The organism is Sphingobacterium sp. UBA7038, assembly GCF_002494055.1.
Taxonomy (GTDB): domain Bacteria; phylum Bacteroidota; class Bacteroidia; order Sphingobacteriales; family Sphingobacteriaceae; genus Sphingobacterium; species Sphingobacterium multivorum.
The window spans coordinates 173,014-403,699 of sequence record NZ_DLAV01000011.1; the positions used below are offsets into that span (position 1 = coordinate 173,014).

209 protein-coding genes, 3 tRNA genes, 2 pseudogenes and 1 riboswitch (2 of these 215 running past the window's edge) are annotated in these 230,686 nt (G+C 39.6%); of the genes and pseudogenes, 83 read left to right on the forward strand and 131 right to left on the reverse strand.

Annotated features, from left to right (window positions below):
* Both B3H30_RS05205 and B3H30_RS05210 read left to right on the forward strand, forming a co-directional pair.
* Positions 1-2,693, forward strand: the 3' portion of a protein-coding gene (locus B3H30_RS05205) for an efflux RND transporter permease subunit (RefSeq protein WP_286775143.1). The gene continues 469 nt to the left of window position 1, outside the view; only the last 2,693 of its 3,162 coding nucleotides appear in the window; its start codon lies beyond the left edge, outside the window; it ends in the stop codon at positions 2,691-2,693.
* Positions 2,686-4,128, forward strand: coding sequence for a TolC family protein (locus B3H30_RS05210; RefSeq protein WP_286833554.1), 1,443 nt, complete (start codon positions 2,686-2,688; stop codon positions 4,126-4,128). Before B3H30_RS05205 ends, B3H30_RS05210 begins: the two co-directional genes overlap by 8 nt.
* Positions 4,129-4,205: 77 nt before the next feature.
* Here the strand turns inward: B3H30_RS05210 and B3H30_RS05215 are convergent, their stop codons facing one another.
* Together B3H30_RS05215 and B3H30_RS05220 are read right to left on the reverse strand one after the other, a co-directional pair.
* Positions 4,206-10,205 carry an alpha-2-macroglobulin family protein gene (locus B3H30_RS05215; protein ID WP_286778923.1) on the reverse strand — a complete coding sequence of 2,000 codons (6,000 nt, stop codon included), beginning with the start codon at positions 10,203-10,205 and terminating at the stop codon, positions 4,206-4,208.
* 136 nt (positions 10,206-10,341) lie between these two features.
* On the reverse strand, positions 10,342-10,914 hold the full coding sequence (locus tag B3H30_RS05220) for a hypothetical protein (protein ID WP_286833556.1): 573 nt from the start codon (positions 10,912-10,914) through the stop codon (positions 10,342-10,344).
* A 364-nt stretch (positions 10,915-11,278) separates the two neighbouring features.
* Between B3H30_RS05220 and B3H30_RS05225 the strand changes: the two genes are divergently transcribed.
* Positions 11,279-11,776 carry a DinB family protein gene (locus B3H30_RS05225; RefSeq protein WP_070566923.1) on the forward strand — a complete coding sequence of 166 codons (498 nt, stop codon included), beginning with the start codon at positions 11,279-11,281 and terminating at the stop codon, positions 11,774-11,776.
* A gap of 51 nt (positions 11,777-11,827) precedes the next feature.
* On the opposite strand, the gene B3H30_RS05230 is transcribed toward B3H30_RS05225, so the two are convergent.
* The 3 genes from B3H30_RS05230 to B3H30_RS05240 all read right to left on the reverse strand — a co-directional run bounded on the left by B3H30_RS05230 (position 11,828) and on the right by B3H30_RS05240 (position 15,683).
* Positions 11,828-12,418, reverse strand: a complete 591-nt coding sequence (locus B3H30_RS05230; RefSeq protein WP_046675080.1) for a dihydrofolate reductase family protein — start codon at positions 12,416-12,418, stop codon at positions 11,828-11,830.
* Positions 12,419-12,536: 118 nt separating this feature from the next.
* The gene (locus B3H30_RS05235) at positions 12,537-14,606 is read right to left on the reverse strand and encodes a M48 family metalloprotease (RefSeq protein WP_070566926.1); all 2,070 of its coding nucleotides are present in this window, start codon (positions 14,604-14,606) and stop codon (positions 12,537-12,539) included.
* 150 nt (positions 14,607-14,756) lie between these two features.
* Complete coding sequence (locus B3H30_RS05240; RefSeq protein WP_070566928.1) at positions 14,757-15,683, reverse strand: 2-hydroxyacid dehydrogenase; 927 nt, start codon at positions 15,681-15,683, stop codon at positions 14,757-14,759.
* Positions 15,684-15,915: 232 nt separating this feature from the next.
* On the opposite strand from B3H30_RS05240, the gene B3H30_RS05245 reads away from it, so the two are divergent.
* The 4 genes from B3H30_RS05245 (at position 15,916) to B3H30_RS05260 (ending at position 19,647) form a co-directional block, all read left to right on the forward strand.
* Positions 15,916-17,454 (forward strand): ArnT family glycosyltransferase, encoded by a 1,539-nt coding sequence (locus tag B3H30_RS05245; protein ID WP_070566930.1) that lies wholly within the window; start codon positions 15,916-15,918, stop codon positions 17,452-17,454.
* Between the two features lie 168 nt (positions 17,455-17,622).
* Positions 17,623-18,180, forward strand: a complete 558-nt coding sequence (locus tag B3H30_RS05250; protein ID WP_046675076.1) for a hypothetical protein — start codon at positions 17,623-17,625, stop codon at positions 18,178-18,180.
* A gap of 8 nt (positions 18,181-18,188) precedes the next feature.
* Positions 18,189-19,055 carry an AraC family transcriptional regulator gene (locus tag B3H30_RS05255; protein ID WP_236560262.1) on the forward strand — a complete coding sequence of 289 codons (867 nt, stop codon included), beginning with the start codon at positions 18,189-18,191 and terminating at the stop codon, positions 19,053-19,055.
* 190 nt (positions 19,056-19,245) lie between these two features.
* On the forward strand, positions 19,246-19,647 hold the full coding sequence (locus B3H30_RS05260) for a hypothetical protein (protein ID WP_286833559.1): 402 nt from the start codon (positions 19,246-19,248) through the stop codon (positions 19,645-19,647).
* Between the two features lie 13 nt (positions 19,648-19,660).
* On the opposite strand, the gene B3H30_RS05265 is transcribed toward B3H30_RS05260, so the two are convergent.
* A complete protein-coding gene (locus B3H30_RS05265; RefSeq protein WP_070566935.1) occupies positions 19,661-20,452 on the reverse strand; it encodes an NIPSNAP family protein in 792 nt (263 codons plus the stop codon).
* Positions 20,453-20,662: 210 nt separating this feature from the next.
* Here B3H30_RS05265 and B3H30_RS05270 point away from each other — a divergent pair, with 210 nt between their 5' ends.
* Positions 20,663-21,022 (forward strand): response regulator, encoded by a 360-nt coding sequence (locus B3H30_RS05270; protein WP_046675074.1) that lies wholly within the window; start codon positions 20,663-20,665, stop codon positions 21,020-21,022.
* Between the two features lie 306 nt (positions 21,023-21,328).
* Positions 21,329-21,841, forward strand: coding sequence for a GNAT family N-acetyltransferase (locus B3H30_RS05275; protein ID WP_046675073.1), 513 nt, complete (start codon positions 21,329-21,331; stop codon positions 21,839-21,841).
* Positions 21,842-21,946: 105 nt separating this feature from the next.
* On the opposite strand, the gene B3H30_RS05280 is transcribed toward B3H30_RS05275, so the two are convergent.
* The 3 genes from B3H30_RS05280 to B3H30_RS05290 form a co-directional block, all read right to left on the reverse strand.
* Positions 21,947-23,779: a cytochrome-c peroxidase gene (locus tag B3H30_RS05280; RefSeq protein WP_083295992.1), complete on the reverse strand. Its 1,833-nt coding sequence runs from the start codon at positions 23,777-23,779 to the stop codon at positions 21,947-21,949.
* A 34-nt stretch (positions 23,780-23,813) separates the two neighbouring features.
* Positions 23,814-25,160 (reverse strand): acid phosphatase, encoded by a 1,347-nt coding sequence (gene acpA, locus B3H30_RS05285; protein ID WP_070566937.1) that lies wholly within the window; start codon positions 25,158-25,160, stop codon positions 23,814-23,816.
* A 158-nt stretch (positions 25,161-25,318) separates the two neighbouring features.
* On the reverse strand, positions 25,319-25,702 hold the full coding sequence (locus B3H30_RS05290) for a winged helix-turn-helix transcriptional regulator (protein WP_070566939.1): 384 nt from the start codon (positions 25,700-25,702) through the stop codon (positions 25,319-25,321).
* Positions 25,703-26,013: 311 nt separating this feature from the next.
* Here B3H30_RS05290 and B3H30_RS05295 point away from each other — a divergent pair, with 311 nt between their 5' ends.
* Positions 26,014-26,697: a YceI family protein gene (locus B3H30_RS05295; RefSeq protein ID WP_070566941.1), complete on the forward strand. Its 684-nt coding sequence runs from the start codon at positions 26,014-26,016 to the stop codon at positions 26,695-26,697.
* 141 nt (positions 26,698-26,838) lie between these two features.
* Here the strand turns inward: B3H30_RS05295 and B3H30_RS05300 are convergent, their stop codons facing one another.
* Positions 26,839-27,882: a hypothetical protein gene (locus B3H30_RS05300; protein WP_070566943.1), complete on the reverse strand. Its 1,044-nt coding sequence runs from the start codon at positions 27,880-27,882 to the stop codon at positions 26,839-26,841.
* Positions 27,883-27,953: 71 nt separating this feature from the next.
* On the reverse strand, positions 27,954-28,559 hold the full coding sequence (locus tag B3H30_RS05305; protein ID WP_070566945.1) for a hypothetical protein: 606 nt from the start codon (positions 28,557-28,559) through the stop codon (positions 27,954-27,956).
* Between the two features lie 278 nt (positions 28,560-28,837).
* On the opposite strand from B3H30_RS05305, the gene B3H30_RS05310 reads away from it, so the two are divergent.
* Positions 28,838-29,329: a GNAT family N-acetyltransferase gene (locus B3H30_RS05310; RefSeq protein WP_070566947.1), complete on the forward strand. Its 492-nt coding sequence runs from the start codon at positions 28,838-28,840 to the stop codon at positions 29,327-29,329.
* A gap of 95 nt (positions 29,330-29,424) precedes the next feature.
* Here B3H30_RS05310 and B3H30_RS05315 read toward each other — a convergent pair whose 3' ends face one another.
* Positions 29,425-30,873: a DUF2931 family protein gene (locus B3H30_RS05315; protein WP_070566948.1), complete on the reverse strand. Its 1,449-nt coding sequence runs from the start codon at positions 30,871-30,873 to the stop codon at positions 29,425-29,427.
* Between the two features lie 363 nt (positions 30,874-31,236).
* Here B3H30_RS05315 and B3H30_RS05320 point away from each other — a divergent pair, with 363 nt between their 5' ends.
* The 4 genes from B3H30_RS05320 to B3H30_RS05335 all read left to right on the forward strand — a co-directional run bounded on the left by B3H30_RS05320 (position 31,237) and on the right by B3H30_RS05335 (position 34,135).
* Complete coding sequence (locus tag B3H30_RS05320; RefSeq protein WP_254667721.1) at positions 31,237-31,701, forward strand: GNAT family N-acetyltransferase; 465 nt, start codon at positions 31,237-31,239, stop codon at positions 31,699-31,701.
* 279 nt (positions 31,702-31,980) lie between these two features.
* The gene (locus tag B3H30_RS05325) at positions 31,981-32,460 is read left to right on the forward strand and encodes a hypothetical protein (protein WP_070566950.1); all 480 of its coding nucleotides are present in this window, start codon (positions 31,981-31,983) and stop codon (positions 32,458-32,460) included.
* Positions 32,461-32,545: 85 nt separating this feature from the next.
* The gene (locus B3H30_RS05330; protein WP_070566953.1) at positions 32,546-33,709 is read left to right on the forward strand and encodes a PepSY-associated TM helix domain-containing protein; all 1,164 of its coding nucleotides are present in this window, start codon (positions 32,546-32,548) and stop codon (positions 33,707-33,709) included.
* Positions 33,710-33,802: 93 nt separating this feature from the next.
* Positions 33,803-34,135: a winged helix-turn-helix transcriptional regulator gene (locus tag B3H30_RS05335; RefSeq protein ID WP_046675064.1), complete on the forward strand. Its 333-nt coding sequence runs from the start codon at positions 33,803-33,805 to the stop codon at positions 34,133-34,135.
* Between the two features lie 2 nt (positions 34,136-34,137).
* Here B3H30_RS05335 and B3H30_RS05340 read toward each other — a convergent pair whose 3' ends face one another.
* A complete protein-coding gene (locus B3H30_RS05340) occupies positions 34,138-34,596 on the reverse strand; it encodes a VOC family protein (protein ID WP_070566955.1) in 459 nt (152 codons plus the stop codon).
* A 382-nt stretch (positions 34,597-34,978) separates the two neighbouring features.
* Here B3H30_RS05340 and B3H30_RS05345 point away from each other — a divergent pair, with 382 nt between their 5' ends.
* Positions 34,979-35,602: an HPP family protein gene (locus B3H30_RS05345; protein WP_070566959.1), complete on the forward strand. Its 624-nt coding sequence runs from the start codon at positions 34,979-34,981 to the stop codon at positions 35,600-35,602.
* Positions 35,603-35,683: 81 nt separating this feature from the next.
* Here the strand turns inward: B3H30_RS05345 and B3H30_RS05350 are convergent, their stop codons facing one another.
* The 4 genes from B3H30_RS05350 to B3H30_RS05365 all read right to left on the reverse strand — a co-directional run bounded on the left by B3H30_RS05350 (position 35,684) and on the right by B3H30_RS05365 (position 37,986).
* Positions 35,684-35,947 carry a hypothetical protein gene (locus B3H30_RS05350; protein WP_070566961.1) on the reverse strand — a complete coding sequence of 88 codons (264 nt, stop codon included), beginning with the start codon at positions 35,945-35,947 and terminating at the stop codon, positions 35,684-35,686.
* Positions 35,948-36,202: 255 nt separating this feature from the next.
* Positions 36,203-36,610, reverse strand: coding sequence for a VOC family protein (locus B3H30_RS05355; RefSeq protein WP_046675059.1), 408 nt, complete (start codon positions 36,608-36,610; stop codon positions 36,203-36,205).
* Between the two features lie 128 nt (positions 36,611-36,738).
* Positions 36,739-37,260, reverse strand: coding sequence for a hypothetical protein (locus B3H30_RS05360; RefSeq protein ID WP_070566963.1), 522 nt, complete (start codon positions 37,258-37,260; stop codon positions 36,739-36,741).
* A gap of 72 nt (positions 37,261-37,332) precedes the next feature.
* The gene (locus B3H30_RS05365; RefSeq protein WP_070566966.1) at positions 37,333-37,986 is read right to left on the reverse strand and encodes a Pr6Pr family membrane protein; all 654 of its coding nucleotides are present in this window, start codon (positions 37,984-37,986) and stop codon (positions 37,333-37,335) included.
* A 187-nt stretch (positions 37,987-38,173) separates the two neighbouring features.
* Here B3H30_RS05365 and B3H30_RS05370 point away from each other — a divergent pair, with 187 nt between their 5' ends.
* Positions 38,174-38,917: a LytR/AlgR family response regulator transcription factor gene (locus B3H30_RS05370; RefSeq protein ID WP_083295993.1), complete on the forward strand. Its 744-nt coding sequence runs from the start codon at positions 38,174-38,176 to the stop codon at positions 38,915-38,917.
* Positions 38,914-40,833, forward strand: a complete 1,920-nt coding sequence (locus tag B3H30_RS05375; protein WP_070566968.1) for a sensor histidine kinase — start codon at positions 38,914-38,916, stop codon at positions 40,831-40,833. Before B3H30_RS05370 ends, B3H30_RS05375 begins: the two co-directional genes overlap by 4 nt.
* A 276-nt stretch (positions 40,834-41,109) precedes the next feature.
* On the opposite strand, the gene B3H30_RS05380 is transcribed toward B3H30_RS05375, so the two are convergent.
* Positions 41,110-43,578, reverse strand: coding sequence for a glutaminase family protein (locus B3H30_RS05380; RefSeq protein WP_414713315.1), 2,469 nt, complete (start codon positions 43,576-43,578; stop codon positions 41,110-41,112).
* Positions 43,579-43,850: 272 nt separating this feature from the next.
* On the opposite strand from B3H30_RS05380, the gene B3H30_RS05385 reads away from it, so the two are divergent.
* A complete protein-coding gene (locus tag B3H30_RS05385) occupies positions 43,851-45,671 on the forward strand; it encodes a mechanosensitive ion channel family protein (protein ID WP_083295994.1) in 1,821 nt (606 codons plus the stop codon).
* Between the two features lie 92 nt (positions 45,672-45,763).
* Here B3H30_RS05385 and B3H30_RS05390 read toward each other — a convergent pair whose 3' ends face one another.
* Positions 45,764-46,258, reverse strand: a complete 495-nt coding sequence (locus tag B3H30_RS05390) for a GNAT family N-acetyltransferase (RefSeq protein ID WP_070566972.1) — start codon at positions 46,256-46,258, stop codon at positions 45,764-45,766.
* Between the two features lie 152 nt (positions 46,259-46,410).
* Here B3H30_RS05390 and B3H30_RS05395 point away from each other — a divergent pair, with 152 nt between their 5' ends.
* The 5 genes from B3H30_RS05395 to B3H30_RS05415 all read left to right on the forward strand — a co-directional run bounded on the left by B3H30_RS05395 (position 46,411) and on the right by B3H30_RS05415 (position 49,465).
* Positions 46,411-46,923 (forward strand): FMN-binding negative transcriptional regulator, encoded by a 513-nt coding sequence (locus tag B3H30_RS05395; RefSeq protein WP_083295995.1) that lies wholly within the window; start codon positions 46,411-46,413, stop codon positions 46,921-46,923.
* A 110-nt stretch (positions 46,924-47,033) separates the two neighbouring features.
* Positions 47,034-47,570, forward strand: coding sequence for a GNAT family N-acetyltransferase (locus B3H30_RS05400; protein WP_286833571.1), 537 nt, complete (start codon positions 47,034-47,036; stop codon positions 47,568-47,570).
* A gap of 1 nt (position 47,571) precedes the next feature.
* Positions 47,572-48,303 carry a YggS family pyridoxal phosphate-dependent enzyme gene (locus B3H30_RS05405; protein WP_070566974.1) on the forward strand — a complete coding sequence of 244 codons (732 nt, stop codon included), beginning with the start codon at positions 47,572-47,574 and terminating at the stop codon, positions 48,301-48,303.
* Between the two features lie 11 nt (positions 48,304-48,314).
* Positions 48,315-49,052 (forward strand): type 1 glutamine amidotransferase, encoded by a 738-nt coding sequence (locus B3H30_RS05410; protein ID WP_070566976.1) that lies wholly within the window; start codon positions 48,315-48,317, stop codon positions 49,050-49,052.
* Positions 49,053-49,141: 89 nt separating this feature from the next.
* Complete coding sequence (locus tag B3H30_RS05415) at positions 49,142-49,465, forward strand: hypothetical protein (RefSeq protein WP_070566978.1); 324 nt, start codon at positions 49,142-49,144, stop codon at positions 49,463-49,465.
* Between the two features lie 143 nt (positions 49,466-49,608).
* On the opposite strand, the gene B3H30_RS05420 is transcribed toward B3H30_RS05415, so the two are convergent.
* Positions 49,609-49,899 carry a putative quinol monooxygenase gene (locus B3H30_RS05420; protein WP_070567167.1) on the reverse strand — a complete coding sequence of 97 codons (291 nt, stop codon included), beginning with the start codon at positions 49,897-49,899 and terminating at the stop codon, positions 49,609-49,611.
* 80 nt (positions 49,900-49,979) lie between these two features.
* Complete coding sequence (locus B3H30_RS05425; RefSeq protein WP_159333219.1) at positions 49,980-50,591, reverse strand: NAD(P)H-dependent oxidoreductase; 612 nt, start codon at positions 50,589-50,591, stop codon at positions 49,980-49,982.
* A 97-nt stretch (positions 50,592-50,688) separates the two neighbouring features.
* On the opposite strand from B3H30_RS05425, the gene B3H30_RS05430 reads away from it, so the two are divergent.
* Positions 50,689-51,585, forward strand: a complete 897-nt coding sequence (locus B3H30_RS05430; RefSeq protein ID WP_046675049.1) for a LysR family transcriptional regulator — start codon at positions 50,689-50,691, stop codon at positions 51,583-51,585.
* A gap of 44 nt (positions 51,586-51,629) precedes the next feature.
* Here the strand turns inward: B3H30_RS05430 and B3H30_RS05435 are convergent, their stop codons facing one another.
* A complete protein-coding gene (locus B3H30_RS05435; RefSeq protein WP_070566981.1) occupies positions 51,630-52,325 on the reverse strand; it encodes a LytR/AlgR family response regulator transcription factor in 696 nt (231 codons plus the stop codon).
* 3 nt (positions 52,326-52,328) lie between these two features.
* The gene (locus B3H30_RS05440; protein ID WP_070566983.1) at positions 52,329-53,339 is read right to left on the reverse strand and encodes a sensor histidine kinase; all 1,011 of its coding nucleotides are present in this window, start codon (positions 53,337-53,339) and stop codon (positions 52,329-52,331) included.
* A gap of 172 nt (positions 53,340-53,511) precedes the next feature.
* Here B3H30_RS05440 and B3H30_RS05445 point away from each other — a divergent pair, with 172 nt between their 5' ends.
* The 3 genes from B3H30_RS05445 to B3H30_RS05455 are packed head-to-tail and all read left to right on the forward strand — an operon-like array spanning position 53,512 to position 59,320.
* On the forward strand, positions 53,512-54,900 hold the full coding sequence (locus B3H30_RS05445; RefSeq protein ID WP_286726851.1) for a TolC family protein: 1,389 nt from the start codon (positions 53,512-53,514) through the stop codon (positions 54,898-54,900).
* Between the two features lie 10 nt (positions 54,901-54,910).
* Entirely contained in the window at positions 54,911-58,201 is a 3,291-nt protein-coding gene (locus B3H30_RS05450; protein ID WP_070566987.1) for an efflux RND transporter permease subunit, read from the forward strand.
* A gap of 21 nt (positions 58,202-58,222) precedes the next feature.
* Positions 58,223-59,320 (forward strand): efflux RND transporter periplasmic adaptor subunit, encoded by a 1,098-nt coding sequence (locus tag B3H30_RS05455; RefSeq protein ID WP_070566989.1) that lies wholly within the window; start codon positions 58,223-58,225, stop codon positions 59,318-59,320.
* A gap of 151 nt (positions 59,321-59,471) precedes the next feature.
* Here B3H30_RS05455 and B3H30_RS05460 read toward each other — a convergent pair whose 3' ends face one another.
* Positions 59,472-60,305, reverse strand: coding sequence for a hypothetical protein (locus B3H30_RS05460; protein WP_139145020.1), 834 nt, complete (start codon positions 60,303-60,305; stop codon positions 59,472-59,474).
* Positions 60,306-60,793: 488 nt separating this feature from the next.
* Here B3H30_RS05460 and B3H30_RS05465 point away from each other — a divergent pair, with 488 nt between their 5' ends.
* The 5 genes from B3H30_RS05465 to B3H30_RS05485 all read left to right on the forward strand — a co-directional run bounded on the left by B3H30_RS05465 (position 60,794) and on the right by B3H30_RS05485 (position 64,156).
* Complete coding sequence (locus B3H30_RS05465; protein ID WP_070566994.1) at positions 60,794-61,579, forward strand: class I SAM-dependent methyltransferase; 786 nt, start codon at positions 60,794-60,796, stop codon at positions 61,577-61,579.
* The gene (locus B3H30_RS05470; protein ID WP_070566997.1) at positions 61,560-62,156 is read left to right on the forward strand and encodes a hypothetical protein; all 597 of its coding nucleotides are present in this window, start codon (positions 61,560-61,562) and stop codon (positions 62,154-62,156) included. Before B3H30_RS05465 ends, B3H30_RS05470 begins: the two co-directional genes overlap by 20 nt.
* A 73-nt stretch (positions 62,157-62,229) precedes the next feature.
* On the forward strand, positions 62,230-63,153 hold the full coding sequence (locus tag B3H30_RS05475) for a Dyp-type peroxidase (RefSeq protein WP_070567000.1): 924 nt from the start codon (positions 62,230-62,232) through the stop codon (positions 63,151-63,153).
* 112 nt (positions 63,154-63,265) lie between these two features.
* Complete coding sequence (locus B3H30_RS05480) at positions 63,266-63,628, forward strand: DUF4180 domain-containing protein (RefSeq protein WP_046675035.1); 363 nt, start codon at positions 63,266-63,268, stop codon at positions 63,626-63,628.
* Between the two features lie 3 nt (positions 63,629-63,631).
* Complete coding sequence (locus B3H30_RS05485; protein WP_070567003.1) at positions 63,632-64,156, forward strand: GNAT family N-acetyltransferase; 525 nt, start codon at positions 63,632-63,634, stop codon at positions 64,154-64,156.
* Position 64,157: 1 nt separating this feature from the next.
* On the opposite strand, the pseudogene B3H30_RS05490 reads toward B3H30_RS05485, so the two are convergent.
* Both B3H30_RS05490 and B3H30_RS05495 read right to left on the reverse strand, forming a co-directional pair.
* A pseudogene (locus B3H30_RS05490) lies at positions 64,158-64,358 on the reverse strand (VOC family protein); the annotation flags it as partial.
* Between the two features lie 22 nt (positions 64,359-64,380).
* The gene (locus tag B3H30_RS05495) at positions 64,381-64,833 is read right to left on the reverse strand and encodes a GNAT family N-acetyltransferase (RefSeq protein ID WP_201303570.1); all 453 of its coding nucleotides are present in this window, start codon (positions 64,831-64,833) and stop codon (positions 64,381-64,383) included.
* Positions 64,834-65,050: 217 nt separating this feature from the next.
* Here B3H30_RS05495 and B3H30_RS05500 point away from each other — a divergent pair, with 217 nt between their 5' ends.
* The 4 genes from B3H30_RS05500 to B3H30_RS05515 all read left to right on the forward strand — a co-directional run bounded on the left by B3H30_RS05500 (position 65,051) and on the right by B3H30_RS05515 (position 69,511).
* Positions 65,051-65,551 carry a GNAT family N-acetyltransferase gene (locus B3H30_RS05500; protein WP_115050011.1) on the forward strand — a complete coding sequence of 167 codons (501 nt, stop codon included), beginning with the start codon at positions 65,051-65,053 and terminating at the stop codon, positions 65,549-65,551.
* A 64-nt stretch (positions 65,552-65,615) separates the two neighbouring features.
* The gene (locus tag B3H30_RS05505) at positions 65,616-66,512 is read left to right on the forward strand and encodes a helix-turn-helix domain-containing protein (RefSeq protein WP_286833576.1); all 897 of its coding nucleotides are present in this window, start codon (positions 65,616-65,618) and stop codon (positions 66,510-66,512) included.
* A gap of 97 nt (positions 66,513-66,609) precedes the next feature.
* Positions 66,610-68,550: an oleate hydratase gene (locus tag B3H30_RS05510; protein WP_286833578.1), complete on the forward strand. Its 1,941-nt coding sequence runs from the start codon at positions 66,610-66,612 to the stop codon at positions 68,548-68,550.
* Between the two features lie 64 nt (positions 68,551-68,614).
* A complete protein-coding gene (locus tag B3H30_RS05515) occupies positions 68,615-69,511 on the forward strand; it encodes a 3-hydroxyacyl-CoA dehydrogenase (RefSeq protein ID WP_286710387.1) in 897 nt (298 codons plus the stop codon).
* An 81-nt stretch (positions 69,512-69,592) separates the two neighbouring features.
* Here the strand turns inward: B3H30_RS05515 and B3H30_RS05520 are convergent, their stop codons facing one another.
* Positions 69,593-70,717 (reverse strand): serine hydrolase domain-containing protein, encoded by a 1,125-nt coding sequence (locus B3H30_RS05520; RefSeq protein ID WP_286710388.1) that lies wholly within the window; start codon positions 70,715-70,717, stop codon positions 69,593-69,595.
* A 245-nt stretch (positions 70,718-70,962) separates the two neighbouring features.
* On the opposite strand from B3H30_RS05520, the gene B3H30_RS05525 reads away from it, so the two are divergent.
* Positions 70,963-71,712, forward strand: a complete 750-nt coding sequence (locus B3H30_RS05525; RefSeq protein WP_201638819.1) for a hypothetical protein — start codon at positions 70,963-70,965, stop codon at positions 71,710-71,712.
* A 144-nt stretch (positions 71,713-71,856) separates the two neighbouring features.
* Here the strand turns inward: B3H30_RS05525 and B3H30_RS05530 are convergent, their stop codons facing one another.
* Positions 71,857-72,381, reverse strand: a complete 525-nt coding sequence (locus B3H30_RS05530) for a DinB family protein (protein ID WP_286710389.1) — start codon at positions 72,379-72,381, stop codon at positions 71,857-71,859.
* Between the two features lie 167 nt (positions 72,382-72,548).
* On the opposite strand from B3H30_RS05530, the gene B3H30_RS05535 reads away from it, so the two are divergent.
* From B3H30_RS05535 to B3H30_RS05550, 4 genes are all read left to right on the forward strand, one after another.
* On the forward strand, positions 72,549-73,223 hold the full coding sequence (locus B3H30_RS05535) for a response regulator transcription factor (protein ID WP_286710390.1): 675 nt from the start codon (positions 72,549-72,551) through the stop codon (positions 73,221-73,223).
* Between the two features lie 9 nt (positions 73,224-73,232).
* A complete protein-coding gene (locus tag B3H30_RS05540) occupies positions 73,233-74,519 on the forward strand; it encodes a sensor histidine kinase (RefSeq protein ID WP_286710391.1) in 1,287 nt (428 codons plus the stop codon).
* 204 nt (positions 74,520-74,723) lie between these two features.
* Positions 74,724-75,404, forward strand: coding sequence for a response regulator transcription factor (locus tag B3H30_RS05545; protein ID WP_286710392.1), 681 nt, complete (start codon positions 74,724-74,726; stop codon positions 75,402-75,404).
* A complete protein-coding gene (locus B3H30_RS05550) occupies positions 75,404-76,780 on the forward strand; it encodes a HAMP domain-containing sensor histidine kinase (RefSeq protein ID WP_286710393.1) in 1,377 nt (458 codons plus the stop codon). The genes B3H30_RS05545 and B3H30_RS05550 overlap by 1 nt, the downstream gene beginning before the upstream one ends.
* A gap of 70 nt (positions 76,781-76,850) precedes the next feature.
* Here the strand turns inward: B3H30_RS05550 and B3H30_RS05555 are convergent, their stop codons facing one another.
* The 4 genes from B3H30_RS05555 to B3H30_RS05570 form a co-directional block, all read right to left on the reverse strand.
* Positions 76,851-78,428 carry a hypothetical protein gene (locus tag B3H30_RS05555; protein ID WP_286710394.1) on the reverse strand — a complete coding sequence of 526 codons (1,578 nt, stop codon included), beginning with the start codon at positions 78,426-78,428 and terminating at the stop codon, positions 76,851-76,853.
* Positions 78,428-79,489 carry an HlyD family secretion protein gene (locus B3H30_RS05560; protein ID WP_201638803.1) on the reverse strand — a complete coding sequence of 354 codons (1,062 nt, stop codon included), beginning with the start codon at positions 79,487-79,489 and terminating at the stop codon, positions 78,428-78,430. Before B3H30_RS05560 ends, B3H30_RS05555 begins: the two co-directional genes overlap by 1 nt.
* Positions 79,489-80,808, reverse strand: a complete 1,320-nt coding sequence (locus B3H30_RS05565; protein WP_286710395.1) for a TolC family protein — start codon at positions 80,806-80,808, stop codon at positions 79,489-79,491. The genes B3H30_RS05560 and B3H30_RS05565 overlap by 1 nt, the downstream gene beginning before the upstream one ends.
* 222 nt (positions 80,809-81,030) lie before the next feature.
* Entirely contained in the window at positions 81,031-81,801 is a 771-nt protein-coding gene (locus tag B3H30_RS05570; protein ID WP_201638799.1) for a DUF3050 domain-containing protein, read from the reverse strand.
* A gap of 210 nt (positions 81,802-82,011) precedes the next feature.
* Positions 82,012-82,105: riboswitch (SAM-I-IV-variant riboswitch) on the forward strand.
* Between the two features lie 66 nt (positions 82,106-82,171).
* Here B3H30_RS05570 and B3H30_RS05575 point away from each other — a divergent pair.
* Positions 82,172-82,435, forward strand: coding sequence for a 5-oxoprolinase (locus tag B3H30_RS05575; RefSeq protein WP_070567048.1), 264 nt, complete (start codon positions 82,172-82,174; stop codon positions 82,433-82,435).
* A gap of 30 nt (positions 82,436-82,465) precedes the next feature.
* Here the strand turns inward: B3H30_RS05575 and B3H30_RS05580 are convergent, their stop codons facing one another.
* Positions 82,466-82,771 carry a hypothetical protein gene (locus B3H30_RS05580; protein ID WP_075993880.1) on the reverse strand — a complete coding sequence of 102 codons (306 nt, stop codon included), beginning with the start codon at positions 82,769-82,771 and terminating at the stop codon, positions 82,466-82,468.
* Positions 82,772-82,993: 222 nt separating this feature from the next.
* Here B3H30_RS05580 and B3H30_RS05585 point away from each other — a divergent pair, with 222 nt between their 5' ends.
* The 3 genes from B3H30_RS05585 to B3H30_RS05595 all read left to right on the forward strand — a co-directional run bounded on the left by B3H30_RS05585 (position 82,994) and on the right by B3H30_RS05595 (position 85,794).
* Positions 82,994-83,866 (forward strand): AraC family transcriptional regulator, encoded by an 873-nt coding sequence (locus tag B3H30_RS05585; RefSeq protein WP_286710396.1) that lies wholly within the window; start codon positions 82,994-82,996, stop codon positions 83,864-83,866.
* Between the two features lie 134 nt (positions 83,867-84,000).
* Positions 84,001-84,333, forward strand: coding sequence for a hypothetical protein (locus B3H30_RS05590; protein WP_153845189.1), 333 nt, complete (start codon positions 84,001-84,003; stop codon positions 84,331-84,333).
* Positions 84,334-84,828: 495 nt separating this feature from the next.
* A complete protein-coding gene (locus B3H30_RS05595) occupies positions 84,829-85,794 on the forward strand; it encodes a DKNYY domain-containing protein (protein WP_286833584.1) in 966 nt (321 codons plus the stop codon).
* A gap of 1 nt (position 85,795) precedes the next feature.
* On the opposite strand, the gene B3H30_RS05600 is transcribed toward B3H30_RS05595, so the two are convergent.
* Together B3H30_RS05600 and B3H30_RS05605 are read right to left on the reverse strand one after the other, a co-directional pair.
* Complete coding sequence (locus B3H30_RS05600) at positions 85,796-86,890, reverse strand: hypothetical protein (RefSeq protein ID WP_286710398.1); 1,095 nt, start codon at positions 86,888-86,890, stop codon at positions 85,796-85,798.
* A 15-nt stretch (positions 86,891-86,905) separates the two neighbouring features.
* A complete protein-coding gene (locus tag B3H30_RS05605) occupies positions 86,906-87,718 on the reverse strand; it encodes a hypothetical protein (protein WP_286710399.1) in 813 nt (270 codons plus the stop codon).
* Between the two features lie 2,805 nt (positions 87,719-90,523).
* On the opposite strand from B3H30_RS05605, the gene B3H30_RS05610 reads away from it, so the two are divergent.
* The gene (locus B3H30_RS05610) at positions 90,524-91,024 is read left to right on the forward strand and encodes a helix-turn-helix domain-containing protein (protein WP_286710400.1); all 501 of its coding nucleotides are present in this window, start codon (positions 90,524-90,526) and stop codon (positions 91,022-91,024) included.
* A gap of 447 nt (positions 91,025-91,471) precedes the next feature.
* On the opposite strand, the gene B3H30_RS05615 is transcribed toward B3H30_RS05610, so the two are convergent.
* The 7 genes from B3H30_RS05615 to B3H30_RS05645 form a co-directional block, all read right to left on the reverse strand.
* Positions 91,472-92,935, reverse strand: a complete 1,464-nt coding sequence (locus B3H30_RS05615; protein ID WP_286710401.1) for a polysaccharide lyase 6 family protein — start codon at positions 92,933-92,935, stop codon at positions 91,472-91,474.
* A 28-nt stretch (positions 92,936-92,963) separates the two neighbouring features.
* Positions 92,964-93,731: a hypothetical protein gene (locus B3H30_RS05620; protein WP_286710402.1), complete on the reverse strand. Its 768-nt coding sequence runs from the start codon at positions 93,729-93,731 to the stop codon at positions 92,964-92,966.
* 24 nt (positions 93,732-93,755) lie between these two features.
* Entirely contained in the window at positions 93,756-95,318 is a 1,563-nt protein-coding gene (locus tag B3H30_RS05625) for a RagB/SusD family nutrient uptake outer membrane protein (RefSeq protein WP_286710403.1), read from the reverse strand.
* A 57-nt stretch (positions 95,319-95,375) separates the two neighbouring features.
* Positions 95,376-98,474, reverse strand: a complete 3,099-nt coding sequence (locus B3H30_RS05630; RefSeq protein WP_286710404.1) for a SusC/RagA family TonB-linked outer membrane protein — start codon at positions 98,472-98,474, stop codon at positions 95,376-95,378.
* Between the two features lie 205 nt (positions 98,475-98,679).
* The gene (locus B3H30_RS05635; protein ID WP_286710405.1) at positions 98,680-100,815 is read right to left on the reverse strand and encodes a TIM-barrel domain-containing protein; all 2,136 of its coding nucleotides are present in this window, start codon (positions 100,813-100,815) and stop codon (positions 98,680-98,682) included.
* A gap of 6 nt (positions 100,816-100,821) precedes the next feature.
* Positions 100,822-101,961 (reverse strand): glycoside hydrolase family 88/105 protein, encoded by a 1,140-nt coding sequence (locus B3H30_RS05640; protein ID WP_286710406.1) that lies wholly within the window; start codon positions 101,959-101,961, stop codon positions 100,822-100,824.
* Positions 101,962-102,148: 187 nt separating this feature from the next.
* Positions 102,149-105,457: a TonB-dependent receptor gene (locus B3H30_RS05645; RefSeq protein ID WP_159333232.1), complete on the reverse strand. Its 3,309-nt coding sequence runs from the start codon at positions 105,455-105,457 to the stop codon at positions 102,149-102,151.
* Positions 105,458-105,922: 465 nt separating this feature from the next.
* Between B3H30_RS05645 and B3H30_RS05650 the strand changes: the two genes are divergently transcribed.
* Positions 105,923-106,399, forward strand: coding sequence for a hypothetical protein (locus tag B3H30_RS05650; protein ID WP_070563649.1), 477 nt, complete (start codon positions 105,923-105,925; stop codon positions 106,397-106,399).
* A 74-nt stretch (positions 106,400-106,473) separates the two neighbouring features.
* Here B3H30_RS05650 and B3H30_RS05655 read toward each other — a convergent pair whose 3' ends face one another.
* The 4 genes from B3H30_RS05655 to B3H30_RS05670 form a co-directional block, all read right to left on the reverse strand.
* Complete coding sequence (locus B3H30_RS05655) at positions 106,474-107,259, reverse strand: M48 family metallopeptidase (protein ID WP_286833593.1); 786 nt, start codon at positions 107,257-107,259, stop codon at positions 106,474-106,476.
* A 152-nt stretch (positions 107,260-107,411) separates the two neighbouring features.
* Positions 107,412-108,062, reverse strand: coding sequence for a glycerol-3-phosphate 1-O-acyltransferase PlsY (plsY, locus tag B3H30_RS05660; protein ID WP_075993893.1), 651 nt, complete (start codon positions 108,060-108,062; stop codon positions 107,412-107,414).
* Between the two features lie 15 nt (positions 108,063-108,077).
* Positions 108,078-108,935, reverse strand: coding sequence for a carboxylating nicotinate-nucleotide diphosphorylase (nadC, locus tag B3H30_RS05665; protein ID WP_115047441.1), 858 nt, complete (start codon positions 108,933-108,935; stop codon positions 108,078-108,080).
* Positions 108,936-109,011: 76 nt separating this feature from the next.
* Complete coding sequence (locus B3H30_RS05670; protein WP_167450450.1) at positions 109,012-109,470, reverse strand: DUF4783 domain-containing protein; 459 nt, start codon at positions 109,468-109,470, stop codon at positions 109,012-109,014.
* Between the two features lie 173 nt (positions 109,471-109,643).
* On the opposite strand from B3H30_RS05670, the gene gpmI reads away from it, so the two are divergent.
* The 4 genes from gpmI to B3H30_RS05690 all read left to right on the forward strand — a co-directional run bounded on the left by gpmI (position 109,644) and on the right by B3H30_RS05690 (position 114,728).
* A complete protein-coding gene (gene gpmI / locus B3H30_RS05675; RefSeq protein ID WP_286710408.1) occupies positions 109,644-111,176 on the forward strand; it encodes a 2,3-bisphosphoglycerate-independent phosphoglycerate mutase in 1,533 nt (510 codons plus the stop codon).
* Positions 111,157-111,744, forward strand: a complete 588-nt coding sequence (locus B3H30_RS05680) for a hypothetical protein (RefSeq protein ID WP_115047437.1) — start codon at positions 111,157-111,159, stop codon at positions 111,742-111,744. Before gpmI ends, B3H30_RS05680 begins: the two co-directional genes overlap by 20 nt.
* Before the next feature lie 228 nt (positions 111,745-111,972).
* Complete coding sequence (locus B3H30_RS05685) at positions 111,973-112,272, forward strand: hypothetical protein (RefSeq protein WP_201638742.1); 300 nt, start codon at positions 111,973-111,975, stop codon at positions 112,270-112,272.
* Between the two features lie 161 nt (positions 112,273-112,433).
* On the forward strand, positions 112,434-114,728 hold the full coding sequence (locus B3H30_RS05690) for a TonB-dependent receptor (RefSeq protein ID WP_286710410.1): 2,295 nt from the start codon (positions 112,434-112,436) through the stop codon (positions 114,726-114,728).
* Between the two features lie 92 nt (positions 114,729-114,820).
* On the opposite strand, the gene B3H30_RS05695 is transcribed toward B3H30_RS05690, so the two are convergent.
* Positions 114,821-115,375 carry a ferritin gene (locus tag B3H30_RS05695; protein ID WP_286710411.1) on the reverse strand — a complete coding sequence of 185 codons (555 nt, stop codon included), beginning with the start codon at positions 115,373-115,375 and terminating at the stop codon, positions 114,821-114,823.
* Positions 115,376-115,563: 188 nt separating this feature from the next.
* Positions 115,564-116,220, reverse strand: a complete 657-nt coding sequence (locus tag B3H30_RS05700; protein ID WP_112375771.1) for a tetratricopeptide repeat protein — start codon at positions 116,218-116,220, stop codon at positions 115,564-115,566.
* Between the two features lie 342 nt (positions 116,221-116,562).
* Here B3H30_RS05700 and lon point away from each other — a divergent pair, with 342 nt between their 5' ends.
* Entirely contained in the window at positions 116,563-119,040 is a 2,478-nt protein-coding gene (gene lon, locus B3H30_RS05705; RefSeq protein WP_286833596.1) for an endopeptidase La, read from the forward strand.
* A gap of 76 nt (positions 119,041-119,116) precedes the next feature.
* Here lon and B3H30_RS24850 read toward each other — a convergent pair whose 3' ends face one another.
* The 9 genes from B3H30_RS24850 to B3H30_RS05745 all read right to left on the reverse strand — a co-directional run bounded on the left by B3H30_RS24850 (position 119,117) and on the right by B3H30_RS05745 (position 132,023).
* Complete coding sequence (locus B3H30_RS24850) at positions 119,117-119,227, reverse strand: IS3 family transposase (protein ID WP_083295844.1); 111 nt, start codon at positions 119,225-119,227, stop codon at positions 119,117-119,119.
* Between the two features lie 98 nt (positions 119,228-119,325).
* Positions 119,326-120,588: a C4-dicarboxylate transporter DctA gene (gene dctA / locus B3H30_RS05710; protein ID WP_070563681.1), complete on the reverse strand. Its 1,263-nt coding sequence runs from the start codon at positions 120,586-120,588 to the stop codon at positions 119,326-119,328.
* 132 nt (positions 120,589-120,720) lie between these two features.
* Complete coding sequence (locus B3H30_RS05715; protein ID WP_070563684.1) at positions 120,721-122,631, reverse strand: class II glutamine amidotransferase; 1,911 nt, start codon at positions 122,629-122,631, stop codon at positions 120,721-120,723.
* A 120-nt stretch (positions 122,632-122,751) separates the two neighbouring features.
* Entirely contained in the window at positions 122,752-124,629 is a 1,878-nt protein-coding gene (locus tag B3H30_RS05720) for an Nramp family divalent metal transporter (RefSeq protein ID WP_159333239.1), read from the reverse strand.
* Between the two features lie 84 nt (positions 124,630-124,713).
* Entirely contained in the window at positions 124,714-125,316 is a 603-nt protein-coding gene (locus B3H30_RS05725) for a 2'-5' RNA ligase family protein (RefSeq protein ID WP_286833602.1), read from the reverse strand.
* A gap of 87 nt (positions 125,317-125,403) precedes the next feature.
* A complete protein-coding gene (locus tag B3H30_RS05730; RefSeq protein ID WP_286833605.1) occupies positions 125,404-127,359 on the reverse strand; it encodes a gamma-glutamyltransferase family protein in 1,956 nt (651 codons plus the stop codon).
* A gap of 121 nt (positions 127,360-127,480) precedes the next feature.
* A complete protein-coding gene (locus tag B3H30_RS05735) occupies positions 127,481-129,157 on the reverse strand; it encodes a sodium/sugar symporter (RefSeq protein WP_153845168.1) in 1,677 nt (558 codons plus the stop codon).
* A gap of 51 nt (positions 129,158-129,208) precedes the next feature.
* Positions 129,209-130,537, reverse strand: coding sequence for a xylose isomerase (gene xylA / locus B3H30_RS05740; RefSeq protein WP_286775100.1), 1,329 nt, complete (start codon positions 130,535-130,537; stop codon positions 129,209-129,211).
* A gap of 1 nt (position 130,538) precedes the next feature.
* Entirely contained in the window at positions 130,539-132,023 is a 1,485-nt protein-coding gene (locus B3H30_RS05745; protein WP_286775099.1) for a xylulokinase, read from the reverse strand.
* Positions 132,024-132,143: 120 nt separating this feature from the next.
* Here B3H30_RS05745 and B3H30_RS05750 point away from each other — a divergent pair, with 120 nt between their 5' ends.
* The 4 genes from B3H30_RS05750 to B3H30_RS05765 all read left to right on the forward strand — a co-directional run bounded on the left by B3H30_RS05750 (position 132,144) and on the right by B3H30_RS05765 (position 135,262).
* Complete coding sequence (locus tag B3H30_RS05750) at positions 132,144-133,166, forward strand: LacI family DNA-binding transcriptional regulator (RefSeq protein ID WP_286833610.1); 1,023 nt, start codon at positions 132,144-132,146, stop codon at positions 133,164-133,166.
* Between the two features lie 96 nt (positions 133,167-133,262).
* A complete protein-coding gene (locus tag B3H30_RS05755; RefSeq protein WP_286775097.1) occupies positions 133,263-133,751 on the forward strand; it encodes a hypothetical protein in 489 nt (162 codons plus the stop codon).
* 1 nt (position 133,752) lies between these two features.
* Positions 133,753-134,226, forward strand: a complete 474-nt coding sequence (locus tag B3H30_RS05760) for a hypothetical protein (RefSeq protein WP_286775096.1) — start codon at positions 133,753-133,755, stop codon at positions 134,224-134,226.
* A gap of 13 nt (positions 134,227-134,239) precedes the next feature.
* Complete coding sequence (locus B3H30_RS05765) at positions 134,240-135,262, forward strand: WD40/YVTN/BNR-like repeat-containing protein (RefSeq protein ID WP_286833614.1); 1,023 nt, start codon at positions 134,240-134,242, stop codon at positions 135,260-135,262.
* A 122-nt stretch (positions 135,263-135,384) separates the two neighbouring features.
* On the opposite strand, the pseudogene B3H30_RS05770 reads toward B3H30_RS05765, so the two are convergent.
* The 3 genes and pseudogenes from B3H30_RS05770 to glmM form a co-directional block, all read right to left on the reverse strand.
* Positions 135,385-136,869: pseudogene (locus tag B3H30_RS05770) on the reverse strand (Na+/H+ antiporter).
* Between the two features lie 3 nt (positions 136,870-136,872).
* Positions 136,873-137,460 carry a nuclear transport factor 2 family protein gene (locus B3H30_RS05775; protein WP_286833617.1) on the reverse strand — a complete coding sequence of 196 codons (588 nt, stop codon included), beginning with the start codon at positions 137,458-137,460 and terminating at the stop codon, positions 136,873-136,875.
* An 88-nt stretch (positions 137,461-137,548) separates the two neighbouring features.
* A complete protein-coding gene (gene glmM, locus B3H30_RS05780; RefSeq protein WP_120336231.1) occupies positions 137,549-138,931 on the reverse strand; it encodes a phosphoglucosamine mutase in 1,383 nt (460 codons plus the stop codon).
* 200 nt (positions 138,932-139,131) lie between these two features.
* Here glmM and B3H30_RS05785 point away from each other — a divergent pair, with 200 nt between their 5' ends.
* The gene (locus tag B3H30_RS05785) at positions 139,132-139,713 is read left to right on the forward strand and encodes a phosphatase PAP2 family protein (protein ID WP_075993913.1); all 582 of its coding nucleotides are present in this window, start codon (positions 139,132-139,134) and stop codon (positions 139,711-139,713) included.
* Complete coding sequence (locus B3H30_RS05790; RefSeq protein ID WP_075993914.1) at positions 139,713-140,522, forward strand: ZIP family metal transporter; 810 nt, start codon at positions 139,713-139,715, stop codon at positions 140,520-140,522. Before B3H30_RS05785 ends, B3H30_RS05790 begins: the two co-directional genes overlap by 1 nt.
* Before the next feature lie 5 nt (positions 140,523-140,527).
* Here B3H30_RS05790 and B3H30_RS05795 read toward each other — a convergent pair whose 3' ends face one another.
* Positions 140,528-140,977: a MarR family winged helix-turn-helix transcriptional regulator gene (locus tag B3H30_RS05795; RefSeq protein ID WP_075993915.1), complete on the reverse strand. Its 450-nt coding sequence runs from the start codon at positions 140,975-140,977 to the stop codon at positions 140,528-140,530.
* Positions 140,978-141,105: 128 nt separating this feature from the next.
* Between B3H30_RS05795 and B3H30_RS05800 the strand changes: the two genes are divergently transcribed.
* The 4 genes from B3H30_RS05800 to B3H30_RS05810 all read left to right on the forward strand — a co-directional run bounded on the left by B3H30_RS05800 (position 141,106) and on the right by B3H30_RS05810 (position 145,421).
* Positions 141,106-141,345, forward strand: a complete 240-nt coding sequence (locus tag B3H30_RS05800; RefSeq protein ID WP_286775093.1) for a FeoA family protein — start codon at positions 141,106-141,108, stop codon at positions 141,343-141,345.
* Positions 141,345-143,447, forward strand: coding sequence for a ferrous iron transport protein B (gene feoB / locus B3H30_RS05805; RefSeq protein WP_286833621.1), 2,103 nt, complete (start codon positions 141,345-141,347; stop codon positions 143,445-143,447). The genes B3H30_RS05800 and feoB overlap by 1 nt, the downstream gene beginning before the upstream one ends.
* Positions 143,448-143,489: 42 nt before the next feature.
* Positions 143,490-143,615, forward strand: coding sequence for a hypothetical protein (locus B3H30_RS24855; RefSeq protein WP_414713316.1), 126 nt, complete (start codon positions 143,490-143,492; stop codon positions 143,613-143,615).
* A 387-nt stretch (positions 143,616-144,002) separates the two neighbouring features.
* Positions 144,003-145,421 carry an amino acid permease gene (locus B3H30_RS05810; RefSeq protein WP_286833623.1) on the forward strand — a complete coding sequence of 473 codons (1,419 nt, stop codon included), beginning with the start codon at positions 144,003-144,005 and terminating at the stop codon, positions 145,419-145,421.
* Between the two features lie 128 nt (positions 145,422-145,549).
* Here the strand turns inward: B3H30_RS05810 and B3H30_RS05815 are convergent, their stop codons facing one another.
* Positions 145,550-146,614 carry a PA0069 family radical SAM protein gene (locus B3H30_RS05815; protein ID WP_286833625.1) on the reverse strand — a complete coding sequence of 355 codons (1,065 nt, stop codon included), beginning with the start codon at positions 146,612-146,614 and terminating at the stop codon, positions 145,550-145,552.
* A 187-nt stretch (positions 146,615-146,801) separates the two neighbouring features.
* The gene (gene mnmA / locus B3H30_RS05820) at positions 146,802-147,893 is read right to left on the reverse strand and encodes a tRNA 2-thiouridine(34) synthase MnmA (protein ID WP_046672147.1); all 1,092 of its coding nucleotides are present in this window, start codon (positions 147,891-147,893) and stop codon (positions 146,802-146,804) included.
* Between the two features lie 188 nt (positions 147,894-148,081).
* Here mnmA and B3H30_RS05825 point away from each other — a divergent pair.
* Positions 148,082-148,154, forward strand: a tRNA-Phe gene (locus tag B3H30_RS05825).
* A gap of 42 nt (positions 148,155-148,196) precedes the next feature.
* Positions 148,197-148,269 (forward strand) — tRNA-Phe (locus B3H30_RS05830).
* A gap of 247 nt (positions 148,270-148,516) precedes the next feature.
* On the opposite strand, the gene B3H30_RS05835 is transcribed toward B3H30_RS05830, so the two are convergent.
* From B3H30_RS05835 to fucP, 8 genes are all read right to left on the reverse strand, one after another.
* Entirely contained in the window at positions 148,517-149,308 is a 792-nt protein-coding gene (locus B3H30_RS05835) for an SDR family oxidoreductase (protein WP_286833627.1), read from the reverse strand.
* Positions 149,309-149,487: 179 nt separating this feature from the next.
* The gene (locus tag B3H30_RS05840) at positions 149,488-150,315 is read right to left on the reverse strand and encodes an amidohydrolase family protein (RefSeq protein ID WP_070563734.1); all 828 of its coding nucleotides are present in this window, start codon (positions 150,313-150,315) and stop codon (positions 149,488-149,490) included.
* 25 nt (positions 150,316-150,340) lie between these two features.
* The gene (locus B3H30_RS05845; protein ID WP_070563737.1) at positions 150,341-151,198 is read right to left on the reverse strand and encodes a fumarylacetoacetate hydrolase family protein; all 858 of its coding nucleotides are present in this window, start codon (positions 151,196-151,198) and stop codon (positions 150,341-150,343) included.
* Between the two features lie 41 nt (positions 151,199-151,239).
* Entirely contained in the window at positions 151,240-152,004 is a 765-nt protein-coding gene (locus B3H30_RS05850) for an SDR family NAD(P)-dependent oxidoreductase (protein ID WP_046672143.1), read from the reverse strand.
* 2 nt (positions 152,005-152,006) lie between these two features.
* Positions 152,007-153,320: an alpha-L-fucosidase gene (locus B3H30_RS05855; RefSeq protein ID WP_286710414.1), complete on the reverse strand. Its 1,314-nt coding sequence runs from the start codon at positions 153,318-153,320 to the stop codon at positions 152,007-152,009.
* A 49-nt stretch (positions 153,321-153,369) separates the two neighbouring features.
* Positions 153,370-155,028 (reverse strand): UxaA family hydrolase, encoded by a 1,659-nt coding sequence (locus tag B3H30_RS05860; RefSeq protein ID WP_070563740.1) that lies wholly within the window; start codon positions 155,026-155,028, stop codon positions 153,370-153,372.
* 2 nt (positions 155,029-155,030) lie between these two features.
* Positions 155,031-155,363: an L-rhamnose mutarotase gene (locus tag B3H30_RS05865; RefSeq protein ID WP_046672141.1), complete on the reverse strand. Its 333-nt coding sequence runs from the start codon at positions 155,361-155,363 to the stop codon at positions 155,031-155,033.
* Between the two features lie 10 nt (positions 155,364-155,373).
* Positions 155,374-156,639: an L-fucose:H+ symporter permease gene (fucP, locus tag B3H30_RS05870; protein ID WP_070563743.1), complete on the reverse strand. Its 1,266-nt coding sequence runs from the start codon at positions 156,637-156,639 to the stop codon at positions 155,374-155,376.
* A gap of 144 nt (positions 156,640-156,783) precedes the next feature.
* Here fucP and B3H30_RS05875 point away from each other — a divergent pair, with 144 nt between their 5' ends.
* Positions 156,784-157,647 carry an AraC family transcriptional regulator gene (locus B3H30_RS05875; protein ID WP_070563746.1) on the forward strand — a complete coding sequence of 288 codons (864 nt, stop codon included), beginning with the start codon at positions 156,784-156,786 and terminating at the stop codon, positions 157,645-157,647.
* On the opposite strand, the gene B3H30_RS05880 is transcribed toward B3H30_RS05875, so the two are convergent.
* The 8 genes from B3H30_RS05880 to B3H30_RS05915 all read right to left on the reverse strand — a co-directional run bounded on the left by B3H30_RS05880 (position 157,636) and on the right by B3H30_RS05915 (position 165,318).
* On the reverse strand, positions 157,636-158,607 hold the full coding sequence (locus tag B3H30_RS05880) for an NAD(P)H-quinone oxidoreductase (protein ID WP_313372512.1): 972 nt from the start codon (positions 158,605-158,607) through the stop codon (positions 157,636-157,638). The genes B3H30_RS05875 and B3H30_RS05880 overlap by 12 nt on opposite strands.
* A complete protein-coding gene (locus B3H30_RS05885) occupies positions 158,604-161,372 on the reverse strand; it encodes a TonB-dependent receptor (RefSeq protein ID WP_204990815.1) in 2,769 nt (922 codons plus the stop codon). Before B3H30_RS05885 ends, B3H30_RS05880 begins: the two co-directional genes overlap by 4 nt.
* A gap of 134 nt (positions 161,373-161,506) precedes the next feature.
* Positions 161,507-162,034 carry a ferritin gene (locus B3H30_RS05890; protein ID WP_070563752.1) on the reverse strand — a complete coding sequence of 176 codons (528 nt, stop codon included), beginning with the start codon at positions 162,032-162,034 and terminating at the stop codon, positions 161,507-161,509.
* A gap of 373 nt (positions 162,035-162,407) precedes the next feature.
* On the reverse strand, positions 162,408-162,800 hold the full coding sequence (locus tag B3H30_RS05895) for a DUF6686 family protein (protein WP_236560268.1): 393 nt from the start codon (positions 162,798-162,800) through the stop codon (positions 162,408-162,410).
* Positions 162,801-163,043: 243 nt separating this feature from the next.
* Complete coding sequence (hpf, locus tag B3H30_RS05900) at positions 163,044-163,403, reverse strand: ribosome hibernation-promoting factor, HPF/YfiA family (RefSeq protein ID WP_070563758.1); 360 nt, start codon at positions 163,401-163,403, stop codon at positions 163,044-163,046.
* A 14-nt stretch (positions 163,404-163,417) separates the two neighbouring features.
* Positions 163,418-164,299 (reverse strand): tyrosine-type recombinase/integrase, encoded by an 882-nt coding sequence (locus B3H30_RS05905; protein ID WP_070563761.1) that lies wholly within the window; start codon positions 164,297-164,299, stop codon positions 163,418-163,420.
* 101 nt (positions 164,300-164,400) lie between these two features.
* Positions 164,401-164,595, reverse strand: a complete 195-nt coding sequence (gene rpsU, locus B3H30_RS05910) for a 30S ribosomal protein S21 (RefSeq protein ID WP_046672133.1) — start codon at positions 164,593-164,595, stop codon at positions 164,401-164,403.
* 90 nt (positions 164,596-164,685) lie between these two features.
* The gene (locus B3H30_RS05915; RefSeq protein WP_175441966.1) at positions 164,686-165,318 is read right to left on the reverse strand and encodes an HAD family hydrolase; all 633 of its coding nucleotides are present in this window, start codon (positions 165,316-165,318) and stop codon (positions 164,686-164,688) included.
* An 89-nt stretch (positions 165,319-165,407) separates the two neighbouring features.
* Between B3H30_RS05915 and B3H30_RS05920 the strand changes: the two genes are divergently transcribed.
* From B3H30_RS05920 to B3H30_RS05950, 7 genes are all read left to right on the forward strand, one after another.
* Positions 165,408-165,481 (forward strand) — tRNA-Ile (locus tag B3H30_RS05920).
* A 188-nt stretch (positions 165,482-165,669) separates the two neighbouring features.
* Entirely contained in the window at positions 165,670-166,977 is a 1,308-nt protein-coding gene (locus B3H30_RS05925) for a site-specific integrase (protein ID WP_198385976.1), read from the forward strand.
* A 662-nt stretch (positions 166,978-167,639) separates the two neighbouring features.
* Positions 167,640-168,434 carry a thymidylate synthase gene (locus B3H30_RS05930; RefSeq protein WP_088162640.1) on the forward strand — a complete coding sequence of 265 codons (795 nt, stop codon included), beginning with the start codon at positions 167,640-167,642 and terminating at the stop codon, positions 168,432-168,434.
* Positions 168,431-169,831 carry a DNA methyltransferase gene (locus B3H30_RS05935; RefSeq protein WP_088162641.1) on the forward strand — a complete coding sequence of 467 codons (1,401 nt, stop codon included), beginning with the start codon at positions 168,431-168,433 and terminating at the stop codon, positions 169,829-169,831. The genes B3H30_RS05930 and B3H30_RS05935 overlap by 4 nt, the downstream gene beginning before the upstream one ends.
* Positions 169,821-170,807, forward strand: a complete 987-nt coding sequence (locus B3H30_RS05940; RefSeq protein ID WP_088162642.1) for a phosphoribosyltransferase-like protein — start codon at positions 169,821-169,823, stop codon at positions 170,805-170,807. Before B3H30_RS05935 ends, B3H30_RS05940 begins: the two co-directional genes overlap by 11 nt.
* Before the next feature lie 2 nt (positions 170,808-170,809).
* Positions 170,810-172,864 (forward strand): hypothetical protein, encoded by a 2,055-nt coding sequence (locus B3H30_RS05945; RefSeq protein ID WP_088162643.1) that lies wholly within the window; start codon positions 170,810-170,812, stop codon positions 172,862-172,864.
* Between the two features lie 8 nt (positions 172,865-172,872).
* Positions 172,873-173,793, forward strand: coding sequence for a hypothetical protein (locus B3H30_RS05950; protein ID WP_088162644.1), 921 nt, complete (start codon positions 172,873-172,875; stop codon positions 173,791-173,793).
* A gap of 446 nt (positions 173,794-174,239) precedes the next feature.
* Here B3H30_RS05950 and B3H30_RS05955 read toward each other — a convergent pair whose 3' ends face one another.
* The 30 genes from B3H30_RS05955 to B3H30_RS06100 all read right to left on the reverse strand — a co-directional run bounded on the left by B3H30_RS05955 (position 174,240) and on the right by B3H30_RS06100 (position 196,978).
* The gene (locus tag B3H30_RS05955; protein ID WP_286833635.1) at positions 174,240-174,791 is read right to left on the reverse strand and encodes a hypothetical protein; all 552 of its coding nucleotides are present in this window, start codon (positions 174,789-174,791) and stop codon (positions 174,240-174,242) included.
* Between the two features lie 72 nt (positions 174,792-174,863).
* Positions 174,864-175,478, reverse strand: a complete 615-nt coding sequence (locus B3H30_RS05960; RefSeq protein WP_088162647.1) for a hypothetical protein — start codon at positions 175,476-175,478, stop codon at positions 174,864-174,866.
* Positions 175,478-176,284, reverse strand: a complete 807-nt coding sequence (locus B3H30_RS05965) for a DUF4099 domain-containing protein (protein WP_088162648.1) — start codon at positions 176,282-176,284, stop codon at positions 175,478-175,480. Before B3H30_RS05965 ends, B3H30_RS05960 begins: the two co-directional genes overlap by 1 nt.
* Before the next feature lie 20 nt (positions 176,285-176,304).
* Entirely contained in the window at positions 176,305-177,492 is a 1,188-nt protein-coding gene (locus B3H30_RS05970) for an ArdC family protein (protein ID WP_286833637.1), read from the reverse strand.
* Positions 177,482-177,646, reverse strand: a complete 165-nt coding sequence (locus tag B3H30_RS05975; RefSeq protein WP_172462462.1) for a hypothetical protein — start codon at positions 177,644-177,646, stop codon at positions 177,482-177,484. The genes B3H30_RS05970 and B3H30_RS05975 overlap by 11 nt, the downstream gene beginning before the upstream one ends.
* Positions 177,639-178,043, reverse strand: coding sequence for a M23 family metallopeptidase (locus B3H30_RS05980; RefSeq protein WP_286833639.1), 405 nt, complete (start codon positions 178,041-178,043; stop codon positions 177,639-177,641). The genes B3H30_RS05975 and B3H30_RS05980 overlap by 8 nt, the downstream gene beginning before the upstream one ends.
* A gap of 153 nt (positions 178,044-178,196) precedes the next feature.
* A complete protein-coding gene (locus B3H30_RS05985; RefSeq protein WP_088162651.1) occupies positions 178,197-180,236 on the reverse strand; it encodes a type IV secretion system DNA-binding domain-containing protein in 2,040 nt (679 codons plus the stop codon).
* Between the two features lie 11 nt (positions 180,237-180,247).
* Positions 180,248-181,093, reverse strand: coding sequence for a conjugative transposon protein TraN (gene traN, locus B3H30_RS05990; protein ID WP_088162652.1), 846 nt, complete (start codon positions 181,091-181,093; stop codon positions 180,248-180,250).
* A 19-nt stretch (positions 181,094-181,112) separates the two neighbouring features.
* Positions 181,113-182,276, reverse strand: a complete 1,164-nt coding sequence (locus tag B3H30_RS05995) for a conjugative transposon protein TraM (RefSeq protein ID WP_286833644.1) — start codon at positions 182,274-182,276, stop codon at positions 181,113-181,115.
* 59 nt (positions 182,277-182,335) lie between these two features.
* Positions 182,336-182,560 carry a hypothetical protein gene (locus B3H30_RS06000; RefSeq protein WP_286833647.1) on the reverse strand — a complete coding sequence of 75 codons (225 nt, stop codon included), beginning with the start codon at positions 182,558-182,560 and terminating at the stop codon, positions 182,336-182,338.
* Positions 182,561-182,744: 184 nt separating this feature from the next.
* Positions 182,745-183,359 (reverse strand): conjugative transposon protein TraK, encoded by a 615-nt coding sequence (gene traK / locus B3H30_RS06005; protein WP_088162655.1) that lies wholly within the window; start codon positions 183,357-183,359, stop codon positions 182,745-182,747.
* A 15-nt stretch (positions 183,360-183,374) separates the two neighbouring features.
* Complete coding sequence (locus B3H30_RS06010) at positions 183,375-184,493, reverse strand: plasmid transfer protein (protein WP_286732621.1); 1,119 nt, start codon at positions 184,491-184,493, stop codon at positions 183,375-183,377.
* A 14-nt stretch (positions 184,494-184,507) separates the two neighbouring features.
* A complete protein-coding gene (locus B3H30_RS06015; RefSeq protein ID WP_286833651.1) occupies positions 184,508-185,287 on the reverse strand; it encodes a hypothetical protein in 780 nt (259 codons plus the stop codon).
* Between the two features lie 3 nt (positions 185,288-185,290).
* Positions 185,291-185,962, reverse strand: a complete 672-nt coding sequence (locus B3H30_RS06020) for a hypothetical protein (protein ID WP_286833654.1) — start codon at positions 185,960-185,962, stop codon at positions 185,291-185,293.
* Positions 185,959-186,615 carry a hypothetical protein gene (locus tag B3H30_RS06025; RefSeq protein WP_286833656.1) on the reverse strand — a complete coding sequence of 219 codons (657 nt, stop codon included), beginning with the start codon at positions 186,613-186,615 and terminating at the stop codon, positions 185,959-185,961. The genes B3H30_RS06020 and B3H30_RS06025 overlap by 4 nt, the downstream gene beginning before the upstream one ends.
* A 4-nt stretch (positions 186,616-186,619) precedes the next feature.
* Positions 186,620-187,282, reverse strand: coding sequence for a hypothetical protein (locus B3H30_RS06030; protein ID WP_286833658.1), 663 nt, complete (start codon positions 187,280-187,282; stop codon positions 186,620-186,622).
* On the reverse strand, positions 187,275-189,761 hold the full coding sequence (locus tag B3H30_RS06035; protein ID WP_286833661.1) for a TraG family conjugative transposon ATPase: 2,487 nt from the start codon (positions 189,759-189,761) through the stop codon (positions 187,275-187,277). Before B3H30_RS06035 ends, B3H30_RS06030 begins: the two co-directional genes overlap by 8 nt.
* Complete coding sequence (locus B3H30_RS06040; protein ID WP_088162661.1) at positions 189,745-190,044, reverse strand: DUF4133 domain-containing protein; 300 nt, start codon at positions 190,042-190,044, stop codon at positions 189,745-189,747. The genes B3H30_RS06035 and B3H30_RS06040 overlap by 17 nt, the downstream gene beginning before the upstream one ends.
* Complete coding sequence (locus tag B3H30_RS06045) at positions 190,041-190,346, reverse strand: DUF4134 domain-containing protein (RefSeq protein ID WP_088162662.1); 306 nt, start codon at positions 190,344-190,346, stop codon at positions 190,041-190,043. Before B3H30_RS06045 ends, B3H30_RS06040 begins: the two co-directional genes overlap by 4 nt.
* Before the next feature lie 45 nt (positions 190,347-190,391).
* Positions 190,392-190,700 (reverse strand): DUF4134 family protein, encoded by a 309-nt coding sequence (locus B3H30_RS06050; protein WP_286833666.1) that lies wholly within the window; start codon positions 190,698-190,700, stop codon positions 190,392-190,394.
* Positions 190,701-190,706: 6 nt separating this feature from the next.
* Entirely contained in the window at positions 190,707-191,027 is a 321-nt protein-coding gene (locus tag B3H30_RS06055; RefSeq protein WP_286833669.1) for a hypothetical protein, read from the reverse strand.
* A complete protein-coding gene (locus B3H30_RS06060) occupies positions 191,024-191,353 on the reverse strand; it encodes a hypothetical protein (protein ID WP_157698563.1) in 330 nt (109 codons plus the stop codon). The genes B3H30_RS06055 and B3H30_RS06060 overlap by 4 nt, the downstream gene beginning before the upstream one ends.
* Positions 191,354-191,358: 5 nt before the next feature.
* Positions 191,359-191,985, reverse strand: coding sequence for a ParA family protein (locus B3H30_RS06065; RefSeq protein ID WP_088162666.1), 627 nt, complete (start codon positions 191,983-191,985; stop codon positions 191,359-191,361).
* A gap of 30 nt (positions 191,986-192,015) precedes the next feature.
* The gene (locus B3H30_RS06070; protein WP_286833673.1) at positions 192,016-193,188 is read right to left on the reverse strand and encodes a relaxase/mobilization nuclease domain-containing protein; all 1,173 of its coding nucleotides are present in this window, start codon (positions 193,186-193,188) and stop codon (positions 192,016-192,018) included.
* Complete coding sequence (locus B3H30_RS06075) at positions 193,185-193,595, reverse strand: plasmid mobilization protein (protein WP_088162668.1); 411 nt, start codon at positions 193,593-193,595, stop codon at positions 193,185-193,187. The genes B3H30_RS06070 and B3H30_RS06075 overlap by 4 nt, the downstream gene beginning before the upstream one ends.
* A gap of 12 nt (positions 193,596-193,607) precedes the next feature.
* Complete coding sequence (locus tag B3H30_RS06080) at positions 193,608-193,739, reverse strand: hypothetical protein (RefSeq protein ID WP_286833676.1); 132 nt, start codon at positions 193,737-193,739, stop codon at positions 193,608-193,610.
* A 615-nt stretch (positions 193,740-194,354) separates the two neighbouring features.
* Positions 194,355-195,290, reverse strand: coding sequence for a toprim domain-containing protein (locus B3H30_RS06085; RefSeq protein WP_286833678.1), 936 nt, complete (start codon positions 195,288-195,290; stop codon positions 194,355-194,357).
* 13 nt (positions 195,291-195,303) lie between these two features.
* Positions 195,304-196,167 (reverse strand): hypothetical protein, encoded by an 864-nt coding sequence (locus tag B3H30_RS06090; RefSeq protein ID WP_286833679.1) that lies wholly within the window; start codon positions 196,165-196,167, stop codon positions 195,304-195,306.
* Between the two features lie 14 nt (positions 196,168-196,181).
* Complete coding sequence (locus B3H30_RS06095; RefSeq protein WP_286833681.1) at positions 196,182-196,457, reverse strand: hypothetical protein; 276 nt, start codon at positions 196,455-196,457, stop codon at positions 196,182-196,184.
* A 248-nt stretch (positions 196,458-196,705) separates the two neighbouring features.
* A complete protein-coding gene (locus B3H30_RS06100) occupies positions 196,706-196,978 on the reverse strand; it encodes a hypothetical protein (protein WP_286833682.1) in 273 nt (90 codons plus the stop codon).
* Positions 196,979-197,262: 284 nt separating this feature from the next.
* On the opposite strand from B3H30_RS06100, the gene B3H30_RS06105 reads away from it, so the two are divergent.
* On the forward strand, positions 197,263-197,481 hold the full coding sequence (locus B3H30_RS06105) for a hypothetical protein (protein ID WP_286833683.1): 219 nt from the start codon (positions 197,263-197,265) through the stop codon (positions 197,479-197,481).
* On the opposite strand, the gene B3H30_RS06110 is transcribed toward B3H30_RS06105, so the two are convergent.
* The 5 genes from B3H30_RS06110 to B3H30_RS06130 all read right to left on the reverse strand — a co-directional run bounded on the left by B3H30_RS06110 (position 197,476) and on the right by B3H30_RS06130 (position 202,097).
* Positions 197,476-198,663, reverse strand: coding sequence for a hypothetical protein (locus tag B3H30_RS06110; protein WP_286833686.1), 1,188 nt, complete (start codon positions 198,661-198,663; stop codon positions 197,476-197,478). The genes B3H30_RS06105 and B3H30_RS06110 overlap by 6 nt on opposite strands.
* A gap of 42 nt (positions 198,664-198,705) precedes the next feature.
* Positions 198,706-199,551, reverse strand: a complete 846-nt coding sequence (locus B3H30_RS06115; protein WP_112375689.1) for a LytR/AlgR family response regulator transcription factor — start codon at positions 199,549-199,551, stop codon at positions 198,706-198,708.
* Positions 199,514-200,584 (reverse strand): hypothetical protein, encoded by a 1,071-nt coding sequence (locus tag B3H30_RS06120; RefSeq protein WP_286833687.1) that lies wholly within the window; start codon positions 200,582-200,584, stop codon positions 199,514-199,516. Before B3H30_RS06120 ends, B3H30_RS06115 begins: the two co-directional genes overlap by 38 nt.
* Positions 200,585-200,696: 112 nt before the next feature.
* A complete protein-coding gene (locus B3H30_RS06125) occupies positions 200,697-201,671 on the reverse strand; it encodes a hypothetical protein (RefSeq protein WP_112375687.1) in 975 nt (324 codons plus the stop codon).
* A gap of 54 nt (positions 201,672-201,725) precedes the next feature.
* Positions 201,726-202,097, reverse strand: a complete 372-nt coding sequence (locus B3H30_RS06130) for a hypothetical protein (protein WP_146753122.1) — start codon at positions 202,095-202,097, stop codon at positions 201,726-201,728.
* 91 nt (positions 202,098-202,188) lie between these two features.
* On the opposite strand from B3H30_RS06130, the gene B3H30_RS06135 reads away from it, so the two are divergent.
* The 3 genes from B3H30_RS06135 to B3H30_RS06145 all read left to right on the forward strand — a co-directional run bounded on the left by B3H30_RS06135 (position 202,189) and on the right by B3H30_RS06145 (position 204,355).
* Positions 202,189-203,178 (forward strand): helix-turn-helix domain-containing protein, encoded by a 990-nt coding sequence (locus B3H30_RS06135; protein WP_204990822.1) that lies wholly within the window; start codon positions 202,189-202,191, stop codon positions 203,176-203,178.
* A gap of 134 nt (positions 203,179-203,312) precedes the next feature.
* Positions 203,313-203,867, forward strand: a complete 555-nt coding sequence (locus tag B3H30_RS06140; protein ID WP_286833688.1) for a MauE/DoxX family redox-associated membrane protein — start codon at positions 203,313-203,315, stop codon at positions 203,865-203,867.
* Positions 203,868-204,055: 188 nt separating this feature from the next.
* Positions 204,056-204,355, forward strand: coding sequence for a hypothetical protein (locus tag B3H30_RS06145; RefSeq protein ID WP_146753121.1), 300 nt, complete (start codon positions 204,056-204,058; stop codon positions 204,353-204,355).
* A gap of 59 nt (positions 204,356-204,414) precedes the next feature.
* Here the strand turns inward: B3H30_RS06145 and B3H30_RS06150 are convergent, their stop codons facing one another.
* Genes B3H30_RS06150 through B3H30_RS06165 form a run of 4 tightly spaced genes read right to left on the reverse strand, consistent with a single transcriptional unit; the run spans position 204,415 to position 210,654 of the window.
* On the reverse strand, positions 204,415-205,824 hold the full coding sequence (locus tag B3H30_RS06150; protein WP_286833691.1) for a RagB/SusD family nutrient uptake outer membrane protein: 1,410 nt from the start codon (positions 205,822-205,824) through the stop codon (positions 204,415-204,417).
* 12 nt (positions 205,825-205,836) lie between these two features.
* Positions 205,837-208,989: a SusC/RagA family TonB-linked outer membrane protein gene (locus B3H30_RS06155; RefSeq protein ID WP_286833693.1), complete on the reverse strand. Its 3,153-nt coding sequence runs from the start codon at positions 208,987-208,989 to the stop codon at positions 205,837-205,839.
* Complete coding sequence (locus tag B3H30_RS06160; protein ID WP_112375680.1) at positions 208,986-210,281, reverse strand: TlpA family protein disulfide reductase; 1,296 nt, start codon at positions 210,279-210,281, stop codon at positions 208,986-208,988. Before B3H30_RS06160 ends, B3H30_RS06155 begins: the two co-directional genes overlap by 4 nt.
* A gap of 4 nt (positions 210,282-210,285) precedes the next feature.
* Positions 210,286-210,654 (reverse strand): hypothetical protein, encoded by a 369-nt coding sequence (locus B3H30_RS06165; protein ID WP_146753120.1) that lies wholly within the window; start codon positions 210,652-210,654, stop codon positions 210,286-210,288.
* A 683-nt stretch (positions 210,655-211,337) separates the two neighbouring features.
* Between B3H30_RS06165 and B3H30_RS06170 the strand changes: the two genes are divergently transcribed.
* Positions 211,338-211,757 (forward strand): helix-turn-helix domain-containing protein, encoded by a 420-nt coding sequence (locus B3H30_RS06170; RefSeq protein WP_112375678.1) that lies wholly within the window; start codon positions 211,338-211,340, stop codon positions 211,755-211,757.
* Between the two features lie 143 nt (positions 211,758-211,900).
* On the opposite strand, the gene B3H30_RS06175 is transcribed toward B3H30_RS06170, so the two are convergent.
* Genes B3H30_RS06175 through B3H30_RS06185 form a run of 3 tightly spaced genes read right to left on the reverse strand, consistent with a single transcriptional unit; the run spans position 211,901 to position 213,384 of the window.
* Entirely contained in the window at positions 211,901-212,338 is a 438-nt protein-coding gene (locus tag B3H30_RS06175) for a hypothetical protein (RefSeq protein WP_112375677.1), read from the reverse strand.
* A gap of 41 nt (positions 212,339-212,379) precedes the next feature.
* Positions 212,380-212,793 (reverse strand): hypothetical protein, encoded by a 414-nt coding sequence (locus tag B3H30_RS06180; protein WP_112375676.1) that lies wholly within the window; start codon positions 212,791-212,793, stop codon positions 212,380-212,382.
* 54 nt (positions 212,794-212,847) lie between these two features.
* Positions 212,848-213,384, reverse strand: coding sequence for an antirestriction protein ArdA (locus B3H30_RS06185; RefSeq protein WP_112375675.1), 537 nt, complete (start codon positions 213,382-213,384; stop codon positions 212,848-212,850).
* Positions 213,385-214,093: 709 nt separating this feature from the next.
* Between B3H30_RS06185 and B3H30_RS06190 the strand changes: the two genes are divergently transcribed.
* Positions 214,094-214,849 carry a hypothetical protein gene (locus tag B3H30_RS06190; protein WP_112375674.1) on the forward strand — a complete coding sequence of 252 codons (756 nt, stop codon included), beginning with the start codon at positions 214,094-214,096 and terminating at the stop codon, positions 214,847-214,849.
* Positions 214,836-216,413, forward strand: a complete 1,578-nt coding sequence (locus B3H30_RS06195) for a sulfatase (protein WP_239468740.1) — start codon at positions 214,836-214,838, stop codon at positions 216,411-216,413. The genes B3H30_RS06190 and B3H30_RS06195 overlap by 14 nt, the downstream gene beginning before the upstream one ends.
* 735 nt (positions 216,414-217,148) lie before the next feature.
* On the opposite strand, the gene B3H30_RS06200 is transcribed toward B3H30_RS06195, so the two are convergent.
* The 8 genes from B3H30_RS06200 to B3H30_RS06235 form a co-directional block, all read right to left on the reverse strand.
* Positions 217,149-218,426, reverse strand: a complete 1,278-nt coding sequence (locus tag B3H30_RS06200) for an HlyD family efflux transporter periplasmic adaptor subunit (protein ID WP_286833698.1) — start codon at positions 218,424-218,426, stop codon at positions 217,149-217,151.
* A 3-nt stretch (positions 218,427-218,429) separates the two neighbouring features.
* Positions 218,430-220,613: a peptidase domain-containing ABC transporter gene (locus tag B3H30_RS06205; RefSeq protein WP_286833699.1), complete on the reverse strand. Its 2,184-nt coding sequence runs from the start codon at positions 220,611-220,613 to the stop codon at positions 218,430-218,432.
* 37 nt (positions 220,614-220,650) lie between these two features.
* The gene (locus tag B3H30_RS06210) at positions 220,651-221,313 is read right to left on the reverse strand and encodes a hypothetical protein (protein ID WP_286833701.1); all 663 of its coding nucleotides are present in this window, start codon (positions 221,311-221,313) and stop codon (positions 220,651-220,653) included.
* Positions 221,300-221,968 (reverse strand): hypothetical protein, encoded by a 669-nt coding sequence (locus B3H30_RS06215; RefSeq protein ID WP_286833704.1) that lies wholly within the window; start codon positions 221,966-221,968, stop codon positions 221,300-221,302. The genes B3H30_RS06210 and B3H30_RS06215 overlap by 14 nt, the downstream gene beginning before the upstream one ends.
* A 97-nt stretch (positions 221,969-222,065) precedes the next feature.
* Positions 222,066-223,166: a TlpA disulfide reductase family protein gene (locus B3H30_RS06220; RefSeq protein ID WP_286833706.1), complete on the reverse strand. Its 1,101-nt coding sequence runs from the start codon at positions 223,164-223,166 to the stop codon at positions 222,066-222,068.
* A gap of 63 nt (positions 223,167-223,229) precedes the next feature.
* Positions 223,230-223,475 (reverse strand): hypothetical protein, encoded by a 246-nt coding sequence (locus B3H30_RS06225; protein ID WP_286833709.1) that lies wholly within the window; start codon positions 223,473-223,475, stop codon positions 223,230-223,232.
* 12 nt (positions 223,476-223,487) lie between these two features.
* Entirely contained in the window at positions 223,488-223,742 is a 255-nt protein-coding gene (locus B3H30_RS06230; RefSeq protein ID WP_286833710.1) for a hypothetical protein, read from the reverse strand.
* A 113-nt stretch (positions 223,743-223,855) separates the two neighbouring features.
* On the reverse strand, positions 223,856-225,505 hold the full coding sequence (locus B3H30_RS06235; protein ID WP_286833713.1) for a vitamin K epoxide reductase family protein: 1,650 nt from the start codon (positions 225,503-225,505) through the stop codon (positions 223,856-223,858).
* A gap of 417 nt (positions 225,506-225,922) precedes the next feature.
* Here B3H30_RS06235 and B3H30_RS06240 point away from each other — a divergent pair, with 417 nt between their 5' ends.
* Both B3H30_RS06240 and B3H30_RS06245 read left to right on the forward strand, forming a co-directional pair.
* Positions 225,923-226,633, forward strand: a complete 711-nt coding sequence (locus B3H30_RS06240) for an acylneuraminate cytidylyltransferase family protein (RefSeq protein ID WP_112375667.1) — start codon at positions 225,923-225,925, stop codon at positions 226,631-226,633.
* Positions 226,596-227,984: a hypothetical protein gene (locus B3H30_RS06245; protein ID WP_286833716.1), complete on the forward strand. Its 1,389-nt coding sequence runs from the start codon at positions 226,596-226,598 to the stop codon at positions 227,982-227,984. The genes B3H30_RS06240 and B3H30_RS06245 overlap by 38 nt, the downstream gene beginning before the upstream one ends.
* A gap of 759 nt (positions 227,985-228,743) precedes the next feature.
* Here the strand turns inward: B3H30_RS06245 and B3H30_RS06250 are convergent.
* Positions 228,744-229,106: a phage portal protein gene (locus B3H30_RS06250; protein ID WP_070563767.1), complete on the reverse strand. Its 363-nt coding sequence runs from the start codon at positions 229,104-229,106 to the stop codon at positions 228,744-228,746.
* On the reverse strand, positions 229,106-229,891 hold the full coding sequence (gene aroE, locus B3H30_RS06255; protein ID WP_286833717.1) for a shikimate dehydrogenase: 786 nt from the start codon (positions 229,889-229,891) through the stop codon (positions 229,106-229,108). The genes B3H30_RS06250 and aroE overlap by 1 nt, the downstream gene beginning before the upstream one ends.
* A gap of 200 nt (positions 229,892-230,091) precedes the next feature.
* Here aroE and B3H30_RS06260 point away from each other — a divergent pair, with 200 nt between their 5' ends.
* Positions 230,092-230,686 carry the 5' portion of a helix-turn-helix domain-containing protein gene (locus tag B3H30_RS06260; protein WP_286833719.1) on the forward strand. The gene runs 302 nt beyond the window's last position, so 595 of the gene's 897 nt are visible here — the first part of the coding sequence; it begins with the start codon at positions 230,092-230,094; the stop codon falls past the right edge of the window.

Genomic DNA, 230,686 nt, shown 5'->3' on the forward strand with positions numbered 1-230,686 from the left:
ATGCAACTGTAAATATCATTCCTGAAATCAATCGTATTCATGGTATCGCCAAATCACAAATCTTAGGTAGCCGTAGATATGCCATGCGCGTCTGGTTAAATCCCGATCGCATGCGCGCCTATAGCTTGTCAGTTGATGAAGTGATGAAAGCGATAGGAGAACAAAGTATCATCGGCCGTCCCGGTCGACTGGGACAAAGCTCGGGTATTGCAGCGCAATCCCTCGAATATGTCCTAACCTATAAAGGGCAATACAATACACCTGAAGAATACGACAATATTATCGTTCGCGCAAACGGCGACGGTGAAAACATCAAGTTAAAAGACGTAGCTAAAGTCGAACTGGGTAGTGAGTTCTTTGACATCTATTCCAATTTAGACGGGCATCCCTCGGCTTCAATTGTGTTGAAACAGAATTATGGTAGTAATGCCAATGACGTTATTAAAGATGTGAAGGCAAAACTTGCGGAGATGAAAGGTAACTTTCCTCCAGGGATAGACTATAAAATCAGTTATGACGTATCCCAATTCCTGGATGCTTCTATCGAACAGGTGATGCATACTCTACGCGATGCTTTTATTTTAGTTGCCATTGTTGTGTTTATTTTCCTTGGCGACTGGCGTTCGACTTTGATTCCGATCATCGCCGTGCCCGTTTCGCTGATAGGTACATTCTTCGTCATCCAATGGTTCGGTATGTCGATCAACTTAGTTACCTTGTTTGCATTGGTGCTTGCCATCGGAATTGTCGTGGACAATGCCATTGTGGTCATTGAAGCAGTACATGCCAAAATGGAAGAAAGTGCCATATCGCCATACAGCGCTGTAAAAGAAGTCATGGGCGAAATCGCAGGTGCTATTATCGCTATTACAGCTGTTATGGTGGCCGTTTTTATCCCCATTTCATTTATGACAGGTCCTGTCGGAACATTTTACCGTCAGTTTTCAATTACCATGGCGAGTTCCATCGTGATATCTGCAGTAGTCGCATTAACCCTTACTCCTGTGCTTGCCGCGATGCTCCTGAAAAACAACCATGGTAAACCAAAAAAATCAAACGTATTCACTAAATCGCTCGACCTTTTTAACCGTACTTTTGATAGAATAACGGGCAAGTATGCCTCCTTACTTCGTAAAATTGCCAGCCGAAGAGTGATTACATGGGGTATCTTAATAGCTTTCTGTGTCGGAATTTTCGTCATTAACAAAACGCTTCCAGGAGGTTTTATACCGAGTGAGGACCAAGGTACAATATATGCCATTATTCAGACTCCTCCGGGATCAACATTGGAACAGACCAATAAGCTTTCCAGAGAGCTCCAAAAGATCTGTCAAGGGGTAGATGGCGTAGAATCTGTCTCATCACTGGCAGGTTATGAAATCATGACCGAAGGCCGTGGATCGAATGCCGGAACCTGTCTTATCAACCTCAAAACCTGGGGTGAACGTGAACACTCCGTTAAAGAGATCATGGAAGAACTTGAAGAAAAATCAAAAAATCTTGGTGCAACGGTTGAATTCTTCGAACCTCCCGCTGTTCCAGGGTTTGGTTCTTCAGGAGGTTTCTCCATGCGCCTGCTGGACCTCAATAGAACCACCGATTACCAAGATTTCGATAAAGTAAATAAAGCGTTTATCGCTAATCTAAAGAAACGTAAGGAACTCACCGGAGTCTTTACATTCTTTGCCGCCAATTACCCACAATACGAATTGGTATTTGACAATAACGCCGCCATGCAAAAAGGCGTTTCCATTGGTAAAGCCATGGACAACCTCAATATCCTTATCGGTAGTACCTACGAGCAGGGTTTTATCCGTTTCGGTCAATTCTTCAAGGTCTATGTACAATCTTCACCAGAATTTAGAAGGCTACCTTCCGATATCATGAACCTCTACGTCAAAAATGATCATGACCAGATGGTTCCTTATTCGGCCTTTATGACCTTAAAAAAAACACAGGGACCAAACGAAATCACGCGTTACAACATGTACAATTCGGCCGCCATCCGTGGACTTCCGGCAAATGGATATACAACAGCCGACGCTATTCAGGCAATCAACGAAACTGCACTTCAAACATTACCACATGGCTATAAAGTTGCCTGGGAGGGCTTGTCCTATGATGAGGCCCAACGTGGAAACGAAGCCGTTTATGTCTTTTTAGTCGTCTTAGTCTTCGTATATCTTGTACTTGCTGCGCAGTACGAAAGCTTTATCATTCCGTTTGCGGTATTGTTGTCGCTACCCGTGGGTGTATTTGGATCATTCTTTTTATTAAAGGCAATGGGTCTTGAAAATGACATCTACGCACAGGTCGGGCTGATCATGATTATTGGTTTATTGGGTAAAAATGCGGTGCTTATCGTAGAATTTGCCGTGAAAAGGCGCCAAGCTGGCGATAGCATATTGGAAGCAGCTATTGAGGGCTCAAGAGCGCGTTTCAGACCAATTCTCATGACCTCATTTGCATTTATCGCGGGACTTGTACCACTTGTCTTTGCCAGCGGCGCGGGAGCTATCGGTAACCACACCATAGGTGCCTCAGCACTGGGAGGTATGCTTGTCGGAACAATCTTTGGCGTTATTGTCATTCCCGGACTTTACTACATTTTTGCAAAATTGGCTGACGGAAGAAAAATGATCCAAGCCGAAGACGAATCACCATTAAGCGAAGACATGATACATTATGAATAAGAATAGATTATATCACTATACAGGTTTTGCACTTTTCTTGCTCAGTCTCGCAGCCTGCAAACCACTGGAAATAAAACAACGTGCCGAAAATAGAACCGTTCCTTATAAATATGGCGATGCTGACAGTNNGAGCGACACCGCGAATACAGGAAAAATAAAATGGAACAGCTATTTCAGCGATCCCAATTTACAAGGACTGATCGGTCAGGCACTAGCAAACAACCAGGAGCTACATATTATGCTTCAGGAAATTGAAATAGCCAAAAATGAGGTAAGCGCCAAAAAAGGTGAATATCTACCTTCCGTAGGCGTAAAAGTTGGCGCGGGGGTCGACAAAGTAAGTCGCTACACAAACATTGGAGCGATGGAAAAGAATACAGAAATCGAACCCGGACGTGAAATGCCTGAACCGCTATTTGATTTTGGAGTTGGTGTACAGGCACAATGGGAAACAGATATCTGGGGTAAACTTCACAATGCGACCAAAGCGCAGCTGCAACGGTATTTTGCCAGCGTGGAAGGCAAAAACTTTATGGTAACTCACCTAATCGCTGAAATTGCAGATTCTTATTATGAACTCCTGGCGCTGGACAACGAACTCCTGGTTATCAATGAGAATGTAAAGATTCAAAACGACGCCCTTGTCGTCGTGAATGACCTGAAGAAAAATGCGCGATCCAATAAATTAGCGGTCAAAAGATTCGAAGCCCAGATATTGAAAACCCAAGGTATGCAATATGATATCAAGCAGAAGATCACAGAAACAGAAAATAGAATAAACTACCTTGTTGGAAGATTCCCGCAGCCGGTTCAAAGAGACCAAGCCTCTTTTGACAAGCTTGTTCCTCAAACCGTCTACACAGGTATTCCTTCGGAGCTATTAGAAAACAGACCCGATATTAAGCAGGCGGAGTATGAACTTGCAGCTTCCAAACTGGATATAAAATCGGCTAAAGCCCGCTTTTACCCATCCTTGGATATTGCTGCTGGTGTAGGGTTTCAGGCCTTTGATCCAACTTATCTCGTTAAGCCGGAATCATTTCTGGCTTCGCTCGTTGGAGAACTTACTGCGCCCCTGATTAACAAACGAGCGATCAAGGCGGCTTACTATAATGCCAATGCACGACAGGTTCAGGCTGTTTACCATTATGAACAGACCATATTGGCTGCATATATTGAAGTTGCAAACCAACTCTCCAAAATTAAAAATCTGGAGAATGGCCTACAAATTAAGACCAAGGAAGTCGATGCATTAAATGAGTCTATCGGTATTTCCAACGACCTCTTTAAATACGCTCGCGCAGATTATATGGAAGTTCTGCTAACGCAACGCGATGCCCTGGAATCTAAATTTGAGCTCGTTGAGAAGAAGGTCAACCAACTCAAAGCAAGCGTAGCGATATACAGATCCCTAGGAGGCGGATGGGATCATTAATAGCGCACTTTTAATTTTAGTTTTTATATGTTGGGGACTTATCATGTGATAAGTCCCTTTTTATTTTAACAATACACTTACTCCACCACGATTTCTTTCATTTTCTCGTTTCCATAATATGTCGGGAAATACATTAATTCAGCCTTCGCGGGGTTGACAGTATAAGTCCCGGTATAACGAGGTAAAAGTTCGATCTCAAAGGTATGTGTACCTTTCCCCAGTTTGTTGCAAAAAATGACGACACGATCTTTGAAATGCTCTCGGTGCGCCTCGATTCTATAGTATCCATTGGTTTTTGTTTCATAAGAACATCCCGCCGGTATCGGAACTTCAATCTGCACATACTCAGCTTCACCAGTTAATGTTACGCTTGCTTCAAGTTTTACAGGCTTCCCTTCCTTGAGTGCCGCTACCGTAGCACCATTGTCCTTAAATCGCGTTGCCACGGCAAAGCCCTTTTCTTTTTCTACAGCTGGATTGGGATTCCAAAAATTTTGATAAGCCGTCACAAAAGCCGGCCCCGTCCCTTCTTTCCTCACTTTAATCTGCTCATCCGACTTAAAGCTTTGCGTATACGGAAATGCAGTGACGCGTTTGCCATTGATGACCATTACCGGTGCCTGGAAAGATTCACCCTCTTTCAGTACATCAGGAAGAATACTTCGTATGATACGGGAAGATTCGTAGATATTATACCATTGGTTTTGCTGCCGCTGCGCGAAAAAGTAATTACGGATATTTTCTAAATCTGAATCATGACCACCGATTGATTTTAAGACACCATAAGCCAACAATGTATTCACGGTATTGGTTTCCGTTGGGCGCATAAAAAATCCGCCTTTCTGATCTGTTGTAGTTCCAGAAGTCCAATAGAGCCCACCTAAGACAGCCTTTGACGCGTATTTAAGAACGGTATCTGCAGCATGTAAATCCTTAAGACCCAGTTTTGAAATCAATAGATATTTCAACAGTTTATCCTTAATGGTTTTACTTTTCAGTTTTGTGTCGATTTCGAAGAAATAATCTTTGTAATCAGCTTTAGTATCCAACCGGAGTAGATATATCAAGGAGCTAAACAAATTCTCCTTGGCCCCGTGAAGCTTATCTTTATCCAATAGAACATCCAGCGAAGCCAAGCTGCTTTTCAACATGGTCTTTTCACGTTCTGCATAAATCTCCGTATCGATCTCAACCTGGTAGCCGGCTTCTCGGGCATCCAACAGTACCCCGATCACATAGTTGCTGATCCAGGTCACAGTTTCACTTTTGTTCCACCAACCCCAGCCCTGATTGGAATTTTTGTTTTTCTGTAACTCCTTCAAAAGATCCTTTATTTTCTTATCCTCTGTAAAGGGCTTTCCGATCAATTTTGTCAGCTCTTTTTTGGAAAGTAATGCGCTCAATTTGGAAGCCATCTGTTCATTGCATAGAAATTTATAACGATCGATCGATTCAATTTCCCGTTGTAAAAATTCCAGCGAATTTGCTTCGGCATGCAAGGTGATTTCGCCTAGTGCTGGAGAAGTTTTTAGTAAATATTCTGCGGTACTGTTGAGTACTTTAAAATCTCCTTCATGTTGTTCAAGCCCCTTTTCAAAAATCGGAATGCTACGTTTTTCACCATCAAAATATCCATTTGACAATTCGATCGAATAAGCAAGTTGGACGCTGTCCCCCTGAGCGGCAATAACTGATATAGGATCCCGATAGGACTTCGCAATTTTCAACGTTGCCTCCTGCGTTGTCAGCCCATTGTTGATGGTACGCAAGAGCTGCAAGCTGTCGCTAAGATAATTAACAACCCTTCCCATGGCTGTAAACTGATCACTTCTGATGGCAAATCGGGGAGTCGCCAAATGTGCCGAAACAGCTTTAAAGGATTTGACATTTAGCTCTTTTATGTCGGCGAAATTTTTACTTCCTTTAGCGATAAAGAATGTTCGCCAATTGGTAATATCATCCGGATAGGTCGCTTCAAAATTAACTTTTCCCTGAGCATCGGTAGTTAGCTTTGGCTGCCAGAATGCATCATCGCGAAAGTTCACGCGCATTGTATTTCCAGATTCCAAATAGGGCATATCCACAGCACCTGTCGATGTCGCAGATGCTCCAGCTTTCATCTGAACCATCACCACGCCATTGGCGGCCCGCGCACCGTACAATCCCAGCATAGATTGATCTTTAATCACATTCAATGACGCGATAGTCGATGGATCAAGACTTGAAATATCACCTTCAAAAGGGACTCCGTCCACTAAAATCAATGGTTTTTCATTGGGGGCCGGACGAGCAGCGCCACGAATACGAATCCCTGCTACAGCCCCCTGCAGCATAGCTGTAGTCACCCCATCCATCCTAGCATTGATCGATTTCACTGCCGCAGTCAATGATTGCCTTTTTTGGACGCCATACCCCACAACAACCACTTCATCCAATTGATTTTCGCTTGGCTTTAATTCCACGAAATAATCTTTGCCACTGGAGACTTTGACCGTAGCGGTATTGTACCCTAAAGCAGCAATCTCAAGTACCGTATTTTTGTCATCGGAGAGCTCAAGTTCCACACTACCATCAAAGCTTGTGAAATATCGTTTTTTGGTATCCGGAACACTCACCTTAGCCCCAATTAATGGCGTATCCCCATCATAAACTAAGACCCTGGCGACCTTATTATTCTTTCTCTTCGTTCTAAAATCTTCCCGGTCTATTTTTAAGAGCTGCGGAACAATCTCTTGCCCATGGCTTATAGAATCCCGCAATGGGTTTTCTAAGGTACGCACAATAATTTCATCACGTACAAGTTTGTAAGCCAATCTTGCCGCTTGGGATGCATTGCTCCATTGAATAGAATCCAGCCGGAGATAATTCATCCCATTGGCTTTGAGTTTGATTGGCAAACTAAAAGAAGTTGAATCATCCTTTACAATATGCAATGTAACATCGCCGACTGGAAGATCTCCAAAAGTTCGATGTCCACCGTAAAATAGTCGAAAATACATTCTCTCTTCGACATTCGTCGGTTCAATAAAGATCAATGTAGGCCGAATGCCTTTCTGTTCAACATCATTGCCCAAAGTTAAATTCAATTTAAAAATAGCCTCATTTTTTCCTTTCTTCACCGTAGCAAATTGTGCTAGTCCCGTGCTATTTTGCATGATCTCTTTGAAAGTACGTTCTACGTTTGACTTGATATCCTCCAATGACCATATCTTCTCCTGAAAATCTAAATTTGGCTTGAAATCATACAGATCAATCCGCATAGGATTGCCATCCCAGCTTTTTTGCTTTTGATAATTTTTATAGATGCTATATTGATAGCCCCCCTCAATTTCAAAACGTCCAATTTTCGCTGTGTCAACCATGAGCGTACCTATTTTGGACACACCATTATAAATTTCTGTCCTTGGAAATGGTCCTACCATCAGTGGCACAGGAACCTGTGTACGCAAACGACTATCGTAAACGGTTTTTCTAAGGGGATTGAGGTAATAGAGATCTCCAGCTGTCTGGATATATGCTGGTCTCTCAATCAACACATGATTATTGGGTAATTGCCAGGCTCCAAAATTGTTGGTTACTGTAATCAACTGGCGCTTCAATTCAGTCAATTCATTAGTGTAGAGCTTACCACGTTCTTCTTTAGGTAATCGGTAAACCAAAATCTGGCCTTTGCTGAATGCTTTTTCGGGGTAGGTAAAACCAATCGTATCCTGTGAGGCATTAAAGGAAACAATGACCTTTTTCCCCTTTTCAAGATAAAAGCCACTTACACGAATGTCGCGATCCTTGGTCCTAAATCTAAAATCATGCTGCCCCGCAGAAACTTCAAAAATAGTATTGTTATTTTGTTGGTCTTGTTTAGCATAAGTCAGTACACCGTCTATCCAGACTAAATGTATCCCCTGCACTACACCATTTACAACGACATAAGGGGAAATCTGGCTCTTGACAGCATCTAAAGGAAGAGACTCCTGATAATAATCTTTGGGATATAAAAACCGATAAAAAGCCATCGTATCCAACTGCATGTCTCTAGACCATTTTACCCAATTTTGAAGAGCTCCCTGATGTGCCTTCTCATCATCATCCAAACTAAAATTAAGATTTTGTGAGACTCTTGCCCTTCGCATCAGACCACCCATAGTAATATTTGGAGCGGTTGCTGACCTAAATTTTGAGGTAAAACCATAGGCCATAATATCAACATCCTTCAAAGGTTTACCATTCTTATCCGTAACCGAAAGTTCCACGTCAGCCTTCTGCCCCGGATAAACTGTCGTCGCCGTGTTGACTGCCAAATTTAAATTCTTCTCCACATAGGGTAATTCTTCCTGGATAACTTTTGATTTTCCTCCAAAAAGATAGGTGATCTCCATGCTATACCCGTCTTTTCCACGGGCTAAAAATTTACTATTTAACGTGGTATGATAACCCGAAGCAATCGTACGACCAGCACGATGGACACGATACCAAAATGGAATCATAGCGGGATTATTGACATGCAATATCACCGAATCCGCAGTTCGATAAAACCGATAATTCAGTTGTGCCTGTTCTTGATCCTCTAAATATACACTTTTACTCAATCCATTCGACTTGACAACAATTTCTTCAGCCTGCCAGGGTATAGAAACCAAATTAGGTAAACTCAAATTTTCAGTCTTCAGCATTTCGCGATGTTCACCTAATATCATTAGCTGAGCAGTTGTTGGCATCGCAACACCTTTTTCGAAATATTTCAGCTCTGCATGCCCGTCTTTTACAGCAATACGAATTTCTTTTTCGCTGTTGAGTATATTGAGGTCGAGACTTCGTTCAATTCTTTCATTATCTGAACTTAGATAAGTGCCAATAGCCCGAAATGTAAGACCAATGTCAGCCGGAAAAATTGAATCGGGTAATACAATTTCCTTTTCCGCCACATCTGCGAGCGAAACGCTCGTTTGCCATAAAGTATCTGGAATAAAATTAACCTTATTGGCTTTTACATCAAGCGTATAAAGTGGACTTGTCACAACACGCAAATCTACTTTCCCATCATATATGGGCATTTCATTTTCATTTAAAGCTTTTAGTTTCAGTCGCACACTGTCTCCTTTAGCATATTTCGTCTTTTCGGACGTCATATTAAAACTTAGGCTTTTTAACTCATAATCTTCATATCGGAAAGACTGTTGATGCAAGACGACTTTGGTTTTTGTAGATTCCAAAGAGATCCCATAATCTTTATCAAGGATAAGGCCAAGCCCCTTCAAATTAAATTCAAAGGTGTACATTCCCGGACGATAGGGAGCAAGTCGGGTCAAAACGGTATCTTTGGCATACCCATATCCACCTGTCAGACGTACGGCAATAGAATCACGGTAAGGTTTCCATTTTTCTTCCTCAAGATAAGCTTTAAATTTAACCTGCTCATTTGGCTTATACATTGGCTTGTTAAAAACCATAAAGCTTTCTGTCTGTTCAGTTTCCTGTTTATGAAAGAACCTCTTAATCTTAAACTTTGTTCTAAGCAAGCTATTTTTGATCCCTTTCCATAATGGAACCCTGTCTTTGTAAGGCCAACTCCGCTCTACACTCAGGTAATGATAGACACCCTTATGTTCAATACTGACAATATCGTCATTATTTGCATTGGCAACTTTATAGTAATGAAACTTCTTATCAAATGACATGCGACGTCCCTTCACTTTTACTTGTGCATCTTTTATAATCGTTCCCAGCGAATCGTATAGACAAATCGCAAAAGTTTCTGCTGGGATAATCTTGACATATAGGTTATCACTAATCAATTCCTGATAGATGAGATCAGCTCCACTGGCGCGGACCTGGACATAATTACCAGGAGGTAAAGTCGGCTGTGGACTTCCGGCCTTATACTTAAGAAAAAAATCGCTGAGCATAGTTTCATCGAATTTCTTCTCTCCCAAGTGAATTTTTCTTAAAACTTCTGGGCTCAGTTTATAAATATAATAGTCAGAAGATCCACGCGGACTATTGAATAAGGTCGATTGCCCACAAAGGACCACGGAATACAGAACAGCTAAAAAGCATACAACAATTGATTTCCATTTCATGTTTAAGATACTGGCTAAATTCTTTTAAAATAGATAAATTTACCTAAAGCCAAGTACTAGATTCTTTCATCCGGCACTTCAACTTTCGTGCAGGGATGCGAAGAATATCAAAATTCCATAAACGAAGAAAAAAAAATTATAACTTCAACCTACTTTTGACCGAATTTACAACTGCTGTTTCCGAGGGGAAGTCACCAGCTCCCGAACCGGAGGAACGATTCACCAAAGGCGGCTCCTCACCATATAGAGTATCGCGGGCAATGACTACCTTCTTGTCGAGATCTACATAGCTAATGATATAATTGCGCTGATAAGCTTTATCTCTTTGGCCGATTTTATTAACATACTCACCTTTTTCCTGCATGTCCATCGCTATCATAACAATGCCTTTGACAGAATCACCGGGATAATTATCTACTGTTCCCAATGCCTCGTTCCATTTTTCCTTATAAGTTATTCCCAAATCACCGGCACCGCCATTTTCAAGAATTAGACAGCTCTTCCCCCAGTCTACTGTGGACAATTGTACTGGATATTTATAAATAGCGGTATGATCGCCAAAACCTGCTAAAATTCGGGAAGATAATTGTTCTGTTTTTTCCTGATCCGCCTCCATATTTCCCAAAAGACGGTAAGCCCATATACCGATACCAATTGCTGCAACCAATACCAGGCCTACAAAAGTGAATATTGCTTTCTTATTTCCCATAGTTCTATTTTATTTAATTAATTACCAATCAAATATACTTAGTCTATATGCTCATTTTCACCCTTTTTACAATTCGCTTGACCTGCCTTATTATTTGCTGCGCTTGCGTAAATAAACGTTATAAAAAAAACAAATACTCGAAACTTTGCAGTCCAAGTTTTCAACAACATGAGATAATAAGAACTGTCACTATTTTATTTTTATCATAAATCGATAATTCATACTGACACATAGCTGTCACCCTGTGATTATATCTTTGTTTAACCTTAGTAGGAAAAGAAAAATATTAAACGAAAAAACAATTCCAGTGCGAAGGCTATTAGTAGGATAACTAATCGAATTTTAAATTATTACAGTAAAAAACATGGAAACATTACCACAATTAAAAGAAGAATTAGCGAATGAATATCAAATTACAAAAAACTTTATTGCACTTTTCCCTGAAGGCAAGAATGAATATGCCCCACATGAAAAAAGCATGAAAATGATGCGTCTGGCAACCCACTTAGTCGAAGTTTTCGAATGGCCAAGTACCATTTTAAAGACTTCAGAACTTGACTTTGCCAAAAGTGCTTATGTGCCCACAAGTCTATTGACCCGGGATGATCTCTTAAAAAAATTGGACGAAGATTACGAAGCCGGAAAAAATGCTTTAGAAACAGCTAAGGAAGAAGACTTGATTCCGAGCTGGACCATTAAAAATGACGGCCATGAACTGGCAAGCTGGAGCAAATACGGTGCTATTCGTCACTCATTAAACCAGATTACACATCACAGGGCACAATTAGGTGTTTACTATAGACTCAATGATATTCCCCTTCCGGCAAGTTATGGCCCCTCTGCCGATTCACTGAATTTCTAAAAAGCTAGCTGCTGGAATGAACATACGACATCTAGATGTATTATGTTCATTCTACGCCGGACAATAGGTATGTGCGACAACACCACCTGGAAAAACCTGCGCGTGCATAAGCTTTAGTTCACAGGGTTTGGAAAGACCGTCAAAGATGGGCAGCCCAGTACCCAATGCAATTGGATGTGTGATCAAATGATACTCGTCAATTAATCCGGTTTCAATTAAACTTCGCATAAATTCAGCTCCGCCATGCGCCAATATTGGCTTCCCAGATTCTGCTTTTAGTGCTTTAATTCCTTCAATGAGACCTGCATCAAAAACCCGGGCATTCATCCAAGAGGAATTCGCAGGAAGCTTTGTATTGTCTGCGAAATCTTTTGTTTTGGGATGATAGCCCTCTTTTGTAAAGACAGCTTTAGGGATTTCATTCATTGCTGCCGCAAAAGGATTTGTCGAAGCAGGCCAATAGGAAGCCATTACTTCAAAGGTCTTTCGACCCATTAGATGAATGCCGGCAGATTCACAAATATTTAAAACCCATGCGCTAGAATGATCGTCGCCACTTTTAAACATCCAATCAAGTTCACCGTGGATGCCCGCAACAAATCCATCGATGGAAATAGACATTTTCATTATTAATTTCCGCATAACAAAAACTTTAGTTTTTAATAAAACAAATCCAATTTAAAATTGGGTTACTGTCTCTCAAAATTAAACCATTTCATTCGACGTACGGCGGGGACAAACCGTCAATATAGAAGGGCAATTACGACAGTTCTTTTTTCTGCCCCTTACCCTCCTCAAGGGTAAGCATAAAATCTAAATAGTGCTTTTTCTTCGCGAAATGCTGATCATCCAATAACTTTTTATAGACCGAGATGGCATTAAAAAGAATTTGAAGATTATCCTCATTATAACGATCTACATTAAAATAGATTAATTCCCTATTGATATATGTGTCCAATGACGTAAGCAACGTATCATCCAATTCGTCTTTGCTTCCAGGAAGTGCCATAAGTGTTGCCAGTTTCTTTTTTAACTCCCCTTCCATAGGTTTGACGTCTCGCAACCTAGCCTCAATATCTGCGAAAGGCAAAGTCTGAAATATAAACCGGGTGTTCTCCGTCATGTCAGCATAAAGTTTTTCTGCCTCTTCATAATTTTTATCGAAAAAAGCAAAATCATAATATCTCCGTTCAAACTCTTCACACATCCCCTGGTTATCCGCTAAGCGTGCAAAATAAGAGTGGATCTGTTGGTTATAGAGGGTAATTTTATGCTCCGTAGCTACAATATTGTTTTCAATTTTCCCCAGTAATTCGAAGGCATCCGCAGCACGATATTTTATACCATCGTAGTCAAACGACTTTAACTTTAATTCGCCTTTGCCGATTGCTTCAACGACATACTTATCATTTTTCAGGCTATTAAGTTCATATAATGCGTCAACTCTACTATCGGCAAATAATTCATCAAAAGTCGGCTTTGACTGTTCCTGAAAAATTGGCGTTTCACCTTTTCGCACAGGATGATTGTAGTCATAGAAATCATTGAATCTTAGATCAACAGCATACTTGTTCATCCGATTTTCAAAATCCGCACTGAAAGATGCTATTTCTAACAGCGAAGGAGGATGTTGATACTGTACCTGCGCAAACAACTTGTCCGAAATCTGGTTTGTTACCGCAGCACGATTAGCTAGCAATTCAATAGCAGGTGCGTTGTTGATTTCTTTCTTGACAATATTAAGCTGCTGTAATGCCTTTACCCGATCTTCATCCGACGGATGAGATGACCATTGATCTTCAAGATTTAATTTCGATTTATCATATTTTTTTAAAGTCGCTAATTCGATCTGGGGAAAGCCATTTCGCACTTGATATCTATTGCGTTCCGCAAACAGGAGCATGACATAGCGATGCTCGGGATAAATATTGCGACTGCGGATATTTTCAGAAAATTTGCTATCATAGAAGGTAAGCACATTATTTAGTGCATGATTTGCAAAACTCAAGCGCAGCAGCGAATCAGCCAAAGCCTGGGAACCGGCAACATGTGCCGCAATCTCATCCGCATGAAATTCCATCTCTCTCGATAATGCCAAATAATTGAGATTTACATATTCGTAAAGATGCTTCAAAATATGCTGAATCTGTTGGATAATAAACACTGATATGCCAATAAAAATCGCAGTGTATCCACTGATGTTGCTCCATTTATCAAACATATTATCCAGCGATTCATTCTTATACAGCATATTGTAGATAATCTGATTAACATGGTAAACATAGCTACCCACTTTCATGCTCTTTTGTGAGAAGTGTCCAAACTCGTGTGCAAGAATAGCCTTTAATTCCTGTTGAGTAACTGCATTCACCAGCCCCACACCAATCTGAAGATTTTTCTTAATGGGTAAAAACATACTCCAAAAACTAGAGTCATAGAATACAGATGCATTGACCTCATGCGATAGAAAAACTTTCTTTGGAAAGCTGGTATCAACTTCTTTTACGACCTCATGAATAAGTGCGAATAACTGTGGTTCGTCGCGCTCATATATCTGCGTAAGATGTCCCGTATCAACTTTTGTTGACGCAAAAACAAATTTTAATAAAAAGAACAGTATAGTCAGACCTGTAGCGAGTAAGCCCAAACATAAAATTGCAGTGTAAAACATGGGCTTGGCGGTGAAAATCATTATTCCAAGTATGGTAAAACCAACTGTAATACCTATTGCGAAAAGCAGCAGAATAACATAAGTAATCGCAAACACAACAATAGATAAAATTGTTTTACGCGCGTGTTTCCTAAAGTTTGTAGATACTTGTACCTTCATAAATTGTTTATAAAGCAAGGATAATTGACTATATAAATCTAAAAAATAAAATCCATTTGCCTATAAGTTTCCAGCATCCAACTTTGCAAACTTATCCGATAAAATACCAATCAATGCATTATGCCGCAAACCCACGTACATCTTAAATTGCTAATAACCTTTTTGTAAAGAAACCTCATTGAGCAAAGGTCGCCCGTCAACCATTCTTCGATAGTTATCCACCACTTGTAAGACGGAAGAGCCAATATTTGTCCTACCCGCAACATGCGGGGTTATCACAATGGATGGGCAATCCCAAAAGGGATGATCTTGCGGTAATGGTTCTTGATGAAATACATCCAGATATGCTTCGGCAATTTTCTTTCCATCAATTGCATCCAACAAATCACTTTCCACGAGATGTTCCCCTCGACCAACGTTCACGAGTACAGTTTCTTTTGGGCACAAATTGAACAAATCACAACTTAGAATTCCCTTTGTTGCATCGGTCAATGGTAGGATATTAACCATAAAATCCGTGTCTTCAAGGGCAGAACGAAGTCTTTTCATTCCAGTAAACGAATTCACTCCCTTAAGATTTTTAGGTGAATTAGCCCACCCATTTACGTTGAATCCCAATTGGACCAACCTTTCAGCCACATAACCACCAATTTCGCCTAATCCTAAGATAGTAACCCTGGTTTCACCAATTGATTTGTATAGCAAGGGCTGCCAATGTTTCTTTTCTTTTTCGTTTATATAAGCCGAAAACTTCTTCATCGAATGCATCAAGCAAGTCAAAACATGTTCAAACATATCGCTTTTCAACATGGGATCGATAATCCTACAAATGCGGAGATGGGATGAAACACTTTTGGGAAAAAGGTGATCTATTCCGGCGCCCCCAGACTGGATAACTTTTAAGTTTGGAAAATGAGTGTAATAATCTGCTTCAGGTTTCCAACAAAGCGCAAATTCGACCGCATCATAATTTTCAATCTCAGGGAAGATCTCCACCTTTATTTCAGGTAAATATTTATTGATTTCTACCTTCCACTCCTCGGCCCTGGCCCTATTCAGTATTAATGCTATACTCATGTTTTGTTGGTTTACACGAAAATAACATTTTATGCCGATCTATCGTTTGCTTTCTTGGGGATTCTTAGTCTTACGTTTTCAAAAAATTTTGTGATGATTTCCTTTATTTAGACAAAACAGTGGGCTAGCTGTCTGCCCAAATTAGCTGAAACAATCGATTCTATTAAAAAACAAAGTTTAGAATCTATTTTAATCGTAAATTGGTGGAGGACATCCATAAACATAGATTCAGATGGCACTCAAAAACCGAATTATCCTAATAAGCCTAATCATTTTTAAATTCATTATGCAATACCAGTTGATTAGCCCAACCTACGAATTGCAGCGCGATGAATTCTTACATATAGATCAAGCAAACCATTTAGCTTGGGGCTACCTTTCCGTACCACCATTAACATCGTGGATTTCCTATCTCATCAAAATACTTGGCAATTCTGTCTTTTGGATCAAGTTTTTCCCGGCACTTTTCGGAGCCTTAACGATTCTTATCGTTTGGAAAACAATAGAATCGCTGAAAGGAAATCTATTTGCACAGTTCTTTGGAAGCTGTTGTATTATGTTTTCTGTACTATTCCGTTTGAATGGTTTATATCAACCTAATTCATTTGATGTCTTATGTTGGACCTCCATATATTACTGTATAATAAAATATTTAAACAACAGACAATCCAAGTGGTTATTTTATATGGCTATTGTTTTTGCGCTTGGATTTCTAAATAAATATAACATCGTATTTCTGATCTTGGGTTTGATCCCCGCAGTCGCATTGGTTCCGGAGCGAAAAATATTTACAGAAAAAAAGCTATATTACGGAATACTCATCGCCATACTAATTATCCTTCCCAATATAATATGGCAATACAAAAATAACTTTCCTGTATTTGTTCATTTCAAAGAACTTCAAGATACGCAACTTGTCCATGTTAACCAATGGAGCTTCATACGTTCTCAATTTTTGTTTTTTTTCGGGACCTTTCCCGTCCTCATTTTTGGATTATATGCACTGCTGAAACATCCTGCATTTAAAACATATCGTCTGTTCTTCTACTCATTCTTTATCACCCTTGGAATCTTCTTATTTCTAAGAGCTAAAGATTATTATGCAATAGGTCTTTACCCTATATATTTTGCTTTTGGCGCAGTTTATATTTCATCACTTTTGGAAAATAAAACTGGTCAGATTTTAAAACCTATTTTGATCGCTTTAACTGCGATCCTATTTCTTCCGGTCTATAATATTGCATTTCCCAATAGAAATCCGGCATATTTTGTGAACCATCCCGATAAATACAGAAAGTATGGTATGTTGACCTGGGAGGACGGTAAAGAGCATCCGCTCCCGCAAGATTTTGCGGATATGTTGGGATGGCAAGAACTTGCACGCAAAGTCGATAGTCTCTATGACCAAATACCTAGATCGGAAAATACGCTGGTACTTTGCGACAATTATGGGCAGGCCGGCGCCATAAACTACTATTCCAAACGCGGAATTAAGGCTGTTTCATTCAATGCTGACTACATCAATTGGTTTGATTTGAATAAACCATACCGCAATGTTATTCGAATTAAAGATCGCTGGGAACGAGAAAGAGAACTAGCAATAACAAGTCCTTTCTTCGGCAAATCAATATTGGCCGACTCCATTACAAATAGCTACGCCAGGGAATATGGCACAGTAATCTTCACTTTTATTCATGCAAAAATCAATATCAATGAACGTATCTCCAAAGAGATCGCATCAGAAAAAACAGCGAAGAAACTTCCTTTGTAAATAAATCATTTTTTAAGCGATTAAGCTAATTCCAGTCTATTTTTTTATTAAAAAAAATAGTATATTTAATTCAATAGCCAAAGGCTTCCAGCGCAAATGATACTTATCGTATATCTTCTGGTATCATAACTACGCCATGGAGCTTAACACCAAATTAACAGGATAATTATGCGCTTTTTGAATTTCTTGAAAGGACAAAGTAATTTGAGACAGATTGACGTTAGTGAAGACGATGATTTTGTAGATTTACAGCTGACCGTCACAAAATACTGGAAAGATGACGACGAACATCATATTGTCCAAGCTAAGGGGCTTTGGGGTAGAGAGATAGTTGGTTTGGCAATCGCCTTTCGTCCCGACATGAAATTGGGCATTGTCGATACCGAAGTCGATAAACAAAGGTTTTATCGCGAAGGGATCAATTTCTATTCGATTGGCAAATTAAGTGACAATTTTACCAAAGCCTTAAATAGCCTCTTTAAAATTGATGGTACATCCTTTAAAATGCACGATAATATTGGATCGACCGCCTTTATCGTCAGTGGGCACCCGGAATATTTTGATGAAGAATATATTAAAGCTAAAGTTTTCTTTGACGACGGAAATGAAAAACATCATTACGCGGAATGGTATGTCAACATCGATTTAAAACACAATATTCTCGAACTTCGAGAAAAAGACCCCGGATATAGAAAAAACATCATTAGTATCTTGACAAATGTTTAAATTTGAGCGTGAATCCGTCAGCCTCAAAAAAAAATAATACCATCCCATTAAATTCATTTCCTAATGAGTTTAATTCGGGAATGGCTATAAAAAGGAATGCTGTCAGAAATTTAGAGTTAGATAAGATAAGTCAGGCACATCGTGATGATTTCTACTTGTTTTTTATTCTTGAAGAGGGAAATGGAATATTTGAAGTAGATTTTCAGCGCTATCAATTAGGCTCCTCCGCCGTAATGATCATCCAGCCTTACCAAGTACATCGGGGTTTAGCTATGGATTACAGCGCTTTTAGTGTCTTAATGATCAGTGTAGAAAACCTAAACTCAGACTACGTAAACGCGCTAAAGGATATTACGACGATTGCTCCCATCGAAATCGATCAGGATACAATGGCGGTCTTATCCCAGACTGTAGACACCTGTTTAAAAATCAACGAAAGAAGACATGAAAAACTATATACTGCACTAATGAAAGATAGCTGCAATACCATCGCGGCACTTATTATCTCGCAGTATTTAATCCAATCAACTAAAAGTGATGCACAGTCTAGATTCGAACTGATCAGCAAACAGTTCAGTTCACTGTTAGATAAAGATTTTATTGACATTAAACAGCCTAGAGCATATGCAGAGAAAATGAAAATATCAACGGCCTATCTCAATGAATGTCTCAAAAAAACAACCGGAAAACCCGTTACTTATCATATTCAGCAACGCGTTGTATTAGAAGCAAAACGTTTGCTCTACCATTCAAATAAATCTGTAAAAGAAATTGCAGTAGAGCTAGGTTATGACGACTATCCATATTTTTCACGTCTATTTTCAAAAGTAACCGGTATGACAGCTCTTACCTTTCGAAATAGGAACCTTGAATAGTCCAATATTTACCACTTTTTATCTCTTTTAAACTAGAGCGAATTGGTATTTCTTTGTGTTAGAAAGCTTGGTTCAGCCCGTCGTTAGCGACAACTCGAACAGCGTCTTTAATGATTATCTAAATCCGACAGAAAGGAGATTGTAGTCCATTAAATATCAAGAAGAACACCACAAATAAAAGAGAAAAGGAATGAGTTATTTTATCGCTGAGCCCGTCGGGCATATCAAAAAAGATTTATTTTTTGAAGTCGCAAATTTTTTTTGGGACAGTGGAAATGAAGTTGCTTTAGGAAAAAACAGGATATGCGACTGTGAAAAAATGCAACATGATGACTACGATTACACCATTTCATTAGTCCCTAATAACGAAACTGTTGAATCCTTATTTAAAACACACTACACCATCCTAGGCAAATATTTTGACAAAATTAATAACAGCAATCCGATGCTAATATTAGCAAATACCGGCATTTATACGAATGCCCTTCCCTATCCCCATAAGATTTACAGTTTTGAAAAATTGGACAAACAGGCGTTAGCCAGCTTTTTTGACTGGTGCAAAAAATTCAATTTGTTTGTTAGGAGAAGATAAACAAGTTCAACCACTAAATATCAGAATATGCAGTGGGATATAACAGTACTTTTATACTTTTGGAAACGTTATTCTGATATTGCGGTAAATCCTGCATTGGTTTGTATAAAGGTCCAAAATCTTTCCAATGTATATTCCGATCTTCCATGTTCTCAAATGCCGTCAGATACATCAGGTTGGGCATTGTGCTACCAGCAATCACCTGTCCATAAAAAACAGCATTAAAATTCAGTTTTTTGAAAATATCGATCTCTCCATTGTTAAACATCGCTATCTTATTTGCAGAAAGCTGCTCGGTTGCGGCTTCATAACTGCGTAGTTCATAAATGCGTTTATTTTTTTCAGCAGATAATTTAGGAAGCGCCGATTTGGGCATTCCTTCAAATGCTTTCATCCATATTGTCTCCAACCTTTTGAAAGGAGGATTACTATAACCTGCCTCAATATAAGCCTTTCCAGCCTCCAGGTATTTTTGATCTTTGGCAAGCCGCTGATCCAAATTAACCAGCAAACTGAAGTCTGCAGCACTGATGAACACATAAACCAATCTATCTTGACCAGCAGCATTTTCTAAGGGCTTAAATACCCCGACCTCTTTAAATCCCAATTTATGCAATGCCGGCAAATACGCCGATTCAAGATACTGATCAATGACTTTCTCCTGCTCATCGTTCTCATAATGATATACTTTCAATTGAAAATACGCTTGTTTCGATTTCTCAAAAGCGAACAGGCAATTTCCTGCCATGATAAATAATAGCGGCAATATGAAATGCCAATTGGAAATAAAAATGTATTTTTTCATTAGAATTCAGGACAACATTGGATATTAATTAAAAAATAAAGATAATACTATTTTTGAAAGTTCAAAATTAGACTAACCCAGCAAATTAACTCCCTTTTTCATCTTTATATATCGAAAATACGGGTTTATACTTATTAGAATCGGTATTTTAACCTTATTCTCGCAATAGCTTTTTATTTAATTTAGCTCCACCTTTTTTAAAGCTGCAACATGTCAAACAAAACAATACTTATGTTGGACGATGATAAACATGTCCTTGAAATATGTACTATAATCCTCGAAACAAATGGCTATAATATGGCGGTCTCTGAAACGTCTCATGATATTATCGAAAAAGTAGAAGAGGTACATCCTGATTTAATTTTGATGGACAACTGGATACCCAAAATAGGCGGTGTAGAAGCCACACGATTGCTCAAAAATCATCCCTTATATTGCAATATCCCTGTCATCTATCTATCCGCTAATACCGATATCGAAACACTAGCTCAGCAAGCCGGAGCAGACAGCTATCTCGCCAAGCCCTTTGATTTAGAAGACTTAGAAAATAGAATAGCCGAACTACTGTAGTTCCTAATCTTATAATTCAGCATCTTTACATATTTTAGCACCATTACGGAAATGCTACTCCTGAAACTTATATTTTGATGTCCTAATTGCGCATAAGGCCACATTGAAACGAATAGGATCATGTGTTGCTTTAATACAATTGCGGCTTGCTCAATTGCAGGCATATATAGTCGTAGTTGTCGCGCCATAATCATCGGGAATCAGCAATTGAGAAGGAATGCTATACCACATTTGAAGTATAAATAATAATACATACTTTCGCGTTATAGTATTAGAAATAATCATTAAGACAGCATTAATTACGTTATGTCAGAGCCCGTTTTAGCATTTCAATCAGGTTCATTCCATATCCGTCAGCTTGCAGAGAACGAATCTCCACTTTACAAAGCGATGCGTATCGAGTCAATTCAAACCGAACCTACACTTTTTAGACGGAGCACTCCTCCTGAAATAGAACTATCTGACTTGGATTGGGCAGAACGCATAAGATACCCACGCATTGTTTTTGGTCTTTTCGAAAATGAAAAAATGATTGGGATAACCAGCATGCTGCTGTTGAATAAAGAAGAGGCCTACTTTGGTCAGTCCTTCATACAGCCGCTGTACAGAAAATTAGGTCTATCGAGTCTTTTGTATAAAATAAGAATGGCGTGGGCCACCGAGAATCAATTAAGAAAACTGACGATAAGCCATCGTGAAATAAATATGATTTCGAAAGCCGCTATCCAAAAAGCCGGTTTTCATTATAGTCATAAAGAACTTGTGCAATGGCTCGACGGAACAACTGGCTACTCCATGTATTATAGTTTATTCCTATAGTCAGTAAGGCTAACTAACTTGACTGTTGATCAATCCCGGCAAACCAAGATATGGTAAAAATAACAGCTTTTCCATCTTGAATGCGTATATTGAATCGTAGTCATTTTATTGGCTTTCGAGACTTTCCATAAACGCAATAATATCTTTCATTTCCTTTTCACTCAGATGCAAATTTTCATCTGACAATGTCTGATTGGATAATTTGATCCCCAGTCCTGCCCCACCCCCATTATTATAAAATTCCATGACCTCATCCAACGTCCGATAGATCCCATTGTGCATATAGGGAGCAGTTTTCTTTACATTCCGGACAGAAGGTATTTTAAAAGCATATTTATAAGAATCAACACCAATGATATCATAGTAGCCTAAATCCGAATCCAGCACAGAATCTTTCATGGATTTTGGAACTCCTAGGACTTCGACTTCGCTCTGAATAAATTTGGGCGGTGTAACACCGTTGAATAAAGGCAGGAAATGACAGGTCGCACATTTTCCCTTGCCCATAAATAAATTAAACCCATTCACTTCCGATTTGGACAATGCGTTCTTATCCCCACGCATATAATCATCAAATCGGCTATTGATTTTGGTCAGGCCACGAATGTAAGAAGCAAGTGCATTGCTTACCTGCTCTGCTGAGATTGGGCCATCCACTGTATTGAATGCTTTATTAAATAATGACCGATAGATTTTATCCGAAGAAACATATTGAACGATATCAGTTACCGAGCCGTCCATTTCCTGCTTATTACCAATGACATCGTGTATCTGATCTTCCAGCGTCAACGAACGCATATCATAGAAGTAGTTGGACTGTAAGGCCGCATTGAGCAAAGTAGGCGTATTACGTTTGAGCAAACGTCCCGAACCATGAATGTCCACTTGCAAGTTCAACCCATCTGTAAATGCAAGGTCCGGATGATGGCATGAAGCGCAACTTCTCGTATGTGTTCCTGACAAAGCAACATCATAAAATAATTTCTCTCCCAGTACGGCCTTTTCATTGCTGAAGTGAAATTTTGGTCCCGGGCTAAAGGCATCTACATTAAATGCATTCAGATCAAACATCGTATTGACGTCTTGCCGAAGCATTCGATTGTATCTGATTTTAGGGCCAGGCAGATTACGTTCCAACTGTGCTATCTCTGTACTGATGTTGTTGGCAAATTGGGTAATGAATTGCGCTCTATCGAACGATTCAAATTCCGCGTGTTGTTGCAAATATTTGATCGCCCCTTTAAGCATCAATGTTAGCGTTTCTTTTCTACCTTCATATTGCAAAAGAATTTGCTGTAGGCTGCCTAACGCCATAGAAGACTCGATCATACTATTTCGAGAAAGTGCATTATCAAATCCGGTAATCCCCAAAGATATAATCCGAAATACTTCAAGTTTCGAAGCATCCAAAATGCGCCAATCCTCCAATTGATGATCTTCAAAATAGGAAATCAAATAATCCGTATTGGTTATCAAATGTTCGATTTCACGAATTAGCTTTTGCCTATTGCTATTATCGTAAGTGGGATAGATAAGCTCTTCAATCACCTGCAATCCAATAGGCTCCACCCCTCTAGCCAAAGAGGGATCCAACAAATCCGCATTTTCAACTTCCTCCACCGGAGGTCCATTTAACCTTCTGGATAGATCTGCAGTAAAATACTCCGAAGCCCATTCAAACTTTTTAAAAAGTAGCCTTGTCGTCAAAAAGGCTCTTCTGAGACGTAGCGTATCCACCGTACCTTTCTGTACTTCGGCCTGCAGGGTATCCTTGATATATGTCTTAAAAGAAAGCATCTGATCCAGTAATTCTTTCTGAATCAGATGCTCACGGGCATTACCCTCTTTTTGTTTAGTATAAACAGGCTGCCCTGTAGTAAATCCGAGGGTAAATACTATTGCAACCAATAAGATACAAACGACAACCTTTTTACACATAGTTCAATTTCCTATCTCTCGATATAAAAACCGACTATTTGAAAACGAGCGCATTTCTAAAGGGATTTGCTTTTTTATCCCTTTCAGCAAGAGGCTCTATTCCCCAGCGTTTTTCTATAAATGAAAGGATGCTCACTGTCTCATACGGCGTATGATCCACTACACCACGCTTAGCAAATGGTCCAATGACAATTGCCGGGATTCGGCTACCAGGTCCCCAGCGGTCAACGACGGGTGGGTTAACATGGTCAAAAAAGCCACCAAATTCATCGTAGGTCAAAATCACCAACGCATCTTTTGCATTCGGTCCCTCCAATACAGCATTGATCAAATTAACAGCAAGTTGTTCTGATGAATAGACTGCCGAACTTCCAGGATGCTCATCATTGCCCCCACCTGGTTTAACAAAAGATACACTAGGAAGCGTTCCTTCTTTTGCGGCCTTGATAAAATCGTTTTGATCCTTCATGTGTTGTCGTCCTTCCTTACCATCCTCATAATTAGCAAAATATAAAAAAGGCTCATGATTGTAGGCAAAATTATTTTTACGTTCGGCAACAGCGTCATCCCAGCCTTCTGAATACCAAGCCCAACTTACATTTTTCGCTGTCAAGCGATCGCCAATGGTCGGCATAGTCTGAGAAGGTAATAATTTGGAAGTATCAGATTTCGCAGGATAAGGTTTGTTGCGAGAAAGCACATGATTGATTGCATAACCATCTGGCGTAACTACACCATCTTTAATCATCTTTCCATTTGCATCGAGTTTAGCAACCATTGAGCTTGGTGCATCAGGCCAAACAGGAATAGCCGCAGAAATCATATAAATATGATTTAAATAGGATCCGCCGAATACACTCTGAAAGAAATTATCACATAATGTATAGGCTTTGGCAAACGGATACAAAGGTAGCTTCTCTGTATTGTAATAGCCCATCGCTAAACCTTTGGAATCATTATAGAGTGCAAATTTATCCATCTTTCCACCATTGATCTGCAATTGATTATGATAAAACCGATGTGTAACATCGGGCGTCGCCTTATCCGAAGGTACATATTGGTCTATATTAAAAAATTGATTGGGTAGATTGGTTGGAAAGGAATTGTTACGTGGAATTTCGGGGAGGTATGGGTAGGCTTCACCATTCTCGTCTACCTGTAAAAAATCACCCTTTCTGACATTCGCTATGCCATTGGCTCCCTTGAATTCGCCATAAAGATTGTCAAAACTATGGTTTTCCATATAAATAACAACCACATGGTTAATTTTTTTGATACCTTCATCAAAGGGAATCTCTTGGTGTCGGGCGTTTTTGGTAACTCCGCAACTGCTGATACTCAAAACTCCAAGAGACAAATAAAGTAAGTGTTGTAACCGCATCCTGTCTTCTTTTTAGTAGGTTAGACTGTAATTTCTAGAACAAACTTACAATTATTATCGTTTTCATAACCTATTATCAAAGGGATTTGCTACCAACGTATCAGGTTCTTTACAGGCATCCTCCCTCTTATCACTAAAAGTAAAGGCGTGTTTACATACTAGGTCGTTGCTTCCAGTTCCCCATTCTTGTTATAAAGCTTACTTCGGTAAGTTATACCCCATTTAGTAATCTCATCGATGATTGGGCCCAAAGTTTTTCCGCATTCGGTCAATTCATACTCCACCGTCAGAGGTTTGGTATTTAATACTGTTCTTCTGATCAGCTGGTTCATTTCTAAATCCTGCAGTTCTTTAGACAACATCTTCGCACCTATCCCCTCAACTTCGCGCAGCAGTTCCATAAAACGTAATTTCTCAACCAACAATAAGGTACCTATAATATGAAATTTCCATTTTCCGGCCAAAATCTCCATGGTATCGTTAATGGCCAACACACGTGTTTTGCATGCACCTGACGACGTTAAAGTTGCTTCCTTTTTCATTACATTATTTTTTTATTCATGTACGCTCTACCCTCACAGGCTTCCTTATCCCCGATACGATCAACGATAAATGAACACACAAGCAAAGCTTGGTGCCACTGACATGATTTCTTTATTCTTACAAAAATACGCATTTATAAAGTTACAGACCACTATCTTTTTGGAAAGTAGTTTCTTTAAGGAAACTGATACCAAAAATAAACTATCTATCATCTACCTTTGTATCGACAACATCAGCAGTTGCAAATTGGCACAGTTGATGCGGCAAAATATAAAGTGTAAAAAACATATAAAAAATAAAACGATTAAAAATGAAAAAGCAATTAATCTCGGGTTTAGCCCTTATCCTGTTGTTAGCTTCTTGTCAAAATACAAATGGCGACAAAGCAACAACAACAACTGCTCAGGAAGTAACTGAACAAAAAGGACAGACTTACACTGTTGAAGCAGATAAAAGCTCATTAAAATGGACTGGTTACCATAAAGGCGGTTTAAACCCAAGATATGGTGTTTTGAAAAGCGAAGGAACACTTTCAGCTGAAAATAACGCAGTTACTGGTGGTACTTTCACTATCGATGTCAATTCTATTCTGACAGATACAGCTTCTGTAGATCCTGCGACATCCGGTGGCAAAAAATCATCAGATCTGGATGCACATTTAAAAAGTGCTGATTTCTTTGACGTAGCAAAATATCCAACTGCAAAATTCGAAATCACCAAAGTTGGCCCATTTGATGCAGCGCAAGGAAAAAGTGTTGTTGCTGATGCGACAAATACAGTTAGTGGTAACTTAACCATCAAAGATAAAACGGTGAATGTAACTTTCCCTGCAAAAATTACTTTCAATGGTGATGAAGTAACATTCTATTCTAAATTTACGATCCAAAGACAAGATTGGGGTCTTACATACGGTACAGAAGGTAACCCTCAAGACTGGATGATCGCACAAAACGTTGACATTGAACTTAATGTCACTGCAAAAAATGCGAAATAGATTTCGATAGCGCTTCGTCGCTCTTAGCAAATAGATTAATCCGGTAGACTCTACTTGATTAATCTATTTGATTTAAATAACCTCCGAATACGAGATCATCTTTATTCAAGACATGGATCAAATGTGAATCTCCCTTACTTTTCAGTGTGCTCTAATTTTTTTTTTCAATCGCTGTTTTGCCTTACGAACGGCTTCCACCGAAACACACAGCAATTCACTCATACTCGCATTACTTAAATCCAATTTGAGCAGCGCTAATATCTTAAGATCATTCTCGGTAACCTTTGGATAAGTTTGCCGCATTTGTGTCAGATAAGCGGGATACACTTTGTTAAAAACATGTTTGAATTTTTGCCACCGCTCATCTGTCATAATGTGTTGCTGCAAAAGCGCATTCAAATTATCCGTAACCTGCGTGATGTACGCCGGATCAGATTCGGAGATCTTCGCCACCTCCTGCCTAAGTTGCTGGATAACGACATCATTCTGGCGGATGGTGGCTGTAAATTCAGTCAAAGAGTTTCGTAAAATCATTAGCTCCTGATCTAGCAATTGTTTTTCATCGGCAAGCGCAAGTTGGTCTTTTTCTAGTAAAGTATTCCGCATCTTAATTTTAATTTTCGACTTATTGACCAACAATACAATTATGGCAAAAATCAAGAGAAGAACAATGCCTATAAACTGATACATGCGTTTTGTCCGAATCCGTTTTTCTTCAGTAGCCTGTATAGTCCGATTGTATTTTTCAGACTCCCTTTGCCACAGCATTTTCTGTATCTCTTTATCATTCATCCTTTTTTCCAACGAATCTTTCAACATCAGATACAAATGCAATTGCTTAAGCTCCTCCCCTCCACGTCCTAACCCCCGCATGATGTTAGACTTGGATTTTGCTAATTCTACTTTATATTTTAAAAAATAGGGCTTATCTTCCATCAAACTTTCACAGGTCATCACATATTGCTCAGCCAATTTCCATTCTTTCAATTCGATATACCAATTGGCTAAATTGAGATTTGCACGCATCGCATCTTTCCGCTCATTATAACGCATAGAAAGCTCAATATTTTTCTTAACTAACCCAATAGCTTTTTCCTTTTCACCTTTTCGCCATGCATGATCTGCTAAATTACCCGAAATGATACCAATCCAAACCGAATCTTTCGCCAATTTAGCTTCATCCATTGCGCGATTCAAATAGGTAAAAGCTTGGTGATCGAGCGAGTCCTTTGCTAGATATACAGCAATGGAATTGATCAGATCGACACGTTCCCGTGCAGCCGGCGTGGTAAAGGTAGCGCTTCCTCTAAATAAGCAACAGCATTTGCCTGTTCACCAATGTAGCTGTAGAAACTCGCCATAAATTGGTAATGCTTGACTACCATGGGGATTTTTTTGATAGTAACTTTAGATTTTAAATCATTCGCTCGTAAAAAGAACGGAAATGCTTCCTTTACCCGTCTATAGATAAAGTTGTAATATCCTTCACGGGCACAACCCAACATTTCTAATTCAGGATCTGGATGTACACGGAGCAACTGCTCAGCCAAACGATAATAGCGCTCAGATGATGAATTTATGCGATCAAACGCAATTGAGAAACCGTCAGCCATACGCATATAATAAGCCCATTTTAAAGCAACACTTCTTTTTTTGTCTGCCAATTCCAAAAACGGCGCCAAGGCATTTTTCAATTTTATCGTATCACCATCAAACCTAATAGGCAACTGAAGAGCAGCCTCCAGTTGGACAACAGGGTTTTTAATTGCAGCTATTTCCACTACAGATTGCCCACATACATGATTAAAGTTGCTTGACAATACCAAAGAAACGAATACAAAAAAATAAAATATGGTCTTCATGCTTGAAAAAGGTCAATTTCAACGCTCTGTCTGCCTATTGGCATAACCGATAAATTAATTTCAACAATTCTGTGAAATTAATACGCAAAATCCTCCGAGAAAATGGTTAATACTGACTTATTGTTCGTAAATCGGATCGCCGACTTGCGGTTATAAATATAATATTTATAACTTTAACATAATTACACGTTTTCATTAAAATTTCGCCTTCTTTTGATACCACTGCAACCCATTAGGTTTGGCATATCAAGCCTTTTATTCAACACTTTTTCCAAAAGATGACCAAAATTCAAACAAAAACAATGGGATTGATTCTCCGAAAAGGAGTATTGCAAGATCTGCAAGAAATGTTAATCCTATTTTCTGAAACTATTGCGACTGTATGCGCAGATAATTATAATAACGAGCAAATTGCAGCATGGGTATCGTCCGTCAATAATCATGGCCGTTGGCATCGGCTAATCGAAGATCAGTATTTTATTGTAGCTATGCTAAATCAGAAAATGGTTGGGTTCGCTTCCCTCAATCATGGAAACTATGTCGATGTCATGTATGTCCATAAAGATTTTCAACGCCAAGGGATTGCTCAAAAACTTTATACTACATTGGAAGATGAAGCAAGAAGACTAGAAAGAACTTTCGTGACTGCTGATGTAAGTAAAACCGCGAAACCCTTTTTTGAGGCAAATGGATTTAAAGTTATCGCTGAGCAGATACAAATAAGAACTGAAGTCGAAATACCAAATTATAACATGAAAAAAGATCTGTAGATTCACTTCCAAATTTTAGAAATGCTCCCCATAGTCGATTACTTCAGTTTTCAAAAGCAGCTTACTTTCACTATCGGTTCTTAATGTCGCTGTTGCTATGTTAGTCTTTGTGTCAACACTGAACTCCAGCATAGCCCCAACGTCCTTTTTGTCATTAAAAAATGAAGCGAAATTCTTAAATGTCTCAGTTTCATCAAACAAAAACCGCGCAGCACATCGGTTATTATGTTGATCATACCATTTAATGTACACATCTTTGGGAATACCTCGAGATGCCATGTCCATATCCCGAAGACGCTCATCAAAGACAAATCGTTCGGAATTATAAAACTCCAAGTCCGCATCAAATGCTTTTCTGTCAGAAGACAATACAAATTTAGGCTGTACAGGATAACGTTGCCGTAATTTATCCCAGTAGCCATAGGGAATAGATTTATTTGCAATGGCTTGTTGAACATCCGAAGGAATAATCGATAATCGGACAATACTTGATCGCGCCATTCCTGATTAAAGACATTACCGTACGCTCCATTATCTTTGGATGTATCCGTAGCATGGATCACTACTTTTTCGGCTTGATAACGACCGATTTCGACCTGACGACGTCCTGTCCCACTGGCCCATACTACAAGTACACCGCCAGGAGCAAAACCCAAAATAATCTTATTATAATGTTCATCATTAGTTTTGATCGCTCCTTTTTCTTGGTATGGTGTACTGAACAACCTCCGCAATTTACTATAATCAATCGGACCGTTCATGCGATAAAAAACATCTTCAGCAAAGGAATACCAAGTAACGTCTAATGCCTTAGGCAATGACATCACCTGCTCATATGTACCGCCTCCAGCTTGTCCCCACACGGCGTTATAGTTTACGATATTGCCTTCACTAAATGTAAATTCATAATCTTCATCTTTCGGAAAGATAAAACGGCCACTATATAACTGGACGGGATAAGCTGCTGGATTACTCATCGCACAGAACCATTTATAGCGCCCTTCTCTGATATTATCTTCTTGTGTTAGGCGTTCTTCCCTGAGGTCATTAAACTCACGTATTGTCGTTGAGAACGCGAATATAATCGGTAGTAAAATAAGATATCCAAGCAAAGTCGGAACCAAATATTTCCAGGATTTTATTGCCCATGTGATAATCACGCTACTAAAGAATGTCAGGAAGATACTGAGTGTTAAAATCAAAGGAAACATTTCCTTAATCACTCCCCCTAAATCTGCATAAAGCCGATGCTCGTATTCATCACCCCAGGTTGATAAAAAAAGAAGTACCGGAAGCAATAAAGAAAATAAGCAATAAAAAAGAAAACCATAGCCAAGTTCAAAAGCGAATTTTGGTTTCTCTAAGACCTTTAACTTCTTCCGAAAGAAATTAAAATAGAAATAAATCAAAGCGATAACAATAAAATAAGGCGAACAGCAAAATGCAGCATAAACCATATTTAGATCTGCATTCTGTACAAGTAAGGTCGCAATTAGGCTGATGATAGCAACCAAAAAAGCAGAAACTGTCGCTCTTATAATCATTGTAATTTGTTTTTAATCCAAAAAAAGCTGCCGAAAGCCGTATAACTGACAACAACACGATTCAAAAATAACAAGAAATGTCTTATGAATATAAGCCGATCAATATTCAAATACATTGATCAACTATTCGATCCAACGTGGACAATATATTTTTTTCACAAGAAGGATTTAATTAACTGTTATTCGTTTTCGTCAGGATCGATACATTGAGCCATTTCATATTACATTCAATAAACGGTCGACTTTATCCCCTCAGCGAGATATCGCTCGTTATAGTAAAATTTCTTCGAAAAAAAATCCGATCAAAAGCCCTTTAACGAAAATCATTTAAGTTTACTAACTTCGCTTTTATTCTTCAAAAAAATGGATATACATCATAACATTATAAGTGCCCAAGAAAGTGACGCACATTATGTCCCTGAAATTATGCTCCAGGCAATGGAAGACATTATATTTCGCTTTATCAAAAAAGAAGATCGAAGCGAGGCTGTAAATTTCTTAACGCAGCTCTTCAAGCAAAAAGGTAATCTCTATAGTTATGAGCATACGTTTGTCGCAATTGACGACAATGGACATATTTTAGGCTCATTAACCGGTTACGATGGTGATCGATTTATTGAATTAAGACAGCCTATTTTGGATCATATGAAGGAACTGTACAATAATAATTTGATTCCAGAAGCCGAAACAGCTGGCGACGAATTTTATATCGATTCAATTGCGGTTGCTCCCATGGCACGGGGCAAAGGTATCGGAACAGAACTTTTAAATTATGCAATTACACATGCCAAGCAAAATGGTTTTAAGAAAGTTTGCTCGTCGACCTAGAGAATCCCAATGCACAAAAACTCTATGAAAGGATTGGTTTCAAACTCGGCAAAAAAACTCCTTTAGTAGGGGGCGAATATTATCACATGTATATTCAACTTGATTAGATACGGCTTTTATCTAATTTATCGCCATTTCAGGCCTTATCCCGCTAATCAGTATCTTTTGAGAAGAAGTCCAAGCAGCTCTGGCAGACAACACCAATTAGATCAGACATAACCACTGATCAATTGGCAAGGATTTTGTATTCTAGAAAATAACTATGAAAATTTGGGAATAATGAAAAAGCTAATTTCAATTGCGGTGGGCTGTCTAAGCCTAGTTCTGGTGACGCCAGCTTTAACACAAGCACAACACAGAGGACATGACGACCATGGCTGGCATGGCAACAAGGACCGTGAAAAATACATTCGAAAACGGGAAAAAGAGTACGACAAATATGTGCGCGAACGCGATAAGCAAGATCGCAAATACTGGAAACATGCATACGAACATGATCATGGCCGTCCAAGATGGGCTAGCGCACATCACTACGACATGAGACATCATGTGTACTTTAGCGATTACAAAACATTCTATGATCCTTATCGGGGCGGATATGTCTATATGACCAATGGCCGATGGAACTTTTCTGTGAATGTCCCTTCTTTTCTAGTGAATGTCAACTTAGGAAATGCTGCGATTCGTGTGGTCAAAGATGTACCTCTTGACAGAAGACCAGAAGAGTATTACGACGATAATGAGGATTGGGACGATTAATGGTACGATTAAACTTTACGTTTATTTAGAATAATTACTGATAATACTATATTTTTGCGCTGTTCATCCGATTGACAGCGCATCTATGACACATAAAAGAGCTAAACAAAAAAGCCTAAAAAATATACTTAGAAAATTGCATCTTTATTTGGGCTTATTATTTGGTATAATCTTTTTTACTGTTTGCGTGACAGGGATGTTATTGAGCTTTGAAAAAGAGCTTACCCCACTTTTATGGCCGAAAGAACAGCAGGTAACTGTACAAAGCAATCGTCTTTCCCTTGCACATATTTCCCAAAAAGCCGAAGCTATCTTTCCGGACAAGAAGTTGTTTCGCATCGAAATTCCAGCAGATCCTTCCCGTAGTTTCCGTATTCAGTATGGACAAAAAAAGACCGGATACTGGTATGCATATATAAATCCTTATACAGGAGCACTATTATCCAAAGGTCGGCAGAGTGACCGTTTTTTTCAAAAGACTTTGGATATCCATCGTTTTCTTCTCGTCGAAAAAATCGGAAGTACCCTAACTGGAATCTCAGCTCTAGCGGCTTTCTTTCTTGCCCTAAGTGGTATTTACCTGTGGTGGCCAAAAAATAAATCCATGCTCAAACAACGTGTAACGATAAAAATGGCAGCCTCTCTCAGAAGAAAAATCTGGGATTTTCACGCAGTGGGCGGTTTTTACGCATCTTTGTTTTTAATTATTTTTACCTTGACGGGATTGACCTGGAGTTTCGATTGGTACAATAAACAATTCTATAAAGTATTGGGTTCAACGCAAAAATCAACAAAAGAGAAGATCAGCAACATCAACAATCAGGCTTTTTCAGATTACCTCGTGCTGGATACGATCTATCAGCAGCTAAACAGCCTATATCCCAGCTCTGGAAATATAATTATCACGTTTCCTGAAAAGAAGGACTTAGCTTTTGCACTAACTAAGGAAAATTTTTCAAATGCAACTTTACAGATCAACCAGGCTTTCTTTGACAGCAAATCCGGACAACTACTTAAAAATAACCCTTTAGAAAAATTACCTTTGGCGCAACAGGCTCAACGTATGATGAAATCTATTCATATGGGGTCGATATTTGGATTACCTTCTAAGATTATTGTATTCTTAGCCGTTACACTAGCCGCTTCTCTCCCCATCACAGGAATATGGATATGGTTGAACAAAAGAAGAAAGAAGAAACCGTCAAAAAGCCAAAAGAAGAAAGCAATTCAACTTCAAACCATAGCATAGCGTATTATCCTTATTTTTAAACTTATTCAAATGAATTCTTATATCAGACACACGACTAGATAATAATAGAAGAAATGATCGATATTAGCTGCTATGAAAGACCGCAAAGAAAATTCGACGAATGCAATCAATGAAAAAGCATTACAACAGTTCTGTAACGCCTCCAAGACGCTGGCATTATTCAGTGGCCGATGGAAGCTTTCGATTCTATTCAAACTCCTGGAGCAGGATACGAATTACTCGGAATTCAAAATTCTCCTGCCCCAAGTCAGCGATCGTACACTCGCAAAACAATTGAAAGAATTACAACTGGACGGACTCATTCAAAAAGACCGAAGTAAAACAGCATCAATCTATTCGCTGACCGATAAAAGTCGTAAACTAAAACCCCTATTGGCGGCGCTTTCCGGGTTTAACAACGACTAACCTTAACTAAAATCAACACGCTCCAAAAACTCAATCACTTCCCCATTCGGACTGTAAACGAGGCTATTTCGCACAAAAACATCTTTTTTACCTTGGCTGAGTATGAGTTGAAATACTCCATCACTCAAATCTTGAGCACCATGGGCGATAGCCTGTATTCGGGCATCTTCGGCGTCTTCTACCGTAAAACACAGATGAAGTAGCGCATTCTCGACATATTCCTCCCCTTCTATACGCCTTCTTCCCTGCGTTGGAATAGTAGCATTCTTATCACAAATTTCCAAATAATAGCCAATAGAGGCATTAAAAAGCATAGCACAACGTTCTAAATTAAACTCGGGTAATGACCATTCATGCACAATAATAAAACCGAGATTTTCATAAAATCCAATTGTCTTATCAAAATCCTGAGCCTTAATCGACAGGTGGTGAAAACCCAAAATATTATCTTTCAATTCCATAAAGTATATTTTTTGAACAAAACTAATGTGTTTTTCTGGAGACTGGAACAACTTACAAAATTGTAAGTTGGGCTGGTGGCCATAAAAGAGTATACGTTAAAACTAGCAGTATTAGAGGGAGATTTTAAATTATAGCAGATAGATTTTATTATTTTAATGTACTTTTGCCCATTAAATTTCTCGATCTGAACAAGGAATAAAAGCTTTGTAACTACCATGAGTCTATAAATATGAGGTATTCATTAGACATCATTTCGATGGACTTTACTGTCCAAAGTATGGTGACATCCAACATAAGAAATCGGATGTTATAAATTCTTCAAAAATCGAGATAGAATACGCAAAGTTTAAAGCCCTTAGTCTATATATATTTGCAAATAAAATGAAACAGCATCTTCACCGACAATTACGGATCTATAGATATGTGATCTATAGAGAGACGTTAGTCGATCCTTGGGAACATTTTTGGTCATTTATTGGCGCCTTTGTAGGAATATTTATTATCGCTTATATCCAATCTCTTCATTTACCTTCGCTGGAAAATATCTTTTTGATAGGCTCCTTCGGAGCTTCCTCGGTTTTGGTTTATGGTGCCATACAAAGTCCACTTGCCCAACCCCGCAACTTAATTGGTGGGCATGTTGTTTCTGCAATCGCCGGGGTTACCGTTGCACAGCTCCTTCCCGATATTATCTGGCTGACCGCTCCCTTCGCCGTGGCCTTGTCCATTGTTTGTATGCAGCATACACGCACGCTACACCCTCCTGGTGGAGCAACAGCACTCATTGCCGTCAGCAGCGGAACAAAAATTTCAGCGATGGGATATTGGTATGTATTAAGTCCAGTACTATCGGGTTGCATAATTTTATTCCTGGTGGCTCTGATCTTTAACAATATCACGAAAAAGAGACATTATCCTGTAAAAAAATCACGTTTGCGCCGCTCAAGAAGACAGCATTTAAAAACCCGTTTTGAAGCAAGCAGGAGCCCATCGAGTCTTGATTAAAAGTCTTTATGGTCTATTGAATAACACGATCTAAAACTAATAAAGGATAGCGTTTTGGGTAGACGCCCAAACGCTATCCTTTTATGATCGCTTCTTTCCGTCATCTAAAACAGTTATTATAGCCCGATAAATTCCATACAGAAGGAATAGTAAACTCGTAATTGTAAGCCCCAAATACTCCACCACCCAAGCAATAAGTATGGCGACCAAATGGATTTTACCATTCTCCGGTTTAAATGCGGCACCTGAATAAACGTAATAAGCGATGGAACCAAATATAAGAATCCATATTATCGCATAAACATAATGAAGCGGATTTTTGCTGAGCTTTCTATTTTTAAACATATGTCAAGTTTTATGATCTAATACTGATCCGCTTATCTAACACGAACGAGCATTTCGTCAAATGTAGGGTGCACATCCGTTTTTGACAAGCCATAACTATAATTCGCTTACCCTGATTTAATATTCGTACTTCCTATAAAAAATCGCCCGCGGCAATGGTCGGCATACACTTGCTTCGCTACGTTAAAATCAAAAGAAAAAGTCCCTTACATTACTGCAGGGACCTTGCTTCCACCGATTATTCCGTTGTGATTTTTATGCGGTTGGAAATTTGCTCATATCCATGTAAAATATCTCCCAGGTATGCCCATCAAAATCTTCAATACTTCGCTGTTGCATAAAACCATAGTCTTTCATTGGCGTGGGTTCTATACCGCCAGCTTTCAGTCCTTTATCAACAATTTCGTTCACACGATCCAGACCAGAGACAGCAAGTGAAAATAGTCCTGCGATCTGTTTTTTTGTATCTGCAAGCGGTTTTTCCGTAAATGTTTTAAACTTATCCGGAGATAAAAGCATAACAAAAATATGCTCACTCCAAACCATACATTTACCTTGCTCATCCGAAAACTGAGGATTGTTCGTAAAGCCCAATTGTGTATAAAAATCCATTGACTTATTCACATCTGCTACCGCGAGATTTATAAATATCTGTTTCATCATTTAAAGTTTAATTGCTACTGATCTAACAAAGATGAAAATTTCCGTCCAAAAAAAACTTGGCCTATGCGAAGATTTTTATTTAGCATCAATGAACTGGTGGAATAGCTAAATCTTGTTTGGAAAGCTCGTTACTTGGAGAGCTCATTCAATTCAGCCTGCGAAAACACATGCTCGCCTTTTAGATAACCATTCGCTTCTTTCAGATAGGTATATATTACTTCTCGGCCCTTTGGATTGGGCAATTTATGTAAATTTTTGACCAAGAAATCTTTATCACGCAATCTATCTTTACCATAGCTTAAAAAAGATGGTGCGTGCGTCTGCACGCTCCAACGAATAAAACGTAAATCGATATTGTCAGGGTATTTCATGATCATTTCTTCGAGGAGCTTTTTTCCTTTCTTGAATTGCCCCAATTTTGTAAACGGGTTGCCCATATGTTTTGCCCATAATATCTCATAAGCCGCGAGATAACCCTTTTCTGTGGCGGAATTGGCAGCTTTTTCCAATAGTTTCAGATTCGTTTCACAGAGCTTTTTGTTTTGAACAGCAGTCGCGTACTCGGCTCTCATTTTATCAACATCCACTTGACCAAAACAACAAATCGCACATAATACCAAAGAGACACAGATAAAAAATCGTATAACCATTTTTCAATTCAATTAAAGTAAAAAATAAACGCCGTTTTGTGATATAACAATATCGAAGAGCTTTGAGTTTTCTTATTTTTTAATCCGTTGAGAACGCCGTTTGTTTTGCCACTTTCCCAATACAATGAGCAATGTACCAATGACGATGAAAACCAACGTTACTCCAAAGCTGTTCAAAATAACCCTGTCCATCCCCAATTCGGAAACATTGACAAAAGGATAGGGATAAAATCCAGAAAACGAACCATGCCACAACGTATAAAAAAGATAGACTAATGGGAAGATCAACCAATAAAAAATATGACTCCACCGGATTGTTCCCTTGTCCAAAAAACGCCACCAAAAAAGGAAAAAACTCACAGGAGCGAGCACATGCAATAATTCGTCAACCACCATTGATAAACCCTGAGGATGCGACAGAAAGCGAAGTATGGTATTATAGATAATTCCGACAATAAGAATATATAATGTTACGGCAGTAATTGTTTCGGGTCTAGTAAAAAATAGGCCCATTCGACTCTTTGACCAGCAAATAGTAAAAAAACAGCATAACATAACCATTACATTACTCAGAATTGTAAAATAACTAAAAAACTGAATAATATAGTCGATCCTGTCAAGCTTGGAGGTATGAGCACTTAAGATAAACTGTCCAACAATTGCAAACAAGGTAATTATACCAATGCTACCAGCAAAAACCGATTTTAATGACTTCTGAGCCTCCATATTTCTAGTGGTCTATACAATACTAAATATAAAAATTTCAACTGCTATTTGGAATTTTAAATGATCAAATCCAATTCACCCCTACTCGAATCTTAAATCCAGATTGTAAATAATTGCAACGAATTGTAAATGGATTCAGTTTCCTTACTTACAATTATTATTTTTATAGGGTATAAAGTATTGATAAATGATCAGAGTAGCCATTATCGAGGATGAACCCGCGGTACGCAAAGAAATCAGCTATTTAATCCAACAGGAAACTGATGTTGAACTTGTTGGCTGGAGTGATACGGTGACAAATGCTGTAAAATTGATTGAAGAGAAACAACCAGACGTTATACTCATGGATATTCAACTCCGTGATGGTACAGCATTTGACATCCTAAAAAAGCTAATCGCTATTCCACAGAATATTATTTTCATTACGGCCTACAATCATTTTGCAATCAAAGCCATCAAATATGGTGCTTTGGATTATCTTTTGAAACCGGTCGATCAAACCGAATTAAACGAGGCATTAGAACGTTACCGGCGTAAAAGCGAAAACAATCCCCAATGGATGCAGCGTTTATCAATGGTGCAGGAAGCTTTACACGCCAGCGAACTTCCCGAAAGCATCGCCTTGTCTTCCATACACCATGTACGTATCGTCCCCGTTCACAACATCGTGTACTGCAAAGGAGACGGTCCCTATACTTTTTTCTTTTTAAATGATGGTACAAAGGAGTTAATTTCTAAACCCCTCAAATATTATGAAGAATTATTGCCACCGCCCTATTTCTTACGCACCCATCAATCGTATCTTGTTAATAGGTCACATATTTCTGGTGTCAATCGTTCCGAGTATATTGTCTTAAAGAACAAAGAGGAAATTCCGATTTCATCACGCAGAAAAAACTCGATCTTAAATCAGCTGTTCCCTGAAAAATGAGCCTATTGAACCGCATTTTCCCTTGGCTGCTACTGTCTTTGTTTTCGATCGCTTGCGCTCGAAAGAATGACGCACTGTCGCCCGATCATGATGCTATTGCCGCAGAGATTAAAACGCTGGAGGACCAAAGATTAAATGCAGCAAATGGGGATTCCATCAAACTTGCCTGGTTAAAGTTAGACCAGCATGCCACCGTAAAAAAAGACACGGTACTCGCTGCCCGTGTAAAATATTATCTAGCACGACTCTATGCTATGAGTGGCCAAGATTCGGCTCTTTTTTTTGTTCAACAGGCGCTCGAACTCATTGAACTCACCACCGGAAACGCTAAATACAAAGCTCTTATTTACAATGGCATAGGAAATATCCGCAGCATAGAAGCAAAACAACGCGAAGCGGGCTATTATTACAACAAAGCCGCCACGATTGTTTTGTCGGATACCGCATCAGGATTGTCAACCGAAGCGAAATCAGCGATATTACTGTCCGCTGCCCAAAACAACTTGAGCTCCTTTCAGTATAACCTTGCAGAAAAAATGAATCGTTCGGTACTCCCCCTAATTGATTCGCTGCCTGAAGGACACATTAACCGACAACGCGTATTGGTACAAATGATCCAGACGCTGAATACTTTACAGCGGCCAGCAAAAGATATTGCCCCCTTCCTTCATCAACTCGAAGAATTACATGCCAAAAATCCAGACAAATACAACATTAGTTTTCTATATGATTCGAAGATCCAATACTATGAAACGGCTAAAAAACCGGACTCCATTTTACATTATGAGTTGCTAAAAATAGCGATAGATGAACGTTTGCACCAACAAACAGCGTCCTCTATATTGATGAACAATTTATTCGTAGACTACAGTAATGTTGCCGCAATCTATGTTTCATTAAATAAGCCGGCCTTGGGAGAAAAATTCATCCAAAAAGCCAGCAAACTTAAAGCGCAGTTTCCAAAATTAATCTTTCCCAACAACGAAATTACATTTCAAAACAGTCTAGCAGCCGTCTATCGCTTGCAAGGAAAAAATAAAGCCGCAATAGACGTATTGAATCATCTTGTGCAATTACAAAGGGGTATTTACCAATCGGAGAATACACAAGCGATCGCAGAAATGAATGCCCTATATCAACTCCAGGCGAAGGATCAATCTATTCGAATACTGAACGAAAATATCAAGATCAATAAACTCCAGCTACAACAAAATCGTTTAGGGCTGATCATATCCTCGCTCGCGGTTATTTTATTGATCATCATACTTTTCTTCCTATATTACAGTTTTCGCCAGCGCCGTTCCATACAAGAGAAAGAAAAGGTCTTGTTGCAGCAGCAGTTGTTGCGCACACAGATGGAACCGCACTTTATTTTCAATACCCTTTCCGCTGTACAGAGCTTCATGCGCCTGGATAAGAAGGAAAATGCCATCAAATATTTAAATCGTTTCAGTCGACTACTACGCAGCAATCTCGAATTAAGCCGTGAAAACCTTGTTCCATTAAATGAGGAACTGGAAACCTTAGAAAACTATTTGATCTTGCAGCAAATGCGTTTTGAAGATGCCTTTCATTACCATATCACACAACCTGAAGATCAAGATTTAAGTGCGGTCATGCTACCACCAATGCTCATACAACCCTATGTTGAAAATGCAATTCTGCATGGCATAAACCTCGAAACGGGCGATGGCAGTATCGACATCCAGTTTACGTTATCTGAAGATATCCTACAGGTGACGATTAAAGATAGTGGTAAAGTAAATCCAGACATTCCTGTAATTACCCATCGTTCACTCTCTGGGACCATCAGTCGTGAACGCATGCAGTTGTTGGGCAAGAAAGCAAGTGTACAGATCACCAAAAACCCAACTGCTGGTACCACAGTCATCCTTCATATACCAGTGACATATTAATGGCAAACAAAGGAATATTTAACGTCCTTTCTAGGTTCTACTGCAGTGAAAATTTCAGGAAAACAATACAGAACTTGCAAGACAACACGTATTTCAACAGAAATCAGAAAAAAGAACCATGTTGAGCCAAATTTCGATACCGTAAAATACGGGATATTGAAACGCATAACCCTATAAACAAACGGCGAGCAATTCTTTAATTGCCCGCCGTCTTATTAACTAAACACAAACTAAATATTTCATTGTGGACTCCCGTCTCCTACTCATTTTCCTCATTTATTTCTGTTTCATGATATCCGCTAAAAGTTTCATGTAAAAACCTCCAACAACACTACGCGCCTTGAAGTTTTCGCGGATCCCCGTAGTCGAATCATAAAAATCATTTAATGGGACACGGGATTCCGTTTGAATCGCATGATTATAGACTGGTTTTATCAAAGCTTCAAATGCTTCTCTTGATGGAGCAAATGATGCCGTCCAAAGAATCCAGTCATTTTTTGTGTACGCTTTACGGCTATCCAATGGTATGCCGAATCTATTTTGCTTGGTCAGATAATACTTAATTTCTGTATCATACACTTTCTGTGGAAATAGATTCAATCCCAACACTTTGTCCCAGATCAAATTATATTTTTGACTCCAGGTATTTTTATCATCAAATGTCAGTGCATAATGATCACCAGCATATGCCATTTCCATCCATTTCGGAACCATTTCCTCGGCAATTGCACGGTATTTTTTTGCTATTGCGGTTTCACCAATGGCCTCCGCTAGCTGCGCATAACAAGCAATACCAACGATAGCCTTAACAGATAAATTGGCATTTCGTGCAAGGTGACCGGCAAAATCATCTGTACATAGCTGCGTTTTAGGGTCAAAACCATCTTTAACGAGATAATCTACCCATGTTGTCAATGTTTTCCAATGCTTCCTGGCATAGTCAGCATTCCCTTGCACTTTTGCGATTGCAGCAGTTAAAATAATCATATTGCCCGATTCCTCCACAGGCATAGGTTCACCATAGGTTTGACCATTGGCCAATGGATACGTACCCAAATCGTGCGCTGCCCAAGGATAGGGATATTTACCGCTCTCACTAAAATAAAATATTCCACTTAACATCCCTTTCAACAACTCCGGATTATAGATCAGATACAATGGCGCTGAAGGATAAGTGACATCGACCGTATTGATGAATCCGCCACTATTATTTTCTTTGGAAAGCCATAGTAGTTCGTTTTGTGGACTTTTCACCAAGGTATGTGCTGCAATACTTTGACGATAAGCGAGAACGCTAAGGTGTGCATACTCTTTTCCACCCGATTTTAGCGCATCTGCATACACTGTTTTGTCGAATGCCACGCACTTATCGAGTACCTTACGATACTCATCTGCAGCCAAAGTCAGCTGATTTTCCATCGTTTCTTTACCGGAGTTGTTCCACCATGGTCTCAAATTATTTTTGAAATACTGAATCGCATAAATTTCATCGTACCCAACCTCTACAAAACGTTCCTCCACTTTCGCCCCCACATTGCCAAATGGAATGACCGTGTTCAGCGCAAGTGATGTCCCCTTAACAGTTTTTACCGATGTCGTTGTTCCCTTTCTAAAGGCGTCTACGGCTCCGCCTCTCGGACTAATAAACTGTTGCGTTTTATCCCGCTTCGGCGCAGCAACATAAAAATACCCCCAGTCTATCCGCATATCATCGGCCCCTTTCTGCAGAATAGGCTGTTCGACCGTTCCCGTCTTTAGTACAGACAATTTTGCCGTCTCATATTTTTCGGCGATCACCTCCTGTGAAGGTTTATACACCGCAATATTTGTGGATGCACTTAGAAAAACTTTAACCGCATGCTGCTTGCCATCGTTTGCTTTGACGTTATACGTGATATAGCTTACCGGTCGAGCCAATAAATTCAGATCTTCCATAAGCAAAGGCGACGTAAAAGTTAATTTTAGATCAACCTTACCTGCCTGAAAGTTATAAACCGTACGCGTCGCTGTTATTTCTACATCGTTTTGCACGGCTTCTTCAATCCGTGCCCCACGCTCTTTAAGCCTGTCAACCAAACCAAAATCGAGATAACGACCGCCAGCACTATTCTTCAAATGGATGGCAATATTATTTTGCCCAGCCTTCAAATTCGTCTTGTCAATCGGTATATACTGAAAGTTGTTGGTCCAACCTACTTTTTCGTAAACCTTCTTCCCATTCAAAAATACGTCTATATTATCATCATGATTGAGTTTTAAAAACAACTCATTAATACCCTTCGGATCCGCTACGGAAAACTCGCGTCTCACCCAGATATCGTCCGATTTCCAAAGGGTTTTTACCTGCTTCTCGTCATCACCTATGGGTGGAAGTCCCGATTTCCACGTATCCGTATTATAAGCGGAAGATTCCCAGCCACCTTGAGGTTTTGATTCTGTATACTGTACCGTATAAGATTTATCTTCGGCAGTCGGTAGAATAACCGCATAACTCGGTTCCTCTTTGCCAAGAAAACGATAAATATGACCATCAACATCAATTAAGCCCAACAGCGAATGATCAGCGTCTGTCCAGTGCTTTGTTGTCGATGCATGAAGCTGATCTGTCATTGACCATATACTAAAATTGGGGTTGTGTGTAATCAATGGATAAGCCGGAGCTTTGCGTTCTTGGGCTTGTCCATCTAAAACAGTGGAAACACAGGCTACAATAACACAGAGACATATCTTCCCAAGTTTGTTCATTGCATAAATAGATTTTTGAAAAGGTTTAATCATATTTTTTAGATAAAATTAGCTATACAGTTTTTCGTATTGAGCATATGCTCAATCGTTTTAACAAAGAAAGTCGGAATAAGTTAAATTCAGCTGTCGCATCGTATCATTTTACCTTCAATTTATATCATATTTGACGATCTGCCGTCTAATCGAGATAATTATTATCTTTGAGAACCTGTCCGATCGTTATGCGCAAAATAACCTAGTAAACATCGGCATTCAATTTTACCAATAACACGATGAGAAGTATTTACGTTTATTTCTTAATGACTATATCTTGTCTATTTTCAACGAGCGCACCGCTTTATGCACAAGAAACAGATTCGGTCAATAAAAAAGAATTGGATCTAAGTTCCCTACTGAACGGAATTAGACAACAGCAAATTAATGATTCTCTTGAACGGGTAAAGCTTCAGCATGAAATTGCCGATCTTAAAAGTCAAAATAGCCCCAAAAAAGAAAATTTAAAACAGCAGCTGAATGAGTTTGACGAAGAAAATAACCTTCGGAAGCAGCAGCTGAAAGTTAAAGTAGACTCCATCAAAAAAAACACAAAAAGATATGCGGTCGCGCCATTTCAGGATACGCTATTCTATATCTATAATAAACTTGGATCATCATTAGCCAAAGACCGCGCCTACAATGTGGTCAGCAGAATCCATAATCTATATGAAGACGATTTTGTGAAAGTAGATTCCTTTAAAATCGAAAACAGCGAAATAAGTGCCGACATCGTTTATAAAGATCTCGTCATAACTTCCGTCACAGAACTCGATGCCCTTCTTGAAGGAAAAAGCAAAGAAGAGATTGCGGCAAACTACCTAAAAAGAATTCAGGATTCAATCAAAACGGAACGTGCTGATAACAGCATTACAAAACTTCTTACGCGTATTGGGCTTGTATTTCTCATTCTAGTCGTTTTTTCGATATTGATTCTATTGATAAACAAATTGAAAAAATATGGTACGCGACGTATATTGACAGAAAGAACACAGCGGATCAAAGACATTAAGATCAAAAATTACGTCCTTGTCACTTCCGTACAAAAAACACGGATGTTTATTAATGCCATAAATATCTTACGTTGGGGCTTGATCGTACTCATTGCCTTTATCATGCTGCCGATTGTCTTTAGTGTCTTTCCATTTACACAGAGCTGGGCATCCAATCTCATTGGACTTTTTACAAAGCCCCTGAAGACTGCAGTTTTGGCCATTTGGGATTATATTCCCAATCTGATTACTGTATTTGTCATACTCGTTGTCATGCGGTATGCCGTTCGATTCATAAAGTATATTTTTAGCGAAATTGACAAAGGCAAATTAGAGGTCAATGGTTTTCATCGCGATTTTGCCATGCCAACCTTTACTATTGTTCGTTTTCTGCTCCAAGCCTTCACGCTGGTGCTCATATTCCCTTACTTACCCGGCGCAAATTCAGATATCTTTAAAGGAATATCCGTATTTATTGGTGTCCTGTTCTCTTTGGGGTCATCTTCTGCGATTTCCAATATCATAGCGGGGCTTGTGATCACCTATATGCGTCCTTTCCGTATCGGAGACCGTATCACTATCGCCGACAAAACGGGCGTTGTTATCGAAAAATCCCCCCTGGTAACCAGGCTTCGAACGATAAAAAATGAAGAAATTACCATTCCCAATTCCTCGGTACTTTCGGGAAATACCGTCAATTATTCGACATTCTCTGAAGAGGGAATTTGTTTTCAGGTGGAATTGACAGTCGGTTATGAAGAACCTTGGCAACGTATCCACGAATTGCTGCTGAACATCCCGCCACGAATAAAAAGAGTCAACCTTAGTCCTGCCCCATTCGTCTTGCAAAAAAAATTAGACGACTTTTATGTTTTATATGAACTGAATGTCTACATCGCTAGATCCGCGGAAATTGAACTGGCAAAATCTGAAATTTTTCAATTGATCCTCGATGACTTTTTAGCGGCAGGAATTGAAATGAATGGTCCACACCTATTTGCCAAAGTTGATCATGTCCAGCAATATAATCCGAAAGCACCCAACAGTTCGCACGAAAACGAACTTTAAAGCTTGTTTCCATGCGCTGTATTTTATAGATCAGTTGCTGCGTTCAGACCGGACTGAACGCAGTAATTGATCAACAGCAGGAAGCAGGTTAACTAAAGATTCAAAACATAGATCAGCTCTTCTGCTTTGACCCCATCAGGCCAAACGACATCTCTTGAATGTGTATACGCAAAGTTAAACGATTGATTTGCAGCTCTCGAGGCTTCGTTACCAACCCCATGAGATACCGTAATCCGGAGGCAGCCTTGTTCACGTGCCCATGTTATACGCGCTTCATAAAACAAGCGGGACAACCCCCGGCCTCTATGGCCTTCCTGAATGAAAGACGCGATCAAAATCGCATTTGATTCATCCGTCCGATCCAACACGACACCAGTCAGCCCAATCAATAATTCTTGGTTATACAAACCGAATATCGCACACTTGGGATTGCCCAGTAAGGCCATCCACTCGGCATCACTATAAGCCGCTTCCTTTTGATAATTGCTACCGAACACCTCAGGAGCAGAAGATAAGGCCTCCAGTCTTATCTTTTTGTATTGCTGCCATTCTCCTATTTCTAAACGTCTTAGCTCATATTTCTCCATTTTTGGCGTCTTTTTTTGCTTATCTTTTAACGTAAATATACTTAAGCAAGCGCAATAAATGAACACTGGACCAGCTACATTATTCAATTTGGACTAGCTCATTTGCACCCATTGGCCGTAATTTTGAATTAAATCAAGAAATAGCTATTTGCATGTATGTACCCAAACATTTCCAGTTCGAAGATTACGCAGAAAAGGTTGAATTTATGCAACAATATAGTTTTGCCACCATCGTATCGGTTAAAGAGGGGATTCCAATAGCAACCCAGCTCCCCTTCCACATCCGTACAGATAAAGATCAGCTGCTTTTAACATCACACTTCGCTCGCGCAAACGAACAAGCCAATTATATCGAAAATACACCGTCATTAGTCATTTTCTCCGAACCACATGCTTATATCTCGCCACAGCACTACGACAAGGAGGAAAGTGTACCAACCTGGGACTACATTGCGGTTCATGCCTATGGTCTTGCATCTATCCTTACGGAGGAAAAAGCAATAAACAAGGCTTTAGAGCAAATGATCCTCAGTTACGACGAAGCTTATCTAACACAATGGAACAATCTCTCCGATCGCTTCAAAAGTGGCATGATGCGAGGTATCATCGCCTTCGAACTTGTCGTTACGGATTTACAGGGCCAAAAAAAAATTAGGTCAAAATAAAAGTGAAACAGAAAAACAGCGTATCCGCGATTTTCTGAAAAATAGCGACAATGAGCTCGAAAGAAATATTGCCGCAGCAATGAAAAATGGATCAATAAGTAATGAAAAAAATGAACAAAAATAACACCGAAATAGCCATCACTAAAGTAAAACTAACAGATATTGACCTGCTGCAGCATATTGGAAAAGAAACATTTATCCAGACCTTTTCAGACACAAACACCGAAGAGAACATGAAGACTTATCTAACGGAAGGTTTTGCAAGAGAAAAATTATTGGCCGAGCTCTGCCATGATGAGTCTGAATTTTACTTCGCCGTTTTAGAAAATAATGTTATCGGTTACTTAAAAATAAATACCGGACAAGCGCAGACCGAAAACCAAAGCCCACAGGCATTGGAAATTGAACGCATCTATGTTCTACAGGAATTTCACGGTAGAAAAGTGGGGCAGCTATTGTTCGAGAAAGCACTAGTCTTAGCTCAAAAAAAAGCAGTTACATTTATCTGGCTTGGTGTTTGGGAAAAAAATTCCCGCGCGATCAATTTCTATCGGAAAAATGGCTTTGTGGCATTCGACAAGCATATATTTCAACTGGGCGACGATAAGCAAATCGATATTATGATGAAAAAAACAATACAACCGTAACATGGATGAGTTTATTACAGAGAATATACGCATTATACAACAGCGTATCGACAAAGCGTGCAAAGCAAATCAGCGCGACCCACGCGAAGTAAAATTATTGCTAGCGACTAAAACCGTACCTGCCGAACGTATCGAAATCGCACTGCAAACTGGTCAAACCTTAATTGCCGAAAATAAAGTACAGGAATTAAAAGACAAATTTGAGTATTTAAATACTATTCCGCATGTTAATCATTTTATTGGCCACCTGCAAACCAATAAAATCAAGGATCTGCTTAAATACAACGTATCCTGCATCCATTCAATAGATCGTATAGATCTTGCCGAAAAATTGCATCAACGACTTTTAAAAGAAGATAAAACCATGGAGGTGCTCATTCAGGTGAATACTTCCTTTGAAGAGAGCAAGTACGGCGCTGCTCCAAAGGAAGTGATCGATCTAGTACAGCAAATAGCAACATTAAACACACTAAAGATTAAAGGATTGATGACGATAGGTCTATTGAGTGCCGAGGCCGAACAGGTACGAGCCTGTTTCAAATTGCTTAGACATATTCAACAACAAATTATAGCCCTAGCTATTCCTGATGTATCGATGAAAGAACTGTCGATGGGCATGAGCGGGGATTTAGAAATAGCTATAGCGGAAGGCGCGACGATTGTCAGGGTAGGAACGGCAATTTTTGGACAGCGTCCTACTCCAAATAGTTATTACTGGAACGAAAACCGATAACATAAAAACCAATGCGGATACATTTTATACAACACGAAGTTTTTGAAGCACCCGGAGCCTATTTAGCCTGGGCAGAAAAACAACAGCATGAGGTCACCTTTTCCCAGGTCTACCAACAGGACCTTCTGCCAGACGAAATTGATTCCGTCGATGTATTGATCATTATGGGCGGACCTCAAAGCCCAGATTCATCCCCTTCCGAATACCCTTATTTTGACGCTAAGGCCGAAATCGCCTTTATCCGCCGATGTATTGATGCAGGCAAGGCAGTTGTTGGTATATGCCTGGGCGCACAACTGATTGGCGAAGCGCTATTGGCAAAGTATGAACATAGTCCACAAAAAGAAATTGGGGTTTTCCCCATCACGCTTACAGCGGCAGGAATAAACGACTCCAAAATAGCACATTTTGGCAGCCCGTTATCGGTTGGACATTGGCACAACGATATGCCTGGACTTACCCCTGAAAGTGAAATCTTAGCAAGTAGCGCCGGCTGCCCTAGGCAAATTGTGCGTTATACAAATCTCGTTTACGGATTTCAATGCCATATGGAACTCACGACTGAAGTCGTCCGGCTATTGATAGCTTCAGAAGAAGATCTCCTTCTCCAAAGCCAATTGCACCAATTTGTGCAATTACCCGACGTAATTCAGGCTTATGATTACAACGAAATGAACAATAAACTTCATACATTTTTAGATTTACTTGAATGTGCATACAGGAGAAGTCTGGTCAATAAATGCGCATAACTGTTTAAATGAGGCCATAAAAATTCGTAGAGGTAATTCATTAGTTGGATAAAAAATCGTAGATTTGATATTAACACAAAGAACTATTGATGGACCTAAGACGCAGTAAACTTCTAAAAATGGGCTATGTCGCCCTTCTGGCATTTCTCCTGTACAGCTGTGTTTCCCAAAAAGAAAACAAAAAACTGACCTGGTATCAACATCAGATTATCGAGCAGCTTGTTCCGGAAACTGATTCCAGTTACAGAGTGCAAATTGGTATCATGGCTGCTACCTTCTGGCTAGATAATCAAGATGGTCAGCTGACCAAAAAATTGAATCTCCTGCAACAGAGCTACACGCAACGAAATAAAGTCGACGTCGCTGTTCAGCAAGGTACCAACAAAATCATTCGCGTCACCAAATCAGAATAGAGCACGCTCTATCTAGGCAACACAAATGATTTTGGCACCACCAATACTTCAATTATAGTTCATATCCTAGGCCCACACAAATCATCCACTACACATGTTGTTTGCTATCTTCTCAATAAGGTCCGGACAGACCACATGGTAAATTAAGCAATCTTATTCATTGCTATAATTTGAGGCGTTTCCTGTAATTTTTCACCAGCCACTTTTCCAAATGCCACAATATAAGGTTGTTGATTATGCGCATCCAAGCCCGCTTGATCTTCCCAGATTTCATAAAATATAAATTGATTTTCATCACTGTTTACCTGGTGCAGATCATACTGTATACACGCTTCTTCTTTCCTACTTGCCTCGACCATTTCTAACAATAATGCCAATACTTCTTCCCGATGTGCAGGAACTGCTTTTAAAATTGCGGTTAAATATACCTTCATGTTATTGATTTTATTTTGGTAATTTACTCTTTTCATCGCAATAACGCCATGGATAAAGCGATTTATCGATCAATAAATTTTTAGTTCAACGTAGTTTCCAAATGGAAGACCTCTTCCAAATATTGTTTATATTCCTTTTCGTAATTGTCGACACGTTCTTGAGATGCCCCCTTTTCCATATCATGAAAATGGAAACTTCCCAGGTGTTCCAATCCTACAAACTGATTCATCTTATGAAAACCGAATAAAACACCGGCATCAACTGAATGCTGATCAAAAAACTCATTTTCCATTGTAAATGCTGTCTCAGGGGCATTCCAGCTCGAAGTCACCATGTATTTTTTACCTTGCATCAACCCCCCGGTGCCGTAATTAATTGCCGGATTCTTACGCGATCGACCATCACTCTTATAGATACCGTTGTTGTGGCCGGCCGTAAAGACTTCATCGATATAAAGTTTCAGACGATTCGGAACCTGGAACCACCATACAGGAAAATGGTAAACGATAATGTCTGCCCATTTAAAATTTTCAACTTCAACCATTGGATCAAAATCATCATTGATATTGGTAACCCTTGTTTCAAATCCATTTTCAGCCAATGTTTCAACGGTCCAATTTGTTATTGTGGTATTGAAAGAACCACCCGAGTGTGCGAATTTCTGTCCGCCGTTGATAATAAATATTTTCATCTCTATAATTTTTATTATTGATAATACAAATTTCTATCATATTTTTGAATCATACAAATAATTTAAATTGTATATTTGTATCATAAAAATAATAACTATGAAATGGAACTTAGAATGGCTTCGTACATTTAAGGCAATCTATGAAACCGGAACATTATCTGCAGCTGCACAGGAATTATTTATTTCTCAGCCGGGGGTAAGCTTACATCTGAATTCCCTGGAAGCATTTACGGGGCACAAGCTTTTTGATCGCTCTGCGCGAAGAATGGTGCCGACCGAAAAGGGGAAAATCTTGTATAACTATGTTATTGATCCGCTTAAAAAACTAGAAACCGGTGAACAGCATTTTCACAAACGGGCATTGGACGAACGTATAACGATCAGTATCGGAATGTGTTTTGAGACCTTTCAGTACACCCTCGAAGAACATATTGCCCAGCTCCCCTTCAATTTAATTATCAAATTTGGAGAATATCCGCAGATGCAACAGGATCTTGATAATGGTTTATTGGATCTTATTATTACGCCTCAAAAAGGAAACCAACAGAATCTACAGTATGAAGCTTTTTCAAAAGAACGTATTGTCTTGATTGCAGGGTGTCAGACGGATACATCCACACTGGAAGCACTGCTGAGTGCCAATAAAATTAAAGAAGCAGCTCAACTCCTTAAAAAACAATTATGGTATAGCACGGCTGCCGATATGGATCATTTAAAAAACTACTGGTCAACACACTTTGGCGAACATCCAGACTTTAGCCCCAATTATATTGTTCCCAATATTAGCTCCATCATACGCTGTTTGAGCAACAATACAGGCTTTTCGATTGTTCCTGACTTCCTATGTGCTGAAGCAATTGCATCCGGGAAAATAAAACTAATCTGGGAAGGGACATCGCCTGTCGAAAATATCCTTTACTTCGGAACTAGAAAGAAAACCATGTATCAGGAAGAAATTGGGCAGTTGGAAACGCTGTTAAAAGAGAAATGGTAGTCACCTGACTCGCTCATAGCAACAAGACCTCCATTCGCTCAGACCTATTTATTGGCTAGCCGCTCCTGTAACTCTCGACGGAAAGTAATACCGACCGGAAGGGAGGTATTATTGATCTGTACCATTCCATGCTCATATTTGATCACCTTATTGATCGAAGCAATGTAGGATTTGTGGATACGGACAAACTTTGATGCTGGCACCTGTGTGAGAATTTGTTGGGTGGTGCTTGCTGTTAAAAAAGTTTGTCCCGGGGTAACAATTTTTACGTAATTGCCAAAGCTCTGGATAAAATCGATCTGCGATAATTTAACGTCAATAATACGACCATCCATGCGTATACTAATTGATTTGGGTTCTTCTTCCTGGGGCGACACAGTCGTGTTATAGGATAAAAAACGTTGAACAGCCTTAAAAAAACGGGGAAATGAAATAGGTTTTAACAGATAATCAACAACGCCGTAATCATAACTCTCCAATGCGTATTCGGAATATGCTGTTGTCAAAATCGTTTTGGGTGGGTTATCCAGCATCTTCAGAAACTCCATCCCATTAATTTCGGGCATTTCAATATCCAGGAAGATTAAATCTACTTTGTTCTCCCGAAGAAAATCCAATGCCTCAAAAGCATTATAACATTGAGCGACCAACTGCAGATCAGTACTTCTTTCAATATAATTTACCAGGACATAATGCGCCGCAGGTTCGTCATCAACCACAATACAGCTATTTTTATTCATTGTTTAAAGATTTATAACCAATGACACCTCATACTCCTCTTTTTTGGAATTTGTCGTTAATGTATACCGATTAGGATACAAAAGTTTTAATCGCGCTATTGTATTTTCCAAACCTATTTTCGCCGAAAACACATTCCTTTTCTTGACCGGAACAGAATTTCGGACATGCAAATATAAGTTCCCTTTTTCAATCTTGATTGAAATATGTACAAAACAATCTTCAATACTGCAGGTTCCGTGTTTAAAAGCATTTTCCACAAAAGTAATCAATAACATTGGCGCTATCTGATAATTGATATCTTCCTCTTTTTGATAGTCAAATTCAATTTTCGTTCGATAGCCTAACCGCTCGCGTTCCAGTTCAATATAACTTGAAATAAAATCAATTTCATCATCCATAGGCACATACTCCCGTTCACTGCTCTCCATTTGATAACGAAGCAGCTGAGACACTTTGATGATCAATTCAGAAGTACGTTCCGGATACTTTAGATTAATACCATAAATGGTATTTAACGTGTTGAATAGAAAATGTGGGTTGAGCTGCTTTTTTAAATGCGACAGTTGCGTTTGATTGGAAAGCAGTTCGCGTCTGGTCTTCACCCGTTGAAAGCGGTAAAATTCGATAAATTGGATACTGCCCAATATGCAGATCAACGAGCCCAATAATACACCAAATTGATAATGGAATGTTTTCTGAACCAGATTCTTGTAGAGAAAACAATTCTTGTAAATGACGTTATCCGTCAGCTCTTTTAATATCAGTGCAAAAATCAGCAGCGTTGCCACCGAAGCCAGAATATACAACAGGGGTTTATTCTTTTTAAGCAGTAATGGCAATAGAAAAAAGCGATTTAGTTGCGCATGCGCATAAAGGATCAGGAAATAGAGCACCCCCATCAAAAATCCCTTCCAACTCAGGATCAAAATCCAGTCGTTCAACGTAAAGAGGATAAACGAAAAGATCAATAGGACGACTTCCTGTATCATCTTGTTCTCCAAAACCTTTCTCATAATCCTTTTTTTTTGTTAAAATTCTGTTACAAAGTAAGAGTTTTAAGTTTATAACAGCAGAAAAATAAATGACGAATTAAATTGGTCACTTTTAAACACGATAGATCATTTAAAAGGGGCCTTACAGCCTAGCTCATCGCTATCTTCGTGTCCATAAAATGATAGATAACCTATGCTGAAATTGAATTTAGTGCTGTCATTGGCTGTGTCACTTGCGACATCCTCCTCCTTCGCTCAGACGCTTACACTGCGCGACGCCGTAGAACAGGGTCTTGCAAATTATGGAAATATCAAGGCAAAGGAATATTATCTCCAGTCCTCCCTGCAGACCAATGAACAAGTCAAACGCGACTTTTGGCCCAATCTGAACATCGTAGCCCAACAGGACTTTGGAACAGTCAACGGACAAAATGGTCCGCTGTATGGATTTGGTGGGCTGGGTGTAGCTTCTTCGGGAGCCGCTCTTCCAGAACAAAATTGGAATGCCGCATTTGGTGCGCTTTACTTAGCCAATGTCAATTGGGACATTTACACCTTTGGACGAAAAAAAGAACGTATCGAATTGGCCAAATCCGATACCAAACGACTACAGGCCGATCTCGGTCAGGAACAGTTCCAGCATAAAATCAAGATCGCTGCGGCTTACCTCAATTTATTGGCTAGTCAACGATTGGAAAAAAATCAACAGATGAATCTGGATCGCGCACTGGTATTTTTAAATATTGCTGCCACCAAAGTAAAAAACGGAATATTACCCGGAGTAGATTCTACGCTTGCTTCAGCGGAAGTATCGCGCGCAAAAATCAGTCTCAATCAGGCCCGTGAAAATGTTAAGGAGCAAAACAATAAGCTGACGGTATTGATGGGGATTCCAGCGAAAAATCTCGAAATAGATACTGTTCTGGTTCAGAAAACACCTATACAGCTAACTCCGCTTTCAGGCAACTTGATTGAAAGTAATCCTATGCTGCAATTTTATAAAAGTAAAATTGAACTTGGCGAACAACAATTGAAACTATCAACCAAAGAGTATCTTCCCACTGTAAGTGCCTTTGGGGTCTTTCAGACAAGGGGATCTGGTTTTAAGAGCGACTACATTACGGATTTACAAGCATATAGCACAAATTATTGGAAAGGGGTTCGTCCCAGTAGGCAAAATTATCTCTTGGGATTGGGCATAAACTGGAATCTGACTTCGATTGCGCGTATCAATAAAAAAATCAGTGCACAGCGCTTTACGAATGATGCCCTGAGAGAAGAATACCAAACTGCCGAAGCCCAATTGACAGCACAGCTGGATGCCGCTGATGTGAAAATCCAATTGGCCCTAAAAAGTGATCTAGAAGCTCCCCGACAAGTGTCGGCAGCTCAGCAAGCTTACAATCAAAAAATGACGATGTATAAAAACGGCCTAGCGACACTTGTCGACGTGACGCAGACCCTTTATACACTAAATAGAGCCGAAACCGATCGAGAGATCGTCCACATCAATCTTTGGCAGTCGCTTTTACTAAAAGCCGCAGCTGCGGGAGATTTTGATATTTTCAACAAAGAACTATAAATAACATTACATGAATTTAATACGTTTTGCCTTACGCAAGCCGATATCCATCCTCGTACTCGTATTGGGACTTATTGTCTTTGGCATAGGTGCCGTTCGATCGATCAAGGTGGATATCCTGCCAAAAATGAACCTTCCGGTTATTTATATTGCCCATCCATTTGGTGGCTATTCGCCGGATCAAATGGAATCTTATTTTGCCAAAAACTACGTCAATATCCTTCTTTTTGCCAATGGGGTCAAGTCTATTGAGACCAAGAATATTCAAGGTCTGACCTTAATGAAAGTATCGTATTACGAAGACACCAACATGGCCCAGGCTGCAGCCGAGCTAAGTGCCCTGGCCAATCGGATCCAAGCCTCCTTTCCTCCAGGCTCACAACCGCCGTTCATCATTCGCTTTGACGCCTCATCCCTCCCTGTAGGCCAACTGGTATTGAGCAGTAACAAGCGTTCTAACAACGAACTACAAGATCTAGCCAACGTCTATGTCCGGGCATCGTTTACGTCAATCCCTGGTCTACTGTCGCCCCCTCCTTTTGGGGGAAGTCCACGTACAATTGAGGTCAACGTTGATCCCGATTTAATGCGGAACCACAATATGACGCCCGATCAGGTTGTAGAAGCGCTAAGACTGAACAATCAAACTGCCCCGGCAGGAAACGTACGCATTCAGGATAAAAACTACATTACGCCGACCAATAATACCATTAAAGAGGTCAAAGATTTTGAAAAAATCCCGCTATTTAAAGGTGGTGTACAAAATCTTTACCTTGGAGATATCGCTACGGTAAAGGACGGAGCTGATGTTACTGCAGGCTACGCCTTGGTCAACGGCAAGCGCTCCGTATACGTCAGTATTGCCAAAGCTGGCGATGCCTCCACATGGGAAGTCGTCCAGAACTTAAAAGCAGCTTTACCAAAAATTCAGGAGAATTTACCCGACGACGTCAAGTTATCGTATGAATTTGATCAATCCGTTTATGTCATCAATTCGGTAAAGAGTTTGATTACCGAAGGTGCCATCGGAGCTATCCTGACCGGACTTATGGTGCTCCTATTTTTAGGTGATCGAAGAGCCGCGCTGATCGTTATCCTGACCATACCGATATCCGTGATATCCGGAGTGCTCTTTCTGAAACTCTTCGGGCAGACCATCAACCTCATGTCCCTCAGCGGACTAGCCCTGGCTATTGGTATCTTGGTCGACGAAAGTACGGTAACGATCGAGAATATACACCAGCATCTGGATATGGGTAAACCCAAAGCCTTGGCTATCTGGGATGCCTGTAAGGAGATCGCCTTACCAAAATTATTGATCCTGCTCTGTATATTAGCCGTATTTGCACCTGCATTTACCATGACGGGAATTCCGGGCTCGCTATTTCTTCCCTTGGCCCTGTCCATTGGATTTTCGATGATCGTATCCTTTCTTCTTTCGCAGACATTCGTTCCCATCATGGCAAACTGGTTTATGAAAGATCATGCCCATAAGGCTCCACATGCGACCAAATCCGAGGGTTTAAATGCAGATGAAGCCCAGTTTGCAGCATCTGGACTGACCGTAGAATCCGAACAGGATACCTTGAATCAGAAGAAACTATTGGTGGAACGTGACGACTTTAACAACGATGGAAAGATCAGTATTTTTGAACGGTTCAGAAACAGATTCATGAAAATGCTCGATCGCTTGTTCAAAAGAAAGAAAACCATTACGGTGATCTATCTGCTTGGAGCGCTAAGTCTTGTTGTCATTTTACTTTCCACGATAGGCCAGGATGTATTTCCGAAAGTCAACTCCAGCCAGTTTCAAATGCGCCTTCGTGCCGCTGAAGGTACACGTATCGAACGCACCGAAGAAAAAGCAAAACTGGCGCTGGCCGAACTGGAAAAACTGGTTGGCAAAGAACATATTAGCATATCTTCTGTCTATATCGGTCAGCACCCCGGGCAGTTTTCAGTATCGCCGATCTATCTTTTCATGGCCGGTCCACATGAAGCTGTTTTCCAAATAGCACTGAAAGACTACCATCATGATATGGACAGTTTCCGTGATGAATACCGAAAACGCCTGAAAGCAGCAGTTCCCGATGTACAGGTATCCTTTGAACCGATCGAACTTACGGATAAAGTATTAAGCCAGGGGTCGCCTACCCCTATTGAAGTTCGGATAGCAGGAAAAAACAAAAAGAACAACGAAAAGTACGCCGGAAAATTGATCGAGGAACTAAAAGCCATCCCCTACTTTAGAGATGTACAATTAGCACAATCCATTAAATATCCTTCGTACGATATTAAAATAGATCGCATTAGAGCTGCACAATTGGGTATCGATCTCAGCGAAGTGACACGATCGCTTATCGCGTCCACCTCATCTTCGCGTTATACCGAAAAAAACACCTGGATCGATGAAAAAGCAGGACTCTCGTATAATGTCCAAGTTCAGGTTCCCATCGATAAAATGAAAGATGAGAAAGAAATCGGTGAAATCCCTTTATTGAAAAATTCGGCGCGACCAATACTGAGCGACGTTGCAACCATCACACCGTCCTTCACTTATGGAGAAAATGACAATTTGGGCGCGATGCCCTATGTATCAGTTACAGCAAATATTGATCATACCGATTTGAAAACAGCCTCCAAAGATGTAAAACGTAGTATCAAAGCCCTTGGTGAACTCCCGCGTGGATTATCCATGGAGCAAATAGGCCTCGGAAAAGTATTGGAAGAAACCATGAGCAGCCTTGAATCTGGTTTGGCTGTTGCCATTATCGTTATATTCCTGATGCTATCAGCCAATTTCCAATCGTTCAAAGTTTCTATGGTTGTACTCACCACAGTTCCTGCGGTGGTGCTGGGGTCATTACTTCTATTGTTGTTAACCGGATCTACCCTCAACTTACAATCCTACATGGGGATTATCATGTCGGTGGGTGTATCCATTGCGAACGCTGTTCTCCTCATCACCAATGCCGAACATATCCGTCGGCATCATGGAGATGCGCTGGCTGCCGCTCGTGAGGCAGCATCCTTACGGCTTAGACCCATTATCATGACCAGTTTAGCCATGATTGTAGGCATGCTCCCTATGGCCATTGGCCATGGTGAAGGTGGTGAACAAGTTTCACCACTCGGTAGAGCCGTCATTGGCGGATTACTATTTTCAACATTTGCCGTACTCGTCATCTTACCGCTCATATTTGCTTGGGCGCAAGAAAAAAGCAGTACACAATCGATCTCATTAGATCCTGAAGACAAAGAAAGTAAACACTATATTGCCGCATTAAAACCTTTATCGTAAAAGCAGTATAATCTATAAAATATGAAAAATAATTTGTTCAAAATATTATCTATCGCCGGCCTGATCGCATCCTTAGCAGGATGCCATTCGGCAGCCGAGGAAAATGTCAAAAAAGAAAGTCCCGAAGCTGCAGCTCCGGCAATGGAGACATTTGTACCTTCCAAACAGAAATTAACCAATAAAATGCAGATCCCTGGGGAAATCACGGGATTCCAGCAGGTCGAAATTTACGCCAAGGTCAGTAGCTATGTCAAAAGCCTCAATGTGGACATCGGCAGTAAAGTGCATGCAGGCCAGTTGTTGGCTGTCTTGGAAGCTCCCGAATTGAGTTCACAGCTATCTGCTGCAAAATCGCGGCTCAAATCGCAAGAAGCAGTTTATATGGCTACAAAGAGCACTTACGATAGACTCTTCGAAACCAGCAAGGTGGAAGGAACTGTGGCTAGACTCGATCTTGAGGTTGCTGAGTCAAAAAAGAATGCTGATTTTGCCCAGTACCAAGCCGCTAAATCAGCCTATGCAGAAGTACAAAACCTCTTGAATTATTTGGAAATCAGAGCACCCTTCGACGGTGTCATCGCAACAAGAAATGTCAATCAAGGCGCCTATGTTGGTCCAGCTGGCCGTGGTTCGGAAATGCCCATCATGACCATTCAACAACAACGCAAACTGAGGTTAGCCGTTGCTGTTCCGGAACAATATTCGGGTTTCCTGACCGAAAACCAGCCCTTACAATTTACCGTCAAATCATTGCCGGGGCAAACCTTCTCGGGTAAGATCGCTCGTAAATCGGGTGCCCTGGACAGCCGGTTAAGATCCGAACGGGTAGAAATTGACATTAACAATACCGACAACAAGTTATTGCCGGGCATGGTTGCAGAGGTCGAATTGCCTTTAACATCTCAGGATAGTACTTTTGTTGTACCGAAATCAGCCGTATTTACTTCGGGCGAAGGAAGTTTTGTGATTGCTGTTGTTTCGAACAAAACACAACGTATTCCTGTACAGAAAGGACGCAGCATCGATGGTCAGATCGAAATATTTGGCGACTTAAAACAAGACACCAAATTGGTCAGCAAAGCGGATGAAGAGATTATAGACGGTACATCAGTCAAATAGGACATCTCCTAATTCCTAAACAAAAGAAAGACCGAACCCATAACCGGATTCGGTCTTTCTAATTTATTCGGTTTTTCTAATTTAAATGCCCATAAATTTAAAGGGTTGGGCAGCCTTAAACAGGTTATTTGAAATGCCTTTTTGACAAGCACTATTCAGCTGCTTTCGGGTCAATTGCTGCTGCTGCTGCAGTTAGTGCTAAGGCCCCGCCAACGATCATAGCCTCCTGCCCCTTTTTTTCCTTAACAGCCAGCACGTCTCCACGCTTATTATACAGTTCAATAATATTATTAAGCGCTACTGAACCGGTCTGCCAAAGCTGGGCAGCATAAAATTTTTGCTCCGTAGTTTTAACAATGGCTTTACCATCTTCTAAAATCGAATAACTTAAATAACTACGTAAACTGTAAGGTGAATCAGCGCCTTCAAATCGAGCAAGTTTTACCGCAAAACTCTCGCCATTCATATCATACATATACACTTTTTCTTTTTGGGATGATCGTACAATGGATTTAACATCGTTTTTAAAATCAAAATAATGCCCATCCACATAGGCATGTGGTGGGATAAGCACCACATCTTTAGGCAAACTTACCGATCCTGTGATAGAACCGTTTACCCAAGTATCATTGAATATAGTGGATTTACTAGCGTTTATATCGTAAACCGAAGCATTCATCTTTCCATTAAAAGCAGCTTGTTCAACAGAATAACCTTGCGTTTTACCATTAATAATCATGGCCGAATTTTTAAGATCCCATAAGATCGGTTTATCGATTTTATTTTCTATTCGAAGGTAAATTCGACCATTTCTGTCGGCAAAGGAATAATCAATTTGTACTGTATCATTATTAAATGAAAACGTTCCCTTGTCTTCATCTTTTTTTACATTCTCCCCATTGAATGTCATGAGATAGTTGGAAGAACAGGCTGAAAGAAAAACAGCACAATACGTTAGCGTGAGAACTTTGAATACTTTTCGCATAAAATCAGGATATCTTAGTGTAATTGCAACGGCACGAGTGCTGTTGTACAACAATATAAAAAACTATTATTAAAAAAACAACGAAACGACATAAAATAATTTCCTAATTAGGGTATTAATCGCAAAGTATCACTGTTTCTATCAAAATAGTACATGATCGTCATAAAGCAGTAAATGGCCCTCTTTTATCGTCCGATACAGCTTTGAAATTGCTTTACATCAGTTTACATAATAACAGGGATATTGCAGGGGGTTAACAGGGGGTTAGCAGGGGTAAATCCCCAGTTAACCCCCTGTTAATACCTTGTAAAAAGATTATTATATCCCTCTTAATGGAGAATAGGATATTCGACTGATAGTAACCATAAACAAATCAAGGAATACCATCAACTGTTGGTCTGATTAGCGTAACAAAAACGGTTAAACGAATAGATTTTTTTTTAACCGGAAAGCAAAAGCTATATTTACAGTCAACTAAACCAAATCCAATGAAAGAGAAATTTATCGACAGAAAAGACCAACAGGCCAATAAGATATTTGAAAGAAGAACATTATCCTTCGATTATAGAACGATTATTCCCTTACTATCTCCTGGCATGGAAATCTTGGACGTGGGCTGTGGTACCGGAACGCTCACGAATGAGGTAGCAAGCTATATCGGCGACGGAACTATAACCGGGCTCGATAATACACAGTCATTTATCGACAGTGGCAATGAGCACTATGGTAGCACCCAAAATCTGAACCTGGTCTGCAGCAATATTTTTGATTATCAGCCTCCACATCCTTTCGACCTGATTATAACGCCGCGCACCATGCAATGGTTAAGTGATATTCCCAGGGCATTGGGCTTATTCAAATCCTGGTTAAAGCCCGGAGGACAAATTTCTATTTTAGACTACAATCACACCGCCATTGAATGGAACCCCGCCCCTCCGGAAAGCATGCTCACATTTTACCATACTTTCCTGAAGTGGAGAGCAGATGCAGGTATGAACAATCGTGTTGCTGATGAGGTCGCTGCACTGCTCCAGGAAGCAGGTTTCCATTCTGTTCAGGTTATCAATGCCGATCAGACCTACAAAAAAGGAGAAGCTAACTTTGATACCAATCTGGCCATCTGGAACAAAGTCGCCCAATCGCGACAAATGGTTACGGAAGGGTATATCTCCGACGAACTTCGCTTACAGGCTATCGCCGAATACAGCCAATGGATCGAGACAGAAGCGACAAGCATGACACTTAAAATGAACGATGTACAGGCTAAAGTATAATCTCCTTTTATCCGTTTTCCTCCTACTGACACTTCCCGGGCTGGCCGTAAAAGCACAGCTCAGGGATACCATGATCAATGTAGGCAACCATAGCCTTCATTTCACTTTAATGGAAGGAAAAGGTATCCCCATTGTCTTTGAATCTGGAGCGGGAAATGATGGTTCCAATCCCGCTCAGGTTGTTGGCACAGTAATGATCGATATTGTCTCCCCTTATCTCATGACCATGGAGCGATCCAAATCATTGAAGAGCGAATATGCCAGTGAACTTGATAACATCAAAAAAGAAAGCCTAGGGTTCTATCATCTCGTTTTAAACTACGAAGCGTCAACGGCTGTTTTACATGAGGTTGCAGGAAAAATCAATGTCCCCATGACTGTCATTGGTTCAGGAAAATCGCCTTTTGAAGAACCCGATCGCAGTTTATTTATTGCTGCCCTTAAAAAATTTGCAGATCAAAAAAACAATAGACGTTATCTTTTGGCTCAAAATGCGGAGCATCATGTCTTTTATGACGAACCGGATCTGGTCATTGATGAAATCGTCAAACTATATCAAAAAACCGCATTCGAGTAATCAAAAAGTCTATCCGTACAACCGATTTTATTTGTAGCTTAGCAAGGCTGTACAACACACAACAACTTATCTTATGGATCATCAGGCCCAAAATGTCATCGATACACCGAGCAACAATACGGTGTTTATGGTATGGAATTTCCACGAAAATGTGGTCATTAAGGATGTCTTCCAACGCTTATGTGCATTGGTTGTCAATCTCAACAATTCGGCACAGGTACGTTCAAATCTTGTGAAAGCAAGCGTGGTATTGGGCATAAGCCACCATGCCTGGAAAAAGCTTGAACTCAACGAACCTATGCCAAAGGAATTGGTTCCTTTCGAACCTATCATCGGTCAAAAACATATTGCTGTGGCTACCCCCGGAGATTTACATTTCCATATTCGTGCTTATGAAAAAAGCTATTGCATTGACATGGCGACCGAAATAGCAGCCTTATTAAATCCCGTTGCGGATTGCAAGGAGGAAGTTCATGGGTTCAGATATTGGGATGGGCGAAGTATCTTGGGCTTCGTCGACGGAACGGAAAATCCCCTTGGTGAGGATCGTGCTTTCTTTGGTATCGTAGGTGATGAGGATGCAGCCTATAAGGGTGGAAGCTATTTATTTGTGCAAAAATATATTCATGACATGAATGCCTGGCGTTCTTTACCCGTCGCCGATCAGGAAAAGGTCATCGGCAGAAGCAAAGCAAACGATATTGAGATGAGCGACGATGAAAAACCGGCCAATTCTCATTCGGCCCTGGCCAATGTCGGTGACGATTTAAAGATTGTGCGCGACAATATGCCTTTTGGGCAAATCGCAACAAATGAAATGGGAACATACTTTATCGCTTACGCCAGCACATTCAGTACCGTACAATTGATGCTGAACAGAATGTTTATCGGTGAACCCGAAGGAAATTACGATAGAATACTAGACTTTAGTACAGCACATACCGGCTCCCTGTTCTTCTGTCCAACAATCAATATGCTGAAAGAATTTGCAGGTTAAAACCTATTTATCCGCTATCTCGGATCATTTTCAACAGCATATCCCAACGATGTGCAATGGATCATGGAATCTGATCCCACAAATATATTTTTCAAACGACACAACAAAAAAAATGGAAATCACTATTATTCAGCTAGGTGACGAAAACATTGCTGAAGTTAAAGGTTCAGGCGTCTTTATCCATAATCTCGATGATGGTCTACAGATTATGGTCGACTGTGGCGCGCAAGAAGCATACAAAGCAATTATTTATCAAGAGAACATCACGGATGACTTCTTCGAACTTAAAACAAAACTTGCCGGTGAAATTCTTCAAAAATATACGCAGTATGGCTTTGACATTGCCATCGTTGGCGATTTCTCCAAATACAACAGCAAAAGTTTAAACGATTTTATCTACGAAAGCAATAAATCAAAAAAAATCAATTTTGTAGGTACGCGTGAAGAAGCGATAGCCAGATTTTCAAAACGTTAAACCATGCGCATTGATTCAGAAAGATTAGCGATTCGGCCCATCATGCCGGAAGACAGTCGGGCAATATTCGGGTATCGTTCAGATAAAGAAACCAATAAATACCAGGGCTGGATTCCAGACTCTTTGGCAGAAGTCGATGAATTTATAGCAAAAAACCCAAACACGTTCAATCTTCCAGAGTCCTGGTTTCAGCTCGTTATGACCGACAAAATAGCAAAGGCTGTAATCGGCGATATTGGCGTTCATTTTTTTGGTGCTGAACACCTGCAGGTGGAATTGGGCTGTACCATAAAAAAAGAATTCCAGCAACAGGGTTATGCCAAAGAAGGACTAAAAACAGTTATAGCGGCCCTGTTCCGTCAGTATCATAAACATCGGATCATGGCCTCGGTAGCTCCGGAAAACAAGGCATCCATGCAAAGACCATCGGTGCTTCGATCCCGTCCTTTAAAAAATTATAAGGTGTCAGGTCACGTGTTTTCAGATAGTCCACGGCATAGTTCAAGATATCCTCTTTATCCACTCTAAAAGCAAAATGTCTCGGTTGAAAGTTTGTTTCTTCCTGCCACAGGCCCAACATATAGTCTTTGCCGGTTCCAATCCATAAAAAAACAATAGGACGTGTCGGATCACGATGTGCCACACGTAATCCCAGTACCTCCGTATAAAATGCGACAGACTTAGCTAAATCCCGCACCTGAATATGCGTTTCGTATAAACCTTGTATCATGAGTTATTTCATTTTATTAAAATTATTTCGATCCATTAATAGCGCTCTCGTGATGTAAATGCAAGATCGGATAGGATTTGCCCATACCATCTACAGCTGAGCGTCCGATAAGCTGATATCCTTTTTTCAGATAAAAATCAACAGCCTGCTGATTTTGCTCATTGACATCAACTTTATACACCTGGAGCTTATCCAGCACATACTGTAGTGCCACAGTCCCAATACCTTTTCCCCTGTAGGCTGAATCCACAAATAACATTTCTAGATTATCATCGGAGACAGCGAAAAAAGCAGTAGGCTGTCCAGCGTCATCGATGACATAGACCTTTAATTGTGGTAAATACTCGGTTGGGATCAGTCTCTTATATAACTGAAGATCCTCCTCTTTCAAAAAATCATGTGTTGCCCGAACCGAATTTTCCCAAATGCGCAGGATTGCCGCATAGTCGGCTCCACTTGCCGCTCTTATTTCCATAACGATTATCTCCCTCTAAAAATTCTTATTTACACCGTATCGCTACGGAATAGCATTCTTATAAAAGCTTCCCTTCCGCTTTACAGAAAGGCAATGTAAGTTAAATTGGAGAACTAAAATCATGAAAAAGTTAAATAAGACAGAAAGATGATGATTTAGGTTCCGATAATTTGATTTCAGAGAAAACAACCTTATCTTGTAAATAAACACATTAGCCATGTACAATACACTTCTATTCAAAAAATATCTTCCGGAAGATTTTGACGCTTTCCACGACTTGGTTAAAGCGGATGATGTCATGAAATACATTACCGGCAAAGGATTGTCCGAAGAGCAGGCCCGGAAAAAGTTCGATTCGATTCTAGAAATCAACCAGGATCCTGATTTAGGATATTTTAAAGTAATCGAAGCGGATACGCTAAAGCTTTTAGGCGACTGTAAGCTTGTTAACTACAAAAAAGATCCAAGTGTATTCGAAATTGGTTATTTGCTCCGCAAAGAACATTGGGGAAAGGGGCTGGGAACACAGATTTGCGAGTCGATGCTAGCCCTTGCCACAACATTAAATCCAGGTAAAGATGTGATTGGTATTATTGATCCCGATAACACCGCATCGAGACGACTACTGAATAAATTCGGATTCAAAAGTTTCTTCGTGGGGATAGAAGACGATATTGCCACAGAAAAGCTGATGCTCAAACGGACAGCATCCGAATAAACAAAGCCCATTCGAATATTTAAAACAATAGGAACTGTATATGCCCAAACCGAACAAAAAGTCAATGAAGTTTAAGGTAAAAACAACTTATAATACACACGAAAGTCTTCAAGATACCTTATCATTCTTTGGCGTAAATTGCCACCGCCCCTATTATATTTCTTCTGGAAATCCGATTTTTGAATACCCAAGCAATGCTTTTCGTATTGATTATTATGCCATCTGTATCTGTACAGCGGGCGATATAAATATTCAGGTAGACAATCAGGAATACCATATCTCGACAAACCATATCCTCATATCCGCCCCAACAACAATTATCCGGTTTTCGCAGGTCAGCGCCGACTTTAGAATGAAGCTACTCTTTTTTGACAAAGCATTCCTGCTTAAACATATTGTCAATCCATTCTTTATCGAACAACTGGGGCTTTTTAAAAATTCGACCTTTACCATTGTCAGCTCCCAAGATAAACAAATTGACAAGCTGTTAAAATTAATGGACTACTTCAAAGAAATTACCTTAAGAACAACACATTTTACAGCAGATATCATCCGCACGATCATCTTTAATCTCCTGTTAGAGATCGCCGACGAATTGGTCTCTAAAGACCATAATACAACGGAAAGTGTACAAGAGACCAACAACCTGTTCTATAAGTTTACAGACCTGGTTCAGCGACATAGCAATCAATACAAAGAAGTACAATATTACGCCGACCAGTTATTTATTTCAAACAAATACCTCATTCAGATTGTTAAAAGAGCATCAGGTAAAACACCACATGAAATTATTGATGAGCGTGTGCTTAAAGAAGCCTATGTGCTGCTCGGGAATCCCGAAAAGACTATCTCAGAAATTTCTTATGAAATCGGATTTAATTCCATCTCAGCATTTGGTCGTTTTTTCAAAAAATACTCCACCTTATCGCCATCAGAGTACCGAAAGCGACAAAATATGTAGAAAGAGGAAATTCGGTAGAACAATAGCGAATTTGAGGGCACAAATGATTAAGGTGGTCTTTGTAACTTTACTCAACAATTAAAAAAACATAAGAATCATGAAAGAAATCACCTCAAAATTCGACAAAGTATTAAATGCATCTGCTGAATATGGAAATGTAAATCATGAACCCGATTCAAGCAAAGAACAACAACGTAACACACCGAAAAAATCGATGCCCTTTTCTGATCAGATCGGAAATTATCAACGCAATAAAGGTATTCCACCAAAATCATATAAAGACAGTAAAATTTACATCGTCGGAAGCGGTATAGCAGGGATGTCTGCAGCCTACTATTTTATCCGAGATGGTCATGTTCCTGCTGAAAACATCACATTCCTTGAACAGCTCCATGTGGAAGGCGGCTCGTTAGATGGCGCCGGTAATGCAACCGACGGCTATGTCATCCGCGGTGGTAGGGAAATGGATATGACCTACGAAAATCTTTGGGATATGTTTCAGGACATTCCTGCATTGGAAATGCCTGCCCCCTACAGTGTTCTGGACGAGTACCGTTTGATCAATGACAACGACTCCAACTACTCCAAAGCAAGGCTTATTCATAAACTTGGTGAGATAAAAGACTTCAGCAAGTTTGGATTGGGCAAAATGGATCAGCTGGCCATCATTCGATTGCTCCTCAAAAATAAAGAAGATTTAGATGACTTAACCATCGAAGACTACTTCAGCGAGTCATTTTTATCCAGCAATTTCTGGACCTTCTGGCGTACCATGTTCGCTTTCGAAAACTGGCATAGTTTACTTGAGCTGAAATTGTACATGCACCGCTTTTTACATGCGATAGACGGATTGAATGATCTTTCATCACTCGTATTCCCGAAATACAATCAATACGACACCTTTGTGACCCCTTTGCGCAAAGTACTCCAAAGCAAAGGTGTAAACATTCGATTCAATGTGTTAGTCAAAGACTTGGATATCCAAAGCAATACCGATGGAAAAGTTGTGGAGGCCCTGATTACAGAACAAGACGGTAAAGAGGTAAAAATTCCAATCGGAAAAGACGACTTCGTCATTGTGACAACTGGATCAATGACAGAAGATACCTTCTACGGCGACAACAAAAATGCACCGATCATCGCTATCGACAACAGCAGCAGCGGTCAAAGTGCAGGCTGGAAACTCTGGAAAAATCTGGCTGCCAAATCCGCCATCTTTGGTAAACCCGAAAAGTTCTGCAGTAACATCGAAAAATCAGCATGGGAGTCTGCGACCCTGACATGTAAACCTTCGGCTTTAGTCGAAAAATTAAAAGAATATTCCGTCAACGACCCTTATTCCGGCAAAACTGTTACTGGCGGTATTATTACCATTACCGATTCTGATTGGCTGATGAGTTTCACCTGTAATAGACAGCCACATTTCCCTGGCCAACCGGATGATGTTCTTGTCTTATGGGTATATGCCTTATTTATGGATAAAGAAGGAAATTACATCAAAAAGCCAATGCCACAATGTACGGGAGATGAAATTCTAGCCGAACTATGTCACCATTTGGGCATTATTGATCAACTGGACGATGTTATCAAAAATACGATTGTACGTACGACATTCATGCCTTACATCACCTCGATGTTTATGCCAAGAGCAAAAGGCGACCGTCCGAGAGTCGTACCTGAAGGATGTAAAAACCTGGGCTTGATCGGTCAGTTTGTCGAAACCAACAATGACGTTGTCTTTACCATGGAAAGCTCGGTACGTACCGCACGTATTGCGGTATATGAACTGCTGAACTTAAACAAGCAGGTTCCGGATATCAATCCCCTACAATATGACATCCGCCATCTTTTGAAAGCAGCCAAAACATTAAATGATGACAAACCATTTGTGGGCGAAGGCTTACTACGTAAAATGCTAAAAGGCACTTATTTTGAACATATCCTGCCTATCGGTTCTGAAGAACAAGAAGAACATGAATCTTTCTTGACAGAGCAGATCACCAAATTCAAAGATTGGTTAAAAGGAATTAAAGGATAAGGATCACAACCTGCGCCATGGTTCCGTGGCGCAGATTTTTACGAATTGAAAAAACAATAACATCATGGACTTTAAAAATATAACGATAGCTGGCAGTGGGGTTTTAGGCTATCAAATCGCTTTCCAAACAGCATTTCATGGCTATCATGTCACTGTATACGACATCAACGACGATGTACTTAAAAAAGCTGCAGCAAAATTTGATATTCTGGCGCAGGCATTCGAGGAAGATCTCCATGCGAGTAAAGAACAACTGGCTTCAACCTTTGACAGGCTCAGCTATAGTTCAGATCTTGCCGCGGCGGTAGCAAACGCAGATCTTCTTATCGAAGCCGTTCCCGAAAACCCTGCTATTAAAATTGGTTTCTATCAGGAGTTAGCGAATGTCGCTCCGGAGAAAACCATTTTTGCCACAAACTCCTCAACCTTGCTACCAAGTCAATTTGCCCAAGAAACCGGCCGCCCCGAGAAGTTCCTGGCATTGCACTTTGCCAACGAAATCTGGAAGCACAATACGGCCGAAATTATGGGCCATCCGGGTACAGACAAAGCGGTATTTGAGCAGGTTGTAAATTTTGCAAAATCGATTGGCATGGTTGCACTCCCGCTGCATAAAGAACAGCCTGGTTATATTGTAAACTCCTTGCTTGTTCCCTTACTTTCCGCAGCAACGGATCTTTTGGTCAACGAAGTAGCTGATGCAGAGACAATCGACAAAACCTGGATGGTTGCCACCGGAGCTCCAACTGGCCCCTTCGGCATACTCGATATCGTTGGCATCACAACAGCCTATAATATCAATAAAATGAGCGCCGAAGCAACAAATGACCCTTTAAAGATCAAAACAGTGGCCTATCTCAAAGAGCATTTTATAGACAAAAACAAATTGGGCGTCGCTACTGGGGAAGGGTTCTATACCTATCCCAATCCGGCCTATCAATCACCCGACTTTTTAAAGTAGGTCTCTTCATAAACAATAAATCGTCACAGCTTTACCTGCGACGATTTATTGTTTATGCTTATTTCAATCCGCGTCCCTCTTTCACTCATTCGCATATACTCCGTTCAACCATGCAAAAGTTGAGCGATGCTGTTCATTCAATACCGGTTTGCTGATACCCATTGTTTTAAGGATGGCATCAAAAGCTTCACCGATCATAAAATCATCACGATTGCTAAAAAGTGAAACCACAAGGTCTTTCTGTACATCGATATATACGATATGATGAAACCCGGTAGATTCACCTGAATGAAACAGGATTTTATGACCTGCATTTTTTTGAATAAACCATCCGAAATGATACGCTATTCCATCCTTTACCGGGTAGGCCATTTGACCGAACAATTGCTCCAGTCCCGGCTGTATTAACCGATCTTTTACCAAAAAATTGGCCCATGTATGATATTCATCCGCAGATAGATAAACACCCCCATCCCCCTGTGTCGCACTTGTCACACTCTGATCGGCAAACAGGTAGGAGCCTTCTGTCGGATGATAACCGTAGACTCGTTCATCAACCGTCGTGCCCGGTTCATATACCAATCCCTTGCTAATGCCTAGGGGTTCAAACAATTGACTTTTGACAAAGGAAGCAAAGGATTTTTTTGCAACATGCTCGACAATCAGCGATAAAAGACAATAGCCTGTATTGCTATAGCGAAATTGACTTCCCGAAGGGAAATATAAACGATCAGTCTGCCGGATATACTTCAGCACATCCTTATCCGATACCTGATCTTTCCGCTCTTTCGGAATAAGTTCTTCATAGTCCCAGATTCCGGATGTATGTTGCAGAAGCTGTGCTACAGTAATACCTTTCAGTGCGACAGGCAGATCTTCAAAAAAAAGGGACAATGGGTCGTCTAGTTTTAAACGCTTTTGAATCACTAAGGTATATATCGCCTGTGCAGTCACCTGTTTGCTTACCGATGCCAGGCGAAAATGTGAGCTGGATGTGATTGCACGTTTTTCCTTCAAATCTGCAAGCCCAAATGCATAACGATAAATAAGACGACCATTTTGGCTAACTGCACAGCTAATCCCCGGAGCTGCCGAGTCCTTGTAATAGCCTGCAATCGTACTATCCAATTTTGATTTATCCATTTTTTGTCCCATAACAGCACTTGTTACACAGATCAAAATAAAACTCAGTTTTAGGTTTATCATATTTTATAGCGCATATTTCGGTTTATATTGTCAGCCTACTGAAAGACACAGCGTATTAAATCAATTTGATCTTATTGCTTTTCAAAAATGTACCCTTCAAAAATCGAAATTTTCTTGCAATGCCCGGGTGTTTTTATTGATTTTTATTTATTTCTTTTAATTTTGCTTTTATGCTTCATTTCTCATGAAGTCGAACTGATCCGGAATCCTTCCCTCAGTTCTTCATTAAAAAATCACGACAGACTATGTTTTTTATTTTCAGTATCTACGACTTTGTATTAGCAGAAAAAACGGTAACCGCAACCTTAAAAAAAGAAAACGCGCCACGAAATTTCACCTTACAGATTATTACGCCAGCCCGTCGGTTTATAGGCCTACCTTTTGGCGGTGGATTTGTTAAACTTTCCAGACTTTACGACGAACAGGGTAAATTGATTCACGCGCGGAATTATTCAGATGAATTAAAAGCCGAGATCAAAGCGTTCAAAAGTCAGTATAGCATCCCCTATTTTCAGTTATGGAAAGGATTTCTAATTGTCACTGCGGCAATCCTTATCTGGGCAGTCATTTATGGGGTAAAGAATAAATTGGGCAATCAACAACGGGAAAAAGAAGTCGGTCAGATGGTTGATAATTTGAAGCAACTAAAGGCAGGTCAACTTTATGGCGCTACTTTTTTTACCGATCAGGACGGTAACAGTATAAATGGACTTCCTGCAGGTTGGATAAAAATAGATAAAATACTGGGCGACACTATTTTTATACATCGTTCAAAGCAGCTCGACACAAATTCGGCACTTTTTGACATGAAGAACATTGCTTCGTTCAGGCCCCAATCGACCGATGAATGGCAGGAAAAAACGGAAAAAATGGATTTAAATCTATTGAAAAAACAGCTCGAGGATGCTGCGACAAAAAAAGTCGATCTGCTCTATATCGGTAAAGACCACGAGAAATATTCAGGTGTTATATTGACGATAAAAGGTAGCGAGTAAACCTTATTTCTAGGTATAAACAACGTATTGACTATTCAGCGCAGACAGATCATGCGGCTAGGTCCATACTTAAAAAACTCAAGATCGGACGTTTTAAGCAGCGGCCGATCTTGAGTCTCTATTTTTAGTACTGGATTTTTTCTTTTAGTACTGGATTTTTTCGTCAATATCGTATTTCATGCCTGGATAGTGCAGCAACCTTCGCATCAAGGCAGTCTGACCGGCAAGATAATCTTCCCGTCCGATACACATCCCAATGAAATTTAGCTTGTCCTCCTCAATAAAAGGGATATTCATATTAATCTTAAATAGTTCAGCCAGCTGCGTATCGTCCACTTGCAGCAAAGCAGCATAGACTTTCGGTGATATCGATTTAAAATTTTCTTTTAATTCCTGCACACTGGGATAGTGATAACTTTCATCGAGTGTCTTTCCCATAAAAAATAGCTCATGGTAAGGATCATTTTCCTGAAGCCCAAGAACATGGGCCATAGCATAACGCACATTTACAAAATTACCCGCCATCCATACGATATGGTTGGTCTGTCCATCAATTCGTTTTAATGCATCTTCTTCCGAAACGCCATCCAACGCATTTAGAAAAATTTGACTGTGCATGCGATAAGCAGGAATGATAATTTCTAATTTTAATGATTTCGGTTTATCCATTTCGTTTTGATTTTTTTTAAACACTAAATAACTGATTTATACTAAAATTACACGTTTCAATAGCGATTACACTTGTCGTAGGACAAGAAATAAAAATGAACAAAATTGATAGATCATTGCGAAATAAATTCTAAATTTCTACTAAATTGAAATTCTATCTTTACCACATGAAGATTTTGATCATAGAAGACGAATTGGAGCTGGCCAAAAGCATCGCAACATACCTTAGCGAGCAACAGTATTTATGCGAATTTGCGCCAACTTTGCAGGATGCTCTGGACAAAATTCAGTTATATCAGTACGACTGTATCTTACTGGACATCGGTCTACCAGATGGAAATGGTCTAAAACTACTCGAAGAGTTGAAAACGCAGCGAAAGCAGGACGGTGTGATCATCATTTCTGCAAAAAATGCACTGGACGACAAAATTCATGGACTACAACTGGGGGCCGACGATTATCTAACGAAGCCTTTCCATTTATCTGAGCTCACAGCACGAATCTATTCCCTGATCCGTCGGAAACAATTCAACAGCTCAAATATTGTTGTGCAAAATGAAATACAGATTGATCTACTTGCAAAAACAGTTATTGTCAATAATCTTCCTATTGTATTGACCAAAAAAGAGTTCGATCTGCTGATGTTTTTTATCGGCAACAAAAATAAAGTGATTTCAAAAAGCACCTTAGCGGAACACTTGTCTGGCGACATTGCTGATATGCTCGACAACCATGACTTTGTCTATGCCCATGTCAAAAATTTAAAAAAGAAACTACAGGACGCCGGAAGTCAATCTTATATCAAAACGGTATACGGTACGGGCTACAAATGGGAAAATTAAAATAGTGAGATGAAACCCCTACTGAGCAAAATAACGACCCCATTTCTACTCTATGTATTGATTGTACTAGGTGTCAGTATTCCGATTTATTATTTTGTAATCGACGGGATATGGAAAAGTGAATTAGACGAACATAACGAAATTATCGTCAAAAAAACAACCTACGAACTGAACAGTTTAAAACTGTCCGAAGACAAGCTCCAAGCCAGCATCGCTTTATGGAATAGCATACAACCTGAAACGAATATACATCAAGTAAAACCGGGCGATTTATTGCAAGATAGCGTGTATACCATCGAAAAACCGCAGCGTTTTGTCGAGCCAAAGACAATTGACCGATTTAGATGCCTATCATCTGTCATTCAGATCAATGGTGCGCCTTATCGTTTTACCGTACAAACAAATATTGAAGAATCTGTAGAAACCATCGCCGCCATCGCCGCAACAACGCTGTTTTTCTTTGTTATCTTGGTCATTGGTCTACTTATTATCTCCAGAAAAATATCACTTATGCTCTGGAAACCATTTCGAGATACGGTTGATAAATTGAAGGCATTTAATCTCAATAGTCAACAACAGGTTGACTTTCAGCAAACGGACACCATAGAGTTCCATGAGCTTAATCAATCCTTATCCAAACTTCTTGAAAAAAACCTGGCCGTATACCGATCACAAAAGGAATTCACTGAAAATGCTTCTCATGAATTGCAAACACCCTTGGCAATCCTAAAAAATAAGTTAGATATCTTATTGCAGTACCCTGATCTAAGTGATGAGCAGTACCAGCTCTTTGAAGATATGCATAAAGCGCTTTCACGTAGCACGCGAATCAACCGCAACCTGCTGCTGCTCGCCAAGATTGACAATAGTCAATTCGATCATTCCGAAAAAATCAGTATGGACTCGCTTGTTACACAAAGTATTGAAGTCATGCAAGAACATCTGGAGCTAAAACAGCTACAGCTGCAACAAGAGATCCAACCGTCGGTGCTGCTGACAGGAAACAGCAGTCTGACCGAAATCCTGATCAACAACCTACTCCTGAACGCCATACGTTACAGCAATGCCAACGATACACTTGCTGTACATCTCAATCAAACTTCTTTAACGGTATATAATCCCGGTTCAATGCCCTTAGATAAAATACTTTTATTCAAACGGTTTTCCAAACTTTCGAAAAACAGCCAAGGCAGTGGTTTAGGATTGGCAATTATTACCGAAATCGCCCGGTATCAAGGCTGGACTTTTGATTATCAATTTGAAAATAATCAACATATTTTTTCCATTCATTTTTAAAATTCCAAAAGTAGTCCTATTCTACGATCAATAACAGACATTAGGTAAGTGATGTCATCGCAGGACCGTGTAGAAAGTTTTATTTGCATATCCGTGTAAATTTAGCTTAGTTTGATACATTTGTAGGGACAATGCATGGATGGCCCATGATTTGGTATCATAGATAAATTTCGATTTATCGAAGTTTTTAACGTTTTTCTTTATATGAAGATTCTCCTAGTCGAAGATGACGTACGTGTCGCAGGATTGATCAAACGCGGACTTGATGAAAATGAATTTCAAACAGCTATTGCCTACGACGGCATATCTGGAAAGAAAATGGTCTTACAACACGACTTTGATCTTATCATAACCGATATCGTACTCCCTAAGATGGATGGATTGGATCTCTGCAAAGAAATTCGTCATATCAAACCCGATGTTCCCATTATCATGTTAACAGCATTAGGAACTTCAGACGATAAAATTGAGGGTTTTGACGCCGGAGCGGATGACTATCTGGTCAAACCTTTTGAAATGCGCGAACTCCTAGCCCGCATCAGAGTCCTGCTCAAAAGATATCAAAAACAAGATACACTCACGGGAACAATTTTGCGTTATGGAGACCTGGAAATGAACCTCCATACCAAAAGCGTCAAAAGGAATACTGTCGAAATCCATTTGACCCCCAAAGAGTTCAAGTTACTCCATTATTTATTGCAGAATCCCGAGCGTGTCCTTTCCAGAATGGAAATTGCTGAAAAAGTGTGGGAAACGCATTTCGACACCGGAACCAACTTCATTGATGTTTACATCAACTATTTACGTAAGAAAATCGACAAAGATTTTGCGACCAGATATATCCATACTAAATCCGGAATGGGCTTTATTCTAAAACAGGACTAATGCGAATCAGGACACGAATCTCCATATTGTTCACGCTGATTACAGCCACCATTTTGCTGGTATTTGCCTGTACAGTATATTTTTCAGCGGTGGAGAATCGGGAAAGAGAATTTTACGCCCTATTGAAAAAAGAAGCTTACACCAAAGCAAACCTTTTTTTGAATGCAAAAGTCGACAAAAAGACCTTAGAAGATATCTACCACAACAACCGAAAAATCCTCAACGAAGTCGAGGTTGCAATTTACGACACCCGTTTTGATCTCTTGTATCATGATGCCGTAGATATCGACTTTGTCAAAGAGACACCAGCCATGTTGCAGGATATTCTCAAAAATAAAGAGATACGATTTTATCAGGAAAAATGGCAGGTCATCGGCATAACCTTTCCGTACAAAGACAAAACTTACATCATCACAGCCGCAGCCTATGATCAATACGGCTACAATAAACTGAATAGTCTATTATCTACCATTTTTTTGGTTTTCATTTTGTCTATATTTCTGATCTATGCAGCAGGAATATTCTTTTCCAAAAAGGTCTTTCAACCTATCCTGGAAATGACACAACGTGTAAAAACCATTTCTGCAACAAGTTTGGATGCCAGGCTTACGAGTAGCGGAAATAAAGACAAGCTTTCCGAATTGGCCAGCACATTCAATGCGATGCTCGACAGCCTCGAGAACTCCTTTGATGCCCAAAAGCATTTTGTCTCCAATATCTCGCATGAGCTAAGAACACCCTTGGCCGCCATGATTGCAGAACTCGAGATTTCTGCCAATAAGGACCGTAGCATAGTGGAGTATAAAACTGTCATCGACAATACGCTCAATGATGCACAGAAACTGAAGAAGTTATTTAATAGCTTACTTGATTTTGCCAAAGCAAGTTACGACAGTTCTGAAATCGCGTTTAAAACCTTACGTATAGACGAAATACTAATTGATGCATGCCAACAGGTTCTCCAGTCAAGTCCAAATTATAAACTCGACATTTTTGTCGATCCGGAGATTGAAGATGAAAAACTTCTATCCATCAATGCAAATGAGTATCTATTGCAGGTCGCCTTTGTCAACCTCATTGAAAATGCCTGTAAATTTTCACCCAATCAAAAATGCCTAATCGCTATCAAGGCGGATGAAAATAGGGTTCAGCTGGAATTTAAAGATGACGGAATAGGCATTGACCCGGTCGATCTGCCCAATATATTCACGCCATTTTATCGTGGAAGCAACAAAGATTATAGCGAGGGAAATGGTATTGGTTTATCGCTTACCCGAAAAATCGTGCTTCTCCATCAAGGCGAGATCACCGTCCGCTCGGCAAAAGGCGTTGGAAGTGTTTTTAGCATTGATATCCCCCATCGTTCCCTATCCTGATAGCATGCTATTTTTTTTTAAGTCTCCTTAACCAGCATATTGTGGTAAAGGAAAAATGTAGCACTGTCAGCTAAGCAGGAGAAATTCTGTTTTTTCTCAACTTTTTATACATGCTTTTCAAGGAAGGCGAAATCAGTATCAGCAAAAGTATGCTGATACTGATCATGGACATGATCTCATAATAATCCATGGCATATCGCACAAAGGATTGGATCTTGACCCGCTCAGCAACGAGCTTTAAGGCGGCTGTATGTTCCTTATACTGCAGTCCATGCTGCAAAATGCTGACAGATTCCTGCTGCAGGTACTCCCGAAATAAGGGATTGCCCACTTCCGTTTGGTCCCTAAAAACCTGCTGGTGCTGGGCATAGTCAAACAACTTGAAAAAATTCTGTAAACCGATACTGCTCGTGTAGCCTAGGTATCGGATAGCAAGACAGACCGCAGCCGCAGAAGCCCCCAATTGAGGGCTGACACTCATAATGCAAAATAAGATGGTGGGCACCATAATAAGTCCTACTCCGAGTCCGTGTAAAACCAAAGGTATCCAAAAATGCGCATCATTACCCTGCCCCTCAAAGGAGAAAAACATCCATTGGTGAAACAGCAGCAAGCAACAATAGCCCGAAATCCAGATCCATTTTACCGGCCTTTGCCCAAGCATCCAATACAATGAGCCCAGAACACCGGCCACGATACCAGCAATATTAAACCACTGGATATAGGATAAATGAATAGGATCGAGTTGAATAACCTGTACGAGATATTGATTTGAGATGGTCAAGGAGAAGCGCTCGATATACATCATATACAAAATCAATAAGCCCAAGAGAAAGTTCCTGTTTTTAAAAATCGCCAAATGAACATACACACGCCGGAGCACCATTTGCCGGACAATAAAAAGAATAAGCAACGCTAGACCTACCCCGAATATGATCAGCATGTGCCGATCGTTAAACCAATAAACTTCTTGTCCATACACCATTAAATAGCCAAAACTGACGATCACAAGGCTATAGAAAATGCAGCTTGCCCAGTCTAATGAAAACAAAGGGTAAGGACGTATATGCCGTATGGAACGCATCGTTAGCATAATGAGCAATAGACCTGGCACAAATGATAAGGCAGCGTATAGGTAGAGCTGATCAAAATTGAATGAATCGATAAATTCGGCCGTGACGAAGGTATTAAATGGGGAGCTGCAGAGTAACATGCCGAAAAAGACAGCGTAACTTACTTCTTTAGCCCGATCGCTTTTCAACCGTGAGAATATCATGGAGATCGATAAGTTTACGGCAGAAGCAAACAACATTCCTTGGAAAAAGCGCAGGCCATATACCCAGCTGATATCGGTGATACTGTACATCAAAAAGCAATTCAATAGCTGTAGAAGGTTAAAAATAATGTAGTACTGCTTGATGGGAAAGTATAAAAAAAAGCGTCGTTCTAAAACGTAGAATCCAACAAAACCAGCATAAAACAAAATGATCAGGAACTGGACATCACTGGGTTGGGCACCGTAAAATCCAGCGGTGACATTTGTATTTGCACCGGGCAGGAAAAATAAGACCATACTCGGCATTAAACTGCTGAACAGGATAAGCTTGATCAACCACTCCGGCACCCATTCTTTGAAAATTCCTTTCACTAGTTCTGATTTTTTGATACCGAAACATTCACATTCATTCCCGAAAGAAGCTGTTGGGCTCCCCTTTGCTTATCCAGCTCAATGCGCACAGGTACGCGTTGTACAATCTTCACAAAGTTGCCCGTTGCATTATCTGGCGGCAAAAGGGAGAATGCAGAACCCGTAGCTGGGGAGATGGAAATAATTTTCCCATAGAATTTTTGATCCGGATACGCATCAGCAACCACCTCAACCCTATTACCAAGATGCAAATAACGTAGTTGTGTTTCCTTAAAATTAGCCGTTACCCAGGTTGGGGTTTCTCTATTGACGATAAAGCCCAAAACTTCGCCTGCACTTATCATTTGACCTTTTTCAATTGTGCGTTTGCCAATCTGTCCATCGTAAGGTGCGCGAATAACGGTATACCCAACATCAAGCCGCTTGCGGCCAACAGCTGCAGTCAAACGAACGCGCTCGGCATCAACGACACCTTTTTTCATGTCCACATCGTGCACCCTTTCCTGTGAAGCCTGCAATTTATGTTTTAACGAAGCCAGTTCACTCTTGTAGACATCCAACGTCGCTTTTACATCCTCCAGCTGCTGTGCTGTTGCAGACTTTTCTTGAAACAGGTAATTGTATCGATCATACTCCAATTGTTGTTTCGTTACACGTGCCTCGCCAGCAGCAATGGATGTCCGCAAAGATTCATGCTCTGCCTGGAGGATTTCTTTTTGACTATGAAGAACATTGATCTCTGCTGCTTCCTTATTGACGGATGCAGCTACCTGATCCGCCTCATATTTATATTCCTTATTATCAATAAGCAATAGGGTATCACCTCGTTTAACCAATTGGTGATCGTGATAATGCACAGAAACCACATAACCTCCTACGCGGGAAACAATGGGATTGATGTACTGTGTTACCTGTGCATCATTTGTATAGGTATACCGCAAGCGCATCCATAAGGTGTTAGCGCCCCATAACAACAAGGCCAACAAGACAATTGCAGCCAACCAGTTGGTGATTCGAGTGAGTTGTGCCTCCACAACTGTTCTTCGTGATTTAGGTTTCATTAGATAGTACCCTTCAAAAATTCGATAAAATAATAATGTTTCTGTAGCGCAATATGTGCGGTTTCAAGATCAAAAAGTGTTTTTAGGTATTGCATATCAGCATCCAAGAGATCTGTAATCAAAGCCGATGATTTAAAATACCTGTTTTTTATAATCCGTGCATTTTCCTGCGCCAACGCCTTATTGTTTTGACAGACGTCCTGCTGCTTAATAGCCAATTGATAATCCAACAGGGCCTGTAACAGCTGATTTTCCAGAATCTCCTCTTCATGATGGTGTTTTACCTCTTGTCGATCCAAGGCGATCTGTGCTCCGCGCACCACGTTTTTATTGAGATAAATTGCCGAGATCGGTATGGTTAATTTGAGCCCTGTGATACTCAGATTATACCAGCTGGGGTTATAGGGATACAAGAAAACCTGTGGATTGGCAAAGGTGAATGTACTGGTCAAACCCAACTCAGGAAGATAATTTGATCGCGCCTGTTTGACCGACAACTTCTTCAAAACCACTTCCTGTTCGGATTTTAGGAGGGAAAAAGCATGGCTTCGCGCTTCGGCAACAAGCGCTTCATAGCTGGGGTTTTCCACCTGAAACTGCTCGGGCAGGGGCACAATCTCCGCAGTAATACCACCAATTAGCTGCAGCTTCTGATTTGCAGCCTGAATATCATGACCGATCTGCACGAGCAACAGTTCCCGCTTCGAAAGCTCCAACGAAATACGCAAGACGTCACTGTGCAATACAACACCCGCCTTATACAGATGCTCAATCTCCTTGAGCTGTGCCCGTTGATCAGCAATATCCTGCTCGATTAAAGATCGGTTACTATACGACAGTTCCAAATCCAAAAAAAGATTGCAAACCTCCAATTTCGTCTGCGCCGCGGCATTCTTCCAATCGATTCTAGCCAGCTCATTTTCCAATTTTTTGGACTCAATTTTCATCAGGTCCCGATGCCCATTGTAGAGATTCAGATAAAAATCCAAACCGCTATCGTACAAGTAGTGAATGATATCATGCTGGGAGGGTTTATTTAAAAGGCCTTGATCATAAACAGGCATATTACTCGCATAACTGGCAGAAGCTCGGGCGGAAATCTTGGGCAGCAACTCCATGCGTTGCTGCTGTACCGCCACCTCAGTTTCTTTGAGCTGCAAATAAGACTGCTCGATGTATTTACTGTTCTGTAGTGCTTTGTCGATCATGTCTTTCAGGGACATGCGCAAAGAATCGAGGGCGAAGGTGTCCGAAATAGCGAATACTAACAATCCCATGGTTAGTATTCCTTTTGCCCAATAGGGAGGAAAAAAGTTCACGTGTGCTCTATTATTTTTTTGCGTAGCAAACTTAGACACTTATTGGAACTTGGATTTCTTCACAAACGCCAATATGTTATGGAAAAAAGACATTTTTTCATCAATTCAAACAAAAAGACCAATATCTGCCAAGAAGCCCTTACAATATCCTTTTTTACAACACATAAAAAAGGCCTTTCAAATCGTGATTTGAAAGGCCTTTCTCGACGGTATAATAATAAATTATCCGTATAAGGAATCTTCTATTGCATTCCACAACTGGATTCTTTTTTGTAGCGCTATTTTACTGATCTCTTTCATTTCTGTCCATTTAACCTCATCGTCCTTCGCGAGATCTGCGATCATCTGCATCGCCAACGGTCCATGCTCGTCGCCGTCAAGATCAATATGGCGTTGAAAATAATAAATAAAGCTGTCCAGATTGGCTGTAGGAAAGTTTGTTTTAATTTCTTCCAAAATAGAGGTAAACATTCCCGGGATAAGATCTTCGCGTCCAAATGTAAATGCTGCGGCAATTTTATGCACCTCGCCCTCAGCAATCACTTCGAATGTAAAATTCAAAAAGTCTTTGATCCGCTTATCCAATGTGGTCGTTGCAATGACATCGAATATGTTGCTCGATTTTTTGGCTTGAGCAATAAATTTGTTGACCAGATGAAGGTCGGCACCCATGGCATCCATGGCGTCCAGATACATCTCAAAGTGGCTCAAACGGCGGCCATCAATGTATTCATCCGACTCCTCAGCCAAGACAATTTCGTTGATTAGATAGCGTGTTGATGGATGCTCACTCGCAAACCAAGGTAAAGTCGTACAGGTCAATTTAATCTGTAAAGCTTTTAGTAAAGACATAAAATCCCATACAGCGTACACATGCCCTTCTGTAAAAGAACGTAGATTCTTGATCGTTTTGATCTTACGATACAAAGGGTGTTGTAATAATACCTCGCGTTCGGCAGCAATGTATTCGTTAATTTCCGCAATTCTATTCATGGCGCAAAAGTATTGTCTTATCTCTGTTTTTAAAAGTATTTTCGATGAGATTACAGTAGCATGATAATTTAATTCTCCAGCTATCCGCTTCATAACCAAATCACAGCCAACAACGCGCCTCGCTTTTGATCGCCTTATTCCTGTTGCTAACGTTCATTTACCCTTAAAAACAAAAATATTTTTTATTATAAAAAATAATCTACTATATTTGTAGAGTATTCAGAATTGCATGATGCAATACCAACCGAGTGCAGGCACCGCGGTGGTAAATTAATACGGGTTTCGACCAAAATAAACGTCACAGAACGATTATTTTCCCAACAAGATCTGGATACAGTTTATGGTTTAATCCTTTAAATTTTTAAATTGTATGGCTACTACAACAAATCTTTACCAACACTTACTGGAAAAATTCAGTTATTACTCAACAGATGAACTGATCCAGCTCAACAATGACACGATTTTAGGACAAGGCTGGGGTTCAGCCAAGGCAACCTTTAGAACAGCTTTGATCAGTACGTTCTCCAAAAGAGGATTGGATCTTTCCAACATCATTTCCAAGGAAGACGGTTTTACCTCGGTGAAGCATGTTCCTGTACGCTTGGAACAGAATGTCCTGATTCCTTTACAATAATCTTTATCGGCAAAAAAAGGTAGGCCTAGCCTACCCTTTTGTCAATGAGTGATGATATTTTAACGTATGATTGAGTGAATGTGCGGTCTGCCGGGCATCGTCCTGATAGGACGATAAATCTTGGCAGGCTCTGATATCTGCTACATCCACCTTGTTTCTTACTTTGCTGATGACCTGATTTAATTCCGATTTCCAGTTGCCCGGATCGCCAAAATCGTCCACCCAATTTTTGTTGATAAACCTTTTATAGTTCAAAAGCAAAATATACAATTCCTCACCACTACCGGCGCGATTGATTGACGTGCGCCAGTTCTCTAATTTTTCTTTAAAACTCATAACCAGCAATATACAAAAAAAATATTACTTTTTCAAATTAAGGAGCTTATACAACCTTTCATTGACCTGAATATGACATGGCTCGTATTTTTTTGACCGGTAGCCCTTGCATGTCACGGATGGGGCCTCAATTCCCTGTCAAGCAATATTCAGAAAAACTATTATATTTATTCATTGCGATTTTAACGCTTAGGCGTTTCCTATTGGTTTGAAGACACTATTATGCGTTATTTTGATTTTGAAGACAGCAAATACGGCTTTCCCTTAGCGATGGATGCCCATCGGTTCGAGGATAATACCGATCTGATTTTTGAGGCCGGTCCGCACACCATCAACTTTTTTGAGATCATGTTTTTTGAAAAGGGAAACGGAGTGGCATACACCAATGAAAAGCGTATCGAATTATGCCCAGGCACCATCTTATTTGCTTCGCCCAATCAGATTAAGCAATGTGACTTTGATAAAAACGGTGTCAAAGGATTTCATTTAATCTTTAAGCCCGAGTTTTTGGAATCTTTCTTTCAGGATAAAACACTGGTTTACAAACTTCCCTATTTTTACAATTATTCGTTTGCACCTTATATTGTCGCTATGGACGGTGATTTTGGGTTGTTCAAATCTATGCTCTCCGAAATTGTTTTTGAAGTCGGTGCGTTCCGATCCGACAGCCTCAATATGATCCGCGCATTGCTTGCCAGTATTTTACTTCGACTGGACCGGCTATTTCGTGCATTTCATCATATAGCCAGCGAAAGCGCGAACAACAATTTGCTCACTCGATTTAAAATGCTCATGGAAGAGCATGTCAATTCTAACCTGAACTGCAACCAATATGCTAGTTTACTAAAAATACACCGCAATGAGCTGAATCGCAAAATCAAAGCCTACACCGGACATAGTCCAATTACCCTCCTCCAACACCGAAAAATACAAGAAATCAAACAGCGGCTTCTATTGGACGAACAGTCTATCGCCCAAATTGCCTTTGAACTTCATTTCAGCGATCCTAATAATCTTTCCAGATTTTTCAAAAAACTGACGGGTTTATCTCCTTCCGCATACAAGCAGAAAATGCAAAATGATAGTTTTTCATAAACTTGTGATATTTATTCAATGACGCAGCAGGCTACCTTTGCATAGATCGTCATTCCAATCGTGAGGTGAGGATCTCCGTTTTAAGATTCATCAGCTGGATACCTGTATGTTATCGAGCTACACAATGGAAAAATATGCTGAAACTACTGCTACTCTCTTGTTCACTGTATGGGCTATTTACTACTCCACCTTACCGTATTACCGGCCGGTTGGTTGACCATCAGTATAACCCCGTTGGGTATTTTATTATTGAAACCTATGCGTCCAATAAGGAAAGGGAACCCTTGGCTTTATTAGGTCGGGATACCGTTAGAAATAGCAATGGCGAATTTAAAATACAGGTGATAAAAAAGGGCAGCTATCTCCTGCGAATAGCCGTTCCCGATTACACCGATTATTCCCTGTTTACCACGATCCAGGATTCCAGTTACTCCTTTCCCGAAATACACTTACAGCCGACCAAATAAGTGCCATCTATGCAACCTTGTGTTCAGCCTTTCGCTGTTAGGCAGGTTAACTTACCAATCGCCCCTGTTTTTGCGATCGCATTAGCCTTCTCTAGGGTGATTGGTCGTAATCGCGTAAGGTATGCTAGGGGCTTACTAGCCCCCTTGCTTGCTTATTCTTTGCCTATTCTTTGCCGATTGGTTGCTATTTAATTACCATTTTAGCAGAGAAACAGCGAAGAAACACCAAAGAAACGGCAAACGAATAGCAAACCATTCTCGAAGCAGATACGAAGAAGACCCGAAGAATAAGCAAAGAAACGGCAAAGAACCACCAATCAAACAGCAGAGAAACAGCAAAGCATCGGCAAATAAATAGCAAACCGATCTCGGAAAAAGTGCAAGGTAACAGTTCAAAAAAATTTAATTATTGACTAAACTTTACGAGTATTACCGGGTCTCATTAACAAGAGTACAACATGATTATTTGCTTTCAAATTTAACCCGATGCCCTATATGATGACAAAAGTCCCATTTAAAACCATGCTCGTTCTTCTTTTATTGACTAGTGCCACACAGGCTATTTGTGCAAATATTGCGCAAAATAACCATATTGCTCTTTTCCTACAGGACCATCTGGGCGATGGTTACAGCAAAATCGGATCACGCGTTTATTATCGTGGTAAAGAAATTCCGAACGCCAATGCCGGTTCATTTCAATTTTTAGGTTCGGGTTATGCAAAGGATACCTGGAAGGTTTATTTTCGAGGAGCAATAATAACTGATGCAAGTCCATCCACTTTTCAATTCCTGGGAGACGGTTACGCTAGCGATGCCTGGAGGGTTTATTTTTATGGCAAGCCACTGTCAAACGCAACAGCGTCTTCCTTCAAGGTATTGGGAAATGGTTACAGCAAAGACCCCTGGAAAGCTTATTATTTAGGCAAGGAAATTAATGGGGCCAATGCTTCAAGCTTTGAAAATCTCGGCCGGGGTTATGCAAAAGATAATTGGTCGAGCTATTATAGGGGTGAAAAGAATGATAAATTTGCTGGTCCTAACACACAGCCCCTTGGCGGTCAATACGCTAAGGACAATTGGTCTGTTTTTTATAAAAATCAGAAAGTGGAAGAGGCTTCTGCTTCAGCCTTTGCATACCTTGATGATGGCTATGCCAAAGACGCCTGGAATCTTTTTTACCGCGGAGTCAAAGTGGAGGGCGGCAGCCCCAACTCGTTCAAATTAATCGGAAACGGCTATGCGGCAGATCCCTGGGTAGTTTACTATCAAGGGGTAAAAGTTAAGGGTGCCTCGCCATCTACATTTAAAGCGCTTGGAGGAGGTTATGCAAAAGACTCCTGGGCTGTTTACTATCGCGGCCAGGAGTTAAAGGGAGCCGGTGCTAGCACGTTTGAGTACTTAGACAACGGCTATGCACGGGATGCGTATACGAAATTTTATCGGGGCGAAAAATTGGATTAATTCATTCTATAATAATGTTAATACCGACCATTTTGGCCTTGTATTTAATTTTTTCGATAAGTCCATAGTAGCTCCAGTTGCGCAACAGGAATTCATCCCCTTTTGCAATTTCTTCCTTATTGGATTGGTTGACCAATAAGAGCGTACCCGCTTGTGCTTTCACACAAAGTTCTATTAACCGACGGCTATAGAGGTGGAGTTTGGCGTCTACGTAATTTTTCTCCTTTTCGTTGTAGTGTTCCAAGCTTTTCATTTTCCGTTTACGTCCACGTCCACCTTTATCAAATGCGGCGGCTTTTTGTAAACGATGTCGTGCTGCTTGAATGGCCATACGGCGGTAAGTAAACTCTTCCTTGTTGCCGATCTGAAAGGACTCCTTACCGATGGTTACTGCTATAGGGTGTTCGATAGAAAGCGACGCTTCGGCGATAATGTTATCTTTCAATTCTTGGATCTTTTTGGGAAGTTCCAGGGCCAGCAGAAGAAAGATCTTGCCTTTAACAATTTTGATTGCGCTGCTGCAGACTTTGATTTGTCCGACCAATGCACGTTGGAGCAACACCCTTTTATCCGATCGGTCTTTACCGAGGTAGGTCCGAAAAGGTATTTTGAATAGTGTGAATTTAAAATCTCTATTATTCTCATCTTTACTCAAGTTAATTCGTCTACCAGGAAAGGGAATGGGCATATCCTTTTTGTAATTGCGAAGTGATTTTTCACCCTTCCAGTATGAGAGACGATCTGCCTGAAAATATTTGATTAAAGCCGTGTTTATCTGGGATAGAATATCTGTGGGAATTCGTCCCTTAAAATAACTGGACAGCAGGCGATAAGTTGTATTCATCCGTGAAGTATTCAATACACCTTCCGGATCTTTTGCCTGATCGGCCAGTTTGATTTTCACATCTTCTTGCAGATAAATCAGATCTTTCAGATTTTCCTGTACATATTGATGGGTGATGACTATATTGGCACCACGGAAAACAAGATCCTGCCATTCAAAGAGTTGTTTAAAATATTCCGATCGTTTTTCTTTATCGTCACAATCCACAAAAACCTGTATTTTGCGGGTCAATACCATTGTATCAGCTGCCATATCTTTTTATGTTTTTTATGCTGTTTTCTTAGCAGATTTAATTTTTGCATGTGCATTAATAAATAAAGTACGCACCTGTCCCCCATCCAATTGTAAAGCTTCTGAAATCTTGTCAAAGGAATACTGCAATTCATAGCGCATGCGGAAGACCTCAGCTTCTCCTTCGGTCATTTCGCCATTTAATTTAAATTCAACAGGTTTGGCCATGAGCTGCATTTTCTCTTCACTATGAATGATGGAACGCAGGTATTCGATTGTTTTCTCTATTTGTAGGCTAACCTCATAATCAGAGATATTCCCCATATAGTAAGCGATACGTTCATAATTAAAACTATATTTGAGGCACAGGCGAATAAAGAGCTGTTGATCGTTGTTGAGGTTAGGCATAATGGCATTGAGCTGGTCCATTTTCTTTTTCTTCTCCAGTTCCAGTTGCTCGATATAGAGTACATCTTCTTCGTTTTCCTCTTCCAGTTCGTAACCCAGCATAAATTCCTGATAGTCCTCAATGCTGTCGAGGCGGAGTAAGCTTCGGTGAAACCTATTACGCGATTTTTGATAAAAAGCGTGAATGGCGGACTTCACCTGGCCTTTCAGAAAGTCGAATACCTCGGTTTCGGAATGTACATTTTCTCGGAACAGCCAAAGACGGAGAAAAGCCTCTTGGGCGATACTTTCGCCAGTACATTCATCATCGGTAGCACGGCGGGCGCGAAAAAGGAAGTGTTCATAGAATTTTTGGTAGAAAAATTTAAGTCCCTTTTCATGACCATTGTGCAGGTGTTCAATGGCAGTTTTAATGTCCTTGTTTAGTAAAATTGGTTTCATAATTCGTTTTTATGGTTAGCATACGAAAATCACTTACCGCAGCTTCGGCGGAAATTGACGATCTTATGGAAATCGAAGCCGAGTAAGTGTAAATTGTTATTTGGTTATAAAACTTATTGGTATTGAGTGGGCGGTATTGGCGTTACGCGTTCCAGTTGTGTATACCCTATACATTTTGAGATGATCAACATCAAAAGGATAAAACAATCCACTATCGAGCCGTTATGTATACCCTACATTTTAGAATCATCAACATGATAGTTTCCCCAATTACGATTTTTTCGCATTTTGAATATACCCTACATTTTGAGTTTCATAGTGCTTTCCAGTTCGCAAGCGAGTTGTGTATACCCTGCATTTTGAGATCATTAACATCTTATGAAAAAAGGGTATTTAGTGAGTCGCCATTGCGCTCACCCTACGGCACAACAAGATGCCTCAATATATAATTTTGAAAATTTTCTTACTTTTCAAGTACTACGCAACGGAATTAATTACGGTAGCAGCTCATACGCTAATTGCATATAATCAACATCAAATTTCTCACGTTTCACAAACAAGACTCAGTTGTGTATACCCTTTATTTCGATATCATTAACATCCTATCCCGCGGGCGATACACGCATAGGTTGTTGTGTATACGCTCTTTTTTAGATCATCACCATGTGTTTAAAACGAGTCTTCTAGTAGGTATAGTTGTATATACACTACATTTTGGGATCATCAACACCTATCCATATCATAGCGATTCCAAAAATCTTGTTGCATATACCCTATATTTTGACATCATCAACACCAGGTGAAGGTCACGGCATCCAATATCTCTAGTTGCATATACCCTATATTTTGACATCATCAACACCCAAAAAATCCATAGTAAATTTATTGTGGCAGTTGCATATACCCTATATTTTGACATCATCAACACCCTACCCTCTAATATTCCAATAATAATCAAAAACATAGCGTAGGATGTAACCCAAAATTTTCTTAAAAGCGGCATTTAGTGAGTCACCATTACGCTCACCCTACGGCATAACAAGATGCTTTTGAAAATTCTAATATCGCGTAGAAAACAGTAGTAGCCCATGCGCCAGTTCCTTATACCCTGCTTTTTGAGATCATTAACATTCGGCATCAGAAAACACAGACACAAGACTCTGTTGTTTATACCCTACGATATGAGATCATCAAGATTTTGATTAGTTAGAGAAGCTAGAATTCTCTGTTGTGAATACCCTACTTTTTGAGACCAATAATATCTTTTACGCCAAATAATCGCATCTTATTTCTTATACCCTGCATTTCGCTATCATTAGCATCTAGTCAATAGTTATTTAATATGGTTCGCCAGTTGTGTATTCCCTTCATTTCAATATCATTAACATCAACGAGATCCTAGTTCCACGAAGACTGACAATTGTGTATACTCTTCATTTCGATATTTGGTTATGTAAAACGAGTTGTGAATACCCTTGATAATGAGATTATCTACATCAGCTAATCACAAAGGTAAATTATCAATCCCCCACTTTTTAAGGTCATAAATCAACCAATGCTGCATTTACTTAACATTTTTTTAAAAAGGGTATTTAGTGAGTCGCCATTGCGCTCACCCTACGGCATCACAAGATGCCTCAATATATAATTTTAAAATTCTAATATCACGTAAATAAACAGTAGTAGCCCATGCGCTAGTTGCATATATCCCCTACATTCTGAGATCATCATTCTGGTTATGATTGTTAGTATCATCTTCAAATTGTATATACCTTACATTTTGAGATCATCAACAATTTTCACCACTAGCAAAAGCTTCCACCATTGGTTATATATACCTTACTTTTTGAGATCATCAACATCTGGTTTGTTTTTTTGGTTCATTACTCACTGTTGTGTATACCCTACTTTTGAGATCATCAACATCAACTCTTAGTAACTCTAAAAAAATATTAATTGTGTATACGCTATATTCTGAGATAATCAACTTCAAGAAATAAGAAAAGTCCGAAAAGCGCCTGTTGTGTATACCTGACAATTTGAGGTCATTAGCATCATTCTCAATCCTTTTTTCAAAGAACATATGTTGTGTATACCCCAAAATTTGAGATCATCAACATCGCATATCAAGAGGGAAATTAAACTGAACGTTGTGTATACCCCACATTTTGATATTATCGAAATCCCACTTCATAGTATCCCAATAATAATCAAGAACATAACGTAGAATTTTACCCAACATTTTATTAAAAAGGGTATTTAGTGAGTCGCCATTGCGCTCACCCTACGGCATCACAAGATACCTCCTATCCTAATCAAACCGATCAGTAAAACATCTGATCAGCCTATATTTTTATATTCTCCCTTTCAATACCAATAAGTCAAAGAACATCCCTAACGCAAAATAATTACTTTATTTTTGCGCAAAAACAGCTTTTAAATAAACTCAATGAGGAGTCTATTTCAACGATTCAAATAATTTTATTTTTTATTAATCCTATGCTTTGAATGGCAGTTACAAGTCAATAATAGGGGTTATCAACATAGGATGCTAGATACAAGTCTATAAAATAGAAATCAATTTTATTCTGGTGACTTTGCGATATTTTTAATTCTTAATTTTCTCATTCTTTAGATTTTAGTTGTACTTCAACAGATTAACACCTCTTCTCCTGACCTGTTGTTGTAACTTAAGTTTAGTCATCGGCTCTCGTTGAAACAAATATAAAAACAAATATTTATTTGCGCAAATAAATTACAAATATTATTATTCTAAAAATGCGCAAATAAGTTTTCCATTTGTATATGGGATACACCAATGAGAATATACTGGAAGAAGTCGGCGAGCAATTGCGCGTTCAACGTGAAAAAATATACTACACCTTGAAAGATGTAGCCAATATGACCGGATTAACCACCAATACAATCGCGGCCATTGAACGAGGAAAAGGTGCCTCACTGAATAACTTTATCCTGATCTGCCGTGCGTTAAAAATTCAACCGCACACCATATTCAAAAAACCAATAGATTTAACACCGCTCTACAATATTCCCCCGGAGTCAAAACGTCGTATTGAGCTGACGAAAGAACTGGATGATCTTGTTTATAATTCCAATTTTTTCGAAATACCCCGCCGTGTTTCTGAAATAATCCAACAGCTGAATGCCAACAAAGAGCAAAGCAATAAATTTTCTGTTTATCTCAGCAGTTACTGTGCGGAAGGTACGCTGGAATACGAAAAACATGGAAATTATAAAGAATACCGAAAAAAGCATTCTCCAAAACCTGTCAAAAAGTACAAATGAAAATTGCCAAACTTACCACCTGTGAGTGCAAGAACTTTATAACCTTTCCTATCATTAAATAAAACAACGACCTGTCTGGTGATCGGGCCTTGGGTTCTTTTAGTAGAAGTCCCGGTTATTCTTGTTCACACGTGTAACTTTTCCTTTTTTTTCAGAATAATTTTTAGCTGCAGCAAATCAGGATCAGATAGTAGTCAAGTTCTATCTTTTTACAGTGTTTGTTCAGTGCTCGTTCAGTGATTGTTCAGTGCTTGCTCAGTGACGACTGAATAAACACTGACTGATTACTGTCTAAATACTGATTGAAAATTGTTTTTAGGTATAACTTGGTAGCAGTATGTTTCCGTTGATCTCAAAATTATATGCGGTAAATACAAGCATTGTTTACCGCAAAAAAAGCGGGGAATAAACAATTTATTCCCCGCATAAAGTAATATTTAGGGTCTTTTAAGGATTAATAACCAAGCTATTTCCCAGGTCGGTCATAAATACAGGACCTATATTTTGGGCTTTCAGCAGATCGCGGTGTTTTGTATCCAGTTTAGGCGCTCCAGCATCTGCCGCTGCCGCAAAAGGATAATTCCCTACAAAGGCACCCAATACCGGGCTGCTACTCGTTGGCTCATAGATGCCATCTGTTGTTAGCGTATACTGTGGATTAACTCGGGTAAATCCAGCCGGCAGTTGTTGACTTGTCGGCACATCAAAAACGATGTTTCCCTGATACACAAAATTGACCGGTTGATCGGTAAAGGACAACATGGTAGATTGGGCAGATTGTGAAACCACATTATTTGCGATATGCCCATCCGTTGGCGGCAATGTCCGGCTATTGCCACCTTTACCTGAACCTATATCAAATGACTGCTTACACTTGATCATTGTATTGGAAACAACTTTCACGCGTTTTACCTGAAAGTAACCGCTTAAAGGTAAATTTGGTACACCGTCCATAATGGCCAACGCAGCTTTTTGTCCCGTGCCGGCCATATTCTGGAAGTAATTGTTGTAGACAAGATGATCTTCACCGATGATACGAATACCGCCAGCGGCGCTATTGCCATTACCTACAAAATAGTTGCCATAAACGGCTGATCCATTGCCATGCCGCAGACATAAAGTTCCTTGGCTTTCATAGAAATAGTTGTTGCGGATGGTATCGGCTCCCATCTTATTGGATATAATTTCCGTTTCACCGTTACAGCGCTGAAAAATATTATCTTCAATGCTTGTAAGTGCATTTGTCATCGACCAGTCGCTGGTTCCGACACGGATGGTTTCGCCGCCGTTGTTCGGTACCGCAGCACGCTCGCCAAAGAAGTTGTGATCGATCCGGTGTTTCATTGGTTTACTGGTTCCCCATACGACCATGGTCGGTCCCTGATGGGTCTTTCCTTTTAAATAGCAGTGGTCAATGCGATGATAGGAACCATTGATGGAAACCCAACGGTAGTCGGTCGTTGCTGCCGGCGGATTATAGTCCACAATCGACGTATTGGTAAGACGACAGTTTGAAGAGGAAGAAGTAAAATCCACCACATTTTTGCCTGTCGTATACCCATCCTGAAATACGAGTCCATCCACAACTAACCATTGTCCCGTGATACTAACAGAAGAAGTACCTTTCATGATAACAGCCCCCCGCTGCTCTGCCATCAATACAATAGGCTGCTGTTTTGTTCCCTGAGCACTGAAGGTTAGTTCCTGATTGGTCCATTGGCCAGACTTCATAATGACCGTGTCTCCGGGCTGTAAGCTTAGTGCCTGAAGATCCGCTGCCGACTGAATACTGTGGCATTGCACACAGGCAATACTGTTTAAAGTGAGTTTTTCAGCTGGCGATTTCTCACAGCTAGTTCCTACCGCCAATAGCAGCAGAAGTGAAGCAATACCTGAATTCTTTTTGATCATATTTAAATTTGTTTAAAAGGTTCTTTCGTTAAAGTGCTCCTGAAAAAGGATAAACTGTTGTATTGCCCTTGCTTCCAAAGACATGAACCACGCCATTCGTCACAATATACCCCCCGGATCGATTGGTTGTTTTATTGTTAATCTGAATCGGCGCCAAATCACTGTTATTAACCAGACGTAACGCCATCAGCCCTTCTTGATCAAAACCTTTGCCTTCATTCATGTATCCCAATAAAGAACTTTTGCTGGCAACCGTATTGGATGGAAGCATTGTTTTGGCCTTTGTATTTTCAATAGTCAGCCTATCGAAGTTGTAATTCCCTTGCAGCATGAGATAAAGGAAATAGTTACGGACATCATCTTTATTGTATTCTTCCCATTTTGTTGCCGGTCTCGTAATCGGTTTACCTGTTCCATCCACTCCGGTCACAATTGGGAAGTCAAAAAACAGGCCTGCTGTCACCTTCTTCGTTTTAGTATCCCAGCTCTTTATGGCTTCATTATGTAAGAAAATAAAGGTTCGATCGTTTTTTTCAAATTCTTCCAAAGGAATTCCGGCATACTCTAAGCCCTTCCGCATCCATTTAAAAACTGTATCCGTTGGGTTTTCTACCGTCTCATACGATCGGTTCTCCAAAAATTTCCGTGCGCTTAACCCGATATTGGGATCTAAAGTTTTATGTTCGTAGTCGTAATCTTTTTGCAGTTCCAAATCGAAAAGTGAACAACTTGTCATTAATAGACTTGCTACGATGATAGCGCTATAGGTCCATTTGGTCTTAAACATTCTTTTCATGACTCTCTGATTTAAATTCTTCTATTAATCTGTATATCCGGGATTTTGAACCAATGATTTATTGGAGTTTAAAACATTCCGGTGAATAGGCCAATACACTCTGTTTGTTGGATCTAGAAATCCAGGTTTATCTAAATTACCCGCTTCTTCCTGTCTACGTTTCAAGATTGGGTCCATCACTTCTTTCACACGTCCGGTGCGCACCAGATCAAACCACCTTTTACCTTCACCAAAAAGTTCCAGACGACGTTCATCCAAAATCGCCGTTTCCAACTGGTAGCTTGTCGCAATAGATGCATCATTCGCATCATATAGTGACAGGCGAGCACGCTTGCGGACAAAGTTTAAATATTTCAGGGCATTGGTTCGGTCACCGAGGCCATTCAACGCTTCAGCGTATAAGAGATACATGTCACTCAGTCGGTACATGGTCAAATAAACCGGTAGGGTCTGATTTGTCACCGGCCATGGATCCGCTTTGGTTGGGTTGGCATCAGTGGGATACCACTTGATAAAGCGATCTCTTTTGTTGCTTGGCAATCCAAAATAGACATCCAATGTTTGTTGAGGTCTAATATCTGGACTTGGCGAGGTTGTCGTTTGTGGCTGAAACCAGGTTGCCCACACTCCTTCATCGACTATGATCTGCTTATTATTGGGAGACCACGACGTTTGCATACAGGCACAGCCATTTTTTAAATAGTCCCAATGGATACTCCAAATCGTTTCTTTACTGGAAGTTGGATTGACAAAAATAGTCTTCCAGCTTGCGCCATCCTGCAAATTGGTTTCATTGGTTCCGGCATAGCTCACTCCTGTAGGAGACTTTGTCAAAAACAGGCGTGTGATCCATGTTGTTGCATTTTGATAGTCCTTTTTCCACATATACACATCAGACATGATCGCGCATATTCCTGCTCCTCCGATTGTCCATAGGGCGTTTTTCGCATCTTTATCGACCAGAGAATAGGCTTTTTCCAGATCTGGAATAATGACCTCGTTCAATATCTTATCTTTCGGTTCACGTGCGCTGGCAGCGGGCTGCTGTACATCCTCATAAGGTTCAAGCCATATCGGAGCATCGCCCCAAACACGCACGAGATAGAAATAACACATCGCTCGAAGCGCATAACACTGCGCGAGATAATCCTTAAGCATCTCGGGGGTAATACGGCTATCCAATTCCGCTGCCTTTGGAATATACTTGATATTGTTATTGATACGCCCGATGGCGGTATAGAGCCCGCTCCAGTCTGAAAACTGGTTGGTTGGCGTAAGGCTATTTAGTACGATCTCGTCCACATAGTCTTTGGTGTAACTAATTGCGCGGTCAAAATTATCGGCACGATACTCGCCCCAATACAGGTATTTTTCGAGATAATTGTCTTTGTTGTCCTGATAATTCCCCTTACCGACCATTTCGAGCTGAAAGGCGCTATACATGCCGGCTATTGCGGCCTGCACATCGTATAAGTTTTTATAATGCTGGTCCAGCGCAACTTCGGCCAGCGGTTTTTCTTCCAAGAATTTGTTACAGCCTCCCAATGTAGCTGACAGCAGTAACAGTGTTAAGATCTTTGTTTTCATGTCAAAAATATTTTATCTGTCCCATCCTTCGACGGAACTTACCCTAATCGATAAATGCTAAAAATTGATATTTACGCCAAATCCAAACTCCCGTCTCCTCGGATAACGGCCATCATCCTCTCCCGGAGTCAGCGGATTGTTTGTACTGAATTCGGGATCGTAGCCCCTATAATTGGTCCATGTCAACAGGTTGCTTCCATAAACAAAGGCTGTAAGCCCTTTCATTTTTAATCTGTTGATCAACTGCGGATCGAAGGTATAGGCCAACCGTGCACTTGACAGACGAACAAATGTTGCATCTTCGATATAAAGGCTATTCTGGTTTGTTTTTAGGTTTCCACGGTTGTTTCTCTCCACATAATTTGGATATTTGGCCACATCGCCGGGTTTGCGCCATACATTATAGACCATATCCGGAGAGCCTGCTCCTGTGTTGCTCGGATAATTTTGACGTTGCAGCAGCGCATTGTAAACTTCACCACCAAAAGAACCGTTAAACAGTACATTTAGGGTAAATCGTTTGTATCTAAAGGTCTGCATAAAACCAAAGTAGAAATTTGGTGTCGCATTGCCGAGGATCATGCGGTCTTCGTCATTGATCAAACTATCTTTCTTATTGTTAAGCCATTCTGCATCTCCACCTTTCAGTTTACCATCGGGCGCATATAGCTGATGTACTGTACCCTGGTAATCACTACCATTGAAGGTATAGACTGCTTTTCCATCACGATACATCGGTTTACCCTGATCGTCAAGTACGAGTGTCAATTTCTCCCAATTATCATTGTAGGCGTTGGACTCGTCCCAGGAATAAACCCCTAAATTGCGCCAGCCATAGAAATTTCCGATACGGCCGCCTTCTTCTGCATACCATTTATTGCCCGGGAAAAATGGAATTCCATCTGCCAGCTTCACGATCTTACCGCGTTCAAAAGAAATATTACCATTCACTTCCCAGCTGAAATCAGGTGTTACGATTGGTTTTCCACTAATTACAAACTCCATTCCGCGGTTGCGAATCGTTCCCAGGTTGACATTCACTTTTGCATAACCAGTTTCCTTGGCAAGCTCTCGCGGATACAATAAATCTGTTGTAGTCTTGACATAGTAATCTGCCGTAAATCCTAATCGTCCATTTAAGAAAGTCAGGTCTAGGCCCACATTGTTCTGGGTGGTTGTTTCCCATTTGATCCGATTATTTCCAAATGTACTGGTCAATGCAGCTCCGCCGACACCATTATAGGACCCGCCGAAGGCCACTTTTGTATACGATTCATAATCGCCTACTTTATCGTTTCCAAGCTGTCCAATGCTGTATCTTAATTTAGCATCTACCAATGCCGGCTTCGCCCATTTCATAAAATTCTCGTCCGAAAAACGCCAGGCAGCAGATGCTGAGAGAAAGTTCCCCCATTTATTTGCTGCACCGAACCGCGATGAACCATCCCTTCTGTAGGATCCCTGAACGAGATAACGTCCTTTGTAATTGTAGCCAATACGGCTAAAAACGGAGGCAGAAGCGTTGGCCGTTGCTGTGGTATAGGTTTTTGACGGCGTGAGGTAATCCGGAAAAGTCACCAGAACTTCCTCATTGACGCTATTCATATATTCAGAATGAAAACGGTCATAGCGTCTGCGATCCGAACTGAATCCCAATAAGGCCGTGACATTATGGTCCTGTGCAAAAGTCTTGTTATAATTTAGATAAGATTGAAACTCCCAAGTGAACGTTTTATTAAACTCGTTTGTTCCGCTATTCTGATCCTTGTTTGCTGATAAAAAACGTGGTGAGAATTGGGTATTCTGTAAATTGTCCAACCGCACATTAAACAAGGTCGTAAATTTCAGGTCGTCCCGAATTTGATAATCCAACTGGTTGTTCAATTGCCCGGAATAGGTTTCATCGATATTTTTTTCAAACAAGGCGTTGGCGACAGGATTTCGCTTCGAACCGATGTAGCTTGTTAAAGAGCCATCAGGATAGTAAATCAAGGAATAAGCAGGACGATCCATGACGACGCGGATCGTATTGCCGATTGGAATCGTATTGCCTTTTTGCCAGGAAAAAGAAATATTGTTGGAATACCTCAATTTGGATGAAAACTGATATTCAACATTGATACGTGACTGTAACCGTTTGGCGTAACTATTCAAGATGATCGATTTATCATCCAGGTAATTCAAACTGCTGTAGTAACGGAGATTTTTCTGACCACCTGATACGCTCATCTTGATTTCTTTCTTTTGAGCAAGATTTCCCAACAAGAGTCTTTGTAAATCGTTATCCGAATTGAAACTTGGGTTGATGGAATCCGTATTGGTATTGAGGCCTTGAATATACCGGAAAGCCCTTACTTCAGCAGAGTTACTTACCGGGATATAATGGGCTAGACGCCCGAAAAGATGATTGTAATTGACATTAACCATGGGTCTTCCTTCGGATCCGCGCTTGGTTGTGATGAGGATTACGCCATTGGCTGCACGCGATCCATAAATAGATGCCGAAGCAGCATCTTTGAGGACCTCGATATTCTCGATATCTGTTGGATTTATGGTGGCACCATCGGGGTTAATTACTCCATCGACCAGATATAAAGGACCATTTCCCCCATTCAACGTGGAGGTACCCCGCACTTGAATAGATCCTGTCGCCCCAGGTGCTCCACCACCGTCATTGACAATAAGAACTCCGGCAGCCTGCCCCTGTAAGGCATCGAAAAGGTTAATGGGTTGACGCTCTTCGATTTTCTTTGCGTTGACGGAAGATATAGCGCCCGTAAGGTCACGTTTCTTTGCAACACCACCATAACCTGTAACAACAATTTCATCCAGCGCATTGTCACTATCTTCCAACGTGACATCAAGTTGTCGCTGGTTACCGACAGTACGCTCCTGCTCTTTCATGCCTACTTGACTAAAGACAACGGTACTGGATGGTGCAACATCAAGCTGATACTTCCCCGTGGCATCTGTACTTGTCCCCTGACTTTTCCCTTTGATACGAACAGTGACTCCCTGCAATGCCTCTCCTTTTTTGTTGGTCACCTTTCCCGAAAGCCGAATGTTTTGTTGGGCAAAGACCGGTAAGCCTATACTCCCCAAAGCTAGAAATAGGAAGAGTACAAAGCACCCCATTTTTGTGATACTTTTTATCATAATAAATCAGTTTTTATGGCGATTGTCTATCATGAGAAGATGATCGATAACCCGGCCATGCATTTAATAAATTGGTTATTTTTTTATTATCAGTTACCTCAAATATCAGTCAATCTGCGAGGTTAAACAGTGTATTTTTTGGTCTTTTTAGCAGTAAAAAATGGTTTTTAGGCGCTTAAAACATAGCTTATTGTTCAAAACAATATCATTGTCCCATAAATTCAAACTTTACTGTACCTATCGTATTCGGTTTATTTTTGGCTGGTGCCGAGATATCGCCTTCCAGTTTCCCCGACGCATTTCTTTTCAGGACTATCCTACGCCAAGAATAGGCCCCTTTCTCATAATCGAAACTCAGACCATCATCGTCATACAGGTTATACATCCCCTCCTTCTCCCCATAATGTCGGATAATCAGGTTCACTTTTTCTCCTGCTGCAGGCGCATGAAGCCGTGCTGTCGTCATTGGAATAATGCCCCCATCTTTTACATAGACGGGTATCCGATCGTCTCCGGGTTTGGCAACGATTTCCTCGCCGTTACCGACATAGCGGCCCGAATAGAAATCGTACCAGTTACCCTTAGGCAAAAGCACCTTTCTAGTAGACTCGCCTGTAAATAAAGGCGCCACCAACAGATATTCACCACACATGTACTGATCTTTTACCTCCTTGTTTACCGCTTCCAGATAAGGATTGGTTTCCAGATCCTGATTGCTCAGGCTCGCTTTTGTTTGCCCCTGAAATCCCTCTTCCAGCACCATGGCCCGAAAAGGAGGTGTTCCTTCAAAATGGTATTTTGCAAATTCAGAATAGAGATAAGGCATCAATTCCATCCGCAACTGCGCATAGTACTTCACTTTTTCCGCCACTTCAGGAAAAGACCAGGGTTTTGTTCCACTCGACCAAGCATTGATCATGGCCATTGGTGAGAATACAACAGTCTGGAAACGGCGCAACCATTCCTCGCCTGTCTTGGAACCCCTTACCTCCGGTGTCCACAGTACGCCGCAAAACCCACTATTGACCAGCGCTGTAATAAAGTCTTGATGACTATAATAGTCGTTATAGATTACATAGGGCATGTTGTTGGCTCCGGCGTTGGATGCACGCACCAGTCCAAACGTCCGTTTGTTGTGCTGGCGGTATAGACTGTCGGTCAATTTTTGTGCAAGTACACCATAGGTTTGCCGCATCTGTATACCACTGATACCCGAGGGAAATTTGGCCATATCGGGCCAAAGGTAGTAGTCGTAACCATCGACTTCATCAATCTTATATCCGCTGATGCCGATAATGATCTGCGAACGGCTCAATTGGCCTGCAAGGATGCGTTTTGCGTCTGGATGATTTAGATCAGGAACAGTTCCATTCCACACCGTATGTGAACCGGTAAAAGGTTCAATCGCTTTACTGATAGGAGATTCTGGAGAGATATAGGGGTTTGTCCATAGGTTCAGACGCACACCTTTATCGGCCAGTTTCTTTACCAAGGCTGCCGGGTTTGGAAAACGTCCCTTATCCCACTCAAAAGAACAAGGGTAAGCTTTGGACTGCCAGCCGGGTTCGAGACCGATAAAATCAAGCGGGAAGCCATGTGCCTCAAATTCCGCCACCTCCTTGATCACCTCATCTGCCGTATAAAGCTTTTGTACACGTTGCGTAAAACCGAGCCCCCATTTCGGCGGCAGGGCGCCACCGCCACAAAAGAGGTTATAGCGTTTTATGGCATCAAGCGGATTGATGCCTGCAAATACATAAACTTCGGCCCCTTCTGCAGGGACATATACTTCCACCGCATCGGAGTAAGGCCGAGAGTTCCAACTTTTATCGGTATTGCGATCTTTTACTTCTGCAGGAACTTTAGCGTCTTTCCGTACGCCTGTCCCCACATAATACGTTAAATATTGTGCTGAGTTGACCAATACACCATATCCTCTGGACGAGACGTAGAACGGAACAGGTGCATGAGTGCGCCCATTATCTTTGCCACCATAATGGTCGACATGCAGGTTAAGAATCTTGCCCCGCTGATGTACCGTCTGAAAATTAAGTCCCAGTCCGTAGATCTGTTCGTTTTTTTGCAGCGGGAACCGCAGGTATGTTTTACCATCGATCAGTTCGGCATGCACCTCCATTTTGGGTAAAGGAAAATCGACAGACTGCAACCGTTCGAGGGTCGCAGCTTGAGGTGTCGTACCTGCCGCAGACAGCAGCGTATAATTATCGGGTTTGCCAAATGTTCCTTTCCATACACCGGGGTATTGTTCCTGCCAACGAATAGGTTGTGCCGATGCTTCAATCGCCAACAAAAGCAGCAAAATTGTCCATAATCTCATCATAGCTGGTTATTTTTTTAATAAAGCGTACACACACCAAAGTATGGGCGCCTGGCCGTGCATATCACCTGTTTTCTGTTTTCGATCGAGATAGTACTGGTAATCATTTTTTCGGTTGGTACCTTCACAGACGTTGCTGATATCGCCATCTTTGTTGATGTAGCCCGTCAGAGCAATCCATGCCTTGCGTGCGATCGGCGTATATTCCTTAGCATCGAGCCATCCCTGTCTTATGCCCATAATAATGGCATAAGTGAACATGGCGGAACCCGAAGTTTCTACCCAGGATTCAGGTTTATCAATCAATTGCCCCCAAAGGCCGTCCGGCCGCTGATACTTCTTTAGGCTTGTGATCATTTTGCGGTAAGCAGCCAATATTTTGGGTCTATTGGGGTTGTCTTTCTTTAATGAAAACAGCAATTCGCTCATTCCTGCGGCCATCCAGCCATTCCCACGGCCCCAAAAGAAAGGCGCATCCGGTGCATGATAAAAAAGACCATTTTCCTTTTGAATGGTATCGAGGTAGACAACCATTTCATGGGCTGCGCGATCAATATAGTGCTGATCTCCCGTTACCTGAAAGGCTTTTGATTGAATCATGGTAATCATATACATATCGTCAATCCAGTAGCGGGTCTGCCAGGTAAGTCCTTTATCGAGAAATTTCTGATAACCATCTTTTACAACCTGAGGGGAGTCAATCGGAATGGACCATTGTGCATTTGCAAAACGCATTCCCATGGTGTAGAATTTCTTGTTTTTCGTTTGCAGATAGATTTCTAGCGGAACCGTTCCAAAGACGGCAAAGTCCACATGCCAAGGTCGTGGAACAAGGTGCTTTTCCGTGTCAAACAAAGGCATAAAGCGTTGTGTCAATTGCGTCAACAATTTCTGATCATTGCTCACTTCGGCATACTTCAATGCTCCATACCAGGCACAGACTTCGGGATAAGTAATGTTTTTTGGCGGAGCTGGCGGTTTAAAACTGTTATGCGGACTTGCCACAAAACGTTGAGCCACGAGATCACCTATTAATCTGGGGTCAGCCTGCGCTGGCCAATTAACGAGATCTGTGCTTTGCGCAAATGCACAAAGAGACATGCAGACGCCAATCCCCAGGAGTATGGACATACAGAACTGCTTCATCATCAGTTGGGTTTATAATTAAGTTATAACCCAAATATCAGCAAGCCAGTCTGTATTAAGGGGGTAGTTTTTGTTCGTTTAGGTGGAAAGATTGGTAAATTTAAATACACTATCAAACAATTAAGCCACAAAAAAAGCTACCTCATATTCATGAGATAGCTTTTCTTTTCTAATATATATATTCGAGCTCCTAGTTAAATTTAAATTTAACACCAAACTGCATATAATAAGTTGAAGAGATCGATTCGTTCGGTCGATTCAACTCTTTTATTACATCGCCATTTGCATAGCCCAAGTTAAATGTTGGAACTGTAGTGCCATTTGCTGCTACTTTATCAATATTTTTTGGAGTCAATAAAATATTGTTATTAATTTTATAAGTACCCCAAGAAGAATTAAATAGGTTACCAATATTCATCACATCCCAGAAGAATTCTAATGAATTATTTCCGCCACCGATTCCTCTAAATACTTCTTGTGACAAATGGAAGTCAAACTGGTGTCTCCATGGTGCAACAGCGCCATTACGTTCAACATACTTTCCTTTGTGCTCGCTAAGGTACTTATCGCCATCCACTAAGCTCCAAAATATGTCGGATTGCTCCTGCGCAGTGTAGGCTTTCTTACCATAGTTACTGTTACCAGCCGCTATATCAATAAATTTCAATTCTGAAGCATCTTTCGGGATGTAGATTAAGTCATTATTTTGACCATCACGATTAAAATCAGAACCATAATAGTAAGAGAATCTACCCATTGAGCTTCCACTATAGAATAATGTCATCGAAGTGTTCAATTTACCAATCCAATTGTTGGTGTAAGTCACAGATCCCATTAAACGATGAGGAACAATATTGGTAGTATATCCCAGTTCGGGATTATTGGAGTTACCGTTTGCTTGAAGAGGAATAGACCATAGGTTTTGAATTTGATCTCCAGCTCCATCACCGTAATTTTTAGCTCCACTATAAGTGTATGCAACCATTCCGGAAAATCCTTTATCGAAGCCTTTTTGCAATTGAGCAGTTACCGAATAATAATGTCCACCTTTCGCATTGGTCATGTACGTTGGAATAAACTGTCCTGAAGATCCTTTAACAGGTTGTCCTTTTGAGTCAATTGTATATAGGTATTTATCTGCGTTTGCATTCGGGAAAATAAATCTAGTATCTCCATATCCAGCGATATTCATTGCCGTCGGATCAACCAAGTTTACATTTTTTGCAACTACAGCATTGATATCTTTATTATAGATAGCTTCTACTGTACCGACCATTCCCCAAGGTAGTTTGTAATCAACTGCGACACTTGATTTCCAGGTTGAAGGAAATTTAAGGTTAACATCCATCGCTGACATGTTACCAGGCAATGAAGTACCAGCAGCATCAGGTTTAGCTGGGTAATTCGCTTTAATATCTGGGCTAAATACAGGCATATTAGCATCACCTGCAGCATAAGTCTTTGTATATTGAAGCATACCGGAATCTCCTGATTGAGCAACGATCCAAACAAAAGGAATTCGACCAGTAAATACTCCTGTACCTCCACGAACAATAAATGAACGATCACCATTAACATCATAATTAAATCCAAAACGCGGAGATACCATTACTCTTGTTTTAGGCATCGCACCTGTATTTAGATGAAGTCCGTTAGCAAATTCTAAGCTCTGCAACAGTGGGTGAGTTTTCATTTCTGAAACATCTGGATACGTTGGAAGTTCTAAACGCACTCCCCCCGTTAATTTCAGTTTTTCATTTACTGTAAACTGATCTTGTAGATAAAGTGACCACTGGTTAAACTTGAAGCTTGGCATAGCTTGCGAACCATCTGCAGTTAATGGATAAGTCAACGCATAATTTACAGCAGGTTTACCCCCAATAAAGTCTTGCCAAGAATTATACATATAATACCCTGCTCCGAAACGTTGAAACCCATTTACTGTCCGAGATGTCTCAAACTGAAGACCTCCAGTAAAATAATGATCGTTCAAGGTATAGTTAGCGTCATAATTTGCAGTCCAAGTTTTGACCGAGCGAAGGTTTCCGTACGTAAACGGATCTGTTCCAAAAGAGGTAAGTACGTTACCACCTGTACCAGCAATACCATCACGTATGTCAACTAAAGGAAATATATCTCCAGAGACACTTCGCGGCTCATCTTGGTTCACATAAGAGAGACGGGCAGAATGATTCAAATTACCAATCTTTCCATTATATTCGGCTGTCGCGGAATATAAGTTTGTTTCTTGAAAATAATTCGAGTTTTGAAAACTTAAAGCATTATTTCCAGTTCTACTCATTGGATACACTTTTGTATCAATATTAGAACCACTAAATGAAGAACTCAAATTAGAAGGAGATTTCCCTTTAACTTGGTTGTATCTAAAATTGATTTTGTGATTATCAGCAATGTTCCAGTCGATACGAGCAAAAATCTTATCATTATTACTTTTCGAAGAATATCCTTGGTAAGCACCAGGATCATAACCGTAAGTATTTTTCAAATAATTGCTCACTTCATCCATAAAAGCAACTGTAGGTCTTGCAAAATAACTTGTAGTTCCATAGTCAGATTCTTTTACAGAAGCAACTTTGGTCGGCCCTGGTTCAGTTTGCTTCAATTGTTCAACATTCACAAAGAAGAATAACTTGTTTTTAATAATTGGACCACCTAAACTTACACCATACTGTTTTACACTTAGATCATTAGGTGTAAACACCACATCATTTACACGAGTTCCTTGTTGTTTATCAGAACGACCACTATAAAAAGCTGAGCCAAAGAAATCGTTACGACCAGAACGTGTTACAGCATTAATAGACGCTCCTGTAAAACCTGATTGGCGAACATCAAAAGGAGTTACATTCACTGAGATCTGCTCTATCGCGTCAATAGAAATTGGAGATCCATTTGCTGGAATATTTTGGCCAATACCAAATTGGTTATTGAAATTCGCTCCGTCAACAGTGAAATTATTGGCACGGTAATTTCCCCCACCAATAGCAGTACCGTTAGATTGGGGAGTTAAACGGGTTAAATCATTTACACTTCTAGTAATTGTAGGCAAATTTTCGATCTGACGACGCCCAACAATGGTAGATGCTCCATTTCGCTCTCCTTTTAAAACTCCAGCTCTTGTAACAACTACTTCTTCAAGATTAGTCGCTGAATCGCCGAAAACAGGATTTACTACGAATGGTTCACCTAATTGCAAATAAACATCTTCATACACGATAGGTTGTTGTCCTACATAGGTTACTTCAATTCTGTAAGGTCCACCAACACGCATATTGGCAAGGTTAAACCTGCCTGCAGCATTAGCCGAGCTTGAATAAACTGTTCCTGATGGGACATGCGTAGCTTTAATTGTTGCTCCCGATGTGAACTGTCCGTTTGACTCTTTTACAATACCTGTAACGCTACTTGTCGTAACCTGAGCTTGTACAGCACCATAACTAGCCATAACAAGAGCGAAAAAGAGTAAAGATCTTTTCATATAATGTGATTTGTTAAAAAATGTTAAGCAAAATTACTAAGAGATTTCAAATTACAAAGGACTTAATATAAACTTAACACACTAAACCACACCCATTTCATGAAATTCACACCAAAAATCAGACATCAACCTATAATTTATCACGACAAAAAACGTTGTAAGATGTTTTAAACCAGCATTTACATTCTAATTATCGGATCAAAAATAGTTTTCCACATCAATTCTGGATTTTTTTTTTGTAACAACATTCTTCCAATCGGAATTTAACTTTTTGAAAATTTTTAACTAATTTCCTGTCAATCGAGACTTTTATTAAACAACTCAGTTTCTTGTCGAATTTGAGCCACTGTAACTTATTCTGACCAAAAAAATCTAAACGATTCTATAGGCCTGATGGTTTATATAAAAAATGTTTCAAAAGCCAAGAACTTTTCAGAAATTCGCAAACCTAATAATTTATGCTTCATGGAAGACGGTATTCAAAATTCTTCTTTTCAAGAACCTGCAGACATTAAATTGTCTCCGGCAGGACTCTCCTTCTTGGCTTCAGCGGCCAAATGGGCCAATTTTTTGGCCATTGTCTGTTTTATTTTCATCGGCATTTCTGCCATAACCATGGTCAGCCTAATCTTCGGAGCCAGTGCATTATCACTCGGGGCCGACGAATATGTCACAGCAGGGGCCTTATCCACATTCGGTGTACTTTATCTTTTATTTCTTGCTTTTTTCTGCCTTCCAATTTATTTCCTTTATAATTTCGGATCCAAAGCGAAAAAAGCTATTGAAAACCGCGACACCATTCAGCTGGAGCTCTGCTTGGATGCGTTAAAAAAACATTACAAATTTATTGGCATCATGGTCATCATTACCATAGCCTTTAATTTTATGGGATTGGTTATCGGTGTAGTGCTCGGCGTTAGCGATGCGCTAGCCGGGGTGTAACTTGATCAAAATATAATGCAAAAAAAAGAGGGATCTGCTCACGCAAATTCCTCTTTTCGTATCCTATCAATCGTTTATTTTTTATAATATTTCATTGCGTTTGGAATCAATTTCTGAATATCCGCAATCCGTCGCTCATCACTCGGGTGGGTACTCAAAAACTCAGGCTGCCCTTTTTGACTACCCGATGCCATACGCTTCCAGAAATCTACAGCTTCATTGGGATTGTAACCCGCCAAAGCCATAATAATCAAACCCGCTGCATCCGCATCCGATTCGTCGCTTCTCGAAAATTTCAGTTGCGCCAAGTTGCCTCCTAATCCATAAAGATTGTTAAAAACACCAAGCGTACTGTTTCCAGATACGCCTGCAGCTGAACCTAAAATTTGTCCACCCAGCTGTAAAGCGATCTGATTCGAAGCCTGAGCCACAGAGTGTTCTTCAATAGCGTGTGCTATCTCGTGTCCCATTACTGTTGCCAATCCCGCTTCTGTACGTGTTACTGGTAATATTCCGGTATATACCGCAACTTTACCCCCAGGCATACACCATGCATTCACGTCATCACTCTTCACCAGATTAAACTCCCAATTGAAGTTAAATTGATTTGCGCGACCTGTACTCTGCAAATACTGATTTACCGCCGTTGCAAGCTTGTTACCAACACGTTTTACCATCGCCGCATCTGCAGTTCCGGTTACTACTTTCGCGCTATTTTTCGATAAGAAATCTTTATAAGCCAATGCAGCTTGTTGGTTCACTTGATCAGCACTGACCAATTTCAAATATTTTTTCCCGGTAACAGCAGAAGTTGCACAACCCGACAACCCCGATGCCAGTGTTACACATGTTAATACCATAGCTGAATACTTAAACATTCCGTTCATAGTTTAAATTTTATTTCAAGGGCCATATGGAGTTTCGAAGCGAAAGATAATCGCTTTTCAGCGCATCCAACATGGATATTTTACAATAATTTATTAATCCATCGTAGCGAATGCAATTATTGTGCCTATTCTTTTTCCTTCGGCTTTTTCTTAAAGAGGTAAATCTTGGATTCATGCCCCTTTAACAAACGCTCTATATTCTTTTGGTGGGTAATTAACAACAGAATACAGATGGCTATTCCGTAAAGCAGCACAGAAGGTATCGTTGTTTTAAAAATAAAGGCCAAACTAAAAGGAAATGCAAAACCTGCAGAAATGGAACCGAGCGAAACATAATGAGTTGTCAGCAGGATGATGATAAACACTGAAACACAGACCAAAGCGGCAGGTGTATGTATAGCGAGGATCATACCACACAGGGTTGCCACCCCTTTTCCACCTCTAAACCCTGCAAATACAGGAAACAAATGTCCTAATACCGCAATAACGCCAAGTGCCAACTGAAAGTTGACAAATTGGACATCGCTGGTATTTTGCCCCAGTTCTATTAAATAAGCCAGGTTTGTTGCTGTCCAGCCTTTAAATATATCTACAAACATCACGATCGATCCCGCTTTAGGGCCCAATACGCGAAAGGTGTTAGTCGCCCCAGCATTACCGCTACCATACTCACGAACATCTACCCCATAAAATGCCTGTCCCAACCAAACTGCTGTAGGTATGGAACCAAACAAATAAGCTAGTAATACTGCAGTTACTAAATAAATCGATATCATTAATTAAATCAGTTCTTATATTAATTTGGCTTTCAGACTAAGATCCAAGCTCTTTACACTATGTGTTAAAGCGCCTACTGAAATATAATCTACCCCAGCCTCCGCATACGATCGGATCGTGTCGAAAGTTATTCCCCCAGAGGCCTCTGTCTTGAATCGATGGTCAATTAGCTGAACAGCTTTGGCTACATCCTGCGGCGAAAAATTATCTAACATGATTCGGTCCACTTCGCCAAAGTTAAGAACTTCATCAAGCTCCGCAAAATTTCGGACTTCAATTTCTATTTCTATTGGTTTATTTAGGTTCTTTCTGTAATCATTTGCGCGCTTTAGAGCCGGTACAATACCGCCACTATAGTCCACATGATTGTCCTTAATTAAAATCATATCAAAAAGACCAAAACGATGATTGGTCCCACCTCCTATACGAACGGCTTCTTTCTCCAATACACGCAATAAGGGTGTGGTTTTCCGGGTATCCAAAACTTTCGTACCTGTACCTTTGAGAAGGTCTACGTATTTTCGGGTAGTTGTCGCAATGCCACTCATACGCTGCATGACATTCAGCACCAAACGCTCTGCCAGCAAAATACTTTGGATATTTCCCCTCACATAAAAAGCAATATCACCTACTTTAACCTGACTTCCATCGTGGATAAACACCTCGCAGGTCAACGTATCGTCAATATAGGCAATAATCGCCTGCGCCACTTCAACTCCGGCCAAAATACCATTATCCTTAACAATCAATTTGGCTTCCCCTTGTGCCCCAGTTTCAATCGTAGAAAGTGAGGTATGATCTCCATCGCCCAAATCCTCCGCGACAGCCTGTTTTACAAAATGGGCCAAAAAGTCCTTGATTTCCTTCTCCATAATACTATTTATTGGGCTAAGATGTGGAATAATTTTTTAATCGAAAAATAGATTTATAAAAAAAGCATCGCTAGCTTTAATTTTTGTCGATTCTTAGCTCTTCAATCGAATGGTTATTATTTCCTACGCCGATCTTAATAAAGACACGATAGTTTGTTTGTTCTGTAGCTAATGTAAATGTAAAATATTGATAGCCATTGTTCGCATTGCTGGCTTGCGTCAATTTAACAGTCTTGGGTTTATGCTGATTAAAAAATGCCGCCAACATGATTTCTGACTGATACTTTGTGTAGACGCCATTCTCCCCCAAAATAGATAAGGTTAAGTTTGAGCCGAAATACTTGGCCATATTTTTTGCATTACCTTCTTTCAAATACGATTTCAGTTCCTCTGAAATACTTTCTAAAGAATCATCATCACCTGACAAAGCTACCTTTACCACTGGATTTACTTCTCTTAAATAATGCCCGAAGGCCGCAGTATGTACAAAAAGACTAGTAATAAGTATAAATGCGCAATAGCTTAAAAATTTCATATAGCTCAACATATTATAGAACAGCTTCTATCATCCATATCAATCATTAGGTAGCTCCGTTTTTTAACCGAACATATCCTATGCCACAAACCTATAAAATTATTACGGATTAACAAGGGAACTTTTTAAGATGCGTTGATAGATTCTAAAATTAAGATTATCTTTGTTATACGATGAATAAGAAAAAAGTTGCACTCATGATCCTAGATGGACTAGGATATGGAAAACATGATAAATCAAATGCAGTTGAAGCTGCAAACACTCCATTTTTAGATCATTTATTAGAAGCTTATCCAAACTCGAGCTTAGAGGCCTCTGGTGAAGCTGTCGGCTTACCTGCTGGACAGATGGGTAACTCAGAGGTTGGTCACATGAATCTTGGCGCCGGAAGAATCGTCTATCAAGAATTGGGTCGTATTCACAAAGCAGTCAACGATGGCGTATTCAATACGGATCCTATTATTCAAGACGCATTTAAATATGCATTGGAAAATAACAAAAAGGTACATTTAATCGGATTACTTTCCGATGGTGGTGTACACGCACATACAAAGCACTTAAAAGGCTTATGTGATGCTGCAAAACATGCTGGCTTGACAAGTGACCAAGTTTTTATACATGCCTTTTTAGATGGCCGTGATACGGATCCAAACTCCGGCATTGGTTATGTTAAGGACCTACAAGACTATTTAAAGACGACAACAGGTACTTTTGCCTCTGCAATCGGTCGATATTATGCGATGGACCGCGATAACAGATGGGAACGTGTAAAATTAGCCTACGATCTTTTAGTAAAAGCGGAAGGTGAAAAATCCAGTGACCTTGTTGCATCGATCCAAAAATCATACGACGAAGGTGTAACCGATGAATTTGTAAAACCAATTGCATTGGTAGACTCAAATGGTGCGCCAGTGGCAACAATCCAAGAAGGTGATGTGGTCTTCTGTTACAACTTCAGAACGGATCGCGGCCGCGAGATTACAATCGCTTTAACGCAAAAGGCATTTCCAGAATATAATCTACAACCCTTGGATCTATATTATGTGACTATGACATCTTACGATGAAACATTTCAAAATGTCAGCGTTGTTTTCCAAAAAGACAACTTGTCCAATACCTTAGGTGAAGTGTTGGAAGCAAACCATAAAACACAAACACGTATCGCCGAAACAGAGAAATATCCGCACGTGACATTTTTCTTTTCAGGAGGTCGTGAACAGCAATTTGAAGGTGAAAACCGCCTGTTGGTTCCATCTCCAAAAGTAGCGACCTACGATCTTCAACCGGAGATGTCTGCTCAAGGAATTACTGAAGCTATCGTCAACGATATGGAAACACTTCAACCTGATTTTATCTGCCTGAATTTTGCGAATCCTGACATGGTAGGTCACACGGGTGTTTTTGAGGCTGTTATAAAAGCAGTGGAAACTGTTGATCAATGTACAAAAACGGTTGTTGAGACAGGCCTTAAAAATGGTTACTCCTTTATTATTTTGGCCGACCACGGTAACTCCGAGTTTATGGTCAATGAAGATGGATCGCCAAATACGGCACATACAACCAATTTGGTTCCATGTATCTTGATTGACGATCAGTATAAGAAAATAGCAGATGGTAAATTAGGTGATATTGCCCCAACCGTCTTACAGCTTTTAGGCGTCAATATCCCCGTTGAAATGACAGGAAATGTATTGGTATCAGAATAATAATTTACTTATAAATAGTGGCAGAGCACTTTCCCTTGTTATGGGCAGTGCGCTGCTTTTTTGGAGCTGTGGGTCTCCATCCGCGACAAAAGGTCCTCAAAAATCTTCAGACATATTTTCTGTTGATTCATTCTTTACTGCCGAGGTCAATCGCCTGCAGCAACTCAACCCCTCGGTTCTAAAATCTGTCAACAAAGATGGAGAAAAAGAACAAAAGGAACTGAAAATTAGCAACTGGAAAAATGAACTTTCCGCCTTTCAAGCTGCCGACATCAGCAAAAACTTCGATCCATCACTGTATGAAGTTAAAGCTGTAGACTGTGTAACAGAATTTACAGCTAAAAAGAAAGAACTACAAATACAAAAGTTACGCATCGAATTTGATAACAACGAAAAGGTAAAACACATCCATATCGATAAAAAGATAACAAATACCTTATACGATAGTCAAGAAAAATTAGACTATTATACGGACTCGCTTTATCGCATTGTCAAATTTCAAGATGTCCAAGGCTTGGATGCCAATCAATATGAAATTGAAGGCAAGTTTATTCCTTCCAAAAAATAAACAACCTTATCGATCATATGCAAAGTGTCTATCTAATCTTTGGATAGACACTTTTTTTTTTGTTCCGACGGGTATCCCCTATCACATCTTTTCGATAATCGGTTCAAAATAATAAATGCAACACAATTGCTTTGTATTATATTTTCCTTACCTTTGATCTGATTAACAAAATAACTCAAGAGAAAACGTGGGTTTAAACGTAGTGGTTTTAGCGTGAAAGGTATCTCATTGAACAAATTCGCAGCATTAATGCTCTTATTGACCTTCTTAATTGGTCAGTTCATTGTGTATACCCATGCGCATACGCAAACTACACTCAGTATCGTAGACAGTCCTGCAAAAAAACACCACACGGATCATCCCAAGTGCTCCATTTGTGATCAAAACTCACACCCACAAATTCTTTTCCATTTTACGCTGCACGAATTAATACTTCCGACACAGCAGGTTGAATTTGGACTGTTTATCACCGGAGATCAAATTATTCGATCACTGCTTTCTGGCAATCGTGGTCCCCCCATCGCTTAGTTTTTACATAAGTCCGATAATGTCATTCATATACCCTTCTCATTATTGCGACAAACGACTTCATACAAGTTTTTAGAACTCGACAGTCTCAAGAATTCATACGATGAGTTATTGAGCTGCTGTTTTGCTTGATGTTATATACGTAAAAATTATTCGTACAGATGAAACTTAAAATTATAGGCTGCATTTTTATGCTTGCCACTTATTTCTCCATATTTCCAGCTCTCGCCGCAACAATCAGCGGTAAAATAACGGATGCGAAAACGAATCTTCCCATTGCTGGCGCTACAATAGCGCTGCAACAGCTTCGTTCGAGCACCGCATCAGACCAGCAAGGTCACTACAGCTTCAAATCACTTCCTTCAAGTGGACGCTATTTGGTTGAAGTCCGTTTCTTGGGCTATCAGTCCGTTGTTAAGACCGTCGATCTCACTTCGGAAAATCTTTCCCTTGATTTCGCCCTAACAGAAAGTATTATTGAAACCAATGAAGTCGTCGTTACGGGTACATTGGTCACCTCACAGAGCCGTCGCAACAGTACCTCAGTAGCTGTCATTTCCAAAGATGAACTGCAGGGAAATGCAACGAATCTGATTGATGCACTAGCACGACAAGTTCCCGGGCTAAGCCAGATCACAACAGGACAAGGTATTTCAAAACCTGTTATACGGGGACTCGGTTATAATCGAGTCGTCACCGTGAGTGATGGTGTTAAACAGATGGGACAGCAATGGGGTGACGAACATGGTATCGAGATCGACCAAAATCAACCGGATCGTGTGGAGGTCCTACGTGGTGCAGCCTCTTTGATGTACGGATCTGATGCTATCGGCGGTGTAATCAATGTGCTTGAACCAAATGTTCCTACAGCAGGGCAAATTAAAGGTGAAGTACTGAGCAGCTACTCCACCAACAACGGATTAACCAATAGTTCGGTTATGCTTACCGGCAATGAAAATGGCTTTGTATGGCGTGGTCGTGGTTCTTATCAAAATGCCTATTCGTACAATACGCCAGCAGGCCGATATGGCAATAGTGGTTTTAACAACAGTAATTTTAGTGGTATGCTCGGGCTGAACAAGCAATGGGGCTACTCTCATCTGAATTTTTCGTACCTGAAAAATAATATCGGCTTTTACGATGCCGAACCTGGTGACCCGCTTTACATCAACTCAAAAAGCCGTACCTTGGACTTCCCCAAGCAGGACATCCGTCATTACAAACTGGCTCTCAACAATAACTTTGTCATCGGTTCCGGTAGTTTAAAACTTGATCTGGGCTATCAAAAAAATCAACGTCGGGAACTTGAAGAAGCAACGCCTTCCTTATTCTTTGATCTGAATACATATTCACTTGACGCAAAATATTCGTTGAGTGAAAAAAATGGCTGGCAACATGTATTTGGCATTAGTGCAAGCCAGGAGCATAGTCTAAATAAAGGTGTTGAATTCTTAATTCCGGCCTATGATCAGTTGGAATTGGGCGCCTTTGGATATGCAAAGAAAACCTGGGGCGAAAATACCTTTAACGTCGGATTACGCTATGACTACGTCAACAACAAAGGCAAACAGCTCTTTATTGAAGACGAAGAGCAGTTCGCCGGTTTTAAAAATAGTTTCAGCAATGTGAGCGGAGCACTTGGATATACCCATATTTTCAGCGAAGACCTCAATTTCAAAGCAAATGCCGGTTCGGCTTTTAGAGCGCCTAATCCGGCAGAATTAGGTTCCAACGGGGTACACGAAGGAACGTACCGCTATGAAGTTGGTAATGAAACCCTGAAACCTGAACGAAGTTACCAAGCGGATGCAACGCTGGAGTTTGGACATAGCATCGTCACAGGAAGTATCGGAATCTATGAAAATTATATCCACAACTTTATCTATGCCTCAACAACAAAAGGCGATACCAAAACTGTGGTGGGTGAAGATGGTGATTCGCATACCTACGACGTATACCGCTATGGCCAGGTCAACGCCAATCTTTACGGTGTCGAAGGAAGTCTAAATTTTCATTTGTTGAACTGGATACACCTGGATAATACATTTAGCTATACCCATGCACAGAACAATACATTTAACAGACCGCTTGCATTGATTCCAGCTGGTGTTGTACACAATACCTTGCGGCTTGAGCCTAAGATTAACGGTTTGAATGCTTTCTACGTTTCTGTGGGTCTGGACAATTATTTCAAACAGAACCGCATTGATGAAACCTTCGAAACCCCAGCAAACTCGTATTCCTTATTGAACGCAGGGATCGGTACAACATTACATCTCGGATCGCAACAGCTCAAAGTATTTGCAGCAGCTTCAAACTTGACCAACAAACGTTATTACGATGCACTGAGCCGATTGCGCCCAGGACGTCTTTCACAGGAAGACACGAGCTTTGGTGTCTATAACATGGGGAGAAACATCACCTTCGGTGTGTATATGCCATTGCGCATAAAGTAAATTTAGCTTAGCACAAACGAGTCGATTAAGATTAGTACACAGTAAAATAGAAAAAGGCGGGATCTACGATCCCGCCTTTTTCTGTTTTACAATTATTTGGGATCATCTGCTGTTGCTTCTCTTGCCAAAGTCACTTCGTCGGGCATGGCTTCCAACGAGGAATCCAACGCGAACAAGGATTCATCTGATGCGCGGTCACCACCGGCGATTTTCAATTTATCCATCAATTCCAATGCTAACTTCTCTTCCTCGATCTGCTCCTTAACAAACCACTGCGCAAAGTTCCATGTTGCCCAGTCCTTTTCCGCCAACGCCAAATTGACGATGTTATAGATCGCTTCAGTATTATCTACTTCGTGTTTAAAAACGCGATTAAAGCATTCGGTCAATGATTGTGGGTCAGCTGGCGGCTCTGCGATAGCTTGTATCCTAGGACGACCACCCCGTTCAAGTATATACCCCATAATCTTAGTCATGTGATTACGCTCTTCCTGGGCATGTCTATACAGAAAATTGGCGATTCCGCCATAACCCTGATCATCTGCCCATACCCCCAACGCCAAATAAATCTGTGCAGCCTCAGCTTCTTTAGTCATCTGACTGATTAAAATTTGCTGCATTTCCTTTGACAATCGATTCGTTTCCATAATATTCATTTTGATTTAGGAAAAGAACAGTCTCAGCGCTGATTTCGTTTGAAATTTATCAAAACAAAAACGGCTAAAATCAGCCCGTTTAAATGAAAAGCAGCTCATTGCTAACACAGCGATTCCAACAGGCACAAAAAAAAGGGAACGCCTGTTGGCATTCCCTTTTGTATACTTTTATAGCGATACTATTTCAAGTTATCTCTATATACTTTCGCTTTTTTGATTTCTGTTTGAATATCTTTTTTCGATGCATCAAAGCTCAACACTTTTTCATAATCCTTGATTGCATTGTTATAAGCGTCAGTTGCCATTGCCTTATTGTAATTCGGCGTACCCGCTGTTCCGATCAAGATACCTAAATCACGATTCGCAATCGCTCTATTTTGATAGAATTTCGAATCAGTAGGCGTAATGGCAATTGCTTTTGAATAATCCTCAATAGCAACTTTCAACAACTGCTCTTTGTTGGCAACAGATGTCTTATTTGTGGATTGAGTAGCGAGGTTGTTTGTTGCTTTCGCTTTGAAATATAAAGCATTTGCATTTTTACCGTTCAATGCAACTACTTTTCCAAAAGTCTCCGCTGATTTTTTATAATCACCATTTTGAAATTGAGAATATCCCAACATATATAATACGTCCGGATCTTTCCCTTCCTGAGGGAGGGCTTTAGTCAAGTATGACTCTGCATTCTTGAAATCACCATCCAAAAGAGCTTTCTGCCCCATTCTCACATTAGCGTTGCTATGCTCAGCCTGTTTTGGTTGTTGTGCATTCGCGCTAAAAGCAACTAAGGCAAAAACCCCAGTAAACAAACCCAATTTAAATGATTTTAAATTCATATCTAACTAGTTACGTGTTTATATTCACTCTTTAATGATCACGTGTGATCGTTTCTACATTTTTGAAAAAACCGCCGATTGATTTCTTTAAACGCAAGAACTGCCATCGGTGCCCTTTCACATTCCAATATTACAATTATTATGCCTATTTCTCCAACAAATGGCAGATAAATTTTATTTAACCTGCCTTTTTTTCCTATTCTAGAAAATAGATTTGTAATTTTGCTCACTTTTAGCAATTGGCACTTCCCTTGCAATATAGGGGAAACAATAATAGAAGCTTAAAATTTGAAAGTCAGCCGTCAACATGTCAGCGACTGCCAAATACACAAAATAAATACTATGAGCAAATTCGAAACTTTTGATTTCAGTGAAGCAATTCCAATCGTTGCAGAGGATACCGAATTCTTCCCTTTACTTACACAAGAGGATGAAGATAATATGGCGAATGCTGAAATTCCAGAAGCATTGTCTATTTTGCCTTTACGTAATACCGTATTATTTCCCGGTGTTGTCATTCCGATTACCGTAGGTCGAGATAAATCCATCAAATTAGTCAAAGAAGCTTATAAAGGCAGCAAAACTATTGGTGTTGTTTCTCAGAAGGATATGACTGTAGAGGACCCAGGATTTGAAGAACTAAATAAAGTGGGCACTGTAGCTCATATCATTAAAGTACTCCAAATGCCTGATGGTAATACCACCGTCATTATCCAGGGAAAACAACGGTTCAACTTGTTGGAAATTGTCGAAACCGAACCTTATTTAAAGGCGCGTGTGGAGAAATTCAACGAAGCGAAACCGAAGATGACCAAGCACTTTAAAGCGACAATTTCTACTTTAAAAGAAATGGCGCTGCAGATCATCCAACTTTCGCCAAACTTACCTAGTGAAGCTGGTATAGCCATCAAAAATATTGAAAGTCCCTCGTTTCTGATCAACTTCATTTCGTCGAATATCAATGTCGAAATGATCAGAAAACAGGAACTGCTTCAGATACCCAAAGTGGAGAACCGTGCCAAACTTTTATTGGAACTGCTGACGACAGAAATCCAGATGTTGGAACTAAAGCACCAGATTCAGAATAAAGTACGTGTCGACCTTGACAAACAACAACGTGACTATTTCCTGAACCAACAGCTCAAAACAATTCAGGAAGAGCTGGGTGGCAATACGCCCGATCTTGAGCTGGAAGAGCTTAAAAAACGGGGTAAGAAAAAGAAATGGAGTGTTGATGTCGAAAAACATTTCACAAAGGAACTCGAAAAGCTATCGCGGATCAATCCTGCTGCTGCAGATTATTCGGTACAGCTCAATTACCTTGAGCTTTTGCTAGATCTACCTTGGAATGAAACAACAAAAGACAATTTTGATCTAAACAAAGCACAAAAAGTGCTCGACAAAGATCATTACGGACTCGAGAAAGTAAAAAAACGTATCATTGAATACCTTGCGGTATTGAAATTAAAAAATGATATGAAAGCACCTATTCTTTGTTTGGTAGGCCCTCCGGGAGTGGGTAAAACCTCCTTGGGAAGATCCATTGCCAAAGCTTTAGGACGCAAATATACCCGTATGGCTTTGGGTGGTGTACGCGATGAAGCAGAAATCAGAGGACACCGCAAAACCTATATCGGCGCAATGCCGGGCCGTATCATTCAGTCCTTGAAAAAAGCAGGGGCAGCAAATCCGGTTTTTATTCTGGACGAAATCGATAAAATGAGCGCAGATTTCAAAGGAGATCCTTCGTCGGCCTTATTGGAGGTATTGGATCCAGAACAAAACACACATTTCTATGACCATTATGTGGAAATGGAGTTTGACCTTTCCAAAGTGATGTTTATCGCGACAGCCAATTCTTTGAGTTCTATTCAACCTGCGCTATTGGATCGGATGGAAATTATCGAAGTGAATGGCTATACCATCGAGGAAAAAATCGAAATCGCGAAAAAACACCTTTTGCCAAAACAACGCGAAATGCATGGCATGGCATCCAAAGATGTCTCGTTAAAAGCGAAGATCATCGAACAGATTATTGAGGATTACACACGTGAATCTGGCGTCCGCGGATTAGAAAAAAAGATCGGCTCTGTCGTACGTGGTATTGCAACACGTATTGTCATGGAAAAGGATTACAGTCCAAGTATAAACGAACAAGATCTACTTGATATCCTAGGTGCCCCAATATTTGATAAGGACATCTACGAAAATAACAATGTCGCCGGTGTCGTAACAGGCTTGGCCTGGACTTCCGTAGGTGGTGATATCTTATTTATAGAATCTTCACTGAGCCCAGGAAAAGGACGTTTGAGCCTGACCGGTAATTTGGGTGATGTCATGAAAGAATCTGCGTCGATTGCACTAGCCTACCTGAAAGCCCACGCTTCGGATTTCGGCATTAACTATCGTGTTTTCGACCATTGGGATATCCATATTCACGTTCCAGCAGGTGCTATTCCAAAAGATGGCCCTTCAGCTGGTATAACCATGCTCACAGCACTGACATCGCTATTTACCCAACGTAAAGTGAAGGAAAAATTAGCCATGACAGGTGAAATTACATTACGTGGAAAAGTATTGCCTGTTGGCGGTATTAAGGAGAAAATCCTTGCCGCAAAACGTGCGAACATCAAAGATATTATCCTTTGTAAATCCAATGAAAAAGACATCTTGGAAATCAAGGAAGATTATATCAAAGACATGCAATTCCACTATGTGACTGAAATGTCGCAGGTGATCAAACTCGCGCTATTGGAAGAAAAAGTAACTGGTGCCATCGATCTGGCTCAAGATATAGAAAATACAAAAAAAGAGAATTAACAGATACCTGAAAGGTTTTGAATAGAAAGGGGCTATTCAAAATTTGGACTGCCCCCAAAAGATTGGACAAATTTAGTTAATTAGATTTGTAATAATGAGCTCGATATTCTGTCGGGCTCATTCCATTTAAATTTAGTTTTATCCGTTGATTATTGTAATAGGAGATATAATCTTCTATTTCGCTCACAGAACCTTATCAGCTATTCTTAAACGGTTTGAGCTGACTTTTCAAACAATTCTTTGTTGGAGCCAAGCTTCTTTTATCATAGCTTTTGATTGCAGAAATCATCGTTTAGAACCTAACTTTTCATGTAGGAGCTCCTCGTCCAAACTATCTTCATATTTTGAAATCACCAGCGTTGCCGCTGAATTTCCGATCAAATTGGTTATCGCCCTTGCTTCACTCATAAAACGATCTACACCAAAGATCAAAGCGACTGATTCCACCGGTACATGGCCAACAACAGGCAAGGTCGCAGCGAGGGTAACGAAACCACTTCCTGTTACACCTGCAGCACCTTTAGAGGTCAATAACAACACCAGCAATAAGGTAATTTCCTGCTCCAGGCTGAGATGCATATTGAGCGCCTGCGAAATAAAGACCGCTGCCATGGTCAGATAGATACTTGTCCCATCCAGATTGAAAGAATAGCCCGTGGGGATAACTAAACCCACAACAGGCTTGGCACAACCCGCATCTTCCATCTTCTGCATAATGCCCGGCAACGCCGACTCGGATGAGGAAGTCCCCAAAACGATTAAAATCTCTTCTTTGATATATTTTAAAAACTTAAAAACATTCACCTTGAGATAAAAATACAATACGGCCCCAATCACGATGATCACGAAGATAAAACAGGTCAGGTAGAAGCTCAACATCAGCATACCGAGTTTAGATAAGGCCTGGATTCCAAACTTACCGATCGTAAAACCCATTGCTCCCATTGCCCCGATTGGCGCCAGGTACATGATCATTTTGATAATGGAGAAGAGAACCTTCAGAAAAGATTGCAATACATTGAGCACAGGCTCACAAGCTTTCTGCCCTATTTTTGTCATACCGATCCCAAATAGCACTGCAAAAACGAGTACCTGCAACATGTTGTCCGACGCTACCGCAGCTATCACATTACCTGGAATGATCCCGATGATAAAATCCATAAAACTATGTGGCTCTTTGGATTCTGAAATATAATGAGATACCGAAGATACATCAAGACTAGCTGGATCGGCGTTCATGCCAGTACCCGGCTGTATCCAATTAACAAAGACCAAACCGATAATCAGGGCAATCGTTGTCATGATCTCGAAATAGATAATGGAGGTTAAACCGATTTTCCCCACTTTTTTTGTATCCTGCATGCCCGCTATCCCGATCACAATGGAGCTAAAAATCAATGGCGCAATAACCATCTTGATCAGTTTAATAAAAGCATCTCCTAATGGTTTTAGCTTAACAGCAAAATCGGGGTAATAGATACCACAGATGATCCCCATAAGTATACCCACGATGACTTGAAAATAGAGGCTCTTAAAAATATGCTTCATGATAGATTTATTTACGGACAGTAATTTCCCTTGCTTTAATCGGTTTTTTAATTTAGGATATTGAAATTAATTGGTACGAATATAAAAAAAAAGGGATGCATAAATGCATCCCTTCCTATTATAATTTTGAACTTAGCTGCTGAAATATGCTCTTACATTCTTTCCTTCAATCCAGTTCATATAAGCTTTATTGACAACCTTGTTTCCACCAGGTGTTGGGTAATCACCGGAGAAATACCAATCACCCTTATGATCTGGACAAGCTTTGTGTAAATTATCCAAAGTCTGATAAACTACTTCAAGCTCTGCTTTCAGGTGGTGAGGTCTTACGATTCGGGCGATTTCTTCCGAGATCTCTTCATCAGTAAAAGGTGCGTAGATCGCTTTGACATAATTATCGATATCATTAACATCCTGAGTCATTGATAACACACATTTTTGATAAACTTCATCGATAATATGTGCCATACCACGTTGTTTTAGGAGATTAATTGCGGCTTCGAAAGCGACAAACTCACCCATACGTGACATATCGATACCATAACAATCTGGGTAACGGATCTGAGGCGCAGATGAAACAATCACGATTTTTTTCGGATTCAAACGATCCAGGATCGTTAAAATACTTTGTTTCAATGTTGTTCCCCTAACAATCGAGTCATCAATGGCAACGATCGTATCTTCGTGATCCTTTACAATACCGTAAGTTGTATCGTATACGTGCTGTACCATGTCTGTACGGTCCGCATCTTGCGTAATGAACGTACGTAGTTTAGCGTCCTTCACGTTAAGTTTTTCAAAACGAGGTTTAATACTCAAGATCTCATCCAATTCTTCATCAGAAATTTTTTCTGAGCGATTCAATAAAGTATCTTTTTGAAAATCCCGAACATAGGTATTGATACCATCCATTAAGCCATAGTAAGATACTTCAGCTGTATTTGGAATAAACGAGAATACGGTATTTTTGATATTATTTTTAACAGATTCCAATACCTGAGGTACCAGTAATCTACCCAATTCTTTACGTTCTTGATAGATATCAGCATCTGATCCACGTGAGAAGTAAATACGCTCGAAAGAACAAGAACGTTGTTCTACGGGTTGTCTAAACATCTCTTGGGATACTGTACCATCTTTTTTGGCGATCAGGGCATGGCCTGGTTTAATTTCCTTCACAGCACCAATTGGAATATTGAATGCAGTTTGGATAACCGGTCTTTCCGATGCTACAACCAGGATCTCCTCATCCTGATAATAAAACGCCGGACGGATACCCGCTGGATCGCGCATAACAAAAGCATCACCATGACCAAAGATACCTGCGATGGTGTAACCGCCATCCCAAGTTTTGGCCGAACGCTTCAATATTTTGGTAACATCAATATTTTTAGCAATCAGCGAGCTGATCTCAATATTAGAATGACCTTCTTTTTTGAATTGATCGAAAAGATCTTGGTTCTCATCATCTAAGAAATGGCCAATTTTTTCCAAAACGGTTACGGTGTCCGCTTTTTCCTTTGGATGTTGTCCCAACTCATATAACTGTTGCAACAATTCGTCCACATTGGTCATGTTGAAGTTACCCGCTACCACCAAATTACGAGACATCCAATTGTTTTGTCTTAAAAATGGGTGACAGCTTTCGATGCTGTTCTTTCCATGCGTTCCATAGCGCAAATGTCCTAAAAGTACTTCTCCCGTAAAACTTACGTTATCTTTTAACCATTGCGTATCTTTTGACTCCTCCGGAAATGCTTTCTGAACAGAAGCAAATTTTTTCTGTACATATTCGAATATGTCTGCCACAGCAGTTGAGCCCATTGCTCTGTAACGCGAAATGTAACGATTTCCAGGTTTAACATCAAATTTAATGGTTGCAATTCCAGCCCCGTCTTGTCCACGGTTATGCTGTTTTTCCATTAATAGGTACAATTTGTTGATGCCATAAAATGGCGTACCATATTTTTCCTGATAATAAGATAAGGGTTTTAACAGGCGAATTAGTGCGATTCCGCACTCGTGTTTAATAGCGTCGCTCATATCTTGATTTGATGTCGCAAAAATAAGAATTATTTAGCACTTAGCGATCGCTCCGCTCACTTTTTCAGCAATAAAATTACAGTGAATAGACAGAGGCTCTTTCGAATAGCTCCTTAAGGCCTATTGGGCGATAAAAACAGGGACTTTCACCGCATGTCGCAGCTTGTTAACGGTCTCACCAAAAACAAAATCCTTCACACCACTGTGCCCATGGCTTCCAACAACCAGCAGATCGGCACCGTATTTTTCACATACTTCTGCAATACTCTTGATCCGGTTATTGTATCCCAGTTCATATTCAGTTTGATGTCCTTGCGAAAATAGAAAATCAGCATACAATTTCAGCCGTTCCAAATCCTGACGCGATTCGTAATCATCCGTCGACTCCCCGGTATATTTCACCGATGCACTCTCAACAATATGTACAACGACAAAGGTCGTGTCGTCATGCGACAACTGTAAAGCATATTGAATTACTTTCTGATCTGAATTTGAGAAATCCAACGCGATCACAACTTTCTTAAAAGAGCCCTTATGTTCAAAATGCAATGCCTCGAATGGTGGGTGAACTTCCAGCTCCGTTGGTTTCGATTTGAGTAAAATGGGGTATAATACAGTCATGATAAGCAAGACGAATAAGCCCATCGCCCCCATCAGCAATAATACCGTTACCACAATATTATCGGCTTCACCAATCCAGCCGACCACTTCGTCGTAGACCAATTTAAAATTCAAAACAGCGATAATGGCCGCTATCAGCCAGGCCGCAATTTTTGTTAGCGGTTTAATGGCAAAAGAACCCATCTTGACTTTATCGCTCACAAAATGGATCAGCGGGATGACGGCAAAAGCGAGCTGCATACTCAAGATCACCTGACTAAAGATCAGCAGCTGTCCAACGCGACCTTCACCCGAAATAAGTATCACCAATACAGCCGGGATAATCGCCAAAAGCCGGGTTATAATCCTTCGCAAAGTCGGACTAATCCGCAATCGAAGGTATCCCTCCATCACAATCTGACCGGCTAGGGTTCCCGTCACCGTTGAGCTCTGTCCGGCAAGAATCAAGGCAACAGCAAACAATTTTGAGGCCCATTCCGTTCCAAGAAGATTGCCCAATAGGTGATAAGCATCTTCAAGTTCGGCAACGTCATGCATACCGTTTTTATGAAAAACAGAGGCTGCAAGAATCAATATCGCGGCATTTACCAAAAAGGCCAGGTTCAAAGCAATGGCGCTATCCCAAAAGTTATACTTGAGCGATTTTCGGATCGAAACCTCATTCCGGTCAATCTTCCGTGTCTGCACAAGAGCCGAGTGCAAATATAGATTATGTGGCATGACGGTTGCACCTATAATGCCTATGGCAATATATAGTGCGGCACTATTCGGGATACTGGGTATAAACCCAGTGGCCACCTCGGCAAAATCCGGTTTCGCCAAAAACATTTCTACCATGAAACACATGCCGATAAGCGCAATCAGGCCAATGATAAAAAGTTCCATTTTCCGCATCCCCAGCTTCTGAAGATAGAGCAATAAGAAGGTATCTGCAAAACTGATCATTACCCCCCAGAGCAGATCAATGCCGAAAAGGAGGTTAAGACCGATTGCCATACCCAAAACCTCCGCCAGGTCACAGGCTGCTATTGCAATTTCAGCAAGTACATAGAGCACAAAATTCATCCGTTTAGGATAGGTTTCCCTGTTACACTGCGCAAGGTCTTTACCGCGTACAATACCTAGACGGGCACATAGATTCTGTAGAACTAGCGCCATGATATTACTCATCAACAGCACCCAAATCAGGGTATACCCAAATTGGCTTCCTCCAGCAAGATCGGTAGCCCAGTTACCTGGATCCATATACCCAACACTAATGAGATAAGCCGGACCAAAGAAACTAAGTATCTTCTTAAATTTGGATTTCCCTTGATTGACATCTACACTTTCATGGATATCAGATAGGGATTTATGATGAGATTCGTCGTAATGCATAAAATACTGTAAGTGCAATATCGTCTATTGTCAGCCTTAAAGATAAAAAGCTTTATATTATTAGGCAATTAAACCGCGATATTATTAGAATTTAAATGCCAGCTGGCCAGAATTTTCCTTCGATTGGTTGCCAAACTGTATAAAATCAATGATCTCATACTGACCTAAATCAGGTTTAAACTGCCGCACATGAACGCCCTTGCACATAAAGCTCAGGTCGACAGACCGCAATTGTTCTTTTGCAATTTCAAGCTGTTCTGGCTCCAGACGTCGTCCAATCGAAATATGGGGTTCGTCGCTAATCTCGATCAAATCAAACTCCGATAAAGTTTGAACAACCTTCCGCGCCCGGTCCTTGAGATAACTGCGGGCATGTACTGTCGGTGCAATATAGAAAGCACCACCGGCAAATGACGAAAAATGATCGAAATAAACATACTGACTACGCTCATAGACCATAGTCTCCTGCAAAGCCTCAATAGCCATTTTCAGTTTACTCCCATCTGCTTCAAAAGCACATATCGTTACATGGGCTTTGGAATTGCAACTGGGATACCAGCCTTTGTTTTTGTCGGGAAACAGTTCGGCTATCGATGCACGTAACCGCCGCTTCAAGCCATCTACCAAGACAATACCAGCTTCATCAGGCTGAAAAACAAACGAATATTTATTGACACTACCCTCCATAACAAAAATCAGTTTCCGATCAGTAGGTAAGATAACAAATAGCGCGGAGATAACAAAACCAAAACCGAGCAGCAAGCTAATGAAAAACTACCACCCGATGCCATAGTCCTCCCCGTTGTTGCTACTACCGCCCCAAAGCGTATGGTGCTGCTGGTCGAAATAAATAGCATTTATAGGGCCACTGGTACGATCACCGAGCTGTATGCTATACCCCATTTTCTTTAATTGTTCAATAATTGCTGGTGCTGTATTTTTATCCAATAAAAGGCTACCTGAGCGCGGCTTTCGATCGTCGGTCTTCGTTCCCCCCAGCGATAGCCAAAGCTGGTTACTGTTGATATTGGCCGCCTCGCTGGCTTGTTGTGGCGTCATACCAAACTCGACCATATTCAAGAAAAACTGCAATAGGTTTTGATCCTGTGTATCTCCGCCCTGCACGGCAAAAGAAAGGTAAGGTTTTCCGTTTTTCAAAGCCATCGAAGGCGTAAGCGTTACACGCGGTCTTTTGCCCGGCTCGACCACATTGAACGGGTTAATCAACGAATCTAAGACAAAACTCTGTAAGCGCTGACTCATGCCCACCCCGGTATTCCCGGCAATACAGGCAGGGAGCCAACCACCACTCGGTGTGATCGAAACAACCCAACCTTCTTCATCCGCAGCTTCAACGCTTGTTGTTCCCCGCAATAAACGGTCGACATAAGCACTATCCACGGTTAAAGATGCCAAAAGAGCTGTTTTTGGCAATTCCGTTAGCGACGAACTTGAGCGTGCGTCATGTTTAGGAACAAAATCATTTTTCAGCTCCGTATGTGGCGTAAACTCCTTCTTACGCTGCTCCAGTAACGAAAGATACGGATTCTGCTTACCTTCGTAGGGATAAGGGTCTCCGGGAAGTACATTTGGGTTATTTTGCTTAAGATCAATGGTTGCGGCCCTCGCCTTGGCATAGGACTCATGTAAAAGACCTTGAATAGGTGTCTTAGGTTTACCGTAAGGATCACCGTAATAAAAATCCCGATCGGCAAAGGCCAAGTTCATAACTTGATAGAGTGTATGGATATAGGGAGCCGAATTATAACCCATTGCCTTTAGATCGAAGTTTTTCAACAACTGCAAACTCTGCAGCATGGCCGGTCCCTGTGTCCATTCTTGTAATTTATACACGTCAACCCCCTTATAATTGACATGCAATGGCTCCTCCTCAATAGGTTTCCAATTGGCTAGGTCTGCTTTCGTGATTAAGCCTCCTTGCTCCTTACTGCCACGGACAAATTCATCTGCAATATCGCCGGTGTAAAACCGATCATAAGCAGCCATGATTGCAGCCTTCCGATCTTTACCCGCTGCAAGAGCCTTCTTTTCCGCTTCTATCAATTTGGACAGGGTATTATGCAGATCCTGCTGCACGAAAACCTCTCCCGCCTCAGGAGCTTCCCAGGATTTACCTTCATGTACTAAAAATACCTTTTTACTGTAGGGCCATTCCTTAATGCGCTCTTTATCCCGCTCAATACTCGTTGCAGTTTGCGCGTCAATCGGGTACCCTGCAGCCATTTCAAGAGCAGGAGCTAATACTTCTGCTAAACTTTTCGTTCCATAATGAGCCAACATATAGCACAATCCGCCGGGTGTACCCGGTGTGACAGCAGCAAGAGGACCATATTCTGGTGGAAATTCGTAGCCCTTTGATCTAAAAAAATCGACTGTCGCTCCACTGGGTGCTACCCCCAAGGCATTTATCGCAATGACCTTCTTTAGTTTCGGATGATAAATTAAGGCCTGCGTCTCTCCACCCCAACTCAGTACATCCCACATCGTACAGGTTGCTGCGAGCATTGCACAAGCAGCGTCCACCGCATTTCCCCCTTGTTGAAATAGCTGGGCACCCGCTGTTGCCGCCAAGGGTTTGCCCGTAATAGCCATCCAATGTTTTCCATGTAAAGGTGGTTTCTGTGTACGCTGGGCGGAACTCAGCATCGGCGTACAGGTAGTGAGCAATCCAAACAGCGTCATCAGTAGCAAGGGGGATCTTCTTTTCATAGCAGCAATCTTTCGTTAAGCAATGGTTTTAGTAAAACCAAGATAGGTATTTTTAAAACAAACAAAAAACTCCCATCAACCGAGATTGATAGGAGTTTTTAAAATCTTATTTGCTATTGGATTACCAATAAATAGAATATAATGCTGTAACCAATAGCGCTACGATCAATGCAATGACCAAAAACGCCCGGTGTGGTTTAAACATCGTGGTATCAACTTCCAATCCAGCTGGCACGACACCACGCTTATTGTCGATGATACTAATGAGAATCATACCGATAATACAAATCACGAAGACGAATCCCATTCTATCCAAAAATGGAATTTCGTAGACTCCTGTTGTTGGATTTGGAACAGAGAAACCTGTCGATGACAAGAATGACAGATCGACCCAATCCGGCAATTTTTTGAAGATGATGGAGAAAATAAAACCTCCAATTGTTGCAAACAAAGCCGCATTTGAAGTTGCTTTCTTCCAGAAGAATCCTAAAATGAACATCGCAAAAATACCTGGAGATACAAAACCCGTATATTCTTGAATATATTGGAATCCACCTTTTTTATCGATACCCAAATGTGGAGCAATCAGCACACCCAAGATCATGGCAACCACAACAGTTAGCTTGCCGATATTGACCAATTTCTTATCCGATGCTTCTGTATTGAATACCTTTTTATAAATATCCAAGGAGAAGATTGTCGCGATACTGTTTGCTTTACCTGCCAAAGAAGCGACCACTGCAGCTGTTAATGCCGCAAAAGACAAGCCTTTTAAACCTGCTGGCAATAAATTCAACAAAACTGGATAAGCGTGGTCAGGGTTTACCTCACCATGTTGCATCATTTCATTTTGGAACAAGCCATCTTTCCACATGACATAGGCTGCAATACCCGGCAACACAACAATGATAGGCATTAATAACTTCAGAAATGCGGCAAACAAGATACCGTTTCTCGCGGTTTTCAAATCTGCTCCAAGCGCGCGTTGCGTGATGTATTGATTACATCCCCAGTAATTCAAATTAACTATCCACATACCGCCAATCAATACGGTTAGCCCCGGTAAATCGAGATAGTTCTCATTCTTACGATCCAGAATCATATGAAAGTGGTCGGAAGCTTTTTCGGTCATCAAGTGATAGCCTTCCAATACTCCTGATCCACCATAGTGCTCTGAAACGAGGTTCAAGGCTAGGTAAGTGGTCGCCAAACCACCCAATACCAAAAAGAAAACCTGAATAATATCCGTATAACCGATTACTTTCATTCCCCCCAATGTAATGATCACAGCAAAAATCGCAATTGCATACATACAGGCATCCAGACTGATACCGGAAATACTACTTACCGCAATGGCTCCCAAATAGAGGATGGATGTCAAATTAACGACAACATACAACAATAACCAGAAAACGGCCATGATCATCGCAACAGTCCCATTATATCGTTTATGGAGAAACTGTGGCATCGTAAAGATCTTGTTCTTTAAGTATACCGGGATAAAAAATACCGCAACGACAATCAGTGTAATGGCAGCCATCCACTCGTAAGTCGCAATAGCCAATCCCATCTTAAATCCGGAACCGCTCATACCGATAAATTGCTCGGCCGAAATATTGGACGCAATAAGTGAAGCTCCGATAGCCCACCAAGTCAATGACCCCTCAGCCAAAAAATAGTCTTTGGAGCCTACAGATTCAGATTTCTTGCGATAATACACCCATAATCCATAACCTGCTACAATAACAAAGTATATCAGGAAAACGATGTAATCTTTTGTGCTTAAATAATTATTCATGTATTGGTAATTGGTTTAATTTGATCGCCTAATATAGAAATATTTTTAGAACTATATATATCTATTGACCAAATTTTCTAAATACTCCTGCTTACCGCTAATCGTTTTTGGTTCTCCTAATTCCACAGCTAAATCCCTTAAGTTCTCCAGGGTCAGTGTTCGTTCTTCAAATGATGCACCATGACCTGTATCAAAAGAAGCATAACGATCGGCCCGTATTTTTTTGTAATCCGAGTCTTGCAGGATACGATCTGCCGTAACAAGCGCGCGTGCAAAAAGATCCATACCACCGATATGTGCATAAAACAAATCTTCAGGATCTGTCGAGTTGCGGCGTATTTTGGCATCAAAATTCACACCTCCACCTTGGAATCCACCACCTTCTAAAATAATCAACATGGCTTCGGTCAATTCATTAATATCATTCGGAAATTGATCCGTATCCCATCCATTTTGATAATCACCGCGGTTAGCATCAATGGAGCCCAATTTACCTGCATCTACAGCAACCTGTAGCTCATGCTGGAACGTATGTCCGGCCAATGTGGCATGGTTTACCTCTAAATTTAATTTAAAATCTTCCAAAAGATTATACTGACGCAGGAAGCCCAGCACAGTAGCCGCATCATAATCGTATTGATGTTTTGTAGGCTCACATGGTTTCGGCTCGATAAAGAAAGTTCCTTTGAAACCATTTTTGCGGGCATAATCCTTGGCCATGTGTAAAAACTGTGCAAGATGTTCCTGCTCACGCTTCATATTGGTATTTAAAAGGCTCATATACCCCTCTCTTCCACCCCAGAAAACATAATTTTCACCACCAAGAGCAATCGTTGCGTCCAAGGCTGCCTTGACCTGTGCTCCACCATGTGCAAGAACATGAAAATCAGGGTTAGTTGCAGCTCCATTCATGTAGCGTTTATGGCTAAAAAGGTTGGCTGTTCCCCAAAGCAATTTTATACCGCTTTCCTGTTGTTTTTCCTTCGCATAATCAACGATAGTTGACAGACGTTTTTCATTTTCAACCACATTATCCGAATAATCAACTAAGTCCACATCATGAAAGCAATAATAGGGGATATTTATTTTACTGATAAATTCGAATGCTGCATCCATTTTATCTTTTGCCCTCATGATTACGTCGTTGCTTTCATCCCATGGAAATTGATGTGTCGGTCCGCCAAATGGATCAGATCCGTTACCGTTGAAAGAATGCCAGTATGAACAGGCAAATTTAAAATACTCTTCCATGGTCTTGCCACCAACAATTTGTTTTGGATTATAATAACGGAAAGCCAATGGATTTGTGCTGTCTTTTCCTTCGAATTGAATTTGGCCAACGCCTTTGAAAAATTCCTTTTTCCCTTTGATAATATTCATCTTATTTGTTATTTATTTGTTTGTTTAATAATTCCTTCCATTGCTGATAGTGCTCCTCATATTGCGCTACAAATTGAGGTTCCACTGTATAAACCGGTTTCAAAGAACGAAAAGCTTCTGTAAAATCGGCATAATACCCACTTCCTATACCTGCTCCAAGAGCGGCACCAATACTGCCATCATGATTAAAGATTTCTACAGGAACGTCAGTGGCCCCCACAAATGACTCCCTGAAAACGGAGCTCAAGAATAAATTCGCATAACCTGCACGAATCATATTTGGATGCAGATTATTTTCGCGCATGATATCCAAACCATAGCGAAAAGCAAATGCAATACCTTCCTGTATAGCACGCAGCATATCGCTTGTCTCATGCCTATTCAAATCTATCGCCGAAATTGAAGCCCCAACAGTTTGGTTGTTGAGCATCCGTTCGGCACCGTTGCCAAATGGGATAACCTGCAATCCTTTGCTACCGATAGGAGATGCGCCAGCCATCGCATTAATCTGCTCATAAGACAAATCGTGGCCCAACAAACGTCTCCCCCAGCTATTCATAATGCCTGTTCCATTGATACAGAGCAGTACACCTGTCCGGATATCATTCTCCTGATAATTCACATGGGCAAATGTATTTACGCGCGATTCGCGGTCGGCGATCAGTTTGTCACTGACGCCATAGATCACCCCTGAAGTGCCAGCCGTCGCAGCAACTTCGCCAGGTTGAAGGACATTCAGCGAAAGTGCATTGTTGGGCTGGTCGCCGGCTTTATAATTGATGGTCACTGTACTGGATAGCCCAAGTTCTTCAGCAACAGCGGCTTTAATTTGACCATGCGTTGAAAACACAGGTAAGATCTCAGGAATAAGATGATCATCAAAGCCATAATAATCCATAATCGTACGCGACAATACATTATCCTTGAAATCCCAGAATATCCCCTCAGACAAGGCTGAGATGGAAGTCGTCACCTGCCCCGAAAGTTTCATGGCGATGAAATCCCCCGGCAACATGATCTTATCTATTTTTTCATAAATTTCCGGCTCGTTTGCTTTTACCCAGGCCAACTTTGACGCTGTAAAATTACCGGGTGAATTCAGATGATGACTCAGATTGAAAGACCTTCCGATTTCTTCAAAAGCGATATTTCCCAATTCAACAGCCCTGCTGTCGCACCAGATAATGGCATTTCGCAACACATGCTGATCTTTATCGACCACAACTAAACCGTGCATCTGGTAGGCAATACCAATGGCCGAAATTGCTTTGGGGTCATACAGGCCCAGCCTGTTTGCCTTCAACAGAGCCTGTTTAAAGTAGTCCCACCAATCGAGCGGGTTCTGTTCAGCCCAATTGGGCTCCAACGTAATGATAGGAGCTTCTACGTCCGGATATTGCACTGAGCAAACCTTACGTTGTGAAGATGCCTCAACAATTGAAACTTTTACGGAAGAAGTACCTACGTCTATACCTAATAAATACATGGTAATCAATTCTAATTGGTTATAAAAAACAACATCGGCCTTATACTGCAACCGGTTGCATAAAAGTAGGGCATGTTTCTGAATTATCAAAATATTAAATAAAATTATTTACTTTGGAGCGTGAATAAAAAAACGACAATTTATGATATAGCCCGTGCGCTTGGAGTGACAGTCTCTACCGTATCGCGCGCACTGAATAATGTGCCTACGATCAGTGAGGCGACACGAAAACTGGTGTTAGACAAAGCAAAGGAATTGAATTACAGCGTCAATAAGTTGGCCTCTTCTCTTTCCTCGGGCAAGTCCAATACCATCGGTGTCATTGTTCCTACCATGCAAATTCATTTTTTTGCAGAAGCCGTGCATAGCATTGAAAAAGAGTTAAAAAAACACAACTACAGCCTATTGCTTTATCAATCGAATGAATCTTTTGAAGATGAAGTCAATGGCGTGAAGACCTTACTTGAAGCTCAGGTAGACGGCATCATTGCTTCGTTGTCGCTGGAGACGCAGGAAACCCAGCATTTTCAGGAAGTGATCAATCAGCGCAAATGCCTGGTTATTTTTGACCGTACCCATAAAGATATTCCTGCTCCTGTGGTCAAACTTGACGATTTTAAAGCAGGCTACCTTGCAACACAGCACCTGCTCGAACAGGGTTACAAAAACATTGCCTTTATCACAACGGACAAAGAAATCGCTATTTTCCAGGATCGTTTCCATGGTTTCGAAGCAGCCTTAAAAGATGCGCAGATTTCCCCGCAGAAAGACTTTATCATTCGTGGCGACTTATCCATTGAAGCCGGCATCAAAGGAACCGAACAGATTCTAAAATCTGTAATCCAACCGGACGCCTTTATTGGTGGTGATGACTTTACAGCCGTGGGAATTATACAGGCATTAAAAACTGCAAATATTGCCATTCCAGCGACAGGAGTGATCGGTTTTGCAAACCAGACCTTTTCTTCCTTTATCACCCCTACACTATCAAGTATTGATCAACAGGCCAACAAAATGGGGGAAGAATGTGCAAAACTCTTTCTGAAAATGGTTAAACAAAAAAGTCCGTACGAAGCAATCGAACAGATTGTTCTTGATCCCATATTGATAAAAAGAAAATCTACCAATAGAATAGACAAATAATCAGTACCTTTGCCTAAATTTGTTTAAATGCAAGCCCGGCAGAAATTTAGGATAATAAGCATCTGCTTATTATTTGTCATTCAGGCCCTTTTTTTAGTGGCCATCTTTGTAGAAAATACACATTCTTATATTGTATTGGCTTTTATCGGCCTATTGTCCTTACTGATTTTATACAGTTACCTCAGGTCGCCCATTCATCATCACAGGCATGAATATGAATCGATCAAAATTGCCCTTTGGGTACCTATAGGGGCGATTGCATCCTACTATTTCAATCAGATCTTCGGTTTGGGCCCTGTATTGGGGGCAGCGCTGACAGGTACCATAGCCTCTTTTATTCCAAATATCAACAAAAATTCAACTTATCTGCCCCACCTCCCTGCAGCAATTTATTGCGGTGCATTTGTAGGAATGTCCAATGCGCAGGTGGCTCATGGATTCTCTTTTATTTTAGCCGCCAGTATTTTTACAGCGATCTTTCTGGTTGTATCGAAAAGTCTATTGAATGGTGTCGGCGGTAAACTAGGAACATTGGCCTTCCTGGGTGTTTCATTGACATACCTGCTGTTATATATTTTTAAGTAATATGGAAACATTCATTTTATACCTAGTTGGCATCATCGGGAGCACGGCGACATACTATGTCAACACCAAATTTCACCAAGGGGCAGTGCGCTCATCCGCAATGCTGACCTTAGTTGTCGCAGGTTTCCTTCACTTCTTCCCACAAAGTGTTTCTCCTTATCTCGCACAGTACATCCCCCCTATTTTTATAGGCGCGTCATTTATAGGCATGGTCTCCAAAAACCAGTTATCAACCTATTTCGGTTTGGCTCTAGCTGGCGTTATTTTCACGACAATACTGCTCAATACCAGTAAATTTTTTACTGGTTATGGCGGAGCTCTCGGCACTTCCGCCTGCATTGCGCTGTTGGTCGTATTGAGCATTCCTTATTTTAAATCACCGAGAAAAATGACGGTTGGATTTCTTCAGCTCCGCAAAACAATCTTAAAAAAACAAGGAAAAGTTTCAAAAAGACGAGTAGATTTGTTTAAATAAAAAGTATAATCACATGAAACCTTTATTTCTGATTTTTATTACCCACATCTTGTTCCTGGGCCATCTGAACGCTCAACAAACAACCATTAACCTTGTAAATCAAGAGCGAAACAGCAGCTACAGAGGCCTAAGCGTGGTCGATGATACAACGGTATGGGTAAGCGGAAGCAACGGTACCGTCGGGCTCAGCACCGATGCCGGAAAAAACTGGCAGTGGGTCAATCCAATTGGCTACGAAAAAACAGATTTTAGAGATATCGAAGCATTTGATGAGAATGAAGCCTTAATTATATCTGCCGGTTCCCCTGCCATCATCTTAAGTACCCATGACGGCGGTCGAAGCTGGAAAGAAGTATTCAATGACAAGCGGCCCGAAATATTTTATGACGGTTTTGCTTTTACATCAAAAGGGGTCGGCATTGCCTTTGGCGACGCCATTCAGGGAAAAATGCCGCTATTGAAAAGCACCGATTTCGGAAGGTCCTGGAAAGATATATCCCCGAATATGCACTTTACCATTACCGATGGCGAGGCCGGTTTTGCAGCCAGTGGAACATCAATATATTGCGATAACAGCGGAACATATTGGATTGCCACAGGTGGGACAGTTTCCAATATCTACAGCAGCAAGGATCAGGGTAACACATGGCAACGTTACAGCTGCCCCATCATTCAGGGCACAAATAGCACCGGCCCTTTTTCTGTCGCATTTAACACATCAAAAACGGGTATTGTCGTCGGTGGCGATTACAAGGCGGATAAAAACAAAGACAAAAATAGCCTGCTAACCAACGATGGCGGCAAAACATGGTCTGCACCACAGACAGCACCCGCTGGCTTTAAGTCGGCCGTTATTTATCTTTCAAAAAAACAGCTGATCAGCACGGGCACTTCGGGTACAGACCTATCGAATGACGGCGGAAAAAACTGGACGCCTATTGGAAAGGAAAGTTTCAATGCCGTCCAAAAGGCAAAAAAAGGTCGAGCGATATTTTTAGTGGGCGATAAAGGCAAAATAGCGAATTTAGCATTATAAGCTAAATTCGCTATTTCTTACAACACTAGCGCACTATTTTTTGCTCGACTAAGCGCATTTCTTGCAACGCCAACACTAGGTTGCGACGAGCAAAAAACCGAGATTTACTCGTTTATAAACAACTACTTGCGCGACAAACGCGATTCTTCCAAATCCAGGGAATACTCGATCTCTTTAATAACATCACTGTCAAAAGCCTTACTTTCTTTGATCTTGTACAGACCGTCACGACGTAGCGCTAAAAGTTCCAACATAATTTTATTATAGAGCCCCCTTACTGCAGAAAGCTGCGCACGGGTATCCTCCTCTTTTGCTCGTTCCGATGCATTTACGCTCCGGATAATCTGCTCTTTAACACGGGCGATTGTCTCATGCTCCAGCATTTCCTTTGCGTAATGTTTATCCAGATACGCAATAGATTCTTTGCCAAGACGTACCCGAATCTCATCGATCTGTTCTTCCATCGAAGCTTGCTCATCGACCTCTTCAATTTTTATCAATTTAATCAACAAAGGCAATGTAAGCCCCTGAAAAACAAGCGTCACTAAAATAACCACAAATGTAATGAATAAAATCAGGTTACGGTGTGGGAAGGCTGTTCCATCATATAAAGTCAATGGTATTGCCAATGCTGATGCCAAAGAAACCACTTCGCGCATACCGGCCCAGCCAACGACAAGCGGCAATTTCCATCCTGGACTCTTTTCCTTGATGCGGACCCGTTTGAACAATATCCTGGGAACAAAAGCCGAAAGATAAACGGCGATTAATCGCAAAACTATAACAATTACACAAATCGCCAATGCATAATCAATAGCTTCCTCCATGGAGTATTCCCCCAAACCATTGATGATCACCGGGAGTTCAAGTCCAATGAGGATAAAGACAAATCCATTTAAGAGAAAACCCACTGTCGCCCACACTTCTTTGGTTTGGATCCGTGTATGATAGTTGAGGTAATCCCCTGCCCGGAAGGAAAGAAACAATCCGCCACTAACCACGGCCAAGACCCCCGACTACTCAAAATGCTCCGCAACAATATACATCAGGTAAGGTGCAATAAGGGTTATGGGTGTTGAAATACTCGACGACTTAGCAACATAACGTAGGAATATATAGAGGATGTGACCGATGACCAGACCAACGACAACCCCCATGACCGATAACATCAGAAACTGCGTCGTCGCATTGCTCATCACAAACTGGCCAGTAAGAATCGCAATGGATGCAAATCTAAATACCGTCAATGAGGCTGCATCATTCACTAGGCTTTCCCCTTCCAATATCGCAATTCCACGTTTCGGAATACTTACCCCTTTCAGGACAGAACTAGCAGCCACGGCATCTGGAGGAGAGATAATCCCACCCAGTAAAAAGCCCAGCGCCAAGGTAAATCCCGGAATAATACTGACCGAAAAGTAGGCAATCGCCAGCGATGTGAAGAAGACCAAACCAAAGCCCATGATAAAAATAGACCGTCGCCACTTTAGAAAATTCCCCCAATTGGTATACCAGGCCGCTTCAAAAAGCAAGGGTGGCAAAAATACCATAAACACGATATCGGGATCAACACTTATGACAGGTGCCCCTGGGATCAACGAGATCACAAGTCAGCCAATAACCAACAGAATGGGGTAAGAGATCTTGAGGCGTTGGCTCAGCACAAATAACATAGCCATAAAGAAAAACAGCACCATCACCAATAACAGGTTACTGTGAATTTTCTGACCTGCCTTTCCACCTACGGCCGCTTTCACATCCGCATAAGGTGCCGACATGGACATGCTGTATTGACGAAGCTTCCATTCATTGTCCTGCTTACTTAATACGCCCACGCCACGAAAGGACTTGGTATTGATCTTAAACGTTTCATCAAACCAGGCCGTCGTGCTATCGGCATTAAAGCTGATATGCCGCTTGTCATAGGTGTAAGTCCAGGCATTTTTGGGATTGAAATATTGATCGCTGAACTTCTCCGCATGGGCTTTATCCCACCTTTCATCATGATCAGTACCCAAAATAACGCCATCTGAAGCAATAACATTCAAAAATGGACCATACTTTACCTCACCCGAAGTTTTGTGCCAACGATCCAGTAGCCCATTGATTTCGTCCATAGGCTGCTGGGCACTTGTCGGAAAGACAAATAAAATTAAACTAAGAAAACAATACGTACCTAAAATGATCTTTCTAATCATACATTATAAAACTTCGTAATAGCTAAGACAATCCTCTTCCGATGAGATCAGTCTTAAAACAAAAAGCTGCATAGGCAGCTTTTTATCTTTATTTAATTATTTCTTCAATTTCGCGGATAATCTTCTGCGCGATCTGCTCAGCAGCTTCAGGCGTAGGTCCCTCCGAGTAAATCCGAATAATCGGTTCGGTATTCGATTTACGTAAATGAACCCATTCATTTTCAAAGTCTATTTTCAATCCATCGATTGTTGAATGGTCTTCATTTTTATATTTTTCCTCCATTTTGGCCAATAAGTTGTCAATGTCCAATTCCGGAGTCAGTGTAATCTTGTTTTTTGACATAAAGTACTGCGGTAAAGAGGCGCGGTATTCGGAGGCTTTTTTACCAAGTTTAGCCAGATGTGTCAAGAAGATCGCTACCCCTACCAGTGCATCACGGCCATAGTGAGATGCAGGATAGATAACACCGCCATTTCCTTCTCCGCCAATTACCGCATCCACTTCCTTCATCTTTGTAACCACGTTGACTTCACCAACAGCAGCGGCATAATATTCGCCACCATGTGCTTTAGTCACATCACGCAGTGCGCGTGTAGAAGATAAATTAGAAACGGTATTTCCTTTTTTATGCTGCAATAAATAATCTGCTACGGCCACTAAGGTATATTCTTCACCAAATAACTCACCATCCTCCATCATAAAGACCAATCGATCTACATCTGGATCTACAGCAATCCCTAAATCAGCTTTGTTTTCAATAACCGCAGCTGATAGATCTGTCAAATTCTCTTTTAATGGTTCGGGATTATGCGGAAACTGACCATTCGGCTCACAATGGATTTTATAGATTGTCTGCACACCAAGCGCATCCAATAAGGCAGGTATAAATGTACCACCTGTACTGTTTACGGCATCCAAAGCAACTTTAAAATTAGCGGCTTTAATAGCTTCCTTATCAACATATTCCAACGCTAATACAGCGTCTACATGTTTCTGTAAATATGAATAGTCTTTATGAACCTGTCCTAATGCTTCAACTTCGGAAAAATCAAAGTCTAAGGATTCACCAAGGGCCAATACCTCTTGCCCTTCGGCATCTGAAATAAATTCGCCCTTTGCATTCAGTAACTTTAGCGCATTCCATTGACCTGGATTGTGTGAAGCAGTCAAAATAATACCACCAGCAGCTTTTTCCATAGGTACAGCGATCTCTACCGTTGGCGTTGTTGAAAGACCTAAATCAACCACATCAACACCGATGCTTTGCAAGGTACCAATCACCAAATTACTTACCATCTCACCAGAAACACGCGCATCTCTTCCAACAACAATTTTTTTGATACCACTCTGCTTAACAATTATTTTGCCATAAGCAGCTGTAAACTTAACGATATCTATTGGGGTAAGTGCCTCTCCAGCACGCCCGCCTATCGTACCTCGTATTCCTGATATTGATTTAATTAAAGTCATTTCTTTTGAATTGAGTAACGTGTAAATTTAGCACAATGGCAATAAAATATCGAATTAAAATTATAATTAAGGAATATTTAACGTATATTTGTTGCAACAAAGTTGTTTTTAAAAGAAACAACCGTTTGCAATGAAATTATTTTTACTTTTGAAAAGTGAGTTTTTAAAGTTTAGGAATTTCATTGTCATCAACAACATTTATGATTCAACAATTAGTACACATCGATCAAGAGATTTTTCTGGCCATTAATCAGGGCTTGAGTAACCCCGTGTTTGATTGGTTATTGCCTATACTACGCAATCCATATACCTGGGCCCCCTTGTATTTATTTCTGATCATATTTTTCATAAAGACCTATGGAAAAACGGGAATTCTAATTGTTGCCATGACCTTGGTTACCTTCGGAATTTCCGATGGTATATCATCTCATTTGATCAAAAAGACTGTAAAAAGGATTAGACCGTGTAACGACGTGGAGTTTAAAGAAAATGTCAACATCCGGGTGCGATGCGGCTCCGGCTTTAGCTTTACCTCCTCTCATGCGGCCAATCATTTTTCCCTTGCTTTTTTCTGGATTGTACTTTTCCGGAGAAGATGGAAACATGTGCTTTGGCTTTGTATTACCTGGGCAACCCTAATTTCAGTCTCTCAAATTTATGTTGGTGTCCATTACCCGTTTGATGTCCTCTGTGGTTCAGCCTTAGGTATCCTGGTTGGATTGGCAACAGGCTACTTATTCAAACGGTTTGTGCCTAGCTTTTTTAAAACTGAACACGTATAATGAATTCAATTTTATTGATTTTAATTTTATTCATACCTGCATTTGCAAGTGGAATTGCTGTATTTTTTGTACAAAAGAAAGGAACCAGTTTCCTTAAACTCATCCTTTCTTTCAGTGGAGCCTATTTATTCTCTATTACGGTACTGCACCTCATTCCGCATGTCTATCAGTCTAACAATACTTCACCTGAGGTATTGGGTATTTATGTGCTTGCTGGATTTCTTTTCCAGCTCTTTCTTGAACAGTTCTCCCAAGGGATCGAGCATGGCCATATCCATACCGACAATGATCACGACCACCACAATCATCGTTTTCCAATAGGTATTATGTTCAGTCTATGTCTTCATGCTTTCCTTGAAGGCATGCCACTCGCGGCAACACATCAGACTGAACTTGCACTAGGCATATCCATCCACCACATTCCGGCGGCATTTGCATTGGGAAGTATTCTAATAAGCACGCATTTAAAGAAAAACACCATCCTCATTACACTAGCTTTATTTGCAGCAATGACCCCTTTTGGCTTTTTGCTGAGCAAAGCCATCAGTGCAGGTGAAGTAGGCAATATCCAGCAATATTTTGATAAAATCATGGCCGTGGTTATTGGTATCTTCTTGCACATATCGACAACGATACTTTTTGAATCGGGCTCAATTGACCATCATAAATTCAATAAAAAGAAAATGATTGCTGTGATAGCCGGTGTTGCTATTGCACTCGGAAGTTTCTTATTTGTCGGAGAACATGATCATGGGCACGATCAGCATCAACAACCGCATGATCATGAACATCATGACCATGCGCATTAATTTCTTTAGCCGCGAAGTTTATCCAACAGTGCACTTAAAGTCATTGCCTCTTCTTCGCTAATTCGATCGGGTAAAAGATCCTTCATCAACATATCCTCATCTAAACTCTTAAGAATCTCGAGGCCCTTCTCAGTGATAACCAAATCCACTGCCCTTTTATCACCACCCGATTGACAACGTGAAACCAATTCTTTGGAAACCATGCGATCAATCATACGCGAGATGTCCGGGGTAGTACTCAACATTCTTGATTTAATCAGATTATTGGTTGCAGGCTTGGGATATTGGCCCCTCAATATGCGCAAGACATTAAACTGTTTCAAAGTGATTCCTTCTTTGGCAGCACGCTGTTCAAGCTCATTGTTAATCCAATTGTACGTGTAAAGAATATTTACCGTACAACGATGCCATTCATTGCTGAATTTACTTACTTTGATTTCGTCCTCAATCTTCATTCTGGTTGATAATTAATCGTTCTGAATAGTAAAGATAGCTGTTTTTTACTAAATACATAACTATGACATTAGAATCATTCTAAATGGTAGAAATTCTGTATATTTGAAGAATTCAAAAAAACAGGCAAATGCGTAATAGAACTAGCTTAGATAAGCTAAAAAAAGGGGAAAAAGCGGTAATTATAGATTTTGATTCACACGAAATTCCAGCTAAATTTTTCGAATTGGGGTTTATTCCCGGTACTGAAGTAGAGGTGAAACATATCGCACCTTTGGACGGTCCTATATGTCTAAATATTAATGCTAATAACGCCTTAATTGCTATCCGCAAATCAGAAGCCAAAGTCATCCTTATTGATCAGAAATAATGAATAACCCGATTATTGCACTTTTGGGTAATCCAAATGTGGGTAAAACATCGCTATTTAACCGGATTACAAAATTAAATCAGAAAGTAGGAAATTATCCCGGTATTACGGTCGAAAAACGTGAGGGGCAAGTTAAAGCCAACAACAAAGTTTATCGTATTATTGACTTACCGGGCACATATACCCTGTTCCCAAGTTCATTGGACGAAGAAGTTGTTTTCAACACTTTAGTCAATAAAGAAAGTAGTTTCAGACCAAACCTCGTCGTTGTCGTCGCTGAACCTACGAACCTAAAACGGTCTATTATTCTTTATCAACAAGCCCGGGAGCTCGGCCTGCCGGCCATCTTTGTCATCAATATGATCGATGAAGCCAAAGAAAAGGGAATTACAATCGATGTTCAGAAACTTGAACACCTATTAAATACAAAAGTATACGAAACCAATGCGCGTACGGGGCAAGGTATCGATCAGCTGATCAAAAACTTTGATGCTGTTCCGCCCATGTATATCAGCAAATTCAGTCTACCAACGGAAGCTGATGCGGCATTAGAGGAAACTAAACGTCTTTTCCCATTAGATACGGAATACCACACCTGGCAATACCTAGCCAAAGGCGAAGTATCCTTTTTATCGAAAGAAAAAAATCAGGCTATCCAGCAAATCCGTGAAAAATATCAATTGCGGGCCGAGAAGCTGCAAAAAGACGAAGCCATATTGCGCAGTAAATCCCTAGATAGCAGCCTTGCCGAAATTTATGTAAAGGATGAATCCTCGAATAAAAACAAGACCAATACGATTGATAGCATCCTGCTTCACCCAATCTTTGGTTACGTCATCTTCTTTGGCATCCTCTTTTTAATCTTCCAGGCAATTTATACCTGGTCTGGACCAGCCATGGATTTTATCGACGGTTTATTTGGTGATCTTGCAGCCTATATACAAACAGCATTGCCAGCAGGGCCGTTAACCGACTTGCTCAGCAATGGTATTATCAAAGGTATTGGCGGAATTGTAATCTTCATTCCACAGATTGTTATTTTATACATCTTTATCTCGATCATGGAAGAAACGGGCTATATGAGCCGTGTTGTTTTCCTGATGGACCGCTGGCTGCGTCCCTTTGGTCTAAATGGAAAATCAGTGATTCCATTGATTTCGGGCGTAGCCTGTGCTGTTCCTGCGGTCATGTCTGCGCGTAACATCGAAAATAGCAAAGAAAGACTGGTCACTATTCTGGTAACACCTTTTATGACCTGCTCAGCGCGTCTCCCTATTTATATCGTTCTGATCGGACTGGTGATACCGGACACGAAATTAGGAGGATTTCAAATACAAGGGATTGTATTGTTTGTGATGTACCTGCTTGGCATATTCGCAGCTTTGCTATCCGCGATTATCCTGACCAAAGTCATCAAATCAAAACACAAATCATTTCTCATCTTTGAACTCCCCACCTATAAGACTCCGGATTGGAAAAATGTAGCCTTAAATGTCTGGGAAAAAGCATCAAGCTTTGTCTTCGGCGCAGGTAAAATTATTTTAGCCATTTCTGTTATACTCTGGGCATTAGGTAGTTTTGGTCCAAACGACAAATTTAGCCAAGCAGAAGAATATGTAACAAAAAATAGCCCCAACCTGTCCGAAGCAGATTTGGAGCATGAAGTTTCATCATATCGTCTGGAACACTCCTTCCTTGGTTATCTTGGCATGGCTATTGAACCTGTTGTTAAACCATTGGGCTATGACTGGAAGATGGGCATAGGTCTCATTTCTTCCTTTGCTGCCCGTGAAGTGTTTGTGGGCACAATGGCAACAGTATATAGCCTTGGTGATGAAGTGGATATCGAAGATGAAGCATCTAAAACAACGGTATTAGGCAAAATGAAAAGCGAAATTAACAGGAATACCGGTTTACCGGCTTATAATTTAGCTTCTGGTGTATCCTTATTACTGTTCTATGCTTTTGCTATGCAATGTATGAGTACAATTGCAGCAGTAAAGAGGGAAACAGGCTCGTGGAAATGGACTTTGATACAGCTTGGTTTTATGACAGGCTTGGCGTATTTCAGTGCCTTGATTGCTTATCAACTTTTAAAATAAAAAGCTATGGATAATTTAACAGTACAATATCTCATCGTAGGAATGCTCGTTTTGGCGGCTGTATGGTATGTCGTTAAAAATGTCCGAACATCACTAAAGGGCAAGTCGAGCTGCTCGAAAGGCTGCGGATGCGACTGCGGCGTAGAAAAAACACAAAAAGCAAATTAATTTATCTTTTTGAGTAGCATTTACAAATAAGATTTCGTTATTAGTTAGAGTGGCCAAAAATCACACTAGCTGCTAATTCATAAAGCGCCGTATTTCCAAATTACGGCGCTTTCTATTTCTGAGTCAAACAGGCCCCTCGCTATTGTTTATAAAAAAACAACGAAATACATTAAAACCACAACAGAATGTGCACAAATACCTAAGTGTTTTATTAACTTTATGCGCTTAGGGCAAATCGTTCGCTGGGAAGCTTTACGATAAACAGGTAATTCTTCTGGCGTCATTGATTTTGCTCAAACGATCCTTGGTGGGAGCAAATAGCCTCATGGGTTTTTCCGTATCTAAGGACCAGATTAAAACAGACTAGTAACCGTATTAACCATACACATGGAGAAACAGAACAATAAGGAGGAGTTAAAAAGAGGACTTCAAAACAGACATATTCAATTAATTGCCCTGGGTGGTGCAATCGGAACGGGCTTATTTCTAGGTATTGGGAAGGCTGCCACATTGGCTGGGCCAGCTGTTATCCTCGGCTATGCTTTCGCCGGAATTATTGCTTTTTTTATTATGCGCCAGTTGGGTGAGATGGTTGTTGAGGAACCTGTTTCAGGAAGTTTTAGCTACTTCGCCAATAAATACTGGGGTTCTTTTGCGGGTTATGCTTCGGGCTGGAACTATTGGGTGCTGTATATCTTAGTCAGCATGGCCGAACTCACAGCGATAGGCGTTTATGTACAATTCTGGTGGCCGGAAATACCTTTATGGGCATCAAGTTTATTTTTCTTCTTTGCAATCAACGCCCTTAATCTTGCCTCAGTCAAAATTTATGGCGAGACGGAATTTTGGTTTTCCATTATCAAGGTTGTTGCAATCATTGCCATGATTGTTTTTGGTGCATATTTATTGGTAAGCGGTACTGGAGGGGAGCAGGCAAGTCTCAGCAACCTGACTTCACATGGTGGTTTTTTCCCAAAAGGTTGGTTTAGCCAAACAGCGAATGGAAGTTTTGAAGGCCTTCTTTCCGCCATAGCATTGATCATGTTTTCTTTCGGTGGCCTGGAGTTGGTTGGTATCACTGCTGCCGAGGCCGAGCATCCCGAAAAGAACATCCCCAAAGCGACCAACCAGGTTATCTATCGAATCTTAATCTTTTACGTAGGTGCATTGATTATTCTTTTCTCTTTGACACCGTGGACAAATATCACCGCCGATACAAGTCCCTTTGTGCTGGTGTTTGACAAACTCAATGGGTTTGAATTTACGATCTTTGGAAAGACCTTCTATTTCACAAAAATTATCGCAAATGCGCTAAATCTTATTGTCCTTACCGCTGCATTATCTGTTTATAATAGCAGCGTGTACAGCAATAGCAGAATGTTATATGGATTGGCAGAGCAGGGAAATGCACCCCGTTTTCTTTCGAAACTCAACAAGAATCATGCACCTATTAACGCGATTTTAGTTTCGGCACTGTTCGCGGCGATTTGTGTATTTATCAACTATGTAGCACCTAAAAATGCCTTGGAGATCCTGATGTCGCTGGTGGTATCTTCACTGATTATAAACTGGGTCATGATTTCCATTACACACTTGTATTTCAGAAAGAATAAACTCGATGCCCACTTACGCACCAAGTTTCCATCCTTTCTGTATCCTTTAAGTAATTATATCTGTCTGATCTTTTTGATCGCTGTACTTGGCATCATGTGGATAACAGGGATGAAACTTCCGGTAGAATTGATCCCTGCTTGGCTTATATTACTCTATGTGAGTTATATTTTGATCAAAAGAAAGAAATCTTAGTTCACTGGAACCTCGATCTTATCAATAAAAAAAGCCTGATTCATTGCATGAATCAGGCTTTTTTGCTAAAATTTAAAGCGGGTATTCCTCCTCGATAATAGCAAATTCATAATTGTCGCTCCAACCATCTAAAATAAGCCCAGCTGCATTCCTGCATCGGGTAAGCGGAAAAGATCCCTTCTCAAGGATGGAAGCGTCCCATTATTCATATATTTCTTGACGGAAAGCTTGAATAAATGCTGTAAGCTCTCGGCCATATGGCCATCCCCCTTTATCCTCCGTCCAAAATCGGTATCGTTAATTTTTCCACCATGACAGGCTTCGATCCAATGTAAAACCTTTTCAGCACGATCAGGATAGTTCTGATAGAGCCAATCTTTAAAGATACCACCAATCTGTCCATTGAGCCGCACGATGGTATAGGAGGCCGTAATGGCTCCCGCATCTGCTCCTGAACGGATCAAATCTGAAATCTCATCACTATTGATCCCCGGAACGATGGGAGCCATCATCAGCATGACGGGTACACCTATCCCAGTCAATCCCTCAATCAGTTTCAACCGGGCAGATGCTGTAGCAGTCCGAGGTTCCATTTTCTGACGAACCTCTTCGCGTAGCGAATTGATGGTCACGGCAACGGAAACCAGCTTGTGCGCTGCAAGCTCGCGCAAAAGATCAAAATCCCGTCGCATTAGTACATTTTTGCTGATGATGGAGACCGGATGCTGGTATTTGACCATCAATTCTAATAGCGAGCGTGTGATACCCAGCTTCCGTTCAATCGGTTGATAACAGTCTGTATTGCCTGAAAGCATAATCAAATCGGGTTGGTAGCTCGATTTTCTAAACTCCTGTTCGAGAAGCTGAGCCGCATTGTGTTTTACCAAGATCTTACGCTCAAAATCCAACCCAGCACTAAAGCCCCAGTATTCATGCGAATTGCGCGCGTAACAGTAAATACAACCATGCTCACAGCCCTGATAAGGATTAATGGATCGTTCAAAACGTAGATCCGGGCTATTTGATTTGGATATAATGGATTTTGGATGTGTCGGAATAAATTGTGTTTTCTCGGCACCCAAAAATTCTTCATCCAGCCCCTCCACATGTTCCTGCACGTATTGATTAGAAAAAAATTTGTTATTGGGATTGATCTGCGCCCCTCTGCCCTTCAAATATTCCGATGAATTCATAGGTTAAAATTACTAATTTTATTAGTAAAAACAAATTAAAATTTCCCATTTTCCACAAAGAGAGAAAGCGAATATCTTCTAGTTTGAAGTCCCAACAAAACGTATTTTAAACCAAATAAAAATCCCTATACTGCATCGACAGTATAGGGATTAAAATTCTTATTTTAGATCTCAGTCCAGCTTCTATTTATTTCATTAAGAAACCACCACCGAGTAAATCATTGCCTTCATAAAAAACGGCCGATTGCCCTGGAGCAATACCTTTCACATTGTGCACAAAATCTATACGCACTTTATCGCCTTCTTGGGATATGGTCGACAAAGCACCAGAGTCTTTGTAACGTACCTTTGAAATTGCTTCCATCGGTTGATCTAGTCCTGCATATTTCACAAAGTTCACATTACGAACGTAAGCATGTGACTTTTCAAGTTCATGTTCTTCACCCAATACGACCGTATTACTTTCCGGAAGGATCTCAATCACAAACATCGGTTTCCCCAAGGCAATTCCTAAGCCTTTACGTTGACCGATGGTGAAATAAGGGTAACCAATATGTTTACCTACAACGGTACCATCGGAAAGAATAAAGTTACCGGGACCAATTTGTTGATCCAACGTTGGCACCTTATGTCTCAAAAACGCACGGTAGTCGTTGTCAGGAACGAAACAGATTTCATAACTCTCCGACTTATTGGCCAATTCCTTCTGTCCCATATCCAAAGCCATCTGACGAATCTCCTTTTTCGTGAAAGATCCTAACGGAAACTGTGTCCGGGCAAGATTTTCTTGTGACACGCCCCATAAAACGTAAGATTGATCTTTGTTTTCATCCTTACCTTTTGATATCACATAGCGACCATTATCGTGCATACGGATATTCGCATAGTGCCCGGTAGCGATAAACTCACAGTCCAATTTGTCAGCGCGTTTCATCAAAGCCTCCCACTTAATATGGGTATTACACAACACGCATGGGTTAGGCGTGCGCCCAGCAATATATTCTTCTACAAAATTGTCAATCACAAAATCTCCAAACTCATCACGTATATCTAATATATAATGAGGGAAACCATAGTTTACGGCTAATGTACGAGCGTCATTGATACTATCAAGGCTACAACATCCGGTTTCTTTCGACGAGCCACCTGCGGATGCATAATCCCATGTCTTCATCGTGATACCGATAACCTCATATCCTTGTTCGTGGAGCATGACAGAAGCAACGGAGCTATCTACCCCTCCACTCATTGCAACTAAAACTCTTCCTCTTTTACTCATCTCTAATTATTGAAATGCAAAGATACAGCTTATTCCTTTTCCTATATGTTAGTTTCTTGTAATTTTATCTCGATCAAAATCAACACGTTCGAAAAAAGTACGAAAATAATCTGCATAAAAGTTTTAGAATTCAAATTATCGGACTATATTTGCATCGCAATAGGGGAACAAACCCATAGCAAAAAAGCGGTGCCATAGCTCAGCTGGTAGAGCAAAGGACTGAAAATCCTTGTGTCCCTGGTTCGAACCCAGGTGGCACCACGCTTCAATCTGATGATCACAGATTTAAATAAAAGGTCAACTGGTGCCATAGCTCAGCTGGTAGAGCAAAGGACTGAAAATCCTTGTGTCCCTGGTTCGAACCCAGGTGGCACCACAAAAAAAGCTTGTTCAATGAACAAGCTTTTTTTGTTTTAGCTAACTGCATTTTATATAACATCCCCCCACATCTCCGCCGTATAGAAAATTCATCATACCCCTACTGCCTGAATTCAATGGGTGTTATTTTCATTGATTGATTGAGGGATATTATTAAGAAAAAGATCATGGATTTTGGAAATGAACCGGCGTTGTCTTTTTAAAATCCACTCAAGTTTAATTTCCAAAACCCAATCGCTTTTCTGCTACGATTCAGCAATAATCGACCGATCAAGATGCACATAGCCACCGTCCACATGAATCAATTGACCAGTTGTATGACTGGATTTGTTAGACAGCAAAAAGACTGTTGTATCGGCGATTTCCGCTGCTGTGGTCATGCGATGCTCCAATGGAATGCGGTCCGTAATTTTTTTCAATGTCTCCTCCGGATTTGATAAGGTTTGAATCCAGGTATCGTATTGGGGAGTTGCACATTCTGCCACAATAATGGCATTGACACGAATCGAGTAAGGCAACAATTCTACGGCCCACTCGCGCGTAAGTGCATTACGTCCACCATTGGATGCCGCATAAGCCGAGGTATTGCCCTGCCCTGTTTCACCAGTTTTGGACGAAATATTCACGATACTGCCCTTAGATGCTTTCAACGCATCCAAAGCGTGATGTGCCATCAGATAGTAGTGAATTAAGTTCTTATGCAGCGAAGCAACAAATTTTTCATAGTTGCCCGATGCCAATCCAACACCATCATTTTGTCCGGCATTATTCACCAAACCATCGATCCGCCCATACACGTCCAATGTCTTTTGAACGGCTCTTTCACAATCTTCTGGTTTTGATAATTCTGCTTCGATACAGAGTGCATCCACACCAAATTGCTTTATTTCTTCCTTGACTTTTTCATTATCGGCTTGTTTACGGCCAACAATGACGGGAATAGCCTGTTCTTTAGCCAACGCGTGGACTACAGCCCGCCCGATTCCTTTTGCTCCGCCGGTAACAATAACAACTTTATCTTTTAAATGAAGATCCATAATACTTTTATTGAATGGTTTGTTTCATTGATTGTGGTTAACATTCGCAACAATGAATTCGTTCTCTGGTTATTGATTAATTTATATTGACGTCATTAAGCCCATTATCCAGCTTCATGACCAATAAAAAGCTTCAGCATGCTATTTTTCCCTTTCATAGCATGCTGAAGTTTTTCCTTTTAAAGATTATACACGCGTATTGCGTTCTCTGCCCAAAATGCGTTCTTCTCTTCAGCCGTAAATTGCCCTAATTTATCCTCAACGATGGCAATACTTTCTTCGTAGGATGCCGCCAATAGACATACCGGCCAATCTGACCCGTACATAATGCGCTCCTTTCCAAAACGCGCAAAGATATGCTCCAGATATTGCTTAAAATCATCAAGTTTCCATCCTTCCCAATCGGCCTCTGTTGCAAGTCCCGAAACTTTACATACGACATTTGGAAAGGCAGATAGCGCATCGATAAACGCCGCCCACTCATCAAATGCTTTCGACTTGATCGGCGGTTTGGCAATATGATCCAATACAAATTGAAGATTTGGATTTTGCTGCACACAATCCAACGTTGCCGCATAATGTCGTGGACGGATGAGCAGATCATACGTATAACCATAATCTGCTAAGGCCTTCAGCCCGTTTAATACCGCAGGGCGAATGAGAAAATCAGGGTCAGCTTCTCCTTCAACAATATGACGAAATCCTTTGATGACCGTAGCTGATTGATAGCCATCCAACTGTTGTCGAATATCCGCTGCTTGAAGATCAATCCAGCCCACTACGCCTTTAATAAAAGGATAATCACTAGCCAGCTGAACCAAATAAGCAGTCTCTTCGTTGGATTGATCCGCCTGAACAGCAACACTCCCTCCAAATCCATTTCGTTCAAGCACAAATTGAATATCCAAAGGGGTGAAATCACGTCTGATGACTTGCATTTCTTCGGTAATCCAACTATCTCTAATTGGATCGAATTTCCAGAAATGCTGATGGGTATCTATACGCATAATGAAAAGAAAACCTAATGAGCAATTAATTTTTTGAATACGCTACCACAGTCTGACGGGATTCTCCAAGACCATCTGCTCCTAACTCGATCACATCGCCAGGCTTCAAATAAATCGGTGGGTTAAATCCTAAGCCAACACCTGCCGGAGTACCTGTTGATATCACGTCTCCTGGCAACAAAGTCATAAATTTAGACACATAGGATACTACATGCGCCACCGAAAAGATTAAATCCTTGGTATTACCATCTTGGTAGGTTTTTCCGTTTACCTTCAACCATAGACGCACATTGTTGATATCTTTGATTTCTTCTTTGGTCGCCATGAAAGGTCCCATCGGTGCAAACGTATCACATCCTTTTCCTTTATCCCAAGTACCGCCACGTTCCAGCTGATACTCACGTTCGGAAACATCGTTGTGCAATACATAACCGACCACATAATCTAAAGCTTCATGCTCTTCTACATAAGAAGCTTTTTTACCGATCACAATACAGAATTCCACCTCCCAATCTGTTTTTACAGAATCTTTCGGAATCATCACATTATCGTATGGACCTACCAACGAAGTGGTCGATTTCATAAAGATGATCGGTTCAGCAGGAATTGGTGCATTTGTTTCCTTGGCATGGTCTAAATAGTTCAATCCAATACAAACAATTTTGGATGGGCGGGCAAAAGGTGCTCCGATACGTTCGCCTTGAGGAACTTCAATCAACTTACCTTCATTTGCCTTCACAAATTCTTCTAAACGGGCTACACCATTCTCGGCAAAGAATTGTTCATTGTAATCACCACCAAATGCGCTTACATCGTAATTTACACCATCGATCTGAACACCGATTTTCTCCTTGCCTTGAGCTCCAAAACGTATTAATTTCATTTTTATAGTATTGAGATAATAGATATTTTATTTTTAGCTTTTTAATTATTCAATTTAATAAAACCACCGTCAATAGGGTAGTCATTTCCAGTAATAAATCCAGCATCGTCACTACACAAGAAAAGTGCTAATTTGGCAATTTCTTCCGGTTGCGCCATGCGGCCTATTGGTTGGCTTGCTGATAGTTTTTCAAACATTTCTTCCTCTTTTCCAGGATAGTTTTTTGCGATAAATCCATCCACAAATGGGGTATGTACACGTGCAGGCGAAATGCTATTGCAACGAATACCGTAGGCCATGTAATCCCGTGCTACAGACATTGACATCGCGTAAATAGCCCCCTTGCTCATCGAATACGCAAAACGATCCGTGATACCAACCCATGCAGCTATGGATGCTAAATTAAGGATTGCTCCCGAACCCTGCGCCTTCATCATCGGCACAATAGCATGCAATGCATTATAAGCTCCCTTAACATTCACATTAAAAACACGCTCAAAATCTTCTGATTGACAATTTTCCAAATTACCAACATGAGCGATACCAGCATTATTTACTAAAATATCAATTTTTCCGATATTTTGTGCTATAGCAGTAATTTCTTGTTGATCAGTTACATTACAACGATTAAATGCAGCCTGACCACCCAAAGCCAAGATCTCATCAACTACAGCCTTACCGCCATCTTCATTCAAATCCAGAATATGAACTTTTGCTCCTTCTGCAGCAAATTGCAGACTGATCGCACGGCCTATCCCACTACCACCACCGGTAATTACAGCTACTTTTTGTTCTAATTTTCCCATTGTTATTTAATTGTTAATGTCAATACCAAATCTGCTTCATCTGTCGATGTTGGCAAATCCAAGCGTAGACTATTGTTCTTATAACTAAACTTAATCTCTTTCTTTCCGATAAATGTGCTTACTTTTTTCACCTGATAAGGAAGGTTATTAATCAACAATTCCTTTTTATCCGTTTTAAACACATGTAGATACACTTGGTTTCCTTTTTTTGTCAACGCATAATCGTCTGTTGGTGACACCGCCCCACCCGCTGTTCCATAGATTGTTTCACCATACACCGATAGCCATTTTCCAAGTTCTTTCAAGCGCTCCTGTTGATAGTCCTGAATCTCACCGTTTGGCATCGGGCCAACATTGAGCAATAAATTGGAACCATGACTAGCTGCCTTGACCAGGTATTTCAGCACTTCCTGAAAGGATTTTCGTGTCCGATCTTTCAGCTCAAATCCCCAAGATCCTGCAATTGTTCCACATACTTCCTTCGGTAGTTTCCCAACATCATGCGCTTTCGTGCCGAACCCAGTAGTATTCTCCCCGGGTAAATCACGTTCGAACATCTGAAAATCTTCCCCTTCAAATGGCGCCAGATGGTGGTTGTTACCCACCAAGCACTGTGGCTGTAAGGTATGAATCAATTCATAGATTTCTTTGAAATGCCAATCTTCATTGGGCTTGTCCCAATGACCATCAAACCAGATCCCATCGATCTCACCGTAGTTGCTCAACAGCTCCGTTAATTGGCTTTTCATAAACTGGACATAACGATTCCAATCCCCTTTCGTTGAATCGCGCCCCGCAATGCCACCACCCGTTTTACCAACAGGCAGATAATCATCCCGGTGCCAGTCTAAAAGCGAATAGTAGAACATCACTTTTATCCCTTCGGCACGGCAAGCTTCCACCAACTCTTTCACAATATCGCGTTTGAAGGGAGATTTCTTCACCACATTATAGTCCGAAACCTGGCTGTTCCACATCGAAAATCCATCATGATGTCTGGTCGTAAAGGTGATATACTTTGCCCCTGCCTGTTTAAATAACTTCGCCCATTCTTTCGCATTAAAGGAAATTGGATTGAAAAATTTAGGCAGCAATGCATATTCATCCAAACTGATATTCTGGTTGTTCATGACCCACTCACCATCCCCCAGCACACTATATACCCCCCAATGGATAAAAACACCAAACCGAGATTGTTCAAACCACTCCCTATTTTTCAGATTTTCGGGACTCGGTTGATAATGTTGCTGGCTATAGCTCGCGGATACTGATCCCATCAGCAAGGCTAAACCACAGATTACATGTTTAAGTTTCATATGTAAATGATTAGTTGTCATGGATTTTCAATAAACTCATTATACCCAACTACAAAGAAACACCTCTACGCCATGGTATGAAATCGTCTTGCCCCAACAACACCGCCTTCGGTTTCACTTCACCAGAAGCAACTTCTATTACATAATCCAAAATACGGTGTGCGGCTTCCTCAATAGTCTCTGTACCTTCGATTATGGTACCACAGTTCAAATCCAGGATATCAGGCATTTTCTCAAAAGTCTTGGTATTTGTGGAAAGTTTCACAACCGGTGTAATCGGGTTACCTGTAGGTGTACCCAAGCCCGTCGTAAACAAGACGATATTGGCACCTGCTGCCACTTCTGCAGTTGTACTTTCCACATCGTTACCAGGCGTACATAATAAGTTTAACCCCGGACCGTTGGCCAATTCAGGATAATCAATCACTGCTGCAACAGGTGATGTTCCTCCTTTTTTGGCGGCCCCAGCAGACTTAATTGCGTCAGTAATTAAACCATCACGAATATTGCCCGGAGAAGGATTCATATAGAATCCCGAACCATCAGCTTCAGCTTTTGCATTGTAAGTACGCATCAGCGACATAAAACGCTCCGCCGTTGGCTCATCGATACAACGATCACTCAACTCCTGTTCCACGCCGCATAATTCAGGAAACTCCGCCAGAATCACCGATCCGCCTAAAGTCACCAAAATATCTGATACAAATCCGAGCGCCGGATTGGCCGAGATGCCCGAAAATCCGTCTGAACCACCACATTCCAGACCTATACACAATTTGTCCAATGAGGCTGGTTTGCGCTCATTTTTATCCGCTTGCATCATCCCTGCAAAAGTTGCTTTAATCGCCTTTTGCATAAGCTCTTTTTCAGTTCCTTCTTTCTGTTGTTCGAAAATATACAGTGGGCGATCAAAACCTGGACTTCGCTTTTCAATTTCAGCTTTCAGAATGGAAGCCTGCGCATGCTGACATCCTAAACTCAATACCGTTGCCCCCGCCACATTCGGATGGGTGATATAACCAGCCAAAAGGCCACATAAGGCATCCGAATCCATGCGGGTTCCGCCGCAGCCCATTTCATGGTTTAAAAACTTGATTCCATCGACATTTTTGAACAGGCGTTCCTGCTCACTGGAAGTCGAATTAGCAAGTAGATCCTGACTAAGAATCGCATTTACATCAGCACCAGACTTATATAAGCTAATGAGATCTTCTACCTCAGACACGTAATTATTGGCTTTTACTTTATAGCCCAACTTTTCTTCAAAAGCAGCCTTCAGGGTCAATACATTTCTATTTTCGCAAAAAACCAATGGAATAACCAACCAGTAATTGGCCGTTCCAACAGTCCCATTTGAACGGTGGAATCCATTGAACGTTTTATCTTTAAATGCAGAAACATCAGGTCTTGTCCAGGCTGTCTTGCGATTGCCCATTTTAAAATCTTCCGACGCATGGCGCAAGTTTTCAGTGGTAATGAGTTCCCCTTCAGCTAGGGGAGTATTCAATTTTCCTACCAGAACACCATACATCAATATCTCCGTATCTTGTTCCATTGGCTGGATGGTGAATTTATGTTTGGCAGCAACAGCTTGCTTTAATGTAAATTCCTTACCTTCAAAAACAATCGTTGTTCCCGCAGCCAAGTCCTGTAATGCAACAAGGACATTATCCATTGGATGGATCTGTAAATAGCGCTGTATAGCCATAATTATACTAATTCAAATATTTTTGTCATCATTACCCATTTCTCTCCCGGCTTTGCCCCCGGAATGGCCGCCTGGTATTTCCACATCAGCTGTTCCCATTCCTGTACTTTTTCATTGGCAGCATCCATAGCCGATTTTTTCTCAAATGAAAAGTCTTCACCCACCTCCATGTTCATAAACAATCTATTTTCAAAACGATAGATCTCCATCTGCAGAATACCTGCATCCAGAATCGAACGTTTTATTTCCGGCCAAACCTCACGGTGGTAATCCTCATATTCCTTGATCAATTGTGGATCGTCCACAAGATCTAAAGCCATGACATATCTTTTCATTACTAACTAATTAATGTGATTTAAGATTTTCGGTTTCCGCAATACTGACATTTCTATTTTGGAAAGCAAACAATAAGACAACAATAAAACAAACCAATGGCACAAAATAGCCATACTGGAAATGTCCTGTTTTATCCGAGATAAAGCCCAAAATTGGAGGTAACAAAGCACCACCAACAATAGACATGACGATCAAACTGGAAGCAGATTTGGTATCGGCACCGATACCTTGTACACCAAACGCGAATATCGTCGGAAACATAATAGACATAAAGAATGCAATACCGATCAATGCATACAAGGTCTGAATACCTGATCCGAAGATGACAAATAGGGATAGAACGATCGCTATAGCGGAATAGATGATCAGAAGCTGGGATGCTGATACAAAACGCATAAAAAATGTACCGATAAACCGGCCCAACATAAAAGCCAATCCCGCAAACCCAGCATAATCGGCCCCATCCTTACCCGATATGCCCGCAGCTTCTGTTGCATACAATACCAGGAAGCTTAAAATACAGACTTGCGCTCCCACATAGAAAAATTGAGCCACCACGGCCCAACGCACATTTTTATGACGCAACGCGTGGAAAAAACCAGCTCTACCTTCTTCCTCGGCATCTTTGATATCAGGTAATTTGGTAAAGAAAAACAAGGCAGCGATCAATAAAATCAATATTCCCAATACTACATAAGGCAATTTCACAGCAGCTGTTTCCGACTGAATATACGCCATCTTTGCCTGCTCAGCCATTTGCGCCAGTTCTTCCTGTGATTTGGGTTCATGGGATAAAATAAATTTTCCACCAAAAATCGGAGCAACAAAGGCTGCTAGTCCATTAAAGGACTGCGCAAAATTAAGCCGTTGCGCCGAAGAAGCTGGATCTCCCAAAATCGCTACATACGGATTTGCAGCGGTTTCCAGAATGGTAAGACCACAGGCTACAACGAACAATGCCCCCAAAAAGAAAACATAACTTATCGTATTGGCCGCAGGTACAAAAAGAAAACAGCCAATGGCAAAAAAGATCAATCCGATCAAAATACCCGCTTTATAGCCATATTTTTTCATGATAATTCCAGCAGGAATCGCCATCACAAAATAAGCGATAAATACAGCCGAATCGACTAAGGAAGCCTGGAAATGGGATAAACTAAACGCATTCCTCAAATGCGGAATTAAGATCGGATCAAGGTTATGAATAAATCCCCAGAAAAAGAACAAGGATGTCACCAAAATCAAGGCAAATGCGTAACTCTTTTTATTCGTCATATTTTTCAAATGGTTATAAGTAGTTATTTAATGTAAAATAAGCTTAAAAATGCTAGACAATATTCAAGTATATTATCAAATTATTAAGCTATATTACCATAGCTAAACTGAATTATGTAACTTTACTGCATATATTTCATAATTATGAAAGCACAGCTGCTTCATTTAAACAGCAATCTTGAGCATTCGTTCAACGCGCGTAGAGACAATACACCTCAGTACCATAATCTTTGGCATTACCACGAAGAACTGGAATTAATTTATTTCGCCAAAGGCTCAGGCACCCAATTTATTGGCGATAGTGTCCGGCGCTTTGAATCGGGCGATATCACCCTTGTGGGTTCAAACCTACCTCATTATTGGTTATTTGACGAAATTTATCTTCAAGAGGAAGAAGCAGAAAGCGCAGATATTCGTGTGCTTCATTTTAAAGAGAACTTTTGGGGAAATGATTTTATTAATTTACCTGAAAATAAATCCATCAAAGACCTTATTCGCGTCTCCAAAAGAGGCATTTCATTATTGGAGTGCAGCCGACTAAAAACTGCGCAATTAATTGACGCTATCTTGGCAGCAACAGGTACCCCACGTATTATTCATTTATTAGAAATATTACAGTATATTTCGGCCGAAGAACAACATGATCTGTTAACGAGCCCCACTTTTACCATCCAGCTGCAAGATCAGGATGCCAACCGTATGCAGATTGCCATGCAATATATCGGTGAAAATTATCGCGACCAGATACGCCTGCAAGAACTTGCCTCTCTCACGGGAATGACCCCAAATTCCTTCTGCCGTTATTTCAAATCACAGATCGGAAAAACGCTCTTTCAATTTCTGATCGAAATGCGCGTGAAAACCGCTTGCAATTTATTAATAGAAAACAAACAGACGGTGAAGCAGATCTGCTTTGAATCAGGTTTTCAAAACTTTTCAAGCTTCCATAAATACTTCAAAAATGTAACCGGCACCACGCCGCTCAGCTTTCAGCGATCAAAAACTTAAGACGATTTTACCCAATAAGCTTGAATCTTCCATCAATCGATGGGCTTCAGCAGCCTCGGCAAAAGGAAGCACCCGGTATAAGGTCGGTTTGAAATCGCCAGCGCTAAGTTTCGGCCATACCTGAGACCAGATATCATCCCGTAGCACTTGCTTAAATTCACGGTCTCTCGCCCGTAATGTACTTCCCGTTAAAACAATCCGTTTCTGCATTAATTTGAGCAAGTTTAACTCGACTATTACGCTTTCCATCGCATTAATATATACTAAACGACCATCGGGGTTCAAAAGGTTGATATTTTTCTCAAAATATGAACCACCAATACTGTCTAAAATAACATCAACCCCCAAAGGCTTCAGCGCCTCCAGAAAATCCTCCGTTTTATAATTTATTGTTTTGGTTGCTCCCAATGATTTACAAAAGCTAGCCTTTTCAGATGAGCTGACTGTCGTATATACTGCTGCACCAAACAAGGCCGCTAACTGAATTGCCGTACTGCCAATCCCACCAGCACCACCGTGTACCAAAAAATGATCGCCGGTCTGCAAATTCCCTCTTCGAAAGACATTGTCCCATACTGTAAATACGGTCTCAGGCAGCGAGGCTGCTTCCGCGAAATCTAAATGATCGGGAATAGGCAAACAATGTCCCTGATAGACCTTAGCATAGTTTGCATAACCTCCACCCGCTACGAGTGCACATACACGATCACCAATGTTCCAGTCAGCGACCCCGGTTCCCTTTGCGACAATAACCCCTGCTATTTCTAATCCAGGTATCCGCGCATCCACCCCGGCAGGTGCCGGATAGTTCCCTTTACGCTGAAAAACATCAGGTCTATTTACACCTGCAGCCTTTGCTTCTACTAAAACTTCCAGTTCACCGATCTGCGGCATCTCCACATCGCGGACTTCCAAAACTTCGGGTCCACCCGGTTCAGTAATAATGACAGCTTTCATCATGATTTTTTGGGATATTTCTGTAATCTTATATTGAGCGAAAGCATAAAATAACGAGCCAAACGATTGTTTCGAACGTCTAAAATATCATTTCCCACCACGGCACGTGAAATTCCAGTATTCTGATTCATTAGATCGAATCCCTGAAATCTCAACATACCCAAGTTATTCCTTCCAAAAGTATATTCCATATAGGCGTTGATTATCGTTGGATTAATATTGTTCCATGAGCTCGAATAACCCGCATTAAATTTTTGAGAAAGTTCAAGTCCCATGGTAAAATGTTTGCCCAAATAAGCTTTAGATCCCAAACCAACGATTCCGGAATGCGCCGTGATATTATCTTGTACAGGCCAGTCAAATGTGGCCCTGTTCAACGAATAGTTGCCATTTAATTCCGCTTCAAAAATATCACTCCAGGTATAGCGGAATTGAAGGGCTTGTGTAAACAAAAAGTGTCCACCAAAGCTCTTTTTATCATTGACGTACGAAATATTGTTGTAATAATCTGCATTGCCATTTAAGCTCATCTGCAAATTATCCGACAATAAAGAAGCTGTAAACAAATAATAGCTCTTAATATCATAGTAGCCTTCTGTATTGCGATAAGTCGTTTTCTGTATCGTTGAATTAGGTTCAATTGTCCGGTTGGCTACAATCTTATCATTTACTAAGTTAAAAGCAAGACTGGCTTCCAGATATTGTCCCCTCCGCGTGATGGATTTGCGATACTTTGAAACAATACTATGTGCAAATTCAGATTTCAAATCCTTATTTCCGATCACAATATTCTGTGTGTTGGTATTGTCCACCACCGGCTGTATCTGATAGAAACTAGGCTGGTTATTACGTCCATAATAGTCCATAGAAAGATCCTCTTCTTTGGTAAACTTCCATTTCAATCCAGCAGAGGGCACGAGATTAACATTTGAATAGGAGGTTTTTATCAGTTTATCTGTTGAACTTCCCGTTAATTCGGACGGCTGAACTGCAAAACCGAAGTTTACCTTTACTTTTTCGCTTAAGTCTTGGCGGTAAATCATGCCGACTTTATTGCTTGCGAAAGAATAGTCGTACTTCAAACTAAGTGAATCCACCAGTATGGGCCCGTTGTTAAAATTATTGTTATTGTCAAAAGTAGAGCGACGGGCATCAATTTTGGTATAATCGAAATCGTAATTGATCTCCAAGGTACCACCTAAATCAACGGGCTCCACCAACGACAAGCGACTTTGGATATTTTTATTCTCATTGCTGGAACGGACCATTTGATTCAGGTAAGTTTCCGTTATTTTTGGCACGTTCAAGCTGCTGTCGATCGCTCTATTAAAATCGCGCACTTCCTCATCTTTATCCAAGGAATTAAAATCCGTATGCAAAGTATAAAGTACTTTCCGCCCCGGTTTAGTAAAACTTCGCACGTAAAAAAGATCTAAAGCCGCAGCAGGGCTTTCTGTACTATTGGCCGCGCCGTAGTTCCCCGTACTACTTAACCGATTATTTTGGATCCTTCTATCTTTTAACGTATTGCTGGTCGAATTGGTCCAAGATAGTTTGGGCGATATTTTAAGCTGATCTTTGGGCGACAGCTTCATATCAAAATCCCAGTCCATTTTATGGATACGATCGATTGATTTTATTTTGTAATCTTCAAAATTACTAATCAGATTATTCGCGGCTTTGCCATACCCATATATCGATTGTAATAAGGAATTTCCCTGGATATAATTATTACGTTGCGTAAAGCTATATTTTCCGCTTGCTGTTACCGTTTTAGAAAGCGGACTAGAGAAACTACCACCTACAGAGCCGATTTTATTGACGCCGTCTGTCGGGTCCGCAAAATCCGCTAGCTCACCCATTTCCCGCTCCCGTTCCCCGCCATTGGGAGAACCGAAAGAAAAAAGGTTGGTATTGGTATTATTGACCGAGGCAATAACAGAGTACTCTTTACCGTCATTGAAACGATTCAGTCCAGCACTCCCCAAGTAACGATCTACCGAACCACCGCCAAGCGTAGCTTGACCAAAAGTAATTTTCTTCTTATCATCTTTGAGCACAATATTCAGAACTTTTTCGGATTCAGCACTTTTAATTCCTTTTGCCGTCGCCTCGTCACCATAAAAATCAATAACTTGAACGCTTTTCACAAAATCTGCAGGAAGATTGCGTGTGGCGGTGAGCACATCGCCACCAAAGAATTTTTTACCATCCACCTTAACAGAGGATATGGGCTTACCGAAGGCGTAGACAGAACCATCCCGCGAGACCTGAATATTGGGTAATGCCTTAAGAGCCTCTTCTAAGAGTGCCCGACGATCAAATTGAAAAGCATCCAGATTAAATTGAACAGTATCCTGCTTATAGACAATGGGTTTATATTTTAGTACAACAACTTCTTTTAAAAGGGATACATGGGGAAACATGGTCAATTTTCCAACATCCAATTTAGCTGTCGTGCTATTGTACAAGGGATAACTACGTTCCAAGATACTAAGGCCCAGCTGGCTACAGCTAATACGAATATCATTACCCAGTACACGATTAAAATGAAAATAACCTGTTGCGGAAGTTGATGAGAACAAGGTATCGCGGGAACTCGTCAGGTGAACACTTACACCATTTAGGGGCCTTCCAGCTGTATCGACAACAATGCCATAAACCTCTTTTTTTGACACCTGCCCTAAAGTGGTTTTGGGTAAAAAAAACAAGTTCGTTATAGCTAAAAAAAGTACTAACCGGATAATATTCCCGTCCTTTAGTTCCATCAAATAGACTTTGCAATAATACAATTCAATATAAGAATTCTTAAGCTATTAACGTAAAAAGTTGTGATTTTGTATATAAAAAAAACGAGCTGTTTTCTCAACAGCTCGTTTCTTACACTATTTTTTACAATTTATTATTCACCCGCAAAGGTAACCTTAACGAGGTGCTTATCAATTTCCCAACGGCCAGTACCATCTTCACCGATTACATCGAATAATTCAAGAATACGTCTTGCAACAAACTCCTCCTCCACTTGCTCTTCCAAGAACCATTGAACAAAGTTAAAAGTTACGTAGTCTTTTTCCTTCGCACATCTATCCGCAATATTATTGAATTGTTCAGTAACAAACATCTCTTGTTCCAATGTTTGCTCAAATACACCACGGAATGATTCAAAATCTTGAGGAATACCTGTAACTTCCGGAGAAATTGCACGACCACCGCGGTTGTTAATATAATTGAAAAGCTTCAACATGTGCTCGCGTTCTTCGTTGGATTGTTTCGCAAAAAACTCGGAAGCATTTTCCAAACCCTGATCATCACACCATGAAGACATTGCCAAATATAATGCTGAAGAATGAGCTTCAACTTTAATCTGTGCATTCAATATATTTTCGATCTCTTCTTTCAAAGAAGATTTTAATTTCAATAAATCTTTCATATTTACCTTAAGTTTAATTTCTAAAACATGAACAAGTGAAACACATGATCACCTGACTACATCACAAAGATACAGCAGATATTCAAAATGTGTATCAAGAATATGTAATACAAATTCAGTCTAAATTAGACAAACAAACCACAACTTGTTTAGAATCAATACAATTACAAATACGTAATATTGATACTTTCAATAAGCCATCAAATAAAACAATAAGTGGCAGAAAGGACTTAAAATCAGGAATGCCAACCAAAAAACAAAAGGTAGTCCATTGAGACTTATTTAAATTAAAATTAAATAAGGTCACCACAAAACAAAAAGCGGTGTACATCATAGACGTACACCGCTTTTTAAATTCGTTTATATATACTACCTAAGCGAAAACCGCAAATGGCGAAACCTGCAAACAAGTTCTGACAACGCTATTCAATTCCATCATAAATTTAGCGCCATCTAATAATTCGCGCAACTGGAGCACATCCGCTACAGTTAAGATGAAACATCTTTCTGTACGAAAAGGCATAATGATTTCAAAATCAGATGAGCGTGTTGTATCATGAAGCATATGCTCAACATCAATCCCATCGATACGTTTCTTAAATTTCAAAAAATCCGATACCGAGAAAGACGTTGTTTCATTATTATATTCCAACCAGAAACAATTTTTGCGGCTACATTGATAAACTGTACCTACTATAGTTGAAAACACTTCCTCAACATGTGCTAACGGACAAACCAATTTTGACATTTCTATTTCCCTTATCATTTAAATCGATCAAAAATAAATATTATTTATAATCAATCCAAGTAAAACAGAAGATTATTTTGATTTAATATAAATAAGCCTTTCAGCGAGTAATGGAAATAAATCCTTCCTAATTTCACATGGATCAACAGCCCCGAAAATCCACGTTAGGTTCTTACGGACCAATTACAATAGAGCGGTACAAAAAAAGAGGCCAGTTTCTATAACTGACCTCCTACATTTACATCTATATTTTAATAGTTATTAATCGTATTCTTCCTCTTCTTCTTCCTCTAGGGTAAGAACTTCATTACGTCCATTGATAACTGTATTTTTTGTCTTTGTTTTATGTTTATTAATCTGTCTACGCAAGGATTCGACAGCAATATCTGTCGCCTCCTCAAAGCTCTTCGCTTGCCCTTTCGCAAAAAGCTGGCTTCCCGGGATATTTAATTTAATTTCTGAAATTTTATTTGCCTCATCATCGACATTTTCCAATCGCAGGTAGCATTCGCCACCAATAATGGAATCCAAAAACTGCTCCAATTTTCCTGTTTTCTTTTTGATAAACTCGATTAGCTTTTGATCAGCAGTAAATCGAATGGATTGCACAGTAATGTTCATTTTTCCTCCTTTTTTTAAGCTTTTGGATGAGCTTGTTTATAAATTGACTTCAATCGTTCTGCTGAGTTATGCGTATACACTTGTGTTGCCGCAAGCCCTGCATGCCCCAGCAGCTCTTTAATTGCATTTAAATCCGCCCCGTTGTCCAACAGGGCCGTGGCGAAAGTATGTCTCAAAATATGAGGACTTCTCTTACCTTGAGTAGAAATCAGCGTCAATTGCCGATGTACAATAGCATAGATCAGCTTGGCATATGCTGGCTTTCCTTCTTTCGTAACGATTAGTAAGCTGTTATTAGTATCAACAAATTGCGTCGCCTTTTGTTGCAAATAGTTTTTCAATTCTTTCAATAAAAGATTATTGATCGGAACCAAGCGTTCTTTGTTCCTTTTACCTAATATAAGAATATTTTTATTAAAAAAATCTATATCCTGCTCCTTAATTTTCAACAATTCTGCCAACCGAATCCCGGTACCGAACAACAATTCCATAACCATATAATCGCGGCAGGATTCAAACCCATCCTGCTCCTGCCCCATCTGATCCAACAAACGGACCAGCTTTTCCTTTTCAACAACAACCGGTAATTTTTTAGCAGTTTTTAACGCTTTAATAAGCGTCATGGGATTTTTCGCAATACACTCTTCTCTTTGCAAAAATTTAAAATAAGTTCGCATGGAGGACATACTCCGGTTGACTGAACTTGCATTTTTTCCGGACTCTACCATTTGCGCGAAATAATGACGTAAATCACGGTATACGATATCCTGCACAGTCAGTCCCTCACGATCCAAAAAAGACTGGAACATCTCCAACTCATGCTTATAGGCAATAACCGTATGTTCTGAATACCTTTTTTCAATCTGCAAAAACCGAATAAACTCCTTTTCCAACATATTTTCCCTTGCTATATAGCTTAAATTACAAACTTAAAAGCACAAAAAAAAGGGAAAAGCATTGCTTTTCCCTTTATATTTTAAAATTCTCAGCGAATCAATTAGTTAGCTACATCTTGATTCAAAGATTGTTTGTAAATCGCTTTTTTCACTTGAATGCGACGAGTTACAGATCTCTTTTCGTAAGCTTGACGTGAACGCAACTCTCTTAAAACTCCAGTTTTTTCGAATTTCTTTTTGAAACGTTTCAATGCTCTATCTAAAGATTCTCCTTCTTTTACATTTACGATAATCATGCGTTATATATACCTCCTTTCGCCGCTTTTAAATTTAAAGTGGGACAAAGGTAAGCTATTTATTTTTAAAAAGGAAAACAAAATTATTTTTTATAGCAATTCGAATTCTTCCAACAAAATTCTTAGCGGTTTCTCCTTCGTACACAATGCCGTATGCCAACCCAATTGTTTTGCTGTCGCTAGATGTTGAGGGCTGTCATCAATAAATAAAGTCTCCGCCGGATCCAATTGTTGCTCTTGCATAACCAATTCAAAAATCTCCGCATCAGGTTTGCGCATCCCTACCAAATGAGAGTAATAGGTCTTTTCAAAAAAACCTTCATTGTCGGCAACACCATATTTCTCATGAATATCATTCATACAATAGGCATAATGAATTGCATTGTTGTTACTTAACAAAAAGGTACGGTATCGATCTTTCAACTGGACTAAAATCTCATGATTTCCCTGTGGTACACCGATCAGTAAACTGTTCCAGGCCGTATCAATCTGTGCGTCCGTCAGTGCTGGGTTTTGGGTTAATTCTCTTATCCCTTCACGAAATTGCGTCGAATCAATTTTTCCTTTATCAAAATTATCAAAAAGTGCACTTTGACCATGATGTCCAAATACGGCATCAACATTTTCTATACCTAACTGAGTAAAAGCATCTTTCAATTTTACAAAGTCGATCATAAAGATCACATTCCCATAATCAAGAACAATATTTTTAATTTTTTCCATCGAATTATTTTGAAATATCAATACAAATATCGATAATTGCATCGTCAAAACGGCACAACAGCTGTTTAAATTGACAAAACAAAAGACCTGCTCCTATAGCTCAGTCGGTTAGAGTAGAAGACTCATAATCTTTTGGTCCCTGGTTCGAGCCCAGGTGGGAGCACAAAGCAAAAAAGCGGCTTTTCTATGCGAAAAAGCCGCTTTTTTCGTTTCTTTCCATTAATCTTTATTGATGGAATGGCCATGGGATACCTTCCCTATTTGGCCAGTTTTGCATAGTTTTTTGTTGAACTTCACGTAAAAATGTAACAAATATGTAACGGGAATTTTTACGTGCTAAAGAAAAAAATTATGGCAACCGTAAGCGCAAAAGTTTATGAACACCACAAGAAATCCGATGGCACCTACAATGTAAAAATCTGTGTCTATCACAAGGGGGAAAGAAAGTTTTTGGATACTAACCACTATGTTGTTCAGAAGCAACTCACCAAAGAAAAAAAGATCAAGGACACCTTTGTTCTTGACAAGTTAAATGACCAACTCAAGGAGTACCGTAAAGCAATTAGCGAACTTGATGGGAGACTTGAATATTTCACAGCGGAAGCTTTAAAAGATTACCTGAAAGATATGGATGAGGATGTAGAATTCATATCATTTTGCAGGGAACATATCGAACGATTAAAAGCTGATGGAAGAAACGGAACAGCCAAGAACCATACAGCCATCTGCAATAGCCTTGTTGATTATTTTAAAAGACATACTGTATCCATAAAGGAAATAAATTCAAACATGCTGTTTTTGTATGAACGATTTCTGAAGTCGGATAGAACTATGACTAGAATTAATCAACTTGGTAATTCGGTAATAACCACAGAGAAAGGTTTATCGGACAGTGGGCTTCACAACCACATGAGAGATCTAAGAACACTCTTTAATGAGGCCAGGAGAAAATACAATAACGAAGATTTAGGCATCTATCGAATCAAACATTATCCTTTTTCAAAATATAAGGTAGGTTCTCCCCCTCTAACAAAAAACAGAAACAATGAAATAGATGATGTTTTAAAATTAAGGGATTGGCCTACAGTACCCAACAGTCGAGCTGAGTTAGCCAAAGAACTTTATATGCTATCATTCTATCTATGTGGCATCAATGCTGTAGATCTATACTATTTAAAAAGATCAGATATCAGAAATGGTAGAATAGATTATAATCGAAAGAAAACAAAGGATTTAAGAAAAGATAATGCATTTATTAGCATTAGAATAATTGATGAAGCTAGGCCACTTCTCGAAAAATATATCGAAAAACTACGAAACCGATATAGAAGTCCGAATTATCTTAATTATGCATTATCAAAGGGAATGCTCCACCTACGTAACCTAACCGGAATTAAAAATCTTACCCTATATTGGGCGAGACATACTTTTGCGAGTACTGCTAGAAATAGATGTCGCTTAAACAAAGATGACGTCTCACTAGCTCTTAATCACGTCGATGAAGGAAATAGAGTAACTGACATTTATATCGAAAAAGACTGGAAAATTGTTGATGATGTTCAAAAAAAAGTAATCAGAATTCTAAGAAAAATCGAGTTTAAGAAAGATAAGCCGAAGAAATCTACAAAAAAGAAGAATAAAAATAAACAAGCTGCATAATGTATACTGGAACGAAATTATTCGTTCCAGTATACTTTTTAAATAATTCCTAATCTTATATTATGAAAACAATTCTGTTATTCTTTATCATTTGTATACTATCAACAATTGGGCTTTTCACTGCTCTTAGCATGAAAACTCCTTGGATTGGATTTTCATTGGTATTTTTTACATGTTTTGTATTTATTTGCAACACCACTAAGACGAAGAACTAATAGCAATGTCAACTGTTGTCTGAGTTATCCATTCTACATGGACTAATAACATTAACCTTAGATTTGGCAGTATCGGCTAAGACATGATATTACTATTTTTTTTAGAGATATTACTTGAGTTAATGAATTTATATTTATTATTTTCACCACAAATTTGTAACAGTAGTGTAACAACACCAAATTTTGATAAATAAAAACTACTCAATAAAATTACAATAACTAAAGCTTTTATGAATTTGATTTCCCGAATGGCTCATCTCTTTGCTAAATTAGGTGCAAATGTTACTATAAAACATATCGATTTACTTTAATAATATTATAAAACAAATTATATTAGGTTATAATAGAGTAGTTATGGACATATCAAAAGAATTTTCGCATATTTGTTAGAACTTTATTAATTATAAAAGCTAATATAATTGTTTGATGTTCTAGACCACAATTCATATGAATCAATACGAAACTCTTTTAAAATACGTGCAAGAAAATGGGATAAAAAAGACCGACAGGACTGGTACTGGTACTATTAGTATATTCGGCTATCAGATGAGGTTCGATTTAAGTGCGGGTTTCCCTTTGGTAACGACTAAGAGAATACATTTAAAATCAATTATACATGAACTTCTTTGGTTTTTAAAAGGAAGTTCAAATATTACATATTTGAAAGAAAATGGTATAAGTATATGGGATGAATGGGCTGATGAAAACAACGAATTAGGACCTGTTTATGGGACTCAGTGGAGAAATTGGCCGACCCCAGATGGAGGACATATTGATCAGATTGCAAAAGTAATTAATACAATCAAAAATAATCCCGATTCAAGGCGAATAATAGTAAGTGCATGGAATGTTGCAGAAGTAGACCAAATGGCTTTACCACCTTGTCATCTCATGTTTCAATTTTATGTAGCTGAAGGTAAATTATCTTGTCAGATGTATCAAAGAAGTGCAGATATGTTTTTAGGAGTTCCTTTTAATATCGCATCCTATGCACTTCTTACTATGATGGTGGCTCAAGTTTGCGGATTAGAAGCTGGTGAATTCATTCACACCTTAGGTGATACACATATTTACATGAATCACATGGATCAGGTTGAACTTCAATTAAGCAGAAAACCAATGCCATATCCAAAAATGTTAATAAATCCTGATGTGCGGGATATTTTTAACTTTAAATATGAAGATTTTAAAATCGAAGGCTATCAGCCATATCCTTCTATTAAAGCTCCAATTGCAGTATGATTTCAGTTGTTAAAGAGTTAAAAAAAAATAATGCGGAGGCGAATTTAATTATAGATGGTTTATTAAATGAATACGCACTAACTGAAACACCTATAGAAGTAAGTTTCAGAGCACTAATTCCTGAATTCAAAAAGGCCGATAGGTATACACATCTTATACATAGTTATCCAGCTAAGTTGTTGATGCATATACCATATTTTTTCTTGAGAAACAATATTTTCTCAAAGCCTGGGGATACTATTTTAGATCCTTTTTGTGGAACTGGAACCGTATTACTGGAATCTGTGTTGGCAGGAAGAAATGCAATTGGGGCTGATGCTAATCCACTTGCGCGTTTGATTGCGAAGGTGAAAACGGCTAACTACTGTATTGAAACATTATATAATATTTTATCTCGTTTGATAGATAAAGAAGACGATCGCCAATTTGAAAATAGCTTTCCTGATGTAGTAAACATAGATTATTGGTTTAATGCGCAAAACAAAAAGGCTTTACTTTTGTTGAGAAATAAGATCCACACAATCGAGGACAATGATTACCAAGACTTTTTTTTAGTTTGTTTTTCAAATCTGATAAAAAAAGTAAGCTATGCTGATCCTCGTGTAAGTGTTCCTGTACGCTTGAATGCTAAACGATATGTAGAAGGTACTGCAAATTTTAAAAAGGTTGAGAAACGCCTAGCTGAGCTTGAAGATATTGATGTATTTTCAAAATTTGAAGCTATTGCAAGGGAAAACATTAATAGGTTTCAGGAATTAGGAAAAATATATGAAGAGCGGGTCACACCTGTTACTTCCAATATTATTTCTAAGGATGCACGAAATCTCACAGTTTCTTTGGATAGTGATAGTAACTTAGTAGATCATTCTGTAGATTTAATAATAACCTCACCACCATATGCAGGAGCGCAGAAATATATTCGATCTTCTAGTTTGAGTTTAGGCTGGTTAGGTTTCGCAAATGCTAATGAGCTCAAACATTATGATCAATTAAACATTGGACGAGAAAATTATTCAAAATTAGAAAGAGCGATTAAAAAAACAAATATTCAGTCTTGTGATTCTCTTATCTCGGATGTTTCACTAATAAATCCAACACGTGCTCAAATAATTTCAAATTATATCGTCGAAATGCAAAGTGCTATCATTGAAAGTATCAGAGTATTAAAACCGAATGGATATTTTATTTTAATTGTTGGCAATAACAAGGTCTGTAATTATGAATTTAATACACAAGAATATTTATCAGAATTTATTCAAAGTAAGGGCTTAAAGCTTGTCTTAAAGTTAATTGATGATATAAAATCTTATGGCTTAATGACCAAGCGAAATAAAACAGCCGATATAATTTCAAGAGAATGGGTACTAATATTTAAAAAGCCAGCGGATGAAAATTAATACGCTGCCTATAAAAGATCGATTACTAGAAAAAGTTCATGCTTATTATCAAACTATCTGGCAGGATAAATTTAAAGATAATATTCACATAGATTGGTTGAATAATTTTTCTGGTTCAAATGCAGTTCTTTCTGAGAAAGAGCAGTTAAATATGCTTTATTTACTATCCAAATTTATGTATTTTGGTAATGTAGAATTAAGAGAACTCCTTACAGCGCTGTATAGAGATTTATATAAATACCCGATTATATCTGCTATAAGGAAAGCAAATGCTGACTCAACTGATTGCTCATTTCTGAGTGCGGAATTTCAAAAGGAACTCGCTGTAACAAAATTTCTTGGTGTTGGAAATCCATCAGAAAGCGGTGTTCATCTTTTATATTATTTTAGGCAGGAATGTAAGCTATCAAAAAAACACTTCATAAATACAAGTGATATTTTTGAAACATTTAAGGTGGAAGATTTAGATAAGGACGGAAATAAAAGATCTTATCTAAAGAGCGAAATTAAAATTAAGGATGTTAAACGATATATTTTCATCGATGATTTTTGTGGTAGTGGTCAGCAAGCTACATCTTATTTAAAACCCATAGCCGAAAATATTAAATTTGAGAATCCGGATATTGAAATTAAATATCTGATGCTATTCGCCACAGCCAATGGTCTTGCTGAAGTAAGAAAAGTTAAAGCTTTCGATAATGTTGATGCAGTATTTACTTTAGATAATTCCTTTAAAGCTTTTTCAGCAGATTCCAGATACTTTAAGACCAATGTAGATAACGACATTGAAAAAGCTTTTTCTAAAGCAACAGCTGAAAAGTATGGAGTTCCACTTTTTAATCCGTCTTTAGGCTATGGCGATTGCCAACTACTTTTTAGCTTATTTCACAATACGCCAGATAATTCTTTACCTATATTTTGGAGTGATGCAAATAACTGGAAACCAATATTCAAAAGGTACTATAAAATCTATTAGAAATGATTGGAGAACTTGATAATCCTTTTAGCGTAACTAAGGCAACAGAATTTTCAGATGTTGAGATTAACGAATATTGGGTTAATTTTAACACAAAGGATAATATATCCATAAATTCCATTCTAAATCCAAGCGAATTTTTACCAAAGTATATAATTGGAGGAAAGGGTTGTGGAAAAACCCATATTCTTCGCTATTTTTCTTATCCATTGCAAAAAATAAGAAATGTTGATATTCATTCACTACTCAATTCCGAAAAATATTTAGGTCTTTACTCAGTGTTTCATGGTTTAAATTCTAGTCGATTTAATGGTAAAGGTATAGATGACAATCAATGGTGTTCAATTTTTGAATACTATTTTGAATTGTATATCTGCGATAATTTACTTACATGCATCAAAGACGTTATGTCTGAATTAGGCTTAACTAGCAAGGTCGAAAAAACACTTGTTAACAAGATTATTTCAATATTCAGCAATACGGAAGAGCTATCTTCTTGTCATAATTTTGACAGTCTAGTTGACTTTATTAGCGTCCTTAGACGGAAAATTGATTTTCAGGTATTGAATGCTGCTTTTACAAGGAAACTTGATTATGAAGAGGTGAGTATTTTATTCTCCCCAGGTGATCTCTTGTTTGGAATTCCTAAAATTATCAGTGAAAATCATGGTTCGTTCGAGGGAGTAAAATTCATCTATATTTTTGATGAATATGAAAAGCTCTTCGAATGGCAAAAACGCTTTATCAACACATTGGTATGGGATAAAAAAAATCCTGTCACCTTTTGGATTGGAGCTAGAAAATATGGTTTTACAACAAGAGAAACGAAATCAGGACAAGAAATGAAGTCTGGATCGGAATTTCAGGATGTGAACTTAGATACGTTAATAAGAAATAATGAAGACTTATACAAAGACTTCGCAGAAAAGCTTTGTACAGATAGGTTAGTCAAATATTATAAAAACAGGAAGTTAGAAGAGCCAACAATTGAAATTAGTAGAAAATTTCATGAAAAATTTGAAAAGTATGATGAAAATAAGATTTTAAACGAAATCAAAGAAAAAAATACAAAGAAGGAATATGAACATCTTCGTGAATTTAGAAAGAAATTAAATTCTGCTATTAAATCTAATTATGCTCTAGAGATACGTAATCCGAAACAAATTGAAGATATAGTGAATTCAATTACGGAAAGTACAGAAGATAATCCACTGTATCAAAAGTATAAGTTATTTTATTTCTATAAGCTTTGGAATAAGGCAAAGCCAGGAGACAGTATAAAGAAGTATTTGCAAGAGATCAATAAAGAGTTCATAAAATTTAGAAGGAATAAGGAGAGCGCTTTCGATGAAATAAAAGATAAAAGAAAAAAGGATTTCATAGCACAACTTGCAAAGGAAAATAATATTAAAAACACAGAATATTCGGGTATTGATAAGTTTATAGAGCTTTCACAAGGCAACGTAAGACATTTTATTTTAATATTAAAAAAAGCAATCGAAAATTCCAGAATTCGTGGTGAAAGACCACTTGAAGACGGTGGAAGAATAAGTTTAGATGCTCAATACCTAGCGGTTTATGATACTGCAAAGTGGTTTTATGAAGATATAGAAGTAGTTGGCGAACAAGGTAAAGAAATGTACAGTTCTTTGAAGAATTTAACTGACTATTTTATACAGGAAAGATTTTGTGACAAGCCAGTTGAGACAACAGTTTCATGTTTCTACGTCAAGGCTGATGAATTATCTGGAAAAGCGTTAAAATGCCTTGACTTGCTGAAGATGCATTCAGTATTAATCGAAGATGAAGAAGGACGATATGACAGGAATACTGGACGAAAAGAACGACTATTTCAACTTAATAAAATATTAGCCCCGTTGTGGAATCTTCCTACTGTCGTTAGGGGGAGTATATCCCTAAACAACGAAATTGCGGAAGCAATACTTAATCATGATCAAAATAGTCGATTTCAAAAATTGTATAAGCTTCGTAAAAATCAATTAAACGCGCCTGAATTTTTAAAAATTAAATCTCAGGATACTCAAACTCTCTTTTAATCAAACGTATGGTAGATTATACGATATTTTATAAAACTAGTTATGAAAATGGCAATATCAATACTTTAGAAGAGTACGACTTCTTTTTTTCTGCTTATGATGACTGCGAAAGAACTAAAGTTCTATTTGACAAAGTTAAATCCCATAAAAAAGTATGGATTGATTTCCCTCATTACAAACATGGTACATTAAAGATAAATGATTTATACACTTGTGTATCTTTTAAAGAAGATGAGTGCTTTATTGATTTGTTTTCGCAATTAACACTTCTTGATAATTCTAAAATTTGTATTGATATTACTGGATTCATACGTCCACATTTGATATTTTTTATTACCTATTTGTATAGGCTTGGCATAAAGAAAATAGATTTTCTTTATTCTGAACCTCATCATTACAAAAATGCAGAAGAGACTACATTTTCTGGGTTTATTGATGAAGTAAAAATTATTGAAGGTTGTAGCGCAGCCGTAAATCATGCTAATATTGATAATGATTTACTTATAATTGCTGCTGGGTACGATGATAAATTGATTGCAAAAGTTTCTCAAGAGAAATCAAAGATTAAAAAGAAATATTATATTCTGGGATTTCCCTCTCTTCAACCGGATATGTATCAGGAGAGCATTCTTAAAATTCATCAGGCTAAGGAATCTATTGGACATCGTATTGATAAGTTCGCTCCAGCTTTCGATCCCTTCGTAACCGCTCAAACCATCAGTGAGATAATTAAGGAAAATCCAAATCATACAAATATTTATTTAAGCCCTCTTTCAACTAAGCCTCAAACTTTAGGTATTGCTCTATATTATTTATGGAATTTTAATAAAAAGTCTCTGAATATTATCTTTCCATATAGCAACACGTATTTACCTAAAACTGCAACAGGAATTAAAAAAACTTGGAAATACACATTTGAATTACCTTAATTTCAAATGTGTATTTTTAAATAAGCTTCCTATTCCAGAAACTTTTAAATTGAGCAAGCAGAATTTGGGCAGTGCCCTATTTTTATTGCCGCATTTGCTAGAAATGGGTTTAGAGTATGCTCCGGGGATACTCTTGAACCTTTAAAAATAATTAGCACCGATTTTTCGTATACGCTTTAGTATAATTCTCTCTATCTACTTTTTGCTATCACCCTATTCGGTAGTCAAGGGAATCTGATTTCATTACAATACTAGATTCGAATTCTAATCTTTTTTGACCCAATTTCGAGACTAAGTGTGACTACCTAGCAAAATAAAGCAAATTTTCTATGCAGGAGAGACGCTTTATCAGTTTCTTCGCTTCCAATTTTCATTGTGAAAGGTGAAGCTAGCTAATTAGCTTGGTGAATAAAAAATAGAGGGAAAGTCTTTCCAGTATTTACATACTACCTACCTCTTTTAATTTCTTCATTTTGTAAATCCAAATTGGCTTGAGTTACAATATTGTTTTTAGGTTGGGCATACTGGCCTTTTTTGAGACCAGATTCCAAAAGGAGTTTTTCAGGAATATTTGTATTTAAAATAATTTTATCGGACCCCAGCTTTGGAATAATTTTATCCCTTATCAAATTCTTGATATGTTCGATCCCTTTAATATTATTTAGGAATTTTTCCATCGAGTGATTGAAAGTAAAATAAGAATACGAATCATTCGGAATACCATAAGCGATTCCATTTTCGGTTATTTTTGCCAGTTTCTTATTGAATTTTTCTAGTTCCTTTTTCTGTAAATGATCGTAAAGTAGATCATCTATTTTCTCTTCTAAGGCCATATTGATAAAAGGATCATCTAGTTTCTTAAAAGACTTTGTATAGTCTTCCGCATCCCTTATGAGTTCTTTTCCTTTTGCATCTTTATGATAATAGTCAGTTGAACCACCATGTCCAGCATTTTTGGCATAACCAGCATGTTTAATATTTTTAAGTTCAATATTCATAAAATATAATTCTAAGGTGGATAAATCCACAAGTTCTAGACGGATAACAATCAACCTTATTGGCACTAAATACTATAAAGAAGTAAATAAATGATGGAAATTCAGGAATCCTCTAACCGGTTTATGAGTTCGGATGGCGAACCGTTTACCAGAAATCACCTCAAAGTAGTTTAGAGAAAACTTCTCAATAGGTAAAACAAGACTTTGCGAGCCAAATTCTATTTCTATCAGATCATCATTGATCCTAAATTTTGAGTCAATCCTACGGATCCAAAGAGCAATCTTGCAGTCAAAGATTTTCCCAATCAAACTATTTTCAGCTAATAGATGGATTTTGGAATTAGGGAACTCATAAATGAGCTCCCTAATATACTCTTTGCATGGAAGATAGCCTATCGAAGCAAAGGCAACAGACAACGAGTTATCAACATATTGTGGAAAAAAATGTGTAAAACATAAAATATCTCGACAAGCTGAAGCTATAAATAAATCAGTTACCGAAGGGGGAAAATGATTACAAGCCTTCCAGAGACCACTAGCTACCTCTTTAACACACACGTTGTTAGTCCAAACTTCCTTTTGCTGATCTGAAAAATATCTATAGCTGAACTCAAAACCGGCAGGAGATCTTTCAAAAAAGGGTTCAAAGAATCGGATCACATCCTGATCCAAATTATCTACATTCATTAGCGGGACGATGAGCGTCCATATCCTCTAGATTCTTGATTTGGGATATGCTTATTTATTAACTGCTGAATGGTAACATTAGAATCCGCTACATTTCCTTTTTGTTTCATATCAGCAATGGCCTGATTATATCCATTAGAATAACCTTCGGATTGGAATTTGGCAGCACGGTTTTTCAGGGTCTGAATCCCTCTATATACAAGGTACGAGATGCCGGCATCAAACAGGATCGAAAGTGCTAGTCTTTTATTATCCGATTTTAATCCCTGAGGGTTAAGCGCTGTATGCTGAAACCTGGTACCATCAGATAATTCCACAATCTGTCCATTTTTAAATTTTTTCTTTTGCTCTTCGGTAAGCGTCTCTGAGTTTACAGCTAATGGAACATTTACTTTTTCAGGATCATAGGAAATAAACTCTTTGGTCTGTTCATCGTATTCGATGATTATTTTCCTGACCTTACCCTTTTGTACTTCTTGCTCCTTGGCAATATTGTCAATCTCACCATTTTGAAGTTTCTGGCTTTCGTTTTCATCCAGAAGCTCATGTGCTTTAGCCACCTTATATATTGGATGCACATTCAGGCTCACACTTCCGTCGTCATTTTTCTTTAAAGATAGTTTCGCATCGAGTTCGGGAATAGAAAGCCCATCAAACTTAAGGTCCTTAAAATTTGTCATTTCGGTTCTTCTACCTGTAAGAAGTGCATTGATATTCTCCCTGGAGAGAAGTATCCGTCCCTGAATATAGAGTCCCAATTTTTCAAGTTCACCAAGGGGAAGTTCGTTGTCTTTAAATTGATTCATATTATTATCGAGTGATAGGATTAACGTTTTAAACCATAAGAAGCTTTTTGGACTTCTTCGTTACTATTAGAAATTGCTGGAGTCTTTTTATCATTGCCGTTTTTGATATCTAGCAACGATTGGTAGAGCCTGTCATTTTTTGAGAGTACAAATTTCTTTCCGGTGTCCTCTACTTCCATCTGAAATCTTCCTCTTTTCAGTTGACTGCTTACTTTATAAATCGAATCCTTGTACGGAATGATATCGCCAATAAAGAGATTGGCTTCATTTTTTCGGGAGCTTTTATTAGTGGTTTGCTGGTTAAGTTCACGTTTACGTTCAAATTCCAGTAGATAAGAAAATATCCTTTCCGCATCCGTTGCCGCTGCATGGATTTCATAAGGATTATTTTTTAACATTTCGATCCACCCTTTTACATAAGCAGCATGCTGGCCTGGATCATGACCGATCTTAAACTCATCACCGATCAGCATAGAGGCAATCTCCGCCCTTAATTCTTCCCTTGCATAGCCTTCACTTCCAAACCTGTTAATTAGGGACCTGTTGAGCCTGTCCTGATGTCCAGTCCAGTGCCCAAGCTCATGAAGAAGGGTAGCATAATAGCGGTCAGGAGTGGCAAATTGTTCTTTTAACGGCATCGTTATACTATCAGACCGGAGACTATAATACGCCTCATCACCTTTTCTGTGATTGACAACCGCACCGGAAAGGAGAACCAGATCTTCCGCACGGACTATTGGGTCCCAATCAGATTTCAATTGGGGTTTTAATGCTAATTTCGGAATTCCACTGACCTGTTCAGCGTTAAAGACCCAAGCCGCTGTGACAATGGCACGTTCCAAAGGCGTCCGTACTTTTATGTTTTTACCATTTTCATCAAGGACTTTTTTCCCGTTTTCATCTAATTTTGGGATAAGATCATGGGTTTTGACAAATTGAACCAGCGTTCCCTTTTCACCCTTGTTTATTTGCCAGCCTTTGGAATCCGCTTGCTTGAAAGTCAGCCATCGGGGGTCTTCCCTGCCTGAATTCAGCAGTGAAAAGATATTGATTCCTTTATATCTATTTCCGGTAATTGCGTTATAAGGCAGATTAAAATCGGTTGACGCAGAATTCCAAGGTTTCTGCCAGGGAGCTGTTCCTTTCTCTAATTTTTCGATAAGGGCGGCGGCAACCTGTTCGTGCAGTGATTTTACCTTATTGTTCATCCTCCTCTCCTTCCTCGTTATTTTCCTCCTCGAAAGGAAATTCGTCACCATAAGATATACCGTATATCACTGCCTCTTCGGGCGTTAACCCAATATCCTCGCCTTCTTTCAGAATTCTAAGTTTCTCATTAAGGCTTTCAAAAGATTTATTCATTTTTTTGTTCGTTTAAAGGATTTAAGCTGAACTCATTGAGTTTTTTAAGAAAAAGAATGGGGTCAATAAATTGACCCCGGATTTTGACTGAGAGATGGAGATGCTCTCCGGTCGCCAGACCTGTTCTACCGCTTACACCAAGTAGATGTCCAGGCGGTAAACATTCGCCTTTTTGGACCAATAGTCGAGATAGATGTCCGTATATAACCTGAATTTCATCACCTGATTCTATTACCAGAAATTTACCCAGCGTAGGACTTTCCCCGGCATTCACCACATTCCCTAAAATTATATTAAAGATGGGTGAATCCCTGGCGGCAAGATCTACACCGTTGTGATGAATAGGTTTTAATTTTATCGGATGTACCCTATAACCGTAAGGAGACGTTACCCGCATTTTTTCAAGAGGGAGACTAAAATCTAGGGATTGCCCAACGGTATTTAAGGAAATAAAAAGCAATAGAAATACCCAGATTATTGGACTACAATAAACAGGATAAACGGGGCAACGAATATTATACATAATGAAATTAAATCAGTGTTCTGAAAATTATTCCGATGAATTTTTGGACTTATCCGCTAAGGATTCTTTTTCGGTAGGCTCGGTATAACGAAATCCGGTAACTGCTTCAACAACTGAATTAACTTCCTCTTTGATCTTTTTGAAATTTGCCAGCAGTATCTGTTCTTTTTTCTCTCCAAAATCATAGAATATGGGCAATTCTCTATAATGCTGCTCTTCCTGTTTTATCGCTCCAACATCAATATTTATCCGGCAGTTAACGGCTGAGGTCCTGAATTTTCCGGTAAATTTCTCTACGGCATCAGAAGCGATAAGTCCTACCATCTGACCAGCAGGCAGTGCTGCGATTTTACCTGCGGGGATAAGGGGTTCGAGTTTTTCTGACAGGGAGATAGAAGTTTTATTCCTGTCGATACTAAGGCTTTCGCTCTGCTGTTTTACTTTTCCAAAGATCCTTTCCAACCACTCAAGCGTATCTTTGTTCTGTACGCTTCCTGATAGAACATTTCCCACTACCGAAGTAATCGTTGCGGAAGTTTCTTTACCATACTGTTGCTGAAATTGCTGTAAACTCTGGATACCCAAAACCGTCGCAACAAGATTACTTCGAGCCTGACTAAGGACCTGTTCTATACGGTATAAATATAAACTCGGAGCCTCATCAACGACTATTCCAACAGGAAGGTTTCCTTTGGAATTTACCAGCTTTGTTACACGGTTGACGACAACCGATAAACATGCGGAATTGATGCTCTGGGTAGCGGGATCATTAGCCAAGATCAGTATTCCGGGATGTTTGGGATTACTGACCTGAAGTTCAAAGTCATCTCCGCCAAAAATCCAGAACGTTTCTTTTGTCGCCAGCCTGCTGATAAAGATCTTTAATGTGCCAACCTGCCCCTCCAGCTGTTCAAATGCACGTGCTTTATAAGCTGTCTGAAATGGAGAAAGAAGCGAATTAAGCTCTTCATTGCTAAAAAGTGAGTCAAAAATATCTTCATAGGATAGGTTTAGAAATGCCAGAACATGCGGCAAAGTGGAATAACGTCCATTTTCATACTTGCTAAAGAAGTAGATACAAGCTGTTAAAAAATTAACGGCAGATTGGGTAAAAAACTGGTCGCTTCCTCCACTCTTATCACCCTTTTTTAGAGCCTCTACCAATGCTTCGGCAGTTTCGTTTGCATCAGCGAGGGTCTGCAAATATTCCGGTTTAAATGGATTTGCCCGGCGGCTTCTGGATGGGTCATTCAGGTTAATGACATGGAATTCATAATCCAGCATTTTTCTTTCCTGTTTTGCCAGCAGGTAATGATAGTAAGCAATCTTTCCAAGATCAGGGTACTTTAGATCATATATACACATGGTAAAAGAATTCGCTATCATTTGACGCAGAATAGGCATAATGACCCCAAAGCTTTTTCCGCTTCCCGGAACTCCGCAGACCAAACAGCCCCTAAATAAGTTTTCCAGTGGAATATAGCCTTGATTAACCCTTCCCTTATAATAAAACAACATAGGGATATTGACAGAATAAGGCGTAATTTTCGCCTGGGTGGGCTGCATAAAGGATTCTTCCTCGATATTCCATTTATCTTTCCCTAATCTAGAGCTGATAATCTTTGAAATGTTGTCTAATGCAACATGGATCAGGACAATCCCCAGAAAAGAACTAAATACATAACCAAGATCATAATAATTCAGCCCGTATAGAACCGGTTTCCCTTTTTGACCGTGCAGCCATACCGCGAGCGCAATTATTAAAAATCCAAGCGTGAGGGGATAAACAATATGGTTCTTGGGATTTAGATCTTTCTTCTTTTTACTCAGGGTACCGATAGAAACCAGTATGACCAAAAAAACAGTAAATAGCTTACTGTCCAGCAGTCCCGAATAAAAAGGCATCCTTGCCAGCTTGGTTGCAAAAAGTAAATTTGTTTTGTTTAGAATCCCATATTCAAGGGATTTCTCAACATAAAGAAAGAGATAGAACTCCAGAAAAATGGAAAGATAAATGGCGAACTGGAAGAATCTATAAAGGCCCTGTTGCTCTTTTGTTTCTTCCATTTTTTTATTGATTATAGAGAATCTGCATTCAGGATATCCTGGTATTTGATTTTCAGGTCAATTGCCCTGCCCGACAACTGTTTTTCAGTGAGACTTACCCGCAATATTTTACTGCCCGGAAATGTTACTTTTTTAAGTACATATATATTTCGGTTCTTTTTCTTCAAAAGATCGAATGGTTGAAATTGCCAGATTGGCTCTATCTCAACAGACTGAACATTTGTCGCCTTGGTGATTCTTTTGTCTTCCACAAAAAAACGTAGCTGATCTGGCCTAAATGAAAGGTTCGTTTTATTGACAAATGAAAGATCCAGAAAAATGAAATCACCGATCGTTCTGATACCATTCAGATAGATCCCTATTCCAAACTTCTCTTCCTTCCTCTTTGGGCGGTTACCGGATTGAGTTATAAGAGTATAGGACAACGATCTCATCTGGCTCCTGCTTAGGTTGTTTTCCGAAGGCTCAAGCGGGACAGTAGATAAAGGATTTATTTCATAAAGAACGGGCGACTGTGCTTCAATATCCTGACCAGTTTTCAAGGCCCGGAACTGTGTCATGAAATTTTCTCCGACCACTGTAATGCTGCCGAGTTCTGTCCCTGAATCATCTAGATTCATGCTGTCTGGAACAATCTTGAGCCGGAGCAAATTATCTATAGGCAAATCTGCCACTACTCTTTTGGAAGATATATCCACATATTTGATCGGTTCCGGTGAAAGGATGTGAACTGTATTTCCCTTGGAAATCCTGATAGATTTAAGGTCGCTAAGTAAATGGTCTCCACCTGACTGTGCCATTGTCGGGGTTGCGGCGAGCAGAAATATCGCCGATAAAAACAGAAATAGATTTCTCATAATTGAAAATGATGAATGATTATTTGTATTGTTTTTGATTTTCACGAAGTGCTTGTGGGTCTATCAGATAGACCAGCGTATTATATTTGATTTTCGCCCTGTTTTTTCTGATATACCTGGAAACTGCTGTAGTAGTCGACTGAAACATCCTTTGAATCACGCCCATAATGACCTGGTTCTGGTTTTCTCCCCCCTGTATTGAAATTCCCTGAGAAGAATTTGCGCCAAGCTCTTTGCTGAATTCCCTGAAAGCGGATGCGGGCACATAAAGGCCCTGGAGACCATCATTATCATACAGATCAAGTTTTACGGGCAGGATCTTACCTCCCTGCATAATTGAAGTAATGCTCAAAAGGACACGTTGGCCGGTAAATCCACTTATTTTTGCGTATAAATAGGTGCCTTTGTGGATCAGATTGCTTCCTACCAATAAATCATCCATGAGCCTGATCCGCAACCTGGAATCCACATATCCGGTGATATTTTCATCAATCATGGCCTGAATAAAAGAATCGTTCGGATTGTCTCTTACCGTATTGAAAACGGACTGTGTATCGTCGGCCTTTCTGACTTTCAGCAATGGCATTTCCGCTTCTGCTTTTTTCGCCATTTCAATCCGCTGTCTCTCCGCTCTAGCTGCTCTTTCTTCCGGATCATTCACCTTTGCTAGACTATCGGCAAATTCCATCTGCCGGCGGAACAGGAGCATCGGATCTTCTTCTTTCCTTTTTGGTTCTTTTCTGGATTCTGGATTGGATTTAGGGACAAGGGAACCCAGTACACGATCAAGGTCTTCATTTCCATGCACAGCCTTTGGTGCATCAACTGAAATTAGTGATTCCTGTTTTAGCTTATCCCTAATGGAATCTAACTTGCGTTTTTCCTTATCATTGTACATTTCATCAAAACGGAATCCATCTACTTTGTCTTCCTGCAATTGATTCACCGCGGTATAGCCGTCCCCTCGACGGTACATTTCCCGGTAAGCATTAAGCTTATCGGTTAAAGCTTTATTTTTCACCTCTGGGGAGACTTCCGAAATATGTTCTTTTAGCTGAGGCCCATTATCTTTTACAGCACTCTCTTTTGAAAATGTGGATTGGTAAACGTAAAAGAAAATACAGATAAAAGGCAGGGCGATAATCGGTATGATATATTTGGGCCTTTTTAGGTCTAATTTCATAATATAAATTGATTTAGAATTGAGAAATACTAAGCGGGTTTAGGAAATAAAATGCTGGATCAATCTTTGGATATCGAATCCTTCGCATTATGGTTTTCCAGCGACAAAAGACTATCCTTTATCTGGATAAGGATCATACTATCCTGTTTATCCAGGTTTTCCTTTTTTGAAAGCCCTTCTAGGACAGCCTGAAGTTCAAGTACTTCTTTTAGATCGGAGATTGAACCAAATATATTTCCTACTCCATCCGCGATAGGCGCCGATAGTTTCGGATTTTTCACCATTTTTACTTCCTTTTGCCTTGGCAACATAAAAAAACAGCAGATTGAAATCAGGATACATGACACCATGAACATGAAAACCTGTTTGGGATATGTGCTCAATTTTGACCTTACACATCTTCTAAGATGGACTGTATACCTGGAAAATTCATTGCCGATCTCTTTCCAGACACTACTTTCGGATTTATTAGAGGTTATTTTTCTGAACATAACTGAGGTCTTTATTTTCCAATGTTTTCCATCTTGTTATCAGAACAGCATGCGCGTTGTTGTCTGTCCTTATTTTAAGATCCCTTAAATATCCTTCTGTAATGAGGCTACGAACGACGGTTGAGCTCCGTCGGTCTATGGTCTGTTTACCATAAAAGCGAAAATAGTTTCCTTCAAGGTGGATTGAATCCGTCTGGACCGTAAGTACCGCACTGGAAGACAAGATGGAATTAAAAAATCCTTTCTCACGGAGGTTATTGTATTGTAAAGCACCTGATTCATCAATCAGATACATCGCCCGCTTCATCTGGTATTCGATAAACTTCTCGTCCGGTGTCAGCGTAAAAAAAAGACTATGGAATAAATTTATATGCGTTCGGTACTCGGCTGAACGGTTCATTTCAACACTGGTCTGCTGCGCGGCCAATGGCACATTATTTATATCCAGTACATATACTGACTTTCTCGCACTTTCCACCTGTTTAAAGGCAAAGAAAGAAACTATGGACACCAGCAGTAAGGCCGTTATAAAACTCCCGACAGCAATAAGGGTTGCCAGACGAATCTTTGATTCTATATTTTTAATAATCATAGACTTTGTTTAAGGTTAGAATTTAGCGATAACTCTCCGAGCTGTTCTTGCCATACCGGATGCTCCACGGCCCATTGTACCTGCGGCAGACGTAATTCCAGAAGTGGAGACGATCCAAGTACTGATACTTGGAACCGTGAGCATGGTAAGCCCGCCGATCAGGAAGGTTACTATGACGATCCCAAATGACATTATTCCATTTCCGGCAAGCCAGCCAAGTTTTTCGAGCCTATCGCCGGAAGTCGATAATAACTCCTGATAACGGGTGATTTCGGCTTCCAAGGCATACTGCTGAAAAAGACTAGCTATATGCATTACCAGATAAGCAATCCCAGAGTAGAGATTGACCGACACGAACCGCGCGATCCAGGTTCCGAAGGAATCCCTGAAAGCGGGAAGAATACTTACCGCGACGGAGAATGGGCCTAAAATGATCAGAATGGTCGAATAGAGTATCTGGATCATGAATATGATATAAACACAGATCCGAAGTACCCAGACTGCCAAGGTTTCCAGTGTATAGGTCATCCATAGCTGCAAATTGATCTGCATCCTGTTTCTTAGCTCCACGACATTGTTCCAGACGGAAGTAAACCCATCTTTCACGGTTGAGGTGACCGCATCCCACGCTTTTCCGTACCAGGTATCCGCCTCATTTTTTGCAACTTCGGTTTCCGCCTGGATCTGGGTCAGGGAATTGGCTATGTCATACATGAGTTTTGCACGTTGTAGCCGAAGGCTATTGACTTCGGTCTGTCCGCTATCAAAGAGGCTTTCCGTTTTGGCAGCGACAATATCCGTAGGATAAGCGATCACCCTTGTGAAAGCTCCCCACCAGATAATGACCATAACCAGTCCAAATGGCCTGAGCAGGGGCATAATCTCCATTTTTTTATCGCCGGACATCATTTCATAGCTCTTAATGGCAAAAAATATGAGCATAAAAATTGCAGCTAGCGCCTGTGCGTCCGTAATAAAAGTATCGTAATGGGTCCATATCGTATCTTTCATCCCTTTCAGGAAGTGCATTACCCCTTCCTCGTATACCCCATTTCCCTGCAGGAAAGTGAAAGTATCCTTAAATGAATCAGGCACCCCCACTGGAGATGCCTGTAAAAAAAATGTGTATGTCATAAAAAATTAATTTATCATCTGCTCTTATTTAGGATTTTGTCCGCAATTTCAATATCAGATTTTCCAGTATGTGGGAACGGCATGACCGGATCTATCTCCTTAATGGAAGACAGGTCACTTGATAGGGATAGAAATTTCAGGGCATTGCTTTTCTTGGATTCCCACCCCGATTCAAGAACCCTATATTCCGACAATAGGCGATGATAGCCCATAATCCTGCTGCCCCTTTCAAGATCTGTTGTTTTAAGGATTTCCAGACGTTCTATGAGGCCCGATTTTTCACTGGTATACCATTCATAAGTACCTTTATTTATCAGATATTCTTTTACCTCTGAACTGAGCCCTTGAAGGATTAGGGATTCATCCTTTTCTAGGGGGGCGAACTCATGTTTATAGTATAGCATCCATAGTGGATCTGCGGAACTCAAAAGCCCTGAATAGTGGGTGAGTTCCCTTATAGCTATATTTCGGAGGGTATCGGACTGCTTTTTATAGGAATCATTGGTCTGCTGCATGGCAATCACCAGCCCCATCCGCATGGTCTGCGGCCCGGAACCTGAGAGGGGACGCCTGTCCAGCTTGGGATAATTGGGATGAAGGCCCCATGTGAGCCAATACTGATAATTCAGTCCAAGAAAGCCAGAGGTCGGGGTAAATTTCTTTCGGTCCCATTGTTTATGTACCATACGCTCCTGCTGATTGATAATATGTTTATCGGTTTGGCGCTTGATCCGCTGGCCAATGACAGGTTTAGATCCAAGCAGTATAATAACGACAGTTAATATTCTCCACATAATTCAATGCTTTACAGCTTCATAATTCCTTAATATCTCGTTTGCTTTTTGGATGTCCTTATTGACAAAATTTTTAAAAGGATTCACCGTTTTTAATAATCCATTTATTTTTGCCCAATAAACCGAACGTTCCATACTGAAAAGAAGCCCGCGCATCACCTTTAGTTCGATGATGATCTTCCGCAAAAGAAAATCCCGTTTTTCATAATCCATTAAGACATTCTTGCCTTCCTTGAGAACAAAATCAGAAACTTTCGTAGCAAGATTTATCCCCCTTTCTTTTAGTTGCCTAGCTGTTCCTTCCGCTACTAAAAACAGCCAGGGTTCTTCTTTTGAAATCTCGATAAGGCTATTGGACTGTTTAATAATTTCAGCGATCAAAGAAGAAACCTGTAACACGGATTTACCGGACTTCAAAGCATTGTTTACCTCCGATAGGGACCTATGGATCACCTGCTGAACGATTACCAAGGAAGACAGATTGAGATTGATGTCTTCAACATTTTGATTGATCTGCTTTAGCATACTGTTATGCGCCGATTCGGAAGCCAGCCTGACCGCACCGTTTTCATTTACGATTGCCAGATGTTTGGTATCTGAAATTATTGTCACATAACTTTGCCCATACAAAAAATCAAAACAGAAAATAATCAGTGTTATGAGATAATACTTCATGGTTTCTTTTCTAATTGTCTTAATATATTTTCTACAATTCTTCTGTCGGTGTTTATATAATCGCTAAAGGGATTTAGACCATCCAGTATTTTCATCTTTGTGGAGTAATAAAGGGCAGATGCCAGTGCCCTGGATACTCCTTCTATCTGTCGAAGTTCAGTCAGTATATGCGCATAAAGCAAACGGCGATCACTGGCTTTCATCTGGTTGAGTTCCCCAATTGTCAAAAACAGGCCGGTAATATATCTTCCCAATTGAACTGACCTATCTACGATTTCCTTTTCGCTATTTAAGGCCAGTGGAATAAATTCTGGATGGTCAGATGCGATACTTATTATTCTGTCCTGATGGGCAATAATCCGTTCAATGATCGGTCTGGATTCAATTCCCATACTCAGTCCCTGTAATGCCGTATGCAGGATACTGAACCTGTTCTGGATCTCCCGATACCGCTTTTTGAGCTTTGTCGTGCCTGAAGTATTTACCTGCTCATTTGCCGTGTTTACGCCCTGACGGTCACGTGCCCCTTTCTGCCGTTCAAACTCATCCTTGCTGTGATCTACCAGCTGGTGCAAAAGCTGTACATTCAGCTGGCAACTTGCAGTTTTGGATAAGCAAAGAATACAGAAACAAAAGATAATTCTCCATTTCATTGCATTATTTCTTTACAAGTCTAGAATTTCTGATAACATCATCCGCGATCTGTTTATCTATATTGATAAACCTTGCATAGGGATTTAAGGAATTGAGAATTCCTCGTTGTTTTGCCCAATACATATTGCGGTGCATTCCATAAGCTACACCTCTGAGAATGGTCATTTCCGTCTGTATCCGGTTGAGTAATTTTGCCCGTTCACCGGAATCCATCAGATTATCCTTCCCATCTTTGAGTACAAAAGCCCCTACCTCCGTGGCAAGGTTTGTCGCCCTGTTCTTAAATTCCCTTGCACCGGATTCGGCAAAAAGTAAAAGCACAGGATTCCCCTTTGCAAGTACCATTGCTTTTTCGACATCCTCAATAATATCGACGGTAATTCCAGCAATCTCTTTTATGCTCAGCAGCGATCTGACCACAGAAGAGACCTCGGAGAGTCCTTTATAAATTTTATCCTGTAGATCATTGACGATCTGCAACTGCCCGGTAACAGCAAGCTGACCCCGCTGGATCAGTGTCAGGTTATCGTTGACATGATCCAATTGCCTATTCATCACCGAGGCATGCGCTCCCGTTGCCGCTGCTACTGCCGGATCGGTATATATCTGTGCTTTCACCGACAAGCTTGGCAATAAGATCAGCAAAATCATAATTAGTCTATTCATTGGCCATAAGATTTAAAGTTTGAATTCCCTTTCTGTTAACTTCCCCAACAAAATTGTTCAGGGCTTTGCCAGAATATTCCAGATCTTTGACGAATGCGGTAAGGCCATCTTTGTAATTTCCAAAATGGTCCGCATAGATTTTTACGGCACTTTTTTCTGGTTTTTCGGTGGTAAATGCGAGATACTGAAATAAGGATACTTCCACGCCATATACTTCGCCCACCGTCCCCCTTCGGATGTAGACTTCCTTAAAACGGGACCTGTCTTCTTTATTCTGTAATTTATTTATGGTAAAGATCTTGCGTCTTTCTACATCGGTAATGGATAGCAGTTTTGCTATTTCATCATAATTTGACTGAAATTTAGACTGGTCAAGTAAACATATTGTATCCGAATTTGCCAGAATGCTGTCCTTGACTATTGGATTGCCCAAAATATCGCCTAGTTCTTGCGTAACGACCACGATTTCACCATAAAATTTTCTTACCGTTTTATACAGGTAAACTATGTAACCAGCCATTAAGGGGCTTGCAATGGCCTTCCATGCTTCTTCGATTACCAAGGCTTTACGCTGGAAAGTCCGGTGTCTCATTTTCTGTAGGAATAGATCCATAATGACCAGCGTAACAATAGGAAAAAGAGTCTTGTTCTCTTTCAGATTGTCGATTTCGAACACCACAAACCTCTCTTCAAATAGAGAGGAATCAGCGCTTTTGTTGAGAACGGTACCAAATTCCTGTCCAGTAAAGAATTTCTTCAATACATACCTGTATTCATCCAGATCAAACTTTAAGGATTCTTCGTCCATTATATCCCTGATCCTGTCAACAGAATACACATAAAAAGAGTCGAAATTTAATTCGTCAGGACGCCCAGGGTTTTGCGGACCGGGATCGAGGTAAAAATATTCATAATAATATGAGGATATAACGTTTGATAAAAGCGTATCCTCTACCTGCGACAGTTTTCCGTCAGCTCCCTTCCAGAGCAGCGCTACCAAGGTTTTTAAAAAATCCTTTTTCTCTAGGTTAAACTCTTCCTGAGTCAGGGCAAAAGGATTCATGGATATTGGGTTTTCCTCAGTATAGGTCAGGTAAGTTCCGCCTAGAAAAGTACAGAGCCCCTGATAGGAATCGCCGGTATCGACGATGACAATATCCATGTTATACCTATAATACTGTTCCAGAAGCGCATTCATGAAGAAAGATTTTCCTGTACCGCTAGGCCCCAGCGCAAATTTCGAACGGTTCGAAATACGGTTGGTACTCAGGTCAGCAGGATCAAATGCCAAAGGTATCCCCTGCCGGTCTGTAAACCGGATCAGAAAATCCGTTTTTTCATCGCAGGGCAGTGACTCCTTAAAGAAATAACAGAGTGACGCATCGGCAGGTGTCAAAAACCAGTCATAAACCTGTAGTTCTACGGCATTGCCGGGTAATGAAGAGCTGAATAATTCGAACTGGTTGTAAGCATTTCTGCTGGGAATAATCCCCTGCTGAAATAGGGAGGATTCAATAAAATTCGATGCTCTTTCCAGCAGGTCGGAATCGCAGCCGACCAAAATAGAAAAATGTGCATTTACGAGCAACTGATTATCTTTTGCAACATCGGCCAATAAATTATCAATATCTTCAACATAGAGCTGATTGGCCGGATCGGGCATATTTGAATGTCTTTTCCTTTTAAGTTCCAATTTATTCATCGTAAACTGCTGAGCAGGAATTTCAATCACCTGATTATAGATCATGACCTTATAATCCTGCACCTTGTGCAGAAAAAATAAATTGTCAACGGGAAAATTCATAAAGCCGTTTGTTTCATTCCGTATTGCATACGCACTGATAGTGTCCGGCAGTTCAACAATATCCGTATCTATAAGACTAATGCATCTGATGGATTTCTTCCCCAGATTTATCTGATTGTCATGGCACTGATAATTATCCAATACTGAATCCGTCCCTTCAAAATCAAATGAAAGTATCCTATAAAAAAGTCGATTGATCTCAGCTTTTCCTAGAACCCTTGGATGAAGCCCCGCAGCATTCAATACCTCCATTACTTTACCAAGATCTCTTATAAACTTATAAAGCATCTTCTCATCGTAAGTATAGAATGCACCTTTCTTGACCTGTTTGGTAAAGGTGATGTAGCTTCTGATTTCGGTAAATTCCCGACCGTTAAAATGTTCCTGATATTTTTGTTCCAAAAACACTTCCGATTTAACTGGCCTATAATTTTTACGGATAAATACATCCTGTTTTTGGATTATATGTCCTTCTCCCAAAAGTTTGACCACACTGGAGAGTGCATGGTGATAGGCAGAATACTTGGTTTCATCGGCATCATATTGGATGACCGGATTGGTAATACCAAGGATAATTGAATAGTCTCCCTTATCCCCAAAGAGGATCGGGAAGCCCATAAATTCATCAATGCCCGCAAAAGGTAGATTAAAGGCATGCTTACTTTGCTTTTTCATTTCTGAACAGTGTTTTGGAAGGATGGATAATAATCCCGTTGTGACGGGTTTTGTCGAATAGCCCCTTTTTCTGCTTACTGATCGTATACACCATTCCCAGGGTCATGAATACGAGGATGCCCAAGCAGCCAAGTATCATGTTGGTAAATGCGCCAATAAGACCTCCGCAGAGCATGCCGCCCATGATGGATATGACGGCGTAATAGATAAATTTCCCTTTAAAACCTCGGTAAATAAGGGGCTTTTGGAGCCCCTTATAAAATTGATAGTTTTTCTGTATCATACGCCAAAAAATGCCTTGATGACCACACTGACCAGAATGAGAAATAGACAGGAACCACCCCACGACATCAGTTCTTTCGAGATATCCTGGTCTCCGCTGTTCCATTTGATATAGACCCTGATTCCTCCTATCAATCCGACGACAGCCCCGATACTCAGTATTAATGTCGATATGGGATCGACATAGGTATTTAACGACGATGTGGCGGCGTCAATACCAACTGTTCCTCCTTGGGCGAAGGAACGTTCCGCAAAAAGGCAGATTGCGGACAAAACAAGTAACTTGCTTGCTTTTACTTTCATAAGAAATAGGAATTAAAAAAGTGAATGGAAAAAAAGATTGGCGTTTTAGCTGATTCCATAGAGTGCTTTTAGAGATGCACTCAATAGGGAAAGAAACAGACAGGAAAAGAACCAGGCCATGACCTGCGCATCAATATGATGGTCTTTTCCGCTCTGCCAGTTGTAGAAGATCCGAATCCCTCCTATCAGGCCACAGATAGCCCCAAGGACCAGGGCGAAGTCGGAAAAATTAAAATACCAGCCCCTGATCTCGGAGCTGACCTGCCTGAATTCGGACAGGCCGGGCTGGGCGATAAGGTTGTGGACAAAAAAAAAGGCGGAAATTGCCGTCCATATCGTTTTCTTTTTGTTCATTATTGATTAATAAGCAATTGCCTTTGTGAATTCGATCAGGTCATTTTGTGCAATGGAGAACAATTCTTTTATGGATACTCCACCTGAACTTTCTATTGGGCCACTTGTGATCGCACCGTCATTTTCGAAATTGTCATTCGGAATTCCTTCATCTGGCAGCTCCACCTTCGTAGAAGAATGAATTTCGGGAAATGAGATTTCACCATTTCTGACGTTTTTTGGTTCATTACCCGGCTTATTATTGCGATAAAAATCATACATGAGGTTCAGTCCATAGTATCCAAGATAAAGCGTAGAGAGATAGAGTGTAAATTGAATCCAGTTCATAGTTCGAGATTTTTTAGGGTTTCTTTGATATGATTTGAAATTTGGGGATGTTTTTGGAGGAAGTATTGAAGGGAATAGGAAATGATCTTGTTCATGTCAATTCCTTGGGTAACCTTGAGCTGTTTGAGAAGAAATATGGTTTTATCGTCGAGCCTGATCAGTAACTTTTCTTTTCCGATCAGCCTGTGGGCACGTATTTCCTCGACGATAGGATCTAATGCGTTTTTTGGGACAGGTTTCTTTTTAGGGACTGTTTTGCCTGTCCCTTCATTATTATCTTTCCGAATGGTTTCCCTCAGTTCATCTGCTAGTGTTTTAATATTCATTGGCATCAATCACTTTTAAGAAAATGGTCATATATATGGGAAAGCACCGGATAAGATACTGGACGGATCATCTCGGGGGTATGTACTGTTGAGACCCTTTGAAAATCTATCCTGTCCGAAATCTCCGAAAGGACTGTTCCAAAATTCTGCAGGACCTTCTGAACCTGATCCTTGGTTTCGTATTTTACATTTGTCTTGACCCTGTTGGGGATAAAAAGAACCTTTGCCCGTCTGTTCAGCTTTTTGACAACCATTGAAAAGAGCACTGTTGAATCAACTGAAAATTCGTCATACGCAAATGGGCATAGAATAAGATCGGCGGAAGTAAAGACCGGAAGAAGTCCGTCATCATCCATTTTCCCAGGAAGGTCAATTAAAATAATGTCCTTTGGAGATTTTAGCAGTCTCTTCTTCATTAATGGGAAATCTTCAAGTGCAGCGGGAACAATTTCATAAAAAGGATCATTTTCCAGTATTTTAGCTTTTTGCGATTTTGCAAAGAGTGACTGTTGATAATCCATATCAAGAATGGTCAGGGTCTGACGTTTCTCTATTGCCAAAAAATTGGCGAGCAGTAGTACAAGCGTACTTTTACCGCAGCCTCCTTTCTGGTTTCCAATAAGTACAAGCATAATGTTCGAGTTTGGTCAATAATGTTTTTGCTAACGTGTATTGGTACGGGATTTTCTTTTACGTCTTCGATTTCTACCATGAATGGCCTCATCATCAATGTCATCCCGAATGTCGATCTGGAAATCAGGTAACATAAAACTGTCATTTTCCGGTATGCCATTTAGGACAATTGAATTTTCAACGCTAAATGATTTATTAGCCGGCGAGGTAAAACAATCTCCTTCGGAATCTTCCGACCTGACAGGTTTTAGCGTTTTATCACTATTATTTGCAGAGATAAATTCTGAAAGTGGCATCAAGTCACCACCTTTATAAATGCTCTTGCCCGCATGGTCAATTATCGTATAACCATAAGGAGGTTTTCCGGGTTTTCCATGAAAAAGGAACTGAATGCCGAATTTTGATTTAAACAGTTCTGCCAGATCAGACCTGTAACCAACTGCAATAGTACTTTCCCCACCGGGATTTTCCTGATACAAAGTTCTCACTGTCGGATCATGATCTAATTTATAGCGGTGAAAAATTGCACGGATCTGAGATAATCTATCAAGGTCTTTCTGAAACAACCCAATTTTATTGTCAATGACATCAAGGGATACTTCACCAAGATTTTTACCAAATTTGGAAATCTGGTACTTTCCAGCGTCAAGCGTAATACTGTAGCCCCGATTTTCCAAAATCATCATAAACTGTGCCCGCGTGGAAAAGCAGTATTTGAGAGCCTTTTGTATGGATTTCGAAGCTTCTATTTTTTCGTCGTTTCCCATCACCCGGTTAAGGACTTCATAGGAACGAAGTTTCTCATAGCTATCGCTGATTTTTTTCCCGTCCCTGCCGACACGTGTTGAGACGATGTGTATATGATTATTTTTAGTATCCTTGTGAAATATCAGCAAATAGGGCTGTTTTTCATATCCCATTCCTTTTAACCACTTCTCCGCAATTTCTGTTAATTCTTCTTTACTATGGCTACGGCCTTTACATGAAATAGCGACATGAAATTGTGGGTTCTTTATTTTTTTGCTCGCACTGGTCTGTAGTTCCAAATAGTTGATATAATCAGATGGACGCAAGTTGGACATGGCTCCAAGCGCACCGAAATTAGTTGCTTTTACCAGTTCACCTTTATCCTGCTGGATCTTGTCCGTATTATAGCGGACACCGCCAAAATTTTTAGCGGAGGATAATATTTTAACAATCATCGCTGCCCTTTGATTAAACGCATTAGATTTCTGAATTCCTGTTCAATCTGCCGCTGATATTTAATATAATCCGCTATGAGGGATGGGAATCGGGATAGCTCGCCGGGTTCCAGTTTACCCTGCAGCTTCAATATATTAATGTGCCGGGCGAGCTGGTTGATATTATTTCCAGATCTTCCCAGCTCCGATCCCAGCGTATCGAGCATCTGGAGTATGGTTTTAGAATCGACCAATGTCCTGGATGGATGAGATAAAACCCTATTCCTTACAATTTCTGACCGGTTTATACCAAGCGATTTTTCAAGGGCTAGGAACTGTGCCTTCTCGTTTTCCGTCAGGCGCAGTTCAAACCGGCATACCCTATTATTTTTTAGACTTTTAGTTCTGAAAGATTTGTTTCTTCCCATATATCGATTGTTTTAGGTACCACTGGCTAAACGGCTGGCATGAAAACCCTCCGGTGAGAATATCGAGTTTTCCCATCCCATCCAGGAAGCAGCCAGATCAAAGCCACCTATTCCCGTGAATAGGCTGCGGTGTTTTTTTAACATAGTTTTAGGATTAGATTTAGGAAAAATGCACCAGAACAAGGGGCAAAGATTTAGAAAGTAGAAAAATGGAGTTGCGACATTTTTCCTTCCCTGATACTTGTCAACCTAAAAGGCTGATAAGTTTCAGGGCAAGTTCGTTTTTGTTGGTACAAGATCAGCAAAGCGCAATCTGTACGTACAAAGACACAACTTGCCCAATACAAAACAAGAAAAGATGTAGCTGGCTTGTCGAAGGCGAAAGCCTTTCAGAGGATTAAGCGGATCAAATTTTAATTAGGGTTTTAGAAATATGATCGGAATAAGTGCCGAACTTGGCAGCCCCCTATTACTCGTGAAATTCCGTTATACTATAATCCGATTTCTGTCGTATACATAGATCCATTTATGAATAGCCAGATAAGGAAAAATCCAGCTATTTGTATATATCGCCATATACATATCGAGTAATAAATATAATCTATTCCAATATATCCATCTATTAATTTATCTAATGGAATAGATTATCCTATATTGATATGTCCACATAGTTATTTAAACTGAATACGGTATAGCTGTATAGATAGACATCTAGATAATTGGATAAATAGAAATCTGAATATTTATAAATACCGATAGTTATCTATTTTTATGGATATGTATATTCTTCAATGAGTCCATTAACATTTCGTTGTAATCCTTATAACCGGAATAAACATTTGCTCGGTCATTCGCGTAAGGGTAATAGTCTTTTATCGTTGAAGTACATTGTTTCCCAACTTCATCATTATCCAGATAAAGATCTATCTTATTGAATTCACACATACGCTCCATAGCACGTTTGACTAAAGAAACCGAGTTAAGTACGATAACCGTAGGTGAAAACTCAGTTTTAGCTAATCTCAGCCAGCTTAAATAATCAAAAAAACCTTCAAATACGGAAAGATGATCCACCTGGCCCTGTATAATTGAAATATCTTTATTTCCGATACAAGCTTTAAATCCCTTTGGACTAGAAATTTCCCAGTTGTCTTTTTCATTTTTCCACCCTATCGCATAAAATAACTTCGTAGGATCGGAATAGAGTTTATTATTGTAATAAACTTCCCATAAGAGTCCGTTGGCTACAGAATCTACTCCCCGTTCCTGCAGGTACCTGGTAAGAACATAATTTCTACCCAATTTCTGACTGTGTGAAAATTCCAGGATATTGTCTGCCCCCATATCGAAAACCTTATTGGATTCAAAAACTGGAATTTCGACCTTTTCAAATTTGTCAAAAGTATATTGGATCTTTTGTAAAACTTCAAAATAAGAATGTTTCGGCCAAAAAGCCATCGCAAGCTGGACAATCCCGCCACCATGAATTCCAGTATGATTGGCGCCACCATGATCCATCCATTTCCCTCCTTCGTCCCATACCGTTAGGGAGGGCGTGTTTTTACCGGTTTCCCGGAGCATACTATGGTAAAAAAACTCCCTGCCAGATTTTTTGACAGGGAAGTATCCCAACCGTCCGAGAAAATCCACAATGGACAACCCTTCGACACTTTTTCTGTCGATATAATTTGTCATTAAAAAGATTGATTTAAAGCGGAAGAAAAATACAATTAGGCAAGCTGCCTTGTACCTCTTTTTTCGTCTCTTTATAACCTTCCCGTTTCCCATCAAAATAAAATTTGACGTTATCATATTTGCTAGCCCTTTTAATGGCGGCAGAAACAAATTGAGAAGAGTTAAGTACTAAAATCGAAGAGTAAAGTGAATACAATTGATCTCTATGTTTTAGGTAGTCGGTAAACTCCTGAAAGATGGCAATATTTAGCTTAGAAGCTTCAAAAAATGTCATTCCCTTAGGTCCGATACACGACTTGAAATTTTTGGCGTATACTTCCCAACCTCCATTCTCATTCGGCCATCCCGCTGCACAAAAATCTCTGCGTTTACCTTTTTCGTCCTTAACATAATAATGAACTTCGACCAAATTTGAATCTGCAATTTCCCATAATCCGGCATCCTGAAGAAATGTGGACACTTCATTAGTCAAACCAAGCTTCCGTATACCTGCCACCTGGTAATAAGGCAATTTAATCGGCTTTCTTTTCCTCTTTTTCTTATCATTTATTGGGAACATGAAATGATATTCTTTGCTAGTTGAAAACGAATTTAATTTTTCTCGTACTTCATCGAGGTTGAGATTAGGCCAGTAATGTTTACCAAAATCAATAATACCTCCTCCCTTTCCTATTGATTTATCAAACCAAACATCTAATGTATGGTCTAACCTAAAACTGTTTGGTTTTAAATTATTTGAAGTAAAAATATTTGGGTAGAAACTCTCCTTCTCATTTGAAACAATTGGTTTAAATCCCAGATGGTTCAATAATGATTTGATGGAGATAAATTCTTCCTTTGAAGATGATTCATCAGATAGTATTCTATTTGTTGTCATAATATGTTTATATTTTAAAAGAAACTCATCGCGGATTTAGCCTTGTAGATGATTTCTATTTCAATTCTGTCTATTCGCCAGGCCGCTGAGTGATTTCCATCTTTTCGTGGAGTAATCAATCCCTGACTGATCCATTGTTCTACTTTCGTGCGTCCAAAACGCCGAAAAGCTTCTGATTTTTTCAGGTATGGTTTAATCGTCCCAACTTTTGCTAATGCTTTGAGAGCGCCAAGTTCCGAAGCATCAGATAGTAGTTTCTGTAATTGATAAGATGTAAGAGTAATATTCATTTAGGTAATGAATAGTGTAATAAAAATTGTTAATACATAAAGTATTTATCCAATCAAAATTTAGGTTTTAAATGGTCGGGACTACTCACGTCAATCTGTACAGATCGGGCCATTGCCTGCCTATGTGCTCTCGAGAGACTTTTTCCAAATGAAAAAACTCTCTCTTCACATAATTTCCTTTTTTATCAGGATAATGCTTCATCCCCAAATGTCAAAGAACAAGAATTCCTGCCTCACGGCAAGCTGGGTTATCTTTCTGCTACTTGCAGATAGGTAATGCGGTTGCTTGAATCAGAAATAGATTCCAATTCTTCTGGGTCAAATAAAATTTGGGAAGATTGATGCGATAAGGGGACTAGGATACCTTCAAGGATCCATCTATCAATGTTGCTACGGCCGTACTGCCTATAAGCTTGAGATTTGTTAATTGATTTAGGCATAGAGCCAGTAATTGATAATGCTCTAGATACACCTTCCTCTGTTGCTTGCCTCATTAAAAAAAACAGTTCCCTTGTTTTCATAATTCCCATGGGTTTATTGTCCCATTGGTTGCAAAGCAAGAAAAATGATGTAGGCATAACCAGTGAAAGGGGGTGAAAAGAACCCGTTCACCCCCTTTCAAAAAGAATGCTTGAGTGGCATTAAATGCATATTTTCATAAATTTCATTAATCAGATATTCATATGAAAAATATGAGAATGAGGAAATTTAATCAATAATGAATAGCGATATACATAGATTTTTTATATTTATGATGGATATCAATATTAGTTAGCAATGGCTAATTTTGCTTTAATTTAGAACTATGAATACGCCACAAATTGACCTATCTTCTCTAAATATTGAACAGGATTTTCTCGACCGATCAAATATTTTAGGTATGAATACCTTAGAAGATATCATGAATGTTAATCTAGCAGAATTACGAAAAGACAAGAACTTCAATTACATATGGTATTCTGATCTTCTTTTGCTATTGGAAAAAACAGGCCTATTGGATGAATTTGAAAAAAAGCGATTATGAATCTTTGTAATTGGAAGTATTATAATGCTCGTTCAACCAGTTAACCATACTGATTAACTGACTTTTCATTTTTTTCGCCGTTGCAAATTCTACATCTGTCGACTTTTTTTGTAGGCTTTCAGCAGAAATAAAACTAGCGTGAGGAGTCCTGAAATGTTTAGCATAATAACTAAAAGTCTTTCCGACATCTTCTCTAGGAATAATACCTTGCTCCATAAACAGTCGTATTATAAGCCCCATTTGTGGAACTGAAAGGTTTATCATAGCTTTCTCATTATCCTGCCACAACTTTGAATCTAATATTTCATTTCTCCTCAATTCCAGTCGCTCTTTCAGGCTTTCCTTTTTTTCTTTATAAAAATTCTTTAATTGTCGACGAATAGACTCATCCTCCATTGTAAGCTTCAAAAAACGCTTTTGAGGAATAATATTCAATCGTTCTTCCAAAGAGATCAGTACCTCCATCTGCGTATGTAGACTTATGTTTTCGGTTGCCTGAAGAAGGCAATTCTTAGCGCAGTAATTAAAAAACTTCGGTGAATTAAAATCATATTGGATAAGAATATTTTCAATTTTTTCTGTCTCAAGGTTCTCCAAATTTAAAAGTTCCTGTAAGATCAGCATTGCATATTTGAGTTCTCCTCTCTTTATTTCCTTCTTTTCTATTACATTTCGAAGTGTTCCTAAAACAAGTTTGGAAAGATCATGATTGATACATGAGCTATGTATTTTGGATTTCAATATTGCGAGGTCCTTTTTAAACAGATCCTTTCCTACAAAGGAAGAGTATTTAGTTAAGGGTAGCTCTCTAAGCAATTTTTCATTTAAGCGCTCACAGTCATTTAATAATGAATCTATAATTGACAGCATTTCGATATAAATCTTTCTTATATAACTATATCTTTCTATAGGGACATTCGTTTTGGTAATATTTTTTAGATTTCCATATATCTTATTTGCGGTTAAAATTAACTGTGAAAGGGCTATCTTTGCCTTTTTAGCGGAATCCCCAATTATTTCTGTAAAGCTGGAAAGAAAATAAACCATATTGGCTTTTAGAAACCCTAAAAACTCTGTCAAAGTTATACTTAAATGATTTGAAATTTGCGTTGTACAAAATACCTCTTCAATTTTGTACAACCATTTACTTGTGGACCAATTAGAATACACTGTCTTGTTCAAAACAACTCACTTAAAAAAAGTCTCAATCAATTATAAAATTTCTTAATCACTAACGTGATGATTTCTGGCTTTCAGTCGTATTTCCCCAGATTTATTTAGTATGCCCGTTATAATATTGTCTTCGATCCATTTATCAAAATATTTGTACTTACCTTTTTCCCCTCTATTAAGTTCAATTTCAGATAAATACACATGTGTTGATGTAATACCAGTTACTTGGTCAAGAGAGACAGCGAAACTGCGATGAATTTGCGCAAACTTTGATTTTGGTAATCGTGTAAGAATATCTCCAAAAGATTCATTAACCTCAATAAAGGTTTTGTCATCTAACCATATCCAACTCTGCTCATTTTTAGCTTCAATACAAAGTATATCGTCATATTCTAACCGCCGCCTTTCTTTTCCACGTCTGCCGTAAAAAAAACAATTATTTTTTTCATCAAGATCATTTAACCCTAATCCCATAAGTTTCGTTTTCACATTTTTAATAGCTTTCCAATAACGATCCCTTTCAAAAGGTTTTAAAAAGTAATCAGTTACTCCATAGAGGAACATTTTATCACCTACAGCCTCATTGGTACTGCATACTACAACCTGCATATTAGCAATTCCAGGATTACTCACCTTTAGATCCTCAAGCTGAGGTAAAATATCCAAGCCTCCGATTACAGGCATTTCTATATCTAAAAACAACACGTCAAGTTTGAGCGTTCTTAGTGCCAATAATGTTTCTTTTGGATTAGTCGATGAAAATACGCATTCAAAATTGACTGTAAGATCAACACATTCTTTCAGTTCTTCTACCATCTCAGGATCATCATCCAAAATTCCGACTCTTATTTTTTTACGTCTATTCTCCTGCTTTAACACCCTCTTTATCGTTTTCATAATTAAAATCTATCTTAATATTTAGATAATACATTCCCTCGTTTATTTTTTCCAACAAAGTAAAGGCCTTACCATATTCGAGACGTAGCAACGTTTGAAGTTGCTTCAATCCCGTGCCCCCTTCGCCATAAATCCATGCAGACTTTTCCGAAATTTTATTTTTACATTTAATTTCAAGTTTATCCTCAAAGGTTGACACTGAAATAATGGCTAGTATATTACTTTGGCTAAAATCTCCATGCTTTACCATATTTTTATATAAGCTCATCAACATCATCGGAATTATACGTCTGTTAATATTCTCAATATCTAATTGTAGTTTAATATTTTTTTCATCATATAAAACCATCAGCAACCTTAGATATTTTATTTCATCTTGCAAATTTCCCAAGATGTCATTCCGAAAATTCAACTGTCGCAAAGCATAACCTTCGATTTTAAGCAAAGAGTCTACATGTGTAAAGTTTGACGGATTCTTTCTAACCGATCGCGCAAAACTCTGTGTCAAATTACCCATGAAATGTGTAATCCAATTACGAAAGACCTTTACTTTTGTGGCTTCCCTAAAGTTTGAACGAACCAACCCTAAATAAATGAATATGCTAACCGTAACATTATATAAAATTTCCATGATCAATATTAATCCACCTTTTAGCGCAAAGGTTAAATAAAACGTTATGATATCTATAGCAAAATCTGCAAGCTTGAAAAATTGAGGATTTTTTAAAATCTTTCTACTGAGCTCTGTTGGGAACTCATATAATGCCAGATAAACACAAAAAGCAGTGACTAAAAAATAACTTAACAATTTACTTACTTGTAGAACTTCAATTTTTCTAAACAGTAACTGACGCAGCCACCCTCTGTTTAAATAACTGATTGACAACATTATAGGACACAAAACAAATAAAACATACGTATGCCCCCAACCATATTTGTAAATATTTACTGCGGAGATCCAAATGAAATAAATTGTCCAAAATGCGAAATGAACACGTCTTGATAATGGTTTAAGAAGACTTTGTTTTATCATTATAAGTTTAGGTGTGTAGAACAAATATTAATCTCAACAACTATAAAATTAGTAAAAAAAATATTTTACAGTTTAAAGAAAATACTACTTGTTTCTTATAAAAGAGAGTTAATTACTTAAAAAATGCCCTAAACTTACCAGATATGATCTTAAATTCATTTTGAGCAACCCACACTGAGCGACCAGTTGTAATATCAAAAAGCATTTCTTTATTTTGCATATACAATGGTAACCATAAACTAGATCTGATATTTTTATATCCGTCTTGTATGGTAGTATGATCAAATATAATTGGCAAAAATTCCCACTGAATAAGCTCTTCAATTTTAAGGTGATGGATAGGTTTGAAAATACTTTGAAGAACGTTATGATAATCTAATTTATTTTTAACAGCGATATCTTGAACATACCGCAATTTGATTTTCTCATCAACTATTGTTAAAAATAGACTCGTAATCGGAATCTGGGTCCAGTAACTCAATCCTAGAATACCTTCCCTTAGATTTATATCTGAATTATAAAGATTTACTTTAGCCCAACCCTTTCCATGCTCATTTTTACTAAGCTGTCCGTCGATAAATATAACCACTTGAAACCCCTTACTAATGGCATCCTTTAACCTTAATAAAGGATTTCCAACGTCCGATCTTATAAATAATAAATCACTTTCTGTAGCATCCTTTCCAAATGAAAGTTTAAATTGTTTTCTATATATAGCTACTTGCTCCTCATAGACATCTGAGCGAAGCAACACAGCCACTTTGAACCCAAGTACAATTAGGACCCTAGCAATCATTCCATATGGTCCGATATGCATACAGCTCCATATTCGAATGGTTCTATCAGTAAATGGCCAAATATCAATAAGATGTTTTAATAACAAATCATTAACCTGATGACGTTCCTGACTAGACCAATGCTGATACATTTTTAATAAATTGAAAACTGATTCGTAGCTTTTAACAAGCTCCCAATGATAAAAAAGAGAGGCGCATTTTAGCCCTCTAATCCATCTTTCAGAACTAAAAAATAGCTTGTTATGTGTTGACGAAGGGTTTTGATTATTATTTTGGTTAATGAAATTCATGTTCTATCTGTTTAAATTGCTAAAAAATAAGGTGTCCGGATCACCAATTAGATTTTATAAGTAGTATAGACTACATTTTTCTTCTGCAGATTCGATCATGAACTTTATTGTTTCCAAATTGGAAAATGTATAAAGTGCTTGATCAGCTAATTGTTGCATTTCATTAAAAAGCTGTTCCATTATCTTTATCATCTTTTGTTTTCGCTCAGTACCAAACTTGCCCAGTTTGGTCACTTTGCTTTCAGGCCATGAAAGCGTTGTGATCACAAGGCCTAATTTGGTAGAAAAACAAGACAAAAGATTCATTTTTGAACACACAGGTTCTGTGAGCCTGTGAATCAAAAATTTCCATATACATAAAAATTCACAGTATCTAAACATCTCTTCACAGGCTCCCAAAACCTTTCTACATTTATCTTTGGTCACTCATTAAAATTTTAGTAAAATAACATCTTAACTATTAAATAACGGTTAATCAAGCTATTAAACCTATTCCAACATTAACAGAGAGGAGTTTATGGAAAGAAGTTATGATTTCACCTTATCACAAGAATATCGAGCTGTTGATCAGCCAAGACAATCTGTTACCTATCCAATTCGTAATGCGCATGAACGACATTGGACGAATCAGAAGAACAGCATAAGTGAGCTTACCTTCGATGGGCGATATGGATATCTTTATTACTACGAATTCTGGATAGAACGCGAAGAAAATATCCCAGTGTGTACCTCTATGGGTGATCTTCATCTTGTCTATCCTTTATTGAGCAATTCCCCACTAAGGCAAATTCATAGCACTCAAGATTTCATGATGGATTTTGAAGAAGGACGAGGTGCTTATCTTTATCTGGCTAAAGGAGAGTATAAATTGAAAATACCCAAAGGGCATCATATTATGGTCGGCTTTATTTTAGATGCCGGACTATTCCGACCACCTGCCAACCGGCACTTCAGCTTTTTGCAAGATTTGATAAATGCAAAAAAGGGGCAATCAAAGCGGTCGATTACTAGTGTTACTTTTCGGGTCGGTGAAATCACTAAAGGTCAATTAAAATTGCTATTTAGCAAGATTAACCCCAATATACTGGACAATGAGCATTTCATCTTAAAAAATATCATCTTTCTAATTCAACTAAGTCGATTTAAATTACGTGATGATGAACATGAGATGCTGATTGACCGAGCTCGCAATTTACTACAACTTATGATTCTGCATCAGGGGGCAAAGGCTAGATTATGTGATATTGCTGAGGTTCTTTTAGTAACTAGGCATCATCTCAATGACGAGCACAAAAAACACTACGGATGTAAATTTATAAGTTACCGTCATCAGGTTTTATTAGACCATATTGCGTCTATAATTGTCAGTGAAGATAAACTTTTAGCCACTGCAGAAGAATGCGGTTTTAGTAGTACAACGGAACTGAATGCTTTTATTAAAAACCAAACGGGGTTAACTTCCTTAAACTTTAAGCAGTTTCATAAAAAAAAAATCACCAATGACTAAAGTTTTATATCCAATCAAATAGACTGAGATATCAAATATACTTTTCTACCTTCTTGCACATCCCTTTCTACCTAACGGTCTAGTTCATATTACTGTAATTTAGCATTATCAAACTTAATAAAGGATAAAAACAGATGATGGAGCAACGCGGAAAATATATTCAGAATAGTGGAACTGCAACTTCAGAAGAAGTTCAAATAATGAATACACCTAGTTGGTTAAGACGTAAATTCATTTATTTGGCTTCATACATCAAAGAGCATCCACAGGAATTTGTCTTGCAGGTATTGACTTTTGCCCTGCTCAGCCTGTGGATTTATGTCGGCTCGAAAAAGGTATTTACCTACGTCGAATTCCGTGCTTCGATGATCAGACAACCCTTTGAAGATCAGTATGGCATTATGCTGTCGTATATCCTACCAGCCGTGGAATTGGCCACCGGTATCCTCTTTATTTTTGAAGCGACAAAAAGATTCGGTTTTTGGCTGACACTCCTGTTGATGCTTGTTTTTTCAGGCTACGTCCTCCTTGCCTTGCGTGATACTTGGGGAAGTCTTCCCTGTGATTGCATCCTTGAATTTCCCATTAGCTGGAAAGCCCATCTCTGGGTCAATGGCCTGATCACGATTACATGTATTACAGGTTTATTGCTTGATAGAAAGATAAAGCTTCGCATCAGAGGAAATTGATGATGAGGTTAGGTTCATAAAAAATTAGCAACAGCTACAACATCGGAAGCTGAGCCCAAGGCTGGCTCGGCAGAAGGGCTCGTCTGCCAAAAGACCAAAGGTTTCTCGTCCTTGATCAGTGTTAATGATGGGTCAGAAAGAGAAAACTAATACATTTTATTAAACCAAAAAATCGATATGCTATGCATATGAGAAAATTCAAAATTAATGCAAAAGCCGCAGTAGCTGTGGCCGTTGCAATGGCATCCTTTGTCGGCTTTAACAGCTTTAAAAAAGCCGATAATCTGTATTGGTATCATCGAGATGCTGCAGGAAGTTACAGCTTTATCGGTCAAAGTCCGACGCAGCCATCGAGCCCAGATTGTCAAGCTCCAGTTACAGACACTGAAATCTGTATGAAAGGACTTAATACCAATCCAAGTGCTTCTACTGTTAATGATGGTACGTCAGCAGTTCAGACTATTGAACGCGAACCGCTGAACAATTAATTAACAAGCGGTACAAAACAGAAGGCTCCAATCTTTATTTTGGAGCCTTTTGCATTTATCTATCTTGGATTTTGAGCCATATCGGGATTATAGCCTATGATCAGACTTGGTATGAGAAAAGCATATCTTTTATCATTAGGATTGAGTGTGTACCTTTCATCTCCCAAAACACGATGGATGGTCAACGACTCTCCTTCCATGTTATATCTCCTGAGATCCGTCCACCTCAAACCTCTAAAAATCAACTCCCGTCTGCGTTCATCGCGCACAAATTTCAGCAATGATTGCTGATCTAAGGCAATAGACGCAGGTACTTTATACAGATCTGAATTCGCCGCGAATCGATTTTTTCTTAGTTTCTCAATCGTCTCAACAGCATCTTGCGTCCTTCCGAGTTTTGCCTGACATTCGGCTTTTATCAGATAAACCTCATCTGTGGCCAGTCCTACAAAAAAAGCTGTGCTGGCATAAAAACTTCCTTTGTACCGAAAACCACTAGGCGTTGCCGTTCTAAAAAATACCCCTTTCCGCAGATCTTCCTTCACATAGCTTTGATATAAGTTGGAATCAATTTTGGCAATGAAAATACTCAGCGGACTTGTGATTCCAGATCGGGTCACGAAGGTACTTTTAAACAGCACTTCCGTATCCATAATAGCTGATCCCTGAAAAGGATAGTTGGCCGAGGCCGAGAGCTTATTGTAATCCAATAGCCCATCCACGATATTCAGGCTGGCATCTGCCGCAGCCAAAGCCTTATCATAATCGCGCATAGAAAGATACACTCTCGCCAACAGTGCATAGCAAGCAGTCTTTGACGGCCTTTCTTTGTAAGAAGAAGTTGGCGGCAGCGACTCAACAGCATCCTCCAGATCTTTGGTAATCTGCGCATAAGTTTCGGGTACTGTGCTACGTTTTATCTTTTCGGAGACATCGGCATTCAACCGAAGCGGAATACCGTATGGCTCCATATCAGCCAAACCAAAAGGATAAGCAAAAACCTGCGCAAGCTGAAAAAAGGCATGCGCGCGGTAGAATAATGCCGCAGCCCGTATCTCCTTCCACCGGGCCAAATCATAGTTCCCAGCTTTCATCTGTGATAGACCGTCCAACACAATATTGGCCATAAAAACACAATTGTAGCCTCTATCCCAATCGTTGAGGTTATCGCCCGAATTCGCATCTTTTGACCAGGTATAAAAGTCGCGATAGAGACTTGTCAGGCGATTTTGATACAGGTCGGTTGTCAGATAGTAATCATCCGATCCAATCTCCCCGAGTTCGGGCACCAAACCCAATCCATTCGGCACACCGTTCATATCAAAATCATTATCCAGTATAGCCTGAAAATCTTCCAGTGAAGATGGCACCACCAAGCTCTGATCAGGCTTCGCATCCAAAAATTCTGTTTTGGAACAGCCATAAAACAGCCCCATAAACAATAAAAAAATAAGTATTAAATTTTTCATAATCACTGCAACTTAAAATGTAAAACTTATACCGAAAACATAAGTAGGCCGAGACTTTGGCATATTATTGAAATAGGGATCAATACCCATATTATTGCCTATCCAGGCCCAATTAGGACTCTGCACCTGCGCAAAAAAACGAGCATTTTGAATACCCCATCCGCGCGTAGTTTCAGGCAGCAAAGAATAATAGAGTAATATATCTTCAACCCGAATATTGTCCGATTTTTGGACCAATACCGAAGAATATTTATAAAACTGATCGCGATCTGAGTTTCCTGTTAAATCAAGCGATGGGACATTCGTATTTTGTTCGTCCCCTGCCACTTGCCATCTTTTCGCATAATCTCCATGTGCATTAAATCCAGCCAATAAAGCTGAACTAAAAAAAGAAGAAGTACGAAAATAACCGCCAAATTTGAAACTGAGATTGACCGAAAGACCTACATTTTTATAAGTCCATTCATTACGCAAAGAGCCGTACCAAGGTGATTGCATCGGACCATTATAGACCATATCCTCTATGCGCGTATTGTTCAATATAGTTTTATAATCTTCCGAAATTTCACCACTGATTATCCCCTGCGGATTGCCATTATTGGGATCGAGCCCTTTCCAAGGATAGCTGAAAACAGCATATAGCGGTTTCCCTTCCAGTGGACTGATTCCTGAGCTGCCTAGATATGGTAAGGGTGATGCACTTTTGGGCATCAGATACTTTTTCACCTTACTGTTTGTATAACTCAGATTGAGGAATGTATTCCATGTCACAGCAGATTCCATATTTCGCGACTGAAGCGTTAAATCCCATCCGTGACCATCCATTGAAGCGACATTTCCGAAGAAAGAAGTTATTCCCAATGTAGGGTCCATAGGAGACTGTGAGAGCAGGTCACGGCCATTTTTTAGGTAGTAATCCAATGAGCCCGATAAGCGGTTTTTAAAAACCGAGAAGTCGGCACCAAAATTAGCTGTATTGATCTTTTCCCAGCGCAGGCTTTTGTTTGGCGGTGAGTTGAGCCTGGCAGCAGGTAGTCCCGAAATCGTATAGGAAATATATTGTATGGTCGTCATTGCGGTAGCCATTCGCGATATATTCCCATTGACACCATAAGAAGCCCTTAGCGCCAACCGATCCAACAGTCCCGTCTCATAGCGCAGTCCTGCAGACCAGAAAGGTGTCCCCTTGGCATTCGTCTCCACACCAAATAGATTTGCCTCGTCTTTGCGCACACTACCCGAAATAAAAATCTGATCCTTATAAGAGACTACTGCATTTCCAAACCAAGACAAGAAGTTATCTGTCCGCTTATTTACCCCCGATACAGCGGGAACTTTAGCTAATGCCCCATTGCTCAGCAAAGTGAAATTCGTTATATAATCCACGTCCCTCACTACAGACATACGGTCATCGACATAGCCATAGTAGCGACCATATTTGCCCTGTTCGATTTTCGCCCGGATTTCGTATCCGGTAATAGCATCCAGGCGCATATCCGCATTGATTCTTTTGTTGTAATCAAGCTGTAAACGTCCCTGATGCGACTGTAGCGTACTTTCATTGAAGTCCAATATCCCGCCTTTGGGAATAGCACTCGTCCAGTTTCCATTCTTTTTGTAGGCATACTGATTGGAAAGTCTTCTGACAAGGTATGAATCGCTTTTGTAGTGATTGTCGTTACCATCAGAGCCGATCTGATATTGATACCGCAGGCTGACCGATAGATTCGCGATTGGCTTGATGGCAAGTGCAATATTATTTGTCAGATTATAACCAGCGACCTTGTTATCTACAGTATTGAGGTCGCGTACCGGATTAAAAGACCAATCCTTTAAATGCCCTGCTCCCACTGTATCCAAGTAAGCTTTGGGGTGGTTCAGATAAACATTTTTTGGGCTACCATCCGCACCGACAAGTGAGGCATACGGATAGATTTCACGATTGTCCATGATCAGATAGCCCGGATTCGCATTAGCCTGTTGTCTTGCATGCGTATACTGCAGATTGTGCGAAAGCTCGATTATGGGTGAAAGTCGAAATGTATTGTTGGTCCTTATCGTCAGCCTATCATCCGCTGTACCACGAAAATTGGAAAGTTCCTTAAAATAACCCACCGAAGTCATATGAGAAACCTGCTTCGTCCTGCCTGAAATCGCCACATGATATTGCTGCCGAAAGCGTGGTCGGTATAGATACTGCGCCATGTCCTTCCGCACATCATTACTTTTCATTTGTTCAATCTGGGCATCTATCGTCGCGTCATTGGGATTATTCCTTTTTTGAAATAACAGCTCTACCACAGGTGTGATCGGCGTGAGGTAGTAAGGTCCATTCAATAAGTTGTCGTAGGCACCTTGCGCAAACCGCAGCTTTTCAAACTCGATCATATCCGCTGACCTAATCCAGTTTAAATTGTTCAGATCAGGCCTATTCTGCAGGGCAAAGTCAGACTTGAAATCAATCTTCAATTTATAGCTCAGTCCCTGTTTGGTTTTGATGACGATCACACCATTTCCTGCCCGAGCGCCCCAGATACTTGCCGACGCTGCATCCTTCAAAATAGACACCGAGGCCACGTCACTGGGATTGATCTGACTGATATCCCCCTCGTAGGGAAAATCATCTACCACAATGAGCGGTTTAGCCTCTGCTGAAATCGTACTGCGTCCCCGGATCAAAAATGCATCAGTCTCGGCAGCATCTCCTTTATTGAATTGAATACCTGGCGAAAGCCCCTCAATACGCGACAGAATATTTGTTCCAGTCGTCCTATTGAGCATCTTTTCAGAGATCACATCCACTGATCCCGTGATCTGATCCTTGCGTAGGCGCTGAAACCCCGTATGTACCACCTCCACATCTTCGAGCATGACGATCTTGCTCGCCAAGCGGATTATTCCGTCCGCAGGCCAATCCTTTGTAGCCATTGTTTGAGGTTCATAGCCCAAGATCATGATACGAATAGAGTCTTTCGGATTTGCTTCGATGGAAAACTTTCCATCACTATCTGTAGACGTCGCGCTATTGGAAGTTAGATTTCTGACCGTCGTGTGGAGCAGAGCTTGCCCCTTAATATTGGTCACACGTCCATTTAAGATTTTCTGCGCATAGACCTGGGAAACCAGACCAAGCATTGCGATTATAATGTAAACTAATATTTTCATCGTGCAGGTTCATTTTTAGGATCAACAACAATTATTTCCAAAGATTCAACGGTATGACTCAGTATCAGGCCATTCAGCTTTAAGAATTCAGCCAATAGCGCTTCATCCTTGGCGAGCGTAGGAATGGGTTCATTGGTATATAAGACCGTTTCTAAGGACAGATCTGTTGTATAGATCGGCAGATCTACTTTCCATTTGAAGTTGGTATTTAACAACGCGAGTAAGGATCGCAGATCTGTATGGTGCTTTAATTTTTCAAGCTTCTGTACTGCGCAATTTTCTTTCTTCAGGATCTTCATCACCATCATATTCCGCCATTGCTTACCCACATCACAGTTAAAGGAAGCTTTTAAATCCGCTAGAAACCAAGCTTTCATCTGATCATCGGGTGTTGCTTCAGGAGCAATCAGCTGGTAGCAGCCCTGCTGGCTTATGAAATTGGTATTAGACCGTTTTACCGTGTCTATCCATATTCTATTGAGCGGCATACCAGTCGAGTATGCTAGCATACTCAATACCCATGCGTTATTATAATACAACAGCTTCTGACCATTGGCCTGCATTATCCCATTATTACCGCCTATACCCTTTATATAACCCGTCATCACAGATTTCTTATAGATAGGAGTATTAATAAGCTTGGCAAATTCATCCAATGGTTTCGTCAGGCTAAAGTCCATAAATTCGGCTTTGACTTCCATTTGAGGAAGATGCCCATCGAGTGCAAGTGCAATATTTTTTTCATTTGCATCTACAGCTGCGCCGATATGGACAACCTTATTGTCCATGATCCATACCTGATGCGGAATACTTCGATGTGGAAAATACTGGAGCAATTGCGGATCCGAATACACGCTAAACGGATGAAAGCTGAGCTTTGCCATTTGTCGCTGTAGCAGATCAAGCTTCTCATAGGTAACCGGTATAAGGGCAAACCTGTCGGCATACTTCTTTTCAATAATTTGAAGTTTTTTGATTGACGCAATACAAGGTGCACACCAAGTCGCCCAAAAGTCAATGATCATGAGTTTTTTTGACTGAAAATCTTTGAGCTGTATATGCTCCTTTTGCTGCGGATCATGCATAACTGGCAATACCGTATTCCAAAGTTTATCAGGAATAGGATCGCCTATATTTAACGGATGAATGCTCGTATCTTTCTTGACATCAATTGACAGCGACAAAGATTGACTGGATACCTTTACAGTGCCTAATAAAGCATATAAAACCACAATCATCATGATCTTAAGCATTTGGATATGTAGCAGTAGGCTAAGATTAGTTTTTTTCATAATTCTAGGAATTGGGATTAGAAGGGGTTACACGTTGGAAGAAATCATAGATCCTTTTAAATATCTCCAACTCTTCCTTATTTGTATCTACTGAAATTGAGACTTTACTCAAATCCATTTCAGATATATGGATCATAAGATATGCTATCAAGACCCGGAGTAGATGGATAGAAAATTCAGTCAACAGTGGATTATATTTCATCTTTGCCTCATTACGAATGTCAGATTGTAATGCTGCAATACTTTCGTAAACTTTACTTAAGGAATACTGCTCCCAAAAGCTTTTCACGTTCTCAATTGGATTATATCCTTTTCGGTAAATATCATAGAGTTCCAAATCAAATTGGATCAAATAGTTATATTTAGGCATCATTTCTCAGATAATTAACCGCATGTTTGGGGCATAGCTATGCCATTCTGAATGCATCAGTTATTTTTTAAGCCAAACCTGCATTTAATAAAATTTATTGATTTGAAAGCTAGAGGGCGTTGAAGTGGAATTCATAAGGTGTTTATTATTGGTAATTTGCACCCAATAGCTATTAAGCCAAACATTGCCGGCTACTCGGAAAGATTATTCAGGAGATCTTATAATATTCTTAAATAATTGTTTTTTCATTTGCTCACTAGTTTAGTGAGCCTCTTAAACAAAATTATTCTTGCTACAAAAAACAATAGGGCCGGTCCTACAAAGTCTAATGCAACTGGCTCTGACAAAGCCAACCCTTCCAAGGAAGGGCTCCCCATTAGAACATAAGCAGGTACCGACCCTATTGAAATATAGGGTCAGGTAACACTACTCACACTCGCTGGGAAATTTGTCAGATTTGTTGTGCGAGGCTCGTATAAGCACCTATTATTTTATAATTAAGTGCTTAAATTTAGTCTATTTTTCTATAATATTCCATTTTTCCGTTAGGAATATTGATCAAAGATAATTAAAGAGTTAATAATTAGTAGGGTTAACGAAGATGTAAAATACACCTTACAAGATAAAATAATGAATTATGTTATCTTAAATTTTTAGTATATTCGTAATACAATTTTTCCTTTGTTATGTACAATATTGCTAAAAAACATATAGGTCAAAATATCCGAAAAATTCGTTTATTGAGAGGAATGAAACAGGAAACTTTTGCTAAGGAATTAGGAATTGCCCAACAAAATGTATCTAAAATGGAGAATAAAAAAGAAATAAGTGAGGAACAATTAAAGAAAGTTTCTGAAGTATTGCAAGCCAGTGTTGAAGCCATTAAAGGTTTTGATGAAAATGCAATTATTAACAACAATATACTGAATGATCAAGTTAATAACTATAATATTCATCCCGTTGAAGAAATTGTCAATGTTTTTAAGGGTATTCTCTCGTCAAAAGACGACGAAATTGCTAAGCTTCGCGCTGAACTTTTAAATCTTAAATCATCTTCGAATGAAGACAGTGAAAATTCAAATGTGAGAAGCATTAAAGAAGCCTAAATTTTTACAGATTTATATAGGATTTTTATCAAAAAAATAAATAAAAACTTGAGAACCTGGTCTCTGTACGAAAGTGCAGGGGCCTTTTCTTTGATTGAAAAGGGAGAATTATAAAATACTATAATTCTCACTTTTTTAAATGCCTAGAATTCTGTAAAAATTGCCTTTGGCTGAATAATGGAAAGATCTTCACGAACGACGTTGAATAGATCTTTGATTTGCTTATCGCTAAGTTTATTTAGAAGTATAGTATGTCGATACTCGTCATGTATATACAATTCACCACCAGGGAAATGTGCTGTTGCTATCCTGCAGCAACTTTTCCCACTTCTAATACACAGATAAATATCCAAATACGGGCCTATTTCATTCGCTATTAACAAAGTCTCATCTGTAGGTACGCCATTTGGAAGGGCTTTATTTATTTGGGGGTTTGAGAATTTTACTATAGCCATTCTGTTAAAAGACATAATACCTTCATGTGATGCTAAGCGATTTGAAAATTGAACCAACTCTATTGGGCCTTTGATATTTTCAATCCCAAATAGAACACTTTCTATTGAAAAATTTTGACTACTCATGATTTTCTTATTTATAAATTTGTTTTTAGGATCTTTTGCAGTTAGTCTCGATCAATGAATTTTTCTATGATCGCCGCAATATTTCTATTCGTAAATCCAGCAAAATCTACGGCTGATTTCTTCGTTTTAAATACCCTATGGTTCACTTTCCATTTTATCTTTTTACCATAGATATACATGGGCGTACGATATGCATTGAAATTTGTCCACTTAATCTCTTCATCACGGTATACCTTCGCTGAGTGAATAATCACTACATTCGATGCGTCATCACATGGATTTGTTGTAAGTAGTAAGTTTTTGTTTTTGTCGAAAATCTCGAACCGAATAAAGTCTTTATCATGAAGGATTATTTTGAATAGCTGTTTAATATCGAAACTGGAATTCGACAGAACATTCTCATCGAATTTTTTATATGTTAGTACGCCTATATTATTTTTATTCGTTGTTTTCATCTTTTTGAATTATTTAGGCGACCCAAGATCGGATCGCCTGGTTGAAAAATTTAGTTATGATTTACGGAAGACAAAGCCATCGTCGAACCAGTAGTCAGTCATGAAAAGATCCCTTGCAAATGCCTCGTAGTCAAAATATTGTTTGGCAATTGAGGGGAGGTCATACAGCTCTCCCACTATCTCCCTTGCAAAATCCTCCTCATCATCATATTCACCTTGATAGTCTTCTTCAAAGCGAGATATTAGGTCATAAATTTCTTCTTTGGCTAAGTTCCTATTAAGGTTATCGCACCAAATCAAGAACGGCTCTTTATGATCTTGATCCATTCGGTCTACTGCGTCAAGAACTTCAAAAATATTTGCACTGATACAGTATTCATTAATAAGGTCTTCGGGAATGTTCTCATAATCCTGATACATGAATTCTGGATATTCTTCATCTGCGTGAAGTTCCTTACATGCCTCGTAAAACTCCTCTATATCATAATAATCTGACAATTCAAGCCATTTGCCATACAGTGATCCTGTACTATACTTATGAAAAGTTCCAACATAAACCCGAGCTTCTGTGATATCTAATTGATGTAGCATGTCTTTAATGCTTTAATGGTTGATGAATAGATTTTTTTGATTTATTCGGCGATGAGAGGAGGTGCTTGTTTTCGTTTTCCTTTTTATTCTGTTTCCAATGCTTTTTAATTCCCATAGCTGACATTTTTTTTATTCGTCTAAAGAGCCGGAGTATGCTTTTGCTTCGTTTTCATGAAGAGAAGAAGGTTAGTGGCTAGGAGGATAAAAGGTTTTTGAAAAAAAAATACTACCCAAAGGGCTGGAGATTATTTTTTCAAAACTCGCTTTGACCTTTAGGATCCGTAACACGTCTTACCTTCGTTCTTGAAACGAATCAAAGAAAGCATACCGGACCTCGATGGTGTTAGTGGAAGTAAATGGGAATTGCGTTGGAACAGAAATAAAAAAAGACTAATACTTATTATCCCAATTTGAAGTGATTAGGATCTGGGCGATATGCCCTTTAAAGTTATTTAGTTTATGTAAGAAGTGGGACTCTTGAGAATTGAGAAAATCGATTCAATCGGAGGTGTTTTAAAATGTATTTAAGTAACTAAGATCTGCCCTAAAAGGGTAAGAAACTCTATCTTCACTTACGGAAAACAAAGTCAAGTTATTTGGCAACTACGAATGATCACATATTGCTAATAGTTTTGTTTCCGCATTGGATGGGGAAACAATTTGATATTTATGATTATAAGCCAGTAGCCCCGAAAAAGGTGCACCAAATGTGCTCCCAATTGTAAAAAAATATCAGCCCAATTGCCTTTTCTATCATAACGACGAACTGGCAGAGGCAAGATGGGGTGGTTCCGAGTCTGGAACAGTACATTATCCGTGCTGGTCTATGTTTCCTTTTCCTTATACCGGCGCAGGAGAGAGTTGTCCAAAGGCAATTTCCACAAACGACTTCTTATTATTAAAAACCGGTGATCCCGATGGGAACTATTTTATGCCTGCAATGGCTGATGCCCCGCTCCGCGGAGCAAACGGTCGCCACGAATGGTTTTGGGAACCGAATGATGAAAATTCAGTATTTTCTCTTAACCACCTGATGGATATGTATCAAAAATCTGTTGGCAGAAATGCGACTTTGATCTTGGGAGTTACACCCGATACACTAGGGCTTGTACCGCAAATAGATCAACGAAGATTAGAAGAACTTGGAAATGAGATCAAACGCCAATATAGTACCCCAATAAAGGATCTAGATGCAAAAGAAGAGCTTATTCGTTTTAAAAAAGCGGAAGCTGTTACCCAGTTAATGATTGAAGAAAGCATTGATCAAGGACAACGCGTACGTGCTTTCCACATTACTGCGAAAACGAAGCGGGGATGGCAAACACTATTTACGGGTTCGTCCATTGGTAATAAATGTATCATTCAATTGAAAGGCCCCATTCGCTGTACACAAATTAAACTAACAATAGATAAGGCCATTGGCCAACCTATTATTCATACTTTTAATGCTTATGATACTTTTTAAGAAAAATAGCAAATTTATCCTATTAGTGACCCTATTTACAAATATGGGGTTATTGCTGCAGGCGCAGAGCCAACGCAAGGCACAACTTGGTCCCACAACAGAACGCCCCAATATTGTCGTGTTTTTTGTGGACGACCTAGGTTGGCAGGACATGTCCGAACCATTTTACAAGGTCAAAACGCCAATCAACGAAAAGTTTCATACCCCCTATCTCGAAACATTGGCCAAAGAATCCATTAAATTTACCAATGCGTATGCAACACCGGTGTGCACACCTTCCCGGGTGAGCTTTCTGACCGGTTTAAATGCTGCTCATCATCGTGTCACCAATTGGACCCATCCCAAGGCTGACACGCCGACAGATAGCAAAGATGAATTGTTGAATCCACCGGATTGGAATATCAACGGATTGAGTCCTGTGCCCAATGTTCCACATACGATATATGCCACTCCATTTCCAAGCATCCTCAAGGCCAATGGTTACTATACCATTCATGTGGGCAAAGCACACTGGGGGTCTGCCGGAACACCAGGTGCAAGTCCTTTGAATTTGGGCTTTATGGTCAATATTGCAGGGCACTCCGCCGGACATCCACAAAACTATTATGGCGAGCAAAATTATGGTAACCTTCCTGGAAAAGCAGGTTACCAGGCAGTTCCCGATCTCATGGAATATCACAGTACACCCACATTTCTAACGGAAGCGTTAACCCGGGAGGCCCTAAAGGCACTGGAGGAACCTATACGCCGTAAGGAACCTTTTTTCCTTAATTTTTCCAACTATGCGGTGCATGTCCCGATCCAACCCGATCCACGCTTTGTACAAAAATACCTCGACCGTGGCTTAGATTCCACTGAAGCGGCTTATGCTTCCTTAGTCGAAGGCTATGACAAGAGCATGGGCGATATCGTACAATTTCTCAAAGACAAGAACCTGTACGATAATACTGTTATTATTTTCCTGAGCGACAATGGCGGACTTAGCCTCAGCCCGATGCGGTCTGGACCGAGCCATACCCAAAATCTACCCTTAAAAGCTGGCAAAGGCTCCGTTTACGAAGGCGGTATCCGAATCCCCTTATTAATCAAACAGGCCAAACAGCATCCTGCCAATACGGATGCTACCCCTGTGATGGTCGAAGATCTCTTTCCGACAATACTCAGCTTGGCCAAAATAGACAACTATCAGCTTGTCCAAGATAAATCCGACGGAAAAAACCTATTGCCGCTTCTAGAAGGAAATAAATCCGACAATTGGAATAGCCGCCCTTTGGTATGGAATATTCCCAATAAATGGACTGTACCTGATGGCCCGGGGATCAATTTCTTTTCCGCTGTACGACAGGGAGACTATAAGCTGCTTTACGATATGAAAAATGGGAAATTGGAACTCTACAATCTCCGGAACGATATTGGAGAGCTGAATAACCTAGCCCCAAAAATGAAAGGAAAAACCAAGGAACTCAGCAAATTGCTTTCAGATCAGCTCCGGACCTGGAAAGCACAGTTGCCTACTTATAAGGCTACAGGACAGCAAATTCCCTTTCCAGATCAAATAGATTAAGAAACCTAGATGTAAAAATCTTATTTTAAAAGTATTGAAATTTAGAAAAGAAGGAAGTTTTCTCCTCTTCCTTCTTTCTAAATTTCAATACTTCGAAAAAACTCTAAAATTTGCAATATAGTATTTAGAGCGCCTTCCAGAATATAACGTCTGGATTAGTGGGTATCTCAAGTCGGCTATCGACCAAAGCTGGATTAATGAATTCAACGATTTATTAATATCAAAATAAAAGCAGTGAAGATTTAAGTAAAAAATTTTTGCTAACAAAAACCAGCCTCTCCACATTATCGTCAACACTTATGGAAAGTTTGGTTCAGAAGAACTCATGTTATGCCGGCAGCCACTACTCAGGAAAATCCATCAGGATAACGGATCGAGTTTATTTCCAGAGATGTCGATAGGTGGAAGAGTACTCACCTTCAGACTCCACAGCTGTTTAGGGTATATGGCTCCTGAAATGTTTATCGAAACACAGGTCAAAACAGCAGAATTTTCTACTTTAGAACACTCCTAAATTTGGGGAGAGGTCACTTTGTACAGTAAATACACCCCCTCCTGTAGCTGAACCTGGATCTCGATATGTAATAATATAATTAACAAAACCATTCCAGGAACACGAATAAGGACTCCAATATTTCGACACCTGAAATAGCTTACGTAGAACACGGCTATCCGTATAAAAAGAAGTCGGGTTTTCAATCCATTCATATTTCTTTGATATTTGTAATGTCTAAGCTAAAACTTCAGATTCTTGGTTAGATTATCCCATATTCTATTAAAAATTGATTTATCTTCCGTAGTGATCTCTGCATCACCAAATATTCCGGGCTTCAAAATAATCAATGAATCAGTAACAGAACGAATAAGCGAAACTTTGGCGAAAAAGACACTGTCCTGCATTGGAATATCTGATATATAATCTATTTTTCCATTCAAGTAGCCATAATCCTGATATGGATAACTTCGAACTTTTATCAATACTTTTTGTTCTTTTTTAACTTTTGCAGATACCACTTGTGGTAGAAGGAGTTCCCCGTAATACTGTTCATTATTTGGATTGACGTAAAAAAGGGGCTGATCCATCTTAACCTGTTGGTTTTCTTGCAAAAAGGAGCCATAGATAAGTTTACCGTTTACTGGGCTCGTTAATATAAACTGCCGTTTCCAGGTTTCGGCCTCACTTATAAAGCTATTCAGTGCCTGTACAAATTTTTTACGCTCTTCATCGATCTGGTTGCTAAGGTCTGTTAATTCTCTATTTTTAGCGAGCATATTTCCTTCATAACCAATTAAATTATTTTCTATCTGAGGAATAGTTTGCCTCTTTGCCAGTAGCAATGCTTCCTTCTCACGTAGTTCAGAAGGACTAATAATTTTCTTTTGAGCGAGCAATTCGTACTTTTCGAACTCTTCTTCTGCAAGTTTCAGCTGCTGCTGCTGTAGCTTAAATGATTGCGTTCCTTTTTCATACTGTCTCGCCAGATTAGTCAATTCCTTTACTAAAGCTCCTTTTCTCTTTTGGTAAATCCCATCCTCGCTTGCTGCTCTATAATTCAGATAAGCTAAATAAAAATTCTGATATCCTGCCTGCAATTCTCCTAAGTTAAGTTTAGCCGGGTCAATTAGACTTTCTAGATTATAACTCTCGTTTTTTACTTTTTTCAGATTTTGTAAGCGTTCCAGCAGAGTTGTCACCTGGCCGTGATCTGCGGTACTTTCCAGATAAGCGAGTTCAGTACCTGGCTTTACCCATTCTCCGTCCCCGACCAATATTTTAACAAGAGTACCATTATTTCGACTCATGATAGCCTTCGGCGCATTGATACTATTGAATTTCACAGCACTTCCAACAATTTCTGGAAAACGTATAAATATGGATAATCCCAACATCAACAGTATTATCCCTAGTATCAAAGAGATACCCCGTTTCAACAGCCAGGAAGGTGGTTTGGCGATAATTTCCTGTAAATCTTCCGAATGAAGATTCTCATTAATCATAATCGATTTTTTCATACCTTAATTCCCTAGTTCCAATTGATTTTTTACCAATTCAAAATATCGTCCTTTTAATCGGGTTAGCTCTATGTGCGTCCCCTGCTCGACAATTGTTCCCTTTTCGATCACAACAATATTGTCTGCGTTTTTTACTGTACTTAGACGGTGAGCAACAACAACTACTGTTCGTCTCTGGAAAAAACGATCCAGATTCTCAATGATGAGCTTCTCATTATTGGCATCAAGTGAATTCGTAGCCTCGTCCAAGAAAATAAATTCCGGCTCCTTATATACGGCGCGAGCTATCATGAGCCGTTGTCTTTGCCCCTGACTTATACCCTTACCGCCGATACCTATCCTAGTTGATATCCCAAAAGGCTGCTCTGCTATAAAATCATTCAGATTGGCAGTTTCGATCGCATGCTGTAAACGTTGTTCATTTGGAAACTCGTCATTGATTGCAATATTGCGCTCGATAGTATCAGCATAAATATAGTTGTCCTGTAACACGGCGCCACAACTCTCACGCCATAAAGAAAAATCCAACTGCTCGAGGCGTCTACCTCCTACAAGAATCTCGCCTTTTTCATAATCATAAAATCTCAATAACAGCTTTAATATGGTTGTTTTACCACTACCGCTCGCTCCTACTATTGCCGTTGTTTTACCCGCAGGAAAGGACAGGTTGAGTTTATGAAATATAGGTTCATTACCCGCTCCATAGTAACGGAAGGTCAGGTTACGGATCTCAATATCTTTCCGCACCGGTAATTTTGAAAGATAATCTTTATGAAGATTTTCTTCTTCATCAGTCTCGTATATCTCATTCAGACGTTCCATACTAATTTTGGCATCCTGATAGGATTGCATGAAACTCAATAAGGACTCGACAGGACTGTTAACCATACCGACAATATATTGTATTGCCATCATTCCCCCTAACGTTATATTACCATCAATGGCTGCTTTGGCACTGATATACGTGATCAGGATTCCCTTCGTCTGGTTGATTGCCATTGACCCGAGTGATTGATATTGCGACAGTGCCAGACTTTTTACTCTGAACTGGAATAGCTTGGCCTGTAGTGCCTCCCAGCCCCAGCGTTTTTGTTTCTGAGCATTATTTAATTTAATATCTTTGATACTTTGGATCATTTCAACCATATAGGTTTGGTTCTCCGATGAAATTTTGAATCTTTTTTGATCCAGTTCGCGTCTGTAATTCATAAAAAACAGAATCCATAGCGTATATAATACAGTGGCAGCAAAAAATATAATAAAAATTGTTGTATTGTAGATAGCCAGCAAGCCCCCAAAGATCAGCATATTGACTAAGGAAAATAGGGTATTTAATGTATTTCCTGTAAGAAAAGACTCAATACGCTGTTGATCAGACATCCGCTGCATCAGATCACCATGAGTTTTCAAATCAAAAAAAGACATGGGAAGTTTCATGATCTTGATAAGCAGGTCCGTCAAAATGGAAATATTTACCCTTGTACTGATATGCAGCATGATCCATGAGCGAATAAAAGAAACCGAGGTGCTCCCAACAAAGAGCATGAGCTGGGCAATCAGAATCAAGTTGATAAAACTGATATTCTTACTATTTATTCCAATATCGACTACCGATTGGGTCAGAAAAGGTGTGACCAACTGTAGAATTGTACCCAAAATCATCCCAAGAAATAGTTGTAGGAAAAGCTTTTTATACCTATAGAAATAGGTAAACATCTTCCCCCACCCCAGCGTAAGTTCAGTCTCATCATCTAGCTGGTAAAAATTAGGGCCCGGGCTTAAAAGAAGTGATAATCCTGAATGTAGTTCCTTGGTGGAGTACCAGTTTTTAGCAAATTCTTTTTCTTCGTAGCTGACTGATCCTGTCGCCGGATCGGCGACCAAATATCTTCCTTTCCTGATTTTATAGAGTACCACAAAATGATTCTGGTTCCAGTGTAGTATGCAGGGAAGCTCTACTTCTTTGAGCTGTTCAAGGCCCAACCTTATACCATAAGTACGGAACCCGAGCTTTTCCGCAGCTTCACTGATCCCCAATAGATTGACCCCCGTATTGGTCGTCTGACAGAGTTTTCGTATTTTGTGTATAGAGACAGACTGCCCATAATACTTAAATATCATACGCAGACAGGTCGCCCCACAATCCATAAAATCCATCTGTTTATAATATGGGAAACGCTTTATCACTTAAAAGTTATATATGGTTTACAAAATCAATTTCCTACTATAGCCTATAAAACGAATGGCGATGATATACGTCATGAATTTTTTCCATCCTGGTTATAGCAGACTGGATAACATGCTGTAAGTGTCCGTCTACATTATACAGGGCCGTGATGTCCGAGTAGCCAAATTCTTTTTGAATGGAAATCATAGGGTACATAACAAACTTATTGCTTGTCATTTCTGAAAACTTGCCGTCTGCCACATCCTCTTCTGAAAAAGGTTCTGCCAAAATAGTTTCAAAAAAAGATCTGAAAACTACGACAAACTGCGTTCCCCAAAAAGTGTCAATCCATGTTAATCCCGACTGAAGAGGAAGCATATTACTGTACCCTCCAATAATTCCACCAAGCAAAAAATTGGCACCTAAACGATGTGCTTCGTAAATAGCGGACAGAAATTTTTCAGTTTCATAATACGGTGTAAACTGATGATCGTCCTCACAAAGAATAATGACATCCTCATCACTTTCAATAGCCATTTGAATTACCCTACAGATACTCATCCACAGCCCAACCGCGCCATTAGCATGTACGGAAGCTTCCACTACTTTTACATCAAATTCATTCCTCCCCTCAAATTGGCCTAAAATATGCTTTAGTCTATCCTTTCTTTTGGGAATATTAATAATATAAGTAGGTATAGTAATGTTATTTTCCATCATCGTTGTTGTCATGAAGGTTATCGAAATGGCCGCGTAAAAAGGACAGTGTTTCCAATCTCCTTTCGGATTTAATAAAATACTCTTCCACAACCCCCGGTTCTGCATTTTTGACCGTTACATCTGAATAGCCGAATTCTTTCTGAATAGAAACAAAGGGGTATATACAATACATATTGTCGCTTATTTGGCTCATTTTCAAGTCAACATTGTCATCGTCATTAAATTCCAGCGCAAGAAGTTTTTTAAAGGCCCTTTTATAAATGATCGTAAATTGAAATCCTGTAAAATGGTTGATCCAGAAAAGTTCCTGTTCCACCTGCACTGCATCTTCAAAATGGCTCACTCCTCCCAATAAAATATCACTATGTAGCCTATCCGCTTTCACTATTGTATTTCTTAAGTAGGCTAAGCTATAATCTAGTGTAAAACAATGATCGTCTTCGCAGACAATGATATAAGGTAATTGCTTTGTCTCTGCTTGCTTTATAATGTTATATAAAGTTTGCCATAAGCCTACTGCACCTATTTTATGTTTCACCGCTTTAACAAGTGCAAATTCAAATTCCGATTTACCGGCAAACTGCTTAAGTATATGGTTCTTCCGATCATCCCTGTCCTCTAGGTTAATTGCAAATACCTGAATTTTTTCTTTCATATTAAAACCCTCAAAATTGTAACGCAGTACTCTTCATAATTTCATCTAACAACTGGCATCAGCATAGCAATCAAGCTGCCCTCGGGAATAAAAAACATCAATAACATTGTTTATCTTTTAGAAACTGATACAATTGTTCAGAATTTATATTAACACGAACGATTTGCCCATTCTGATCAACTAAAAAATTATGTGGGATTGACCTGATACCGCATTTATTAAAAAAATCACTGCTCGATCCCATTAAATCTGACACCTGCACCCAGGGATATTTATATTTATCCAATGCCGAAATCCAGTTGGACCTATCCACGTCCACAGAAACACCAATGATCTCAAAGTTTAAAGAGTTTGATTTATTGTACCACTTCCCTATTTTATCCAGTTCTTCAATACATGGTGCGCACCAGCTTGCCCAAAAATCAACCAACACATATTTTCTATAACTGGCCGATAATGTAACTTTTCGCCCACTTACATCTTCCATGGTAAAATTGGGTAAATAATCTCCCACCTTGAGACCACCCCTTATACGAACATCAAGCCCTTTTTCTATTCCTCTTCTTTTTAATTTGGGACTCAATGACTCAAAAGCAGCTATCTGCGTAGAATCGGTAAGCATTTTCATTCCTGCGTATGAATAGAGCCGATTAAACCCTATCAACATATCTGAATTTGTTTTAATAAAATTTAAAAAATCCCAATTAAATTGTACCAATAGATTATCCATGGAGTCTTTATAGAGGCTGACATTATTATTTTCATCAATCTTCTGTTTATAATAGAAATACTTTTTGTCAAATGGTTTATGAATTCTATTGTTATAATTGAGATATGCTGATTGTTGCGGACCGCCTTCAATTTTGGCACTATGTAAAGAATCGATTTGACCTGTGATGGTATACTCCGTATTCTCTAAAATAAAAGTTTGCCAACCAATGGCTAGCGACGGAACTTCTATAGAACGAAAATCCGGTTCAGCGATATTGCCTTTAAATAAAAAAGTATCATTTTCACTGTAACATGAATCTATAATTTTTAACTTTGTAGCACTACTATATCCCCCTGCTTTATTGGTTAAATAAACCGTTTGGTTTCCCAAACCTTTTAACTTGCCCTTGATTGAATATTTTTGGCTCTGGGCCAAAAGCGCTTCTGCAATAAAAAAAAGAAAGCATAATATCGAAAATCCTTTCATACTTTAATACTTTTTTAATTTAGGGGTCGCCAATAACTATGACGGCCCCAGGTTTAACAACAATTATTTAGGACAAGTCTTAGCAGCTTTCCCGTCACAATATATATTATCCTCATCCGTTGAACAGGATACGCCATACCCGCAGTCGTGCGATAGCTTAGTGGAATCCTTATCTTTGCATGCCACAGAACAAGAGGATCCTACACCGCTTCCACCTCCACTTCCCGTGAAACCGCCCATAATATTTTTAAGTTCTTCCCTTGAAAGAATTTCCTGATTATCAATAGTTTTTAAACTGATCTTTTTCATAACTTTTTCTTTTTAACATTTTGTAGTTTTCATTGTACCATCCTGGGTTTCACAGGCCACATATCCATTCGGACCATCAACACCAGCGCATCCATTTGCATAGCCGTTGCATGATAGCGTACGGCCATCGCCACATGATGCTGTTGCTGAACATACAACACCTGTACCGCTGCCGCCGCTACCGGTAAATCCCCCCATTATCTGTTTTAATTGATCTCTGGAAAGAAGTTCATCTGCCTTAATTGACTTTAAATTGATTTTCTTCATTCATTTAAATATTTAAGTTTATAATGTCCATTAGCTCCTGGGCATCAAAATGGAGGGCCTTTTACAGGGAGCCTTCTGTTGTTCGGATTGTTGCAATCAATACCGAACATCAACTACGTAGTATTTTTAAGTATATGTTTTAAATCATTAATCCGGTAAGAATCAGGAAGCTCGTGGCCATTGATATAGAAAGTAGGTGTTACCCTTATTTTCATGTTATCACACCATATACGCATAGCCTCAATTTTATGCTTCTGTCTTTCCAGCTCACCATTCATCGGATATCTTTCTGCGAAGGATGTATAATCCTTAATTTCTGAAAGATACCAATCATCCAGTGCCTCGGAGACTTTATTGTGACCATCTCGTTCCTGTATTGCCAATAGATGTTTAACGGGCGCAGTCTTAACATCATTATCTTCTCCTGTCGCCGTAAAAATAACCCTAACTTTAATATTATTATTCGATCTGATAAGCTCCTCGAGTTCCGGATGGGCTTTAGCACATGGACCACAGTATGGATTACAGACTTTGATGATCTCATGATCCGCTTCTAGATTACCAATCTGTACTCCGAGACCTTCCACTGGCAATGTAATGTTGGGTTGCTTTTGTAGCAATATTTGAAAAATATCTGTACTATACCGTAACTGATGCCATTTTCTTTTGTGTTCTTGATTTTCTTTACTACCCTTGAAAACTGGAACCAAACTAGAGCTTAAACTCAGCATACCCCCTCCAATGATTAATAAGGTCGTAAGGGGAAAAATCGATAACGAATTTAAACCATTGAAGTAAATGAAAACAGCAGAGTTAATTGCAGAAAGAAATAACACTCCTTGGACCATCAAGCATAGGGGGCACCATTGCTTAACTGTCTTCCACTGATAGTAGACAGAATAGAGTGTATAAGGGACGGCCAATAAGGAAAATAATGCCCAATAGGATAAATAAAGAATATTTGTAAGACCAAAAAGTAACTGCGACAATATCATCGTAGTGAAATAACTAAATCCAATAACAGACCAGCTTAATCCAATAAAAGAAGCGCCTTTTGATTTCAGAACGGCATCACAATTAAAACTACCGGTCTGCCCGCCGCAGACTTGTTTCAAAAATGGATTATGAGCATCTATATCATGGCATAGAAGCAAAAGACTTATTATACTTCCTATCGTATTTAGTAGAAAAAATAGGACGGAAAAGGCACTTATTGGCAGAACATCGTTTAACACAGCATACCCGATGCTAAAAGACCATGCTATCACAAATATTAAAAGGAGTACAAGCTTCTTCAAAAAGCTGCGTTTTTCAAGCTGTCTGTTTTTCTGATAATACAATTCATCCTTTGAAGTGGAAGCATCAACCAACAAAACGATATCCTTGTCAATATTACTAAAATCATTAACCGAAGCAGATACTTCGATTTTCTGAACAGGATCTAAATAATTAATCTCATCGCCATCTATTTTAGTCACAACAGTAAAACAAGCTTGAGGCCAATACGGCTGTTGGATTGAACATATAAATGGTAGTTCAAAATCATTATAATTATAGTCTCCTTTTCGGATGGCAGCACTCTCAATGCCATATTCCGACAAGGTATCTATAATTGACAATAATGAGGGATATTCAGTGTGTTCATCTATCAGAGTACTAACTCCAGAAAATGTATTTTTAATTCCGTAATGATTTAAGATATGCTGACAAACTAATGTCAGATTATTTTCATAAACATTTGTATTAATAAAATTGCGTAACATTCTTAATTAAAATATTAAGGTTATTTATTGTAACTTTTTCATAATTTATTGATCCCCCCCTTTACAATTACCACTTGACAATAAAATAATACTGCATAATACTCTCCTGTAAATCACATAAAAATTTATAAACTAAAATAAGTTCAGAAAAGAAAAATATTTACTCAATATTTATTTTAAACCAAAATAGAATTCATATAATATTTTGTTAACTTTAGGTAATTATTTGGATTATGTTCTACATAAAACGAATATACATAAATAAGTTAAATAAAAAAATAAATTTCATAAATTTCAATTACAGCATTTTCACAATCAAAAATCAACAATATAAAATATAATTATAAATACAAGTCACATATATTAAATGAATATTCTCCAAAGAATAACCCATTAAAACGACAAAAAAGATTATGTATGACAAATAAGCTTATTGCATTTATACCTCTCAGAAAAGGTAGTAAAGGTATCATTGGAAAGAACCATAAATATTTTAACGGTAAACCACTGTTTCAATGGATTTTAGACACTGCCTTAAAAACTCATAAATTCGATGAAATATGGGTGGCTACAAACGATGATATTATAAAAAAAATTCTCGTTGAAGTATATCCGAATAAAGTACTTTTGTTTCACCGAAGCAATAAAAATGCTGATGATAATTCGCCAACTACAGACGTAGTTCTTGAATTTTTAAATGAACACACTTACCTCCAAAATGATAAACTCATATTGTTACAGGCAACATCGCCCCAAACTTCCGTATATGACATACAGGCAGTTATTGCCAAAATAATTGATAATCAATACGATTCAGTTTTATCATGTCTTAGATTAAAACATTTTAGGTGGACGGAAGATGGCGATTCTTTGGATTATAATTGGGAAAATAAACCTAGGAGACAGGATTATAAAGGCTATTTAATTGAATCTGGTGCAATATATGGAAGCACCATTCAGGCCATATTACAAAGTAAACAACTGATTTCTGGAACAGTCGGTACAGTCGAAATAACCAGCCCATTCGCTATCGAAATTGATGAACCGATCGATTGGGAAATAGCAGAAACATACGTTAAATATTTGCAAAATGAAGAAAAAAAAAGATTATTACCTCGAGTTTATTGAAACGGTAGAGGAACTGTTACTCCTATTTATCAACAGATGTCAGCATATTAATAAAGCAGCTATTAATTTAGAAAGGCTAGATTTTTCCAAGACAATAATCAATACATTATGGACACATATCTTTTTCTTTTATAGAGATGAATATAATAATGAACGATTAAAGAGAAATACAAAAAAAAATCTCAAAAGACTTATCTGGAACAATGATCTGAAACCGTTGCTTCCGAATTCAAACGAAATAGGTTATATAGAAACAGTCCCCTGTAAAGCTATTACAGATATGGATTATCTTGAGGAATATAACGGAGCTGTATGTTTCTATTGTTATAACATAAGACAGCTTTACTATTTTCTTCCAATACTAGAAAGGATTCAGGAAAAAACAGTTATTTTCTATAATTTTGATTTAGGAAATTTTAGTACTGAAAATCAAAATATTATTTTTATTGAATTTTGTTTGAGAAGCGATTTCAAGTGTTTTCATCAATCATTTTTGCAGAGAAACTTTCCCTATTTGTTTTGGTTTACTAATAATTTTATGGGATACCTCTCTGCATTAAAACCAAAATGTATAGTTCTTTTGGAGGGCTGCCATTCAGAAATGGAAGCACTGGCTATAATTGGAAAACAGATTCAAATTCAGACTCTATGTCTACAACAAGGTTGGCCTTCAGTAATGCATTCTAGATTCCGTAATATGACATACGACTACTTTCTTACCTGGGGAAATATATTCAATGGGCTCTGGAAGAAATATAACTCAGACCCAGAATTTGTATCAATAGGATATTGCTATAAAGTTCCAAAATTGGCAAAAGAAAATATAATTACCTTTTTTCTACAAGCTCCGATTATTATTTTAAATGAGCAATACTTCGAAAATATTTTAGAATTTGCATTATGGTGTGCAGAGAGCTTTCCAAAATATAAAGTATGGGTTCGTGAGCATCCCGAGTTTACTATTGAACAAAGCTGGGTTAGTAAATTCAGCCAATTTCCAAATATAGAAATAAAAAGCAGTGGAGATCTAAGTAGTATATTTTCACTAACGAAAATCGGCGTCTCCACATTTTCTTCAACACTTATGGAAGGTTTGGTTCATAACGTCATCCCTATTGTTTTGGAGCTATCTTCTGTTCCTTATTACCCGCAAGATATAAAAGGAAAGAAGCTAGGATATATAGCCAAAACAATCGAACAAGCAAAGGTAGATATGTGTTCTATCATCGACAACCAATCTGTTTACAAAGAAAATTTTAATATAATTCGTAAAGAAAAGCAGGATTATTTTTTCGCTACAGGAGACATTGCTATAAACAATGGACTGGATTTCTTTAAAAAATTCAACTAAAAACTTGGTCTAGAAACTCATTAAATGGTTAAATGTGATATTTAAACAGGATAGTCAACCTATACATAAATGGGTCAAACTGTAACCTCAGAAAAATATTACAATTAATCTCAACAGGAAAAGATCAATCGAACGTTCTGTTGTAAATATGCACCAAAACCTCAAAATATATATAGCCGGAAATTTTATCTCGCAGGTTAACCATTTCTATTGATTTGCATCTTTAGAACCTTAATTAATTATGAGGATTTTATTAATGTTTTTTTTCCGAGCAACATCTTAAGGGTATCTAAACTTATTTAATTTATCGTTTTCACTGCAAATTATGTAACGATAGTGTAACAGTACCAAATTTTGATAAGTAAAAAATATTCAATATATTGCCTTAGCAAGCTAGAAACAACGTTTTTGTGTCAGGTAATGAGGTACCGACTATTAGACTCATAATCTTTTGGTCCCTGGTTCGAGCCCAGGTGGGAGCACAGAACAAAAAAGTCGCTTTTCTATATAGAAAAGCGACTTTTTTCGTTTCTACGCATCGTTTTCCGACGATGTAAAGGTCTAGGAGAATCACACCATTTCAGCCTGTTTTGCATAGTTTTTTATTGAACTTCACGTAAAAAGATATCTAACGGGATTTTTCACCTGCTAAAGAAAAAACTATAGCAACCGTCAGCGCAAAAGTTTATGAACACCACAAGAAATCAGATGGTACCTACGATGTGGAAATAATACCTTTTCTGTAAAGTTTACACTATATTAGCACCTTAGATATTCGATCAATTCAAACCTATTTCCGAATGGATCTCGAAAAAAAAATCGTTCTCGACCATCTATCTTGGACGAGTATTTTACGATTATATTCTGATTCTTCAAAAATAATTTAGCATGGGATAAGTCGAAAACTTCAAACGCAGGATGTATATCAGAATTTGTTTGATGGTACTTTTCTTCACGAATATGAAGCTGGATATCTCCGATTTCAAACCAAATAGCCCCCCTGGGATGATTACCAAGGATTTGATTCAAACGCAATATCTCAGCATAAAACCTTTGCGCTGAAGCTAGCCCGCCTAAAGGAACACTTATGAGTATATGCTCTACACGTTTAAATTTGATCATTAGTGTATTTTTAAAACATTGGCCAACGCTGAATGCATAACAGAAGGCTCGACGTCCATATCCATCCAATATTTAATTGCTATTCTGCCTTGATTAACGAGCATACTAAGACCATTTAAAACGCTACATCCCTTTTCTCGAGCGGTTCTTATAAAATGAGTATCTGGGGGATTGGGTATAACATCTGCGATAATCATCTCCTTTCCGATAAGATCAAATTCAATATCGAGTTTTTGATCCACATTGGGAAACAGCCCTACACTAGTTGCATTGATCAAAATATTCGTTGATAATTTTATCTTATACCTTCCTTCCCAACAGTTAAATAACGCGTTAGTTTTAGTATTACTATTTATCAGATCGGCAAGTTCTTCACCTTTAGATTTGTCCCTATTTACAATAATAATTGTATGGGCTCCCGCTAACGCCAATTCAACTGCAATTGCGCGAGCAGCGCCTCCAGCACCAAATATTGTAATACACTTGTCCTTAGGATCTTCAATAATTTCTAGCGCTTTTAAAAATCCTTTTCCATCTGTATTCTCACCTATCCAAAGGTTCCCCCTTCTAACTACAGTATTAACCGCACCTATCAATCGTGCAGAGCCTCCTAATTCATCAAGATATGGAACGACCGCTATTTTGTGTGGAATAGAACAATTGAAACCAATCCATCCCATGGCTTTTGCTCCTTTGATAGCATCTGCCAGATGCATAGGCTCAACCTTGCAATTCAGATAACGAGCGTTGATACTGTGATATCTATAAGCTGCTTCAATCATCATTACAGTTGGATCTCAGAAGCTGGTTTGGCAAAAGAGCCCGTAATAAAAGGCAAAAAATCAATGTTATCTTGCATAAATGTGAAATAAAGTAATTGATACAAAATGATAAATCTTCTATTACAAAGATTGCATATTACCGGCGCCACGCCCAGGTATATTTAAAGGTATTTTTTGTATTTTTATCGTAAGCACTTTTTAAAATGAAGAAAATACAGTTTGATCAACTCGTTATTCATGATTATGAAGAAAAGACTTTTCATTTACCCCTTCATAGCCATACTTATTATGAACTGGTTTATATCCACAAAGGTAGTGGCATTCATTTACTGAACAATAATAGGTTTCAATATGGGGAAGGAGATCTGTTTATAATAAGTCCAGAAGACGAACATTATTTTGAGATAAACAAAAGTACTCACTTCACATTTATAAAGTTCACAGACGCATATCTGTCAGAACACTCACAGCATACAGTAGATAATTTCAATTTATATGAACCTGTCCGAATAATGAAGAATAAGTTATTAAAGGAAGTGAAATTAAAAATAGATGAACCTCCCAATGCTATACTTCGAAATATTGTTGAGAATATAGTATTGTACAAATTTTCGAAGGATATCTCTCGTTCAGCGCTCATATTTTATCAGATACGATCTATCTTAGTCTTAATTAGCGAAGCTGCTGCTAAACTTCATATAAGAATTGACAATGGTCAGCCCGGTAAAGAAGAGCTCATTTCCTTCATACATCAACATATCTACCAACCGTCAATTATTCAGATTAAAAACATCGCCG

What these genes read in the sequence shown, in the direction of transcription:
- B3H30_RS05405 (WP_070566974.1), top strand. Translation starts at nt 47,572, where the DNA reads ATGGATGAGTTTATTACAGAGAATATACGCATTATACAACAGCGTATC.
- B3H30_RS05615 (WP_286710401.1), bottom strand. Translation starts at nt 92,935, where the DNA reads ATGATCAAAAAGAATTCAGGTATTGCTTCACTTCTGCTGCTATTGGCG.
- B3H30_RS05695 (WP_286710411.1), bottom strand. Translation starts at nt 115,375, where the DNA reads ATGGAAACGAATCGATTGTCAAAGGAAATGCAGCAAATTTTAATCAGT.
- B3H30_RS05840 (WP_070563734.1), bottom strand. Translation starts at nt 150,315, where the DNA reads ATGCGTATAGATACCCATCAGCATTTCTGGAAATTCGATCCAATTAGA.
- B3H30_RS05620 (WP_286710402.1), bottom strand. Translation starts at nt 93,731, where the DNA reads ATGAAAAGAATGTTTAAGACCAAATGGACCTATAGCGCTATCATCGTA.
- B3H30_RS05335 (WP_046675064.1), top strand. Translation starts at nt 33,803, where the DNA reads ATGAAAGACCGCAAAGAAAATTCGACGAATGCAATCAATGAAAAAGCA.
- B3H30_RS05925 (WP_198385976.1), top strand. Translation starts at nt 165,670, where the DNA reads ATGGCAACCGTAAGCGCAAAAGTTTATGAACACCACAAGAAATCCGAT.
- B3H30_RS05715 (WP_070563684.1), bottom strand. Translation starts at nt 122,631, where the DNA reads ATGAGCGACGCTATTAAACACGAGTGCGGAATCGCACTAATTCGCCTG.
- B3H30_RS05585 (WP_286710396.1), top strand. Translation starts at nt 82,994, where the DNA reads ATGCGTTATTTTGATTTTGAAGACAGCAAATACGGCTTTCCCTTAGCG.
- B3H30_RS05935 (WP_088162641.1), top strand. Translation starts at nt 168,431, where the DNA reads ATGATTTCAGTTGTTAAAGAGTTAAAAAAAAATAATGCGGAGGCGAAT.
- B3H30_RS05215 (WP_286778923.1), bottom strand. Translation starts at nt 10,205, where the DNA reads ATGAAATGGAAATCAATTGTTGTATGCTTTTTAGCTGTTCTGTATTCC.
- aroE (WP_286833717.1), bottom strand. Translation starts at nt 229,891, where the DNA reads ATGATGATTGAAGCAGCTTATAGATATCACAGTATCAACGCTCGTTAT.
- plsY (WP_075993893.1), bottom strand. Translation starts at nt 108,062, where the DNA reads ATGATATCGATTTATTTAGTAACTGCAGTATTACTAGCTTATTTGTTT.
- acpA (WP_070566937.1), bottom strand. Translation starts at nt 25,160, where the DNA reads ATGCGGTTACAACACTTACTTTATTTGTCTCTTGGAGTTTTGAGTATC.
- B3H30_RS05295 (WP_070566941.1), top strand. Translation starts at nt 26,014, where the DNA reads ATGAAAAAGCAATTAATCTCGGGTTTAGCCCTTATCCTGTTGTTAGCT.
- B3H30_RS05540 (WP_286710391.1), top strand. Translation starts at nt 73,233, where the DNA reads ATGAAACCCCTACTGAGCAAAATAACGACCCCATTTCTACTCTATGTA.
- B3H30_RS06020 (WP_286833654.1), bottom strand. Translation starts at nt 185,962, where the DNA reads ATGAAGTATTATCTCATAACACTGATTATTTTCTGTTTTGATTTTTTG.
- B3H30_RS05375 (WP_070566968.1), top strand. Translation starts at nt 38,914, where the DNA reads ATGAGCCTATTGAACCGCATTTTCCCTTGGCTGCTACTGTCTTTGTTT.
- B3H30_RS05350 (WP_070566961.1), bottom strand. Translation starts at nt 35,947, where the DNA reads ATGTTTAAAAATAGAAAGCTCAGCAAAAATCCGCTTCATTATGTTTAT.
- B3H30_RS05995 (WP_286833644.1), bottom strand. Translation starts at nt 182,276, where the DNA reads ATGAAATTAGACCTAAAAAGGCCCAAATATATCATACCGATTATCGCC.
- B3H30_RS05640 (WP_286710406.1), bottom strand. Translation starts at nt 101,961, where the DNA reads ATGATGAAGCAGTTCTGTATGTCCATACTCCTGGGGATTGGCGTCTGC.
- B3H30_RS05365 (WP_070566966.1), bottom strand. Translation starts at nt 37,986, where the DNA reads ATGGAGGCTCAGAAGTCATTAAAATCGGTTTTTGCTGGTAGCATTGGT.
- B3H30_RS05720 (WP_159333239.1), bottom strand. Translation starts at nt 124,629, where the DNA reads ATGCATTACGACGAATCTCATCATAAATCCCTATCTGATATCCATGAA.
- B3H30_RS05520 (WP_286710388.1), bottom strand. Translation starts at nt 70,717, where the DNA reads ATGATAAACCTAAAACTGAGTTTTATTTTGATCTGTGTAACAAGTGCT.
- B3H30_RS05485 (WP_070567003.1), top strand. Translation starts at nt 63,632, where the DNA reads ATGCGCATTGATTCAGAAAGATTAGCGATTCGGCCCATCATGCCGGAA.
- B3H30_RS06165 (WP_146753120.1), bottom strand. Translation starts at nt 210,654, where the DNA reads ATGATGCCTAAATATAACTATTTGATCCAATTTGATTTGGAACTCTAT.
- B3H30_RS05395 (WP_083295995.1), top strand. Translation starts at nt 46,411, where the DNA reads ATGTATGTACCCAAACATTTCCAGTTCGAAGATTACGCAGAAAAGGTT.
- B3H30_RS05280 (WP_083295992.1), bottom strand. Translation starts at nt 23,779, where the DNA reads ATGTGTAAAAAGGTTGTCGTTTGTATCTTATTGGTTGCAATAGTATTT.
- B3H30_RS05370 (WP_083295993.1), top strand. Translation starts at nt 38,174, where the DNA reads ATGATCAGAGTAGCCATTATCGAGGATGAACCCGCGGTACGCAAAGAA.
- B3H30_RS06240 (WP_112375667.1), top strand. Translation starts at nt 225,923, where the DNA reads ATGACAAATAAGCTTATTGCATTTATACCTCTCAGAAAAGGTAGTAAA.
- B3H30_RS05525 (WP_201638819.1), top strand. Translation starts at nt 70,963, where the DNA reads ATGTTTTTTATTTTCAGTATCTACGACTTTGTATTAGCAGAAAAAACG.
- B3H30_RS05450 (WP_070566987.1), top strand. Translation starts at nt 54,911, where the DNA reads ATGAATTTAATACGTTTTGCCTTACGCAAGCCGATATCCATCCTCGTA.
- B3H30_RS06135 (WP_204990822.1), top strand. Translation starts at nt 202,189, where the DNA reads ATGGAAAGAAGTTATGATTTCACCTTATCACAAGAATATCGAGCTGTT.
- B3H30_RS05690 (WP_286710410.1), top strand. Translation starts at nt 112,434, where the DNA reads ATGAAACTTAAAATTATAGGCTGCATTTTTATGCTTGCCACTTATTTC.
- B3H30_RS05680 (WP_115047437.1), top strand. Translation starts at nt 111,157, where the DNA reads ATGTATTGGTATCAGAATAATAATTTACTTATAAATAGTGGCAGAGCA.
- B3H30_RS05305 (WP_070566945.1), bottom strand. Translation starts at nt 28,559, where the DNA reads ATGAAGACCATATTTTATTTTTTTGTATTCGTTTCTTTGGTATTGTCA.
- B3H30_RS05650 (WP_070563649.1), top strand. Translation starts at nt 105,923, where the DNA reads ATGGAAGACGGTATTCAAAATTCTTCTTTTCAAGAACCTGCAGACATT.
- B3H30_RS05645 (WP_159333232.1), bottom strand. Translation starts at nt 105,457, where the DNA reads ATGAAAAGATCTTTACTCTTTTTCGCTCTTGTTATGGCTAGTTATGGT.
- B3H30_RS05460 (WP_139145020.1), bottom strand. Translation starts at nt 60,305, where the DNA reads ATGCGAAAAGTATTCAAAGTTCTCACGCTAACGTATTGTGCTGTTTTT.
- B3H30_RS05945 (WP_088162643.1), top strand. Translation starts at nt 170,810, where the DNA reads ATGATTGGAGAACTTGATAATCCTTTTAGCGTAACTAAGGCAACAGAA.
- B3H30_RS05315 (WP_070566948.1), bottom strand. Translation starts at nt 30,873, where the DNA reads ATGATTATAAGAGCGACAGTTTCTGCTTTTTTGGTTGCTATCATCAGC.
- B3H30_RS05345 (WP_070566959.1), top strand. Translation starts at nt 34,979, where the DNA reads ATGAAACAGCATCTTCACCGACAATTACGGATCTATAGATATGTGATC.
- B3H30_RS06000 (WP_286833647.1), bottom strand. Translation starts at nt 182,560, where the DNA reads ATGGTGAAAAATCCGAAACTATCGGCGCCTATCGCGGATGGAGTAGGA.
- B3H30_RS05475 (WP_070567000.1), top strand. Translation starts at nt 62,230, where the DNA reads ATGGATCATCAGGCCCAAAATGTCATCGATACACCGAGCAACAATACG.
- B3H30_RS05955 (WP_286833635.1), bottom strand. Translation starts at nt 174,791, where the DNA reads ATGAATATTGAACTTAAAAATATTAAACATGCTGGTTATGCCAAAAAT.
- B3H30_RS05765 (WP_286833614.1), top strand. Translation starts at nt 134,240, where the DNA reads ATGAAACCTTTATTTCTGATTTTTATTACCCACATCTTGTTCCTGGGC.
- B3H30_RS05605 (WP_286710399.1), bottom strand. Translation starts at nt 87,718, where the DNA reads ATGAAACCAATTTTACTAAACAAGGACATTAAAACTGCCATTGAACAC.
- B3H30_RS05355 (WP_046675059.1), bottom strand. Translation starts at nt 36,610, where the DNA reads ATGATGAAACAGATATTTATAAATCTCGCGGTAGCAGATGTGAATAAG.
- B3H30_RS05325 (WP_070566950.1), top strand. Translation starts at nt 31,981, where the DNA reads ATGAAAAAGCTAATTTCAATTGCGGTGGGCTGTCTAAGCCTAGTTCTG.
- B3H30_RS06140 (WP_286833688.1), top strand. Translation starts at nt 203,313, where the DNA reads ATGATGGAGCAACGCGGAAAATATATTCAGAATAGTGGAACTGCAACT.
- B3H30_RS05980 (WP_286833639.1), bottom strand. Translation starts at nt 178,043, where the DNA reads ATGCGGGTAACGTCTCCTTACGGTTATAGGGTACATCCGATAAAATTA.
- B3H30_RS05220 (WP_286833556.1), bottom strand. Translation starts at nt 10,914, where the DNA reads ATGGGAAATAAGAAAGCAATATTCACTTTTGTAGGCCTGGTATTGGTT.
- B3H30_RS06040 (WP_088162661.1), bottom strand. Translation starts at nt 190,044, where the DNA reads ATGATACAGAAAAACTATCAATTTTATAAGGGGCTCCAAAAGCCCCTT.
- B3H30_RS05265 (WP_070566935.1), bottom strand. Translation starts at nt 20,452, where the DNA reads ATGAAAAAATACATTTTTATTTCCAATTGGCATTTCATATTGCCGCTA.
- B3H30_RS06105 (WP_286833683.1), top strand. Translation starts at nt 197,263, where the DNA reads ATGAATACGCCACAAATTGACCTATCTTCTCTAAATATTGAACAGGAT.
- B3H30_RS05465 (WP_070566994.1), top strand. Translation starts at nt 60,794, where the DNA reads ATGAAAGAGAAATTTATCGACAGAAAAGACCAACAGGCCAATAAGATA.
- B3H30_RS06160 (WP_112375680.1), bottom strand. Translation starts at nt 210,281, where the DNA reads ATGAAAAAAACTAATCTTAGCCTACTGCTACATATCCAAATGCTTAAG.
- B3H30_RS06215 (WP_286833704.1), bottom strand. Translation starts at nt 221,968, where the DNA reads ATGAAAGAAAAAATTCAGGTATTTGCAATTAACCTAGAGGACAGGGAT.
- B3H30_RS05225 (WP_070566923.1), top strand. Translation starts at nt 11,279, where the DNA reads ATGGAAACATTACCACAATTAAAAGAAGAATTAGCGAATGAATATCAA.
- B3H30_RS05815 (WP_286833625.1), bottom strand. Translation starts at nt 146,614, where the DNA reads ATGAATTCATCGGAATATTTGAAGGGCAGAGGGGCGCAGATCAATCCC.
- lon (WP_286833596.1), top strand. Translation starts at nt 116,563, where the DNA reads ATGAGCAAATTCGAAACTTTTGATTTCAGTGAAGCAATTCCAATCGTT.
- B3H30_RS06045 (WP_088162662.1), bottom strand. Translation starts at nt 190,346, where the DNA reads ATGAAAGTAAAAGCAAGCAAGTTACTTGTTTTGTCCGCAATCTGCCTT.
- nadC (WP_115047441.1), bottom strand. Translation starts at nt 108,935, where the DNA reads ATGGAGAAGGAAATCAAGGACTTTTTGGCCCATTTTGTAAAACAGGCT.
- B3H30_RS06065 (WP_088162666.1), bottom strand. Translation starts at nt 191,985, where the DNA reads ATGCTTGTACTTATTGGAAACCAGAAAGGAGGCTGCGGTAAAAGTACG.
- B3H30_RS05275 (WP_046675073.1), top strand. Translation starts at nt 21,329, where the DNA reads ATGTCAGAGCCCGTTTTAGCATTTCAATCAGGTTCATTCCATATCCGT.
- B3H30_RS05970 (WP_286833637.1), bottom strand. Translation starts at nt 177,492, where the DNA reads ATGAACAATAAGGTAAAATCACTGCACGAACAGGTTGCCGCCGCCCTT.
- B3H30_RS05625 (WP_286710403.1), bottom strand. Translation starts at nt 95,318, where the DNA reads ATGAAAACAAAGATCTTAACACTGTTACTGCTGTCAGCTACATTGGGA.
- B3H30_RS05570 (WP_201638799.1), bottom strand. Translation starts at nt 81,801, where the DNA reads ATGAATAGAATTGCGGAAATTAACGAATACATTGCTGCCGAACGCGAG.
- B3H30_RS05290 (WP_070566939.1), bottom strand. Translation starts at nt 25,702, where the DNA reads ATGAAAAAGGAAGCAACTTTAACGTCGTCAGGTGCATGCAAAACACGT.
- B3H30_RS05655 (WP_286833593.1), bottom strand. Translation starts at nt 107,259, where the DNA reads ATGGTATTAACATGTGTAACACTGGCATCGGGGTTGTCGGGTTGTGCA.
- B3H30_RS05505 (WP_286833576.1), top strand. Translation starts at nt 65,616, where the DNA reads ATGAAGTTTAAGGTAAAAACAACTTATAATACACACGAAAGTCTTCAA.
- B3H30_RS05440 (WP_070566983.1), bottom strand. Translation starts at nt 53,339, where the DNA reads ATGAGAAAGGTTTTGGAGAACAAGATGATACAGGAAGTCGTCCTATTG.
- B3H30_RS05880 (WP_313372512.1), bottom strand. Translation starts at nt 158,607, where the DNA reads ATGATGAAAGCTGTCATTATTACTGAACCGGGTGGACCCGAAGTTTTG.
- B3H30_RS06055 (WP_286833669.1), bottom strand. Translation starts at nt 191,027, where the DNA reads ATGAACTGGATTCAATTTACACTCTATCTCTCTACGCTTTATCTTGGA.
- B3H30_RS06080 (WP_286833676.1), bottom strand. Translation starts at nt 193,739, where the DNA reads ATGTTAAAAAAACACCGCAGCCTATTCACGGGAATAGGTGGCTTTGAT.
- B3H30_RS05340 (WP_070566955.1), bottom strand. Translation starts at nt 34,596, where the DNA reads ATGGAATTGAAAGATAATATTTTGGGTTTTCACCACCTGTCGATTAAG.
- B3H30_RS06155 (WP_286833693.1), bottom strand. Translation starts at nt 208,989, where the DNA reads ATGAAAATATTAGTTTACATTATAATCGCAATGCTTGGTCTGGTTTCC.
- B3H30_RS05590 (WP_153845189.1), top strand. Translation starts at nt 84,001, where the DNA reads ATGCTGAAACTACTGCTACTCTCTTGTTCACTGTATGGGCTATTTACT.
- B3H30_RS05850 (WP_046672143.1), bottom strand. Translation starts at nt 152,004, where the DNA reads ATGGGAAAATTAGAACAAAAAGTAGCTGTAATTACCGGTGGTGGTAGT.
- B3H30_RS05595 (WP_286833584.1), top strand. Translation starts at nt 84,829, where the DNA reads ATGATGACAAAAGTCCCATTTAAAACCATGCTCGTTCTTCTTTTATTG.
- B3H30_RS05860 (WP_070563740.1), bottom strand. Translation starts at nt 155,028, where the DNA reads ATGGCTATACAGCGCTATTTACAGATCCATCCAATGGATAATGTCCTT.
- B3H30_RS05495 (WP_201303570.1), bottom strand. Translation starts at nt 64,833, where the DNA reads ATGGAAATAAGAGCGGCAAGTGGAGCCGACTATGCGGCAATCCTGCGC.
- B3H30_RS05500 (WP_115050011.1), top strand. Translation starts at nt 65,051, where the DNA reads ATGTACAATACACTTCTATTCAAAAAATATCTTCCGGAAGATTTTGAC.
- B3H30_RS06015 (WP_286833651.1), bottom strand. Translation starts at nt 185,287, where the DNA reads ATGTGGAGAATATTAACTGTCGTTATTATACTGCTTGGATCTAAACCT.
- B3H30_RS05230 (WP_046675080.1), bottom strand. Translation starts at nt 12,418, where the DNA reads ATGCGGAAATTAATAATGAAAATGTCTATTTCCATCGATGGATTTGTT.
- B3H30_RS05320 (WP_254667721.1), top strand. Translation starts at nt 31,237, where the DNA reads ATGGATATACATCATAACATTATAAGTGCCCAAGAAAGTGACGCACAT.
- B3H30_RS05575 (WP_070567048.1), top strand. Translation starts at nt 82,172, where the DNA reads ATGGCTACTACAACAAATCTTTACCAACACTTACTGGAAAAATTCAGT.
- B3H30_RS06115 (WP_112375689.1), bottom strand. Translation starts at nt 199,551, where the DNA reads ATGAAAACGATAAAGAGGGTGTTAAAGCAGGAGAATAGACGTAAAAAA.
- B3H30_RS06035 (WP_286833661.1), bottom strand. Translation starts at nt 189,761, where the DNA reads ATGAAAAAGCAAAGTAAGCATGCCTTTAATCTACCTTTTGCGGGCATT.
- B3H30_RS05895 (WP_236560268.1), bottom strand. Translation starts at nt 162,800, where the DNA reads ATGATAAGGGAAATAGAAATGTCAAAATTGGTTTGTCCGTTAGCACAT.
- B3H30_RS06245 (WP_286833716.1), top strand. Translation starts at nt 226,596, where the DNA reads ATGAAGAAAAAAAAAGATTATTACCTCGAGTTTATTGAAACGGTAGAG.
- B3H30_RS06085 (WP_286833678.1), bottom strand. Translation starts at nt 195,290, where the DNA reads ATGACAAATTATATCGACAGAAAAAGTGTCGAAGGGTTGTCCATTGTG.
- B3H30_RS05790 (WP_075993914.1), top strand. Translation starts at nt 139,713, where the DNA reads ATGAATTCAATTTTATTGATTTTAATTTTATTCATACCTGCATTTGCA.
- B3H30_RS05245 (WP_070566930.1), top strand. Translation starts at nt 15,916, where the DNA reads ATGGCACTCAAAAACCGAATTATCCTAATAAGCCTAATCATTTTTAAA.
- B3H30_RS05890 (WP_070563752.1), bottom strand. Translation starts at nt 162,034, where the DNA reads ATGAAAGATTTATTGAAATTAAAATCTTCTTTGAAAGAAGAGATCGAA.
- B3H30_RS05835 (WP_286833627.1), bottom strand. Translation starts at nt 149,308, where the DNA reads ATGGATCTTCATTTAAAAGATAAAGTTGTTATTGTTACCGGCGGAGCA.
- dctA (WP_070563681.1), bottom strand. Translation starts at nt 120,588, where the DNA reads ATGAAGCATATTTTTAAGAGCCTCTATTTTCAAGTCATCGTGGGTATA.
- glmM (WP_120336231.1), bottom strand. Translation starts at nt 138,931, where the DNA reads ATGACTTTAATTAAATCAATATCAGGAATACGAGGTACGATAGGCGGG.
- B3H30_RS05300 (WP_070566943.1), bottom strand. Translation starts at nt 27,882, where the DNA reads ATGGATGAAGCTAAATTGGCGAAAGATTCGGTTTGGATTGGTATCATT.
- B3H30_RS05745 (WP_286775099.1), bottom strand. Translation starts at nt 132,023, where the DNA reads ATGTATTTATTAGGTATAGACGTAGGTACTTCTTCCGTAAAAGTTTCA.
- B3H30_RS06225 (WP_286833709.1), bottom strand. Translation starts at nt 223,475, where the DNA reads ATGAAAAAGATCAGTTTAAAAACTATTGATAATCAGGAAATTCTTTCA.
- xylA (WP_286775100.1), bottom strand. Translation starts at nt 130,537, where the DNA reads ATGAATATTATCAAAGGGAAAAAGGAATTTTTCAAAGGCGTTGGCCAA.
- B3H30_RS05785 (WP_075993913.1), top strand. Translation starts at nt 139,132, where the DNA reads ATGATTCAACAATTAGTACACATCGATCAAGAGATTTTTCTGGCCATT.
- B3H30_RS05845 (WP_070563737.1), bottom strand. Translation starts at nt 151,198, where the DNA reads ATGAAATTAATACGTTTTGGAGCTCAAGGCAAGGAGAAAATCGGTGTT.
- traN (WP_088162652.1), bottom strand. Translation starts at nt 181,093, where the DNA reads ATGAGAAATCTATTTCTGTTTTTATCGGCGATATTTCTGCTCGCCGCA.
- B3H30_RS05545 (WP_286710392.1), top strand. Translation starts at nt 74,724, where the DNA reads ATGAAGATTCTCCTAGTCGAAGATGACGTACGTGTCGCAGGATTGATC.
- B3H30_RS05800 (WP_286775093.1), top strand. Translation starts at nt 141,106, where the DNA reads ATGCGTAATAGAACTAGCTTAGATAAGCTAAAAAAAGGGGAAAAAGCG.
- B3H30_RS05985 (WP_088162651.1), bottom strand. Translation starts at nt 180,236, where the DNA reads ATGGAAGAAACAAAAGAGCAACAGGGCCTTTATAGATTCTTCCAGTTC.
- B3H30_RS05390 (WP_070566972.1), bottom strand. Translation starts at nt 46,258, where the DNA reads ATGGAGAAATATGAGCTAAGACGTTTAGAAATAGGAGAATGGCAGCAA.
- B3H30_RS05885 (WP_204990815.1), bottom strand. Translation starts at nt 161,372, where the DNA reads ATGGAACTAAAGGACGGGAATATTATCCGGTTAGTACTTTTTTTAGCT.
- B3H30_RS06095 (WP_286833681.1), bottom strand. Translation starts at nt 196,457, where the DNA reads ATGAATATTACTCTTACATCTTATCAATTACAGAAACTACTATCTGAT.
- B3H30_RS06010 (WP_286732621.1), bottom strand. Translation starts at nt 184,493, where the DNA reads ATGACATACACATTTTTTTTACAGGCATCTCCAGTGGGGGTGCCTGAT.
- B3H30_RS06180 (WP_112375676.1), bottom strand. Translation starts at nt 212,793, where the DNA reads ATGAAAACAACGAATAAAAATAATATAGGCGTACTAACATATAAAAAA.
- B3H30_RS05865 (WP_046672141.1), bottom strand. Translation starts at nt 155,363, where the DNA reads ATGAAAAGATATGTCATGGCTTTAGATCTTGTGGACGATCCACAATTG.
- B3H30_RS06170 (WP_112375678.1), top strand. Translation starts at nt 211,338, where the DNA reads ATGTACAATATTGCTAAAAAACATATAGGTCAAAATATCCGAAAAATT.
- B3H30_RS05950 (WP_088162644.1), top strand. Translation starts at nt 172,873, where the DNA reads ATGGTAGATTATACGATATTTTATAAAACTAGTTATGAAAATGGCAAT.
- B3H30_RS24855 (WP_414713316.1), top strand. Translation starts at nt 143,490, where the DNA reads ATGCTCGTTTTGGCGGCTGTATGGTATGTCGTTAAAAATGTCCGAACA.
- B3H30_RS05380 (WP_414713315.1), bottom strand. Translation starts at nt 43,578, where the DNA reads ATGAACAAACTTGGGAAGATATGTCTCTGTGTTATTGTAGCCTGTGTT.
- B3H30_RS06125 (WP_112375687.1), bottom strand. Translation starts at nt 201,671, where the DNA reads ATGAATTTCATTAACCAAAATAATAATCAAAACCCTTCGTCAACACAT.
- feoB (WP_286833621.1), top strand. Translation starts at nt 141,345, where the DNA reads ATGAATAACCCGATTATTGCACTTTTGGGTAATCCAAATGTGGGTAAA.
- B3H30_RS05975 (WP_172462462.1), bottom strand. Translation starts at nt 177,646, where the DNA reads ATGAATAAATCTTTTGAAAGCCTTAATGAGAAACTTAGAATTCTGAAA.
- B3H30_RS06210 (WP_286833701.1), bottom strand. Translation starts at nt 221,313, where the DNA reads ATGATGGAAAATAACATTACTATACCTACTTATATTATTAATATTCCC.
- B3H30_RS05470 (WP_070566997.1), top strand. Translation starts at nt 61,560, where the DNA reads ATGTACAGGCTAAAGTATAATCTCCTTTTATCCGTTTTCCTCCTACTG.
- B3H30_RS06185 (WP_112375675.1), bottom strand. Translation starts at nt 213,384, where the DNA reads ATGCTACATCAATTAGATATCACAGAAGCTCGGGTTTATGTTGGAACT.
- B3H30_RS05455 (WP_070566989.1), top strand. Translation starts at nt 58,223, where the DNA reads ATGAAAAATAATTTGTTCAAAATATTATCTATCGCCGGCCTGATCGCA.
- B3H30_RS05270 (WP_046675074.1), top strand. Translation starts at nt 20,663, where the DNA reads ATGTCAAACAAAACAATACTTATGTTGGACGATGATAAACATGTCCTT.
- B3H30_RS05385 (WP_083295994.1), top strand. Translation starts at nt 43,851, where the DNA reads ATGAGAAGTATTTACGTTTATTTCTTAATGACTATATCTTGTCTATTT.
- B3H30_RS06100 (WP_286833682.1), bottom strand. Translation starts at nt 196,978, where the DNA reads ATGAAAACAAGGGAACTGTTTTTTTTAATGAGGCAAGCAACAGAGGAA.
- B3H30_RS05670 (WP_167450450.1), bottom strand. Translation starts at nt 109,470, where the DNA reads ATGAAATTTTTAAGCTATTGCGCATTTATACTTATTACTAGTCTTTTT.
- B3H30_RS05775 (WP_286833617.1), bottom strand. Translation starts at nt 137,460, where the DNA reads ATGATTAGAAAGATCATTTTAGGTACGTATTGTTTTCTTAGTTTAATT.
- B3H30_RS05435 (WP_070566981.1), bottom strand. Translation starts at nt 52,325, where the DNA reads ATGAATAAAAATAGCTGTATTGTGGTTGATGACGAACCTGCGGCGCAT.
- B3H30_RS05915 (WP_175441966.1), bottom strand. Translation starts at nt 165,318, where the DNA reads ATGGAAAAAATTAAAAATATTGTTCTTGATTATGGGAATGTGATCTTT.
- B3H30_RS06025 (WP_286833656.1), bottom strand. Translation starts at nt 186,615, where the DNA reads ATGAAATGGAGAATTATCTTTTGTTTCTGTATTCTTTGCTTATCCAAA.
- rpsU (WP_046672133.1), bottom strand. Translation starts at nt 164,595, where the DNA reads ATGATTATCGTAAATGTAAAAGAAGGAGAATCTTTAGATAGAGCATTG.
- B3H30_RS05530 (WP_286710389.1), bottom strand. Translation starts at nt 72,381, where the DNA reads ATGGATAAACCGAAATCATTAAAATTAGAAATTATCATTCCTGCTTAT.
- B3H30_RS06090 (WP_286833679.1), bottom strand. Translation starts at nt 196,167, where the DNA reads ATGACAACAAATAGAATACTATCTGATGAATCATCTTCAAAGGAAGAA.
- B3H30_RS05400 (WP_286833571.1), top strand. Translation starts at nt 47,034, where the DNA reads ATGAACAAAAATAACACCGAAATAGCCATCACTAAAGTAAAACTAACA.
- B3H30_RS06075 (WP_088162668.1), bottom strand. Translation starts at nt 193,595, where the DNA reads ATGGGAAGAAACAAATCTTTCAGAACTAAAAGTCTAAAAAATAATAGG.
- B3H30_RS05940 (WP_088162642.1), top strand. Translation starts at nt 169,821, where the DNA reads ATGAAAATTAATACGCTGCCTATAAAAGATCGATTACTAGAAAAAGTT.
- B3H30_RS06235 (WP_286833713.1), bottom strand. Translation starts at nt 225,505, where the DNA reads ATGTTACGCAATTTTATTAATACAAATGTTTATGAAAATAATCTGACA.
- hpf (WP_070563758.1), bottom strand. Translation starts at nt 163,403, where the DNA reads ATGAACATTACTGTGCAATCCATTCGATTTACTGCTGATCAAAAGCTA.
- B3H30_RS05415 (WP_070566978.1), top strand. Translation starts at nt 49,142, where the DNA reads ATGGACCTAAGACGCAGTAAACTTCTAAAAATGGGCTATGTCGCCCTT.
- B3H30_RS05420 (WP_070567167.1), bottom strand. Translation starts at nt 49,899, where the DNA reads ATGAAGGTATATTTAACCGCAATTTTAAAAGCAGTTCCTGCACATCGG.
- B3H30_RS05260 (WP_286833559.1), top strand. Translation starts at nt 19,246, where the DNA reads ATGAGTTATTTTATCGCTGAGCCCGTCGGGCATATCAAAAAAGATTTA.
- B3H30_RS05730 (WP_286833605.1), bottom strand. Translation starts at nt 127,359, where the DNA reads ATGAAAAGAAGATCCCCCTTGCTACTGATGACGCTGTTTGGATTGCTC.
- B3H30_RS05445 (WP_286726851.1), top strand. Translation starts at nt 53,512, where the DNA reads ATGCTGAAATTGAATTTAGTGCTGTCATTGGCTGTGTCACTTGCGACA.
- B3H30_RS06050 (WP_286833666.1), bottom strand. Translation starts at nt 190,700, where the DNA reads ATGAACAAAAAGAAAACGATATGGACGGCAATTTCCGCCTTTTTTTTT.
- B3H30_RS05560 (WP_201638803.1), bottom strand. Translation starts at nt 79,489, where the DNA reads ATGAAACCTAAATCACGAAGAACAGTTGTGGAGGCACAACTCACTCGA.
- B3H30_RS05535 (WP_286710390.1), top strand. Translation starts at nt 72,549, where the DNA reads ATGAAGATTTTGATCATAGAAGACGAATTGGAGCTGGCCAAAAGCATC.
- B3H30_RS05855 (WP_286710414.1), bottom strand. Translation starts at nt 153,320, where the DNA reads ATGAAACTTAAACATGTAATCTGTGGTTTAGCCTTGCTGATGGGATCA.
- fucP (WP_070563743.1), bottom strand. Translation starts at nt 156,639, where the DNA reads ATGACGAATAAAAAGAGTTACGCATTTGCCTTGATTTTGGTGACATCC.
- B3H30_RS05795 (WP_075993915.1), bottom strand. Translation starts at nt 140,977, where the DNA reads ATGAAGATTGAGGACGAAATCAAAGTAAGTAAATTCAGCAATGAATGG.
- B3H30_RS05610 (WP_286710400.1), top strand. Translation starts at nt 90,524, where the DNA reads ATGGGATACACCAATGAGAATATACTGGAAGAAGTCGGCGAGCAATTG.
- B3H30_RS06145 (WP_146753121.1), top strand. Translation starts at nt 204,056, where the DNA reads ATGAGAAAATTCAAAATTAATGCAAAAGCCGCAGTAGCTGTGGCCGTT.
- B3H30_RS05630 (WP_286710404.1), bottom strand. Translation starts at nt 98,474, where the DNA reads ATGATAAAAAGTATCACAAAAATGGGGTGCTTTGTACTCTTCCTATTT.
- B3H30_RS05425 (WP_159333219.1), bottom strand. Translation starts at nt 50,591, where the DNA reads ATGAAAATATTTATTATCAACGGCGGACAGAAATTCGCACACTCGGGT.
- B3H30_RS06200 (WP_286833698.1), bottom strand. Translation starts at nt 218,426, where the DNA reads ATGAAAAAATCGATTATGATTAATGAGAATCTTCATTCGGAAGATTTA.
- B3H30_RS05330 (WP_070566953.1), top strand. Translation starts at nt 32,546, where the DNA reads ATGACACATAAAAGAGCTAAACAAAAAAGCCTAAAAAATATACTTAGA.
- B3H30_RS05580 (WP_075993880.1), bottom strand. Translation starts at nt 82,771, where the DNA reads ATGAGTTTTAAAGAAAAATTAGAGAACTGGCGCACGTCAATCAATCGC.
- mnmA (WP_046672147.1), bottom strand. Translation starts at nt 147,893, where the DNA reads ATGAGTAAAAGAGGAAGAGTTTTAGTTGCAATGAGTGGAGGGGTAGAT.
- B3H30_RS05600 (WP_286710398.1), bottom strand. Translation starts at nt 86,890, where the DNA reads ATGGCAGCTGATACAATGGTATTGACCCGCAAAATACAGGTTTTTGTG.
- B3H30_RS06150 (WP_286833691.1), bottom strand. Translation starts at nt 205,824, where the DNA reads ATGAAAAATTTAATACTTATTTTTTTATTGTTTATGGGGCTGTTTTAT.
- B3H30_RS05430 (WP_046675049.1), top strand. Translation starts at nt 50,689, where the DNA reads ATGAAATGGAACTTAGAATGGCTTCGTACATTTAAGGCAATCTATGAA.
- B3H30_RS05810 (WP_286833623.1), top strand. Translation starts at nt 144,003, where the DNA reads ATGGAGAAACAGAACAATAAGGAGGAGTTAAAAAGAGGACTTCAAAAC.
- B3H30_RS05240 (WP_070566928.1), bottom strand. Translation starts at nt 15,683, where the DNA reads ATGAGTATAGCATTAATACTGAATAGGGCCAGGGCCGAGGAGTGGAAG.
- B3H30_RS05930 (WP_088162640.1), top strand. Translation starts at nt 167,640, where the DNA reads ATGAATCAATACGAAACTCTTTTAAAATACGTGCAAGAAAATGGGATA.
- B3H30_RS05480 (WP_046675035.1), top strand. Translation starts at nt 63,266, where the DNA reads ATGGAAATCACTATTATTCAGCTAGGTGACGAAAACATTGCTGAAGTT.
- B3H30_RS05550 (WP_286710393.1), top strand. Translation starts at nt 75,404, where the DNA reads ATGCGAATCAGGACACGAATCTCCATATTGTTCACGCTGATTACAGCC.
- B3H30_RS05235 (WP_070566926.1), bottom strand. Translation starts at nt 14,606, where the DNA reads ATGAAGGTACAAGTATCTACAAACTTTAGGAAACACGCGCGTAAAACA.
- traK (WP_088162655.1), bottom strand. Translation starts at nt 183,359, where the DNA reads ATGATTATTAAAAATATAGAATCAAAGATTCGTCTGGCAACCCTTATT.
- B3H30_RS06175 (WP_112375677.1), bottom strand. Translation starts at nt 212,338, where the DNA reads ATGAGTAGTCAAAATTTTTCAATAGAAAGTGTTCTATTTGGGATTGAA.
- B3H30_RS05735 (WP_153845168.1), bottom strand. Translation starts at nt 129,157, where the DNA reads ATGAATAATTATTTAAGCACAAAAGATTACATCGTTTTCCTGATATAC.
- B3H30_RS05635 (WP_286710405.1), bottom strand. Translation starts at nt 100,815, where the DNA reads ATGATGAGATTATGGACAATTTTGCTGCTTTTGTTGGCGATTGAAGCA.
- gpmI (WP_286710408.1), top strand. Translation starts at nt 109,644, where the DNA reads ATGAATAAGAAAAAAGTTGCACTCATGATCCTAGATGGACTAGGATAT.
- B3H30_RS05760 (WP_286775096.1), top strand. Translation starts at nt 133,753, where the DNA reads ATGGAAACATTCATTTTATACCTAGTTGGCATCATCGGGAGCACGGCG.
- B3H30_RS06230 (WP_286833710.1), bottom strand. Translation starts at nt 223,742, where the DNA reads ATGAAGAAAATCAATTTAAAGTCAATTAAGGCAGATGAACTTCTTTCC.
- B3H30_RS05515 (WP_286710387.1), top strand. Translation starts at nt 68,615, where the DNA reads ATGGACTTTAAAAATATAACGATAGCTGGCAGTGGGGTTTTAGGCTAT.
- B3H30_RS05310 (WP_070566947.1), top strand. Translation starts at nt 28,838, where the DNA reads ATGACCAAAATTCAAACAAAAACAATGGGATTGATTCTCCGAAAAGGA.
- B3H30_RS05510 (WP_286833578.1), top strand. Translation starts at nt 66,610, where the DNA reads ATGAAAGAAATCACCTCAAAATTCGACAAAGTATTAAATGCATCTGCT.
- B3H30_RS05700 (WP_112375771.1), bottom strand. Translation starts at nt 116,220, where the DNA reads ATGAATTTAAAATCATTTAAATTGGGTTTGTTTACTGGGGTTTTTGCC.
- B3H30_RS06220 (WP_286833706.1), bottom strand. Translation starts at nt 223,166, where the DNA reads ATGAAAGGATTTTCGATATTATGCTTTCTTTTTTTTATTGCAGAAGCG.
- B3H30_RS05965 (WP_088162648.1), bottom strand. Translation starts at nt 176,284, where the DNA reads ATGAATCAATTTAAAGACAACGAACTTCCCCTTGGTGAACTTGAAAAA.
- B3H30_RS06070 (WP_286833673.1), bottom strand. Translation starts at nt 193,188, where the DNA reads ATGATTGTTAAAATATTATCCTCCGCTAAAAATTTTGGCGGTGTCCGC.
- B3H30_RS05905 (WP_070563761.1), bottom strand. Translation starts at nt 164,299, where the DNA reads ATGTTGGAAAAGGAGTTTATTCGGTTTTTGCAGATTGAAAAAAGGTAT.
- B3H30_RS05410 (WP_070566976.1), top strand. Translation starts at nt 48,315, where the DNA reads ATGCGGATACATTTTATACAACACGAAGTTTTTGAAGCACCCGGAGCC.
- B3H30_RS06195 (WP_239468740.1), top strand. Translation starts at nt 214,836, where the DNA reads ATGATACTTTTTAAGAAAAATAGCAAATTTATCCTATTAGTGACCCTA.
- B3H30_RS05960 (WP_088162647.1), bottom strand. Translation starts at nt 175,478, where the DNA reads ATGAATGTAGATAATTTGGATCAGGATGTGATCCGATTCTTTGAACCC.
- B3H30_RS06120 (WP_286833687.1), bottom strand. Translation starts at nt 200,584, where the DNA reads ATGATAAAACAAAGTCTTCTTAAACCATTATCAAGACGTGTTCATTTC.
- B3H30_RS06060 (WP_157698563.1), bottom strand. Translation starts at nt 191,353, where the DNA reads ATGAATATTAAAACACTAGCAGATGAACTGAGGGAAACCATTCGGAAA.
- B3H30_RS05360 (WP_070566963.1), bottom strand. Translation starts at nt 37,260, where the DNA reads ATGGTTATACGATTTTTTATCTGTGTCTCTTTGGTATTATGTGCGATT.
- B3H30_RS05875 (WP_070563746.1), top strand. Translation starts at nt 156,784, where the DNA reads ATGAAAGCACAGCTGCTTCATTTAAACAGCAATCTTGAGCATTCGTTC.
- B3H30_RS06250 (WP_070563767.1), bottom strand. Translation starts at nt 229,106, where the DNA reads ATGATCAAATTTAAACGTGTAGAGCATATACTCATAAGTGTTCCTTTA.
- B3H30_RS06030 (WP_286833658.1), bottom strand. Translation starts at nt 187,282, where the DNA reads ATGAATAGACTAATTATGATTTTGCTGATCTTATTGCCAAGCTTGTCG.
- B3H30_RS05725 (WP_286833602.1), bottom strand. Translation starts at nt 125,316, where the DNA reads ATGGAGGGTAGTGTCAATAAATATTCGTTTGTTTTTCAGCCTGATGAA.
- B3H30_RS05250 (WP_046675076.1), top strand. Translation starts at nt 17,623, where the DNA reads ATGCGCTTTTTGAATTTCTTGAAAGGACAAAGTAATTTGAGACAGATT.